This window comes from Photobacterium sp. Alg240-V54 (assembly GCF_900537155.1).
Taxonomy (GTDB): Bacteria; Pseudomonadota; Gammaproteobacteria; order Enterobacterales; family Vibrionaceae; genus Photobacterium.
The window spans coordinates 634,386-806,859 of sequence record NZ_UNRL01000002.1 but is presented as its reverse complement, the minus strand read 5'-3'; the positions used below and the strand labels follow the sequence as shown (position 1 = coordinate 806,859).

At 38.2% G+C, this 172,474-nt stretch carries 159 protein-coding genes, 4 tRNA genes, 2 pseudogenes and 2 riboswitches (1 of these 167 running past the window's edge); of the genes and pseudogenes, 78 read left to right on the top strand and 87 right to left on the bottom strand.

Features of this window, described 5'->3' with window-relative positions:
• On the bottom strand, nucleotides 1-1,243 hold a 1,243-nt coding region (locus G6R09_RS09170; protein WP_163921865.1), incomplete at its 3' end, for an Ig-like domain-containing protein.
• A 533-nt stretch (nucleotides 1,244-1,776) separates the two neighbouring features.
• Nucleotides 1,777-1,899, bottom strand: a pseudogene (locus G6R09_RS09165) (DUF188 domain-containing protein); the annotation flags it as partial.
• 316 nt (nucleotides 1,900-2,215) lie between these two features.
• Between G6R09_RS09165 and G6R09_RS09160 the strand changes: the two are divergent.
• Both G6R09_RS09160 and G6R09_RS09155 read left to right on the top strand, forming a co-directional pair.
• Nucleotides 2,216-4,153 (top strand): hypothetical protein, encoded by a 1,938-nt coding sequence (locus G6R09_RS09160; protein ID WP_163921863.1) that lies wholly within the window; start codon nucleotides 2,216-2,218, stop codon nucleotides 4,151-4,153.
• Between the two features lie 294 nt (nucleotides 4,154-4,447).
• Entirely contained in the window at nucleotides 4,448-5,146 is a 699-nt protein-coding gene (locus tag G6R09_RS09155) for a DUF4145 domain-containing protein (protein WP_163921860.1), read from the top strand.
• On the opposite strand, the gene G6R09_RS09150 is transcribed toward G6R09_RS09155, so the two are convergent.
• From G6R09_RS09150 to G6R09_RS09110, 9 genes are all read right to left on the bottom strand, one after another.
• Nucleotides 5,136-5,426 (bottom strand): MarR family winged helix-turn-helix transcriptional regulator, encoded by a 291-nt coding sequence (locus G6R09_RS09150; protein WP_163921857.1) that lies wholly within the window; start codon nucleotides 5,424-5,426, stop codon nucleotides 5,136-5,138. The genes G6R09_RS09155 and G6R09_RS09150 overlap by 11 nt on opposite strands.
• A gap of 40 nt (nucleotides 5,427-5,466) precedes the next feature.
• Complete coding sequence (locus G6R09_RS09145; protein WP_163921854.1) at nucleotides 5,467-5,895, bottom strand: tyrosine-type recombinase/integrase; 429 nt, start codon at nucleotides 5,893-5,895, stop codon at nucleotides 5,467-5,469.
• A gap of 163 nt (nucleotides 5,896-6,058) precedes the next feature.
• Nucleotides 6,059-6,274 carry an HP1 family phage holin gene (locus G6R09_RS09140; protein ID WP_163921851.1) on the bottom strand — a complete coding sequence of 72 codons (216 nt, stop codon included), beginning with the start codon at nucleotides 6,272-6,274 and terminating at the stop codon, nucleotides 6,059-6,061.
• A gap of 257 nt (nucleotides 6,275-6,531) precedes the next feature.
• Entirely contained in the window at nucleotides 6,532-7,509 is a 978-nt protein-coding gene (locus G6R09_RS09135) for an MAE_28990/MAE_18760 family HEPN-like nuclease (RefSeq protein WP_163921848.1), read from the bottom strand.
• Between the two features lies 1 nt (nucleotide 7,510).
• On the bottom strand, nucleotides 7,511-8,692 hold the full coding sequence (locus G6R09_RS09130; RefSeq protein ID WP_205522990.1) for a DUF262 domain-containing protein: 1,182 nt from the start codon (nucleotides 8,690-8,692) through the stop codon (nucleotides 7,511-7,513).
• Between the two features lie 246 nt (nucleotides 8,693-8,938).
• The gene (locus G6R09_RS09125; protein WP_163921845.1) at nucleotides 8,939-9,529 is read right to left on the bottom strand and encodes a hypothetical protein; all 591 of its coding nucleotides are present in this window, start codon (nucleotides 9,527-9,529) and stop codon (nucleotides 8,939-8,941) included.
• A complete protein-coding gene (locus tag G6R09_RS09120) occupies nucleotides 9,526-10,251 on the bottom strand; it encodes an ATP-binding protein (RefSeq protein WP_163921842.1) in 726 nt (241 codons plus the stop codon). Before G6R09_RS09120 ends, G6R09_RS09125 begins: the two co-directional genes overlap by 4 nt.
• Nucleotides 10,248-11,078 carry a hypothetical protein gene (locus G6R09_RS09115; protein WP_163921840.1) on the bottom strand — a complete coding sequence of 277 codons (831 nt, stop codon included), beginning with the start codon at nucleotides 11,076-11,078 and terminating at the stop codon, nucleotides 10,248-10,250. The genes G6R09_RS09120 and G6R09_RS09115 overlap by 4 nt, the downstream gene beginning before the upstream one ends.
• A 47-nt stretch (nucleotides 11,079-11,125) precedes the next feature.
• Complete coding sequence (locus tag G6R09_RS09110; protein WP_060999128.1) at nucleotides 11,126-11,695, bottom strand: toxin YdaT family protein; 570 nt, start codon at nucleotides 11,693-11,695, stop codon at nucleotides 11,126-11,128.
• Between the two features lie 109 nt (nucleotides 11,696-11,804).
• Between G6R09_RS09110 and G6R09_RS09105 the strand changes: the two genes are divergently transcribed.
• From G6R09_RS09105 to G6R09_RS09090, 4 genes are all read left to right on the top strand, one after another.
• Nucleotides 11,805-12,164 (top strand): hypothetical protein, encoded by a 360-nt coding sequence (locus G6R09_RS09105; protein ID WP_163921837.1) that lies wholly within the window; start codon nucleotides 11,805-11,807, stop codon nucleotides 12,162-12,164.
• A 23-nt stretch (nucleotides 12,165-12,187) separates the two neighbouring features.
• Nucleotides 12,188-12,400 carry a DUF4224 domain-containing protein gene (locus G6R09_RS09100; protein ID WP_163921834.1) on the top strand — a complete coding sequence of 71 codons (213 nt, stop codon included), beginning with the start codon at nucleotides 12,188-12,190 and terminating at the stop codon, nucleotides 12,398-12,400.
• Entirely contained in the window at nucleotides 12,397-13,413 is a 1,017-nt protein-coding gene (locus G6R09_RS19920) for a tyrosine-type recombinase/integrase (protein ID WP_163921831.1), read from the top strand. Before G6R09_RS09100 ends, G6R09_RS19920 begins: the two co-directional genes overlap by 4 nt.
• 164 nt (nucleotides 13,414-13,577) lie before the next feature.
• The gene (locus G6R09_RS09090) at nucleotides 13,578-15,095 is read left to right on the top strand and encodes a hypothetical protein (RefSeq protein WP_163921828.1); all 1,518 of its coding nucleotides are present in this window, start codon (nucleotides 13,578-13,580) and stop codon (nucleotides 15,093-15,095) included.
• Between the two features lie 351 nt (nucleotides 15,096-15,446).
• Here the strand turns inward: G6R09_RS09090 and G6R09_RS09085 are convergent, their stop codons facing one another.
• The 3 genes from G6R09_RS09085 to G6R09_RS09075 all read right to left on the bottom strand — a co-directional run bounded on the left by G6R09_RS09085 (nucleotide 15,447) and on the right by G6R09_RS09075 (nucleotide 18,244).
• Entirely contained in the window at nucleotides 15,447-15,902 is a 456-nt protein-coding gene (locus tag G6R09_RS09085) for a YaiI/YqxD family protein (RefSeq protein WP_065166052.1), read from the bottom strand.
• A 124-nt stretch (nucleotides 15,903-16,026) separates the two neighbouring features.
• Complete coding sequence (locus G6R09_RS09080; RefSeq protein WP_065176934.1) at nucleotides 16,027-17,622, bottom strand: ABC-F family ATPase; 1,596 nt, start codon at nucleotides 17,620-17,622, stop codon at nucleotides 16,027-16,029.
• A gap of 145 nt (nucleotides 17,623-17,767) precedes the next feature.
• Nucleotides 17,768-18,244 (bottom strand): VF530 family DNA-binding protein, encoded by a 477-nt coding sequence (locus G6R09_RS09075; protein WP_373423711.1) that lies wholly within the window; start codon nucleotides 18,242-18,244, stop codon nucleotides 17,768-17,770.
• Between the two features lie 199 nt (nucleotides 18,245-18,443).
• On the opposite strand from G6R09_RS09075, the gene rhtB reads away from it, so the two are divergent.
• On the top strand, nucleotides 18,444-19,067 hold the full coding sequence (gene rhtB, locus G6R09_RS09070; RefSeq protein WP_163921826.1) for a homoserine/homoserine lactone efflux protein: 624 nt from the start codon (nucleotides 18,444-18,446) through the stop codon (nucleotides 19,065-19,067).
• 99 nt (nucleotides 19,068-19,166) lie between these two features.
• On the opposite strand, the gene tdh is transcribed toward rhtB, so the two are convergent.
• Both tdh and G6R09_RS09060 read right to left on the bottom strand, forming a co-directional pair.
• Nucleotides 19,167-20,198 carry an L-threonine 3-dehydrogenase gene (tdh, locus tag G6R09_RS09065; RefSeq protein ID WP_036794972.1) on the bottom strand — a complete coding sequence of 344 codons (1,032 nt, stop codon included), beginning with the start codon at nucleotides 20,196-20,198 and terminating at the stop codon, nucleotides 19,167-19,169.
• Between the two features lie 108 nt (nucleotides 20,199-20,306).
• Nucleotides 20,307-21,500, bottom strand: a complete 1,194-nt coding sequence (locus G6R09_RS09060; protein WP_163921823.1) for a glycine C-acetyltransferase — start codon at nucleotides 21,498-21,500, stop codon at nucleotides 20,307-20,309.
• 291 nt (nucleotides 21,501-21,791) lie between these two features.
• Between G6R09_RS09060 and G6R09_RS09055 the strand changes: the two genes are divergently transcribed.
• From G6R09_RS09055 to G6R09_RS09040, 4 genes are all read left to right on the top strand, one after another.
• Complete coding sequence (locus G6R09_RS09055) at nucleotides 21,792-22,703, top strand: LysR family transcriptional regulator (RefSeq protein ID WP_163921820.1); 912 nt, start codon at nucleotides 21,792-21,794, stop codon at nucleotides 22,701-22,703.
• A 189-nt stretch (nucleotides 22,704-22,892) separates the two neighbouring features.
• A complete protein-coding gene (locus tag G6R09_RS09050; RefSeq protein ID WP_065166057.1) occupies nucleotides 22,893-23,180 on the top strand; it encodes a hypothetical protein in 288 nt (95 codons plus the stop codon).
• Nucleotides 23,181-23,328: 148 nt separating this feature from the next.
• Nucleotides 23,329-24,456, top strand: a complete 1,128-nt coding sequence (locus G6R09_RS09045) for an anhydro-N-acetylmuramic acid kinase (protein ID WP_163921817.1) — start codon at nucleotides 23,329-23,331, stop codon at nucleotides 24,454-24,456.
• Between the two features lie 46 nt (nucleotides 24,457-24,502).
• Complete coding sequence (locus G6R09_RS09040) at nucleotides 24,503-25,462, top strand: LD-carboxypeptidase (protein WP_163921814.1); 960 nt, start codon at nucleotides 24,503-24,505, stop codon at nucleotides 25,460-25,462.
• 70 nt (nucleotides 25,463-25,532) lie between these two features.
• Here G6R09_RS09040 and def read toward each other — a convergent pair whose 3' ends face one another.
• A complete protein-coding gene (def, locus tag G6R09_RS09035; RefSeq protein ID WP_065166060.1) occupies nucleotides 25,533-26,045 on the bottom strand; it encodes a peptide deformylase in 513 nt (170 codons plus the stop codon).
• Nucleotides 26,046-26,561: 516 nt separating this feature from the next.
• On the opposite strand from def, the gene G6R09_RS09030 reads away from it, so the two are divergent.
• Nucleotides 26,562-28,763: an immunoglobulin-like domain-containing protein gene (locus G6R09_RS09030; RefSeq protein WP_087843685.1), complete on the top strand. Its 2,202-nt coding sequence runs from the start codon at nucleotides 26,562-26,564 to the stop codon at nucleotides 28,761-28,763.
• Nucleotides 28,764-28,820: 57 nt separating this feature from the next.
• Here the strand turns inward: G6R09_RS09030 and G6R09_RS09025 are convergent, their stop codons facing one another.
• The 3 genes from G6R09_RS09025 to ppsA all read right to left on the bottom strand — a co-directional run bounded on the left by G6R09_RS09025 (nucleotide 28,821) and on the right by ppsA (nucleotide 34,195).
• Entirely contained in the window at nucleotides 28,821-30,785 is a 1,965-nt protein-coding gene (locus tag G6R09_RS09025) for a response regulator (RefSeq protein ID WP_163921810.1), read from the bottom strand.
• A 17-nt stretch (nucleotides 30,786-30,802) separates the two neighbouring features.
• Complete coding sequence (locus G6R09_RS09020; protein ID WP_163921808.1) at nucleotides 30,803-31,681, bottom strand: sulfurtransferase; 879 nt, start codon at nucleotides 31,679-31,681, stop codon at nucleotides 30,803-30,805.
• A gap of 147 nt (nucleotides 31,682-31,828) precedes the next feature.
• Nucleotides 31,829-34,195: a phosphoenolpyruvate synthase gene (gene ppsA / locus G6R09_RS09015; protein ID WP_163921805.1), complete on the bottom strand. Its 2,367-nt coding sequence runs from the start codon at nucleotides 34,193-34,195 to the stop codon at nucleotides 31,829-31,831.
• A gap of 150 nt (nucleotides 34,196-34,345) precedes the next feature.
• On the opposite strand from ppsA, the gene G6R09_RS09010 reads away from it, so the two are divergent.
• From G6R09_RS09010 to G6R09_RS09000, 3 genes are all read left to right on the top strand, one after another.
• Nucleotides 34,346-35,179 (top strand): pyruvate, water dikinase regulatory protein, encoded by an 834-nt coding sequence (locus tag G6R09_RS09010; RefSeq protein WP_065166065.1) that lies wholly within the window; start codon nucleotides 34,346-34,348, stop codon nucleotides 35,177-35,179.
• A gap of 101 nt (nucleotides 35,180-35,280) precedes the next feature.
• Complete coding sequence (locus G6R09_RS09005; RefSeq protein ID WP_061000495.1) at nucleotides 35,281-35,559, top strand: hypothetical protein; 279 nt, start codon at nucleotides 35,281-35,283, stop codon at nucleotides 35,557-35,559.
• 93 nt (nucleotides 35,560-35,652) lie between these two features.
• Nucleotides 35,653-36,999 (top strand): DEAD/DEAH box helicase, encoded by a 1,347-nt coding sequence (locus tag G6R09_RS09000; protein WP_163921802.1) that lies wholly within the window; start codon nucleotides 35,653-35,655, stop codon nucleotides 36,997-36,999.
• Nucleotides 37,000-37,052: 53 nt separating this feature from the next.
• Here the strand turns inward: G6R09_RS09000 and G6R09_RS08995 are convergent, their stop codons facing one another.
• The 4 genes from G6R09_RS08995 to G6R09_RS08980 all read right to left on the bottom strand — a co-directional run bounded on the left by G6R09_RS08995 (nucleotide 37,053) and on the right by G6R09_RS08980 (nucleotide 40,684).
• A complete protein-coding gene (locus G6R09_RS08995) occupies nucleotides 37,053-37,415 on the bottom strand; it encodes a GlpM family protein (RefSeq protein WP_065166067.1) in 363 nt (120 codons plus the stop codon).
• Between the two features lie 91 nt (nucleotides 37,416-37,506).
• Entirely contained in the window at nucleotides 37,507-39,369 is a 1,863-nt protein-coding gene (locus G6R09_RS08990; RefSeq protein WP_163921800.1) for an HAD family hydrolase, read from the bottom strand.
• 9 nt (nucleotides 39,370-39,378) lie between these two features.
• Complete coding sequence (locus tag G6R09_RS08985; RefSeq protein ID WP_163921797.1) at nucleotides 39,379-40,029, bottom strand: polysaccharide deacetylase family protein; 651 nt, start codon at nucleotides 40,027-40,029, stop codon at nucleotides 39,379-39,381.
• 115 nt (nucleotides 40,030-40,144) lie between these two features.
• Nucleotides 40,145-40,684: an MAPEG family protein gene (locus G6R09_RS08980; protein ID WP_163921795.1), complete on the bottom strand. Its 540-nt coding sequence runs from the start codon at nucleotides 40,682-40,684 to the stop codon at nucleotides 40,145-40,147.
• 532 nt (nucleotides 40,685-41,216) lie between these two features.
• Here G6R09_RS08980 and G6R09_RS08975 point away from each other — a divergent pair.
• Nucleotides 41,217-43,460 carry a peptidase U32 family protein gene (locus tag G6R09_RS08975; protein WP_163921793.1) on the top strand — a complete coding sequence of 748 codons (2,244 nt, stop codon included), beginning with the start codon at nucleotides 41,217-41,219 and terminating at the stop codon, nucleotides 43,458-43,460.
• Nucleotides 43,461-43,770: 310 nt separating this feature from the next.
• On the opposite strand, the gene G6R09_RS08970 is transcribed toward G6R09_RS08975, so the two are convergent.
• On the bottom strand, nucleotides 43,771-44,778 hold the full coding sequence (locus G6R09_RS08970) for a transposase (protein WP_163921791.1): 1,008 nt from the start codon (nucleotides 44,776-44,778) through the stop codon (nucleotides 43,771-43,773).
• Nucleotides 44,779-45,105: 327 nt separating this feature from the next.
• Between G6R09_RS08970 and G6R09_RS08965 the strand changes: the two genes are divergently transcribed.
• Nucleotides 45,106-45,396: a hypothetical protein gene (locus G6R09_RS08965; RefSeq protein ID WP_065166073.1), complete on the top strand. Its 291-nt coding sequence runs from the start codon at nucleotides 45,106-45,108 to the stop codon at nucleotides 45,394-45,396.
• Nucleotides 45,397-45,478: 82 nt separating this feature from the next.
• Here G6R09_RS08965 and G6R09_RS08960 read toward each other — a convergent pair whose 3' ends face one another.
• The 7 genes from G6R09_RS08960 to G6R09_RS08930 all read right to left on the bottom strand — a co-directional run bounded on the left by G6R09_RS08960 (nucleotide 45,479) and on the right by G6R09_RS08930 (nucleotide 49,966).
• On the bottom strand, nucleotides 45,479-45,904 hold the full coding sequence (locus G6R09_RS08960; RefSeq protein ID WP_065166074.1) for a lysozyme inhibitor LprI family protein: 426 nt from the start codon (nucleotides 45,902-45,904) through the stop codon (nucleotides 45,479-45,481).
• Nucleotides 45,905-46,122: 218 nt separating this feature from the next.
• Nucleotides 46,123-46,590: a 2TM domain-containing protein gene (locus G6R09_RS08955; RefSeq protein ID WP_087843702.1), complete on the bottom strand. Its 468-nt coding sequence runs from the start codon at nucleotides 46,588-46,590 to the stop codon at nucleotides 46,123-46,125.
• A 571-nt stretch (nucleotides 46,591-47,161) separates the two neighbouring features.
• A complete protein-coding gene (locus tag G6R09_RS08950; RefSeq protein WP_163921789.1) occupies nucleotides 47,162-47,668 on the bottom strand; it encodes an opioid growth factor receptor-related protein in 507 nt (168 codons plus the stop codon).
• 272 nt (nucleotides 47,669-47,940) lie between these two features.
• On the bottom strand, nucleotides 47,941-48,228 hold the full coding sequence (locus G6R09_RS08945; protein WP_163921788.1) for a type II toxin-antitoxin system RelE/ParE family toxin: 288 nt from the start codon (nucleotides 48,226-48,228) through the stop codon (nucleotides 47,941-47,943).
• The gene (locus tag G6R09_RS08940) at nucleotides 48,218-48,469 is read right to left on the bottom strand and encodes a type II toxin-antitoxin system Phd/YefM family antitoxin (RefSeq protein WP_107190698.1); all 252 of its coding nucleotides are present in this window, start codon (nucleotides 48,467-48,469) and stop codon (nucleotides 48,218-48,220) included. Before G6R09_RS08940 ends, G6R09_RS08945 begins: the two co-directional genes overlap by 11 nt.
• A gap of 211 nt (nucleotides 48,470-48,680) precedes the next feature.
• Nucleotides 48,681-49,091 (bottom strand): hypothetical protein, encoded by a 411-nt coding sequence (locus G6R09_RS08935; RefSeq protein ID WP_163921787.1) that lies wholly within the window; start codon nucleotides 49,089-49,091, stop codon nucleotides 48,681-48,683.
• 404 nt (nucleotides 49,092-49,495) lie between these two features.
• Nucleotides 49,496-49,966 carry a hypothetical protein gene (locus tag G6R09_RS08930; RefSeq protein WP_163921785.1) on the bottom strand — a complete coding sequence of 157 codons (471 nt, stop codon included), beginning with the start codon at nucleotides 49,964-49,966 and terminating at the stop codon, nucleotides 49,496-49,498.
• A gap of 224 nt (nucleotides 49,967-50,190) precedes the next feature.
• Between G6R09_RS08930 and G6R09_RS19975 the strand changes: the two genes are divergently transcribed.
• On the top strand, nucleotides 50,191-50,325 hold the full coding sequence (locus G6R09_RS19975) for a hypothetical protein (RefSeq protein ID WP_255454560.1): 135 nt from the start codon (nucleotides 50,191-50,193) through the stop codon (nucleotides 50,323-50,325).
• 55 nt (nucleotides 50,326-50,380) lie between these two features.
• Here G6R09_RS19975 and G6R09_RS08925 read toward each other — a convergent pair whose 3' ends face one another.
• Together G6R09_RS08925 and G6R09_RS08920 are read right to left on the bottom strand one after the other, a co-directional pair.
• On the bottom strand, nucleotides 50,381-50,650 hold the full coding sequence (locus G6R09_RS08925; RefSeq protein WP_163921782.1) for a Txe/YoeB family addiction module toxin: 270 nt from the start codon (nucleotides 50,648-50,650) through the stop codon (nucleotides 50,381-50,383).
• Nucleotides 50,643-50,897, bottom strand: a complete 255-nt coding sequence (locus G6R09_RS08920; protein ID WP_060996402.1) for a type II toxin-antitoxin system Phd/YefM family antitoxin — start codon at nucleotides 50,895-50,897, stop codon at nucleotides 50,643-50,645. The genes G6R09_RS08925 and G6R09_RS08920 overlap by 8 nt, the downstream gene beginning before the upstream one ends.
• Before the next feature lie 147 nt (nucleotides 50,898-51,044).
• Here G6R09_RS08920 and G6R09_RS08915 point away from each other — a divergent pair, with 147 nt between their 5' ends.
• Nucleotides 51,045-51,461 (top strand): transposase, encoded by a 417-nt coding sequence (locus G6R09_RS08915; protein ID WP_240345718.1) that lies wholly within the window; start codon nucleotides 51,045-51,047, stop codon nucleotides 51,459-51,461.
• Nucleotides 51,462-51,690: 229 nt separating this feature from the next.
• Here G6R09_RS08915 and G6R09_RS08910 read toward each other — a convergent pair whose 3' ends face one another.
• On the bottom strand, nucleotides 51,691-52,329 hold the full coding sequence (locus G6R09_RS08910; RefSeq protein WP_163921779.1) for a glutathione S-transferase family protein: 639 nt from the start codon (nucleotides 52,327-52,329) through the stop codon (nucleotides 51,691-51,693).
• Between the two features lie 202 nt (nucleotides 52,330-52,531).
• On the opposite strand from G6R09_RS08910, the pseudogene G6R09_RS08905 reads away from it, so the two are divergent.
• Nucleotides 52,532-52,771 (top strand): annotated as a pseudogene (locus tag G6R09_RS08905) (phage integrase N-terminal SAM-like domain-containing protein); the annotation flags it as partial.
• A 763-nt stretch (nucleotides 52,772-53,534) separates the two neighbouring features.
• Here G6R09_RS08905 and G6R09_RS08900 read toward each other — a convergent pair.
• The 5 genes from G6R09_RS08900 to fruB all read right to left on the bottom strand — a co-directional run bounded on the left by G6R09_RS08900 (nucleotide 53,535) and on the right by fruB (nucleotide 58,956).
• Nucleotides 53,535-53,741: a hypothetical protein gene (locus tag G6R09_RS08900; protein WP_163921776.1), complete on the bottom strand. Its 207-nt coding sequence runs from the start codon at nucleotides 53,739-53,741 to the stop codon at nucleotides 53,535-53,537.
• 56 nt (nucleotides 53,742-53,797) lie between these two features.
• Complete coding sequence (locus G6R09_RS08895; RefSeq protein WP_163921773.1) at nucleotides 53,798-54,163, bottom strand: hypothetical protein; 366 nt, start codon at nucleotides 54,161-54,163, stop codon at nucleotides 53,798-53,800.
• An 860-nt stretch (nucleotides 54,164-55,023) separates the two neighbouring features.
• Nucleotides 55,024-56,778, bottom strand: coding sequence for a PTS fructose transporter subunit IIBC (gene fruA / locus G6R09_RS08890; RefSeq protein ID WP_163921771.1), 1,755 nt, complete (start codon nucleotides 56,776-56,778; stop codon nucleotides 55,024-55,026).
• A gap of 67 nt (nucleotides 56,779-56,845) precedes the next feature.
• Entirely contained in the window at nucleotides 56,846-57,790 is a 945-nt protein-coding gene (gene pfkB / locus G6R09_RS08885; RefSeq protein WP_163921769.1) for a 1-phosphofructokinase, read from the bottom strand.
• Between the two features lie 47 nt (nucleotides 57,791-57,837).
• The gene (gene fruB / locus G6R09_RS08880; protein WP_163921767.1) at nucleotides 57,838-58,956 is read right to left on the bottom strand and encodes a fused PTS fructose transporter subunit IIA/HPr protein; all 1,119 of its coding nucleotides are present in this window, start codon (nucleotides 58,954-58,956) and stop codon (nucleotides 57,838-57,840) included.
• Nucleotides 58,957-59,293: 337 nt separating this feature from the next.
• Between fruB and cra the strand changes: the two genes are divergently transcribed.
• Nucleotides 59,294-60,277: a catabolite repressor/activator gene (gene cra / locus G6R09_RS08875; protein ID WP_163921765.1), complete on the top strand. Its 984-nt coding sequence runs from the start codon at nucleotides 59,294-59,296 to the stop codon at nucleotides 60,275-60,277.
• Nucleotides 60,278-60,377: 100 nt separating this feature from the next.
• Nucleotides 60,378-61,433, top strand: a complete 1,056-nt coding sequence (locus G6R09_RS08870; RefSeq protein WP_163921763.1) for an FUSC family protein — start codon at nucleotides 60,378-60,380, stop codon at nucleotides 61,431-61,433.
• A gap of 95 nt (nucleotides 61,434-61,528) precedes the next feature.
• Here the strand turns inward: G6R09_RS08870 and G6R09_RS08865 are convergent, their stop codons facing one another.
• Nucleotides 61,529-62,434: a putative PEP-binding protein gene (locus tag G6R09_RS08865; protein WP_163921761.1), complete on the bottom strand. Its 906-nt coding sequence runs from the start codon at nucleotides 62,432-62,434 to the stop codon at nucleotides 61,529-61,531.
• 318 nt (nucleotides 62,435-62,752) lie between these two features.
• Between G6R09_RS08865 and G6R09_RS08860 the strand changes: the two genes are divergently transcribed.
• From G6R09_RS08860 to G6R09_RS08845, 4 genes are all read left to right on the top strand, one after another.
• On the top strand, nucleotides 62,753-63,811 hold the full coding sequence (locus G6R09_RS08860) for a 3-deoxy-7-phosphoheptulonate synthase (protein WP_163921759.1): 1,059 nt from the start codon (nucleotides 62,753-62,755) through the stop codon (nucleotides 63,809-63,811).
• 137 nt (nucleotides 63,812-63,948) lie between these two features.
• Nucleotides 63,949-64,431 (top strand): YajQ family cyclic di-GMP-binding protein, encoded by a 483-nt coding sequence (locus G6R09_RS08855; RefSeq protein ID WP_065166087.1) that lies wholly within the window; start codon nucleotides 63,949-63,951, stop codon nucleotides 64,429-64,431.
• Between the two features lie 543 nt (nucleotides 64,432-64,974).
• Nucleotides 64,975-66,270 carry a serine/threonine transporter gene (locus G6R09_RS08850; protein ID WP_163921757.1) on the top strand — a complete coding sequence of 432 codons (1,296 nt, stop codon included), beginning with the start codon at nucleotides 64,975-64,977 and terminating at the stop codon, nucleotides 66,268-66,270.
• A 195-nt stretch (nucleotides 66,271-66,465) separates the two neighbouring features.
• Entirely contained in the window at nucleotides 66,466-67,218 is a 753-nt protein-coding gene (locus G6R09_RS08845) for a YdiY family protein (protein WP_163921756.1), read from the top strand.
• Nucleotides 67,219-67,285: 67 nt separating this feature from the next.
• Here G6R09_RS08845 and lpxL read toward each other — a convergent pair whose 3' ends face one another.
• Together lpxL and G6R09_RS08835 are read right to left on the bottom strand one after the other, a co-directional pair.
• Entirely contained in the window at nucleotides 67,286-68,218 is a 933-nt protein-coding gene (gene lpxL, locus G6R09_RS08840) for an LpxL/LpxP family Kdo(2)-lipid IV(A) lauroyl/palmitoleoyl acyltransferase (RefSeq protein ID WP_163921752.1), read from the bottom strand.
• A gap of 267 nt (nucleotides 68,219-68,485) precedes the next feature.
• A complete protein-coding gene (locus G6R09_RS08835) occupies nucleotides 68,486-69,412 on the bottom strand; it encodes an LpxL/LpxP family Kdo(2)-lipid IV(A) lauroyl/palmitoleoyl acyltransferase (protein ID WP_163921749.1) in 927 nt (308 codons plus the stop codon).
• Nucleotides 69,413-69,887: 475 nt separating this feature from the next.
• On the opposite strand from G6R09_RS08835, the gene G6R09_RS08830 reads away from it, so the two are divergent.
• The 17 genes from G6R09_RS08830 (at nucleotide 69,888) to G6R09_RS08750 (ending at nucleotide 90,095) form a co-directional block, all read left to right on the top strand.
• The gene (locus G6R09_RS08830) at nucleotides 69,888-70,205 is read left to right on the top strand and encodes an STAS domain-containing protein (RefSeq protein ID WP_107204464.1); all 318 of its coding nucleotides are present in this window, start codon (nucleotides 69,888-69,890) and stop codon (nucleotides 70,203-70,205) included.
• A gap of 30 nt (nucleotides 70,206-70,235) precedes the next feature.
• Complete coding sequence (locus G6R09_RS08825; protein WP_163921745.1) at nucleotides 70,236-71,075, top strand: OmpA family protein; 840 nt, start codon at nucleotides 70,236-70,238, stop codon at nucleotides 71,073-71,075.
• Nucleotides 71,076-71,119: 44 nt separating this feature from the next.
• Complete coding sequence (locus G6R09_RS08820) at nucleotides 71,120-73,198, top strand: SLBB domain-containing protein (protein ID WP_235859617.1); 2,079 nt, start codon at nucleotides 71,120-71,122, stop codon at nucleotides 73,196-73,198.
• Complete coding sequence (locus tag G6R09_RS08815) at nucleotides 73,198-73,905, top strand: CpsD/CapB family tyrosine-protein kinase (RefSeq protein WP_065166094.1); 708 nt, start codon at nucleotides 73,198-73,200, stop codon at nucleotides 73,903-73,905. Before G6R09_RS08820 ends, G6R09_RS08815 begins: the two co-directional genes overlap by 1 nt.
• Before the next feature lies 1 nt (nucleotide 73,906).
• Nucleotides 73,907-75,427, top strand: a complete 1,521-nt coding sequence (locus tag G6R09_RS08810) for a SpoIIE family protein phosphatase (protein ID WP_163921743.1) — start codon at nucleotides 73,907-73,909, stop codon at nucleotides 75,425-75,427.
• Between the two features lie 307 nt (nucleotides 75,428-75,734).
• Entirely contained in the window at nucleotides 75,735-77,204 is a 1,470-nt protein-coding gene (locus G6R09_RS08805) for a sigma-54 dependent transcriptional regulator (protein WP_163921740.1), read from the top strand.
• Nucleotides 77,188-78,210: a glycosyltransferase family 4 protein gene (locus tag G6R09_RS08800; protein ID WP_240345717.1), complete on the top strand. Its 1,023-nt coding sequence runs from the start codon at nucleotides 77,188-77,190 to the stop codon at nucleotides 78,208-78,210. Before G6R09_RS08805 ends, G6R09_RS08800 begins: the two co-directional genes overlap by 17 nt.
• A 153-nt stretch (nucleotides 78,211-78,363) precedes the next feature.
• Nucleotides 78,364-79,506 (top strand): glycosyltransferase, encoded by a 1,143-nt coding sequence (locus G6R09_RS08795; protein WP_163921737.1) that lies wholly within the window; start codon nucleotides 78,364-78,366, stop codon nucleotides 79,504-79,506.
• A gap of 9 nt (nucleotides 79,507-79,515) precedes the next feature.
• Nucleotides 79,516-80,970: a lipopolysaccharide biosynthesis protein gene (locus G6R09_RS08790; RefSeq protein WP_163921734.1), complete on the top strand. Its 1,455-nt coding sequence runs from the start codon at nucleotides 79,516-79,518 to the stop codon at nucleotides 80,968-80,970.
• A complete protein-coding gene (locus G6R09_RS08785; RefSeq protein WP_163921911.1) occupies nucleotides 80,960-82,345 on the top strand; it encodes an O-antigen ligase family protein in 1,386 nt (461 codons plus the stop codon). Before G6R09_RS08790 ends, G6R09_RS08785 begins: the two co-directional genes overlap by 11 nt.
• Nucleotides 82,346-82,466: 121 nt before the next feature.
• Nucleotides 82,467-83,213: an acyltransferase gene (locus tag G6R09_RS08780; protein ID WP_163921908.1), complete on the top strand. Its 747-nt coding sequence runs from the start codon at nucleotides 82,467-82,469 to the stop codon at nucleotides 83,211-83,213.
• Nucleotides 83,210-84,361, top strand: coding sequence for a glycosyltransferase family 1 protein (locus G6R09_RS08775; protein ID WP_163921731.1), 1,152 nt, complete (start codon nucleotides 83,210-83,212; stop codon nucleotides 84,359-84,361). Before G6R09_RS08780 ends, G6R09_RS08775 begins: the two co-directional genes overlap by 4 nt.
• Nucleotides 84,358-85,803 (top strand): chain-length determining protein, encoded by a 1,446-nt coding sequence (locus G6R09_RS08770; protein ID WP_163921905.1) that lies wholly within the window; start codon nucleotides 84,358-84,360, stop codon nucleotides 85,801-85,803. Before G6R09_RS08775 ends, G6R09_RS08770 begins: the two co-directional genes overlap by 4 nt.
• Before the next feature lie 169 nt (nucleotides 85,804-85,972).
• On the top strand, nucleotides 85,973-87,061 hold the full coding sequence (locus G6R09_RS08765) for a glycosyltransferase (RefSeq protein ID WP_163921728.1): 1,089 nt from the start codon (nucleotides 85,973-85,975) through the stop codon (nucleotides 87,059-87,061).
• The gene (locus tag G6R09_RS08760) at nucleotides 87,058-88,242 is read left to right on the top strand and encodes a glycosyltransferase family 2 protein (RefSeq protein WP_163921725.1); all 1,185 of its coding nucleotides are present in this window, start codon (nucleotides 87,058-87,060) and stop codon (nucleotides 88,240-88,242) included. The genes G6R09_RS08765 and G6R09_RS08760 overlap by 4 nt, the downstream gene beginning before the upstream one ends.
• Before the next feature lie 64 nt (nucleotides 88,243-88,306).
• Nucleotides 88,307-88,915: a sugar transferase gene (locus tag G6R09_RS08755; RefSeq protein ID WP_240345715.1), complete on the top strand. Its 609-nt coding sequence runs from the start codon at nucleotides 88,307-88,309 to the stop codon at nucleotides 88,913-88,915.
• A 97-nt stretch (nucleotides 88,916-89,012) separates the two neighbouring features.
• Nucleotides 89,013-90,095 carry a site-2 protease family protein gene (locus G6R09_RS08750; protein ID WP_163921719.1) on the top strand — a complete coding sequence of 361 codons (1,083 nt, stop codon included), beginning with the start codon at nucleotides 89,013-89,015 and terminating at the stop codon, nucleotides 90,093-90,095.
• 115 nt (nucleotides 90,096-90,210) lie between these two features.
• Here G6R09_RS08750 and G6R09_RS08745 read toward each other — a convergent pair whose 3' ends face one another.
• Complete coding sequence (locus tag G6R09_RS08745) at nucleotides 90,211-90,564, bottom strand: YajD family HNH nuclease (protein WP_036795047.1); 354 nt, start codon at nucleotides 90,562-90,564, stop codon at nucleotides 90,211-90,213.
• A gap of 466 nt (nucleotides 90,565-91,030) precedes the next feature.
• On the opposite strand from G6R09_RS08745, the gene G6R09_RS08740 reads away from it, so the two are divergent.
• From G6R09_RS08740 to G6R09_RS08725, 4 genes are all read left to right on the top strand, one after another.
• Nucleotides 91,031-91,699, top strand: a complete 669-nt coding sequence (locus G6R09_RS08740; protein ID WP_065166557.1) for a DUF2760 domain-containing protein — start codon at nucleotides 91,031-91,033, stop codon at nucleotides 91,697-91,699.
• Nucleotides 91,699-93,534, top strand: a complete 1,836-nt coding sequence (locus tag G6R09_RS08735) for an Hsp70 family protein (protein ID WP_107204462.1) — start codon at nucleotides 91,699-91,701, stop codon at nucleotides 93,532-93,534. The genes G6R09_RS08740 and G6R09_RS08735 overlap by 1 nt, the downstream gene beginning before the upstream one ends.
• Before the next feature lie 160 nt (nucleotides 93,535-93,694).
• Nucleotides 93,695-96,562 carry an Hsp70 family protein gene (locus G6R09_RS08730; protein ID WP_163921716.1) on the top strand — a complete coding sequence of 956 codons (2,868 nt, stop codon included), beginning with the start codon at nucleotides 93,695-93,697 and terminating at the stop codon, nucleotides 96,560-96,562.
• A 333-nt stretch (nucleotides 96,563-96,895) separates the two neighbouring features.
• The gene (locus G6R09_RS08725) at nucleotides 96,896-97,099 is read left to right on the top strand and encodes a hypothetical protein (RefSeq protein WP_036795050.1); all 204 of its coding nucleotides are present in this window, start codon (nucleotides 96,896-96,898) and stop codon (nucleotides 97,097-97,099) included.
• A gap of 142 nt (nucleotides 97,100-97,241) precedes the next feature.
• Here the strand turns inward: G6R09_RS08725 and G6R09_RS08720 are convergent, their stop codons facing one another.
• From G6R09_RS08720 to G6R09_RS08710, 3 genes are all read right to left on the bottom strand, one after another.
• A complete protein-coding gene (locus G6R09_RS08720) occupies nucleotides 97,242-98,072 on the bottom strand; it encodes an ABC transporter (protein WP_163921714.1) in 831 nt (276 codons plus the stop codon).
• On the bottom strand, nucleotides 98,069-98,944 hold the full coding sequence (locus tag G6R09_RS08715; protein WP_082955599.1) for an ABC transporter ATP-binding protein: 876 nt from the start codon (nucleotides 98,942-98,944) through the stop codon (nucleotides 98,069-98,071). The genes G6R09_RS08720 and G6R09_RS08715 overlap by 4 nt, the downstream gene beginning before the upstream one ends.
• A 387-nt stretch (nucleotides 98,945-99,331) precedes the next feature.
• The gene (locus tag G6R09_RS08710; protein WP_065166107.1) at nucleotides 99,332-99,646 is read right to left on the bottom strand and encodes a hypothetical protein; all 315 of its coding nucleotides are present in this window, start codon (nucleotides 99,644-99,646) and stop codon (nucleotides 99,332-99,334) included.
• A 458-nt stretch (nucleotides 99,647-100,104) separates the two neighbouring features.
• On the opposite strand from G6R09_RS08710, the gene G6R09_RS08705 reads away from it, so the two are divergent.
• Both G6R09_RS08705 and G6R09_RS08700 read left to right on the top strand, forming a co-directional pair.
• Nucleotides 100,105-101,109 carry a ribonuclease gene (locus G6R09_RS08705; RefSeq protein WP_163921711.1) on the top strand — a complete coding sequence of 335 codons (1,005 nt, stop codon included), beginning with the start codon at nucleotides 100,105-100,107 and terminating at the stop codon, nucleotides 101,107-101,109.
• A 564-nt stretch (nucleotides 101,110-101,673) separates the two neighbouring features.
• Nucleotides 101,674-103,176, top strand: coding sequence for a sodium:alanine symporter family protein (locus tag G6R09_RS08700; protein ID WP_065166109.1), 1,503 nt, complete (start codon nucleotides 101,674-101,676; stop codon nucleotides 103,174-103,176).
• A 232-nt stretch (nucleotides 103,177-103,408) separates the two neighbouring features.
• Here the strand turns inward: G6R09_RS08700 and G6R09_RS08695 are convergent, their stop codons facing one another.
• Complete coding sequence (locus G6R09_RS08695; protein ID WP_065166110.1) at nucleotides 103,409-103,690, bottom strand: hypothetical protein; 282 nt, start codon at nucleotides 103,688-103,690, stop codon at nucleotides 103,409-103,411.
• A 292-nt stretch (nucleotides 103,691-103,982) separates the two neighbouring features.
• On the opposite strand from G6R09_RS08695, the gene G6R09_RS08690 reads away from it, so the two are divergent.
• Nucleotides 103,983-104,348, top strand: a complete 366-nt coding sequence (locus G6R09_RS08690; protein WP_060996443.1) for a hypothetical protein — start codon at nucleotides 103,983-103,985, stop codon at nucleotides 104,346-104,348.
• Nucleotides 104,349-104,535: 187 nt separating this feature from the next.
• Nucleotides 104,536-106,470 (top strand): FUSC family protein, encoded by a 1,935-nt coding sequence (locus G6R09_RS08685; protein ID WP_163921708.1) that lies wholly within the window; start codon nucleotides 104,536-104,538, stop codon nucleotides 106,468-106,470.
• A 77-nt stretch (nucleotides 106,471-106,547) separates the two neighbouring features.
• Here the strand turns inward: G6R09_RS08685 and G6R09_RS08680 are convergent, their stop codons facing one another.
• From G6R09_RS08680 to G6R09_RS08655, 6 genes are all read right to left on the bottom strand, one after another.
• Nucleotides 106,548-111,083 carry an SslE/AcfD family lipoprotein zinc metalloprotease gene (locus G6R09_RS08680; protein ID WP_163921705.1) on the bottom strand — a complete coding sequence of 1,512 codons (4,536 nt, stop codon included), beginning with the start codon at nucleotides 111,081-111,083 and terminating at the stop codon, nucleotides 106,548-106,550.
• A 181-nt stretch (nucleotides 111,084-111,264) separates the two neighbouring features.
• A complete protein-coding gene (locus G6R09_RS08675) occupies nucleotides 111,265-111,981 on the bottom strand; it encodes a hypothetical protein (RefSeq protein WP_065166113.1) in 717 nt (238 codons plus the stop codon).
• Between the two features lie 113 nt (nucleotides 111,982-112,094).
• Complete coding sequence (locus G6R09_RS08670) at nucleotides 112,095-112,544, bottom strand: hypothetical protein (RefSeq protein WP_163921702.1); 450 nt, start codon at nucleotides 112,542-112,544, stop codon at nucleotides 112,095-112,097.
• Between the two features lie 64 nt (nucleotides 112,545-112,608).
• Entirely contained in the window at nucleotides 112,609-113,211 is a 603-nt protein-coding gene (locus tag G6R09_RS08665; RefSeq protein ID WP_065166115.1) for an HAD family phosphatase, read from the bottom strand.
• Nucleotides 113,212-113,296: 85 nt separating this feature from the next.
• Nucleotides 113,297-114,319 carry a J domain-containing protein gene (locus tag G6R09_RS08660; RefSeq protein ID WP_065166116.1) on the bottom strand — a complete coding sequence of 341 codons (1,023 nt, stop codon included), beginning with the start codon at nucleotides 114,317-114,319 and terminating at the stop codon, nucleotides 113,297-113,299.
• 70 nt (nucleotides 114,320-114,389) lie between these two features.
• Nucleotides 114,390-115,097 carry an AraC family transcriptional regulator gene (locus tag G6R09_RS08655; protein WP_065166117.1) on the bottom strand — a complete coding sequence of 236 codons (708 nt, stop codon included), beginning with the start codon at nucleotides 115,095-115,097 and terminating at the stop codon, nucleotides 114,390-114,392.
• Between the two features lie 345 nt (nucleotides 115,098-115,442).
• On the opposite strand from G6R09_RS08655, the gene G6R09_RS08650 reads away from it, so the two are divergent.
• Nucleotides 115,443-116,771 carry a glycoside hydrolase family 18 protein gene (locus tag G6R09_RS08650; RefSeq protein ID WP_240345714.1) on the top strand — a complete coding sequence of 443 codons (1,329 nt, stop codon included), beginning with the start codon at nucleotides 115,443-115,445 and terminating at the stop codon, nucleotides 116,769-116,771.
• A gap of 194 nt (nucleotides 116,772-116,965) precedes the next feature.
• Nucleotides 116,966-117,105, top strand: a riboswitch (glycine riboswitch).
• 19 nt (nucleotides 117,106-117,124) lie between these two features.
• A riboswitch (glycine riboswitch) is annotated at nucleotides 117,125-117,222 on the top strand.
• A gap of 80 nt (nucleotides 117,223-117,302) precedes the next feature.
• On the top strand, nucleotides 117,303-118,703 hold the full coding sequence (locus G6R09_RS08645; protein ID WP_065166118.1) for a sodium:alanine symporter family protein: 1,401 nt from the start codon (nucleotides 117,303-117,305) through the stop codon (nucleotides 118,701-118,703).
• 34 nt (nucleotides 118,704-118,737) lie between these two features.
• Here the strand turns inward: G6R09_RS08645 and G6R09_RS08640 are convergent, their stop codons facing one another.
• Nucleotides 118,738-118,989, bottom strand: coding sequence for a hypothetical protein (locus tag G6R09_RS08640; RefSeq protein ID WP_240345713.1), 252 nt, complete (start codon nucleotides 118,987-118,989; stop codon nucleotides 118,738-118,740).
• Between the two features lie 78 nt (nucleotides 118,990-119,067).
• Entirely contained in the window at nucleotides 119,068-120,546 is a 1,479-nt protein-coding gene (dtpA, locus tag G6R09_RS08635; RefSeq protein WP_163921699.1) for a dipeptide/tripeptide permease DtpA, read from the bottom strand.
• A 528-nt stretch (nucleotides 120,547-121,074) separates the two neighbouring features.
• Here dtpA and G6R09_RS08630 point away from each other — a divergent pair.
• Entirely contained in the window at nucleotides 121,075-121,386 is a 312-nt protein-coding gene (locus G6R09_RS08630; RefSeq protein ID WP_065166121.1) for a high-potential iron-sulfur protein, read from the top strand.
• Nucleotides 121,387-121,463: 77 nt separating this feature from the next.
• Here the strand turns inward: G6R09_RS08630 and yegD are convergent, their stop codons facing one another.
• Entirely contained in the window at nucleotides 121,464-122,816 is a 1,353-nt protein-coding gene (gene yegD / locus G6R09_RS08625) for a molecular chaperone (RefSeq protein ID WP_163921697.1), read from the bottom strand.
• Nucleotides 122,817-123,051: 235 nt separating this feature from the next.
• On the opposite strand from yegD, the gene G6R09_RS08620 reads away from it, so the two are divergent.
• Complete coding sequence (locus tag G6R09_RS08620; RefSeq protein WP_065166123.1) at nucleotides 123,052-123,675, top strand: thiol:disulfide interchange protein DsbA/DsbL; 624 nt, start codon at nucleotides 123,052-123,054, stop codon at nucleotides 123,673-123,675.
• A gap of 84 nt (nucleotides 123,676-123,759) precedes the next feature.
• On the opposite strand, the gene btuD is transcribed toward G6R09_RS08620, so the two are convergent.
• From btuD to pheS, 6 genes are all read right to left on the bottom strand, one after another.
• The gene (btuD, locus tag G6R09_RS08615) at nucleotides 123,760-124,554 is read right to left on the bottom strand and encodes a vitamin B12 ABC transporter ATP-binding protein BtuD (RefSeq protein WP_163921901.1); all 795 of its coding nucleotides are present in this window, start codon (nucleotides 124,552-124,554) and stop codon (nucleotides 123,760-123,762) included.
• Nucleotides 124,555-124,566: 12 nt separating this feature from the next.
• Nucleotides 124,567-125,559, bottom strand: coding sequence for a vitamin B12 ABC transporter permease BtuC (btuC, locus tag G6R09_RS08610; protein ID WP_065176636.1), 993 nt, complete (start codon nucleotides 125,557-125,559; stop codon nucleotides 124,567-124,569).
• Between the two features lie 102 nt (nucleotides 125,560-125,661).
• On the bottom strand, nucleotides 125,662-126,723 hold the full coding sequence (locus G6R09_RS08605; protein ID WP_065166124.1) for a succinylglutamate desuccinylase: 1,062 nt from the start codon (nucleotides 126,721-126,723) through the stop codon (nucleotides 125,662-125,664).
• A gap of 194 nt (nucleotides 126,724-126,917) precedes the next feature.
• Entirely contained in the window at nucleotides 126,918-127,214 is a 297-nt protein-coding gene (gene ihfA, locus G6R09_RS08600) for an integration host factor subunit alpha (RefSeq protein WP_036795089.1), read from the bottom strand.
• A 454-nt stretch (nucleotides 127,215-127,668) separates the two neighbouring features.
• Nucleotides 127,669-130,053, bottom strand: coding sequence for a phenylalanine--tRNA ligase subunit beta (gene pheT / locus G6R09_RS08595; RefSeq protein WP_163921695.1), 2,385 nt, complete (start codon nucleotides 130,051-130,053; stop codon nucleotides 127,669-127,671).
• A gap of 20 nt (nucleotides 130,054-130,073) precedes the next feature.
• A complete protein-coding gene (gene pheS / locus G6R09_RS08590; protein ID WP_060996458.1) occupies nucleotides 130,074-131,057 on the bottom strand; it encodes a phenylalanine--tRNA ligase subunit alpha in 984 nt (327 codons plus the stop codon).
• Between the two features lie 753 nt (nucleotides 131,058-131,810).
• Here pheS and G6R09_RS08585 point away from each other — a divergent pair.
• Complete coding sequence (locus G6R09_RS08585; protein ID WP_036795095.1) at nucleotides 131,811-132,062, top strand: phenylalanyl-tRNA synthetase subunit alpha; 252 nt, start codon at nucleotides 131,811-131,813, stop codon at nucleotides 132,060-132,062.
• Nucleotides 132,063-132,496: 434 nt separating this feature from the next.
• Here G6R09_RS08585 and rplT read toward each other — a convergent pair whose 3' ends face one another.
• The 5 genes from rplT to yqfB form a co-directional block, all read right to left on the bottom strand.
• Nucleotides 132,497-132,850 (bottom strand): 50S ribosomal protein L20, encoded by a 354-nt coding sequence (gene rplT, locus G6R09_RS08580; RefSeq protein ID WP_036795101.1) that lies wholly within the window; start codon nucleotides 132,848-132,850, stop codon nucleotides 132,497-132,499.
• 45 nt (nucleotides 132,851-132,895) lie between these two features.
• Nucleotides 132,896-133,090 carry a 50S ribosomal protein L35 gene (gene rpmI / locus G6R09_RS08575; RefSeq protein WP_005367387.1) on the bottom strand — a complete coding sequence of 65 codons (195 nt, stop codon included), beginning with the start codon at nucleotides 133,088-133,090 and terminating at the stop codon, nucleotides 132,896-132,898.
• Nucleotides 133,091-133,192: 102 nt separating this feature from the next.
• A complete protein-coding gene (gene infC, locus G6R09_RS08570) occupies nucleotides 133,193-133,744 on the bottom strand; it encodes a translation initiation factor IF-3 (RefSeq protein ID WP_080888971.1) in 552 nt (183 codons plus the stop codon).
• A 3-nt stretch (nucleotides 133,745-133,747) separates the two neighbouring features.
• Nucleotides 133,748-135,679: a threonine--tRNA ligase gene (gene thrS, locus G6R09_RS08565; protein ID WP_163921693.1), complete on the bottom strand. Its 1,932-nt coding sequence runs from the start codon at nucleotides 135,677-135,679 to the stop codon at nucleotides 133,748-133,750.
• A gap of 197 nt (nucleotides 135,680-135,876) precedes the next feature.
• Nucleotides 135,877-136,203, bottom strand: coding sequence for a N(4)-acetylcytidine aminohydrolase (gene yqfB / locus G6R09_RS08560; RefSeq protein ID WP_163921692.1), 327 nt, complete (start codon nucleotides 136,201-136,203; stop codon nucleotides 135,877-135,879).
• 280 nt (nucleotides 136,204-136,483) lie between these two features.
• On the opposite strand from yqfB, the gene G6R09_RS08555 reads away from it, so the two are divergent.
• On the top strand, nucleotides 136,484-137,350 hold the full coding sequence (locus G6R09_RS08555; protein ID WP_065166129.1) for a fructosamine kinase family protein: 867 nt from the start codon (nucleotides 136,484-136,486) through the stop codon (nucleotides 137,348-137,350).
• Nucleotides 137,351-137,506: 156 nt separating this feature from the next.
• Nucleotides 137,507-137,710, top strand: a complete 204-nt coding sequence (locus G6R09_RS08550; RefSeq protein ID WP_065166130.1) for a CPXCG motif-containing cysteine-rich protein — start codon at nucleotides 137,507-137,509, stop codon at nucleotides 137,708-137,710.
• Here the strand turns inward: G6R09_RS08550 and G6R09_RS08545 are convergent.
• Nucleotides 137,707-138,321 (bottom strand): riboflavin synthase, encoded by a 615-nt coding sequence (locus G6R09_RS08545; protein WP_065166131.1) that lies wholly within the window; start codon nucleotides 138,319-138,321, stop codon nucleotides 137,707-137,709. The two genes, G6R09_RS08550 and G6R09_RS08545, sit on opposite strands and share 4 nt — an antisense overlap.
• A 265-nt stretch (nucleotides 138,322-138,586) precedes the next feature.
• Between G6R09_RS08545 and G6R09_RS08540 the strand changes: the two genes are divergently transcribed.
• The 12 genes from G6R09_RS08540 (at nucleotide 138,587) to G6R09_RS08485 (ending at nucleotide 146,044) form a co-directional block, all read left to right on the top strand.
• Entirely contained in the window at nucleotides 138,587-139,237 is a 651-nt protein-coding gene (locus tag G6R09_RS08540) for a riboflavin synthase subunit alpha (RefSeq protein WP_163921690.1), read from the top strand.
• Nucleotides 139,234-140,268, top strand: coding sequence for a glycosyltransferase family 2 protein (locus G6R09_RS08535; protein ID WP_163921688.1), 1,035 nt, complete (start codon nucleotides 139,234-139,236; stop codon nucleotides 140,266-140,268). The genes G6R09_RS08540 and G6R09_RS08535 overlap by 4 nt, the downstream gene beginning before the upstream one ends.
• Nucleotides 140,261-140,641: a GtrA family protein gene (locus tag G6R09_RS08530; protein ID WP_082967933.1), complete on the top strand. Its 381-nt coding sequence runs from the start codon at nucleotides 140,261-140,263 to the stop codon at nucleotides 140,639-140,641. Before G6R09_RS08535 ends, G6R09_RS08530 begins: the two co-directional genes overlap by 8 nt.
• Nucleotides 140,638-141,792, top strand: a complete 1,155-nt coding sequence (locus tag G6R09_RS08525) for a hypothetical protein (protein WP_163921686.1) — start codon at nucleotides 140,638-140,640, stop codon at nucleotides 141,790-141,792. Before G6R09_RS08530 ends, G6R09_RS08525 begins: the two co-directional genes overlap by 4 nt.
• Before the next feature lie 208 nt (nucleotides 141,793-142,000).
• Nucleotides 142,001-143,371, top strand: a complete 1,371-nt coding sequence (locus G6R09_RS08520) for an MATE family efflux transporter (protein ID WP_163921684.1) — start codon at nucleotides 142,001-142,003, stop codon at nucleotides 143,369-143,371.
• Nucleotides 143,372-143,477: 106 nt separating this feature from the next.
• Nucleotides 143,478-144,539, top strand: coding sequence for a DUF3080 domain-containing protein (locus G6R09_RS08515; protein ID WP_163921682.1), 1,062 nt, complete (start codon nucleotides 143,478-143,480; stop codon nucleotides 144,537-144,539).
• A 94-nt stretch (nucleotides 144,540-144,633) separates the two neighbouring features.
• Nucleotides 144,634-144,894 (top strand): DUF5062 family protein, encoded by a 261-nt coding sequence (locus tag G6R09_RS08510; RefSeq protein WP_065166137.1) that lies wholly within the window; start codon nucleotides 144,634-144,636, stop codon nucleotides 144,892-144,894.
• A gap of 220 nt (nucleotides 144,895-145,114) precedes the next feature.
• Nucleotides 145,115-145,191: transfer RNA gene (locus G6R09_RS08505), tRNA-Val, on the top strand.
• Between the two features lie 45 nt (nucleotides 145,192-145,236).
• A tRNA-Val gene (locus G6R09_RS08500) sits at nucleotides 145,237-145,313 on the top strand.
• Between the two features lie 45 nt (nucleotides 145,314-145,358).
• Nucleotides 145,359-145,435, top strand: a tRNA-Val gene (locus tag G6R09_RS08495).
• 44 nt (nucleotides 145,436-145,479) lie between these two features.
• Nucleotides 145,480-145,556, top strand: a tRNA-Val gene (locus tag G6R09_RS08490).
• A 143-nt stretch (nucleotides 145,557-145,699) separates the two neighbouring features.
• The gene (locus G6R09_RS08485; protein ID WP_163921679.1) at nucleotides 145,700-146,044 is read left to right on the top strand and encodes a hypothetical protein; all 345 of its coding nucleotides are present in this window, start codon (nucleotides 145,700-145,702) and stop codon (nucleotides 146,042-146,044) included.
• Nucleotides 146,045-146,107: 63 nt separating this feature from the next.
• Here the strand turns inward: G6R09_RS08485 and G6R09_RS08480 are convergent, their stop codons facing one another.
• The 7 genes from G6R09_RS08480 to G6R09_RS08450 form a co-directional block, all read right to left on the bottom strand.
• Entirely contained in the window at nucleotides 146,108-149,197 is a 3,090-nt protein-coding gene (locus G6R09_RS08480) for an efflux RND transporter permease subunit (protein WP_163921676.1), read from the bottom strand.
• Nucleotides 149,184-150,332: an efflux RND transporter periplasmic adaptor subunit gene (locus G6R09_RS08475; protein WP_240345712.1), complete on the bottom strand. Its 1,149-nt coding sequence runs from the start codon at nucleotides 150,330-150,332 to the stop codon at nucleotides 149,184-149,186. Before G6R09_RS08475 ends, G6R09_RS08480 begins: the two co-directional genes overlap by 14 nt.
• Before the next feature lie 245 nt (nucleotides 150,333-150,577).
• Nucleotides 150,578-151,639 carry an FAD:protein FMN transferase gene (locus G6R09_RS08470; protein WP_065166141.1) on the bottom strand — a complete coding sequence of 354 codons (1,062 nt, stop codon included), beginning with the start codon at nucleotides 151,637-151,639 and terminating at the stop codon, nucleotides 150,578-150,580.
• A 123-nt stretch (nucleotides 151,640-151,762) separates the two neighbouring features.
• The gene (locus tag G6R09_RS08465) at nucleotides 151,763-152,872 is read right to left on the bottom strand and encodes an ABC transporter permease (protein WP_065166142.1); all 1,110 of its coding nucleotides are present in this window, start codon (nucleotides 152,870-152,872) and stop codon (nucleotides 151,763-151,765) included.
• Nucleotides 152,869-153,795: an ABC transporter ATP-binding protein gene (locus tag G6R09_RS08460; protein WP_065166143.1), complete on the bottom strand. Its 927-nt coding sequence runs from the start codon at nucleotides 153,793-153,795 to the stop codon at nucleotides 152,869-152,871. Before G6R09_RS08460 ends, G6R09_RS08465 begins: the two co-directional genes overlap by 4 nt.
• Nucleotides 153,785-154,750: an HlyD family secretion protein gene (locus G6R09_RS08455; RefSeq protein WP_163921671.1), complete on the bottom strand. Its 966-nt coding sequence runs from the start codon at nucleotides 154,748-154,750 to the stop codon at nucleotides 153,785-153,787. Before G6R09_RS08455 ends, G6R09_RS08460 begins: the two co-directional genes overlap by 11 nt.
• Nucleotides 154,751-154,793: 43 nt before the next feature.
• Nucleotides 154,794-155,450 (bottom strand): TetR/AcrR family transcriptional regulator, encoded by a 657-nt coding sequence (locus tag G6R09_RS08450; RefSeq protein ID WP_163921669.1) that lies wholly within the window; start codon nucleotides 155,448-155,450, stop codon nucleotides 154,794-154,796.
• 424 nt (nucleotides 155,451-155,874) lie between these two features.
• Between G6R09_RS08450 and G6R09_RS08445 the strand changes: the two genes are divergently transcribed.
• Nucleotides 155,875-157,275, top strand: a complete 1,401-nt coding sequence (locus tag G6R09_RS08445; RefSeq protein WP_065166146.1) for an APC family permease — start codon at nucleotides 155,875-155,877, stop codon at nucleotides 157,273-157,275.
• Between the two features lie 88 nt (nucleotides 157,276-157,363).
• Here the strand turns inward: G6R09_RS08445 and G6R09_RS08440 are convergent, their stop codons facing one another.
• The 3 genes from G6R09_RS08440 to G6R09_RS08430 all read right to left on the bottom strand — a co-directional run bounded on the left by G6R09_RS08440 (nucleotide 157,364) and on the right by G6R09_RS08430 (nucleotide 159,849).
• Nucleotides 157,364-158,029, bottom strand: a complete 666-nt coding sequence (locus tag G6R09_RS08440; RefSeq protein WP_065166147.1) for a transcriptional regulator — start codon at nucleotides 158,027-158,029, stop codon at nucleotides 157,364-157,366.
• 98 nt (nucleotides 158,030-158,127) lie between these two features.
• Complete coding sequence (locus G6R09_RS08435) at nucleotides 158,128-159,417, bottom strand: serine dehydratase subunit alpha family protein (protein ID WP_065166148.1); 1,290 nt, start codon at nucleotides 159,415-159,417, stop codon at nucleotides 158,128-158,130.
• 51 nt (nucleotides 159,418-159,468) lie between these two features.
• A complete protein-coding gene (locus G6R09_RS08430) occupies nucleotides 159,469-159,849 on the bottom strand; it encodes a RidA family protein (protein ID WP_065166149.1) in 381 nt (126 codons plus the stop codon).
• Between the two features lie 326 nt (nucleotides 159,850-160,175).
• Between G6R09_RS08430 and G6R09_RS08425 the strand changes: the two genes are divergently transcribed.
• A complete protein-coding gene (locus G6R09_RS08425) occupies nucleotides 160,176-160,964 on the top strand; it encodes an AzlC family ABC transporter permease (RefSeq protein ID WP_065166150.1) in 789 nt (262 codons plus the stop codon).
• A gap of 14 nt (nucleotides 160,965-160,978) precedes the next feature.
• Nucleotides 160,979-161,359 (top strand): AzlD domain-containing protein, encoded by a 381-nt coding sequence (locus G6R09_RS08420; protein WP_065166151.1) that lies wholly within the window; start codon nucleotides 160,979-160,981, stop codon nucleotides 161,357-161,359.
• A gap of 136 nt (nucleotides 161,360-161,495) precedes the next feature.
• Here the strand turns inward: G6R09_RS08420 and G6R09_RS08415 are convergent, their stop codons facing one another.
• The 4 genes from G6R09_RS08415 to G6R09_RS08400 form a co-directional block, all read right to left on the bottom strand.
• Nucleotides 161,496-161,891, bottom strand: a complete 396-nt coding sequence (locus tag G6R09_RS08415) for a YgiW/YdeI family stress tolerance OB fold protein (RefSeq protein ID WP_163921666.1) — start codon at nucleotides 161,889-161,891, stop codon at nucleotides 161,496-161,498.
• Between the two features lie 87 nt (nucleotides 161,892-161,978).
• The gene (locus G6R09_RS08410) at nucleotides 161,979-162,620 is read right to left on the bottom strand and encodes an AcfA family outer membrane beta-barrel protein (RefSeq protein ID WP_163921663.1); all 642 of its coding nucleotides are present in this window, start codon (nucleotides 162,618-162,620) and stop codon (nucleotides 161,979-161,981) included.
• 141 nt (nucleotides 162,621-162,761) lie between these two features.
• Nucleotides 162,762-163,316, bottom strand: a complete 555-nt coding sequence (gene napF, locus G6R09_RS08405) for a ferredoxin-type protein NapF (protein WP_107204459.1) — start codon at nucleotides 163,314-163,316, stop codon at nucleotides 162,762-162,764.
• Nucleotides 163,316-163,894 carry a molecular chaperone gene (locus G6R09_RS08400; protein ID WP_163921661.1) on the bottom strand — a complete coding sequence of 193 codons (579 nt, stop codon included), beginning with the start codon at nucleotides 163,892-163,894 and terminating at the stop codon, nucleotides 163,316-163,318. The genes napF and G6R09_RS08400 overlap by 1 nt, the downstream gene beginning before the upstream one ends.
• A gap of 311 nt (nucleotides 163,895-164,205) precedes the next feature.
• Here G6R09_RS08400 and G6R09_RS08395 point away from each other — a divergent pair, with 311 nt between their 5' ends.
• From G6R09_RS08395 to G6R09_RS08385, 3 genes are read left to right on the top strand one after another with little or no spacing between them, the layout of a single operon-like run.
• Complete coding sequence (locus G6R09_RS08395) at nucleotides 164,206-166,647, top strand: DmsA/YnfE/YnfF family dimethyl sulfoxide reductase (RefSeq protein WP_163921658.1); 2,442 nt, start codon at nucleotides 164,206-164,208, stop codon at nucleotides 166,645-166,647.
• Nucleotides 166,648-166,656: 9 nt separating this feature from the next.
• Nucleotides 166,657-167,274: a DMSO/selenate family reductase complex B subunit gene (locus G6R09_RS08390; RefSeq protein WP_065166157.1), complete on the top strand. Its 618-nt coding sequence runs from the start codon at nucleotides 166,657-166,659 to the stop codon at nucleotides 167,272-167,274.
• Nucleotide 167,275: 1 nt separating this feature from the next.
• Nucleotides 167,276-168,121, top strand: coding sequence for a DmsC/YnfH family molybdoenzyme membrane anchor subunit (locus tag G6R09_RS08385; RefSeq protein WP_065166158.1), 846 nt, complete (start codon nucleotides 167,276-167,278; stop codon nucleotides 168,119-168,121).
• 91 nt (nucleotides 168,122-168,212) lie between these two features.
• On the opposite strand, the gene G6R09_RS08380 is transcribed toward G6R09_RS08385, so the two are convergent.
• A complete protein-coding gene (locus G6R09_RS08380) occupies nucleotides 168,213-168,641 on the bottom strand; it encodes a lysozyme inhibitor LprI family protein (protein WP_163921655.1) in 429 nt (142 codons plus the stop codon).
• Nucleotides 168,642-168,898: 257 nt separating this feature from the next.
• On the opposite strand from G6R09_RS08380, the gene G6R09_RS08375 reads away from it, so the two are divergent.
• The gene (locus tag G6R09_RS08375) at nucleotides 168,899-170,206 is read left to right on the top strand and encodes a hemolysin family protein (RefSeq protein WP_163921652.1); all 1,308 of its coding nucleotides are present in this window, start codon (nucleotides 168,899-168,901) and stop codon (nucleotides 170,204-170,206) included.
• Nucleotides 170,207-170,255: 49 nt separating this feature from the next.
• Here G6R09_RS08375 and G6R09_RS08370 read toward each other — a convergent pair whose 3' ends face one another.
• Both G6R09_RS08370 and G6R09_RS08365 read right to left on the bottom strand, forming a co-directional pair.
• Nucleotides 170,256-170,732: a carbohydrate-binding protein gene (locus tag G6R09_RS08370; protein ID WP_065166161.1), complete on the bottom strand. Its 477-nt coding sequence runs from the start codon at nucleotides 170,730-170,732 to the stop codon at nucleotides 170,256-170,258.
• A 115-nt stretch (nucleotides 170,733-170,847) separates the two neighbouring features.
• On the bottom strand, nucleotides 170,848-171,129 hold the full coding sequence (locus tag G6R09_RS08365) for a hypothetical protein (RefSeq protein WP_065166162.1): 282 nt from the start codon (nucleotides 171,127-171,129) through the stop codon (nucleotides 170,848-170,850).
• Nucleotides 171,130-171,435: 306 nt separating this feature from the next.
• Between G6R09_RS08365 and G6R09_RS08360 the strand changes: the two genes are divergently transcribed.
• Nucleotides 171,436-171,807 (top strand): hypothetical protein, encoded by a 372-nt coding sequence (locus tag G6R09_RS08360; RefSeq protein ID WP_065166163.1) that lies wholly within the window; start codon nucleotides 171,436-171,438, stop codon nucleotides 171,805-171,807.
• A gap of 103 nt (nucleotides 171,808-171,910) precedes the next feature.
• Here the strand turns inward: G6R09_RS08360 and G6R09_RS08355 are convergent, their stop codons facing one another.
• Nucleotides 171,911-172,474 carry the 3' portion of a diguanylate cyclase domain-containing protein gene (locus tag G6R09_RS08355; protein WP_163921649.1) on the bottom strand. It continues 771 nt past the right edge of the window, so 564 of the gene's 1,335 nt are visible here — the last part of the coding sequence; the start codon falls outside the window, past its right edge; the stop codon is at nucleotides 171,911-171,913.

The window sequence follows — 172,474 nt, the reverse complement described above, 5'->3', positions numbered from 1 at the left end:
GACAGGTATCCGTCTTATCACCAATCGTTATTGTCACCACATCACCCGGTTTTACGTCGTTACCAACGCTACCTGTAATCGGTACTTTACCCTCACTCTCGTCTTGATTAATGATGCCATCATCTGCAATGCTATCTATCGTAATACTGGCTTCTATTACGACATTGTAATCTTCGGTATCGGATGCGGTAGCTTCTGTTGGAGCGCCATAATTTGTGGTAACAGAGGCTGTAACTTGATCTGCTTTTAAAATATCTTCCCCTGTGACATTCACTGTCCAGCTAAGATCTTCGTTCACAGTGGTTGTGTATTCATTACCATCAATGGTCACCGTAACACGATCGCCTGGTTGTACATCTTTACCGACAAATCCGGTGATAGGCAGTATCGCTTCATTGCCTTCAGATTGGGTTATGATATTGTCGCCAGTAATGGGATTGATAGTGATACTTGCCTGAATATCAATGAGATAATCATGGGTGCTACTGGCAGAGGCAGAATTTCCAGCATCATCTTGCGTTGTTACTGTGGCTGAGATGGTATCTTTACTTGCTTGAAGTAACGTTGTTCCATCGACCTCAAGAGTCCAAATTAATTGACCATTTTGTGCGACAACTTGAGTTTCTCCGACTTGTATACCATCAATAAAAACCGAAATAATATCGCCAACTTTGGCATCACCACTCACAGAGCCAACAATCAATTGCGGTGATTTCGATTCTAAAGCCGTTACAACATTATCTTGAGAAATACTATCAATTGTAATACCAACAATAAGTTGCGTTTGTGTAATAACACTTTGATCGTCTTCACCTACAAAATCTTCATCCTGAATAACAAGCTGACGTTGAAAATCAGTATCAAAGCCAGCTTCACTTAATATTTGATCGTTATCATATTCAATAATAATAGGTTCTGAAATTGAAGAGCTAATTGATACGGCTCCTGCTACCGTCGCTTCTTGTATTTTTGTTAGGTCATCAGCTGATTCTACAGCATCAAAAGCGAGATCCTTTTGCTGAACATCAGCAATGTCACGGGTGTCAAAGTTTCTTAAAATATAGTCATCACGGGTTTTATCTGAAAATCCAACACTAGCACCGAGAGCAAGATAAAGAATTTGACTAGCTTGTACTTCCATCCCTGTTTCTAATAATTCCAAACCACCCTGCACGTTTTGTAGGAAAACATCACCAATAACATTATTAATAGCTAACGTATGCTCTGCCTTGATAATTTTCATATTTTTATGCCCACAATCGATAATGACTAACAAAGATTGTAGCTATAAGAGGTAATCTAAATTTATTATGTTTGAGCATTAGTCTAAAACTGTATTATTTTAAGCTGGTTCCGTCATCAGACATTCAAATAATAACTCTGATATTTTCATCTAAAATTAAGAATGAATATCGACTAAGCTTCTGTTTATAGATAATATTTCTTTTGGGTTATATGATGGTATTGATTTAGAAATAACAGACAAAAAATGCCATTAATTATTATGTATAGTATTATGAGTTACCAGAAAAACGCAGTAAACCACTCGATAACAAAGTTTGGGGCAGAAACGTGTTAGATGCATATTTCATTGTAGAAAATAAACGAATTAAATAAATAATGTCGTGGTTGTTCTTATTCGGTATTCAATATTTAAAATAACGATACGGGATACAACCATAAGGCTAAGTAGATTTAGCAGAGAATAACAACAGAAGTGAATACAGCAGAAAGGAAAAAAGGAGGTAAAACCGAGTTCACCTCCATAGTTATAACTTATTGTATCTTATGATTTTTAGCCAAGAAAGCATCGAGTCTATTAGCGAAATTTTGGCGGTCAGCTTGTGTTAATGCAGACGGTCCACCTGTCTGAATTCCACTACTGCGCATGGTTTCCATAATATAAAAACCTGTTTATACATACAGTTGTTATTGTTTTTGCTAACTTCTCGTAATCGATAAGGCATTGAATTTATTGATAACAAAGTTAGAGTATTAGCAGCGATCTAATTATGACTAATTACAAGGATAATGAATTATTATTCAATAATGCGATATTTTAAGCTAATGAAACTTATCTTTGTAATTAATATTGTGACAAATAAAATAGATTTAGTAAAAAAATATATATTTTAACAAAGAATATTATATTATTCAAAAAGATAGTCGTAATTGTACCTTCTAATATTGCAAGTACCATAAAAGGGTTTTATACATGACTGATATTGCTTTACCATTTAAAACTGAAGTTAATTCAGCACTAGATTCTTTAATACAGTACTTAGAATATCAAAAAGAACGTGTACTAAAGTCTAATGGATCATTAAGTAACATCTATGTTAAACAAGTGCATGATGCAATTTGCGAGTTAACTACATTCTTAAACACTGGTAATTTCGATGATTATGGTTCTCATGATAGCGTTATCGATCATGGATATCCTGGGTTATCTCAATCGCTTAGAGCTGCAACTGAATACAGATATACATACCCCAATGGTTTACTATCTCTAATTGAAAGTGCATTTTCACGTACATATTTAGAGTTTCCTAAATACCATACTGAGTATAATGATAAAGAACTAGTTCAACTAAACCATTCAGATGTTCTAAAAAATAAACATAGCTGTATACCAAAAACTATTCCATTTCTTAAATGCAATACTCTTCATATATATAATGATCTAAATAAGACAGAATCTGGTTATGATATATCAAATATATTCTTTAATAATTCAGTATGTCTACAGCCAAGCTGGAATGAAGAACAATGTAATAAAATAATAGCATCAAAAGTTAATCAATTAATAACTGAATCTATGATGTATAATTACAAAAATGTCCCTTTAGATAAAAGAGTAATTAACATTTCTGTTTATAGTATTAATAACCACTCAATTTCAATAATAAACAACTTAAAACTAGAACTTCCTGAATTTTTAAAAGTTATTAAAATAACAGAATCCCATCCAAGCTCTGAATGGCCAATCCATAATGTCATGTATACCATTATGGATAATAAAGAAAGTACTGAATTCTATTTAAGTGTTTTTCCAATACCTCTACGGAATATGAGAAATATATTATTATCATCATGTGAAGAAATATCTATAGAGTTAAATTCTATATATAATTTCATCAACAAAAAAAACGAACAAATTTATATAGAGTTGACTTATGCTATTAATAAGATAATTAACAATTTACGAAGCTTACATGATTGTAATGTCTGTATATCAGATCAAACATTCTCTAATTATAGACAAATAGATTTAATTAAATATATTGATGTTGATACATTTTCTATTAATAATATCCGTTCTCAATTTAAATACTATCCAGTATGTAAAGTTATGCTTCGTATGCTATTGATCATAAAATCATACAATTTTTATATAGAAAGCCAATTAAAACAAAAAAAAATTCAAACTTCAAACTATTCGGAAGATATAGAAACCCCTAATCATATTTTTAATCTATGTGATATAGAAAAATCTAATAATATAGAGCCATTAAACTCTAATGTCGTTAATATTTACGGAGTTTTAGAGAATATGGAATCCTTATTACTTGACGCTATTAGTAGCTTTAAGGGAGATAGAACAAATTGGATTACTTCAGAATCTACTGATAACGATAATAAGTGTCTACCTGAACCATCTTTGACAAAAAAGTTAAAAACATACATTGATCGTGAAGCATACCAATGCTCAGCCGAAACTCCAATTTCCATGGGTCGATGTGATTTAGAAGTATTTGGTTTATTCGTGAATGGTCCAGAAAAAGCATTCATTGAATGTAAATTAATTAAAAATGATGACATTCATAAAATAAGAGATAAGTATGATAGTGCTATTACTCAAATAAAACATTATACAGAAAATAGCAAGCACTCAGGATATTTGATTTTTTTTATCTTTGGTAGAGATGTTAACGAAATAAAGGAAATTTTGTTAGAAAATCAGACTCTACTACTTACTATAGATAACCCTAAATATTCCACAGGATTCACACTTATTTACGATGAGAAATATAAGATTATGTTTGTTTCTTTACCTTCAGAATCACCAACTGAAACACATAAAAATAGGAAAATGAATAAAACAAAGTTATCAACTATTATTTCTAAGTCTTACACCTCTGCAATATTATAAAGACAATAACGTTACGCATCACGTTCTGCCCTCCACCACCAAAAATGGTCTAAATCACCAACCTCGGTGGTGGTGGCTAAGAAGCCCCGAAAATTTTTATTTCCCGAGAGTCTGACTCGTTTGACTCTTTAGGGCTATCAGAAGAACCTAGTAAAGATAACTATAAGTATATGCTTCTCAATGTATAATTAGTCGTATTACAACAAAAGATACCAATAAAGGATTAAATATACTATGTATTCCGCTTTAGATTACATGAACCAATCATTCATCTACTCCCTATACGAAAATAAAGTGCCAGAAGAATATAAATGTTCTCATTGTGGTTCAGGACACTTACATTTTGAAAAGAATTCATTCTGTAAAGCAGAATTAAAAGATTCTGTCGACAATTACGATCATCCAGAGTGGGAACCTGAATGGGTTGAATTCGTTTTTTCTGGTATTCTTACTTGTAAAAACTGCGATGAAAAATACACAGTTTCTGGTATCGGTGCTTTAGAACAAGATTATGATCATGAAACAGCTTTGAGTCCTAATTATACGCCGTTCTATACTCCTAAATATTTTAACCCGACTCTAGATATATTTAATATTCCAGAAAACACACCAAACCAATTAAAAAAAATTATTAAATCGGCATTTTCACTTGCATGGGCTGACTTTCCTGCTGCAGGAAACAGGTTACGTGCTGCATTAGAAATCATTGTTAATGAACTAGTTCAAGAAACAGCGACTAAACGGACATTAGGAAATAAGATTAATGATATACCTGATGATAATTCTGATATAAGAGATCTAATGAAAGCCATTAAATGGCTAGGAAATGATGCTACCCATGAAGCAAAACTTCTAGAATGTGATTTAGCTTTTGCCTTCAATGCAACTGAATTAATCTTAAAAAACCAATATCCAGATACAGATAAAAAAACAACTATTTTGGCTCATGCAAAAGAGATTAATAAAGCTAAAGGCTCTTTTATCACAAAATAATTAAGTAATAAAATACAACACCACCGCCTTCCCTCATGAAGGCGGTCCTCACCAAATACCCCCTCTCCCAAACCGTCTTCAACAAGGTACTGGCCCACGAACAGGACAACTCACAACGCTCGGCAATCTGCTCTGCTGTTACCTTTTCACCAGGCATAATCGACTGCAGAACTTTCAACTGGGTTTTACTTAATTTGATTAGACCAACTTGATGAGGAACAACACGTGCTGCCCCCATCAAATTAGCGTTGATTTGTTCGTTTTTCGTACAAATCTGCATTCTTATTATCATCCGCTGAGGTTTATAATGAAAAGTGGCTTCAAGCCAGTCTGGATAAGGGTTTATCGATGATTGGATTTTGAATCGAGACAGGTGCTAGACAGGTACACCATCCTTTTTTAAGCCATTTATGGTACGTTTCTAACGCTTCTTTCTTCTGTAATTCCATATGTGTATGGATATAGGCTTGATCTAGCTTATCCCTAGCATGATTTAACAGTGATTCACACACAATGTAATCAACACCCAATTCCGCCCATATTGATCGTGCTCGCTTTCTAAGATCATGTGCACTCCATGCCTTCTTAGATACTCCCCGCACCCATTCACTGGCTTTAGCACTGTGGATTGGCTGATTATTCCAACGAGATAACGGGAACAAGTGATCACTGTTATCGCCTAGCTCACGTTGCCATGCTTGATATGAACGTAATAGTTCAATCATCTCAGCGGTAAGTGGATAACTCATTGAAATATAGGACAGCCATATATTTACTTTGAAAATTCAACCAGCTGAAAGTAGATTCACCAACGCGAGAGCATTCACTATAGGACATGACGATAATCAGTCTTAGATAATAGCGTAATAATGGCCAGTTTTATGAAGGGAAAGTTATGGATGTCCTGTCTTTTTAGTCTTCTTCAATTTGCTCATAGATTTTCTTCACCTCTGGATGGTTTTGCAGGGCTTTGAGGGTTCGATGTCGATAAAACCAGTTAATAAACGCGGTAAATACGGTGGCAAAAATAGAGATGAGCACCCCTATTTCGTTCAGGGAAAGACCAGAGGCTACACCGGTTAAACCTGCCCAAAGGTAGGCAAACCAGCTAATAACTTTCTCTCTCATAGGCGAATTTCAGACATAAAAAAACCGCCTCAAAGGACGGTTATGGATTTAATGGAATCCTAAAACGACAAAACCCCACCGAGTAGGTGAGGTTCTGCAATGTGGGGATTTTGCCTATATAATTATTTTATGTCAATCACTTAATTTAACATGTTAAAATAAATTCATCTTTGATAATTGCTATGAGAATAATAAATTATATTGAAACTTTATCTACTCGAGATGAATACATTACAGCCTAAAAATCCAATTTATATTTAACAGTTTTTATATATAATAGAATTATTTTTTATTAGTGTCTGACACTTCAATCCAACCTCTAAATTATCATCAATAATTTCCAATGTCTCATTTTGAACATCATTCAAACGAATTGAATCTATATATTGAGATGAGAATGTATTATTACTTGAAATATAAATCTTATCAGACACTGATATTAAAGTATCTTTTTTAGCTGTCAAAATAAAAGCTCCATTTTGACCAAAAGATTCAGTAACCTTTCCCAACTTAATAATTAAACCCTTATCAACCATTAAATCAATAAGATTTTTAGAAACAAATTGTCGAATCACTTCTAAGAAAGAAATAATAAATTGACAGTAAGACTTCATTATTTCAATATCAATTAAATCATCAATTTCACCATGTGAACCATCATTTCTTAACTCTACAAAAGTTTTAATTTCATTTTCAATCATTTCCTTAGTTACAGAGTCTGATTCAAAAAAAACAGCCATCAATGGATGCTTTGATGACCATGAATCAAAGTTATCCAACCCAAGTTTAGAAAATAAATTATTAATAATATTAAATCGTAAATTCTGTTCATGTCGAACTAATGCATCAGTAACAAACTGATAGGGCTGGCCACCATTTAAAGCTGTATGATAACGATTTACGATATCTTCATGGTTTAAATGTTTATATCGGCCTTGATCTATCCTACTCAATATATGAGAAATCCCAAGCCTATATTCAGTACGAAACCCATCAGATAAATCTGAGAATACAACTAAATCCGCAATAGAATCCAAATAATCAGACAATATTGTTTCAATATAACTTTCGTAAACAGCATAAAGTCTTGTAACTGAAGATGCTATTGAGAATATCTTAATATCTCTTCTTTGGCTAACTGATGTAGCAACAGAACTTATTCTTTGATGTTCATCGAGTAAATGTTTAATAACCTCTATATTTTGAGAGGTTTTATCATAAAGAGGCTGAAACATCTTAATTTACCAATGCTGAGGCAAATATTTGCCTAAAGAAATCAATACGGTTTTCTAAATCAGCTTTAGTACTTGCTCGTCCAGTAACACTAGATATACCCTGAGATTCAAATAAATCAATCGTTTGTCTTATAATAAAGTCTTTCTTCTCAATTAAACGATCAAATTCATCTGTAAACTCAGATAAAGAAACCATTACAGCGTCATAAACACCTTTTCTCGATTTCCCTGAAAAAGCACCTTTCTCATATACCCTAAAGGTATCACCCCCAAAAATTGCAATTGACGTTTCAAGAGTATTAGTAAATAGGTTTTCTAACACCTCACAATCTTTAGCATTAAATTTTTTACTTCGAATCATGTAAAGATCAAGGAAACCCTGTATACCATAACGGTACTGTTCCATATGTCTTAAAGCAAAAAACCTTAATACAACTTCAATATCTTCCATTTTCTTAAAGAAAGCCGTTTCATAAATTGGTAATTTATGGTTTGTATCTTCCTCTACTTCATATTTAGGTAGTTCCCAAATATAACGAAAATTATCCAATCGAGCTAATTTAAAAAGAAGATTATTAAATAAACCAGAACCAAGAGAGTTTCTAATTTCTTGTCTTTCTAATTTGATCCCCCCTGTATTCAACCGTTCAAAAACTAACTGCCTTAAGAATATAGCATCCTCTTCTTCTTGAGCTGACTCAGTTAATAGTACAATAGAGGAAATAGCTCTTCTATCCAATCCGGCTCTAATTTTATTAGGTAATTCTGAATATGTAAGACCATTTAATTCTGGCCACAAATCTAATCCTTTTAACGCAAATTTATTTTTATAAAAATCATCAATTGCTGTTATACGTTGCTGCCCATCCATTACTTCATAAGAATTAAAAGATTGTTCATATAAAAATATAGGCGGTACAGGTATATTAATAATAAATGATTCAATTAACTTTGACTGACGTTCAATATCCCAACGAGAACGTCTTTGGTAAAATGGACGAACTTCCATATATTCATTACGTTTGAGAGCATCAACGAAATTAGGCAATTTTTCTCTATTCGTTTCAGTTACAATACGATGCTCACCTTTCTCGTATTTTTCATTTATTTGAGTAGCAGTTAATCTGCTATTACGAACTTTGGGCTTAATTTGCCACATACTCTTTTCTGATTCTGCTCGCATAAAATACATCCTCTATATTCTTTATAATTTATGATATCATTTGCTTATTCAAGCAAGCAATAAGAAAGTTATTGAAATTAAACACAATTCACGAATAAACGTTGAACGCTATTAATCATGGGAAAGTTAACAAACAAATAGAACCACCTCGTTAAACCCTAGTATTTTATTTGTTTCCAATCAGTTAAAATACCAGCTTAGGTTTAATTAAATTATAATAAATAATGATCTTTATATTCCAACAATTCATAAAACAGCAAGAAAACGACCTTCCCTTTCAACCTGCTCTTCCATCACCATAACAGCCACAGCCCTATTCTCAACTAGCCAAACCACCAACTGATCCAACACCATGTTATAACGCTTAAAGCGGCTATAAGTCACAGGTAAAACCTGCGCAAAATACGCAAAGCGAGTTTCTTGTGTCCATACAATACGACCAGATTTACAGCACTGACATTTACAACGATTACGATTCTTATCTACTACAATGGCACTACCATTACACTCGGGACACACTTGGCCATTCTGTTGAGTCGCTTCAGCAATCGCGGTCGCACATAATGCTGTTAACGCCTTTTCAGGGTAAACACCGCGCCAATCTTCCATTAATCGTAATGTTTCGCCCCTAGTCGCTATTTGTAGCTGTTTGAGTGCATGAACATCTCTTAGCCCTTCAACAAACAGTACCAACCACCCTACTGGCGATTCATGCCAACATAACCCGACTACCGCCAATTGTTCTTCAGCAGACAATAACGCTTTACCACCGCCAGACTGAGGATCGTAGTTGATTCCTTTGATCGCAAATTTACTCAACAGGGTTTCGATTCTCATGCTGGTTGTGTTCCTTTGTTAATTCTAAAACTTGCCCAATTAAACGTTACCCACTTACCGTCTTCCATAATGCGGTCGACAGCTGCGCGGCCTAAGGTTGTTATAAGTTCATCACTCTGAAGGTTGGTAATCACCCCTGTTGGTTTTTCTAGGGTATAACGTTCATCAATGATGCGGTTTATCATTACTCGTTCATTATTGCTGTTGTGCTGAACGCCCAATTCATCTATCACCAGCAAATCAACATTACTCAGAAAACGAATCAGTGCTGTTTCACTGGTTGCTGAGTCCTGACGGTAAGTATCACGAAATTTAAGCATCAATTCGGCAACGGTGATCACTACCACTGATCGGCGTTGCTGAAGTGCTTGATTGGCAATCGCACACGCTAAGTGGTTTTTTCCTGTGCCTGATGTACCCGCAAAGATGAAACCACCACATGCACGATCATTCAGTAAATTATCTACAAATGTTTTTGATTCATCGAACGCATGTTGCTGACCTGCATTCTGAATCACGAAGTTATCAAAGCTGCAGTGTTGGTGACGCTTCTTGATACCTGAACGTCCTAATGCTTTTGACACTCGTGTTTGTTGGTTTTGCTCATAAAGATTCTTAGCGACCACATCGGCTTCACGCTGACGAATGGCTTGCATTTGCTCGTAAGTGTATGGCTTCACATGGGCTGGCATGGTTTGCGCCAAACGTTGCGTGATGTTCATCGATAATCCTCCGGTGGACCATATTTGCCATCGCTGGCACCCATTCGCTGTGTGGCTGAGATTTGTTTGTTAGTACGCTCTGCTGCCCACTTGTTGGCATTGCGCATGCCGTTACGCCAAGCGGCTACCCAATCTAAATATTTACAATCACGGGCTTTCATCGCATCCGCCCACTGACAGGTTGCTGCTTGTGCATCGAGTGTAAAACCTTGTGCTGAGTACCACTGCTGCATCGACTCGGTGATGGTGAAATCATCTGCCAGTTCGGTTTTCAATTTACGCTGAACACGAACAGGCTTGGTATTACGTTCCTGTGGTGCTGGTTGTGGTTGCTCAGTGATTTGAGAATCTTGATAAGCATCCTCGCAAGGGACTACAGGGTTATTGATCTGTTTTATCGGATCTGTATTGGATCTGTTAATGGATTCGGTAATATTCCCGTTTCCATTCGGTAAATTTACCGAATCGGAATGTTGACTAAAAAAGATGATTTCCATTAGCTTTGATTCGTTGAATTTGTAGTGCACTGTCGGTACACCATTTGCCTTCTTACGGGCTGTTTCTAGGCAATCATTTAAGCGTGTTTTTAGCTTCTTCAATGCATAACGAACTTGGTCTACAGAGAAGCCTAATTCATCCGCCAATTGCTCATGACGCTTATAGAACCAACCATCTGTTCTGGTTGTACGACCTGACCAAAACACTAACTGAGACAGCACTGCAGCTTGGTTTAAATCACCGTTACAAAAACGAATGTAAACACGCGGAATACTGATATTAGCTTCATTACCTGATAACTCGCGTATTGCGTTAAATAACCCTGACATACAGCCCCCGTACCTGTATTGATGTAATGTTGATAGCTTGATAACACTTATTCATGGCTGCCAACCTTGTGGTTTTTAGCGGTCATTAATGTTTCTAAATAACCCAGTAAAGGTTTATGAGAGCCTTCACTTTCTTGTACTTCACGGTAAGCAGCACGAAGCTGTTCTACGGTGGCGTTATCAGGTAGCAACAATAACGATGACAATGCTTCGGATGACTCTTTGTTAAACATCGCCAGTAGCTGATCACGTTTAGGTGTTTCACTCCCCGTTCCTATTACTGCTACGGAAAACCCGAGTGGATTTAAAAACGCATTGAGCGCATCAGAAGCTCGTTGTTTAGGTAAGGCAACCAAAATAGCCGGTAATAAATCCATCATGGTAGCTTTGGCTTCAATACTGGTTCGTTCTAAATAACGGAAAAAGTTTTGTTGGTTGTTCTTATCATCAGCCCCTACCGGTTTAAGCAATTGCTTTCGTTGGGCATCAACTTCAAACGGTAAATCCATGTTGTGATATTGACGGGCAACTTTTTGAGCAATGAACTCTTTACTGACTTCAGTACGCCATCCCTCTACAGCGTTACGCATAACGCTTTTTAGGCTCTGAATTGACATGCGGGTTTTCCTTAACTGTATAAATAACCAGAAGAAACCGACATCACTCAAGAACTTGTCGAGCAATTTGCTCATGAAGCTATTCACTTTCTATAACATATCTCGGCTTATGACTACTAATGATAAAAAGCGTGAACAAGCACGTAAACGCGCCCAACGTTTGAGAGATAACCGCAAAACCAATGGCGTGACCAGTTTTCCTCTTCCATTAAATAATATGGAAGTCGAACGGCTAAATGAGATCTGTAAATTCTTCTCTTATCCCAATATAGCTTGTGATAGCGCCGAAGCATTACAACTAATGATCCATCGTATTCATGGTGAGATGGAACAAATCAAACAATCACTAGGTACTTGCCAACATTGTGGTGAGTCATTACCGGAAGGATGTGCAAAATTAAAGGCGGGAGGCTTATTTAAAGGTGATGCTCGTTGCTGGCACACCATGAATCGAGTTCGTCTTTCTTAACCATCAAATAAAAGGATTTAATCATGCAGAATCTAATTATTACCTCCTCTGAATTAGTAGAACTAACAGGTTATAGCCGCGCTGCAGATCAAGCTTCTTGTTTAAGAAGCCACGGCATCTTTTATGTTGAAGGGAAAGATGGTCGTATAAGAACAACTTGGTATCACATTAACCACCCTGCTTCACACCGCAATAATAATAATAACGATGGATTTAACCTAGAGGCGTTAACATGAAAGAATGCAGTAACAAAAGCAAACGTAAACTGCCACCTCGTGTTTATGCTCATGGTAAAAAATACCGTTGGCACCCTAAATCAGGAGGCTCAATTGCTATATGCCCTATTGAATCACCTTTGTCATTAGTATGGCTCGAATATGAAAAGCTGATTAATAAGCATAGAAGAAATACCGCTGAATTATTTCATGAATATTTTGATTCACCGCAATTTAAAGCACTTGCACCATCAACACAGCGTTCTAATTTGGCACGAGTTCCAATATTAATAAAAGTGTTTGGTAACATGAATCCTAACGCTTTATTACCTAAACATATTCGCGCATTTATGGATAAACGTGGTGAACATTCAACATCCGCTGCAAACAATGACTTTTCACTACTCTCTAAAGTTATGCAATGGTCATACGAACGTGGCAAGATAGATAAAAACCCATGTCGTGGGGTAAGAAAGTTTTCAGCCAAGCAACGTGATCGGTATATTACAGATGAAGAATATATCGCAGTTTACCAATGCGCTAATACCATCACTAAAGTTGCAATGGAGCTGGCTTATTTATGTGCAGCTCGTAAGGGCGACATATTAAAGCTTGAGTACTCGCATTTATTAGATGGCGGTATTTTCATTACTCAATCTAAAACAGGTAAGAAACAAATTAAGATGTGGTCACCACGCTTGCGTGAAGCAATCGCCCTATCTGAAACGTTAGCTGAAAAACAAACTAACTTTGTACTTCGTCGCCCTAATGGCCAAAAGGTTCACGATCGTTCACTACAAGATTATTGGCAGGCAGCAAAAAAGAAAGCGGCTTTAGAATATGGCATCAATACGGATTTCACGTTTCATGATTTAAAAGCTAAAGGTATTTCAGATTACGAAGGAACCATGGCAGACAAACAACGTTTCTCTGGCCATAAAGAATTCGCTCAAGTTAATACCTATGATCGTAAAGTGGACATGGTACCGCCACTCAATCTAAAAAGTATTAATCAGCCTAAGAGTGATCAATAGCAAAAAGCCCTCCAACTTGAAGTGAGGGCTTTTTGCGTTATAGTCAATAATTCAACTAAATTCATTAACCTAGATTCAATATACCAATAAAATAAACTCACTTTACATATGATATGATATGCATTTAATATTTTAAGAAAAATAAAAATATAAAGAGGTTTAAATTGTCCAATTTCGAATATAACGTCAATTTAGGAAAGCTTGGTGAAGAAGAGTTATCTCGATGGTGTACATCGGCAGGACTTATAGCAAATCGTTCTCTAGAAGAGGACACTATGGGATGGGATCATTTAGTAGAATTTCCTTACATAAAATCAGACACACCTCAAGATAAACAAGAAAAACCTATTGAATGTAAAATACAACTAAAATCTACTCAACGTACTGATAAAAGTGTTAATATAAAACTATCAGCCTTGAAGAGATTAGTAGATTATACCTCTCCCGCTTTTATCCTTTTTTACGAATATGACAACTCTATATCTCCCGTACTTGAACACTCATATCTAGTTCACGTAGACGAGAAACTAATAACAAGAATATTAAAGAAAATCCGTCAAAACTATTTATTAAAAACGCCAAAAAAACTCAACAAAATTGAATTAAAAGTAAGCTACGGAAAGAATAATAAACTACGAGAGAATACTGGTGAAGTACTAAGAGATGAAATAGTTAATTTTACTCCTGATGGCATTGCTAAATACCAGCAAGATAAAGATAAATTAACTAAAACTGTAGGCTACGAAAATGGTGGTTACCAACTCCACTTCAAAACAAGTGGTAAAGAATTAGAAGACTACTTTATGAATAAAGCATTAGGCTTAGCTACTTCTTTGGATATTAAGGATGCACTCATAAAAGACACGCGATTTAAGCTAAACGGGATAAACATTAAAGAATCCGATGAAGCTGAAATTGAAGTATCTCCAAAAATACATAGTAAATGCAAGCTACGCTTTAAAACCAGTATTTATTCATCATCCATATCATTTGACGCTGAACTACTACAGGTTCCAAGTGTACTAACTGAATATAATAGATTGTTAATTAAATCAAATTTATTTTCAATTGAACTTGGAATAATGACTAAAGACTCATTTGAAAACATTAAGCTTCATGAAACGCTCGACAAAAAAGTGTCGATAGAAGAATGCATCCGTTTTTTCAAAGTGTTTAGTCCTAGTAACTCAGGTAAACCTCTTTTTCTAGATCTCGACTTCGGGATAGAAAATGGATCAATGTCTTATCAATGCGATATAAAACATAATCATGATGATTTCTCTGATTTAGTCAATAACCTTCAGTTTTTAAAAAATAAGTTTGATATAGATAGTTCTTTAGAAGTTCATATGGAACAACTAATTCAAGAAGAAAATAGAATCCAAGCCTTATGTAAACTTCTCCAAAACGATGTCGATAGCCTTCAATTAAGGGCTACAGACGCGTTAGAAAAGAAACTTGAAGAAATAAAGCAACCAGTTAGTTTCATCGTAGTATTAGGTAACTCTACATTTGGTGCTATTACTCTAGTATTTGCTCGCAAAACAGAAGATTTCATATACCAAGCTTATAAAGTTGAAATTCTAGATACGTTGTCCTTTAACGATCATATTCCTACCAACGAACAAATCAAAAAACTTGAAAATCAATCGCTAAAAATATATGTAGACGAGCATAATTAACTGAAAAATTGTATGAGTTAGCTAAATTGCTAGCTCATAAACAATATATGGCTATCTATTATTTACCAAAACCCATAGATATTTTATAAAAATATTACATATAAATAAATTTAACCTTTATTTCAATAATTAATTCTGACAATTACAGTCAGAATAAATCGCTAAACCCCACCCAATTAAATTCACTTATTTTAGATAATTATGCACCTGTGTATTATAAAAAAATGCAAAATAATCATTTATATTAGCAAAACGTTAGCAATTGGGATTTAGCAGGAAAATAAGAAGAAATGTGAATAACGCAGAAGGGAGAAAAGGAGGTAAAACTGAATTTACCTCCATAGCTATAACTTATTGTATCTTATGGTTTTTAGCTAAGAAAGCATCGAGTTTATTAGCGAAATTTTGGCGGTCAGCTTGCGTTAATGCAGACGGTCCACCTGTCTGAATTCCACTACTCCGCATGGTTTCCATAAAGTCGCGCATTTGCAGGCGTTGTTTAATGGTGTCTTTGGTGTACATTTCACCGCGCGGGTTTAATGCGTGTGCACCTTTGGTGATCAATTCATCAGCCAATGGAATATCGGCGGTGATCACCAAATCCCCTATTTCGGCTTGCTGCACAATATAGTTATCTGCAACATCAAAGCCCTGCTCTACTTGAATCGAGCGTAAAAAAGGAGATGGGGGAGTACGAATATATTGATTCGCCACCAGCGTTACGTGAACTTTAGCGCGATCAGCTGCGCGAAAAAGGATCTCTTTTACCACGTTTGGACATGCATCAGCATCAACCCAGATTTTCATCACTTTTCCTTAAATGCCTATATAACGCGAATTAACACGTTAAATTTAAATGCAAAAAAGCCGCCCTATATCAAGGCGGCTTTCTATTAAATCGTTAACTCAGTCAGGTTCATTAAGCTGAAACTTAACCTACAAGACCTTTCTTAGCGATGTACTCATCGTACGTGCCGTGGAAGTCTTCTACGCCATCTTTAGTGATCTCGATGATACGTGTTGCAACAGATGTTACAAACTGACGGTCATGAGATACGAACATTAGTGTACCTTTGAAGTTCTCTAACGCTAGGTTAAGTGCTTCAATAGATTCCATGTCCATGTGGTTTGTTGGTTCATCCATTAGTAGGATGTTAGGACGTTGCATGATTAGCTTACCAAACAGCATACGACCTTGCTCACCACCAGAAATCACTTTAACAGACTTCTTAATGTCGTTTTGTGAGAATAGCATACGACCAAGGATACCACGAACAACTTGCTCGTCGTCGCCTTCTTTCTTCCACTGACTCATCCACTCTAGTAGTGTGATGTCTTCAGCGAAATCAGCGCTGTGATCCTGTGCGTAGAAACCGATATTGTTGTTTTCAGACCACTTAATCATACCTTCCATTGGCTCCATTTGGCCTGCAAGGGTATTAAGGAAGGTTGATTTACCGATACCGTTTTCACCGATGATCGCAATACGCTCACCCACTTCTACCAACAGGTTAACGCCATTGATAAGAATGTTGTCGCCGTAACCTTGTTTTAGACCTTCAACTTCAAGTGCGTTACGGAACAGTTCTTTTTCCTGATCGAAACGAATGAACGGAGATTGACGGCTAGATGCTTTCACTGCTGTTAGCTGGATCTTGTCTAATTGCTTTTGACGAGATGTTGCTTGCTTAGCTTTAGATGCGTTAGCAGAGAAACGGCTTACGAACGTTTGTAGTTCAGCCATCTGTGCTTTCTTCTTCGCATTGTCTGCTTGAAGTTGATCACGAGCTTGCTCAGCAGCCATCATGTATTCGTCGTAGTTACCAGGGAATAGACGAAGCTCACCGTAATCTAAGTCAGCCATGTGAGTACATACGCTGTTTAGGAAGTGACGGTCGTGCGAGATGATGATCATTGTGCAGTTACGTGCAAGAAGGATCTGCTCAAGCCATGCGATGGTGTGAATGTCCAAGTTGTTCGTTGGTTCGTCAAGTAGCATGATGTCTGGGTTAGCAAACAATACCTGAGCCAATAGAACACGAACTTTAAGACCTGGAGCAACAGCGCTCATTAGACCAAAGTGTTGATCTTCAGAAATACCAAGACCTAAAAGAAGTTCGCCAGCACGTGCTTCTGCTGAGTAGCCGTCCATTTCTGCGAATTCAACTTCAAGATCAGCAACACGCATACCGTCGTCTTCAGACATATCAGGCATTGCATAAATGCGGTCACGCTCTTCTTTCACAGTCCATAGTTCTTTATGGCCCATGATTACAGTGTCAACAACGCTGTAGTTTTCGAATGCAAATTGGTCCTGACCTAACTTAGCCATACGCTCGTTAGGATCAAGTGAAACAGTGCCACCAGATTGCTCTAGTTCGCCACCCAAGATTTTCATGAATGTCGATTTACCACAACCATTTGCGCCGATCAGGCCGTAACGGTTGCCACCACCAAATTTAACTGAGATGTTTTCAAATAATGGCTTATCGCCAAATTGCATTGTGATATTAGCTGTTGAAATCAATGTACTGTTTCCAAAATTTGTGAATATATCAAGCATTAAAAAAGCCGCTCAAGATAGGCGACTTTTTCTCTAAATTGTTGTCTAGTATAGCAGCTTTCGTGACATACATCACCCTAAATTAGTGCTGCTATTTAGTAACCAATGATTAACGGCGCGATCGACCGCCGTTATTGCGGCCACCATTACGACCACTGTTTGAACGTTCTTTATGCGCTGATGCTGCTTTTGCTTGTGATAACAAAATAGACTCAACCGTGAGTTCCATTGGCGATTTTGGTGTAATACCGTGAGCAAACGTGCGCATACGTGGTGGCAATTCAAACTCTGCCGCCGATGCACGAGGCATGCGCTTGAAACGAGACAAATAGAAAGCTTCTACTTTTTCACGTGCCCACTCTGTTTTTTTGAGGTATTTAACACTACTCGCAATCGAAGGCTTGGTATTAAAACAATTCATACGCAATGCAGTATCAAGAATTTCCCAGCCATAATGATCAACTAGCTCCGTTATCATTTTCTCTAAGCTAAGACCATGTAATGGGTTGTTTTGCAGTAATTGCTGCTCTAGCGTCAATTCTTTTGGCGCTTTTGGGGTTTGTGGTTGTTGCTCTAACTCTGACATCATTATTCCTAGCAGGTATTGGCTGAGTGCTAGAGTTATTATACTGGTAATCACTGACGACGCATCAATAAAAAAGCCATGATTTTTCTTATTGCCGATTAATTGTCATTCAGATTGATGATTTAACTTGCTTACGATACCCTTACTGCATAAACAATACCAAACAGCCGTTATGTATATCACCGCATAGGAGTCGACAATGAGCATGGAAATTTGGTTTACCTTTTTATGTGCGAGCATATTACTATCGATCATCCCCGGCGCTGGGGCTATTTCAACCATGTCAAACACCATTAAGCATGGCTTTAAAACCACATTGGTCGGTAACCTTGGTCTACAAACGGGCAATCTGATTAATATCATCATTGTTGGTGCAGGGCTCGGCGCTTTGTTGGCAGAATCTGAAACGGCTTTTAGCGTTATCAAATGGGGCGGTGTGCTTTATTTAATTTACCTTGGTTATCAAAAATTCCAAGAGGCTGGCACTATTCATTTAGATCAAACCAATACTGTAACCACCTCTTATTCTCGACTGTTTACTAAAGCGGTTATTGTTAATATTACTAACCCTAAAAGCATTATGTTCTTGGTCGCCCTACTGCCACAGTTTTTAACCCCAACGGGTTCCCATTGGTATCAATTAACCTTGTTAGGTTCAACCATGATCGTGGTTGATTTAGTGGTAATGGTGGGTTATTCGCTATTAGCAACCCGGTTAATGCGAGTCGTAAAAGATGCTCGGCGTATGAAGTTACAAAATCAAATTTTTGGGTCGTTATTTATTGGGGCTGGCACGCTATTGAGTTTTAGTCGTCATCATTAATGACTGCAGATGCTTTGCTTTTCTAAATAGATATAAAAAAGCGAGCATCAAGCTCGCTTAATAATAGATCTCGGTTTTATGAGTTATAAAACGAGCAACTTATTCCCAATCAAGAATAACTTTACCCGACATGCCTGAGCGCATAACGTCAAAGCCTTGCTGGAAATCATCAATCTTATAATGATGAGTAATGATTGGCGTTAGATCTAGGCCGGATTGAATCAAGCTTGCCATTTTATACCATGTTTCAAACATTTCACGACCGTAGATACCTTTAATGATCAAGCCCTTAAAGATAACTTGTGTCCAATCAATACCCATATCTGAAGGTGGAATGCCTAATAGTGCAATCTTACCGCCATGGTTCATGCTTGATAACATGCTGTTAAATGCCATTGGGTTACCTGACATTTCTAGACCGACATCAAAGCCTTCTTTCATACCAAGTTCAGCCATAACATCGGTTAGGTTTTCATTGGCAACGTTAACTGCACGTGTTACGCCCATTTCACGGGCAAGATTCAAACGGTATTCATTGACATCAGTGATCACCACATGGCGCGCACCAACATGTTTAGCCACAGCTGCTGCCATGATACCAATTGGACCAGCACCAGTGATCAACACATCTTCACCAACAAGATCAAAAGATAAAGCAGTATGAACAGCGTTACCAAACGGGTCAAAAATCGACGCTAAATCATCTGAAATATCATCAGGGATTTTAAATGCGTTAAATGCAGGAATAACCAAAAACTCGGCAAATGCACCTTCACGGTTAACACCTACACCGATAGTATTACGGCATAAATGAGTACGGCCACCACGACAATTACGGCAATGACCACATGTGATATGACCTTCACCAGAAACACGATCACCTAAGTTAAAGCCACGTACTTCTTGTCCCATGCCAACAACTTCGCCGACATATTCGTGACCAACAACCATTGGCACAGGAATGGTTTTTTGTGACCATTCATCCCAATTGTAGATATGCACGTCAGTACCACAGATAGCTGTTTTCTTGATACGAATCAGTAGATCATTATGCCCCATTTGCGGCTTATCTACTTCCGTCATCCAGATACCTTCTTCAGGCTTTAACTTAGCAAGAGCTTTGATTTTCATAACACTTATTCCATAAAGCTAGAACAACCTCTAATGGCTGTTCTATACAATAGCCTTAACACACTGCTAAGGCCGTGCCGATGTTAACAACGAAAAACGAAAAACGAATTAGATAATAGCCATCTCTTTACCCACTTCAATAAACACATCAATCGCTTTATCAAGTTGCTCGCGAGTATGTGCTGCTGACATTTGAGTACGAATACGTGCTTTGCCGTTCGGTACTACAGGGAATGAGAAACCAACAACATAAATACCTTTAGCTAATGCGCGCTCAGCAAATTCTGCTGCTACTTTTGCATCACCTAACATGATTGGAATGATAGCGTGATCAGCACCTGCCATAGTAAAGCCAGCAGCTGTCATACGAGTGCGGAAATGTGCAGCATTAAGCCATAGGTTATCACGTAGATCACCACTTTCAGCCAGCAGGTCAATAACACGGTTTGATGCAGCAACAATCGCTGGTGCAACAGAGTTTGAGAATAAGTATGGACGTGAACGCTGACGTAACCAATCGATCACTTCTTTCTTACCAGACGTGTAACCGCCTGATGCACCACCCATTGCTTTACCTAGTGTACCTGTAATAATGTCAATACGATCCATCACATTGTGGTGCTCATGAGTACCACGACCATTTGCGCCCATAAAGCCAACAGCATGTGAGTCATCAACCATTACCAATGCATCATACTTATCGGCTAAATCACAAATAGCAGGCAAGTTTGCAACCACACCGTCCATTGAGAATACACCGTCAGTTACGATCAATGTATGACGTGCACCCGCTTCTTTAGCGGCGATAAGTTGTTGCTCTAGCTCTTCCATGTTGTTATTAGAGTAACGGAAGCGCATCGCTTTACATAAACGTACACCATCAATAATCGATGCGTGGTTAAGCGCGTCGGAAATGATCGCATCTTCCGCACCTAAAATCGTTTCAAATAAACCCGTGTTAGCATCAAAACATGAGGTGTAAAGAATGGTGTCTTCCATTCCTAGAAATGCCGATAGCTTTTGCTCTAGTTGTTTGTGTGCATCTTGGGTGCCACAAATAAAACGCACTGATGCCATACCAAAGCCATGCTGATCCATACCCGCTTTTGCTGCTGCAATCAGTTCAGGATGGTTAGCTAAACCCAAGTAGTTATTGGCACAGAAGTTCAATACTTCTTCACCAGACTGAATCGACACTGCTGCTTTTTGAGCAGATGTGATAATACGCTCAGATTTGTATAATCCCTCAACTTTAACATCTTCAATTTGCTGATTAATTTGCTTATAGAATGCAGAAGACATGTGTTCCTCACAGATTTATTGGATGGTAAATAAAGCTCAAGCGCTAATAAAATCTAAACGCTATTCTTCTAGACCAATAACATACTGCCACTACAGTATTAAATATCGATATCTAGCTTAATAGCATTCCTTTTACACCTTTTTTATTTGAAAATCGTCAACTATTTGGTGTTTTTTATCAACTCTTTGAACTAGCACTAGATTGGTTACTTTTCAGCATTCTAATTCAAACTTAACCGCAGTATTATCCCATACCATGGAAAATGATTATTGACCCTTAGGCACAAATCAATGGAAACTAATAAACTTATCGCACTAATGCCAGATTTAGCCGTATTTATCGTGGTGGTTGATGAAGGCAGTTATACCGCAGCAGCAAAGAAACTCAATGTCACCCCTTCTGCGTTGAGTAAGCAAATCTCTCGCTTAGAAACAGCGCTGTCAGTGAAGTTATTAGAACGCACTACCCGTAAATTAATGATCAGCGAATCAGGTAAACGCATTTACACCCAATGCACAACCATGTTTGATGCCGCAAAAAAGGCAATTGAAATATCACATTCAGAGCCCATTGTTCCGGCAGGCATGATAACTGTAGCCGCCCCTAAAGCATTTTTATCGATTGTATTACAACCGTTACTCACTCCATTTTTAACCCAATACCCTGATATTCAATTAAAACTTAAAGCTCGTGATGGTGAAATTGATATTCTGAAAGAAGGGATCGATGTGGTGTTTCGATTGACGGAAAAACCCAGCGAAGATTTAGTATTAAAGCAGATCGGCAAAGTTGATCTTATGCTATGTGCCAGCCCAGATTACCTTGCGCTACGTGGTATACCAACAACACCGTTAGATCTGGTCGATCATGATTGCTTATATTTAGGAGAAACCAGTACTGACAATATTTGGGAGTTTGAGCAACAACATACTCGCCACCGTGTAACAGTCAGTGGCCGCTATGCAGTTAACCACTCTCAAATGCGATTAAATGGCGTCAAAGATAATTTAGGCATTGGTATTTTTCCTGATTTCGTGATCAAAGATGCATTGCAACAAGGCAGTGTTATTCGCGTATTACCAACATGGACCATTCGCGGTAATTATCACGGTGATATAGCACTTCAATATGCGCAAACCAAGTTTATGCCAGCCAGGCTAAGAGCATTTATTGACCACGTAACAGCAAATTTTAACTCCTAAAGCATTGATTAATTGAGAAAATGTGCGTTTTTTGTCACTTTTACTTTTTTTGAGGCGTTATTTTTGTCGTGAGGCTAAAGTTATCATTTGAACACTACTGATAGACTTACCGCATAAAAGGTCATCACAAAATAAAGGACACTCGGTCCTCTCAATGTATGCCTCCAAAATATAAAAGGATCAGTGTTCATGCACTCAAAAATCATAGAAAATCATGATGAATTAATCCACTGGATGCGTTTAGTTGAGACTGCGTATGGCCGTTCAATTCTAACCGATACTGCAATTCATTTTGTGTCAGGTACTTATGATGACGGTACAACAGGTCATATGATTGAAATCTTCGATCTTGATGATGAAATCATTGCGAGTTCTGCAGTTAGCCATGAATTAGCCGAGTTTGCTACTAAAATGAATAGTGTTGTTCAGCAACAAGGAACACAAAGCCTCGCCGCTTCTCGTGCTGTAATGCATTAATTGCTATCGCTAAAGATTCCATCTACGCTTTATTTCTCAGTCACTTCTGATTAAAGTGACTGCATACCTTATACTTCAAGCAGTATAATTAACGGCTTTAACGAGTTGACAAACATGCTCGTTAAATTGAAATACAGTGGGAATCGCGATGGAAAAATATATTGGCTTAATGTCAGGCACCAGCATGGATGGCGTTGATGCTGTTTTGGTCGAAATTGACAACAATAATATTCAGTTACTTGGCTCGCATCCCTTTGCTATGGGTAACAATCTAAAACAATCATTATTAGATATCTGTTTAGGCCAACCAACAAATTTGCAAACATTAGGTGAACTTGACCATCGTTTAGGTCATCTTTTTGCCGATGCAGTATTAGCATTACTCGCTAAAACCAATACTAACGCTGCTGATATCACGGCAATTGGCAGTCACGGTCAAACGGTATTTCACTCGCCACATACTGAATATGCGTTTACGATGCAAATTGGTGATGCTAATATTATTGCCGCCAAAACAGGCATTACTACTGTTGCTGATTTTCGTCGTAAAGATATGGCATTTGGTGGTCAAGGTGCACCGCTGGTTCCCGCTTTCCACCAGCAGCTGTTTAGTTCAAATCAGTGTACTCGCGTTATTTTAAATATTGGTGGCATTGCCAATATCACTGTATTAGAGCCTAATAAAGCAGTAACAGGATTTGATACTGGCCCTGGTAATATGTTGATGGATGCGTGGATCAATCTCCACCAGCATAAAAGCTATGATGACAATGGTAACTGGGCCCGTTTGGGTAATGTTAGCTCAATGCTATTAACGCGTCTGTTATCAGAACCTTACTTAGCCCAACCTGCACCGAAAAGCACTGGTCGCGAGTTATTTAATCTGCCGTGGCTAGAGCAATATTTAACTGAGCCAGCCATCGTAGAACTACAACTTTCTGCTTGTGATATTCAAGCAACATTGACTGAATATAGCGCCCAAACTATCGCTAATGAGGTTATAAAAACAGGCCTAACTCCTGCCATTACTCTCAATGAACTATTGGTCTGTGGCGGCGGCGCACACAACCCTATTTTAATGCAGCGACTAACAGAGTTATTGCCTAATTGGCAGGTAATGACAACCGCAGATCGTGGTGTCGATATTGATAACATGGAAGCAATGGCATTTGCATGGCTCGCATACCGTACCATGCATCATCAATCAGGTAATTTGCCTGAAGTTACAGGAGCGAGCCGTTTAGCTCAACTAGGCGCGATTTATCCTGCGGATTAACTTACGTGTTACTTGATGATTATTTACCTTCTGATGAGAATTATTGATGAACAACCCAACTGCCAATGTTGCCTATAAAAATCTCGCTTTAATTGCTTGCTCAACCCAATTTGATCCCACACAAGTGCCTCAGGTTACTGCTATTTTGGCGCAGCATGGTTATCAAGTCAGCTGCCAATACTTACTACAAACCGTGTCTGATTTTGGCTATGTTGATACTGATCAAGCGCGCGCAAATAATCTGATTCAAGCCCTACTAGATCCTACAATTGAGGTGTTATGGTTCTATCGTGGTGGTGGTGGTGCATTAAACTTGTTGCCTTATTTGCACCGCTATAAGCAACAACTATTAGCGATACCTGAAAAAATCATTGTTGGATTTAGTGATGTTACCGCGATCCATAGCTTTTTAAACAATGAGCTTGGATGGCGTTCAATTCATGGTGTTAACGCTAATAACCATTTAGAAATGAATTCAGCCAATCAACAACCGTTACCTGATATTGCAGCGCTGATAGCTAAGGGAATTACATATCATAATGTCTTACCACTTAATGCATCAGCACAGCAAACAACGTCTGTCAGCGGCACATTAATCGGTGGCAATCACACCCTCATTGGTGCAACATTTGGCACTCACTACCAACCCGACTTTGAAGATAAGATTTTAATCCTGGAAGATATTGGGGTTACTTTTCGTCAGTTAGATCGTTATTTACAACAATTATTATTTCTAAAAGAATGTAATGTTAAGGCGATTATTTTTGGTCAATATTATTCTATCGATCCAAACGATGAAGAGCGCATAATGTACAAAGCGGTTTTACAAAAATTTGCAGCGCAATACGATAAGCCGGTTTATTACTTCCCTTTCTTTGGTCATGGAAAATATAACCAGCCTTTTATTCTCGGTGAAAGCATCACGTTACAACGTAACCAAGATTCAACGGGATCAGACATGTTTGAATACGTAACATGTATTCAACCCCCCTTGCACAGTAAATAAATCATCATTTACCAATAAAAAAGGCTGCTGAGTCGTTCTCAACAGCCTTTCGATAGCGATAGTTAAATGATTACTTTGCTTGCGTCTTCAAGAATTTCTTCACTTTCTTCATTGCCATTTGGCGCTTAAGAGGTGATAGATAATCAATGAAAAGAATACCTTTTAGGTGGTCAATCTCATGTTGAAGTGCGATAGCAAGAAAATCATCACGCTCAAGGTGAATATCATTACCATCACGATCAAGCGCGGTTAATTCGATTTTCTCGAAACGCTCTACATCTGCGTAGTAATCAGGTACTGATAAACAGCCTTCTTGACCAATTACTGGGTTCTCACCACGAACGATCTTAGAGTTAATGAATACCTGTGGTTCATTACGCTCTTCAGATAAGTCGATAACAATAATAGATTCTTTACGGCCTACTTGAGGAGCAGCTAAACCAATACCATTACCTGTTTCGTACATGGTGTGTAGCATGTCGTCAATAAGCGTTTGGATATGTTCAGCTTTTACATCTGTTACTTCTTCAGCTTGAACGCGTAGCTTTGGATTTGGTTCGGTTAAAATTTCTAAAACTGCCATTTTATCTCTTACTTAATCTAGTATTTAGGTTACTTTGCAGTAACTTATCAGATTAACGCTCAGGATCATAATCCCAACGTATATTCTGTTGATGGAGCTATTTTACCTAGAAAATGGCTTCAGCAACAATTGATAATAACAATTAATCTAATAAGTGAGCCAAATTCAATCTTAAAACAATAATAAAAAGAACAGCTTTATTAATATGTATTCATAATTTAGTCATAACGGATCTCAATGCTATCTCCCCTTTAAGTGTAGTGTTTTTTATATTTACGCTTACTTTATATATTATTTCTGCTCAAAAGATCCCCCCAAATAACTCACCGTTCAATTACGCTTGAATAACGACAAAATTCAGTCGCAAAACACGATTAACGTGACAATAAATTGACGATATAAGCAATTGTTTTTAAAGTTTTTTGTTACAAATATTCCACTATAATTGGCTGTAACTGTGATAGCATTTATTTGCTCAACAATTACATCTATTATCCTATTTTCAGGGTCAAAAAAATGAATAAAAAAACAACTTTTCTAACATTAAATGCTATTGCTCTAGCGTTAACTTCAATGAGTTTTACCGTTAATGCTGGTGAAAAAATGGTTAATCCAGAAGGCGGCGTTGTGGTTGGTTATTGGCATAACTGGGCTGATGGTCGTGGTTATAAGGCTGGTAATGCGCCAGCAATGAGCTTAAAAGCAACTAACCCGATGTATAATGTTGTCGCTGTTTCTTTTATGAAAGTATACGACGTTGCTGAAGGTCGCATTCCTACATTTCATTTAGATCCTGAAACAGGTTTAACAGAATCACAATTTATTGATCAGATTAAGCTACTAAACGATCAAGGCCGTGCAGTAATACTAGCGCTTGGTGGTGCAGACGCACACGTTGAATTACAACGCGGTGATGAAGAAGCTTTTGCGGCTGAAGTTATTCGCCTAACTGACCTTTATGGTTTTGATGGCTTAGATATTGACCTTGAACAAGCAGCTATTGATGCTAAAGATAACCAAACGGTTATTCCTGCTGCACTACGTATTGTAAAAGATCACTATCGTGAACAAGGTAAAAACTTCCTTATTACCATGGCACCTGAATTCCCATATTTAACTGCCGCTGGTAAATATATTCCATACATCACTGGCCTAGATGGTTACTACGACTGGATCAACCCACAGTTTTATAACCAAGGTGGTGACGGTGTATATGTTGAAGGCCCTGGCTGGATTGCACAAAATAACGATGAACTAAAAGAAGAGTTCATTTATTACATTGCAGATTCATTAATTAACGGTACTCGTGGTTTTACGACGATTCCACACGATAAATTAGTCTTTGGTATTCCAACTAATATCGATGCTGCTGCAACAGGTTTTATTAAAGATCCTCAAGATCTATTTAATGCTTTTGCACGCCTTGAAAAACAGTCACAGCCGCTGCGTGGTGTAATGACATGGTCAATTAACTGGGATATTGGCACTAACTCAGCAGGTCAAGCTTATAACAGTAGCTTTATTAATACCTATGGCCCGTTTGTTCATAGTCAAACACCACCAGTTGTACAACCGGGCAAACCAACATTCGCCGGTATTACAGATACACGCGTGCAACATAAAACTCAGTTTGACTCTATGGCTGGTGTAACAGCTAACGATAAAGAAGATGGTAATTTAACAGATTCAATTTCAGTGACAGGCAGCGTTGATACTCAGCGTGTTGGCGATTATGTTGTCACATATTCAGTAACAGATTCTGATAACAATGAAACGGTGTCACCGCGTAAAGTTACTGTGTTTAGCGCCCTACCAACTTTCACTGGCGTTGAAAATACTGTTATTAAAATCGGTGAAAATTTTGATCCATTAGCTGGTGTTGCAGCAACAGATGCTGAAGATGGTGATTTAACCGCAAATATCACCTTCTCTGGCACAGTAAATACAGCTATTGCAGGCCAATATGAGCTTGTTTACAGCATTACTGACAGTGCAAACCAAACTGTCACTGTTAAGCGCGTTGTGGTTGTCAACGATGGTTCTATCGTATGTACACCAGCATGGAAAGCCGATGCAACTTATGTTGAAGGTGATGTAGTTAGTCACAATGGTAAAGACTGGCAAGCAGGTTGGTGGACACAAGGTGATGAGCCAGGAACAACTGGTGAATGGGGAGTATGGCGTGAAGTTGGTGATACTGACTGCAACGGGGGTACTGAGCAGCCAGATGCTGATTTTACTGCAACCTTAACGGGTGTTAATAACAATTACACTATCACTAACGGCACTGCAAAATTAACCTTAAATTACAGCGCTAATAAAGCCAGCTCAGTACAGATCGATGTTATTGATGCAATGGGCTACCCTGTTGCCGGTGGTCAATATACTGCAAATATCGATAGTAGCAAAACTATTGATATGGTGCTTGAGAATGTCGCAGCAGGTACACATTCTTTACGTATGATCGCACAATCAAATACTGACAACATAGAGCAACGTTTGCATTTCACTTTAAAAGAAAAAGACACCGTTGAACCACCAGTAACAGATGTTCCAGCATATGAAGCAGGTAAAGCCTATGTTGCTGGTGACCAAGTTTTAGCAGCTGATGGCAATATCTACCAATGCAAGCCTTGGCCTTACACTGGCTGGTGTGCGAGTGCTTCTTATGCACCAGCAACCTCTCAATACTGGGCCGATGCTTGGGATAAACTATAATTCTCTAACAAACATATAGTTAATTATTAGTTATCAAATAAGCCAGCAGTAAGTGGATCACTTATTGCTGGTTTTTTGTAATAAGGGTAATGACTCAAGCTGTAAAAAAGCCTGTTCTAATGTTCGTGATAACGTATTCTTATCTATCGGTTTTGAAATATAATCGTCCATGCCAGCAGCAAGGCAATGTTGCTTTTCCTGCTCAAGTACATTGGCAGTTAACGCAATAATATAAGGTTGTACAATATCCATACGGCGGATCCGTTGTGTCGCCTCAATTCCGCCCATATTTGGCATCTGACAATCCATCAATACCACATCCACACCGTGATGATGAATATATTCAATCGCCAATGCACCATCACTGACAATATCAATATTCAATAACCCAAATGCCCCTAAAAACGCCTTTATCAATTGTTGATTAACCTTGCTGTCTTCAACAACTAAAATGCGTTTATTTGAATAATCACTTAAATCATGATTACAACATTCACCACAACTGGCAACTTGTGGGTGCTCACAACATTTTAGATCAATGTTAAACCAAAACGTGGTGCCTTTACCGATTTCACTGTCAACATTCAAGGTCGTTAACATTAACTGACACAAGCTATTTGAGATAGATAACCCCAGTCCAGTTCCACCAAATTGACGTGAAATTGAACCATCTGCTTGAGTATATGAATCAAAAATAGTCTCAATACTTTCAGGTGCAATACCAATACCGGAGTCTTTAACACTAAAACGTAACTGTTGATGTAACCCTAATTGTTCATGTGCTGTAGTGGCTGTGCTTTCAATATCACCTAATAATTCAATTCGTAATTCAATATAGCCATCTGAGGTAAACTTAACAGCATTACCTAATAAATTAGTTAATATTTGTCGTATTCGTCCCTCATCGGCGTCAAAGTAAGGGGCTATATTGGCATCAATATGCGTCTTTAACTGAATATTTTTTTGTTGTGATTTATGTTCAAAAGGAACAATACAGCCTTGAATAAAGGTTTCTAAATGAAAATGATTAAAACGTAATTCCACATTACCTGCTTCTAATTTTGAATAATCTAATATTTCATCGATAATAATCAGCAATGCATTAGCGGATTGCTTTATATATTTAACCTGCTGTTTTGATTGCTCATCTAATTCTCTATCTTCTAAGCATTGAACAAAACCTAACACTCCATTCATAGGTGTACGTATTTCATGGCTCATATTGGCCATAAAATTACCTTTTATGCGTAATGCTTCATTTAATTTATTCGTTTGTAACTGTAACTTATTGTTTAGCCCTTGCAGCTTGGTTTCGTTATTATAAATATATTTATCTACTTTACTAAGCTCCGCCGCTAATAGTGATACTTCACTACTATCTTGCTTCAGCCCTGAGATATCTAACCTGCCAGATCCCATACTGGTTAATTCTTGAATAAGATAATTAAGGGGCTGCGTTACTTTGCGATACATATAAAAAAGAATAAACGCAATAAAAAACAAAAAAGGTAAAACATAAATCAGTATTTGCATTAGGATGGTTTTTAAAATATGGCTAGAACTATAATAAACAACATATTTGAAAATAGGATCGCCATTAAAATAAGCCGGATAACTCAGTAAATAGTCCTGTTTATACCAAGATAAGCCAGGAATATACAAAAATGGTCGTAATGTTGCATCTTGAGCATTATCGGAGTGATAATAATGAAGCAGTTTATTATCAAAGTCATAAACGGATAGAGACCGTATTTCTTTATATTGACTAATTAAACGATTAAATTCTAGTGATGACTCGGTATCTTGAAATACTATTGTATCAATAAAAACAGGAGCTAATGCATTCATCATTACATTAACATTTTTAACTAATCGTTGAGTATTACTGTAATAGCTGAGGGTTAATGCTGTTAACATGACACAAATTAAGACCCCGCCCATCATTAATGCGATTTTATTAAACAAACCTTTTTGAATGTTTAACGGCTGTTCAATAGTGTAATGCTCAGGCGGCTTTTTCATAAAATACCCCTTTCGATCTACTTCTCTACGGGTAATCCTTTCTCCGACCACTCTAACCATGAGCCATCGTAGTGAGACACTTTAAATCCAGCTTGCTTCATTAAAAAATACGTCAGCGTCGAGGCTAAGCCTTTATTACAATAAGTCACACTTTTACGGTTTTTATCCAAGGTTGCAAAAATAGCGTCTAGCTGCTTTGGTGTTTTTAATAAATTCGTCCCTGTAATTGTTGTATTAAAAAATACACTATTTTGAATATTCTTTGCCGTTGGTATATGACCAAATTTTTCTGTTGCTGAACGATCTCCTATAAATTCAGCTAAGGTACGGCTATCATAAAGTTGATATAACTCACTATAGGCTGCCACTTTGGCAACGGTTGTACTGGCATACACGGATGAATTTAAAACAGGGAAATATTGAGATGGTTGAGGGATTGTCGGTTTCTTCGTTAGTGGATATTGCTCAGACCACACATCAATACCACCATTAAGAATAGTAATATTTTTAATGCCATATAGCTCTAATACCCAAAATAAACGGGCTGCATTTTTAAGATCACCTTGATCATAAATAATGATTTTTTGTGACGTTGTCACTCCCTTTTGTTGTAATAACGGAGCTATTTTATTTATATTTTTCACATAATAAGCATTATTAATTTCAACGTAAGTTAATGCGGTTGGAAAACTAATTGCCGTATTGATATGCCCTTGTTGGTATTGTTCTTTGCTGCGAGCATCAAAAATAATGACAGGCTTATTTTCAGTGATTTTTTGCTGTAACCCACTGCTCTCTATCACCCACTTATAATGACGTTCATTCGCATGAGAATAGTTTAAGCTACTGAAAAATATAAAGATCAAACTGAATATTGTTATTCTGCATTTACTCATGCTGGCTTCCTTGCTTAATGCGCATAACGAAAAACGTAATACCATTAGTTTCATAACAGTATTTATTAAGCGTAGCAAAGAACCTCAAAAAAGCCCGACATAAAGTCAGGCTCAATATTTCTTTAACTGATTATGTTAGGCAATCATTTAATGTGGCTTACCTAAAAATGTCCATGTTTCTAATACAGTATCAGGATTCAATGATACCGAATCAATACCTTGATCCATCAACCAACGTGCAAAGTCTTCATGATCAGAAGGCCCTTGCCCACAAATACCGACGTATTTACCGGCTTTGTTAGCGGCTTTAATCGCTAACGATAATATCGCTTTGACGGCATCATTACGTTCATCAAATAGATGTGCAATATCACCAGAATCACGGTCTAAGCCCAATGTTAGCTGAGTCATATCATTAGAACCAATTGAAAACCCATCAAAATATTTAAGGAACTCTTCCGCTAAAATAGCATTTGATGGTAACTCACACATCATCATGACTTTGAGGCCATTATCACCACGCCGTAATTCATATTCTGCCAGTAAGTCAATCACAGACGCTGCTTCACTGACGGTACGCACAAACGGGATCATAATTTCTACGTTTTTAAGTCCCATCTTGCTACGAACCCGTTTTATCGCTTCACATTCAAGAGCAAAACAATCTTGAAAATGCGGTGCTATATAACGTGATGCTCCACGGAAACCTAACATCGGGTTTTCTTCTGTTGGTTCATAGTTAATACCACCAACAAGGTTACGGTATTCGTTTGATTTAAAATCCGACATCCGTACTATCACTCGTTGAGGCCAAAATGCAGCCGCTAACGTTGAAATACCTTCCGTTAATTTTTCAATATAAAATTCAACTGGATTTGCATAACCGATAATTCTTTGATCAATTTCCGCTTTTATTTCAGCACTTTGCTGGTCGTAATTTAGCAGTGCTTTCGGGTGAATACCGATCATCTTATTAATGATAAATTCTAATCGTGCCAGACCAACGCCTTCGTTAGGAATACAAGCAAAATCAAACGCACGATCAGGATTACCGACATTCATCATCACTTTTAACGGTAATATTGGCAATTGCTCAACTTCAGAGCGACGTACTTCAAATTCAAGAATGCCATCATACACATAACCCGTTTCACCTTGAGCACAAGATACAGTTACGTTTTGTCCATCTTGAAGTAATGACATTGCATCACCACAACCGACCACTGCTGGAATACCTAATTCACGAGCAATAATTGCCGCATGACAAGTACGCCCACCACGATTAGTCACGATTGCCGCGGCTTTTTTCATCACCGGCTCCCAATCAGGATCGGTCATATCAGCCACCAGCACATCACCTTGCTGAACTTGATCCATCTGCGATAAATCAGACACAATCCGCACCGGACCACTGCCAATACGTTGTCCAATAGCACGACCTTCTACCAAGGTTTGGCCTTGATCGTTAAGATGAAAACGTTCCATCACTTGTTGATCATCACGTGAGCGTACAGTTTCAGGACGCGCTTGAACAATCAATAACTCGCCAGTGTTACCATCTTTCGCCCATTCAATGTCCATCGGGCGACCATAGTGCTGCTCAATGATCAATGCCTGTTTAGCCAGCTCCATGATCTCAGCATCGGTTAATGAGAACTGACTTTGTTCTGCAGCAGTGGTATCGGTAATTTCAACTTGTGTACCGAGTTCTTTACCGTCGGCATACACCATTTTAATTAACTTGGAGCCAATCGTACGTCGAACAACGGCTGGATGACCTGCGTTTAAGGTAGGTTTATGGACATAAAACTCATCAGGGTTTACAGCACCCTGCACCACCATTTCACCTAATCCCCATGAAGATGTTATGAAAACGACTTGATCAAAACCAGATTCAGTATCAAGGGTAAACATAACCCCAGACGATGCTTTATCAGAGCGAACCATCCGCTGAATACCGGCAGATAATGCAACGCCTTCATGGTCAAATCCCTGATGAACTCGGTATGAGATTGCGCGATCATTAAACAAAGAAGCAAATACATGTTTAGTCGCTTCAATAACGGCATCAATACCACGAACATTAAGGAATGTTTCTTGTTGTCCAGCAAATGAAGCATCGGGAAGATCTTCGGCTGTTGCTGATGAACGCACAGCAACAGATAACATTTCATCACCTTCACCAAGCTCTTGATAACAAGCACGAATATCAGCTTCTAATGCGGCTGGTAATGGATTTTCCAATACCCAATTACGAATAGTCTCACCCGCTAGTTTTAATGCATTAACATCATCAACATCTAAGGTATCAAGCAAAGCGTAAATTCGTTGACTAAGCCCATCTGCTTGTAAAAATTGATTAAATGCATAGGAGGTTGTCGCATAACCATTAGGGACTTTAACCCCGGCATTGGACAAATTTGCTACCATCTCACCCAGGGAAGCATTTTTTCCACCAACTCTATCAACATCATTCATTGATAGATCACTGTACCAAATAACATTCTGCTGCACGGTAGTTCTCCTTGATCATTTGCTAAAACGAGCGACACTAGCAATCGATTGCTAAACAGTGTTAAAGATATGCTTTTTTGTGTTAAGTTATCTTTTCGCTATTCCTGTGAAGCACAGAATTGCAACTTTTTTTGAAGGATTCAATATAAAATGCAAAATAAAACCAATTTTCGTGACGTATTTTACATTTCAGATGGGACAGCCATAACGTCTGAAACCCTTGGTCACGCCGTTCTCGGCCAGTTTTCACTGCAAATCCAACAGACAACGTTGCCTTTTGTGGAATCAATTGAACGCGCAAAACAAGTAAAAAACCTTATAGATCAATCTAATGAAAAATATGGCATTCAACCTTTAGTGTTTTATTCTATTGTTGTGCCGGAAATAAAGCAGATTATAGATCAAGCGAATGCGCTGTTTTATGATGTGCTGAAAGTATTAGTTGAGCCGTTAGAACGCGATTTAGCTATCAAAGCTGAACCAAAATTACAGCGTTCACGCAGCATAAATAAAGATTCTTCTAGCTATCATGATCGTATTGCAGCGATTGAATATACCCTTGCCCATGACGATGGGGTTTCGCTTAATCATCTAGAGCAAGCAGATATCATTTTATTAGGCGTTTCTCGTTGTGGAAAAACGCCCACCAGCTTATACCTTGCAATGCAATTTGGATTACGGGCGGTCAATTACCCTTTTATTGCCGATGATATGTCAGCGTTAAAACTGCCCAAAGCCATTGAACCTTATCGGTTTAAAACCTTTGGACTTACAATAGATATTGAGCGATTAGTCGCAATTAGAAATGAGCGTTTTGCTGATAGTGATTATGCCAGTCCAGAGCAATGCCTGAATGAATTACAGAAAGTCGAAGCCATGTTTCGCCGCGAGGCTATTCCTTATTTAAACACTTCATCATTATCGGTTGAAGAAATATCGACACGCTTACTATCAATGAGCGGTTTAAAACGAAATATGTGCTAATTCAATAAGATAAATAGACACTTCTTGGTAAAAAAGATAATCATGGTTATTTTTATCATGCTTTATTAGAATACTACTTTTGCACAAAGACTGTTGATAGCATGAATAAGAAACCTGATCGTCAAACAGCGATGCGTCTGCTTCTAAGTGATGTTAAGCAAGCTTTTCCACTTTACGATCCTGAGACCTTTGTTTGTGGCCCTGACAACAAATGCATTGGCTGTCCTAAAAAATTATTAGAATTAGTCGATACCGAAGTCAGTTATTGGGAGCATGCGATTGAACGTGGGGTTATTCCGCAATTTGATGAAATTCGACAGTTTGGCAAACTGTGTAAAAATGTTCGTCGTGGCTTAATACGAAATAATATCATGACCTAATGTCGCCCGTGCTATAATCCGCGTTATTGTTCGTCGGCTATTACCCTAACATTAGGGGAAGCCGTTATTTGATTTATTTATCTGAGATTCTACATGCCTTTCTCTAAGCTTGGATTAAGCGACGCTATCGTTAAAGCAGTAACCGATATGGGTTACACCACTCCTACGCCGATTCAAGAAAAAGCCATTCCGGTGGCACTAACCGGCAAAAACCTGCTTGCTGCAGCGCAAACAGGTACTGGTAAAACGGCAAGTTTTGTACTTCCGATTCTACAAATGCTTGATGATGGTCAGCAAGGACGAGCTAAACGTGTACGTGCATTGATTCTAGCGCCAACTCGTGAGCTTGCAGTTCAGGTTGAAGCAAATATTGTTCAATACAGTAAACATACTAATTTAACCTCAATGGCAATGTACGGTGGTGTCGATTATGAACCACAAAAACGTCGCCTTATTGAAGGTGTTGATATTTTAGTAGCAACCCCTGGCCGTTTATTGGATATGTACACTAAACGTGCTATCCACTTTGATGCGATTGAAATTTTGGTGCTTGATGAAGCTGACCGTATGTTAGATATGGGCTTTATTGAAGATATTAATAAGATTATTGAACGTTTACCGCTTGATCGCCAAAACATGTTGTTTTCTGCAACCTTATCGGCACAAGTGCGTTTATTGGCAAAAACAGCAGTACGTAACCCAGTAGAGATCAGTGTCGCAAAAGATGAAGCGTCACAGCCTAAAATTGATCAGTGCTTGATCACGGTTGATAAAGACATGAAATCTTCTTTATTGAGCCATTTAATTAATGAGCACCAATGGGATCAAGCGTTAATCTTCATTGAAACCAAACATGGTGCAGCTAAGTTAGTAAGTCAGCTTGAAAAACGTGGTATTGCTGCAGAAGCTATTCACAGTGGCCGTAGCCAAGGCTCGCGTGCACAAGTATTAGAAGATTTTAAAGCAGGTAAAGTTAAATACTTAATCGCAACCGGTGTTGCTGCACGTGGTCTAGATATTGATGAGTTAACCCGCGTTGTTAACTATGATCTGCCTTTCCCACCTGAAGAGTATGTTCACCGTATCGGCCGTACTGGTCGTGCTGGTTCTAAAGGTGAAGCGATTTCATTTGTATCACGTGATAACTTCAAAAACTTATGCATGATTGAGCGCTTATTAGGTCACTTAATCGTTCGTAAAGAAATTGAAGGCTTTGTACCAACCAAAGAAGTGCCAATTTCTATTTTAAACTTCAAGCCTAAATATCAAAAACCTGAAGGCAATAATAGTACTGATGGTAAGCCACGTCGCAATGATAAACCGCGTAGCAATTCACCAAGCGCTGATAAGCCAAAGCCAAAGAAGCCGAGAAACCGTAAGCCAATCACTGATCGTGATACGGGTATTCCTCGCGGCACACGCAAGCCTAAATCTGTGTAATTAATATAGTATCGCCATCTTAGTACAAAATATTAAGATGGCGATCGTCACTATTACAGCGAATTAGTAACCAATAATGGGCTCCAACGCGCCCAGCCAAGTAATAATAACCCTGCACAGCCAAGCCATACCACGGTTGCTAACGATAGCGTTGCCGTTAAATTATGGTAATAACTCAATATATACACCGCGACTAAATACCCCGCGTACGGCACTAACGACCACAATCCAAACAAGGCCGTCATACGAAGATCTTCCATGCTGCGCTCTGAACCGACAATATAATGGGCTATTAATGCAAATGTAGGAAATAAAGGCACCAACCCTGCAATATAAAAGCTCTTACTTTTCGATAGCAACGCAATCAATAATACTGCTGCTGCACCTAATAAACATTTAAAAAATAATGTTGCCATTCCTTCGTCTCAATTATTACTTTTGCTATCATAATAATTAAAAGTAAAAAAAAGCGATACCACAAATTTTTCAATAACATAAACTAAAATATTAACTCTTAGCAAAAATAATATTAGGTGCTTCAATGGCAATTAAATCTTCACCGACATGCTTGGCTGTTGTTGATTTACTATAAATCACTACCCCTTGGTTTTGACCGATTTGTTTAAATTCTAAATCACAAAAAACGCTGGCTGATTGGCTATTTTTGGCAGTCGGTTTATATTCTACTTGTAAACACTTCCATCCCGACAAATAAGCGCAATCTAACAGCCATCCTAAAAATGCATGCTCTACCCGTTTTGATTGAATACGACAACTGAACATCAAATCAATTACGCGCTGTTGCTGAATATCAATAATACAAACACCAACCGTACCATAATCACCAAATTTATCTTTTGCGGTTAAAAATAATGTCGTAACCAAAGGGTCGTTAATCAATTCAGTTAACCTATTGCGATCATAGCGTGTTGCTGAAAAATTCATTTGATTGGTGCGTTGTACTAATTCATGTACACGATCAATATTTGAAAATTGCGCCACACCAACCGACAATTTAATACGAGATGCTTTAATAAAATCAATATATTGGCCATCAAAACTACGGCTATGTGTTATTCGTTGTTGTTGGGCGACATAGAAAGAACGTCTTAATCCTGATTCTGCTGATGTTTGAGGATTAAATACAACTAAATCGATTAGTTTAAGGTAGTCATTGTCTTTAAATATACGTACTTGTGGATGGATTGTATTAACTTCGTTTCTCTCAAAAGCCGAATCATCAATAAAGGCAATAGTGTCTATACTGACGTTAAAGTTATCAGCTATTCGTTGGATCGATTGACTTTTTGGCTGCCAGTGAATTTCAGGGAAAATAAAATACTCTGCAATGCCTAAAGCAGTAAGATGTGCCCACACTCGATGATGATCATTTTTACTGGCTATTGAATTTACAATACCACGATCATCTAAGGTTTTTATTACCTCTATCACTCCTGACCGTAATTCAACCCCCGCTTCTCCATCCTCGACTAATATGCCATTCCACAATGTATTATCTAAATCCCATACCAAGACTTTAACGCTCTTATTTTTGGCCGTTGTTGGTAATTGTTTATGATCATCAAGCTGAGGTAACAATTGAATAAACCCAATAAATCCAAATACCATCGTAAGTGCTGTCTTTTGATCGTTTTCATCACGATTAGGAATGAGATTAATAAAGTGTCTTGTTTGAAAATCAATATGAGGAGCGATATCAATAAAGGGGATCTGTATTTGATGATAACCTGCTGGTTGTTGTAACCGATATTGGAATGGGGTTTGATTTAACTTTCCCGTGGTTGCTCGAATAACAATACTCAAATCAATTGCTTGTGGGCAATATAACTCAATCATAAACGCATCAAAATATGGACTAGGATTGATTGTTTGACTGAGATGGTTTTTATAACGAGTAGCCATTCGCGCCACAATACCCCGCCTCCCTGCAATCGATAATCCATCTAGCCATTGCCCACATTGAGCCACAGATTCGACTAATGCGGCTTTGTTATCAATCGCCTTTGCTTGCTCTGGTGCTATAACACCGATATAAGAAGTCGACATTAATGCGCCCCATTGCTTAAAATCCACTTGTACAACGGGTGATTGGCGCTGTGAAATATGCAAGGGAACAATGCCATTAATAAACCGTCGACAATGACCATCACGCCGAGGTTGATAAAGTTCACAGGTTTTATAACACGCAGGCATAGCACATTCTGTACAATGCTCTTCCCACTGTAAAACAGAATACTTTACGCACTGATCAATAATGCTTTGCCCTGAAATAAAAGCCTGCCGCACTTCATCTGGCAAACAAATCGCTTGCTGTAAATCTTGATGAGAAAGCACTTCTAACTGATACATAACAATCGCCTAATATTTATAGACATCAGGAAATGCCTGTTTAGGATCGACAAATATATATTCTTTTCCGATTAATACAGGTAACAATTTTTCAATTAATAACAGTACCTTGCTACTATTGTCATGCATAAGAACAATATCATGAGGTTGAATTTCACGGACTAAACGCGCCAGCATTTGATCAACGGATTGATGCGAATATTGTCCCCATTCACCAGATTCAATTGACCATAGAATTGCCTGCATATGATTACATTGAATAGCTAACCAAGCATAGAGTGATAATTTCCCCTGTGGCGGACGAAATAATCTCGGGGTTGCCGTAATAAAAGGCTTTAGAATGGTCTGACAGTGTTTTATATCATTAACATAAGCCTTAAAGCCTATTTCATCGGCCGTTTTATGCGCAAAAGAATGATTACCTAGATAATGGCCTTCAGCAACTATACGTTGAACAATATTTGGATATAGTTGCGCTTGTTTACCTAATATAAAAAATACCGCTTTAATATCATATTCTGCAAGTAAATCTAATACTTGAGGGGTAAGATTAACATCTGGACCATCATCAAACGTTAATAAAATACCTTTAGGAATAGTTTTATAGGTTGCGATCCACGCAGGAATAACACTTTTTATGACTGATTTTAGTGTTGCCACGTATACCATCCCTTGTCTATTACTATTTATTAGGTATAGGCAGTCACAGCACCAAAGTCAATCAACCTACTATTTGCTTATTACAAACAATAACCAACCCGTAATAATAGGTATATTAATAAATACCAACAACAACTTGATATACTACCAACACAACAAACATTAATACTGTTGAGTAAAATGTTAACGCAAAACCAAATGCTCTTGCTGGTGCGCCCTGACGATATCCTTTGAAAAATAAAATACGTCCGACGGCAAATAATATCGAGCACAAAGGAACCGCAGACAACCACGCCACAGGCATTAATAAACACCAAGCAGTATAGACACCATATGTGATAACAAGTTGTTCTAAGGTATTTTGCAATAAACTTTGTAACACAACAGCTTCAGTTGTCGCAGATGATAATCCACTCCCATCAATATCTTCTGGACTAAAAAAACGGTATTTAGCTAATCGCCCAATAGAAGCAATTAGAAATAATGTTGGTAAAACCAATGAAAGACCTAATACCGCCAGTTTTTGTGATATTTGGCTAATATTAGAATAATGAAAAGGATCGTATAATATCGCGGCTGAAATAACCACGATAGACATTAACATCGCAGATCCCATTCCTTTTATAACACCTTGTTGCTTATTTGATAGGCTCATTATTATCTCAAAATAACATCGATTTTATAATGAGATATCGTATCGTTTACTATCAACTAATCATAGTTTTAATGTGGATAATGATGGCGCCAAGAAAGCGTATAAAAGGGACAGCCATATCTTTGTATCTGAATTATTTCTATTTCAACACTATTACATACTGTCATTATCTTTATATTCAATTTGAGATTACTGATAGAACAAAAAAATAGAAAGGAGTTATGGGTGTCCAGCAACCGTATTTTGATCAGTCGTGACACAACCAAGTTGATTAAACGGCGCACCTATTATATCAAAACATCTCATCTGCACTTCCTCAATTAAATCCCTTTAATGATATTGTTTCTCTCAGACTAATAACTGCCCTAATTTCGTTATATAACAATTATGTCGCACAAATACACGCCCATAAAATTAATGTTTTATCTTTGATTTACATCAACCAAAGCCTATTTCGTGGCATTGGCAATCATATACAGGTAGAATGCCCCCTCAAAAAATCACAATAAACGCATTAAGTGGGTTATTTCGCATGAGTAGAAAAATAGAATTATTGGCACCAGGTGGTGATGTAGAAGCAATTAAAGCGGCGATTGTTGCTGGTGCAAATGCTGTCTACTGTGGTTTGGATATGTTCAATGCCCGTAACCGTGCGTCCAATCTTTCATTTGATGAACTAAATGGCGTCTTACGACTTGCACATGAATACAACTGCGAAGTTTTTTTAACCCTTAATGTCGTGATATTAGAACACGAGATTGTTAGCTTAGTGCGCTTACTTAATAAGCTCGTAAATAGCGGTATTGATGGCATCATTGTACAAGATTTAGGTATCTTCAATATTGTTAAAAAATATTTCCCATCACTGCATATCCACGCATCTACTCAGTTAACAACCCACAACGAAGGCCAAATTTTATTCCTACATAAAATTGGTGCAACACGGGTTAACTTATCTCGTGAGCTTAACCTTGGTGAAATTAAAGCCTTAACAGCCGTTGCCCATGATCACGATGTATTAACCGAGGTTTTTGTCCATGGTGCGCTTTGTATCGCTTTCTCTGGTCAATGTTACTCAAGCTCGGTCAGTGTCGGTAACTCAGGTAACCGTGGTCGTTGTAGCCAAGCATGCCGTGATGAATACGAAGTAACAGCTGAAGGCCACCGCTTTCCACTTAATCTAAAAGATAATTCAGCCTACTTTGATTTACCAGAACTGGTAGATGCTGGGGTTGATTCATTAAAAGTAGAAGGTCGTATTAAAGGCGCACACTATGTTTACACTGTGGTTGATACATGGCGTAAACAGATCAACAGCTTTATTGAATCAGGCAAACTATTAGCTGACGATAGCAATTTACATAAAGTTTTTAACCGCAGTTTCACTAACTCATTTTTGCAGGGCAACCTTAACAAAAAAATGTTCACCGATAATCCACGCGATAATAGTGTCAATTATGCGGTTGAAAAAAGTGATGCTATCTCGGTTGTTCAAATCCACGATGTAAAGCAAGACCTATACAATGATAAGAATGCATTAGGTGCAGAACTAGCAGAAAAAATCAAAGATTTAAGCATTGATAAAATTCCGCTAACATTGATTTTTACTGCTAAAGAAAGTACGCCATTAACGCTTAACATTATTGCGGGTAACACTTCATTTGAAATTAAAACCGAATCTTTATTACGCGTTGCTGATGAAATATCAATGACACCAGAGACTATTGATAAACGCTTCCGCAGTTTTAGTAACGCGACATTTGATTTAGCGCCAATGAATTTTGACAACTTTGATGCTAACTTAACGGTACCGTTTAAAGAAATTACCGATCTAAAGAATCAAGCTGCATTCTTATTAAATGGCTCGCGTGAAGTCATTAAACATGTAGATTTACCCGCATTACCTAAGCACTCAAAAGTGTCGCAAGCACCTAAGCTATCGTTAATGATTGCTAATGAAAAAGATTTGCACCTTGCTGATGTAACTGATGCCGATATCTATTTCAAACTTCCAGAAAGCCTGAAGAAAAACTGTCCTAAGCACATTAAATTATTGCAAGATAACCCACGCTTAATTCCTTGGTTCCCAGCAGTATTGATTGGTAAAGATTATTTAGAGTCAGTCAAAATTCTTGAGCAAGTTAAACCAAAACGGATAGTCACTAACAATACCGGTATTGCCTATAAAGCTTATGAAATGGGCATTGAGTGGGTCGCAGGGCCATTCTTAAACACAACTAACTCACACGCCCTACTAACGTTACAAGAAGAGTTAAACTGTGCTGGTGCGTTTATTTCTAACGAGATCAATCGCGGTCAAATCAGAAATATTACCCGCCCAGAAAACTTTAAACTTTGTTATAGCATCTACCATCCGATTCTAATGATGACTAGCCGTCAATGCTTCTTCCAACAAACGGTTGGCTGTAAGAAACCTGCGATTGAAGATGGCTGTATGTTACGTTGTGAAAAAGCGACAACAATTACCAATATAAAAGGTATTTCGTTTGCGGTTGATAAACAAAAAGGCGGCTACCCGAGTATTTACAACCATGAACAATTCCTAAACTTTGATGCCGTAAAAGATTTCTCACATTTATTTGATGAATTCTTTATTGATTTAACCAATATCGGTGCAGGCTCTAAACAAGAGCAAGACAAAGTAGAATTGATTAAACACTTTGAGGCACTGCTTGCGGGTAATGATAACGCTAAAACGGCATTGACTAACCTAGTGCCTATCGCAACCAATGCGCAATATACTCAAGGTTTATAAACACTAACGTTGAAGTATAAAAAAGGTAGCCAAGTATCTATTATGGCTGCCTTTTATTACTTAACAGTTTAATTTTATATTGTTTATATTGGACAGCCAAAATTTTATATTGGACAGCCAAGGGTTTTATTATTAAATCAAATCTCTAAAAAATAAACTAATCAGCCAGAAATAGACCCTATTACTGTAAAAACAACCTCTACTTTTTATATTTTTAGTAAAATAACCGCTATTACTATATTTAACGATCACCAAAACCCACAATCCTGATGGCTATTGCGGTATATTCATTTAGTTATAAAAACAGTCTCTAGTTAGGATGCAACTGGTGACTTGCCGACTTTCCTTTACACCAATGTCCACCAGCATGTTGCTTGAAGGCACACATTCGCGACCATTTACCGCTCACATTGGCATAACGTTCCATAAATTGTTCGCTATGCTCTAGCCATGCGTCTGCTGTGATTCCTAATTGTTGTAAAATCTTTGGTTGGCTAGATGCAATAAAACCTTTTTTATCGTTCCGAATACAGCGCCCAGTCCAATCAATCAGTTCAAGATAATCGGTAAAGGCAAAGTTTATTCCTGCTGTTTTAGCTTGATGTTCTGCGCCAACAAAGGGTAATAGTTGGAAGTGCGATTTATGTGGCGGTGGCTGTTTAACTGAGGTTTTCGTTTGCTTATATTCACGAATACGCTGCTGAATCGAGGTAAAATCTGACTGCTGTAGTGACGGTGTAACGCCTGCCCTTATCGGGTTTAAATCAACATACATCATGCACGATAGTAATGCTTTTTCATCCAACAATGCTTGAGACTTAAACCTCCCTTCCCAAAACGCGCCTTTACATTGGTCTTCTTTATTAGCTTTACGGGCTATTTCCTCATTAAGACAGCGCATAAACCAGCTAATACTACCTAATCGTTGCTGCCATTCAGTCACTAAATTTGATAATGCCTGCTGTTTTTCTGTCCCTATTTGGCCTTCTTTTAAAAAATCGACCGCAATAGGATGACCATTAAACAACTGCAACCAACGTGATATTACTGCTTCTGGAGTCAACTTTTTCTGTTGTTCAGTATCTATTTTTAGCACCAAATGATAGTGGTTACTCATCACAGCATAAGCGCAAACATCGATGCAAAACACAGCAGCTAATTGTTTGATTTTATTTACTATCCAACCTCGACGATGATGATAGTTTTTACCGTTATATGGATCATCACCACATAAATATGCCCGCCGTACGCAACGATTAATAACATGATAAAAAGGCGTGATATGAGGCTCGATCAATTTGCGTCTTGAGATTGTCATTGGTTTCACCATAAGCAACTGTAAGCTTAAGTGTAGTCGCTCATGGTTGATGTGCAATGTTATGGCTGTCCTCTGTTTTTGCTGTTTTTGTTTTGTTTTACTGCTCACTTTTTGAACAATGATATATGAAATGCCAATCCTCTTATTTTCATCCTCAATAATTCCAAACGTTATTTATTCAATGTAATCAACCTGCTGCCAACAACACACAATCAAAACAGTAAAAAATTATTGTTTATCGATAATTTTTTGTTTATTTAGTTTATTTTTTTATCTATATTAGCAACCGAACTACCCCATCACTCATATAATTATTAGAGGTTTATTATGAAAAAAGTATTACTGTTACTGGCCCTTGGTTCTGTTTCTGTTTTCGCACAGGCAGCACCAGCTAAACATGCTGAGCAAATGCTGGCACAGGTTGATAGCATTACTGTTTATTCTGGTAACAATGTCGATACTCAAAAACAAGCATTCAAAACGATTAACAAATCACTGGTCCCTAACTTTGAAAAATGTGCAGTTTATCTACCTAAAGGGGCTTCAAAAGCGAGTACCACGATCACTTTATCTCGCAGCAATGATGGCAAACTATCGCTAGATTGCGTAGGTCAATAAAGCCGATACAAATAAAAATACCGACCTGATATAGGTCGGTATTTTTTAGTAGATTCAATTGTTTAATGTATTTTAGGCGCTATCACATCTTAAAATACTTTGAAGGTTCTGGTAAAACGGGTGGTGTGCTATCCATATAGGTTAAAAAGTGCATCCACACATCATGGGTTCTTTCTTTGGTAAGTTGCGTTTTACAGTCTAAGGCCATCACATTACGGATAGTCCCCTCACGCCATTGAGTATAAACCGCATTACACTGCGCTTTCATATACACTTGCCAATCTTTTTGTGCTTGCTCTATCGCTTTCACCAACGCTGGATCATCTTTATTATGTTCAACGCTGGCAGTCAGATATTTGGATAACTCTTCTTGTGCAGAGGTTAATGTCAATGCTGCACAATCATTAATGTCCAGTGTATTACGCGGATTATCACAATCTAATGCTTTCTTTGCTGCAAGTGCTGGCAATGACAAACAAACGAATATAATTAGCAGGTACTTTTTCATTGATAGACCTCATTTAAATATAAGCGACATGTAGTAACAAAGCGATTAGAACTATTATAGCTTTGCATACTCACTCCATCCAAAAGCACAACTAACAACCTTCATCTTTTGGCACAATTATCGATTAACAAATAAAACCGGAATCAGCACCAAACTGATTTGATATATGCTCAAAAACAGTAGAAACATCGCTTATTTTCACTTTTTAACTATATCAATTACAGTTTTCTGCCCAAACGTTTTTCGACTTGCTTTTTTTCCCACTCTGGACCGAAAATATTGACTATTTCAAACGCACTAAATGCATGGCTTACAATACCAATTCCCCAGCCTAATGCAGGCCATACCGCCCACCAATAGTCAGGGCTAGTAAAATAATTAATTATAAATAAAGCGCTAATAACTAATACGTATGTGGTTAGATTAGAATAAAAACTTTTAATGCCTTTAACATAGTTAAGCGCACGTTTCTCTTCTTCTGTTATAGTGATTTCTTTGTTCATTGGCGGCTCCATTTGAAGGTCTGATACTTGGATTTCAAATACCGCAGCTAAAGATTTGAGTGACTCCAGCCCTGCTTTTTGTCCTTGCTCAATACGTTGAATAGTACGAATACTTAATCCACTCAATTGAGAAAGTTGCTCCTGAGACCAACCACGCTGTAGTCGTAATTTTCGAATAATCATTACAAATCCTTGTTGCTACTTTCCGCCAAAGTCTATCAATATCTCATCAAAAGTATCACGTCATCAGTCTGACAAAAACATGACACTCATCATTTCACCTTATAAACAACCACTTATAATCATGCTATTTTTCTTTCATGAGATTGCTTGCATTAATAATAGTAGTGAGAAGAAATTAATAACAAGATTTAATGAACTGTTTTAGTATCCTTTATTTACATAATTCACAATAGATAACGACAGTTATGGCTGTCCTATTTACTTTCCCTAGCACCAAGCCTTAACCATACCACCGTAAACACGAAACCCAACGGTGGTATGAAAAATGCCAAGCATTGGGGATCACTCTTAAACAATGTGTTGAACGAAGCCGCTACACGGCAGAATAAAGCAGACAGCGATTAAGTTACTTTTAATAGAGTATTTATGATGAATAACATGTTACCCACCTAACTTTACAAGGTAAACGTCCAGCCACGATTGATGGTTATAGTCGTGCATTTGGACGCATTGCTCACCATTGAATAAATCGTAATGATTTGTAAAAGTTATGGCTGTCCTATGTCTTTTCTTATGTTTTTTCTTTTAGCGCATTACGCCAATAGTCGACCGTTTTATCTGAAACCATATCAGTTTCTTTGGCTGCGGAAATTAGAAACTCGCACAAGTTAGCTGCTACCTGTTCATTACCAAGTAAATACAAACTACGAATTGCTCGCGTTAGGCGAAGTTGGTTATGATCATGACTTTTAAGCCATACATGGGTAGCTGGACTCGGTGGCAACATTGAGAATATTTCGTACCCATCACGCTGTAAACCCCAAAACTCAAGTAAAAGATCCAGTGCTTTTAAGTGAGCAACACGCAGGTCTTTCGAGTTAGCAAAAGCATCTCGGTCAGCTTGAGTTACCAAAGGCGCATGTTGATTGAACTTAGTCCCCTCATCTATTGGAAAAAGAACTTGAATGTACTTATGATCATGCTCTAGCCAAAAGTGATTGTAAGCTAATAACTGCTCAATATTACGACCAAATTTATCTGGGGCTTTGCCAGATATGAAGCGAGCAATTTCAGTCATTTTAAATCCTGCTAATTATAATGTTGGCGTACTAACGCCTGCATAATACCTTTACTACTATGCAATATACTTAAAATTAGTGTCTTAAAACGAGAAACACTTGGCAAAGTGGCAACGCCGAATGAAGTATTGAATAAATCGCCGGATATGTTAACCACTGATGATCTCAAATGATACTTAACTCAACAGACTAAAACCATTTACAGAGGTCTGTCAGAATTGATCGTAGTGGTTTGCGAAAGTTATGGGTGTCCTATGTTTCTTTTATCTTACTACCTAAAGCGTGAACCTAACTTCTTATAAACAACATCTTTGTCCCTTTTACCAATAGCTAATACATAAACAACAATTTCATCGTCGATGACTTCATAAGCTAAACGATAGCCTGCTGTACGCAATTTAATTTTATAAACAGAATCATAACCACGTAATTTTGATGCAGGAACATGAGGATTTTCAAGACGCTCAATTAGCTTCTTTTTAAACTGAGTTTTAATTGGTGGAGCTAACTTGCCCCACTCTTTTTGTGTCGCAGGTAAAAATTTTAATTTATAAGTCATCAATATTAACTTCTACAGCGTCTGATAAATCAAGTCTGCGGCTTTCAACAAGCTTAGAAAGCTCGTAATCATCTAACATATCCATTAAAAATTCATAAGTCTCAGCAGGTACTAGGTAAGCCGCTGGTTTATTGTGATTTAAGATGGCTATAGCAGCGCCATCAGCTTCGTTCAAAAGAGCCGTAGGATTCTTTTTTAATTCTGAAATACTTGCTGAACAATCAGCTAAAACTTGTCTCATGATTCCACCCCAAAAAAAGCATTAAATTAAGTGCTAATTTTAGAGCTTTTTTTAGTTGGCTGCTACTCTTATTTATTACATATAACGCCAATTACGTTACAGACCAACTTAAAATAACGCACCAATTTCACTTTTTTGCTCAACAGATTAAAACCTATTCATGGAGCACCGTCAGAATTGATCGTAATGGATTACGAAAGTTATGGCTGTCCTATGTTTTTCTATATTTTCGATACTTAACCAATGACGGACTTTCACAATCGATTGTTTCTATGTAGATATTACGTTCCATCCACATGACTTCAATATCATAAAGGCAAAACGAATATTTAGTTGGATCTACAACCCAAACCCCATTAACTTGAACTGATACTGACGTAAATAATTCATTATCATTACCCCACCAAGCTAAAACCAAATACTTACAACTTGCACCATTATGAAAAATAACGAATGCAGCAGTTTGATCCCATTCGAGAGTTATTTCAGATTTAACCTCTGTTAGTCGTTGATGAAAAGCGACCATATTGATTGGTTCTTCATTTGCTGAAATGGTATAAATCTTAATTCCATCCGCATCTAGCCAATCTTGCTCACCTTCCAGTTTTCGTAATTTATACATTGCACCTCCTTGTACGATTAACGCCGCGTTAAGTAGTGAGCAACGCCACCACGAAACTTAGCCATACCGCCGTAAACACGGAACCCAAAAATAGAATGCAAAATGCCAAGCGTTGCGAATCACTCTTTAGCAGTTTGTTGAATGAAGCCGCTGCGCGGTAGAGTAAAGCAGACAGCGATTAAGCTACCTTTAATGGAGTATTTATGATGAGTAATAACGTTCAGATTATCTTTATGAACAAAACCTTACCCACCTAACTTACAAGGTAAACGTCCAGCTAGTATTGATGATTATAGTCGTGCACTTGGACGCATTACTCACCATTGAATAAATCGTAATAGTTTACGAAAGTTATGGGTGTCCTATATTCCTCCTATTTAACAGTGGCTGTTAAATAGTGGTAATCAGGTATCCTTATTTGTTATATTTTCAATTTCATCTTGGGTTAAATGATCACCACAAGTTCTTTTGGGAAGTAAAGAAATAATAGTATCTTGATAATCAATGCCAATAGTTTGATAGATATAATTTTGTGCTTTTACATACTCGAATGAGTTATCTATTGTATCCAAATACTCAGCTTTAATAGAGGGCTCACTCACCAGCTTCGATTGTAAACGCCTTAAACACATTTCTATACTGACTAACTCAACCATAAAATTACGAGCATCAAGTTCGCTTATTTGATTATTTTTATCCCCGTAAATACTTAACAGTTCATCCCAGATAATTTCGGCTTCGAAAGCAACTTTTTTAAGAGATGGATTTGTCACATTATGATGTACATAATTCTGAAATTCATCATTTTTTTCGTCTGTAGCGCGGACTCCAAAACAGACAACAATCAAAAGCCAACTATATATCCTTATATTCATAATATCCCTTTAAAATCACCCGAAAATATAACGCCTGCATAACACGTTTGCTACTATGCAGACCTAGCTGAATTTTGATGCCTTAATCACTGAAACTAAAGGCAAACTGACAACGCCTAGTGTAGCAAATCGTGTTGATGCATTTGTTGAACGAAGCCGCTGCGCGGCAGAGTAAAGCAGACAGCGATTAAGCTACCTTTAATACTCCTTTTAATGGAGTATTTATGATGAATAACGAACAACAACAACGTTCAGATTATCTTTATGAACAACACCTTACCCACCTAACTTTACAAGGTAAGCGTCCAGTTACTATTGATGGTTATAGTCGTGCACTTGGACGCATTACTCACCATTGAATAAATTGTAATGGTTTGCGAAAGTTATGGGCATCCTAAGTTTTAGGATGCTAATTTAGTAGTGGTAACGACAAGAAATTATCGTTAACGCTTGATCATCGACCACATAAACTAGCCTATTAGTATCATCAATGCGACGAGACCAAAAACCAGATAAGTTTTCTTTTAACGGCTCTGGTTTACCGATGCCCTCAAAAGGAGAGCGCTTAACATCATTAATGAGTTTATTGATGCGCTTGAGTGTTTTCTTATCTTGTGTTTGCCAATACAGGTAGTCATCCCAAGCATCATCAGTCCACGACAGTAAACGTTGACTACTACTCATCAATTAACTCTCGTGCTGTTATTTTACCGGCACGATATTGTGCAATCGAGCGGTTTAAGTGTTCAGCATTTTGAGGAGAGCGTAGTAAATGAACTGTTTCCATAAGGCTATTGTAGTAGTCTAAAGACATAACCACAGCATCTTCAGAATCACGGCGTGTAATAACGGTTGTATCTGCGTCATTGACTACACCGTCTAAAACAGCTTTAAGACTATTTCTAGCTTCAGTAAAAGATACGATTCTCATAAGAACCTCTACATGTACGTTAAATAGAACAAGTATAGTCTTCACCAATATACTTGTACAGTAAATTGAACATGTAATACTGGACTCAATAGATAAAAAATATTAGTGGGATAGCGTTAGAATTGATCGTAATAGATTACGAAAGTTATGGCTGTCCTATGTTTCCATGTTGGTCATGGCAAACCCGCTTTATTGTATTTATCAACGTATCTTTATCGTGGGATCATCGCAGATAAAGACATTCTTTCTCTCGATAATCATCAGGTGACATTTCGATATAAAGATAACCAAACAAAGACAATGAAAACACGCACTTTGCCTGTGTTACAGTTTCTATGGCTGATATTACAACATGTATTACCGAAAGGATTAAGGCGAGTTCGTGATTATGGTTTATTACGAGGACATGAGAAGAAACAACTTCAACTGATTCAATATGACTTTATGTTAGCAGGGCAACTGACGTTGCCCCCACAACAAAAAGTTGTCCGTTTAACGGCACAACCCTTTTGTCCATGCTGTCAGCATGTCATGCAATTAGCGGGGATTTTTCGACCCAGATAAAAACGTAAAATAATAAGGATAATGGCATTAACGCGTAATAATTAAAGAGGATTTTATTATAAATCAAAGTATTAAAATTATTGGTTCACGCCAAGGATAACGCTCGACTTCTTTTCAGTATCACCTTTCATGACATTCCCAATATTTACTTATATAAAGCCGCTCGGGCTTGTCCAACACTTCGGATAGGTGTCGGCTGCGCGACACATATCCTTATTTGTTATGAGTATTACTTAAATGGACTAAGATCTATACCCTCTAACTCGCAAACAGCCATGATTGTTGGATGTGATGATAAACGATTTAGATAAGCTGACAAATGTTCAAAACTTAATGGCGATTGCTTAATTGGTAAACACCACTCAGAAAGCATAAATAAGAAGAAATCACAGGCTGATATTTTATCGCCTAAAAGGTATTTCTTACCCTCAAGTTGATCATTAATTACGGATAGTGATTCAGCAATTCGATCATCTTGCGCGGCAACCACATTTGGAATAGTGGTTTCATCATTTGTATGTCGATGTGGATAATATCGAACCATTAACTCAGCTTGAAGTGTATTATTCAAGTACGCTAACCATTGGAAAAACTGAGGTCTACTTTTGCTCCCCAACCGAGGGATTAAACCATGCTTAGGATTTTGCTCACAAAGATGAATACAAATAGCAGAGCTTTCAAAGATTGCCATTCCATCGTCAATTAATGTAGGAATTCTACCTGCTGGATTTAATTTTAAATATTCAGCTGATTTGTGGAAGCTTGATTTCCTATCAACCAACAATAAATCATACTCTAACCCCATGAAATGTAATAAGAAGTGTGGAGCTAAACTCGCGTTGTTTGGGTAATAATATAGCTGATACAAAATGACTTCCTTTTCTTAATCCACAAATACTCATAACGCCGCATTAAGGTGTGAGCGACGCTTGGCTATACTTGAGCGAAGCGAAACTGCCAAGCGTTGCGAATCACTCTTTAGCAGTTTGTTGAATGAAGCCGCTGCGCGGTAGAGTAAAGCAGACAGCGATTAAGCTACCTTTAATACTCCTTTTAATGGAGTATTTATGATGAATAACGAACAACAACAACGTTCAGATTATCTTTATGAACAACATGTTACCCACCTAACCTTGCAAGGTAAACGTCCAGCCACGATTGATGGTTATAGTCGTGCACTTCGTCGCATTACTCACCATTTAGATAAATCGCCTGATACGTTAACCACTAATGATCTCAAGCGATACTTTGCTCAACTGATTAAAACCCATTCATGGAGCACCGTCAGAATTGATCGTAATGGATTACGAAAGTTATGGGTGTCCTATGTTTTTTTTATTTGTTAGGCATAGCTCTCACTGAAATCCCTAGAACTCATACTCAGACCGCGTCGATCCCACTAGGGTGCCATTTAACGAAATGTACTCTTCCTCACCATTTTCGTTTAGCCCCTTAAAAACAAGCTCTATATATGCAGGTCTGTCAGTCAAATTTAACGTCAAATTGACGCTTCTTCCCCTAGCAAGGGTTGGCACTGATAATATAACTTTATTTAGAAAAACAACTTTAAGGCTGAAGAAATTTCCGCCCATATTAGTCGCTTGAAAAGTGTAACTTGTCTTATGAGGATAACCGCCATTACTAAAACCAATCTGCCGAATATTTATCGATGGCTTTGCTAGTGCATCAGGTACTTTTTTGGTCATCTGATTTATATTGTTATTGACACCACCATTAATAGTTAAATTCGCTCCTTCCTTAGTTACAATTTGAGTGCCTTCGTGATTGATAATACTCTCCTCGGTAGGCTTATCGGTTTTACTTCTGCGTCTAAGCTTCTTTATTATAAAAACTACACTCGTCCCGACTGCTCCAGCTATTGTTGCTATCGCTTAAACTCAACTCAATCATCAAAATGTTCCTATACTCATGATGCCTAACGCCTGCATAACACGTTTGCTACGATACAGACTTAACTGAATTTTAACGCCTTAATCACTAAAACTAAAGGTAAACCTACAATGCCGAATGTAGCAAATCGTGTTTATGCATTTGTTAGAACAAAATCTACCTTTATTCTTTGAATTTATTTTGCATGTAATTAATTAGTTTAGTTTCGTATTTTTGCTTAGCATTAAAATACTTCTTATAAGCTAACTTATCACCTTTATGCCTTCTCTCTCTAGCATCATTTAACGTTGGTGCAGGATTTTTAATTTTATACTCGTTCTTAGCACTCTCAACATCAAGAAGCGCATCTTCGAACCATGATGCATTCAATTTATGTTGTTTATAAGCTGGTTTTAAAAGAGCTATAGCCGCCCAAAAGAAAGGTATTAAAAAACTAGAAGACCTATTCCTGCCGCCCACTGAGGTATTGACTGATTCGGGTAAAATGATGAATAAATCAAAGAGCCAAAACTAAGCACAAAAAACACCCAACACATTGATTTAAATTTTGCATAATTTTTATTCAGCAGACGTGAATTATGAGTGTTCCATTCTTTAGCTTCAAACTCTTCGTATATGTCATTAATTAAAGGACTATATTTACGATTTATTTTCAATCGATACCGAAAAGTATCTCGAAATTTATTTTGATAGTAAGAGCCTATTTTTTCGAGGCTCACCCATTCAGCAACTAGGTATATCGCCGTTAACAGCTGAAATAGACTTTGATAGTCACTTATATTTTGTTTCATGATAGTTTCCATTTTGTTCTAACAACTTATTATATTAACAACTTGCCCGAATTTGTTCTTTAAACCTGCGCCCGTATTTCATTCGTCATTATACAAAAAACATTATAAATCAAAAACATTATTACATTCTTTGCCCGATAGAAATCACAAAATCGGGCATCTGCCTTTTAGTTGCTACTTTTTTTACTAATACTAATTGCTGTATGTATTAACAGTATAAAAGGTGCAATATGGCTTCTCTTTCTCTTATTTAAATAAAGAAACACATCTAGCAAAAATAACAACACTACAACGCGCTGTAATTAGATTCCCTATCGCGTTCGTAACCTCACTGTAGGGAATGACGGGGTGGGTTTTATATTTATTTTTGGAATTTTCAGTGAGCGCTTAAAAATATCAAAAAATAATAACACTACAACACGCTATAAATAGATTCCCTATCGCGTTCGTAACCTCACTGTAGGGAATGACGGGGTGGGTTTTATATTTATTCTTGGAATTTTCAGTGAGCGCTTAAAAATATCAAATAATAATAACATTACAACACGCTGTAAATAGATTCCCTATCGCGTTCGTAACCTCACTGTAGGGAATGACGGGTTTTATATTTATTCTTGGAATTTTCAGTGAACGTTTAAAAATACCAAAATATAATAACACTACAACACGCTATAAATAGATCCCCTATCACGTTCGTAACCTCACTGTAGGGAATGACGGGTTGTTGTGTTGTGGCTTTAATGTAACAACATCCGCTGTTCCTAAACCCTCGCCCCTAATAACCTATTTCCTATAACCTTTCTTCCATAAAAAAGCCGACAATGAAGTCGGCTTTAAATAAATAATCTATTCGCTATTAATTACGCGTTGGCTTGTGCCGTTTGAGCCGCAACTGAGCCTTCTTCTGGGCGCTTTAAGAATGCGTACATTACACCTGTTACTACCGTACCCGCAGCAATGGCGACTAAGTAAAGTAACGCTGGTGAAATTGCGTTTGGAATCAGCAGAACAAACAAACCGCCGTGGGGAGCCATTAGTTTAGCGCCAAACAACATTGATAATGCACCTGTTAATGCGCCACCAGCCATACAGCTTGGAATAACACGCATTGGATCGCGCGCGGCAAATGGGATCGCACCTTCAGAGATAAAGCACATACCTAGTACAAACGAGGCTTTACCTGCTTCATTTTCACTGGCTGAGAACTTACGTTTGGCAAGGAATGTCGCTAACCCCATACCCATTGCTGGCACCATACCCGCAGCCATTACTGCTGCCATTGGGGCGTAGGTTTGTGAAGCCAGTAAGCCAACACCAAAGGTATAAGCGGCTTTGTTTACAGGGCCACCGAGGTCGAAACACATCATACAACCAAGGATAATACCGAGTAATACTGCGTTAGCTGAACCCATATTGTTAAGGAAAGTGGTTAGGCCAGCCATTGCCGCTGATACTGGACCACCAACAACGTAAATCATTACCAAGCCAGTAATTAAGCTGGCTAATAATGGCACAATCAAAATCGGCTTTAACGCTTCCATAGATTGTGGCAGTTTGATTTTTTCTACCAACAATTTAGCACTGTAACCTGCAAGGAAACCGGCAACGATACCACCTAAGAAACCTGCGCCTGTGGTGCTTGCTAACATACCGCCAATTAAACCGGGTGCTAAACCTGGGCGATCGGCAATTGAGAATGCGATGAAACCTGCCAATACTGGCACCATTAACGCAAATGCTGAACCACCACCGATGGTCATTAATGCTGCGGCTAACGTGCCTTGTTGTTTAAAGGCTTCGATACCAAACACAAACGACAAGGCAATGGATAAACCACCAGCGACCACTAATGGCAGCATGTAAGATACACCTGTCATAAGATGCTTATACGGCCCTGCTTTTTCAGCTTTGGTGTCAGCCGCTTGCGCATTGATATTGCCAGCGTGTTGATATACTGTCGCGGTTGCAAAGGCTTTTTCTAGCTCTGGTTTCGTTTTCTTAAGTGCTAAACCTGTGCTGGTTTTATACAGCTTTTTGCCATCAAATCGGGCTAAGTCTACTTCAATGTCAGCGGCGATGATCACTAAATCTGCGGCTGCAATCTCTGTATCTGTCAGTTGGTTTTTAGCGCCAACTGAGCCACGAGTTTCAACTTTAATCTCATAACCCTGCCGTTGACCTTCTTCTGTCAACGCCTCTGCTGCCATAAAGGTGTGTGCAACGCCTGTTGGACAAGCTGTAATAGCGACAATTTTCTTAACCGCACTATCAGATGCATTAGTAACAGTTTGAGTGTCAGATGCTGTTAATCGTTGTGCTTGCTCAACAGCCTCGGTTAGCCATGCTTTAGGATCTTCAAAACAGGCTGTGATGTCGGCTTGATAAACGTTTTTACCCACAAAACGGGAGTTATCAATCGCTTTACCTGTTGCGATAATGATCACTTCAGCATCATCAATTTGCTGTTGGGTCAACGTTTTGGTGGTATTAAGTGTAGTCTGGCACTCTACATTGGCTTGCCATTGTAATTCTGCAGCGGCTTTTTCTAATAAACCCGCAGCAATGATGGTGGTTGCAATGCCGCTAGGACAAGCTGTTACTAATGCTATTTTCATATTTACACCTTGATCAATGTTGCTTAGCGTTATTGTTATTATGTCGATAAGCTAATATGCGATTATGTTATTGCGTTAAAATAACGTGCTGGGCGATGGTATTTACATGCTCAATATCATCAACACCTACCCCAACTTGAGTCACAGCGACGGCTGATAATGCAGTGGCAAATTGCAGCGATTTAGTTTTTGACCATTGATTGATCTCTCCCCAACACAAGCCAGCAACAAGGGTATCGCCAGCACCAACAGTACTTACCACGTCCATTTTTGGTGGTTGAGCATGTAACCAGCCTTGATCGTTAAACCACATCACTCCTTTAGCACCCAATGACACCACCACATTAGTAATACCTTTGGCGGCGATGGTTTCTGCAACCGCCATACATTGTTGCGGAGTTTCTAATGCTTGGCCTGCCCATTCAGCAAGTTCTTCATCATTGGGTTTAACTAACCACGGATGGGCATCTAAACCAGTAGCCAAGGCTGATTTACTGCTATCAAACAATACTTTCTTGCCTAATTGATGCAGTTTTTCCAACCAATTCGCGCACATATCAGCACTGATACCCTGCGGTAGGCTACCAGCTATCACAAACACATCATGGGTTGTTGCTAGTTCAAACAGTGTTTTTTCAAACGCTAAAATATTGGCGGCGGTAACAGCAACACCGGGAAAGTTAATGTCACTGACTTGGCCATTTTTCTCGACTAATTTAACGTTAATCCGGTTTGCGCCAGCTACGCGAACAAATTTGTCTGTTGCACCCATTGCTTTAAATAACTGGCAAAAAGATTCTTGGTTATCCGCACCTAATAATCCGGTAACAGTAACATCAGCCCCTAACTCAGCCAGCACTTTCGCCACGTTAACCCCTTTACCAGCTGGATGAAGACTACCTTGTTCGACAACGCTAACACTGCCTAATGTTAGTGATTGCAAACTGCCAGTAAGATCGAGTGCTGGGTTTAAAGTTACGGTGACGACTTTCGGTTTTACATTTTGTTGCATAGTAGTTGCCTCTAAATCTATGGTTGAAATTGTCATGCTGGCAGTATTTATAATTTTTCGCCTAAGCCGTCGGCAATCGCTTGACCAATTGCCGTTAACGACGCTTCAGCATCACTTCCCTGTGCGGTAAATTGCAGTTCATTACCGCACTTCACACCCAAACCAATCACTTTCATTAAACTTTTTGCATTAACAGGTTTACTGCTACTCGTTAGGTTAACCACTTGAATATCAGCATCGAATTTTTTAGTGGTATTAACTAACATTGCGCCTGGACGAGCGTGCAAACCATGCGGGTTACGGATAGTAAATGTGGCTTGATTGCCCTCTAACGTCACTTGAGTTAATGCCGTTACCATCTCTGGTGCTGATGATGCTAACCATTGGCTAATTTTGCCTTGATAGATCATATTAGTAAGGTGTTCGAGATTAGCTTTATGGGCATTATTATTCGCCGCAATCATGATCATCCCCGCCACTGGATGACCAAGCTCTTCAAAAGGTGTTTGTGGCGTAACCACTGAAATTGCAGTTCGCTTAACCTGTTTATTGCTTTTCACTAACCACAAGCCTTGGCCTAAATAGCTCGCACCTTGATCAATTGCATCAGTCACCGTGGCTGTTTCTGCAAAGCCTTGGTATTTAATTAACCCAGCCGCTACCGCTGTCAGTTGTAATAAATCCTGCGCCGGAAATTGTTTTAAAATAAGTTCAGGAGTGCATTCTGCTTCTTGCTGCTCATCACCATGTAGTAAGGCAATAATTGCTTGCTCTGATTCACAATGACGAAGCTTATCTTCAATATCATCAGCAGATAATACTTTGGTTAATTGCTTTAAAATGCCCAAATGCTCGTCTGATTTAGCCGCAATACCAATCGCGATATAGGCCGTTTGGTCATTCCCCCACGGCACACCTTGCGGAAAGTGATGAATTTTAACACCAGTATGATTAACTAAATCACGGGTTTCTGTTGTGCCATGAGGAATGGCGATACCATTGCCAAGGTACGTTGAATTTTGCTGTTCACGAGCAAGCATACCGTTGACATACCCTGTCTGAACTAACCCTGTCGCTTCAAGATCAGCTGCCAACGCTTTGATTGCATCTTGTTTGGTGGATGCAATTTGCTGCATCGTAATATCATTTTTAGACAGTGATAACATTTAACTCTCCGCTTTAATGCTCTGTGAAATCATCGTTATTGATTAACGTTAGCGATTAACCCTATCAACGTATTACTAATGTTTTATGGTCTATATTAGTAATAAGCTGAATCGTTTCAGCAAAGTGAGAAATAAAAATGCCATGCGTTGCACAACATTTCTAGTCACTCGATAAATAACCATTTAAGTTATAGCTGAAACCTTTCAGCTTGCATACTGAATCGTTTCAGCTAGAATTGCAAACATGTAAAGCATACGCTCTATCAATATATGATCAAGTGCACAAAATTAGCTTTACCCAAATACTCACAAGTCTCATTAACAATGGATAACAACTATGACACTGGATGAAATTGCAAAACTCGCTGGGGTTTCTCGCACAACTGCAAGTTACGTTATTAATGGTAAAGCAAAACAATATCGTATTAGTGAAAAAACCCAACGCAAAGTAATGACTGTTGTTGATGAGCATAACTATCGCCCTGATCATGCAGCAACATCATTGCGTATCGGTAACAGTTATTCTTTAGGGCTGATTATTCCTGATTTAGAAAACAGCAGTTACGCAAAAATTGCCAAACTACTTGAACGTAATGCACGTAAAGCAGGCTATCAAATGATCATCTCTTGCTCTGATGATGATCCTGCCACTGAAATGAAAGTCGCTGATATTTTACTAAGCCGTCGCACTGATGCACTGATTGTTGCGAGTGCACTTGCCGCTGATCACCCTTTTTATCGTCAAGTTCAAGCCAATGGGGTGCCTGTTATTGCCATTGACCGTGCCTTAGATGATGAGTTTTTTGTATCAGTGATCAGTGAAGATTTAGAAGGCGCTTTTCAACTCACTCAGTCATTATTAAACAAACCAATTAACAGCATTGGTCTCGTGGGCGCGGTTGCTGAGCTTGGCGTATCAAAAGAACGTCAGCAAGGTTTTATGGCTGCAATTGAGCGTCATCAACAGCCTATCACAACGCTAATTGGCCATGGTGAGCATTTTAGCCAACAACATGGCCAACAGATTGTGCAGCAGTGGCTTGATGATGACTGTTTTCCCGATGCGATTTTAGCAACATCTTATACTTTATTTGAAGGTGTACTTGATTGCCTGCTCAAAAATCCACACGCCATGCGTAACACTTATTTAGCCACTTTTGGTGATAATCGGCTGTTAGATTTTTTACCCAATAAGATACAGTCCTTACCCCAACAATATGAACTGATTGCTGAACATGCATTAGCGCTAGCACTGCAGGCGATAAAAGGCATTTATGAACCCAATATTGAAGTGATCCCACGTCAAGTCATTCAGCGTTAGTAGTATTACCATTATTCTATTGCGGAATAATAGCTATAATGGAAAAATAGTGAGTTATTGATGTTTCTCTTCTTTTTATTAAATCGCTATAGGCTACGCCATGTATTTACGTCTTAAAGCATTGTTAATATCACATGCACAATTTTCTCATGCTTTACGAGTAACGTTAGCGATAGCTTTTACACTCGCCTTCTACGCCGTGGTACATGTTCCGCATTCTATGTGGGGACCTGTGACTGTGGTAGTAGTGATGATGCAACCTTATGCTGGCGCGATTGTATATAAAGGTTTTCAGCGTATAGGCGGCACATTATTAGGGGCAATGTTAGGCTTATTAACGGTATTGTTCCCTCACCAACTGGATTATCTGATCCCGGTATGGATGTTGGCATGGGTATTCTTACTGTCGCTTAAATCTTATGGTAAGAATATTTATTTTTTCTTTTTGGCAGTAATGACGTTAATTATTGTTTCTTACCAAGGTGATACCGCTTTAGAAGTCAATGTGGCTTTATGGCGAGTGGCAAATATTTTAATTGGTAGCTTGATTGCGATTTCATTTTCTTTATTGATGCCGATTCGTGCTGTCACCAGTTGGAATACCTTATTTAATCAAAATTTACGCGCCTTACGTCAGCTTTATCAAGCTCATGCATCTGCTCATATGTTGAGTATTAAACAATTAAATGCCATGACACGTGAAGTGTTAGAACGACACATGAAAATGATCATTTTGTTGCCTAACGTCCAAAAAGAAAAACACAAATTAGCCGGACATTATCGCGCTATTATCACGGTTCAACGGACATTAATTAGTATTACTGAACAGCTCATTGAAACCCATTGGAGTTCTGACATTAGTCGGCGGCAATTATTAGCTCAAGCCGATTTAAAACTTTACCAGCAGCAGATTATTACTATTTTAAATCAAATCGAACTGGCATCGATTAATCGTAGCAGTTTAGCAAATATTGATACCCTTCCAGATATCCACCTGCTGCCGATGATGGCAACAGAAATAAACCCAGATGATGCAGCAAACGCGTTGGGAATTTACGGCTATTTTTGGCTTACTCGCCAATTTATCAGTCAACTTGATGCGCTTATTATTCAATTACGAAGTCTTAACTCAGAAAGCGGCAGTCATAAGTACTAACAGGTGCGACGAATACTAAAGCTACTGACACTAAAGCTACGGATACTAAAAATAACCAACCTGCACTATGATGATAATAGTGCAGGTTGGAATTATCAGCAGATAACCGTGGTTATTTCATGATCATTCAACCATCGCTGTAAACGTGGTGATTGTTCAATTGAACGGCAATAAATATCGCAATCTTTCGCTGTATTGCCGACGACTGCAAATAGCATTTTAAGTAGTTGGATGACAGCATCATTTTGAGTATCAACCCGGTAATTAAGGCCAGGGTTGTCAAAATCTTGTCCAAGCGCAAATTGTGCCAGTTGCTCCACATCTACCACAAAACCATCAAAATAATGAATAAAAGTCTCAGCTAATAATGCGTTTGCAGGCACGCAACATAGCATATGTACTTTTAATCCATTAGCACCACGGCATAATCCTTGTTCAGCCAAGAGATCAATCATAGTCGCCGCTTCACTAAATGTCCGTACAAACGGCACCACTACTTCAATGTTTTCTCCGCCTACGGTTGCACGCGCACGTTTAATCGCTTCACATTGCAGTGCAAAACTCGATTTGTAATTTTTATCAGCAAAAAAACTCGCACCGCGTAACCCTAATTGTGGATTAACTTCTACGGTTTCTAATTCAGCCCCTAATAATTGCTGGCGCGCACTAGAATCAGCACTAATAAGTTGTACTTTTAAAGGCGTCGTGCCTTGTTGCCTTGCGGCTGATACTAATAGCTCGGTTAGCATTGAGACGTAATATTCCGCCAACGCTACTGTTTGTTGGCCGTATTGATCTGCGATTTTTTGTTGCAGTGCTTGCTGAGTGACTTCAGATAACCTGCTTTGCTGAGCAAAAACTAACGGATGAATGCCTATCGAGGTTGCAATAAGATCATCTAATGAAACCAGCCCTATTGCTTGATTATTGAGCGTCGTTAATTGTTGGGCATTACGCAATACGGCTGTTGTTGCGAGTAGTAATTGTGTTTGTGTTGTCATACACCACCTGTACGTCCATGTTAAAAAGACTGATGTCTATATATATCAATCCATTAAATAACTCCCTAATGACCTTACTGCGAGATTAATGGACACGCAAGCGTAAAAGGTTATTTGATAACAATTAATCAACCTTATTATCATATGCCATTCGTTTTATGGGTGTGAATAATTGCATGCAAAATCACCATTTTCACTCTGAATATCCACCGTTAGTCATTAAAAACCCATTTGTTATCACAAGTTTGGTTTATTCCAACGCTGATTTGGGCTATCTTAACGGGGTTATTACAGAGATACCAAGGTAGGCAAACTATTATGCCAATGAAAACAGATGAACTTCGCACAATGAGTCTCGGCCTTATGCCGACACCTGCAGAAGTAGAAATAGCCTCACCAATGACAGATGCCATTGCTGCGCATGTTGATAACGCACGTAAGCAAGTTGAAGCTATTCTAGCGGGTAAAGATTCGCGTCTATTGGTGATTGTTGGGCCATGTTCAATTCATGACACCGATGCTGCTATTGATTATGCGAAGCGCCTTGTTGCTGTACAAGAAACATATAAAGACCAACTCTTCATCGTTATGCGCACCTATTTTGAAAAGCCGCGTACCGTTGTTGGTTGGAAAGGCCTCGTCTCAGATCCTCATCTAGATGGCAGCCTTGATCTTGCGGCTGGTTTACACAAAGCACGTAAGTTATTAATCGATATTAATGCGTTAGGGCTACCCACAGCGACTGAGTTTTTAGATATGATCACTGGGCAATATATTGCCGATCTTATTACATGGGGAGCCATTGGCGCTCGTACCACTGAATCTCAGATCCACCGTGAAATGGCATCAGCATTGTCTTGCCCTGTTGGCTTTAAAAATGGTACTGATGGCAATATTAAAATTGCTATTGATGCGATTCGAGCCACTCGGGCATCACATTTATTCTGTTCGCCAAATAAAAATGGTCAAATGACGATTTACCGTACTTCTGGTAATCCATATGGCCATATTATTCTTCGCGGTGGGAAAATGCCCAATTACCACGCCCAAGATATTGCGACAGCGTGTGCCGCTTTAACTGAGTTTGAGTTAGCACCCAAGTTGATCGTTGATTTCAGTCACGGTAATTGTCAAAAGCAGCATCAACGTCAATTGGATGTTGCTGCTGATATATGTGAGCAAATTCGCAATGGCAGCCAATCTATTGCTGGCATCATGGCTGAGAGCTTTATTGAAGAAGGCAATCAAGCAGTGATCAGCGGTAAAGAAAAACAACTTGTTTACGGCAAATCGATTACTGATCCATGCATTAATTGGCGTGATACTTTAGTAATGCTTGATATGCTGGCAGGTGCTATCAAAGACGCCAACGCGTAATCTTCTGCTACACATCTTAATACAATAAAGGAGTAACAATAGATTGTTGCTCCTTTATTCATATTTAATTAACGGTATAATGTCCGCGTTAATTATAACGGGATAAATTTCCCACATTCAGGTTAGAGGCCAATAACATGCCATGTTTTGATATTATTTCCGAAGTCGATACCGTAGAAATCAAAAATGCGGTAGAGAATTCAATCCGAGAAATTAGCACTCGCTTTGATTTCCGTGGTGTTGAAGCCAACGTAGAATTAAACAAAGAGATCGTAAAGATCACTTCAGAATCTGAATTTCAACTTGATCAGATTGTAGCAATTTTACGTGGTAACCTTGCACGACGTGGCGTTGACGCTAATGCGCTTGAGCGTAAGGCTATCAACTTCTCAGGTAAAACAGCATCACAGAATATTGAATTTAAGCAGGGTGTTGAAACCGCTAATGCTAAAAAACTAGTTAAAGCGATTAAAGACGCAAAATTGAAAGTTCAAGTTGCTATTCAAGGTGAAAAGTTACGTGTAACGGCTAAAAAGCGTGATGATCTTCAAGCAACAATGGCACTTGTTCGTGCACAAGATCTCGGTCAACCGTTCCAGTTTGATAATTTCCGTGACTAATTACGGTTAAGTTCATAAGGGAGGCGTATTTGCGCTTCCTTTTTTTTGACTTGAATATTCAAATATTTTTTAATAAACTTAAAAATAATTATAATATTTAAACTGATGTCATTAAATATATACTTTACTGTTACACTCAAATACGTCATACAAATATAAAATCACACACAAAAGAAACAATAGCTGTGTAAACACCCTCACCTTAAATAATACCACTACAACATTACCAACACCTCATTTACAACCACGAATACTTTTTAAGCAAACAAATTTTTTTTAATTGCAAAAATTGTTGCTGACTATGCTTATACCCTATAATTCAGCCAATTCAATAATGGTTAATTATTTTTCATTCTCTGTGACTAACGGTATAGGATAAAGAGCAACAACAACGATAACTAGCACGGATATGCTTATACGATCACGGAACGTTCACTTTTTACAGTAAGAATAGCTATTGTAAATCACCCTTTTTTCGCTTGTTGTGCCACTCAATTTATTCAATTCACATTGACTGAAAAGAAAATAAAGGAGATGTCCATAATGGGCACCGCACAACAACAAAAAACAACTGCAACAACCGCTGACAACAATCAAAAACTCGGCTGGAGTAAAAGTGATACTGTATGGATGCTCGGTTTATATGGTACAGCAGTTGGTGCTGGCACTTTATTTTTACCTATTAATGCTGGTGTGGGTGGCTTAATTCCGCTTATCGTAATGATGGTCTTAGCATTACCAATGACCTTTTTCGCTCACCGCGCAATGATGCGTTTTGTGCTATCAAGTGCAACCCCTGGCGCAGATATCACAGAAGTGGTTGAAGAGCACTTCGGTAAAAATATGGGCAAGATTATTACTCTACTGTATTTCTTTGCCATCTACCCTATTTTACTTGTTTATAGTGTCGCTTTAACCAACACTGTTGAAAGCTTTATGGAATTTCAATTAGGTATTGAGCCACCACCACGTGCCGTTTTAGCATTGATTCTTATCGTTGTGCTAATGGCAATTGTTCGTCTTGGTGAGCAGTTAATTGTCAAGGCAATGAGTATTTTAGTATTCCCTTTTGTTGCTGTATTACTGCTGCTTGCGTTATACCTAGTACCGTATTGGAACGGCGCTATTTTTACAGACATTATTCCACAAGGTGGTAATACCACGAGCATAATGATGGCGGTATGGTTGATCTTACCTGTAATGGTATTCTCTTTTAACCACTCACCGGTTATCTCTTCATTTGCTGTAGCTAAAGAAAAAGAATATGGCGTTAATGCCGAGCGCCAAGGGTCACGTATTTTATTACGCGCCCATATTATGATGGTTATTACGGTAATGTTTTTCGTTTGTAGCTGTGTATTAAGCTTAACACCAGCTAACCTTGCTGAGGCAAAAGCACAAAACGTATCTATTTTAACGTACCTTGCTAACCATTTTGACACGCCAATTATCGCTTATGCTGCTCCTATTGTAGCTATTATTGCGATCACTAAATCTTTCTTAGGCCACTATTTAGGTGCGAGTGAAGGTTTAAATGGTATCGTTCAAAAAGTCGCACGTGATAAGAACAAGACTATTTCAAATAAAGCACTTAATCGTTTCACGGCTTTATTTATGTTAACCACAACTTGGGCTGTCGCAACACTCAACCCAAGTATTTTGGGTATGATTGAAAACTTAGGCGGACCAATTATTGCGATGTTGTTATTTATTATGCCAATGTATGCAATAAAGAAAGTACCTGCTATGAAAAAATATTCAGGCACGATCAGTAATGTATTTGTAACTGTTATTGGTTTAATGTCTATCTCGGCTATTTTTTATTCTCTAATACAGTAAATAAAAATCATATGTGATATAAAAAAGGCTACCTAGTAGCCTTTTTCTTTATTTAAAACAAAATACTATCATCTATTATCACCCCACCTCACTAACCATCATCACCAGCACTTTACAGCAACCGTACAAAGCCATGACATTTTAGCCAGCTATATTGCTTACATTGTCGTTCAAATTACATTCGACGGCTAAACAATGAAAGCATTACTGTTAATCCCTATTGCAACTTTATTTTGCCATGCCGCCTATGCCAAAAATATTAATAATCAACCTGTTGAAGAGAGATCTTCTGATTTTAACGGCTCGGCAAAATTAGGCTTTATTTACGCTAAAACGACAAATACTTCGATGTCGATGAATTCTGCCGTTTCGTTGAAGCACACCACCGACGATTGGAGCAACAAACTTAAGTTTAGCTCTTATTATACGGATTCAACCAAAGAAGAAGATGGTGTTAATAAATATAGTGTTGTGCTAGATAATCGCTATATGATTAATTCACATAAGTTTACTTACTTACGTAATGAATATAACCATAATCAATTTGAAACCTATCGTCATGAATATATCATTGCTACAGGTTTAGGTTATAAGCTTTATTATACCAAAACGACCAAGTTAACAGTCGGTGGTGGCCCAGGTTTCCGTTATAGTAAACGTCAACTCAATGATCCTGAACATCCAAGCCAAATTGAACGCAATATCATTGCTAATGCTTTCTTAAATGCGGAAAAGAAGATTACTTCAACATTAACCGTTGGTGCAAATAGCGGTATTGATTACGGTGTTTCAAATACCAATTACTCTATTGATGGTTATATTAAAAACAAACTGATTGGCGACATATCATTATTACTCGACTCTCAATATATTTATAATACTGAAGTTGCTTCTGATAAAAGTCATTCCGAAATTTATAGCACAGTCAGCTTAACCTATGACTTTTAATCTCTATAAAAAAACCGAGCATGATGCTCGGTTTAGGGCGTCACTATCTATTTATTAATGACCGTACTTAATGATATAGGCTTTTTTCACCCTCTGGACGCGTTTTAAAACGTCGATGCAACCACATATATTGACTTGGTGCCGCCATAATTGAATGTTCGACGGCTTTATTGATATATGCCGCTGCAGCCTGAGGAGCTTTATGAGGAAAATCAAATAATGGTGGAAATATCTTCAATGTATATTGGCCATTATCATTATCACGAATCATCGCAAAAGGTAATGGCACTGCGCCAGATGCATCAACTAACAAACTCGTCCCTGTTGTTGTACACGCATCTTTAACTGCAAATAATGGTGCAAAAGTTGAATTTCGGCCTTGACCATAATCTTGATCTGGGGCGTACCATAAGATCTCTCCTTGTTTGAGAGCTTTAAGCATGCCTTTTACGTTTTTACGATCAAGCATATATTTATTGGAACGTATACGACCCTTAAACTGGAAATAATCAAAACAAGGGTTATTATTCGGTCTGTATACACCAACACCAGGTCTGTTCAGACCAAAAGCACGCGCACCTAATTCTAAGTTCATCGAATGGACAGCAATAAGTAGAATACCTTTTCCTTGTTGCTGTAATTGATCAACATACTCTAGTCCTTCAACCTTAACGTGTCTTTCTACACGTATATCAGGCCAAAACCACGCCATTGCCGTTTCAAATAACGCTAATCCAGTATTATCTATATTTTGTGCAATTAACCGTTGCTGTTCTTCTATTGATAAATCAGGAAAACATAACGCTATATTTTGCTTAATCGTTTCATGTCGATTCGACATCACTTTCATTGCTAATCGACCGACACCTTGCCCTAAACGAAATTGGATGAAGTACGGCAGCCAACTTAGTAAGTACATCACAGCCATTAATATCAATACAGACCAATATCGTGGATGTAGTAATGCTCTTCTAAATGTCGGTTCAGTAAATTTACGCATAACAAAGCACAAGGTTCCTCAGTTAATATGATTGAAGAGCTTGAACTACACACTCTTCAAAAGCATTCATAATACTAATAGTATTGTTATAGTAGATGATGTAGTTTATTAAATGCAAGTTAATACCCTATGGCTATAGGTTTTATACAGCACCGATTAAGGTTAGTTATTATTAGGTTAATAAATCCAATTTAATTACTGATTTTCAGCCAAAAAAAAGCCCATCGTCAAAGATGAGCTTAATAATATCCAGCAACATTTATTTAATTAATAAAAGCTTGGCTGGCCTTCTGGGCGAGTTTTAAAACGACGATGTAGCCACATGTACTGACTAGGTGCCGCCATTATTGACTGTTCAACAATCTTATTGATAAAAACAGCAGCAGCGTCAGGATCCTTATTTGGGAAGCCTTCAACAGGCTGGCTAATAGTTAACGTATAATGACCAGAATTATTATCGCGTACCATAGTAAATGGCACCACGGCGCAGTCAGTTGCATCAACCAATAAGCTAGTGCCGGTTGTTGTGCACGCTTGTTCTACTGCAAATAATGGCGCAAATGTTGAGCGTCTTAGACCATAATCATGATCAGGGGCATACCACACTCGCTCACCAGTTTTCAGTGCGCGCAGCATACCTTTAACGTCTTTACGATCTATTAAAGTACGGTTAGATCGTGAGCGCCCTTGATATTGAAAGTAATCAAAACACGGATTATTGTTAGCACGATAAACCCCCATCCCAGTTTTTTTAATACCAAATGCACGTGCACCAAGTTCAAGATTCATAGAATGCACAGCAACCATTAACGCGCCTTTGCCTTCACGCTCAAGTTGCTCCATATGCTCCATGCCTTTAATCGTTACATGGCGGCACACTCGTTCGTCAGACCAAAACCATGCCATACCTGTTTCAAATAAGGCTAATCCTGAGTTATCAATATTTTCCTTTACTAAACAGTCACGTTCACTTGTTGTCATTGACGGAAAGCACAATTCAAGATTGCGAGAAATAGTATGACGACGTTTTTTCATTAATTTAATCGCTAAACGGCCAATATGCTTTCCTAAAAAAAACTGCACACGATAAGGCAATAGACTAAGGGAATACATGAGTGCCATTAACATTAGTGTCCCCCAGTAACGAGGATGCAATAATGAATAGGAAAAAACAGGAATATGCTTAGAGCTCATACGATATTATAGCCTTGGGTTTTAATGATTTACTAAAATTCAATACTGCTATAATAGTCCTTTCGCATCCGAGTAAAAAGCAAAACTATGTTTTTTATTGTCAAAATTAGGATAATGCCAAGTTTTGCAATTAAAAATATAAAAAACAATTAAATAACAACAAGTTAAAAAACACAAATTTGCCATTAATAATTATTATCAGTCTGTTTAATAACAATGATTTTTTATCCGACCTTTATTGTATTGTTCAGTAACAACAAAGCCGATGACACATTGTGTATTCAATAACAGATTGGTAAACCATAAAGCCTAAATAGGCGGTCTATCATACTGCATTGCAAATAGATAAATCCTGTTATTTCACATCTTACTTTAAATACAAAAAGTCAAGATGTTGATTAATATAAATAAAATTATTGGCACAATTTCTGCAATTTTATTAACACTCAAAATATTATTTTATTAGGTGTCAAATATGGAATTACGTCAATTAGAGGTAGATAACGATACACTAGTGTTATCAGTCAATGGTGATATGGATGCTGCAGGATGTCAAAACATACAATCCATCATTGATGATGTCATTAGCAAACCACAATCACATATTGATGTAGATATGGAAAATGTTGCCTTTTTAGACTCATCCGGTATTGGAGCTTTAGTTTATCTCTATAAACGACTCACAGAAAAACAACATAGTATGCAAATAAAAAATGCCCATGGGCAACCGCTTTCATTGCTAAAATTACTAAGAATTGAGAATGCTATTCCAGTTAATGAACATAGTGACTAGCACTGCTCTTATCATGGAGGTGATCACGCTATGGAATTTAGAAGCATAAAACATAATTTAAAGTCACTATTCGTTATTAGCTTACTTTTATTATCAGGTTGTACCCCTTTTGCTGAGCATGGACGTGGAGGTGGTGCTAATAACTATTTAAATACGCGCTCAACGACGCTCGATCATCTTCCACCATTAGGCCCAGAAGATGGTTTACAGTTTGAATGGGTACTTGTTGCTCGCCATCTTGATATGCTCATCGCAGATCAGGCGCAATGGTGTTTTCCAGCCACCGTACTTCAAGCACAACGAAATGAATCTCGTATTGCCAGTGAACTTGTTGGAGGATTAGAAGTTGATGCGACCAATAGTCTGATTATTCAGCGTAATTTACTACAACGGTTAGAACACCAAACAAAAGATGCCAAACAACAACAAAAATGTAAACCTCCACGAAACAGCACGATGGAGCCGAATGATGTTATCTTTGCTAAAGAGATTTACAACTTACTCAATAGCGCTAATCAATTTACTTTTAACTCCGTAGAACTCGATCCTACCTATATTATTAACCTATCTGTAGCCTCTCAATTATTGGCAAAAAATGCCGATTATAAAATATTAATAACCGGCCATAGCGATGTTTTTGCTGCTGATATGCCAGACAATAATCTTGCTCGTCAGCGAGCTGAGCAAATAAAGCGCTATCTCAGTATTTTTGGGCTCAACCCAAATCGTATTCATATTGAAGCGATTAATTCTCGCCCTTCTTTAGTATCAATACCGCAACCAAGCGAGCATTTAAGTAATCGGCGGGTAACTATCGAATTAATGCATATTGATCAAAATCTCACACTTAATTACTTATCAGAGAGGTAATTACAATGCATCTCTTTAAGCATATTTTATTCTGTCTGTATTTCATGGCCTTATTGAGTCAATACGCGCATGCAGAATCAACCAATAAAGTAGTGCGTGTTGGCGATGTTATTAGCATTATTTTACCTGGGGAAGAATCACTCAATAAGACATTCCAAGTCAATAAACAAGGCCGGATCATTTTACCTGAAGTCGGGCCGCTCACTATTGCTGGAAAAACCGAAAGACAGATGGTAGCAATGATTACCATAAGCTTAAAAAGTGTAATGCAAGATCTAAGTCATTTACGCGTTTTTATTAGTAAACGCCAACTGATTGTTAATATTCAAGGTTATGTTAATCAACCCGGAGAATATATTATTGCCGACACCGACTCGGTACAACTGGCATTGTATGCTGCTGGCGGATTACGACCAGGCGCACAGCTAAATCGCTTACAACTGCGCCGTGGTGACACAATAACAACATTTAATTATAAAGCGTTTTTAGACTCAGGTGATCTATCAAAATTACCGACCCTGCAGTCCCTCGATACCCTGTTTATTCCAGCATCAGCAATGATTGGTAATATTGAACAAGAATTTGATACCGCTAAATTAGCACAAGCTGGTGATGCTGCTGATGATAAAAACGCTGTCAAAGTATTTGGTGAAGTTCACGACCCTGGTACGTTTTCCTATAACAAGGGTGCCTCTATCGTGCATGTTTTAATGCGTGCAGGTGGCGTAACTCGTTATGCGACTGTTGAGCAAATCAGAGTTATTTCTAATAATGAACCACGTACTTTTAACCTAAAAAAATACTTAGACTCAGGTGACGAAACTTTACTACCCAAGCTGTATCCTGGTTCAACCATTTTTATACCTAAACAACAAGAAGAGATTAAATTTGGTGCCAACATTGTCTATGTAATGGGAGAAGTCGCAGAACCTGGCGCCTATGAAGGTAAAAAAGGTGCAAGTTTCATGAGTATTCTGGCTAATGCTGGCGGTCCAACACGGTTTGCAGAATCTCGCCAAATTCGCGTTATAAAATCTGACGGTAAAGTGATTAATTTTGACCTATCGGGGTACACCGAAGGCACTAATTACCAATCGCCTCCACCTGTTGAGTCTGGTGATGCTATTTTTGTTCCTGAAAAAACAGATATGAATGAGAAGTCATGGTTAAAAATAGCACCTCATCGTGCCGTACGTGTGCTTGGTGAAGTCGAAGATCCTGGCCGTATAGAGTGGTCTGATGAAATGTCATTTCTTGACTTACTCGCCCACGTGGGAGGACCAACTGTACGAGCAGATACCGCGAACATTGAAGTTGTCACACCAGATGCAAATGGCAGAAACCAGGTTTATATTTTTGACCTTGATAGCTTTATGCTTGAGGGAAGAGCTGAATCAACACTCCCAATAATTCGTGCAGGAGCCACCATAAGAGTGCGTGATCTACCTCTTGATCCTACCGATAATAAATCCCAATGGGTACGCCAAACATCGGACAGCTCTATTTATGTTTTTGGACAAGTTAATTCAGGTGGCCGCTATCGCTTCACTAACAATCTTCATTTTTTAGATATCCTTGCTGCAGCTGATGGCCCTACAATCAATGCCGATTTGCACAATATTAGAATTACTCACCGTAATCAAAAATATTCAAAAGTATCGAAATTAGATCTCGCTCTTTATTTTGAGACTGGAGACGAATCATTATTACCTATAGTAAAAACAGGTGATTCAATCTATATTCCAGAAAAAGATCGCACTTGGATCGATGAAACTAATGAGTCAACCATTCGTATGTTAGGCGCTGTCCATAAACCTGGACGCTATCGCTATAATGATTCAATGACAATACTTGATATATTAGCTAAAGCTGGTGGGACAACTGACTACGCTTATCCTGAAAAGATCAGTATTATTAATAACTCCCGCCATCAAGGCCAAGCACGCACCTTTGATTTGATTAAATTTAGTCGCACCGGTGATTATCGACTGCTACCAGTACTTAGAGCTGGAGATACTGTGTATGTACCAAACAAAGATGAAAGTATTCTTGCGAATATTCGTCTTGGTTTCAAAGATATATTCCAGGTACTTGCAACAATTGCTCTCATTGGTGCGTTGTAATGAAGATCCCTTCATACCAAATGGAAATTGAGGATATTTTTCTGTTCTTAGAGCAACAAAATCATCATTCAATTTGTATTACTTCTAGTAATCCTCGAGAGGGAGTGACTTCTATTGCACAAGCGATTACTGAACGGCATTTATTAGCAGGTTACCGTACTCTGCTTGTTGATCTAAACTTTCAAAACCCAAGTTTAATTCCATTAGCTGAACTAATAAATAAATCAAATACAGACCAGCATTTAAACTCATATTTAAGCTATGATGCCCATAATAAAGTCGGCCTATTAGGCACATCACTGATGAACAATAAAGCCCATATTATTGAATTACGCCAACCTCATAACTTAAAACTTAAAATTGCTGCATGGTTATTGGAGTTTGATAAAATTATTATTGATGCATCTCCGCTTTCTCAGTCCACATTACATAATATTCCCGCACATACGGTTGCAAGTTGCTGTGATGGTACTATTCTTATCGTACTTTCTGGTCAAACACAGCAAAATGAAATCAAAGATGCAATAGAAAAACTAACAGCGCACAATGCTCATCTGATTGGATTAGTCTTTAACGATAAACTTCAGCCACACATTAAAGATGAAATTTGTCGTGAAATAAAGCGTTGTACTTTTTTACCTGAAACAATAACCACCAAGCTCATCCACTTTATACAACATAATCGGTTCTTATCTATTTTGGTGTAAAATGAAAAATTCCATTCTTCTTTTTAAAAGCACTCAACCTTCGACATTAGAATCGATCCGAATATTACGCCAATCATTATCAAAAATCCTTGATCATCTTGATATCAAAGCAGATATCAAACAATATTGTCTACTATGTTGCTCTGAGTGGTGCACAAATATCATTCACCACTCAACCCCTTCCAGTAATGATATTACTGTGAGTTTGAGGAAATCTAAAAATAAATGGTTATTAGTTATCCAAGACTCAGGTGGTTCATGGAATCCTTTGACTCAACAGCCAGCCTTCAATGTTAATACAAATATATTAAGAGGTGGTGGCTATGGGCTTCACATCATCAATACGCTTGCTGATGAGACCTATTACCAATCATTACCGACACACAATATTTTTACTATTGTTTGGGAACGTGACACCCACCGTATAAAACCTCATATATTATTGGTTGAAGACCAAAAATCACAAAGAGAACTGTTTCATTCCTATATAAAAGATATATTTACAGTCAGCTTAGTAAATAATGGCAAACAAGCATTAGCCTTTTTAAAAAATGAGACTGTTGACTTAATCATTTCTGATATTCAAATGCCAGAAATGAATGGTATAGAATTGCGTCAGCAGCTAGAAAAAATAAAAAATTTTTCAATACCTTTTATTTTTTTATCTCATTCAGAAGATGAAAATGTACTTAATGATGCCGTAAATTTGGGCATTGATGACTATTTAAAAAAACCCATACAGAAAGAACAATTACTTAATTCAATACACCGAGTATTAGCGCGTTTCAATCAGGTTTTCCATGCAATATCACAACAGGTTAATCAAAAAATCACCAATACTTTACTGCCTCAAATTAGTTTAAATTCAAAATATTGGCGGCTTTCCTTTCAGCAACGTAATACAGGCCGTGGAGGTGGTGATTTTGTATTATCAACCCGCAATAACGGCGTCACACAATTACTCATTGCTGATGTAATGGGCCATGATGAAAGTGCAAAATTCTTTTCTTATGCTTACGCTGGTTATATTAGAGGATTAATGCAAAATACTAATCTTACCCAACCAGCACAATTACTCACTAAATTATCCAATAATGCCTATAAAGATAAATTATTGTCACAAACAATGCTAACTGGTTGCTGCCTTAGTTTTCTTAATTCAAATACAATTACATTAAGCTGTGCTGGGCACCCTTACCCAATGCATATTCATCATAAAACTCTTTATCCAATTAAGGTTGAAGGTACATTACCAGGATTATTACCCCACACTGAATATGAAAGTTCGTCTATTACTTTCAAAAAAAATGAACGGCTAGTGTTAGTAACTGATGGCTTATTTGAATCAGGTAATACTATTACCGAACGTGAAACATTAGAACGAGCAATAAAAAAACATTTGATTATGACAGCTAATTTGCCCCTTAATGTTGCACTCGATAAGATAATGCACGTTTTTGACTCTTTAGCTGGTATTCCACCGAATGATGATGCGTTATTATTAATCATTGAAAAAAAATAACTGCCTATATTGATATTTAAAAAGTATTTTATTCTATACCTTTCATTTAGACTCAACCTCGACTAGAACAGCATTAGATCAGTGCATTATCGTATTAGTAACCAAGCATTTTAAAAACAGCTATAATAAATAATACGGTGAGTATTAGTATATTATTGTGTTCTTAAATCATCATTAATGATCCATTTTAGCATTTTACTACCGATAATATTTTGTCGCTAATCGTACAAATTAGGATAAAAATAACACTAAAATTAACAATAAATAAAAATTAGTCGTTAAATTTCTCGATAAACAGGATGTTATTATGCTACAGAAAGTACTGTTAGTAGAAGACTCAACATCATTAGCGATTCTTTATAAGCAATATGTAAAAGATGAACCTTACGAATTCTTTCATGTTACGACAGGTGAAGATGCTAAAAATTTTATTGTCAAAAATCCACCACAACTGATCATTTTAGACCTCAAACTTCCTGATATATCAGGTGCAGAGATCTTACAATGGATTCGCGAGCAAAAGATTCCAACAGCAGTGATCATTGCAACCGCTCACGGCACGATTGATATCGCTGTCACGCTTATTCAAAGTGGTGCTAACGATTTTTTAGAAAAACCCATTCAAGCAGACCGGCTTAAAACCTCAATTAAAAACCATTTGGCGCACAACAAACTTGAAGGGTTAGTCGAAGATATTCAAAATGACTTTAATCGTAATAAATATCAAGGATTTATAGGTTCTAGTTTACCAATGCAGGCTGTCTATAAAATAATTGATGCCGTTGCACCGACTAACGCCAGTGTTTTTATTTCAGGAGAAAGTGGTACCGGTAAAGAAGTCTGCGCAGAAGCCATTCATTATAAAAGTCAGCGTTATAATAAGCCATTTATCGCGATTAACTGTGGCGCGATCCCTCGTGATTTAATGGAAAGTGAAATTTTTGGCCACTTAAAAGGGGCTTTCACTGGCGCAACAACAGATCGAAAAGGCGCTGCCATGCTGGCAAACGGAGGCACACTTTTTTTAGACGAATTGTGTGAAATGGAATTAGATATGCAAAAAAAATTACTCCGTTTTCTGCAAACTGGACGCTTTACGCCGCTTGGTGGCAGTAAAGAAATCTCAACAGATATTCGCATAATTTGTGCAACCAATCGTGATCCGCTAATTGAACTTAACGAAAAACGGTTTCGTGAAGATCTCTATTATCGTGTCAATGTGGTTCCGATTCAAATGCCACCACTACGTGATAGAGGGACTGATATTCTTGATATCGCCCGTTACTTTTTAAAGAAATTTGCAAAACAAGATCATAAAAAATTCACTGAGATCAAACGTAATGTCGAATTAAAGCTTTGCCATTATTCTTGGCCTGGTAATGTTCGTCAATTACAAAATATTATCCGTAATATTGTCGTGCTTCACAATGATACCCATATCCTAATGGAATACCTTCCTGAGCCACTCAATAGCTTTAAAGCTGCTATTAAAAACACCGAAAATCAACATCTAAAAACAAACAATATTACACCTATCAAGCCGATTACAAAAACAGAACTACCATTGCCAACAACATCTGCCACTAACGCCGATGATAAAAAAACAATTAACACTCATCTTATTCGACCAATGGCAGATATTGAACGTGAAGCCATTGAAAATGCGATTGATTATTGCGAAGGAAATGTACTAAATGCTGCAGTCCTACTTGAGTTAAGCCCATCGACGTTATATAGAAAAAAACAAGTTTGGGATACTTATGAAGAGTCAGATTAAGCCTATGCGTATTTGGCTAGTGATTGATAGTAAAGATGCTGGGGGAATTGAATCGCATATTCTACAACTGGCTAAAGGTCTAAGACAACTGCTGCATGAGGTTACAATCATTTTTTTATGCCGTTATCACAAACAACACCCTTTGATCTCTTTATGTGACCAGAACTATATCAATTATCAGTTTTTATCAGGTTCAATAGGCTCATTATTGCAACATACCTTAAAAAATCACCCTGCTGTTATTCATTCTCATGGCTATAAAGCCGCTATTTATTGTCGTTTAATACGGTTATGCCTGTTACTTTCTTCTGTTCAAATACGATTTATTAATACCTTTCATGCTGGCGAGATCCCCACTGGGAAAGTGAGATTATATGATGCAATTGATCGCTGGAGTGCTTGTCTAAATCACGTCAATTTAGTGGTAAGTGATGCTATAAAACACCGTATCCCGTTTAAAACAGAGCTCATTAATAACTTTATTGATACCGATGCACTAACCCTTTCTCATGGTAAACAAATCGCTTTTGTTGGCCGTTTAAGTAATGAAAAAGCCCCAGATCGATTTGTCGAACTTGCTCGGCGCTTACCGCAATTTAGTTTTCATATTTATGGTGATGGCCCTTTAGCCTCGATATTGCGTCAACAAGCACCAACAAACTTACGATTTCATGGTCAACAACAATCAATGGATCCTATATGGCAAGATATTGGTTTATTAGTTATTTGTTCTCGTTATGAAGGCTTACCCATGGTTGCTCTTGAGGCTATGGGACGTGGTATTCCAATTATTTCTACCCCTGTTGGTAATATCCACCAGCTTATTCAATCTAATATAAATGGTTGGATCATTGAACCATCTCAACTCGTTGCTGCTATTACTCACTGGTCTCAACTAAGCCAATCGCATCGAAAACAAATACAACAAATGGCTCGACGTATGATTAAACAGCATTACTCAACCCATGTTGTCATACCGCGTTTACTATCATTTTATAATCACTAATTTTATTCTCAATTTAAGAATAAGGAATAAAGTCACCGACATTAATAAAAAACACTATAATTTCAATATGCTACAACATAAAATATTGGCATTCCTTTTGCTTGATTTATATTCATATTTTAGTGAATTTATATCAATATACGAGAGGATCTCATGACTGACGATCACCACATCTTTGTTTTTGACCCTATTTGCTATGCTGGCGGTTCTAAATTCGCTACTCGTGAAGTGTTAAAGCTTATTAACTCACGTAAAAATCGCTTAACCATCTTAACCTCAGATCCTCAATCGTGGCCAATAGCACAAGCCAATATAATATCGTTATCTTACCCATCATGGCTGTCTATTAGCGACGTCGGCAAAGGCTATTGGTTAAGGCAGATCTATTTTTGTTGGTGGATTTTATATAGCCGCTATCTCTATGGTTCAATACAGGTTGCCGTTGGTGCATCTTGCCCTGGTAACGATATGCCAATTTACTTATTAAAATGGTTGCTAAGATACAAAATTGCCCAATTCATTCACGGTAATATTAGTATTTCACGTTCATGTGGTTTGTGCTTATATCAAGCTGACAATGTATTTTATTTGCACAGTGCTTACGCTTCAATTAACGCAGTAATACAACATCGGTGGCGCAAGCTGAAACCCAATATTCGCGATCAAAAATGCCAGCAATTACTATCATCAAGTCATTTTTTACCCTTTATAAATGGCATCGCAAAAAAACAATCGCCCATGTTGTGTCAATACCATACACCAACATTATTTTGGGCTGCTTCATTATTGAAGTGGAAAGGACTTGATTTGTTACTAGAGGTCATAAAAGAAACGCCTGTAAATCACCGTTTACCTGCAAATATCTGCTACCTTGTACCTCAAAACACCACACTACCGATTACAGTTGCTCCCCAAGCGATTGAATCGATCCATTGGCACCAGCAACCTGAGTCAATCGATAATATTCGTGCACAAAGTAATATATTCATTTCAACCAGTGACAAAGAACCTTTTGGACTATCGATTCTAGAAGCATTATTTGCTGGTATGTGTGTCATTATTCCCAAAGATGGTGCTTTTTGGGATACCCAATTAACACACCAAAAAAACTGTTTAAAATATATTCCTCATGATAGTCAATCGCTACAACAGCAAATAAATTATATCAGCCATTCGCCTCACCAACTTGCGGTTTTAGGCTCTGAAGCCGCGTTGTTGTCACAAGATTATCAAGCAGAAAAATGTTATGCCGATATTGTCTCTATCCTTTGTCAACACACTTCAAGAACGACATAAGTTACCAATATGCATATATGGCCTTTATCGACGCCACTCAAAAATATCGTCCTTTATGGTACTAGTATTGTACTTATGAAAGGGGTGTCACTTATTATGCTACCTTATATTGCGACTCATTTACCACAATCTGAATTAGGCCGTTTAGAGACTCTTACTACCATTGCCGTTATTATCAGCATTATTTTTGGCTTATCTTTACATGAAGCATTATATCGTTTTTCTGGTACAGCTAAAAAAATTCAGCAACATCAAATTACCGCAGATATCTTTATTATTAGCATCATAATTGCTGCAATAGCTTTACCTATTATTTGGATAATATGCCCTCTATTAAGTCAACTTAACCAATTACAAACCTCATCATTAGAACTTAAACTATTATTGCTACCACTTGCCTTTGAAGCCGTCGTCATGGTTGTTTTATCAGCATTAAGAATGCAGGAAAAGGCAGGAATTTTTTTTTATATCACTACCGGCAGAGCCCTACTCCATGCGTTGCTAACGATGATCGTTCTGCATTATGGTTTTGGTGTACAAGCTGTTCTTTTAGCCGGATTTATTAGCGCAATTTTACAAACTTTAGTGATCATCTGCTTACAATATCAGGCAAATAAAAAAGCGGAGGTTAATTATCACGTTAGTTTTTATGTGACCAAAAAATATTTGTCTTATTGTTTACCATTGATGTTCAGCGGCTTAATTATATTTGGTCTCAATGGCTTAGAGCGCTGGTTATTAGTCTATTATGTTTCATTCAATGAAATTGCACTGTACGCCGTTGCTTTTAAATTTGCTTTAATTTTAGTGCTCTTAATGCAACCCTTTGGCATGTGGTGGATGCCAAAACGATTTCAATATTTATCCAATAATGGCATAAAGGTAACCACTCAAATCACTCACATCAGTATTGTCTTACTCTGTAGTCTAACAATCTGCGTATGCTTTTTTTCACCTTATTTTATTGATATGTTCATGCCCGATAACTACCACTCAGCAAAAGATCTGGTTGTTATTTTAGTGATCATCTTTGCGATTAGAGAGCTTAATGAGTTGATTAATATGGGGGCGTTAATAAAAAAAGAAACAAAAAAATTATTGATAATTAATAGTATTGCGACGGTCATTGGAGTGGTACTCATTATTATGTTAACACCAATATATAAAATTAACGGTGTGCTTGGTGCATTAATGATTGCACAAAGTATTAGAACATTAACCACCTACTGGTTATCTCAACGGTGTTTACACTTTCCTTTTGCAGTAAAAAGAATCACTGTTTTATTTACAATAACAATCCTCGCTATTGGATTAAGCCAACTGAAACAAACACTGATATTTTACTTATTAAGTGCTGTTTTATCGCTTTTAATTTTATTAAGCTACGCTTTTTTGAGTCAGTTAATTAGTTTTTCTAGTCTAAATAATTCAAAAAAACTAACAGGAGATAATGATGTTATCTAATCATACTCCACCTAAAGCACTACCATCATATTGGCTTATAACATTATTAGTTTCATTAATTATCGGAATAATATGGTATTTCCTACCTCACCCCGTTTTTATTATTGTCATTGGCATCATTCCGATAGCTGCATACTATAGTTTAAATAATCCATTTTTTATTGTATTACTATTTATTCTATTTTCATTTTTTCGACTACATGAAGTATTTCCTTTTTTGTATGATTTCAAAATCCCTAAATATTTATCGATAATTTCGTTGGCTGCATTTATATGGAAAATATTTATTCAACGTAATATTCAGCTTTTTTGGTGCCGTGAGTTTACATTAATTACCACATTTCTAATGATTATTATGATCGGGATTGTATTTGCTGTAGACCGCCCGCTCGCCTTTGAAAGCTTCAAAAATACCTATTGGAAAATCATTATCATGACATTTGCCATTGCGATTTTAATTCAAAGATCTCGACAATTGACGCTGACCTTACAAGCAATAATTTTCTCTGGAATGGTTGTCGCTATTACTGCTATTTATAATAGAATTGAAGGTATTGGGCTCGTTGAAGGCACACGTACAACAATCGGTCGAGATCTTGGTTCTATGCTTGGTGATCCAAATGATTTAGCATTAGTACTTATGTTTCCGATCTCTTTTTCAATTGCACTACTACTGACACCACAATTATCATGGTTGTATCGTTTATTAGGCCTTATCTCAACTATCTTGTTATTTATTGCAGTCATTATGACTCAAAGCCGTGGTGGACTGTTAGGGATCATCGCAGTATTTGGCATCTACGGTATGCAACGTGTTAAATCAAAACTGTTATTAGTTAGTTGTAGTGCCGTTATTGGTATTATGCTTTTTTCCCTTGCCGGTATAGCAGACAGAACCTCTGGTGGTAGTGCTGAAGCAGGAATTGATGCATCATCAATGGGGCGCTTATACGCATGGCAAGCTGCTTTTTATATGGCACTTGAACATCCTTTATCAGGGGTTGGCCTAAGTAATTTTTATCCTAATTACTTCTTTTTTAGTACTTACTGGGATGGAATTAATCATGCAGTTCACAGCACTTGGTTTTCTGTATTAGCAGAAACAGGTTTTATAGGCTTAGCTATTTTTATTAGCCTAATTGTTGTGCTGATTAAAAATATCAAACGTACCTTAGATAATTTAAAAACTCATAAAAATAAAGTTAACCCAATAATTTACGCTAGCGCGCAAGGTGTCTATGCTGGCCTTATTGGCACTATAGTATCAGGCACCTTTCTAACCCAAGGTTTTACCTGGCCAATTTATATTCTAGCGGCATTGGTTATTGCAATTAGCAACATATCAAAACAAGCATTATGCAAAATAAATAGTTAAATATTATTCTCAATTTGAGAAGCATGTAATCTTTTCAAATAACAACTTGATAATATTAAAAAAAATTTTGGCACAGTCTATGTAAGTATAAAGACAGCATATAAAGAAAGGCAGAGCGATGATGTATTTATTTTCTTTTGCTCAATGTAAAAAATGGCTTAAAAACAGTCAGCATCCATCTGCTATGGCTTTGATCCGCTTGTTCTCAATCATACGATGTTTTGAGTTACCTTTGCCTAAATGGTGTCAATCTACACTCTATTCTCTCCATCGAACTTTGACTTCATTATGGGGTTATTTCAGTCATTGCTTTTATTATCTTCCAGCCTTTAAAGGACGTTTACATCATTATGGTAAACGAACACTACTGGATAATGGCTTACCTTTTTTTAGTGGCCCGCTCGTTATGAGCATTGGCAATGATTGTCGAATATCTGGTAAAACAACGTTTTCAGGCCGTACTGATTCCATCAATCCGACACTCACCATTGGTGATAATGTTGATATAGGCTGGCAGACAACCATTGCTGTTGGCGACAAGATCATTATTGGTAATAACGTCCGCATTGCCAGTCAAGGCTTCCTTTGCGGCTATCCTGGGCATCCCATTGATCCTCATTTACGAGCACAAGGGTTAGCAGATCTACCACAACAAATTGGCTCAATTATTCTAGAAGATGATGTTTGGGTATGCACGCGAGTCAGTATTCTAGGCAATGTCACCATTGGGAGCAGGTCCATTATTGCCACAGGCAGCGTGGTTACACAAAGCTTTCCGCCTGATACCTTAATTGCAGGTAATCCTGCTAAAGCGATAAAAACACTCACCTTTCACTCATCATCAACACACAGTGAGGACACATCATGAAACATGATCTCATTGTTTTTGCAGAAGACTGGGGCCAATTACCATCAAGCACTCAACACTTGATTAAGCGCCTCACGCCCAATCGAAAAATCATCTGGGTAAATTCTATTGGCTTACGTAAGCCACAGTTTAGCTTGCATGATATAAAGCGCATATATAATAAACTCACCCAACCTAAAACAGTGTCGACATTTTCTACATCAACAGCACCGTTTCAAACCATTTCTCTAAAGACTATTCCGGCTCCTAAAACTAAATTTGCTCGCTGGATAGCTAAAAAACTTATTTGTTACCAATTAGCCCCTATTTTAAAACAAGCTCAGCTACATCAACCCATTTTATGGACATCATTACCAACAGTGGCTGATTTGTGTGGAGCGCTCGGTGAATATGCCGTTATATATTATTGTGGTGATGATTTTAATGCATTAACCGGAGTTGACCATGTGACTGTGAGCCAGCATGAAACAAAATTAGTCTCGAAAGCTAACCTTGTGCTTGCTGCTAGTATGGCGTTATATAACAAGTTTCCTCAGCACAAAACCCGTTATTTGCCTCATGGTGTCGATTTTCAGCTATTTAACCATTCAGCTTCTCGTGCACATGATTTACCCAATAATAATCGTCCGACAGCTGGCTTTTATGGCAGTTTGTCGCACTGGCTCGACTATGATTTACTGAATAATATTATTGCTAATAACCCCGATTGGAATTTTGTTTTCATCGGAAAAAAGATGTTCAATAAATCACCTTTTTTTAATCATAGTAATCTTTATTTGCTAGGTGAAAAACCCCATAAAACGCTGCCGCAATATAGTCAGCATTGGCAAGTAAGCCTGTTACCTTTTATTGATAACGCCCAAATAAGATCTTGTAATCCTCTAAAACTATTAGAATATTTAGCAACAGGTACGCCAATAATCAGCACTCCGTTTACTGCCGTTATTCCTTATAAATCAGTTGTTAATCTTGCTCAAAACGCAACTGAATTTAGTATGAACTTACAATCAATAAAAACCGCTTGGTATAATACTCAAACAGCAGACACTATTGAAAAAAACAAACGTTTACAACAGATTGCATTAAGTAAACAACAAACATGGGATATAAAAGCACAGCAACTTGAACAATGGCTAAATCTACTATGATTTCATTAAGCCAGCGTTTTTTTATTATATTAACCTCAGTATGGCGACGACGCTATATGATAGTGATCCCTATTATTATCATGCCTTTTATTGGATTATTCATTGCTAAATTATCACCTAAACTTTATGAGTCGCATACCAGTATGCTGATTCAAGAAACAGCAAAGATGAACCCTTTTTTAGAAGATCTTGCCGTTTCAACAATGCTAAAAGAACGTCTGAGTGCATTACAAACCTTACTTCACAGTCGCCATATTTTGGGCCTAGTCGCGAAAGAAAGAGGTATTATTCATTCCTCTATGTCACCACAAGCTATTGATAACGCAATTGTTAAATTATCTAAAAGCCTTACTGTTAGAATGGCAGGTAAAGATCTTATCCGTATAGATTACCGTTCAGACAACCCTGAAAATATGAAAACAACATTAGAGACTGTCAGTTACTATTTCATCGAGCAATTATTAGCACCAGAACGATCTTCAATGACCGATTCGAGTAAGTTCTTGGCTGAGAATATTGAATTTAGACGTCAAGAACTTGATATCGCGGAAAATGAATTAGTCGATTTCAAAAATAAAGAAAACACGACGCATCCAGAAATGCAGATATCCAGTTTAGATCGTTTAGCAAAGCTCAAACAGCGATTATATGAACGTCAAGCAGAACTTGCTGGTGCAAAAAAGCGTTTAGGCTCGATAGACCTACAATTATCAAAAACCAACCCTGTCATCGGTAAGTTAGAAGAACAAATCATTACTATTCGAGCAGAACTGACATTATTACAGGCTAAATACACCTCGAAACATAGCCAGATTCAAGGCCGATTACGTAATTTAAAGCGCTTACAAAAAGAGCGTGCACGACTACTATCACAAAAACCTGCAGGTTTAAGTACAGAACAACTGTGGGATATTGCCAGTAGTAATAGTGTTAACGATATATCGAAATCACCACCTATTTTATTATCTCAACTTGAAGAATTACAAGAAGCCACAGCAAAAGTTGATTCCTTAGAGGAAGAAACACGAGTATTAAAAATCATCATTTCTGAAATAGAAATTAAAGTCGCCAGTTTTAGTCAAAACGAGAAACAACTCGCACAATTACAACGAGACTTAGCCTCAAAACGAGAATTATATAATGATCTTATCAACCGTTTCGAAATGGCAAAATTAACACGATCATTAGGTGTATTTGAGCAAGAAAAACGTATTAAGGTTATCGACCGCCCTTACACACCTACAAGCCCATCAAACTTACCGTCTTACTTTTTTGCCATTGCTGGCCTTCTTGGAGGAATTGGTTTAGGGGCTGGATTAGCTTTTTTAGCTGAAATTTGTGACACCAGTATTCGTCGTAAAGATCAAATAGCAATGTTGAGTACTGTTCCTATATTAAGCCGTATACCAAAACAACCACCCACCACAAACAACAGCCAATAATTTCTCTGCCTTGTATTCAATTTGCTATTAATAGATTCCTATTATATTCATTCTCATTCTCATTCTCATTCTGACAATTCTATTCTAAATAAAATAACACATTGAATAAATTACATTTTTTAATGGCACAATCCCTGCATTGTTATCAATGAATCATAAGGAGTGTGTAATGAAAACCATTATTCATGTTGTACAACATTTATCTCCAGGTGGATTAGAAACAATGGTATTAAATATGCTGTCGTTTAGTGATCCTCACTATCGTGTTTTTATTTGCAGCATGGAAGGTACTTCCCAACATATTGTCGCGAGTTGGCGTCAATTACTCCCATTTAAACATCAAATTATTGGCTTGAACAAACCACAAGGCATATCATTATCAACCATTAAAAAGCTAGGTGCTGTTTTTAAAAACTATCAGGCAGATATTGTTCACTCACACCACATTGGTCCTTTACTCTATGCTAGCTGCGCACTTCAACGTCATCAGCACCTAATAAAGCATATTCATACCGAACATGATGCTTGGCACTTAAATAGCTATAAGCACCGCTTTATACATTATATTGCGTTGCTGTTATCCAACCCAACAGTCGTCGCTGATGCCGATTTTGTTCGTCAAAAAATACGTAATATATTTAAAAGCTATCCCATTTATACAATAAAAAATGGTATCAATCCGTCTCGGTTCACCGTCGGCAATAAGCTCCATGCTCGTGATAAACTAGCGCTAGCACTGCCTACAGGTAGTATTGTTATTGGCAATGCTGCCCGCCTAGAAACCGTTAAAGGTCAACGCCATTTAATCGAAGCTTTACAATTATTACCCTCAAGTTTTCATTTATTACTTGCAGGCTCAGGCTCAACGCGCTCTGAGTTACAACAATTAGTACACCAGTATAAACTTGAGCATCGTGTCCACTTTCTCGGTCATGTTGATGATATGCCAACGTTTTATCAAGCGCTTGATCTGTTTTGCTTACCCTCTAATAACGAAGGTTTTCCGCTTTCAACTCTTGAAGCTCAAGCCTGTGGTATTCCTTGTATTGCTAATAATGTTGGCGGGGTCAGTGAAACACTCAGTGCTGATAGCCTATTAGTTAATGATAATACTGCTGTCACGCTATCTAACGCTATTCAATCGATTCAATATCATGGTGTTCGTCATGATGCCCGTAACTTCATTCTTAAACATAACCATGCTCAAACAATGACCAAAGCTTATGAACAACTTTATTTCTCAGGAGAAAATATATGACCACCTTTCTCTATATAATGACATCGGTTAGTATCATTGCTGTCATTTATCACCATGCGCTGTATCCAATATTATTAAGTTGGTTTGCTAAACGTCATCCACAAAAACCGTTAGCGCCGACTCCAAGAAAATTTTCAAAAAGCAGTCAAGATTGTACATTACCCACTGTGACCATCATTATTCCAGCCTATAACGAAGCCCAGTGGATTGCTGAAAAAATACGAAATATCTCTTATCTTGATTATCCAACCGACAAGCTAAAAGTAATTATTGTTTGTGATGGCTGTAGCGATAATACGGTCGAAATTGCCAACAATACTATTCAAGAAGCTTTATGCTCTGATACCCATATTGAAATTTTTCCGCAGCTAAAAAATCAAGGCAAAGTCGCTGTTCTCAATCAATTTATACCACAATACGATAGCGATATAATTGCACTGAGTGATGTTTCTGCATTAATTTCCTATGATGCTTTATTAATCGCAGCTAAACACTTTGAAAACAGCGAGATAGGAGTAGTTAACGCAACTTATCGCTTGTTGACACCAAGTTCTGTCGGTGAAAGACAATATTGGGATTATCAGACTAAAATTAAACAACAAGAAGCGACTCTTGGCGATAGTTTAGGTGCTCACGGTGCATTTTATCTCTTTAGAAGTACGCTGTTTGTACCTTTAGATAAAGATACGATTAACGATGATTTCATTTTACCGATGAGCATTGTCGAGCAAGGTCACCATGCTATTTATGATCCAACCATTTGCGCAGTAGAGCTTGATTATGTCGACCGCCGAGATGATTTTTCTCGACGTTTACGTATTTCAGCCGGAAATTTTCAACAACTTGTACGTTTATTTGGTTTATTTAATCCTAAATATAAAGGTACCGCTTTTACATTTCTGTCAGGTAAAGGACTGCGGATTACCATGCCTTATTTTATGCTAATGGCATACATTGGATCATGGCTTTTAATCAGCTCGCCGTTGTTTCTTGTCGCTTTCATTTGCCAAACATTAGGCTATATTATGAGCATACTTGGCATCATTCTTCCTCGTCTATTTTCACATAAAATTTTCCATGTATTGGCCTATCTTGTTGCTGGGCATACAGCGAATTTTATAGGCGGAATAAATTATATTTTCCGAAAATTAACAGGGCCATTAAATCGTGTGCATAAATAATATCAAAATGACAATTTTCGGTTCCTCTTGCAAAACAAAAACCATCCACATTGATCGATCAATAATGATCGCTAAGCGAGTGTTTGATCTTTGCTTAACATTGGTGATGTTAGTTATTGTATTGCCTTTTTTTCCTTTAATCGCTGCAGCCATTAAGCTGAACTCCAAAGGTGATGTTTTTTATCGTCAGTTGCGGGTAGGTAAAGCAACAGCGGATAAAATTCACATTTTTGAAATGATAAAATTCAGAAGCATGCAACAAGACGCAGAAGATCACACCGGAGCTATTCTTGCGAGTAAAGAAGATCAACGTGTCACCGCAGTCGGACGTTTCTTACGCCGCACCCGTATTGATGAATTACCGCAGCTGTTTAATGTCTTACTTGGTGATATGTCGTTAGTTGGCCCGCGTCCAGAACGGCCTTCTTTTTACCAACAACTAGAGTGTGAAATTCCTTATTTTAGCGAACGAACTTATGGTGTTTTACCCGGAATCACTGGTTTAGCCCAAATAAATCAAGGCTATGACACCTGTATTGATGATGTACGCTCCAAAGTCGGCTTTGATCATAGCTATGCGTTATCACTTAACTCACTCTCAAGTTGGATAAAAACAGATGTCTATATTCTCTTGGTCACAGTAAAAGTGGTAATCTCTAGTCAAGGACAATAACGATAATAAGAATATGTAACAACCCGTAACATAACCTCGTTCAATAGACTTTTTTCCGTATAATCACGCTATCTTTCCTTACTCTGTGGATAATGCATTGGAACTATTGGCTATCGATTTTTTAGGTAAGCCGCTGCGACTTGAAGGCTCAATGGCTGGATGGCAACAATTATTTTGGGACAATACACTTGTTTCTCAAATTGCAGCAGCACCAACCGATACAGATCAATTTATACATCAATTTGAACTGTCAAATAATGAGCAAACCATTCAGTGCCAACTTCATGGCAGCTTAAGTTGGCAGCCGTTTTTAATTCAATATCAAGCCAGCGCCGATCAACAAGTCATAGTGCAAGGTGAAAGAAATAATAAAGATATTGAACGCCAGCAACCACAACAGCCGATCAAAGCAGAAAAGAGATTCAGTTTAATTGGGCTGGTTTCTTTAGGGATGAAAGCCCTTAAAAGCGCCAAATTAATTAAAGTTGTATTAGCGTCAGCAAGTTTAGCCGCTTATTCATGGCTGTTTTCAATTCAATTTGCATTAGCACTACTGGCCTGTTTAGTGTTTCATGAATATGGTCATATTCGTGCTATGAAATATTTTGGCATGAAAACCAAAGGCATTTACTTAATTCCCTTTTTGGGTGGATTAGCATTAAGTGATGAGAAAATTAACACTCGCTGGCAAGATGTGGTGATTTCAATTATGGGGCCAGCATTTGGATTGATCATGTCGCTAGCCAGCATGATTGCCTACTGGATCACAGGTGAAATGTTTTTTGCTGGTTTAGCGGTTTTTAACGCGCTACTTAACTTATTTAATTTATTGCCAATTCTGCCTCTCGATGGTGGTCATGTTCTAAAAAGCATTAGTTTTTCAATGAACAGTAAAATTGGCATTATTGCTTGTGCGTTAGCGGCAGTTGCTGGCGTCATTTTAAGCTATCGCTTAGGGCTAACGTTATTTGGTTTTCTACTGATTATGGGTAGCTTAGAAATTATCTTTGAATGGCGACAACGTCATCAAAGTCATCTATTACCTTTAGATCGCTATGGTCAGATTTTCTCTACGGTATGGTATATCAGTCTAGTCGCTGCTTTTGTTGGAATTATTGCGTATTTTGCAAGCCTTGGTGATAGTTTACTTAGCCTACCGCTACAAATACTGGGCACTTAACAAACCGTAAAATTAAGATGTGAAAAAGCCAGCACTCATTGAACGATATAAACTACGTTCATCTGTCATGCTGGCTTTTTATTACGATTACAGTCTGGGGTTAACCATAACGGTATTATTTTTTATTCGCCATCATCGCTTTAAGATCTGCAAAGGGGTTAAATGTCGCCGCTTGGTGATCATCCTCACCTGCACGAATCACACTGCCTTGACCATTATCAGCATCAGTGTATTTCTCGTGTTCATGATCATGACAAAATAAACACAATAATTCCCAGTTGCTGCCATCTTGAGGGTTATTAGTATGGTCGTGATCAACATGGTGAACAGTTAACTCACGTAAGTTTGAATAAACAAACTCACGGGAACAACGACCACACACCCAAGGATAAATTTTTAATGCTTTTTCACGATAGCCCGCTTCTTGACGAGCATAAGCGGCACTGCTGCCAGTATAATCAGACGACATATTTTGACCTATTAATATAAATACCAAACAACAAACACAAGGCTGATGTCATTAGTTATGGCGCATATTACCGCCATAAATTCGATTCAACCACCTTAAAATAACAGTTTTCAGTTAAAGATTATTAAAAATCATTGATAGCCGTCATTTATTATTTAAGCCTGTTTTAATACAAACAGTTAGCTTGAAATAAATTTTATCATCCCCATTTATTGACTAAATTATTTTTGAACATAATCGAAACGACTAAACTGAGTACAACTTAACGTAATCACTTGCATGGAATTTAAGCAAAATCAGCCTTTATTAACGAATATCGGTTATAAAACACCGTTTAATTAGCCATTTTTTAATAGGTCTATGCTACTATTCCAGCAATTATTTAAAGCTGATTCTAACAAGATGTTAAATGAATCGCCCTTTTCACCGCAAAGAGTAAACAAATATGGCTTTTGATTTTTCTAAGATACACGTTGATTTGTCGGCTGTGCCAACTACTATCGACATGGGTCACGCATGTTTAGGCGCTTTAGTTTTGATTTTATTGGTCATGTATTTCGCGAAGAAAGGCAAGCCAGTAACAGTCGAAAAGATTGTCGAAAAAGAAATCGAAGTAGAAAAGATTGTCGAGGTTGAAAAACCGGTCGAAATCGTTGTTGAAAAGATTATCGAAAAACCTGTTGAGAAAATTGTTGAAGTAGAAAAAATTGTTGAGAAAATCGTTGAAATAGAAGTTGAACCTAAACTCAAAACATCAACGCCAGATTCAGCACTCCAACTACTGTCACTTTTACAACAAGACGCGCGCTTTATTGATTTCATGCAAGAAGATCTTAAAGGCTTTGCAGATGCTGATATTGGCGCTGCTGCTCGTGTTATTCATGAAGGCGGTCAGAAAGTACTTAATGAATACTTTAGCTTTGCACCAGTACGTGCTGAAGATGAAGAATCACGTATTACCCTACCCCAAGGGTTTAATGCGTCTGAAGTACGCCTAACGGGTAACGTCGTCGGCGAAGCGCCATTTAATGGCACTCTGATCCATCGCGGTTGGAAAGTGACAAATGTTAAATTGCCTAAATTGGCAGAAGGCCATGATGTACATATCATCGCAGCCGCTGAGGTAGAATTATAATGCAAGATACACAACAACATCGTTACAGCGTCGGTATTGACTTAGGCACAACACACTGTGTGCTTTCTTATGTCGATCTTGAAAGTGAAAACGCTGATGTCACTGTAATGACGATTCCACAATTAACTACTCCTGGTAATGTGGAAGACAAGAATCAATTACCTTCGTTCATGTACCAAGCTCACGAATCAGAGCTAGCTGAAGGCGATACTGCACTTCCTTGGAATGCAAAGCCTAATGCTATTGTTGGTGCAATGGCACGAAACCTTGGTAGTAAGACCCCGATCCGTCTTATTTCAAGTGCAAAAAGTTGGCTATGTCATGGTGGTGTTAACCGTCGTGATGCATTTTTGCCACTTAATAGTCCAGAAGAAGTGGTAAAAGTATCACCACTTGAAGCGACACAGAAATACCTTGAGCACATGGCTGATGCATGGAACTTCCAACATCCAGAAACGCCAATTAGTGATCAAGATGTCACCATTACTGTACCAGCATCTTTCGATCCTGCTGCACGTGAATTAACCGCAGAAGCGGCACGTAACGTTGGCTTTAAACACTTAACTTTGCTTGAAGAACCACAAGCCGCCGTTTATAGCTGGATCAAGAATAATGACGATAACTGGCGTGACCAAGTTGCTGTTGGCGATATAATTTTAGTGGTTGATATCGGTGGTGGTACGACGGATTTATCATTAGTTGCGGTTACTGAAGAAGACGGCAACTTAACGCTTAACCGTGTTGCTGTTGGCGATCACATCCTTCTGGGTGGTGATAACATGGATCTTGCTCTTGCTTATCGTTTAAAGATGAAGCTAGCGCAAGAAGGCAAGCAATTACAGCCATGGCAAGTGTTGGCGATCACGCATGCTTGTCGTGATGCGAAAGAAGCGCTGCTTAACGATGCTGAATTACAATCGATGCCAATTGTGGTTCCAAGCCGCGGCTCTAAGCTTCTTGGCGGTACGCTACAAACAGAACTGACCCAAGAAGAAGTGCAGCAAACATTGGTTGAAGGTTTCTTCCCACAATCAACCATTGAAGAGTTACCAGTACAAACAGCGCGTGGTGCATTAACCCAAATGGGTCTACCTTATGCACAAGATGCTGCGGTATCACGCCATGTTGCTGGTTTCTTAAGCCGTCAAAGCCAAGCTGTAGAAGAACTATTTGCACAATATGAACAACAGCATGAAGGCTTTATTCGCCCTACTGCTATTTTGTTTAACGGTGGTGTACTTAAATCATCATTATTATCAGAGCGTCTACTATCAACCATCAATAGCTGGTTAACGACTGCGGGCTCTGCTGAAGCGAAGTTACTTTCAGGTCTTGATCTTGATCTTGCTGTCGCAAGTGGCGCGTCATACTATGGCTTTGTTCGCCGTGGTAAAGGTGTACGTATTCGTGGTGGTATTGCAAGCAGCTACTACGTGGGTATTGAAAGTGCAATGCCTGCTATTCCTGGCATGGAACCACCACTAGAAGCACTTTGTGTGGCGCCTTTTGGTATGGAAGAAGGCAGCCAAGCCGATGTACCAAGTCAAGAATTTGGTTTAATCATTGGCCAGCCAGTGCAGTTTAAATTCTTTGGTTCAACCGTACGTCGTGACGATATAGCGGGTACTCACCTTGATTGGTGGCAACCAGAAGAAATGGAGGAGTTACCAACCATTCAAATGACACTGCCAGTTTCTGAAGGGCGTAGTGCTGGTGAGGTTGTTCCGGTTAAACTTGCCTCGCATGTCACTGAACTGGGTATGTTATGCCTTGAAGCCATTGCGACCGATAATGGTCAGAAGTGGCAAGTCGAATTTGACGTTCGCGAAGCGTAATAGCTTATACAGCGGCGCACTTTATAGTGCGCCGTTTATTTATCTGGCCAATGAAACATGTCAGCGGGCTATATTCTTCTAATTTTCACCCGTAAAAACTGACACATCAATCGTTTCCCATCAGGCTATTTTCTCATTGCAATTATTTTATGGAGTCAGCATGCCTTCATCTTCCCCTCGTTATCTTGTTGGTATTGATCTTGGTACTACCCACACTGTTGTCGCTTACAGTGAGATTACAGATACATTAGAAACAAGTCCGATGCATATTTTTGAAATTGATCAATTAATTGCACCGGGTGAAGTCGCACGTAAACCACTACTGCCCTCTTTCCGTTATCACCCAGCTGAAGGTGAAATGGACGCAACCCAATTGGTGTTACCTTGGAACACTGAACCTGTAAAAGGTGAAATTGCGAGTGTTATTATTGGTGAATTTGCACGTGAATTAGGTGCGAAAGTTGAAGGGCGCCAAGTTGTCAGTGCGAAAAGTTGGCTGTCGCATCAACATGTTGATCGTAATGAAGCTATTTTGCCGTGGTCATCAACAGCGTCAACATCTGATGTAAAAAAAGTTTCGCCGGTTATTGCTAGTGCTAGTTATCTTAACCATGTGCGTCAAGCGTGGGACTATCACCATAAAAATGACAAACTTGCTCAACAAGAAGTGGTGATCACTGTGCCTGCTTCTTTTGATGAATCAGCACGTGCATTAACATTAGAAGCAGCTGAACTGGCGGGATTAAAAAAAGTCTTGTTACTTGAAGAGCCGCAAGCCGTTTGTTACGACTGGTACGCTCAAAACCGCCAACAAGCCGATGAGTTATTAAAAGACATTCCATTATTAATGGTGTGCGATGTGGGTGGTGGTACAACCGATTTAAGTTTAATTAAAGTCGGTAGCGATCAAGGGAAATTAACTCTTGATCGTATCGGGGTTGGTGATCACTTAATGCTAGGTGGTGATAACCTCGATTTAGCATTAGCACACGTTGCCGAACAACGTTTGCATGGCGAATCAAAAAAGCTTAGCCCTGCTGCATTATCAAAGCTGATTCAGCAAACCCGTAAGGTAAAAGAAAAGTTATTATCAGGCAACGCACCAGACAACGCCAAAGTTACTATGCTCGGCAGTGGCTCGCGGTTGATTGGTGGTGCTAAAAGTATTGAGTTAAACCGTGAAGAAGTGCATAGCATCGCCCTTGATGGCTTTTTCCCTATTACTGAATTCACCGATCAACCTAATCAACGACAAGCGGCTATGGTTGAGTTTGGACTCCCCTACGCGGCAGATCCTGCTATCAGTAAGCATGTCGCGCAGTTTATTGATCTGCATGATAATGTTTGTCGTGAAGCGTTTAATGATTTTAACCTCCACCACTCAGACTCAATCATTATTAATGACGATCAACCGGCGATCCCTGTTGCGGTATTACTCAATGGTGGTGTTTTTAACAGCCCGCTACTGTCAGCACGTACGTTAGATATTATTTCTCGCTGGCGCGGTGCTCCCGTAACCGAACTTAAAAATCTACACCCTGATTTGGCTGTTGCATTTGGTGCTGTTGCTTATGCTAAAGCTCGTCATGGCGCACAGCTTAAAATTGGCGGAGGATCTGCCCGTTCATTCTTCTTAACTATTGGTGAAAATAAAGGTACTAAACAAGGTATTTGTTTATTACCTAAAGGAATTGAAGAAGGTATTGAAGTTACATTAACACACCGTAAATTTGCGCTAACACTGGGTGAGCCAGTACGATTTAATTTAGTTTCTTCTACTAATGATAAACATCATGATGTCGGTGAACTGATTGAAATCATTGGTGATGGTTATGTGAGTCTACCACCGTTTATTGCAACATTAGACAGTGAACGCGATCGTAGCGAATTAGCAGCCAACCAAAAAGATCGCGAAGAAGTCACCTTAGCCTGCCAATTAACAGAAGTTGGCACGCTACAAATTGAAGCGGTTAGTCTTAGTGATAATAATAAACGTTGGAAAGTTGAATTTGCTATTCGTAAAGATTTAGCTCGTTTAAACCGCAATAATGGCGATAGTACTCTGGCTGAAAGTGAGCTTCCCACTCGAATGCCCGATGCTATTGACGCTGTTAAAAAAGTCTTTGGTGGCAGTAAAAACACCGATAACAATAAAGCGGTTAAAACACTCCGTAATGATCTCGATAAGATATTAGGCAAACGCGATAATTGGGAAACACCGTGTTTACGTGAACTTGCCAATGCGCTACTTGAAAGTAAAAAGCGCCGTCGCCGTTCAGATCTTCATGAGCGTAATTGGTTAAAACTAGCAGGTTTTACCATGCGTCCTGGTTTTGGCTACCCTGCAGATGAATACCGCATGGAACAAATCTGGCAGTTGTATCAACACGGAATTCAATTTGATACCAACACCCAAACATGGTGTGACTGGTGGACATTCTGGCGCCGTGTTGCCGGAGGCTTAACCCAAGAGCAGCAACTACTTATCTATAAAGATGTTGCTAAATATATTACTCCTGGAGCAAGCCGCAACGCTAAACTCAACAAAGAACTCCAAGAGCGTAGCTATGAAGATATGGTTCGCTTAGCGGCCTCTTTAGAGCATTTACCATTTGATAAGAAGCTGCAACTCATTGAATGGCTTTTTGGACGTTTACAAAAAACCCAATATGCTCAAGCGCATTGGTGGGCAATCGGCCGTATTGCCACTCGTACGCCATTTTATGGCAATAACCATAACTTATTATCTGCAGAGCACGTCTCGTACTGCTTACCTGAACTGATGAGTTATGATTGGCGTAAGGAATCATATATTGGTTTTGCTGCAGTAATGATGACCCGCATGACTGGCGATCGTACATTAGATATCAACGATGAATTACGCCAACAAGTCATTAATAAATTAAAACAAAGTAAAGCACCAGAAAGCTGGATCGAGATGGTTTCTGAGGTCAAAGTATTGACAGAAGATGAAACTAAACGTGTCTTCGGTGATGCATTACCCAATGGATTACGTCTTATTGGTTAATTAAATTTAAGCTAACACGATTAAAGAGAGGTGACGGCCTCTCTTTATTTAATTTCATATTTTCAATCTAATATTTCTTATTTAAAAATAAAACCCAATTACTGGCTTAATGGTTTAAAAAAAGAGATGTAATCCTTAATTTTTCATTTTAAATTCTAAATTGAACCACAAATATAATTCTATTAATCTTCTGTTAAGGTTCACATTGCTATTGTCTTGCTAACAGCATTTGTTTACTTGTTATATATCTAACAGGTCGACCGTTTTTCAAGCATTGAGTGGACGAATTGGAACGCCATTATCCCACTCTCAAAAAACCAAATAGGCAAGACTATGACTAATACACAATATGATTTAATCGCACAACGTATCTTCAAATCAGAAAACCAGCGTGTTGCTGTAGCTGCTGTAGTGTTTGATGGTCTATCAAGCTATGAAGCTGAGAAGCGTTATGAGCTGCCAAAAGGCACTTTGTCTCGTAATGTTCGTAAATATAAAAACGAAGTACAATACATTGAGTCTGTTTCTGCAGCTTAATAATTAAATATATTATTTATAATTAAACCGATATACAGCATGTATATATGAAATAAAATAACCATGGTTTAATTAGAGGCATAATAAAAGAGAATGTATCGCTACATTCTCTTTTTTATAACTGTATATTATATAGTTAGCGTCAATCACCGCTACGCAAATGGACACTCGCTTTAAATATTCCAATAGATAAAATCAATAACCCTAATAATGTTATTGTTCCTATATTTGCTAATGTTTGCCACGGATGTTCACTGGTTAGAATATTAAACGCCAAATTACTGACTTTATTAATCCAGGCACCGATAGCCATTGAGTTAAATAACATCGAACTAATTAATTTAACTAATGTTATTACGACAAACAGCACCAATAATGGATGATCAGTTAACTGAGAAGTACAAAAGATAATGCATGCAACTGGCAGCAAAGCTAAACTCATGGCCGCCATTGTGGCAATAAACTGTCCCCAATGTAATCCAATCGCTACCAAAGAGAGTGCATTCTCAGCCAACATATCTGCCGGCATAACCCACATAGCGACAATCCACACTGTGGCATCAATAAATAATAACAGTAATGACGAAAATAGCGGAATAACAACTAATGCGACCAATAGCTTAATCGCAATTGCTTTACTGTCACTCACTGGCATTGAATGCCAAAAAGCCAAGCTGCCTTCTTTACGCTCTTTGGCAAGTGCTCTTGCAGAGTAGGTAAAAAAACTCAGTAACGACACAATACCTGCAACAAAAAAAGACGCTGAACCAACTATTCCAGCAAACGATGATGTGGTTATTGGCGGTTGCCAACCATCAAAACCGTTTGTCTGGATATTAAACGAAAAATTATTAATATTGGTGAGTATCATAACCACAACAAGCATTGAAAATAATGCTAGAAACACAGGTAATCGCACAATTATTTTATGTTCTAATAATTCCGTTTTAATTAACGTATAGCTTTGCTTCATGCGACTGTCTCCTGCTGTTTCGCTAAAAATATATCAGCAAGGCTTGGCTGGCTAATATCGCCTAGCAAGGTTAATTGTGATACGTCAGCTCCCTCATATAGCAATCGATATTGCCCTAATTGACAATTGACGGTTAAAGGATGTAATTGTTTCGCTGCGTCTATATTGTTTTCATTAACCGATAAGATCGTAAACTCAGTCGCTAATGATGAGAGTGGTGCTTGTAAAACCGCTTGACCATTTTTAAGTATCAAAACATCTGTCAGTAAATGTGCAATCTCATTGACCTCATGACTCGCAATTATTAATGCCCGCTCACCTTCTTTAAACCATGCCATTAATGTGCGATAAAAAGTCGAACGATACATAAGATCTAACCCAAGCGTTGGTTCATCTAAGATAAGTACATTGACATTGGTTGCCATGACTAACGCTAGGTGCAATTGTACTTTCATGCCCTTTGATAACGTTCTTATTTTACTATTAAGATTAATTTTAGTTTGATCTAAGTATTGCAGCATTTTAGGACGTTCAAAACCATGATGGACGCCTGCTGCATAAGAAATTAATTGTTTCACCGTCATCCAATCAGGTAGCATAGCGACATCAGATATATAGGCAAGGTTCTGAACTATTTGGTCTCGGTGCTTTTCAGGCGATAAATTAAAAATACTTAGCTCTCCGCTACAGCTGTGCATTCCTAATAATGTTTTTATTAATGTCGATTTACCTGCACCATTATGACCCAACAAACCAAGGACTTGTCCACTCGCTAAGTTAAAACTAATATTCTCTAGCGCTTTTTTGCCATGATAAGACTTTGTAATGTGTTGAGCTTTAATAAAAGGTTCGTCACAGCTTATATTATTCACATAACATCCTTAGTAGTTAATGAATTCAGATAAGCGTTATTAATAACATAAATAAGTCGCTTTATAAATTAAAGACTTACAAAACTGACAAAAATAAAACAACGTTTAATTATGGGCTATAGAAAAGAGTACGCTTATGGGAAATAAAACACGCCATACGGAATGTATTGAGAATAGATAGTAAGAGGAGAGTATACAGAGCAAATATAATTAGCTCTGTATACTAAATAAATAGCTAATATAAAAAATGCGACTTACTATATTAAAATAAGAAGGCTGCAATTGAAATTACACAATAAATATAGTATTAAACATCTGCGATATTGGCATTTTATATTGCAATAATCAAATAACGCTTAGTTATTGATTTATATTATCTTTATATAATTATTCAGCTTCGTTTGATAACTCTTCAATAACTAGATCATGTGGTGAAACGTCATCTTTTTCCATCATTGCTAAAATCTCAATCATACGTGATTGACGTGATTCTTGTTTGAATTCATGCAATACAGCAATTAGGTTATTGATTTTTTGTAGAGGAATACGCTTAATTACGGCTTTTTGGCGACCAGGAACTTCATCAGCAAAATCAATTAGAATTTGACGGTAGTCAACACGGGCTTCTTTGACTTCACCGGTTGCTTCTACACTTTTTAACATCGCACTGAGCGCTTTTTCTGCAGCAGCGAAACTGTCCATTAATAACCTCGGATAATAATACAAATTTGCTTTCGCACGGTAATGGCAAAGCATGCATTGATAAAATGATCAATATTAATCAGGAAATTTAACATTGTTCTATATTTAGCTAAATGAAATTAATAACCTCAGATGAATAAATGAGATAGGTGTCTATTTACCGACACTCTTTAAGTGTTCTGTTTACACTAAAGACTCTTTATTATAATTGATCTTTTCATTTTCGTGTAGCTGGGGACGCTACTTCTGTGAATATTACTCTGAGTTGGCTTTATTGTGAACACTAATTTAAAAAAATCGTCAATTTATTCATTTTCGATTGCCGTATGTTCTTTTTTGACTCGATTTCTGACTCAATATCACATTTTATTATTCGATGCTAAAAATGATATACCTTAATAAAAGCATCATAATCAACTATAGTGAACACTCAATTATCATTTCAGAATAGGCATATTGTGCGTACTAACTCTCATTTCATTACCGTCATTATCGGTGGTATCCTTTCGCTTTCAAGTATTACTGCAACCGCATCCATTCGAGCCTCTGGTAGCTTTACAGCAACAGGCGATTGCGATGCCTATCAATCTTTTCGTAAACAAACTAATCCTGATAGCACTCAGCTTGTTAGTAATAAACAATATGCAATAAAGGCTATTAATAAAAAAGAATTTGATTGGGTCCAAATATTAATACCTAACGCATCCCCTTCTATGCGCTGGGTAAGTAAATCGTGTGGTAACGCACAATTTAATGATGATATTACCTTTAAACCTTCTTCTTCAACATCAAATCCAGCCTCAAAACAGTGTGATACGCGTAATGACTTTGATTCATATGTATTAGCCTTAACATGGCAACCTGGATTTTGTGAGCACTTTAAATATAAAGGTAATAAGCCAGAATGTACTGCAATTAATGATGGTAAATTAAACATTACTCATTTAACGCTACACGGTTTATGGCCAAACAAAGCCAGCTGTGGCACCAAATATGGCTATTGTGATCGTTATGCCCGCCTCGATTTATCTGCTAAAACCATTAAAGACATTGCACCATGGATGCCAAATTTTTATTACCAAACAAAGTTTGGCGAATATCAATGGAAGAAACACGGCGCCTGCCAAAACCTTGATGATAATGCTTATTTTCTAACAGCAACCAAATTAGTCGAGAAAGTCGATGCTTCAGCAATTGGCCAATTTATAAAAGCCAATATTGGTAATAATGTCTCAACAGCAAGCTTTAAGAAGAACCTCATTTCACATTTTGGTGCTGATGCGGTAGACCGAATTAGTCTAGCTTGTAGCCAAGGTCGTTATTTAAATGAAGTTCGATTGAATATTGGTAAATCATTTGATGTTAATAATAGTGTTCAACAGTTACTTGAATCTGGACCTAAAGGACGCCCGTTCTATGGTAATTGTCACAAAAAGATATACATTGAGGCCGCAGGCAAGTAAGCATTCTCATATTTGATTTATCGACTACAAACAAGAGAGCGAGCGACTGTTTGCTTTCTTGTTTATCTACATTTACTTTTGTCCTTCTAGATAGTGATATATCAACTATTTTCACTATCACTTACCACTTCAAACAATAAATAACACATCAATAAATGACATCAATGTCTTTTTTTTAAACCGCCGAATCTCAACATACGATAATGCACGCCGTTCAATAGCTTTTCAGTGAATCCATTCACACACTTCTTCAACACATTGATTATAAAGACTAAAATAACTACCAGCTGTTAATAATGTAACGCGTTACATAGTAATAATTCATTTTTTGTGATATAAGTCTCCTTGGATTTTTGTTTTTTTGTGCTACCTTGCATCGCCTTCATGGCAATGAAATCGGTTACATGTTTAATATTTGTAATATCTACTATTTATATTTGTTGCAAATTATTATCAATAAAAAACCTATTATAACAACCGATAGCAGAGCACTCATAACGGATGAATGTTCCTCTTCACTAAGTAGTCTTTCGAGGTTGCATAGTTTTATTAACAGGAAAAAATATGACTTCTACGAATGGAAATATACTGGGATCAATTAATGACGCCTTAATGGCGATCATTGGTTCAGTAAATGGCGTTTTATGGGGCCAACTTCTCGTTTATTTATTGGTTGGTGTAGGAATTTACTTTAGTGTTCGTCTAGGTTTTATCCAGATCCGTCAATTCCGTCATTCAATCGATGTCCTAAAAAGTGGCCGTGAAATAGAAAACGGTATTAGTTCTTATCAAGTTTTTTGTACATCGATGGCTGCACGTGTTGGTACCGGTAATATGGCTGGTGTTGCTGTTGCATTAACCATTGGTGGCCCTGGTGCTATCTTTTGGATGTGGCTAATCGCTATCTTCGGTATGGCAACCGCTTTTATTGAATCGACCCTTGCCCAAGTTTACAAAGTAAAAGATGTTGATGGTCAATATCGTGGTGGCCCTGCTTATTATATGGAGCAAGGTCTTGGCAAGCGCTGGATGGGTACTCTTTTTTCAATTTGTCTTATTATTGCTTTTGGTTTTGTTTTCAATGCCGTTCAAGCAAATACCATCACTGACGCACTGCACCACTCTTTTGGCTGGGATGAAACCACACAAGGTATTGTGATTGTTGTCTTTACGGCTTTCTTCATTATGGGCGGCTTACGCCGTGTCGCTACAGCTTCTACAAAAATTGTGCCTATCATGGCGGTTGGCTATTTAGCTATCGCGTTAGTGATTGTTGCAATGAACATTACTGAGTTACCTGCTGTTCTGGCTCTTATTGTTAAGAGTGCATTTGGTTGGCATGAAGCCGTTGCCGGTGGTGTCGCTTTCACAGCTTCACAAGCGATGCAAAGTGGTATTGCTCGTGGTTTATTCTCAAATGAAGCCGGTATGGGTTCAGCGGCTAACGTTGCAGCAAGTGCGACGCCGAACCCTAACCACCCTGCATCACAAGGCTTTGTCCAAATGCTGGGTGTTTTCGTTGATACCATCGTTATTTGTACAGCATCTGCGGCAATGATCATGCTTTCTGGTGTTATGAATACACCGGATGCGTCGACAGGTATTGGTTTATTACAACAAGCACTGAGTAACCAACTGGGTGATTGGACAACGTATTTCATTACGTCAGCTATTTTACTGTTTTGCTTCTCATCAATCATTGCCAACTACACTTATGCAGAAACAAATATCATGTTCCTCAACGGTAATACCAAGCGTGGTTTATTCTTATTCCGTCTTTGTGTTCTAGGCATGGTAATGTTTGGTGCTGTTGCATCACTGCCTGTTGTTTGGAGTTTAGCAGATGTTTCTATGGGCCTAATGGCACTGGTTAACATTGTTGCTCTGATTTTCCTTTCTGGATTGGCAATTAAAGTCATTAAAGATTACGAAGAACAACTTAAAGCAGGTAAAACGCCAGAATTTGATCGCTCTAAATTTAAAGAGCTAAAAGATATCGAAGGTGCATGGCACCCAGATACTATTGCAGAAGCACGCGAAGCAAATGGCAATACATTTAATAAGTAAGCGAATCAAAGCCTATTAATATCTAAAACCAGTCAGTAATGGCTGGTTTTTTTTCGTTCTTTTTACAGTCATAACGCTTCCATTGAGTCATCCCTCTTACAATTTTCGACAAAATATAAACATACTATTTATTATTAAATGTTGAGCTTTGGGCCTGATATAGGGAAGCAAACAAACACAATATAAAAAGGCTAAAGAAAAAGATTCTTTAGCCTTGGGGGATATTCAAACATTATAGGTAACCATGTTGGCTTTTCCAGCCGTCACTCATTTGTGCTAAAACACACGCAGGAAGTGGACGATGGGCTTTTGCGGGCTGAGAGGCTATTTTACGATAACCACTTGCTTGTAATCTTAAATCAAAGGCTGTATCTATTGGCTTGCCTGCACGTGCTAGATCCCAACGGAAAACACGCAGTGCCATATATTCATGTTGTTCTATTTCACCACCATGAGGGTACATCAGCACTTTTGCATATGCTTGCTTGGCCAATTCGAAGTTCACGTTAATCATGAGTTTCTCCTTAGCTCCTGTTGGCTATCACTACTGCCAAGAGCTGTATTTAACGTAAAACGTTACAGTGTCGCATGCAAGATATTTCGCAAAGATTTTGATGTAAAATGATAAATATAACTTGATTCTGTGATACTGAGTCCAATATTGTGTAGTAAATAACCACTTTATGCGCTAAAAACATTCAACACTTATTAAATTCACTCAATAGTGTCACTTTCTAAAAATTGCCCTTTAAACCCGTAATCAGCTGCATTACTATGCTAGATATCACCACTTCTAGGACTACATAATGCAACCAATAAAAGTGCAACCTAACCCTCAAATTGCCGTTATATTTAAAACATGGTCTACGGAGTGGGCTAAAGACGTTGAAGCAGGCAAGAAAGACGCGGCCAATCAATTTTATACTGTTTATAATATTGCAGCCGATTTGTTCGCAAAAGGTGGCGAGATTGATATTGCCGTTATTTCAGCATTATTTAATGACTGTAAGCAAAAGACAGAAATGGCAGAGCAACTGGTTAATAAAATTAAAATCAGTTTAAAAGAAGACGATAAACGCGCCCAGCTACTCATTACTCAAGTCAATACAGCTGCGCAAGATGCTGCTTTTGCCATGAATTACCTTGGTCAATTATTGCTACAATCAGCATAATAAAATAAACAAGCAGTGCTTCATCTGTAGCACTGCTTATTAGTATCAGCACGATTATTCTGTAACACCAGCAATAACTTATTACTCACAATGCGCTATTTATTACCATTCTATAGCTGATTATGGCTTTTATATTCCAGCTATACTTTGTCGTATCTGCGTGTTTCACTATTAACAAGCCGCCATAATGAAAATAACAACCTTAACGACGATGTTTAGCCGCTGGTTCTCCAATGCAGCAGATATTCCTGATTCTATTCGTATAACCCTTCCGATGTTAGTTAGCTTAGGGGTTTTTTATAACTTAGGTTTTACCAGTGCGGGTATTTCAGGCTTAATCACCGCATGGTTACTTGGTACTCAAGCGCGTAATCTGCCTTATTTAAAACGATTACAAATACTGTCTATCTCGGCATTAATCACTGTTATGGCGACATATTTAGCATTTTTAGTGTTTGATAATATGTGGCTAAGCGCGATTACATTGTGCTCAATCGCAATTCTTTATGGCTTGATGTCTAATCAACGGCCTCATATTCGCCTATTTGGTTATAACTTTGGTTTTATCTATATTATGGCAATTCATTTTGCCGCTGTCGGTGATAGTTTTTCCATTATTCTGATGGCTAATATCTTTGCTGGGCTATGTGTTATGTTGTCGTCACTTATTTTATGGCCCTTTTTTAACGGCCGTATTTTACAACAGCACACGGTAACAGTAGATAATGCGCTTACTGATTGGTTAAATGAATTGCGTTTTTCTGATAATGAAGCCCAACTTGCTGCTAAACGACAATTCTTTTATCAAAGCGCACATAATTTAGCCTATTACAGTAACTCTATTTCTTCATCTAAACGCGCTATTAAAATAAAAATCGAACTGCAGCGTTTATTAGAAATGTCTGAATATATTATTTGTTTAGAACGCGCTCTCAGTTTTGACTTACACCAAACAACACGTATAAAGCTCTTTGAATGGATAGAACTCACCGTTGAGCAACTAAGAAATAACCAACAAATTACTGCAACGCTCACAACTAACGAATACAAAAATACACCTTATATTATTGATATAATAGAAAATTTCAAACGTTGCTATAACTTTGATTCCTTTTCCACCCCTGATAACAGTAAAAATATTTATTTATTCACCAGTGACAGTGCTGCATTTATTAGTGATTTTTGTCAGGCACTTAAATTTAATTCTAAAGAATGGCGGCATGCCGGTAAAATTGCAGTTACATTAGCGGTTACTCAATTTTTAACTGAGTTCTATCACCTTCCTCAAGGATATTGGATCTCATTAACTGCCTTTATTGTCTTACTGACCTCATCAATGGCGGTGACTAACCATCGAATCTGGAATCGTTTTTCTGGCACGGCTCTAGGCGGGATTTACTGTTTTGTTTGTTTGTACTTTGTCCCTCCGCAACACCTTATTTTATTAACCAGTATTTCGGTCTTTTTTGCGTTTACCTCATATCATAAAGAGCGTTACGATATTCATGTCTTTTGGCTAACATCGATGATTGTGTTCGCAATTAGCTTACTCTCACCAGATAATACTTATGTGTCTTTTTATCGTATTATCGATACACTTTTTGGGGTAACTATTGCCTTTTCGGTCAATTATTTTATTGCTCCTAGTTGGACCATGACATGGTTAGATCGCCATACTTCTAGCATGATAAAGTCACAAATATTATATGTTGCAGTATTAAACAAGCCACAATGGGAACAAAAAATTAATTTATACCAAAGTCAGCAACGTTATTATGCCTTACATGGCGAAGTGAAGAATTTACTGCGAGAGCCAAATTTAAGCCCTCGTACCTCAAAGGATTGGTTAAGCCTATTAGTGTTAATTCAACGTTTAAATGATGGCTTATTGTTAGCGACAAAATTGGGTATTCAATCAAATGAATCCCATGCGACTGCACGTTGGATCGGTCAATTACAATGGATAGAACAAACATTTCCAGATCGTTGTAAGCATGGTGAGCAGCCCCCCTTTGATAATGAAACAACGCCCATTCCAGAAGATATGTTATGTGCATTAATTGAAAAGGATATTCAGCAACTTACTGCATGGATGCTATATCAGCGCGCTTTTGTAGTGTAGGTTTGTGGGCGCTTTAAAATAACAAAAGCCGCAAATCTTTATTGATTCGCGGCCTTTTGCTAAACAATGTACGCTCTTTAATCCATTTTACGCACTGTTATTGAGTTAATCTTTAATGGATCACGCGCTGGCGTATCAAGTTTTAGCGCTTTTACTGCCGCACGTCCTGCCTCCGTAATACCGCCTTCATAAGAGGGCTCTGTCACACCAGGGATCATATAAGCTTTTGAACCTGGTGACCAAGCATTAAAGAAACCACTTAGATCTGTTTGTGCAGCATAAGATGCACACACCATTAATTGATCACCTTTGCTCAAACTTGATGTTAATTGACAAGCATTTGGTGATGGTAATTGCATATTATCTTCTAAATCACCACGCGTTAGACGATGCATTAGTTTAAATAAATTCCATCCCTTCATACCATCAACATCAGTAACATAATAGCTTGGTAACTCTCCTCTCACGACATTTGTTATATCGAATTCAGTTTCAGCCCACTCTTTCAATTGAGCAAACATCACAAGTCGCTCACCATTACCACCAGCAGCCCAAGCATAAGATGCTTCTAAATTAACAAAGGCTGGAGCCATACGAATATCTTGCTCAACACGTGCCATTTTACCTAGATGCTTATCCTGCATATAAAGAGCCAGAATATTGTTTACAACTTCTGTAGAACCTTCAACGTTAAATGGTGCTTCAGCTGCATTATGGCCAACTTCATGCCATAACAACCAGCTATTTAATGGCGACATTTTAATATCACGACTATTGGTATCAAAGCTGATGTTCATAACAGGATAACCCGAGTGTGCGGCACCAATAGAGATAGCCACATCATTCACTACATGATGTTTATTATTAGGCAGTGTCGTATCTGTTACTTTATTATGACGATCTGTTCCTTCACCCTTAACTTCATCTCGCGCATAAAAATCATTTAGATCTTCTGCGAAAACATCTAACTCTTGTGTAAATTGTTGTGGACTACCACCGTAATTGCTTGCTTGTAGATTTTTTGCGGCTGCCGTATAAATAAAGCTATTCGATTCAATTTCACCAATTGGAGCCACTGAATGTTGAGGGTTTACCCAAGCATTATTTTTGTACCATGGTGCGGCAACGGTTCCATCAAGATTAACGATTACATTTCCTGTTTCATTTCCTGACACATAAATCAAGCCACCATACGGCGCGGTAAATGTTTCACTACCACCAGCTAATAATGTGAATGATTTAGAAACACGTGGTGGTCGCAGTAAACCCAACTCATGTTTTTCACGACCAGTTAGATCGTCAGCTAAAGCCACTGTGATTGTCACTGGATTATGATTCCCAGCAACAGAAACAGTAAATGGCTGATGTGCTACAGCCCATTGACCAGTTGATTGACGATTACCTGCATACCATGCAACAGTATTATTCGATAAATCAACCTCGACAGTGGCTGATGATGAACCTTTAGCTTCACCCGGATATTGACGAATATCCGCCTTAATATCTAAATCAAAGTATGAACGCCCCAGCATTAAGCGTGTTAATGGTTTTTCCATATAGTTCAATGGGTAGCTTGGGTTCATCCATCCTTGGTATTCAGCATTTACATCGTTATTAGTTCCATAAACCATATTGTTATCAACAAGGCTTTGAGCTAGTTCTGCACTACAAACTGTTTGATTTGGCGCTTTATCACCGTAACAATTTAGGAACTCAGTAAAACGTTTAAAACCTAGCTCATCGTTATTAACACCAGACTCATAACGGTAATCAAGATCATTCCACAACCATACTGTCATATTTTGATAAATACGATGTAGATCGACACTATTTAAGCGCTCACCTTGATGACCTTTCGTGCGGAAGTACAATTCATGTTGATATAAACGTTCAATATTAGTACCAAGATCAGCTGCTTTTACCATCGCTTTTGCTGTGGTTTCATTCAGATCTAATTCTTGGTAACGCGGAGTATGCATACCACCATCAGTCGCAATACCTGTTCCTGGTCGATACTCTAAACAATTCACTTCATAGTGATAATCGTTAAGACGGCACTCCTGATAACCAAACTCTCCATCACTAAATACTGCTAGTAATTTTTGTTTTTCAGCATCGATCTCTGATGGTGTTTTATTATATGTATCAATAAACGCAACCACAGTTTCGTTTTCACCTTTATCATTGGTAATCACTTTCTTAGCAACGGCTAATGTTGGTTTATCATCGGGTTTATTATTAGTAATGAAATCCCAAATAACAATGCCATCTTTAATCGTATATGGTGGCTTTATCTCGCCACTCACTTCATCTTTTGCTGACTCATAACGTTCAATAACCCAAAAACCATGTTCACGTTGTGCACGCACACGATCGGGATAACCAAAACTTGGGCCATTAGCGATAACTGAATGTCCGTTCAACGCTAAACCAGCGCCATCTAATAAACGTGCAAACTCATCTTTTGGTTGCGAAGCAATAGTTTCCATTATCAAAATATTACCGCCACGCTCAACATAACTCAGCAATCCAGAAACATCTTGCTCGGTTAGTTTAGGCTTATTAATATCCGCAACAGTTGGTACTGTATAACTGCCCGTAATAGTTGAGAACTCATAACCGTTTAACATCACTAATGGCATTGTCTCAGGATCAACTGAACTGAAATCGGTAACTTGCTCTATATTTAAATTAAAGCGCTTATCTGCTTTAAATTCTGCCGAACGGCCAATCTGTTGATGCCCAGCTTGACGAAAATAAACATGTGATATATTAGTGCCAACCGTAATCGGTGCCGTGGTATTAATATAGCTATCACCTAATAAATAACGGAAGGTATTGGCAAAGAAATTTCCCATATCTTCACTATCATTAGCACGATCTTTACGCTGCCAACACACGCCATTGTTATCAACACCGTCATTCCAACTATAACTATCAGGACACACTAGAATACTGTTATAGCGATTATTACCGACCATCATAACTTTGCCAGCACCTAATTCACCGATGCTAATAAATGGTAAGTTAAAGGTTGCAGTATTAGCTGTCACATTTTCAGGAGCAACCGTTGACGGCGCTTCAGTAATATAAGCTAAGTTTTTTTCATCCCATGCTTTTTTATCACCAAACTTAATCCAATAATTATTATCATTACGTGCCATTAAAATAGGAAAGGCACGATTGGAAATATTAATTGCACTTTGACCACGAGCATTACCTGAGCTGCCATAGAACCACGTTTCATCGGTAAACACATGGAATTTAGTGACAGGTTTCCAGCCATCGGCAATAGCCTCAGCACCTGCTCCCCAAAGCTTACTAATATCAGCTTGGATATTTTTCTCAGCTATTGTTACCGTACGTGGAAATGACAATGGCGAAAAGACTATATTTGCTTGGCAAGCATCGCCACAAATGGCCATATCAATCTGCTGTGCTAAACCTGATTCAAATTGCTTATCAAATTCACCAGCAACAAGTTCTTCCTGACCACTACCATTATCTAATTGTACGGATTCAGACAGCCCTATATTTAATATTTCATTAATCACATTAGGGTACTGAGCAAATACATTATGAACACGTTCGGAAATCTGAATATGATCAGTAGCGTCAGAATAACGTTGTAATAAGCGAGTAATATTACGACCAGCATGCCCTGCGGCTAAATCTGTCACCGTAAATTGCGTTTTATTGGCTTTAAGTTCACCTAACTCAAAGGTATCAATACCAAAAGCAACACTTTCGCCCCAGCTAAAACTAAATTTACCTTCAGCATCAGTTTGCCCACGTCCTGATGGACTGTAATAATCAACGCCGACAATAGGTTGACCATCTAAATCACGTAAAAAACCCGTCGTTAAAATGACTTTAGTTGGCTGGTAAGTTAAATTTTGCTCAGCATTTGCACTTACAAAACTACTATTTAAATCACCGGCTCCTTCTGTTACTGCTGGCTGAGATTCGGGTTCATGAGTTGATGGTTTACTATCAGTTTCTGTACTTTCTTCTAATTTATCGCTAATCAATGCCTTAAATTCAGCAGTAGGCAGCAATATATCATCTGAATTATAGAAATTATCAAACCGTAATTGGTCAATAGCTGATAATTTAAAATCAAAAATCTTACCGCTTTCAAGAGCCATTTTATTTAATAATGCTTGTGTATTAGCAATTGCATTAATACGTTCATCATCAGTAAACGCCACAAATCGGTCAGACTCTGCAAGTGTTAATTGCTTAATTCTTTCTTTTGCTCCTGACTTAGTCGCTTGTAGTTTTACCTCAGTAAACGTTGCTAATTTGATACTCTCAAATGAGCAATCAACAGTATCACCATCTTCAATAATAAAATCAGTAGCGGGTGAACCATTACAATGAACACTCGCACCAAAATTCATGTCACCATTAAGAGAAAATACTCCTGCAGCAGGAGGAATAACAGGATCGACTGGCGGTAAAATATCTGGTATTTCAGGATCAACTGGCGGTGTGATCTCAGGATCAACCACAGGTGGTGGCGCTACAGGCTCACTTGAATCACTACCGCCATTACAGCCCATCATTAATGCCGATGATATTGCTAATACGATTAACTTTTTATTGGCCATAAAAATCTTCCATAACATTTTATTATTGTATGTATAAGGAAGTTTATATACTAGAATATACCAAGAAAGCAATCACTGTCATCACAAAAAAAACATCAATCTGACAATAACTAATAAAAACCATAACTACTTTAAAAACAAAAAATTAAAACACTACACACTGAAACGGTTTGATACAAATTCACGGATAAATGGCGACTGTTTTATCTTTACTATTAACGGTTAAATAATAGTTATTGTTTGATTCACTGTAACGATTAAAACTAAATAAAAAACATTGTTGGCAATCAAAGATAGGCTGAGAGTAATTTAAGGCGAGATTGCTCCCTCCATTACGATAATATTTACTATCAAGCGCTAATCCCACAGCAATTAACGCTTGCTGACGGTTATTAAACTCAGGGGCTTTAGCTAAGTCTGTTTGATAAGCACCTGCAAAATACTCAATACGATGCATTTTATTTTCACTCGCTATCAAGATATCCCGCCACCCATTGTGGGAGTCGTCAGCGAGTAAGATAGGCCGATAAATATTTTTCCAACTTGCCAATTTTTTCTGTGTATGGCTAAAAAGATACCCTTCACAACCATTTTTAGTGCAAAACTCATCTATTTGCATAATGATAAACACTTCATCACTGCCATCATTATTTAAATCTGCATAACCATAACGGTATGGTGGTAATCCATTTTCAGCCTCGGGCAAAACATCATCGGGCTTTAAAATATATTTACGAACAATTTCAGCTACAAAATCCACACGGTCTTTATCGCTGTCTAAATAGACTGAGTCTTTTGTTTGCTTTAATAAATGATCATTATGGATTCGATCTACCACCATAACGACACCACCCAATATAACTGCAAACAATAAATACCACGCCCCATATCTCACCATTTAAATGCCTTTATGTCGTTCCTCCTTATTAAGTGTACTTACAGTGGGGCTTTTTTGCTGACTCTTAAATAATAAAAAGCCGTTAGTAGCAAAACCCACTAACGGCTGTTGTATTACCCATTGATGTTTTTTTTATGCATACCTTTTGGCTCATGAAGAACGCGTCGATGCCAGATTGAGTAATGCCTTAGCCCTGCAGGGCCATGCGCAATAAATACTGACAGTAATAACACGCCAATATAAATATGCGGTTGTAGCTGTGGAATGACAATAATCGAAGCCAATAAGCCTAGCTTTATAAACGTTAATACGCCTTTAAGTTGGATTAACCATAGCTTTGACCGATAGATTTCTTGCGCCATCATCAGCAAACCGCTAACCATCGCTAATAACCACCAATTGAGCCATAGTCCTTTCTCAAGGTGAAAAATAAAGCCCCCACTAGAGATAGCGACACCTAATATATGCAGTGCTCGAATAGCGGTTTTGGTTAATCGTTGAATCCAAAAGCGAGTTTCAGAAAGTTGATGCTGAGATTGCTTGCGTGGCGAATGGTTAGTCATAATGACATCACTAGTAAGTAAAAAAACGCGTCAAGAATAGCGTATTTTTTACGATGACCAAACCTTATCGTGCAAAGGATCTCAACTCGGTTATCATTCCATCATCAACTAGGTAACAATCCATACCTGCTGCATGTGCTGCTTGGTAACCTAACTCAGTATCTTCAAACACAACACAAGCTGAAGGTGGCAAATCTAAGAGCTGCGCTGCTTGTAAGAAGGTATCAGGAAAGGGTTTATGTCGCTCAACATCGTTAGCCGTTACAACAATATCCACCAGCGGTAAAATGCCTAACGTCGTCAGTATTTCTAGAGCATGGTGTCGATAACACCCTGTACCAATTGCAATGCGTTTATTTAGCGCTTTTTGTTGCTGTAATACAGTAAAAGTCGCAGGAATAATATCGCCTTTATGTTTTATATCATCAAAATAACGCAACTTGCTGGCCACTAATAACTGTGGTTCTGCATCTATATGGTATTTCTTTAATAATTCGGTGGCAGTATTAATCGTCGGTGAGCCACCCATTGAATAAAACCAATCACGTTCAAACGGTAGTTCAAAATCAGTACAAGTTTGTTGCCACGCTTTAATATGGGCTGGCATTGAATCAACTAATGTGCCATCCATATCAAAAATAATCCCTTGGTATGACGATAAATCCATTGCGTACTCCTTACTTTTATTCCCCGTTACTCTTATTCAGCTTTACTTTAACGCACTTTTTATTACCCACGGCTATTTTTACTCACTAAAATGGCGCGCCATTACGGCATACCGATGCTAATGCTAATGCACTTGATTTATAGCCATTATTACTAAAAATGTTGTTATTAATACTTACACTTTTGCTATTAAGCCATTGCCTATCCGTTGAGCCATTACCATAAGGTATTCGATACACTGCAAACTGGTGATCATTCGTACTATAAATTAAATTCGCAGCAACGCGGGCTGAATGACGAGAACGATTGGAATAATAACTAAAAGTCCCTTGGCAATCTTTAACAATATAAGAACCGTTAACGCTGCGAACCGCAATATAAGGTTGGCGAGTACCTTCATAGTAACGCTGTTGCCACTGGCCAACAGTATCAGTCAGCATGATTCTCTCAACGTTATTTTCAGTCTCTTCTTCTATTGTTGTTGATAGTGGCGGGATCGCATTATCGTCGGGGACGGGAGCAGTAACAGGTATTGAAGGTAATAATTGAGGTTGTAAAGACTGGGTTTGATAATGCCAAATAAACCATCCAATCATGGCGACAATAATAATTAAGCTTGCACAAATAACAATATACCGGCTTTTAACCCCTTGATTAGCAACACGAGAGTTAGTTGTGTCTGCATCAATTTGACCTTGTAGCACCAGCAATTGTTCATTGAGACGACAATTGGTTGTCTGCAATAACGCTAGCGCTTCTCGAGCACAATTCTCTCCGGCATTATACGCATGCGTCAGCTGCTGTTGGTTTTGTTTAATCAAAGCTTGTAATTGGGCTTTTTCTTTAATCAGTGCTCGTATTTTTTCCTTGAGCGCTGTCATGTGCTGCTGTGCCCCTGCGTTATTATCACTTTCAAACGCTATTTCAGCACACTTTTTATTGCCATTCCCTTGATTTACTTGTTGATAAGCCAAATTCAACATTTTCATTAATGCTTGCGAACCACCTTTATCGGGATGCAATGAGACTGATAATTGTCGATACTTTTTCTTTATATCTGCTTTTGAACAGTTATCATCAGTACCAAGTAATTCATGAAATGTGGTCATTAATCAAATCATCAAAGGGAATATTCGATAATTATAAACAACTCCACTATAACCTGTAAATGCTCTACTGTTAGTCTGTTTCTTTATAATTATTAGAACGAAATTTTCCCGGCGAACAGCCTATATGTTTTTTAAATACACGAGAAAAATAAGAGACATCTTTAAATCCAGCGGAGGTAGCAACAGAAGCTATTTTTTCATGATCGGCACTTAACAAACCACATGCTAAATCTAACCGCTTTTGAATAATATACTGCTTGAGTGTTACACCCATTGTGGAGTGAAATAAACGAGAAAAATATGTTGCAGAAAAATCGCAAGCTTTAGCTAGTTCTTCTTCACGTAATGGTGCACTAATATCATTATCAATAATAGAAAGTGCCGGTAATATTGAACGTTCTCGTTGTGATACATTACTATCGATCACAATATCTTCTTTATGTGTATGTAAGCGACTTAAACAGCTATCCACTTTTTGCCGATTTGCACTTGCGACTAAAATATCTTCAGCACCAGCACGCAGTGCAACAATAGCTAACTCAGAATCCAAATCATGATAAACAATAACGACTTTTACAATCGGATAACGCTGTTTAATAATTCTCAATAACTTAAAGCCATTCGATTGTGAATTTTCGATTTCAATAAAAATCAATTCATATCCAGTCATCGTTAATAATAATTCATAGGGCGATACGTCTAACACATTATGATATTTCATAAGGTTATTTTTAACACAAGTATATTTCTCTTTATAACAGCAATTAACCCAGATCACATTACCTCCAGACGAACACGACGCATTTAGTTATCCAATATCGCGTCTTAAATATAAACAACTCATTTATACCTTTAAATAAGAAGATAATTACATGTATTAATAAAATAATTGAGAATTACTTTTGCTGTTGTTCTAAATATTAGATTTTATCGTTTTTTTATCTCAACATAGCGCTCATAAATACAACAGGTAAAAGACTTACAACAAATATTCACCTTGATATTGATAGATCACACCTGCTAATTTTGTGATTTATTTCAAAAAACAATAACAAACGTATACATGGTTTTTATCAACCCAGTCAATAATATATACAGTTTTTATAAATTAATTAGATCGTCGATGAAGCCTTTTTTAACCACAACACGTACACTCACATTATGCTCTTTTTTAGCTTTTGGGTTTGTCTCTCAAATGAACTTTAGCTATGCAGCAGATCATGACCAACCTGCTGTTGTGGCTGCCTACTACCCTGATTGGAAAGTCTATACGCCTAATAATCCTTATCCTGCGAGTAAAATCCCTGCAGAGAAATTAACTCATCTTATTTATGCCTTTCTTGCCGTTTGTGGCCCTGTTGATTCATCACCGAATAACATCAAAAAAATAATTGCCACTCAATGTGCGAATAAACCCACAGGCACAGCCATTATTTTAGATGAATATGCAGCTTTGCATATTAAACTAGCAGGAGAGACCGCAACTAACGTTAGTTACAAGGGTAATTTTGGTCAATTAAAAGCATTATCGGATAAATACCCCCATTTAAGTATTCTACCAAGCTTTGGTGGATGGACACTTTCAGAACCTTTTCATACCGTTGCTCTTGATCCAACCTATCGCCAGACATTTATAAATACTGCAGCTGAGTTAATCTTAAAATACGATTTCTTTGACGGCATTCAAATTGATTGGGAATATCCAGGCGGGCATGGATTATCAGGTAAAGGTCAAACAAATGCCAAACTAGAGCGGGAAGCCTACAGTCTGTTAATTAAAGAATTAAGGCTTAAATTAGACACACTAGAACAACAAAATAACCGCGATTACCAACTTTCAGCTGCTATCAATGCTGGCTCTAAAACATTACCAGGTATTAATTGGTCTTATATTAACCAATATTTAGACCAAATCTATTTAATGAGCTTTGATTTCTTAGGCAATTGGAATCATGTCGTTGGCCATCACAGTAATTTATATAGTACGCCAAACACTCCTAATAATATTTCTGTCGAAAACCAAGTTAACATACTTATCGATAAGAACATTTCTAAAAATAAAATCATTATCGGCAGCCCTTTTTATGGTCGAGGATGGCAAGGAGTCAACACAATCTCAGCCGATAGACTTGAAAAGTTAAGTAGTAATGGCGGCTTAAAAAAAGGTTCTGACATTCAAGATCCTGGCTATTTTAACTACAGTGATATCAGTAAATACTTCCTTAATAACCCTAAATTAGGTTATCGCTACTACTACGACGAAGCTGCACAAGCGGCTGTGCTTTATAATCAAAAAAATAAAGAATATATTAGCTTTGAAGATAAACGTTCCCTTAAAGCAAAAGCTGATTATGTAAAAAAGCATGGTCTTGGTGGCGTGTTTGGGTGGGAAATCACCTCTGACGTGAATGATGAATTAATTTCAGTGCTTGATAGCACCTTAAACCCTTAATCAATAATGTAAAAATAATTACCATTAGGAATAATTTGATAATAATAGCCATAACCTAAGCTGGTTTATTTTTATACGGAATATTCCTTTTATTATCAACTGACGCTTATTTTATTTAGTCAGTGACTTTTTTTTTATTTTTTTGCTGACAATCACATTTTTATCCCCTAACATTGCGGGCGAAATGAGTTCCGATGAAGGTAGCAGGAGAGCGGCCATTGACGAATACTATAACGGTATACACGTCGGCCCGCCGAAGAAGTAAGCGAAGTCTGATATGATCCCATCATGTTGTAATTCGTAAATCTTTCAGGCACCAGGTTGCAGTAATGCAATAGGTATGGACTGTTATTGGAGGAGCCTCTGGAGAGACTCGTTAAATCGAGCGCCGAAGGAGCAAACCGTAGCATATTGCGGTGAAACTCTCAGGCAAAAGGACAGAGGAGATAAGAGCAGCAACAAGAAGCCATTCTGTAACTAACACTTACCTGTTGTTCTATATCTCTTCCTTTGTACGTTGAAGGAGGAATAATGAATCCACTACATGACACAATTTTTAATTTTCTACGCACTTTAGACAGCTTTGTTTGGGGACCACCGCTATTAATTCTATTAGTCGGTACTGGTTTATATCTAACAATTCGACTTGGTTTTATTCAGATCCGTTATCTACCACTGGCATTGCAATATGTTTTTGGTGGTAAAAAGGATCCTGATAGCACCGGCGAAGGTGATGTATCAAGCTTTGCTGCATTGTGTACTGCGTTATCTGCAACAATTGGTACAGGTAATATTGTTGGTGTTGCAACAGCAATTAAACTTGGCGGCCCTGGCGCGCTTTTTTGGATGTGGCTGGCGGCTTTATTTGGTATGGCGACTAAATATGCTGAATGTTTATTAGCGGTAAAATACAGAGAAGTTGATGCTAATGGTCAAATTCTTGGTGGTCCTATGTACTACCTTGAAAAAGGCGTTGGTAGTAAGTGGCTTGCTAAATTATTTGCTCTTTTCGCTGTTGGTGTAGCCTGTTTTGGTATTGGTACTTTTCCACAAGCAAATGCCATTGTTGAAGCTGCACATATTTCATTTAGTGCACCAAAAGAAATTACCGTTGTTATTCTTACTCTCTTAGTTGCGACAGTAACATTAGGTGGAATTCAATCAATTTCTAAAGTAGCAAGTACTGTAGTACCGCTAATGGCTGGCTTTTATATTATGGCTTGCCTGATTGTTTTAGGTACCAACTTTCACGCGTTACCTGCTGCCATTGAAACCGTGATTCAATCAGCCTTTACTGGTCATGCTGCCACGGGTGGTTTTGTTGGTGCTGGCATGATGTTAGCAATTCAGTCTGGCATTGCTCGTGGTGTATTCTCTAATGAATCAGGCTTAGGTAGTGCGCCTATTGCAGCAGCGGCAGCACAAACTAATTCATGTGTTCGCCAAGGCTTAGTATCAATGACAGGGACATTCTTTGATACTATCATCATCTGTACAATGACAGGTTTAACACTTGTGGTAACAGGTGCATGGACTGGTGATTTTGCTGGTGCAACCATGACAACCCATGCCTTTGCTGCTGGTTTACATTCTGAGTATTACGGCCCATTAATGGTTTCTATTGGCTTAATGTTTTTTGCCTTTACTACTATTTTGGGTTGGAACTACTATGGTGAGCGTTGTATTACTTACTTATTTGGCGTAAAAGCAATCATGCCTTATAAGATTGTCTTTTTAGTTCTTATCGCCAGTGGCGCATTCATGCAACTAGACATGATTTGGGTAATTGCTGACATTGTTAATGGTTTAATGGCAATTCCAAACCTTATTGGTCTGGTGATGCTACGCCATGTTGTTATTGCTGAAACCCAGCAATACTTTGCAAGTTTGAAATTACAACACCAAGATAAGAATCCTATTTCGACTCAGTAAGTTACAACCAATAAAAAAGCCTCAGTCTTCACTTTTAACATTGAAGTGATACTGAGGCTTTTTTATATAATATCATTGGCGAAATAAGCTCCCTATCACCACCATAGTAATGATAACAGCTGCTCTTCCTGCTCTTCCTGCTCTTCCTGCTCTTCCTGCTCTTCCTGCTCTTCCTGCTCTTCCTGCTCTTCCTGCTCTTCCTGCTCTTCCTGCTCTTCCTGCTCTTCCTGCTCTTCCTGCTCTTCCTGCTCTTCCTGCTCTTCCTGCTCTTCAGGATATTATTCATAAACAGAAACGGATGCCAACAACGCTGATCGTTGGCATCCGTTTTATTTAGCAATATAGCTTTAATCAATAATTATGATTATGCAGCTGTTACCTCTGCGGGTGTATCTTCACCACGCATAACACGCGTTAGTTTTGGTGCAATAAGCATAGTGAAAATAGCAATACCAGCAGTAGAGTAACCAATAATGCCAAACACATGGCTATATAACATTAACGTCTGGTGAGGTTCGATAACATTAGCAGGTGCCGCTGTTAGCGTTGCAACCCAGCCAGCGACAACCGCAGCAGTTGCTGATGTTAGGAACCACATACCCATTGCAAAGCCCATCATACGTTGTGGCACAAGTTGAGCTACCATTGCTAAACCAAGACCTGATACAAATAACTCACCGATTGATTGGAAGCCATAAGAAAGAATGAGCCAATTTGAATCAACAATACCATCACTATTAGCAAAATGCGCACCAAGTACTAGCACTAAGAATGACAAGCTACATAACACCATACCCAATGCAAACTTAAATGGCATTGAAAAACGGTCGCCATATTTATTATAAACCATCGCTAACACAGGGCTTGCAATCATAATCCATAATGGGTTTAGTGCTTGAAACTGTTCAGGTGCAACACTAATTCCAAATAAATCATGTGAAATATTATGGATCGCAAAGAAATTAAGCGAGGTTGGCATTTGGAAATAAAGCACAAAAAACACAATACCTTGCAGCATCAAGACAAAGGCAACAAACATTTTTGCTCGCTCAATACCTGACGTTGAAAATAGTTCTTTAAAATACAGTCCAACAATTGTACAACCAACGACAACTAAAATAGCATGCGCATAAAATAGGTGTTGTAATAAAATGGCACTAACAAAGCTAAATATAATTGCACCAACCAAAACCCCTAAAAAATATACTTTATTTAATGGTTCCATATCTGGTTTAGAGCCAATGCCCTTAACAATACGACCACTAATATAGAAATTGATCAGTGTAATAACAAGGCCAGCCGCACTGACACCAAAGGCAATATCGTAGCCAAACTTTTCTGCAATCCATGGTGACAATAGCATTGAGAAAAATGAGCCCAAGTTAATTGCCATGTAGTACATCGTAAATGCGCCATCTAAACGTGGATCATTTTCGCCATACACTTTTGCTAATAAACTTGATGGGTTAGCTTTAAACAAACCATTACCCATGGTAATAAAGCCCATTGCAATATAGATAAGATCGGAGCCACCATAACCACTGGTTGCTGATAAACCTAATAAAGCATAACCAACAACAAGCACCAATGCGCCTAATTTGATGGTTCTTTTGGTTCCTAGTACTTTATCCCCTACCCAGCCACCAATAGCTACAGAGCCATAAACTAATGCAGAGAATGCACCAAATAATGTAAAAGAAGCTGTTTCTGACATACCTAAAATTTTAACCATATAAACAGTTAAAATTGCTTGCATGCCATAGAAACCAAACCGTTCCCAAAACTCAATTGAAAATATTAAATAGAACGGTTTTGGCTGTTTGAATACGTTCTCGTCAGTCATGTAGTGTTTCCTTGAAAGGTTTCGATAAAACTAATCCAAACACGTATATTGCTTAATGTTATTTCGCCCCAATGTGAAATAACAAGAATAATAATGCTATACCGTCTTATTAGTAATGAATATAAAATTAAAAGCAGCTAAAAATTATAGTTATGCATTTACTACATTAAGACTGAAATAAAACAATAAATAAAGACACCGAAAATGGAATGTTAAATACCAGTAAATACGAAAAAATTTTATTTATTTATTTACAGATAGTTATCATATTAAAACACCATTCAAATGTTAATTTTTATATCATTGGTATTTATTAAACAGCGATATAGCAACAACATCCAATTGATAATAACAATCAATATCAATTACACTCTGTAAAGTAATAGCCATTCTGGTTTGTTTTATCTCCATATACTATCATTTAAATAATATAGAATTACGAATACAACAAAGGACAATAGAACGCTTATTTCTACTTATGTAAGTCGTTCTAAAATAATTATTCAATATACGAATAAGGAAAGGATCATGATAAAGAAATCATCTCGACGGCGTTTTATACAGTTAACAGCTGGCGGAATTATTGGTTTAACGCTGGGTAATAAATTTCTTATACGCCCAGTTACTGCAGCTGAATTGTCTCGGCTTGAGCAAGACAGCCCGCAAGCTAGTGCTTTAAAATATGTTAATAAATCAACTACCACAGGCCAAAATTGTAAAAACTGCCTATTAATTCGTAATGATGGTAGTAATAGTGAATGGCAGCCTTGTGCTATCTTCCCGGGGAAAAGCGTTAATATCAATGGCTGGTGTTCAGCCTATGCCCCTCAACCAGCGTAAATTATTCTAATACAAAAATGCCCGCAGACATGCAGGCATTTTACGATGGCATCGTATTTATCTATTTATTGTTCAGACTAACCAAAACAACGCTCACCCCAACGCGCTAAGCCTGCCGTTACAGAACCAAAATAACTACCACTCACAATAGGAATATTGGGTAATTGTTGTTCAATGCACTGGCGTAAGATAGGTGAACGTGCAGTACCACCGGTCATAAATATAGCATCGGGCTTAACTTGACTTTGTGCCATCGCCTCAATAACAAGATCACGCATCTTTTCTTTTGGCGTTTCTATTGCTTCAGCCAACTGCTGTGCTGATATATCTACTTCAAACAAATCTTGCATTAACGCCATATTTACGGTGTGGTGGTTGTGACTTGATAATGCAATTTTAGCTTCTTCTGCATGGCGAACAATTTGATAGCCAAGTGTCTCATGATAAACATGAATAAGTCGCGACAATAATTGTGGATCAGCAGCATCATGGCGAAGTTTTTCTAACGCACGTAAATTCGCATCACCATAAAATTCAGTTTGAGCAGCAACGTTATTAATCGCAATCGGATTCCAAAACTGATTAAACGGCATATCAATACCACGAAGTGTTTTGCTACCTAGACCAAACTGTGGCATTAATTGCTTAAATGCCAAATGAATATCAAGATCATTACCGCCAACACGTTGGCCACTATGCGCTAATAGACTTGCGCTACGATCGCTAAGATGACGAAAACTAGGGCCCATATTAATTAATGAGCAGTCCGTCGTACCACCGCCAATATCGACCACTAATACGGTTTTATCTGCTGTTAAGGTTGACTCATATTCAAGCCCTGCCGCAACAGGTTCAAACTGAAAACATACGTCTTTAAATCCAGCCCGTTTCGCAGCTTGTGTTAAAATACCTTCCGCTTGTTGGTTAGCACTCTCGCCACCAATACCTTGAAAGTTAACTGGGCGTCCAATAACAGTACTGACAATCTCTTGTTGTAAACTTTGTTCTGCGGTGCGCTTTATATTGACCATCATTGCGCAAACTAGATCTTCAAAGAAACTAATTTGGCCATCACGTAAACCATTCGCACCCAAAAAAGACTTCGGTGATTTGACGTAATACACTTCTTCAGGATCATCAAGGTAGAGATCAAGCGCCGCCTGACCAAATTGCAGATCACCTGCAACAACCTCTATATCTTCTTCGCGATTCATCGCCATAGCACGGCGTAAAACTTGTTCACCGGTTGAATTTGATGGCTTGATACTCATAAAACGGTATAAGTATTCAGACACAGCTTCACGCGTTGGCGCACATAAGGTCGACGGAATATATTGATTATTATTCTCTAACGGTAAAAGTTTAGGTTTACTGTCTTCCATCACTGCAACCGAACAATTTGCGGTTCCATAATCAAATCCAATGTACATCGATTAACACTCACATGCGGTAAAAAAGCCGCCAATAATAGCTTATTCTAAAAGGTAACACACGGAGATCTTAGCCTGTGTTTATATATAATAGATGAACAACAATAAACGTTTAACATTTAGGCATAAATGAATTAAGTGGCACATTTTTTTATTCATTTTTATCATTTTGTCGATGCATTTACCGTATTTTATCGACATAATAGAACTATAATTTTTTTAAAAGTACAGAAATATGAAACGTATTTATCAAGCTTTTTTTGTTCTACTCTTTACTGTCGTTGCGCTATCTGGATGTTCTGATTCAAAGACACCTCAAGAAGGTGACCAATATTCAGTGATCCCAACACCAATGCCGGCAATGAAAGGCGTGACTGAAATATTTTCTCTTTCTTGTGGTCATTGCCGTAAGATGGAAAGCATTTTGCCTGAAATCAAAAAACTAACGAAGGGCGATATCAAACAAGTTCACGTTATTTTTAATGAAAGTGCACAAAAAGCAGCCTTTATTTTCTATGCCGCGATGGTACAAACAGACAATAAACCAAGCCATACATTGGTTGAGCAACTATTTGCCTTTGTTCAAGACTCACCAAAAGATATGAGTGTAGAACAACGTAAAGCTGCTATTGATAAGATCTTCCACGATAACAAGTTAAAGAGCCCTTATGAGCTAACAGAAGCTCAACAAAAAGAAGTCTTTAAAATGTTCCAACAATCTGAAGAGATCGTGCGTAATGCAGCACTAGAATCAGTACCTGCATTTTTGGTTAACGGCAAATACTTAGTTAATACCAGCGCACATAAAAGTTTACAAGATCTAGCAAATACGATTGTTTACTTAAAAAACAAACAATAATTAACTAGTTGATTATAAATACCTGCTCTTTATGCAGGTATTTTTTTATCTCTACATTTTGTACCGTAATATCGATGCTGCAAGTTAATCAACAAAGACTAAGCACGGTATACCATTATGATCTATACGATGAATACTAGTTTTAAACACCGCTTGTAATTGTTCTACATCCATTACTTGCTCAACACTTCCACAATCGACACAACGACCATGATCAAGTAGCACTACTCTATCAGCTTCACGTAAAGTGCGATTTAAATCATGATTAACCATCACCACCGCAATACCCTGTTGAGCAATATTGCGTACCAATTGATACATCGTAGCTTCTTGCCCAATATCCAATGCTGCTGCTGGTTCATCAAGTAATAACAATTTTGCTTGAGGATTAATACTTGGCCAAACCTGTAAACATGCAGCAGCAAGGCGTACTCGCTGCCATTCGCCACCAGAAAGTTGTTGAATATTACGTGTTAACTTATCTTGAATATCTAACCGCTGACAAATTTCATCAAGTGCAATTTGTAACTGTTGATTATCTACATACTGTAAAGCTGACACTGCAAGTGATAAATATTGAAAAACTGGAATAGAAAAATTGGGTTTATCTTGTTGCGATAAATAGCTTCGCACATGTGCCAAAGACGGTAGATCATAATCGGTTAAATCATCATTGAGTAATTCAATGCTGCCGTCATAATCAAATAGCCCTGATAAAATCGATAATATAGTACTTTTACCGCTACCGTTAGGGCCAATAACATGGGTGATCTGCCCGGCATAAAGAGTGAGTGACATCGGCAATAATCGAGGGGTAAAAGCAATATTTCGAGCCTTTAATATTAACTCTGGCGTTGAAAGATCATGGTTATCAAACATTGTGATCATGCTTTAATCCAACTGCGAACGCATTAACATCCAAATAAACACGGGTGCCCCAAGTGATGTTGTCACCACACCAATCGGTAAATCAGCATCACGCAATAATACACGCGATAAGGTATCAGCTAATACCAATAATATTGCGCCACAAATTGCCGAGAGCGGCAGTAAATATTTATTCTCTGTGCCTAAATGCAATCTTAACAAATGCGGTACAACCAAACCAACGAATCCAATCACGCCAGCAAGGGCGACTGAGCACCCGACTAACAACGATATCATTAGAATCAATAACCATCGAATACGTCGAACATCCACCCCTAATTGACGCGCAGCCACATCTCCAAGCATCATTACATCCAATGATTTACCTTGCAGACACAGTACAACTAATACTGGCACAACGAAGAATAGTAACGATAATTGCGGCCAACTTACGCCACCAACACTGCCCATCAACCAATACATCAGCTGACGCATACTTAAATCATCACTGAAATAAAATGCCCATGTCACCACCGCCCCCGATAGAATACCAAGTGCAACACCAATTAATAATAAACGCGCCATAGATACTTTTTGGCGGCGAGAAAATCCAACTAAAATCAGGGTAAATAATAATGCGCCAGCCATCGCAGCCACCATCGTCATCAATGGCGTTGGCGTAATAGGAACAACAAATAATAGCAACACAACAGCCAGGCTTGCGCCACCAGAAATGCCAAGTACACCAGGTTCCGCTAATGGATTACCGAGTAAAACCTGTAACACTGCACCAGAACTTGCTAGTGCAGCCCCAACAATCATTGCTGCTAATACGCGTGGGATTCGCAATTGCAGTAATAATTGTTGTTGCAGTTCACCAATTGGTGCCCACGGTAAAATCCACACTTCACCGACGGCAATAGCAAACAGACAAATCGCGATCAACAAAATAGAACAAACAATTAACCAAGCACGCCATCGTTGTTGCTGTTGATGTAATAATTCATTTAACAATATCAAGACGTTATTATGCTCAAAAAAGTAAGGTCAAACACCATACAGTGCCATTTTTATAATGCAACCAAACACAGTTAAAACCTCATGCTTTAAAGGTACTTATCAATATGATGGGTTAGATTTAGCATAAACTCTGACTTGTTCATCAAAAATTAAGCTCGCTTTTTTAACCATCAATGCTGCTCGTTGACCAACAACAACATGGCGATTAGGAAAAACAACGGCTTCTCCATGTGTATCTGCGACATATTTTTTATCACCATCAACGGCAAACTCATTACCTTCTGCAAAAAAAGTAAAGTTAGCAACATCATCATCAAAGGTAAATAAGAACTCAGGATGTCGCTTCACTATCGTTCGACTAACTTGATATACCTCTACTTCACTGGTCCAAATGATCGGTAAAGCAACATCAGTGATCAATTGCAGCATTGCATGTTGAAATGGCGCCAAAACAGAAAAATCGTTTTGCCCTAATTTACCCACACGCCCAAGTTCAACAGTTAACGCCTGTGCGCCGTGATATTCTGCGCTATACCATGCAAATGTCGGTGACGGTGTATTTGAAAGTAAAACGGCATCCAATTTAGCATGGTGGATGAAACTAAATAATTTATTACTGCGGGTTTGTTTATCTGTATAGGGGCTAATTGCGAAGGTATCGTGTTGTGACGGACGAATAGCACAATGTAGGTCAAGGTGCCATCTCTCAGGCTTTATGGCAATAGAGGTACCATAAAAGCTGTTAATGGCTAACTGTAATGCATTCGCAATGCGACACTCATTATTTTTCTCAAAATTTCTCACTTGAAACAGCCGATTCATATTTTCAGCCATAAAGCGTTGCTGATGATTAATCGCTTCAGGATGGGCAATAATCAACAGTAAACGGTGAACGGGCTGAATCTGCCCTAACACCACGCTTGATGCTATTTGCTGAACAAGTTCAACTGGCGCTGTTTCATCACCATGAATGCCGCTAGACAACACAATATCTTTGGCATCAGCGGCCAATTCTCGTGGCGTTATTTGTAGCACACCGCGGTACAAAAGTTGACAATGTAACCCTGAATCTAATACCCATTCCCCTGCAACAAAAGGTTGGGAAAAGTCGCAGGTTGCTTTAAGAAACTGTCCGCGTTTTATCTGCTCAATTAACGTCATAATACAACCTCCTTGTTCATTTCAACATACTCCCTCTATCTATGCTTATATCATCCTCGACATAAGAAATAACAACATTACTATGATTAATATAGCCCTGTTGTCAGTTTCGTCACAACGACAGGGTAATAAAAAACCCAAGTAAAAATACATTTACTTGGGTTTCAGTTCAGATCAGCAAACTAGCGAAAGATTTATTTATTAACTTCTAAACTTTCGACACGAGCCTTAAGCTTCTGACCGGGACGGAATGTAACGACACGGCGTGCGGAGATAGGAATATCTTCACCCGTTTTAGGGTTTCTTCCTGGTCTCTCATTTTTGTCACGCAAATCAAAGTTACCAAAACCAGATAACTTAACTTGCTCACCATTTTCTAGAGCCTTCCTAACTTCTTCAAAGAAGACTTCCACCGTATCCTTGGCGTCCCGTTTGCTTAATCCAACATTTTCAAACAGGTTCTCAGCCAAATCGGCTTTTGTGAGCGCCATAGATAACTCCCTCAAGACTATGTTGAATGGATAGTGTACATACCTACATAAAAAGTATGCCACTGTGAATAAGGTATATGTCAATTAGAGATGTAATTCTAAACTGCAAAAACTACGGGACTATATTATCCCTCTCACTATCAACTAGACTCAGTCTAAGCCAACTCGCTGATTTTCGCCAACTTTTTTACGTTAACTTCATGTCAAATTACACCATTTTAGTTGCGGAATTTTACTATAACAGTGCATCTAGTTGAGGTTGCCAGTATAACAAACAGCATTAAATCACTAAAAAATCAAAGATATACAGTTAAAAACTCTACGCGAACACTTTAAATTAGAAAATATAACTATTTATCAAGCTGTTATTATTTTTTAGATCTAGATCAAAAAAAAGCAGCCTCAAGAGGCTGCTTTCCTAAAACAAAGACTTAAATTTAATTATGATGCTTTTTTAATCACGAAGTGATGCATCAAATTTTTCAGCCAATGCATTAACAATACTTTCTACTGCTGCTGCAATATCAGCTTCTTCTAATGTACGCTCAGTTGATTGCAACGTTAGCGCAATCGCAAGACTCTTCTGACCGTCATCTACACCTTTACCAGTGTAAACATCAAATAGATTAACTGCTTTTAATAGCTCGCCGCCGTTTTCACGACAAGCAGCCACAACATCACCCGCTGCAATATCGTCATTCACTACAACCGCAATATCACGACGGTTTGCAGGGAATTTAGAAATAGCGACAGCTTCAGGAAGCATACGAGTATTGATTGCTGCCCACTCGATTTCAAATACGATAGTACGACCGTTTAAGCCGAACTTACGCTCTAGCTCAGGGTGCACTGTACCGATGAAACCTATTTCTTTGCCATCAACAACGATTGCTGCTGATTGGCCTGGGTGAAGCGCTGGGTGTTTAGCAGCTTTAAAGCTATAAGCATCTTTTGCAGTTAGCTCAAGAACGGCTTCTAAGTCACCTTTAAGATCAAAGAAATCAACAGTGTTAGTTTCAATATCCCAATGCTCATCACTACGGTTACCCGCAATCACACCTGCAAGCATCATTTCTTGACGCATGCCGTTTTCTGCTGATTGCTCAGGCACAAAACGTAGACCGGCTTCAAATAAACGTACACGTGGTTGCTGACGCTTTTGGTTGAACACTACTGTATTTAGTAGGCCAGTCCATAGGCTCAAACGCATTGCTGACATATCCGCAGAAATTGGGAATGGCAGAATCAATGGCTCAATTTCAGGCACGATCAGTTTTTGTTGCTCAGGCTCAACGAAGCTGTAAGTAATCGCTTCTTGGAAACCACGACCAACGAGCAAATCACGTACACGTTTCAGCGGTAAATTCGCTTCTTTGTGTAAGTTCATGCTAAGTGCAGCAACAGGCGATTGGTTAGGAATGTTGTTGTAGCCGAAAATACGACCGACTTCTTCCACTAAATCTTCTTCAATTGCCATGTCAAAACGCCATGCAGGTGCTGTTGCTTTCCAGCCAGCATCTGTAGTTTCAACATCACAGCCAAGACGAGTTAGAATTTCAACCACTTCATCAGAAGCAATTGCATGACCTAATAAACGATCTAGCTTAGAACGACGTAGTTCAATTGTTGCCGCTTTAGGCAAATCGGCTTCTGATTCAGCTTCAACGATAGGTGCAACTTCACCACCACAGATTTCAACGATAAGTGCAGTAGCACGCTCCATCGCTTTCATTTGTAGTGTAGCGTCAACACCACGTTCGAAACGGTGTGAAGAATCAGTGTGTAGACCATAGCTACGAGCACGACCACGGATTGCATCTGGTGCAAAGAATGCACACTCAAGTAGTACGTCTTTAGTCTCAGCGTTAACGCCAGAGAACTCACCACCGAAGATACCAGCAATCGCTAGTGCTTGCTTGTTATCTGCAATAACTAACGTGTTATCGTTTAGTTCAGCTTCGTTGCCATCAAGAAGCGTCAGCTTTTCGCCCTGCTCTGCCATACGCACAACGATGCCACCGTCAATCTTAGCAAGATCGAATGCATGCATTGGCTGACCCATTTCAAGCAATACGTAGTTAGTGATATCTACGATTGGATCAATTGAGCGTGTACCACAGCGACGAAGTTTTTCTTGCATCCATAAAGGTGTTTCAGCTTGCGCATTAACATTACGAACGATACGGCCAAGGTAACGTGGACATGCAGCAGGTGCTTTAACATCAATAGTAATCGTATCAGCCGCAGTTGGCGCAACAATATCAAATTGAGGTTCGATTACTTCAGCGCGGTTTAATACGCCAACTTCACGCGCAAGACCAGCAATGCTTAGACAGTCAGCACGGTTAGCTGTTAGGTCAACATCGATAGTTACATCGTCAAGACCTAGGAATTCACGGAAATCAGTACCTAATACTGCATCTTCTGCAAGTTCCATGATGCCATCAGACTCAACATCAATACCAAGTTCAGTGAAAGAACAAAGCATACCGTGAGAAGGTTGACCACGTAGTTTTGCCTTCTTGATTTTAAAATCACCAGGCAAAACAGCACCAACCGTTGCAACAGCAACCTTGATACCTTGACGACAGTTAGAAGCGCCACAAACGATGTCTAGTAGCTCTTCAGCACCAACATCTACTTTTGTTACGCGTAGCTTATCAGCGTCTGGGTGTTGAGCACACTCAACCACTTGACCCACTTTAACGCCAATAAATTCACCAGCTACTGCTTCAATACCATCAACTTCCAGACCAGCCATTGTGATCTGGTGAGCTAGTTCTTCGCTGTTTACTGCAGGATTAACCCACTCGCGTAGCCAAGATTCAGAGAATTTCATAGATTTCTAGCCCCTAGTGCTTACTTGAACTGTTTTAGGAAACGTAAGTCGTTCTCAAAGAACGCACGTAAATCGTTAACGCCGTAACGAAGCATGGTTAGACGCTCAACGCCCATACCAAATGCAAAGCCTGAGTACTTCTCAGGATCGATGTTAACTGAACGTAGAACATTAGGGTGTACCATGCCGCAGCCTAGTACTTCTAACCACTTACCATTCTTACCTTTTACGTCAACTTCAGCAGAAGGCTCAGTAAATGGGAAGAAAGAAGGACGGAAACGTACTTCAACTTCTTCTTCAAAGAAATTACAAAGGAAATCGTGAAGAATACCTTTAAGCTGAGCAAAGTTTACGTTTTCGTCAACTAACATACCTTCCACTTGGTGGAACATTGGTGTGTGAGTTTGATCGTAATCATTACGGTATACACGACCAGGCGCAATAAAGCGGAATGGCGGTTGACCATTTTCCATGGTACGAATCTGCACACCAGAAGTATGCGTACGTAGCATTAGATCTGGATTAAAGAAGAACGTATCGTGATCAGTACGTGCAGGGTGATCTTCGGCAATGTTCAATGCATCGAAGTTGTGGAAAGCATCTTCAATTTCAGGACCTGCTTCAGTAGTAAAACCAAGCTCACCAAAGAAACTTTCAATACGTTCAATGGTACGTGTCACTGGGTGAAGACCACCATTTTCAATGCGGCGACCCGGTAAAGAAACATCAACAGTCTCAGCTGCAAGCTTAGCTTCAAGCTCTGCACGTTGTAGGCCGTCTTTACGCTCAACAAGTAATGTTTGTACTACTTGCTTCGCTTTATTGATTTCTTGACCAGCAGTGCGACGCTCTTCTGGTGGTAATTTACCTAGGGCTTGTAGTTGAAGAGTTAAATGACCCTTCTTGCCTAGAAATTGAACTCGGACTTCGTCCAGAGCGACTGATGAATCAGCCTGCCCAATAGCTGCCGTTGCGTTGGCAATAATCTCGTCTAGATGTTGCATCGTATCCTCATCCACCCACAGGTGGCGTCCTTAAGGGAGATATAAAATCGCGTAACGATACATACTAAAGAAAGCAGCGTCTAAAACCAAATTGAATCGTAATAAAACAGTAAGTTTGGACGAAAAAAAAACGTCTTTTGCCATTAAAATTTGAATTTGTGCTTTTTCAGTACACTCTTGCCATACGACATATGACTATAAAACAGATTTCGCACACCTATATTCCATTTTTCTCTCTTCCTTAAATGAGATCAAAAAAGTAAATTTTAGCGATATTTATTTTGGAATAATCATCATGAACACCCAATACTTTTCAGCTTTAATCAAAATAAGTCTTTTCGCATCTTTACTCTGTTTAGGCTTGGTGCTGTTAGGTAACTACGGCCTCCTTTCTAACATGCCGATTGAAGTCAAAGACCTGACAACCAATCAAACTCATATTGATTACATCCATATCATTTTCTATGTTGTTTTTAATTGTATGTTTGTAGGGTTTCTTGGTTGCCTACTTTGGAGAGCAAAACATTCACAACAACAACTGAAGCAATATCTTGCCCACAACTAATTGTTAATATTAGCTAATTATCCAACAGGTATATTTATACCAGCGCCTTTGAACGCTATATAGCAATTATTGAGGCGCTTTGTTTGTAATAAAAGCTGTGATAAATACGATCTTTTTTTATCAAATTGGTTTTAAAGTTACATTTTTCAGTGTAAATTATGATCAATGTCAATGTTAGGAACCATATTATGAATACTAAAGATCTTGCTGCTCTCTCAAAAATTTCAACTATCGCTGCGATTCTTTGTACTGCTTTATTGCTGCTTGGTAATTATGGCTTAGCATCAGCAATGCCGATTGCACCAGAAGAGGGTTTCAACTTCATTAATCTTGTCTTCTTTATGGGCTTCAACGCATTATTTGTTGGTTTCTTAGCGTTTTTACTTAAAACTCTAGCGACAGCAAACAAAAAACGTAATCAACGTTACGCACGCGCATAAGCAATAAACAATAAACAATAAACAATAACAACTAGATTTTATTTTAGAGCCAGTCACTATCGTCTATCGATATATGACTGGCTTTTTATTATCCCTACTCTTCCTATACTCCCAATCCCAAATCTATATCTTCCACACAAATAATAAAAAACAGCGTTGTATTATTTAAATGTATATATCTTTACAATCGAACGTTATTTTTAATGTGATTAAAAAACAAACTTACGTGCTTAATTTACACTGAAGATGTCAATGAGAAGGCAGCTTAGCTGAAGTTCAAATAAACTATCACGACTATGCGAGGTGCGAGGTGCGAGGTGCGAGGTGCGAGGTGCGAGGTGCGAACAATAACAACTAGCAATAATTTTACCCGTAATTTAAACGAAAAAAGGAGAGCCGAGGCTCTCCTTTCAATTTAAAACTAGACTGATAAATTACAGTGCAGCTTTTGCCTTTTCCACAAGAACAGTGAAAGTAGCTTTGTCAAATACAGCGATATCAGAAAGGATCTTACGATCGATTTCGATAGACGCTTTCTTAAGACCGTTGATTAGACGGCTGTAAGACATACCATTTTGACGTGCAGCAGCGTTGATACGTGCAATCCAAAGTTGACGGAAAGTACGTTTCTTCTGACGACGGTCACGGTAAGCGTATTGACCAGCTTTAGTAACAGCTTGGAAAGCTACGCGGTAAACACGTGAACGTGCACCGTAGTAACCTTTAGCTTGTTTAAGAACTTTCTTGTGACGTGCACGCGCTTGTACACCACGTTTTACGCGAGGCATAGGAGACTCCTAACTAAAATTAATAAAATATAAAACTAAAAACGATTAAGCGAACGGAAGCATACGAGCAACTGCAGCCACTTCACACTTAGGAAGGATTGCATTTGGACGAAGCTGACGTTTGTTCTTAGTAGTACGTTTAGTCAGGATGTGACGCTTAGTAGCGTGCTTAAACTTAAAGCCACCAGCTGTTTTTTTGAAGCGCTTAGCTGCGCCACGATTTGTTTTCATCTTTGGCATGAGATGATAACTCCGCATTGTTGATAGTTAATAATCATAGTAATAGGGCGAACAAAAAGCGCTACTTAAAAGCAGCGCTTTTTAGCTACTTGAATGCCGTTATTACTTCTTCTTTGGGGCAAGCATCATGGTCATTTGACGACCTTCTACACGATTAGGGAAACTTTCACAGACCGCGATCTCTTCAAGTTCTGCCTTAATTCGATTAAGAAGCTCAATACCAATGCCTTGGTGGGCCATTTCACGACCACGGAAACGTAGTGTGACTTTACCCTTGTTGCCCTCTTCTAAAAAGCGAGTCAGGTTGCGTAGTTTTACCTGATAATCGCCTTCGTCTGTACCAGGTCGGAATTTAACTTCCTTGATCTGGATTTGTTTTTGATTCTTCTTTTGCTCTTTAGCAGCCTTGCTCTTTTCGAACAAGTACTTACCATAGTCCATCACACGACAGACTGGTGGCTCGGCATTAGGGCTAATTTCAACTAGATCCACACCAGCATCAAGAGCAACATTCATTGCTTCTTCAATAGAAACAACACCGACTGATTCGCCGTCAAGGCCAGTTAGACGAACTTCACGTACGCCACGAATTTCTTCATTCAGACGATGCGCGTTTTGCTTAACTGGTGCTTGGGTTCTTTTTCCGCCTTTAATACCTTATTCCTCCACAACATTGAGCTTGCGATTGCTGATTTCTTCTTGCATAAATGCAATTAATTCATCAATCTTAAATTTACCCAAATCTTTACCCTTGCGAGTACGAACTGCTACTACGCCTGCTTCGACTTCTTTGTCACCGCAAACGAGCATGAAAGGCACTCGCTTCAAAGTATGTTCGCGGATTTTAAAGCCAATCTTCTCATTTCTCAAGTCCGCATTGACTCTAATTCCACTTTTTTTCAATTTTTCTACAATTTCTTGCACATATTCTGCTTGAGAGTCAGTAATATTCATCACTACAGCTTGCTGAGGCGCCAACCATGTTGGGAAGAAGCCTGCGTAATCTTCGATAAGAATACCGATGAAGCGCTCTAGTGAACCAAGAATTGCACGGTGAATCATAACCGGTGTGTGGCGTTCGTTGTCTTCACCTACATATGTAGCGCCTAAACGCTCCGGTAATGCGAAGTCAAGTTGAACAGTACCACACTGCCATGCGCGATCAAGGCAATCGTGAAGTGTAAACTCGATCTTAGGACCGTAGAATGCACCCTCACCTTCTTGAATATCAAATGGAATTTCCATTGACTCAAGCGCGGTAACTAAATCGGCTTCAGCTTTGTCCCACATTGCATCAGAACCAACACGCTTTTCAGGGCGAGTAGATAATTTAACAACAATGTTATCAAAACCAAATGTCTTGTACGTATCATACACCATTTCGATGCAAGATGTAACTTCTTGTTGTACTTGTGCTTCTGTACAAAAAATATGCGCATCATCTTGGGTGAAACCACGTACACGCATAATACCGTGAAGTGAACCAGAAGGCTCATTACGGTGACAAGAACCAAACTCAGCCATACGTAATGGTAAATCACGGTATGACTTAAGGCCTTGGTTAAAGATCTGTACGTGACCAGGACAGTTCATTGGCTTGATAGCGTATTCACGGTTCTCAGAACTTGTTGTGAACATCGCTTCAGCGTACTTATCCCAGTGACCAGAACGTTCCCAAAGCACACGGTCCATCATTAATGGGCCTTTTACTTCTTGGTAATCGTATTCGTTTAGTTTTTCACGAACAAATACTTCTAGCTCACGGAAGATAGTCCAACCGTTATGATGCCAGAATACCATACCTGGAGCTTCTTGCTGCATGTGGAACAGATCAAGTTGCTTACCAATTTTACGGTGGTCACGCTTAGCAGCTTCTTCTAAACGCGTTAGGTGCGCTTTCAGTGCTTTCTTATCGTGGAATGCAGTACCGTAAATACGTTGCAGCATCTTGTTATCACTATTACCACGCCAGTATGCACCAGCAACGCTTAATAGCTTAAAGTTCTGACAGAAACCCATGTGTGGTACGTGTGGACCACGACACATGTCAATGTATTCTTCATGATGGTATAGACCTGGACGATCGTCACGAGCAACGTTTTCATCTAGGATTTCGATCTTGTACGTTTCGCCACGTGCATCAAACGCATCACGCGCTTCTTGCCAGCTTACGTTTTTCTTCACAACTTGATACTTAGTCTTCGCTAGTTCAAGCATGCGCTTTTCAATAACTTCAAGATCTTCTTGTGTTAATGATTGCTCTAGATCGATATCGTAGTAAAAACCGTTGTCAATCGTAGGACCGATCGCCATTTTTGCTTCAGGATACAATTGCTTAATTGCATGGCCTAGCAAGTGTGCACATGAGTGGCGAACGATTTCAAGACCATCAACATCATCTTTTGCTGTGATGATTTCTAGGCTTGCGTCATTTTCGATAAGATCACAAGCATCAACACGAACACCATCAACACGCCCTGCGATGGTTGCTTTCGCAAGACCAGGACCGATTGAAAGTGCAACGTCCATTGTTGATACAGCGTCGTCGAATTGACGTTGACTACCGTCAGGAAGAGTAATAACAGGCATTTAAATATCCTTAAACAGTGGTGCCACACACCAAGTAGCACATGTTGAGTTAACAAAGCTTTTAGAGAAGCTTTTATGAATGAAAACGTTTTTACTTTGATGCCGCAATACAGAGCAACATACTAAGGTAAAAACAGAGTGACACTATACAAACGGTAACAAGATATTGCAAAGGATCACCCTAACTTTTTATACGCTTATTTTACTAAGGCGTAATTCACTACGTACAGTTTCTCGATACCAGGGTAAATATCGTTAATAACGGCCTTTAATTCCGTTAATGTCATATTTTCTTGTTGAGCATGAAAATCATTTAAATCACTGAACGCTATTGGTTCAACACTTAAAATCTCTAAGCGACAAAACCAACGTCCGTCTTCATAAGTGGAGACATCAACAGTAGTACCTGGAACATAATGACTTTCAGCTTCATCACGAATTGTTATTGTCTTTTTTCCTGACAATATATCGCTTTCAAAACGTGTAAAAAAAGTCATTTCTGTAGGGATAATAGGCGTAGTCATTATAATGTCCTTCACGACTAAATAAATTTTCGCTTAGAGTAACCGCAAATATTTAAAAGTAAACGAGCAATAACCAAAGAAACTAAATATTCATCTAAGATTAATAAAATTTCAATTTTAACAAACATCAAAATATTCCCTTTAGTTTCATGTTATTACATAAATGCACGTTAATAAATTACTTAAAATAGCATCGACTTCACAGATATATATAAATGAATTGGACTAAGATGTTGATAGACAAGTTTTATCTAGTCCAATTTTATGCGTGGAGGATGCTATGTGGCAGGCTATTTCTCACCAGTTGTCGGAAGTACTTGGTCGGCAATTCAAAATCAACGAACGTGAAGCTATTCTAGGTGGTGATGTTAACCAATGTTATTGTGTTGGTGATGGCGAACAGCGCTTTTTCATCAAACTCAATGACAAAGATCAGCTCACTGTTTTTGAAACTGAAGCCGAAAGTTTACGTATCCTCAATGAGGCTAATTGTGTTCAAGTGCCACAACATTTCCATCTTGGTACTTGTCGTGACAAATCTTTCCTCATTCTCAATTACCTTCCCACGAAAACTATTGATGACGAGGCTGGCTATAAACTCGGTCAACAACTCGCCCAGTTACATTTATGGGGCGAGCAAATTGAATTTGGCTTTGATTTTGATAACTATATTGGTTTAACCCCTCAACCCAATAAGTGGCGTCGTCGCTGGGATAAGTTTTTTGCAGAGCAACGCATTGAATGGCAATTACAACTTTGTGAAGAAAAAGGGTTACATTTTGGTGATATTGATACGATAACAGCTAATGTTGCGCAACGATTAATGAATCATCAACCCAAACCGTCATTACTTCATGGCGACTTGTGGCATGGTAATACCGCATTAACAGTATTAGGGCCGATTATTTTTGATCCTGCTAGCTACTGGGGAGATCGTGAATGTGATGTTGCGATGACAGAGTTATTTGGCGGTTTTCCTGCCCGCTTTTATGAGGGATATCAATCTGTTTACCCTCTAGATGAGGGCTATCAAGATCGCAAAGATCTTTATAATCTTTATCATATTCTTAACCACTGTAATCTCTTTGGTGGCGAATATATGGGGCAAGCGCAGCATATTATTGCCAAGTTGCTGCTAGAAGAGTAATTGCGGTTATTTGTTTTGATATCACGCCAGCACTATTGCCACATAGTGCTGGTACTTCACTCCTGCATTCGCAAAATCGAGAACAAACAACTAGGATCTATATTAATATACAGCGCTATTAAACGATGCTTTTCATATCTATATTAAGGATCTATTATGCACAAATATTCAACTCAAAACGTCTGTTGCCCACATTGTGGACATAGTATAAGAATCCCTCTTGATGCAAGTGCTGGTAGTCAAGAGTTTTATGATGATTGCACTATTTGTTGTAATCCTATTCATTTAACCATGGAAGTCGATGAACTCCATAAAACTATTAATCTATTTGTTGATGCTGATGATGAGCAAATATTTTAATAATGGGTCTTATTTGCCATCATACGTTCAACAGTATCTACAATAGCTTGTGTTTGTGGATCAATTTCAATATTAATAACATCATTTATTGTACGGTTTTTAAGGTTGGTGCGTTGTAACGTTTCAGGTATTAAATTGACATTAAAATGGCTATCTTTAACCTCACCAATGGTTAAGCTAATACCATCAATGCCGATGTACCCTTTTTTAAATATATATTTGATCAAGTGTGCTGGTACTGAAAACCATATTTGATGATTATTTTCAGTTATATTTACATCTGAGATCGTCGCTGTGGTCATAATATGACCTGACATGGCATGCCCTCCAATCTCATCACCAAACTTAGCGGCACGTTCAACGTTGACATAATCGCCCACATTAAGCAGCCCTAAATTAGTCACATTCAATGTTTCCTGCATTAAATCAAACGATACTAATTGGTCGTTAATTTCCGTTACCGTCAAACAACAGCCATTGTGAGCCACTGAAGCGCCTAAGGTTAATCCTTGAGTCATCTCAAAAGGTAAACGAATAATATGAGTTTGAAACTGCATTTTTTTCTCAATACTAACAACTTGTGCCGTCGCTTGTATAATTCCAGTAAACATATCTATCCTTATATTATTTTACTTATTTACTCTATGATTAATATATCAATTTATTAAACATTGTTAATCTTAACACACAAAAAAGTGTTCAATAAACTCACACTCGTGTCGGCTATAGTTAGCAATAATAACTTTTTGACATTGAGGTGACACTTTAAAACACCATAAGCGTATTAATTGTATAACAATAAAAGTTAGCCAATTTTGTCTAACTTTTCCTATTTTTATATCTAGTCAATTAATAACATCTAGTTAAAGGTGCATCATGGCCGCTAATGCCTCATCAACCGTTACATTGTCACGACAACAAAAGCCATCTATTTTACGCGTGTTACTTATTAGCTTGTTAGTGGTGTTATCTGGATATTATGTTTGGGTACTTTATAAAGCAATAACGCCTAATGTCAGCCTTGCTTATAAAGCATACTATATTAAAAATCAGACCTTATATTGGCAACCTAAACAACCTAACCTTGCGTTAACATTACCAATCACCTTAAAAACAACCAATAAAGTACCGAACTTATCTCGAGCAGGCTGGAGTTTTGATACCAGTAACAATATGCGCCAACTGTCTCAGCAAGGTGGTTTATACTTTACATTACCGAATGTGCCAGCAACCAATGTTAAGATTACATTCACCTTAACAAAAGCTGAGCAACAGCTAAAACCACTGACGTTTACCTTTAATCATCATCAAGGCACCTTACGACCTCAAGCACAGGGAAATACATTGGTTGCTCAACTGCCAAAACAACAATTTTTAGCTGCATCTCAACAATTACAATCATTCATATTAACAACGCCAACACCACTACAAGTTACGGCAATAAGTCTAACACCAACGAATGTAGATACTTTACCTTTGCCACATAGTGCTGGCTCTTTTAATCAAAAAATTGGGAACGTCGAATGAATCATAAACCAAACCCGCTTGATTACCGCTTATCGCTTATTGTGCCCGTTTATAATGAAGAGGTCGCTATTGAGCCCTTCTTAACGGCTATCAATGACAAACTCAGTAGCATTCGTTCACACATCGATATTGTGTTTGTTAATGACGGCAGCAAAGATAATACTCGGCATGTTATTGATAGAATGATAGAACAAGACCCAAGTATCTCATTGGTCAACTTTGCGCGTAACTTTGGCAAAGAAGCGGCAATGACTGCGGGTTTAGATTACGTTCAAGGTGATGCTGCCGTCATCATGGATGTTGATTTACAAGATCCACCTGAAGTCATTTTGGAATTTGTTGAACTATGGTTAACAGGTAACTATGACACTATTTATGGTGTTCGTGTTGATCGCTCACAAGATACTTATGCTAAACGCCTGACAGCTGGCGGCTTTTACCGCTTCTTTAACTTTTTATCAGCTGAAACCACGTTACCAGAAAATGCAGGAGATTTTCGATTAATTAATCGCTGCGTCATTGAAACAGTGAAACAATTACCTGAACGTAACCGTTTTATGAAAGGCTTGCTCGCGTGGTCATCATTACGCGCTATTGGGGTAAATTTTCAGCGTCCAGAACGTCTTGTTGGCGACACCAAATTTAATTACTGGAAGCTGTGGAATTTTGCAATGGATGGCATCACAAGTTTTACCGCTTGGCCATTACGCGTTTGGGGCTTTGTTGGTTTTGGGATTTCATTTTTATCTTTCATCTTTTTAATGTACATCGTTATTAGTGCTCTTTGTTTTGGTGTCCATACCCCTGGTTATGCATCTACTATTTCTGTGGTGCTCTTTTTAGGCGGTATTCAACTGATATCTTTAGGTGTGATTGGTGGCTATGTCAGCCGTATTTATACCGAGCTTAAGCACCGGCCAATCTATTTAGTTGAAGATGTGTATGGCAACTATAAAAACAATCCACCAGCGTCAAACAATCAACATCACACTCAAACAACGTTAAATAAACCTAGTCATCATTATGAGTAATTCTTTGCTTAAACATTTTTGGCAACTTAACCGTTTTGCTATTGTTGGGTTATTAGCCACAGCGGTGCACTTGTCGATAGTGCGCCTGTATTTTTTTCAAATGGCACACCCTTCAGAATATATTGCTAATATTTTAGGGTTTGCCGTCGCTTTTTTGGTGTCGTATTTTGGCCATCGCCATTTCACTTTTGCCCAAAAAGGCTCATTTTTTAAATTCTTAGCAGTGTCTTTATTTGGGTTTTTAATTAATAACCTTATTTTGGTGACATTATTACAAACAGCACATGTTAAAGGATGGATAGCAGTCACTATTTCAACCTTATGTGTACCAATCATTACTTTTATTTTATCGAAATTTTGGGTCTTTAAATGAATCCCTTATCTGTTACAGACATTCGTCTTACCCGCAAAGATTGGTTAAACCTGATCTTTGCTGTCATTGTTAGCCGTATTGTTATCTACGCCCTTGGTCTGTGGGGTGTAAATATGTTCATGACTGGCCATTATGCAGAGCAACCTTTACTACAAACCGTTTGCCGTTTTGACTGCGTATGGTTTTATCGCATAATCGATAATGGTTATGATCTTGTTCCACAATGGCTTGGTCAAAAAAATGCAGCTAATTGGGCGTTTATGCCATTGCAGCCCTTCCTAGGATGGATATTCTCACATTTAACCACCTTTGAAGATCCGATTAATAACTACCGCTTTGGATTAGCATTTGCATCTAATCTCGCATTTTTATTTAGCATTCCAATGGTGTTAATGGTGCTCAAGCAGCTAAAACTGAGTGCTGCAACACGTTCTACCATGGTATGGATCTTGTGTTTTTCACCTTATACGGTTTATTCCTCTGCCGGTTATACCGAACCACTATTTATTGCATTAGTGGCTGGTGTGTTCTTATTTAGCTATCGTCAACAATGGGTTTGGGTCGCTATTTTAGGCATGCTTGCCGCTGTAACTCGTAACTTGGGTGTTTTTTTAGTCTTCCCTGTATTAATTATTGCGATTCAACACTACGGTATTCAAAGTTTCTTACGCTTTAAAACACCAGCATTAAAAGTGTTAGCGGCTATTTGGGTGATCCCTATTGGCTTTTTTGGCTTTATGACCTACTTATATTTCCATGTTGGAGACGCACTTGCATTTGGTCATATTCAAATCGCTTGGGGACGTCAACTGACTAATCCATTTCATTGGTTGATGGTTGGTTTTGAAGTAGGTGGCCCGAAATTATATCTCACTATTATGGCGCTACTTTCGTTTGCACTTAATATTTACTTAGTCATACGTAAATATTATGCCGAAGCGCTGTTTATGTTTATTTGTTTAATACTACCGCTTTCTTCAAGCCTTAATGCCATGCCTCGTTACGCATTTGGTCTTTATCCAACCTTTCTTGGATTAGCTTTACTTGTCGAACGTTACCCAAATATTAAAACGCCAATGCTGTGTATTTTTAGCGCTGCAAGTACCTTTATTTCAATAGGTTTCTTTGGGCATCACTTTTTTACCGTCTAACTCAATACCCTTACTGTAAACTAAAGCTAACGGCCTCGATTCTCAGTTATCGAGGCCGTTTGTTTTTATATGTATAAAGTGATAAATATTACTTGGTTTTGTGGGTTTTATTTATATAATCCAGCCATCTTTAGAATGCATTAAAATAGTGCCTAGCCGCTATTCATTTATCCCCTCTTTTATTTCTTCATTTTTGGAGCCATGCTGAGTGCAAAACTACACCAAAGAAACCACACAATTGCTAAAACTTGCGATACCCGTTTTAATTGCCTCTGTTGCCCAGACATCAATGGGTTTCGTTGATACCGTTATGGCAGGTGGCGTCAGTGCAACCGATATGGCTGCCGTTGCGGTTGCTGCAAGTATTTGGCTACCTTCGATTTTATTTGGCGTGGGTTTGCTGATGGCGATTGTTCCTATCGTGGCTCAACTTAGTGGTTCAGGTAGAAAAAATAAAATCCCCTTTGAAATTCAAACTGCTTTTATTCTCGCAGTATTGATTTCCATCCCAACGATGTTGATCCTATACAACGCAGGGATTTTAATTCATTACATGAATGTTGAGCCCGTATTGGCAGAAAAGACTGTTGGTTATTTACACGCAGTATTATTCGCTGTGCCTGCATTTTTATTTTTCCAAACCCTAAAAAGTTTCTCTGAAGGGTTATCTTTTACCATTCCTGGCATGGTGATTGGCTTTTTAGGTCTTTTACTTAACATTCCACTTAACTGGATCTTTGTTTACGGTAAATTTGGTATGCCAGCATTAGGTGGCGTAGGTTGTGGTATTGCAACTGCTATCGTGTATTGGTTTATGTTTTTTGCCATGCTTGCATTCGTATTAATCAATAAACGTCTTAATAGTTTGAATGTGTTTGGCGTGATCTACCCACCTAAGTTTGCTGCGATCAGCCGCTTATTTAGACTCGGTTTTCCAGTAGCTGCATCATTATTTTTTGAAGTGTCTTTATTTGCGGTCATTGCTTTATTGATCTCACCACTTGGACCAATGAAAGTGGCTTCACATCAGATTGCGATGAATTTCTCATCGTTAGTGTATATGTTACCAATGAGTTTAGCGGCAGCTGTCAGTATTCGTGTTGGCCATAAAATGGGGCAAGAAGATATTATTGGCGCTAAAATAGCCAGTCATTGCGGATTGATTGTCGGTACATCGCTAGCATTTTGTACGGCAATTTTAACGGTGATTTTCCGCGAGCAAATTGCGTTACTGTATACAGATAACCCTGAAGTTATTATGTTTGCAGGTCAACTGTTGTTATTAGCTGCTATTTACCAATGTAGTGATGCAGTACAAGTTGTTGCCGCTGGAGCACTACGTGGCTATAAAGATATGCGCGCGATCTTCTTCTGTACTTTTATCGCTTATTGGCTATTAGGACTACCAATTGGCTATATTTTAGGAATGACCGATTGGATAGTAAAACCAATGGGGCCAGAGGGTTTCTGGATTGGCTTTATTATTGGCTTAACATCAGCCGCAATCATGCTTGGTATGCGTATGCGTTGGGTACATAAACTTGACCATCAACGACAAATTGACATGTCATTACGTTAACTGTTGGCTCTGTATTATTAAAAAAGTGATCTGAGGAACGCTTTTTTTTTGTCTAAAATTGTTTGGTTGCATATGCTTAATATACTGTAACCAACGCTAGAGTATAATGAAAATATCATTTTTGGTGCTTTGCTATGTATTGCTACTTACTGGCTGCAAAGAAAACACCACTGAAGCATTATTAGACACTTACCAACAACGACTTGCTAACGTATTAAAGATTACGCCAGCGGAAACTCCGCGGTTGAATTTAGCCGCCCTTCCCGCCGCCCGCTCTCTCAAACAACCAGTTGCAGATATTCGTATTGGTTTATTAAATGCGTATGAATTACGTCAATGTGGTTTATTTCAGTTAATTGCAGAGCGTAATTCAATATTAGGCAAGGTACAGGATCAAACTCGTCAACTACGTTATGAATTACTATTTTTAAAACAACTCGGTCACTGCCTGAACGTTATTGATAGTAGCGACCCTTTACAGTCTCAATTAAGCGATATTTATCATCAAAAGCAACAACAATTACCACACGTAATCTGGAATATGGCATTTACGAGTCAAGAGTGGCGACAGCAATTTACCTTAGGTCATCAAGTTCTAGAACAACAGCAATTTAGCGGTTATATCGAAAATTTAGCGGCATTTGACTATTTAGCGACACTAACAACAACAGTTACTTCAACGAATATGTCACAGGCATTGGCAACACTGACAACAAACAATATTGATCTTCTGCTTTTCCATCAGCAGCAAATTCATAATAAACACTATATTGGGCAGCTGTTTTATTCTATGGCACATATAACAGCTGTACTTAATAGCATTACAACTCAACTGAATCAGCACGAGAGTACAGTGCTTTGCGGCCCAAATATTAATAACCAACAGGCGCTATATTTACGTAACGTCTTTTATAAATATTACGTCACTGATATTCAACCGTACCTAAGTACATTGCAATCTCAATATCAACAGTTACAGCCTTATTTACATCGCTTCTACACCAAACTCGTTAAACACCATATCCAACCATCATCAGCAATGGCCTTGTACGCTGATGATTATTTTGATGGTGATCTACAGCATCAATTTCAACAAGCCACTCTTGAGCATGTTCATTATTGGCAACGATTATTTGAACGTTGTCAATTTAAGGTTGGGCATCAATAACTTGCTACCAACCTCAATTATCATTTTTGTTACTATTAGTTCATTTTTAGAATAGGTAAACTAGACTACATTGTAGAGGTTAAGGGAGATAACAATGAAAAAACATAAAAACGAAGCAAAACTTTTAAAAAAAGCATTAGAACTTGGTTTCGCCTTTGCAAAAAAACAAGGATTTAACGATTTAGATCGCGGTGTAGGTTCAACAGATCGTGTTGAATGTATTTATCGCTTGTTAGTAGAGTGCAAACAAATCACACCTTTAGCTGTCGATAAAGAAGACGGTGTTAACATGAAACATAAACTAGTGTTGTGGATTAGCCGTCTATTACCAGAAAACCACGAACTGCTTCAATAACTCAACTGTATTGCCACTAGTCCTTTACTGGTGGCTCTTACAGCTAAGAATATGCGCGATCTCACATTCGGCTATTTATCCACCACCAAATTGGCTATTGTGCAAGCAAACGCACTGAATTTACTAAAAAACTCCATTTAAACACTTGCCTAGATTACGGTGACTCGCTACTATGCTTGTCATTCGCTGATTACATTAAAACAGTAATTAAGCTTAAATTGCTCGCTTAGCTCAGTTGGTTAGAGTACTTGCATGACATGCAAGGTGTCACTGGTTCGAGTCCAGTAGCGAGCACCAATTTTAAAATAAACGGCTTGATTGCGGTTTATAGCAGTACAATTTGCTCGCTTAGCTCAGTTGGTTAGAGTACTTGCATGACATGCAAGGTGTCACTGGTTCGAGTCCAGTAGCGAGCACCATTTTAAAATAAACGGCTTATATTGCGGTTTATGGCAGTACAATTTGCTCGCTTAGCTCAGTTGGTTAGAGTACTTGCATGACATGCAAGGTGTCACTGGTTCGAGTCCAGTAGCGAGCACCATTTTAAAATAAACAGCTTAATTGCGGTTTATCGCTGTACAATTTGCTCGCTTAGCTCAGTTGGTTAGAGTACTTGCATGACATGCAAGGTGTCACTGGTTCGAGTCCAGTAGCGAGCACCATCTTTTAGATACAACCAAGCCTGCTTTTTAGCAGGCTTTTTTGTATCTGGATCATAACAATTGCAATCAACAGCACAGGTTAGCGACAACCGAACAGTAATTAGGTAATATTTATATCAATTATAATAATTGACGATATAACGATGAAAATTACTGTTGATGGCGGCTCGTTTAAAGTATCAGTTGATACTGAATTTGAAGGTTTACTCACTGAAGCTGCTGTGGTTTTTGATGAAACATTAATCCAAGCTAAATCAAACGACAAAGCTATTTTACGCTTTCTACAAATCATTCTTGAGCACCGTGAAAGCGATGATGCGATTGGTTATGCTGTTCTCGGCTTACTGGGCTGGTATAACGCCGCAATTAATCCCGTTACAGATAAAAACATTGAATTAAATTTACCTAAAATCGTACCGCATTTACTCAACCCGGCTGGCGATATCAATGCAACTAGCGACAATGAAAAAACAACATTCAAGCATTGATTAACGCCCTCAGATCATTAAAAAGCCACTCATCATGAGTGGCTTATACTATCAATATCTCTATTAATCACTTTTCTTAGCAAACCTTAACAACCGCCAGTACTTGCTCATATTACATCGTCTTATTTTTGCCATTTCCACATAAGCAATAGGTACAACAAATAACGAGAATACCGTTCCTAGTATTAATCCGCCCACTAACACCAAACCAATATTAATTCGACCTATTGAGCCAGGCCCTATTGCAAATGCTAATGGTAACGAACCAATGATCATTGTAAGTGATGTCATCATTATGGGCCTTAAACGAGATTTAGCACTCATAATAGCGGCATCATAGGCATTTATGCCATGTTGTCTTTGCTGTTTATTCGCAAAATCAACCAATAGAATACCGTGTTTAGTTACAAGCCCAACCAATGTTAACAATCCAATTTTAGAGTAAATATTAAGACTCTGACCAAAGGCCGTTAAGGTTAATAATGCCCCGACTAAACACAAGGGCACTGTAAGCATAATAATTAACGGTTCAAAGAAACTTTCAAACTGCACCGCTAAAATTAAAAATACAAAAATCAATGCCATCGCAAAAATTAGTGTCATACCATTTGATGAATCTTGAAGATCTTTTACTACGCCATTAAATTGATACTGCTGTCCTTTTTGTAATAAATTGGGAACATGATGATTCACAAATTGCTGCACATCACTGGCACTGTAACCGGGCATTAAATCCGCCGTAATTTCTGCACTATCAAGTCCCATAAAGGTTTTAATATGAGATTCTGCTGTCACTTGCTTAATCGTCACAAACTGCGATAACGGTAACGCTTTTCCTGTTTTTGATACGACATATAACTTATTTAATATCTTAAAATCACCCAGCGATTGTTTATTTACTTGCACTTGAATTGGATAAGTATAACCATCGGCCATTTTTAAATCTGCCGCTTTCACTGATCCTAAAAACGTCGATACAGCACTGGTTACATCAGCATAATCAACATCTGATAACACCACTGCATTTTGATCAATTTTCAAATCAAACCGCAATAAATCACGATGGGTTGAATTACTGACATTTGAAACACCCGCATAATTACTGAGTGCTTTCTCAACCTTCGCTGCTGTATCACTTAATGCTAGGGTGTTTTTATTCAGCGTTGTTAATTCAAGCACTAATCCGGCAGGTAAATTTAAATTGTCCGCTGAACGGACAGACATTGATATACCATAAGCCGACACCGTTGATTTTGCTTTCTGCATTAAACGGCTAATAATTTGCTCAATATTTTGTTTACGCTCATTCCATGGCATTAATATCAAATGATTTTCTGGGGTTGATTCAATATAAGCCATATTTGCCGCAATAGCAGGATCGCCATTAAAAACACTATTTAACTGGGCATTATTTTGAAGATGATAAGGTCGCCCTACCCCTGATGGTGATTTAGTCGATACTGAAATAAAGCCAGTATCTTCAATTGGTAATAACGTTTTAGGCATCCACCATACTGCAACCGTTGACGCACTAATAAGTAATATCGCGATAACAACTAACCACTTTTTCTTGATAAAAACAAACTTCAACAATTGTAAGTACTTAGCTGTTAACTGATCAACTTTACCCTCGACCCACACAAACCAAGCGGGTGGATGAGCGACTGGCTTTAATAGATAAGCACTCATCATTGGTGACAATGTTAGCGCTATAACACCTGAAATAAGAACGGCGGCTGCAAGCGTAAAAGCAAATTGATGAAATAAATCTGCGGTTAGTCCTGACATAAAACCAATGGGACAATAAACCGTTGCCAGAGTTAATGTCATTGCAATAACAGGGGCGACAATTTCCTTACTACTTACTATCGCAGCCTCTAACGGCTTTTTACCTTGTTCTATATGCCGAAAACAGTTTTCAACCACCACGATAGCATCATCAACGACCAAACCGATAGCAAGAATTATCGCCAGAATCGTTAATACATTAATACTAAAGCCTAACGCCGCCATTACTGCGAATACACCAATAATACACACAGGGATAGTAATCAACGGAATAAGCGCAAATCGTATGGAGCCTAAAAACAGTACAACCACCGCTGCAACTAATACAATTGCTTCAATTAAGGTTTTAAAGCCTTCATCAATCGATGCCTTAATAAAATCTGCTTGGTTATAAACCATTTTCATTTCAATGGAACTAGGGATATTCATCGATGCCATTGCCGCTTTAACGCGCTGAGCGACCACAACGGGGTTCTCACTTTTAAGCGGTAACGTCTGAATCGACATCCCTAATTGACCATTAATATGTAATATTGAAGGCGTTAAACTGGCATCGTCTTTAACAACATTCGCAACATCACCAACACGGACAATATTGCCATTATCATATCGAATCACTAAATTACGCACATCATCAACACTGCTCACTGAACTCACAGGGTTAATCGAGAAATCACGAACTTGACCTTGAATCGTTCCAGCGGTGAAAGTGGCATTATATTTACTTAATGTACTCACCACATTGGTTGCTGTAATACCAAGTGCCATCATCTTTTCAGGATCAAGCCAAACATGAATCGCTTGACTACTACCACCATAGGGTCCCCAAACACCGCCAACTCCCGGTATGTGACTAAACTGAGGAATAAGTTGTTGGCTAATAAGCTCATACATTTGCTGCTTGGTTATCTTTCCTTTTGCAACAAAGGTAATAATATTACTTGGCAGCGCATTTTCTGAAGAGTCATCAGTCACGGTAGGTTTATCAACCATACTTGGTGGAAAGTTATTAATTGATTCAACTTTACTGCGCAAGTTATTCATCAAGCTGGCATATTTCACATCAGATACATTATCTTTAAAAAATACTTTTAATGAACATGTTCCTTGTTGGCAATCAGTGTTCATATTTTTAACAGATTCAAGCCCCGTCGCTGCAGAAATAAGTTTATCGGCGACGTTATCAGACATAAATTCAGCACTTGCACCTGAAATATGCGCGGTAACCGTTGCATTCGGAGCGCGGTGATCTGGAAAATATTGCACCGGTAAGGTTTGTAATGCCACTGCGCCCAACAGCACAATCGCAATGCTTAGCACACATGAATAAATCGGATGTTTAATACAAATCTCAGGCAGTTTCATGCTGAGCTCCTTGATTTGAGCTCTCTGTTACTTTTTGCATCGGTTTATTTAAGGACGAAGCTGGATTTGTGTTTTTTTGGGGTGAAGATAATGGTAAAACTGGCGTTGTGGATACTGTGGATGTTTGAAGTTTAACCAAAGAGTCTGGTTTTAAGTTTTGCTGACCTGCAACGACTACTTTATCATTAACATCAACACCTTGTTTAATTACCACATAACCATCATTGGTGTTATCACCGAGAATAACAGGCTGTTGTTTGACCCCTTTACCATCATAAAGCCACACATAACGCTTATCACCATCAACAATGACTGCGGTTTGAGACACAATGGGGTAAGTGATATTTTTATCCGAATGCTGTGTTACTTTAGCAAACATACCTGGAATGAGTAATTTATCGGTATTTTTGATATTAGCTTGAACATCAATACGGCCTGATTGTGAGTCCACTTCTGGAGCAATGTAATTAACCACACCGGTGAAACGTTTATTTTTATAAGCATCAACAGAAATAGTGACCTGCTGATTAGATGCTGCTTGTGCTAATTCTTGTTGGCTGATCGAATACGCAACTTTCACGGGATCATTTTTAATTAACGACACTACAACATCATCAGCACTAATACGGCTACCGATAGAATATTTGAAATTAGTCAAACGACCATTAAACGGGGCTATTAATTGATAATTAAGTAAATCATCTTTTTTTTGTTGTACATCCACTTGTACTAAGTGTGTTTGTAATTTCTGATTCTCAATATCTTGCTTTGATATTGCATCTGGCTGTTTTTGGATTAACGCTAACATGCGATGTAATTTAGAACGTTCAATTGCATATTGTGTTTCAGATTTTTGCAGTTCTGCTTTGGGTTGCGTACTATCAAGTTTCGCTATAACCTCTCCTTTATGGACATAAGCACCATCAGAAAAACATTTTGTTATTAATTTTTCGGATGCGCTAAAGGTTAATGCTGTAGAATCTACAGCGGTAATTTTACCGACTTCTTGAAAGTCTTGGTTGAAAGTTCTATTTTTTATATTCTGAATTTTAATTGGAATTAATGATGTTTTTACCGATTCACTCGCCAGCGACGATAATGTTGTAAACATCATTGGAAGAACCAATATACCCATTAAAATTCTGCTCTTACACTCCATGATAGTGCTCTATTTCATTTCAATTATACCCTCACAGTATCAATATTAATTCATTGTACGTTAAAATAGTGTCAATATATAAAAGCTATTTATACCTAACATAACAAATAACTGCCTTGTGAATACATGTGCTTATCTTAAAAATGCCATAAAAAAAGCGGTGATCACTCACCACTTACAGTCGTTTTATTAACGATAATTATTCAGATACAACCATTCAACTAACTTAGCGTGATACGTTTATTATTTTGCAGTGCTTTACTTTTAGAGCTTTTAAATGTGTTGTTCTCACTTTGAATAAAATAGACCGATAAGTCTTGCTCATTGGCGACAATTTTACCTTCAACAGGCCCTAAACATAACATTGAGGTTGCCCAAGCATCACTCACAATCGGGTTATGACCAAATACAGAAGCTGACACTAAATCATGGGTTACTGGTGCTCCCGTTCTAGTATCTAAAATATGGGAATAATCTTTTTTGCCATCTTTAAAATTGTGGTGGTAAGTGCCAGAAGTATTTAATGACACACCATCTTCCGCATTAATATTAACGATAGTATAAGGACGAATACCGTCTTTTAATGCTATTGGCTGTTCAATAGCGACTCGCCATTTTTGACCTTCAAGTTTGCGACCTTTAATTTTCATATCGCCGCCAAACTCAACTAAATAATTATTAACGCCATCAGCTTCTAAGATTTTACTTAGCTGACTGATCGCATACCCTTCGCCCATTGAAGATAGATCTACTTGTATCTGAGGAATGGTTTTTCTGATCCGTAAATTTACTGGATCAATTTCAATCTTATCAATACCAATATCTTTTTTTATCGCCGCTATTTGCTGAGCTGTCGGCACATTAAGCGTCTCACCTTGAAAACCCCACAATTTATACAAAGGCTGAATCGTAGGATCATAACAACCGTGACTATCTTTATTTAATTTTTTCGCAAGCGACAACATATAAATGAAATCTTTAGAAGCGGGTTGCCACTGAGTCGATATGCTGTGATTAAACTTAGAAATATATGAATCATTGCGATAAGTGGAATATTCTTTATCAATCGCTGCCAGCTTTTTATTAAACTGTTCAGTTACCTTCGCCACAGGTACATCCTGTTTTGACCAATATGTCACATGGTAGCTAGTACCTTCAGCAAAACCCGTGATCTTGTGTAATTTTGGCGCTTGACTACAACCAGACAACAGTACGATAGCAGATAACGACAACGCGGTAACATAGCTTCGCTTTGACAATAATTTTGGCGAATAGGTGAACATAAAACGACCTTAGATCTCTAAATAATGGTCGAAGTCTAACAATAGCGCCGAAAGATCGCTAGGCCATAAACAAATAACACCACGCCTACTTATTCTCAAAAAGCATAATCTCTAGTCATGATCTTAATCTAACGTTTTCTTAAACCGTATTGACGCGACGATTAGTCCTACAATGGTGAATATAATTAACCATAATGTATCACGCCACAAATCGACTAAATCAGCACCTCGCAACACAATGCCACGAATAATACGGATAAAATGGGTGGTTGGTAATACCTCTGCAATCCATTGGGCGACAACGGGCATCCCTTCATAAGGGAACATAAACCCTGATAGTAAAATTGATGGCAATAAAATAAAAATGGTCATTTGCATCGCTTGTAGCTGCGTAGTCGCTTTAGTCGAAATCACCAGACCTAAGGTTAAACTCGCAACAATAAACAACAATGTACCAAGCAATATTTGCGTTAATGAGCCATTAATTGGCACATCAAAAATGATATGTCCCAATCCTAAAATAATAATGGATTGAATAAGACCAATAAATATATACGGCGTTATTTTGGCAAGCATCAACTCTAATGGCTGAATTGGGGTTGTGATTAATAACTCTAAATTACCCTGTTCTCGCTCACGTACAATGGCAACCGAGGTAAATAAAATCATTGTCATGGTTAATATCACCCCCAGTAACCCTGGAATAATATTAATTGCAGAGCGGCGCTCTGGATTAAAATACAACGTCACTTCAAAATTATTCGGTTGAAGTTTACGTTGTGAAATAACTTCTGTTAGCGGCATTTTTTGTAATTGCATGATGGTCGAGCTGATCAATGCATCAGATCCATCAACCAACCATTGACCTAATATTTGCTGCTTCGCTATTCGTCGTTGAAAATCAGGCGGAAGCACTAATACCGCTTTTACTGTGCCATCCATAATCGCTTGTTGCCCTTGCTGAGGCGTGGCATAACTCGCGATAACATCAACGACCTGCGTGGCTTTAATCGACTCCACCAGCATACGTCCAGTCGCTGAGTGGCTCTGATCAACGATTGCAGTAGGCACATTACGAACATTGGTATTGATAGCGTAACCAAATAATAACAATTGAATTAATGGGATCATTACGATCATACCAAAGGTGATACGATCCCGACTTAACTGCCGTAACTCTTTGCTAACAATTGCATTGATCCGCAATAGACTCGACCATAAGCGAGTGATCATTGTCGTCTCTCCCCTGTGCTGGTTACAAAAACATCCTCAAGGCTTGGTCGACTAATTGTTATTATCGCTGTTGCTAATACGGGTATTTGTATTTGTAACCAACCAACAGGATCCTCAACATCCTTTGACACCAACACCCGTAACCTTACTCCAAGTTGAGCTGCAGATCGTACTTGGGGTAATTGTATAATTTTCGCTTTCAATTGACGTAATTGCTGGGCTTCTATTTCAACAACCGTCACCGCCATTGCTGCCATAAGTGCATTTGGTGTTCCGTTAGCCCGTACGATACCCGCTTCCATAATAGCTAAGCTGTGGCACCGTTCTGCTTCATCCATATAATGTGTCGTGACTAAAATCGTGGTGCCTTGATCCGACAGATCAAATAATTTTTCCCAGAAATCACGTCTATTTTCAGGATCAACAGCTGATGTTGGTTCATCGAGAAGCAATAAATCGGGCTGATGGATGGTGGCTGCCGCTAATGCTAAACGCTGTCGCTGTCCACCACTTAATTCACTTGCTCGTCGTTTAGCCCGTTGATCAAGCCCATAAGTGATTAATTGTTGTTGAACACGTTGTTGTCGTTGTGCTCTTGGCATACCAAAAATCTGTCCCATAAATTCAAGGTTTTCTTGAATGGTTAGATCTTGATATAACGAAAATTTTTGGGTCATATAGCCAATACGTAACCGTAATTGTTCGGCTTGTCGTGGAATATCAAATCCAAGCACATTCACATTGCCAGTGGTTGGAGTTAATAATCCCGTTAACATTCTTAATGTGGTCGATTTACCGCAACCATTAGGACCTAAGAAACCATAAATAGTCCCTTTAGGTACCACTAAATTCAGATTATCGACCGCAACAAAATCACCAAATTTTCGACTTAGATTAGTTGCAATAATCGCATTATCGCTCATGTGGCATCTCCACTTGAACTGGCACCCCTGCTGGTAAATCCCGACCCGTTTCAGGAAAGTCTACTTTGGCCAAATACACTAACCGCGCTTTATCACTACCATTGAGAGTGTAATAAGGTGTAAAAGAAGGCATGGTTGCTATCCAACGTACTGTGCCTTGAAAAGGCTGTTTAATACCATCAACATGTATCGTTAATGTATTGCCTGCTTGAATATTGACGCGATAAGGTTCTGGTACATAAATACGCGCATAAGGGATGGTCGGGGGCGTAATAATTGCAATGGTTGCGTTAGCAGCAACACGATCACCGATATGATATGGCAAGCTTTCAACAACACCATTACGAGTGGCAACGATTGTGTAGTCTTGCAAAATTTGTTGTTGTAACGTTACATCAGTGGTGGCAGCCATTAATGCTGCTTGAGCTTGTTTGATATCTTCAATACGCTCACCACTGACTATTTTTTTCAGCCCATTAATTGCTGTTTGTAGTTCAGCTTGTGCTATATCACGCTGTGTTTGAGCACGATCACGCTCTGCCGTTGACACAACTTTTTTAGCAAATAAGCGTTGTATGCGTTGATTATCTTCACTTTTATCGAGGAAGTTCGCTTGGTATTGTTCCACTTGTGCTTGTGCCGCAGCAATATCTTCAAGACGAGCGCCATTGGTTAAACGCTGTAAATAAGCTTGTGCTTGCTGCTTCACTGCTCGCGCTTTAGCTACTCGCGTTTGTTGTTGTTGCGATTTCAGCGTTGCAACTACCTGACCTTTTTTAATTGCACTGCCTTCAGCAATAGGTTGCGAGGTGATAATTTCATTTGCTGTTGCTGTAAGGGCTATCTGATCACGTTCAATCGTGCCAAGTGCTAAAGTGGCTGCTTGATCATTACATCCCGTTACAACGATAAATAAGGCAATAAAAATACAATAATGCCACAATACTTTTTTCATAATCAGCTCCATTGAACTCAAATACTATCCATACAAAACAAGCTTACAATGGCTCTTCTATGGGCAATAATAATCCTCCAGTGATCACTTTTATATTATGCTCAAGCAAACGCACAAAAAAATCTTCATTAACTTCAACACCTTGAATGTTTAATATCGAAGGTGGTGCGATAAAAGGAAAAACCATTAAACTCATAAAAGATATTTTACATAAACGAGGATCTAAGTCAGCACGAATAACGCCTTGCTGAGCTAATGGTTCAAAAATTTGATGTTGTAATGGTTGGGTAATTTCCGTAAATATTTTTTCCATCGCTATACGCTGATTATTGGTATTCGGTAAATACATTAATTGAAATATCAACCGTGGAAAAGCCGGGTTTAAAGTCATTACACGATAATACGTTCGCATTAAATCAAAGAGACTCGTGGTGTTTTTTTCTACCAATAATTGTTGTATCAATATTTGAATTGGTGCGAGAGTTTCCCGTACCATCGCCTCAAATAATCCCTCTTTTGAATTAAAGTAGTAACGGATCATCGCGACATTTACCCCTGATTTCTGAGCAATCATTCGTGTTGACACTTTATCGTAAGCCATCACAGAAAATAATTCTCGCGCATGAACGATCAATAATTGGCGAGCATTTATATCGATATTTGGTCGTCCACTCGCTCTTTTATTTAGTTCATTGCTCATCTATACCTCATGTAATTAATCATTTGTTTAATTATACGATCGATATTGCTCGCTTTATAAACAAATAATTATTCAAAAAAGTACTAAATGATTAATTACTCATTTCTTGATGCAGCTTAAGTGACATCCATCATCAATCTTAGCCGTAACTACATATAGTTAAATGCTGCAAAATAGCGACTAAATAAGCTTATAATTCCTCATGTTATAGCTTTGACATTCTCATATCGAAGTAAAATAAATCTTTTAAATAATTATTATTTACTATACTGAATCCTTATTACCATTTTTGATAATCAATATGTCATTTTTGCCTATATACCAACGTAAGCTACAGGCTCTAAAATGCTACTCTTTTTCTTTTGAATACCGCATTGCTTGCTGTTTTATAACACATTTTGCGGACTTAACCTGAGGGCCTTTAATGGGCGATATCGCAAAATCTGCTGCAAAACTAAGCGTTTTCTCGATAATAATGATCACGATAACCTCGGTAGATAGTATCCGTAATTTACCGGGCGCAGCACTCTTTGGCAGCCATGCTATTTCTTTCTTTTTACTTGCGGGACTATGCTTCTTTGTACCAACAGCATTAGTCTGTGCAGAAATGAGCACCACTTACCCAAAACAAGGCGGGGTTTACCTGTGGGGTAAAGAGACATTAGGCCATAACTTTGGTTTTGTTACCGTGTGGTATCAATACGCTGAAAATATTGTCTATTATCCACCACTGATATCATTTATTGTTGCGACGGGTACTTACCCATTCTTCCCCCATTTAGCAGAAAATAATATTTTCATGTTAGTGATGATTAATGTTATTTTTTGGGCGCTGACCTTAGTTAACATCTTTGGCTTACGTCTATCATCACTGATCACTAATGTTTTTGGTATGATTGGTCTGATCTTCCCTATTTTGCTTATTATCGCATTAGGTGGCTATTGGACATATACTAACCCTGAAGCATCACATATCTCATTACGTCATGTTTCAGATTGGTTACCAGATTTCTCTCAAAGTGGTATTGGTGCTAGTTTTACTGCTGTGGTGTTATCACTTACTGGCATTGAAATCACTACCGCTTATGCAAATGAAGTTAAGAACCCACAAAAAGCCTACCCTAAAGCATTATTAGTTTCGACTATCATGATTTTAGTCTCGCTAACAGCTTGTTCATTATCTATTGCAGCGGTTGTTTCACACAATAACTCAAGTTTAAGTGAAGGTATTATTCTGGCGTTTAAAACCTTCTTTGAAGATATGAATTTACCCTTCTTATTACCTGTAATCGCACTTGCAATTGTATTTGGTAGCTTGGCTAGTTTAAATAACTGGATCATTGCTCCAACTAAAAGTTTACACGTTGCAGCTAAAGATAAGTTTATGCCAATGCGCTTATCTAAAGAAAACCGTAATAAAGCACCAGTGCCACTACTGCTATTGCAAGGTGCTATTGTTAGCTTATTATCGTTAGTGTTTGTGTTAGTGCCCAATGTTAACCAAGGTATGTGGTTACTTAATATTCTGATGACGCAACTTTACATGGTAATGTACATTTGTATTTTCATCAGTTTCTTAGCATCACGCCGCAAGCATCATCATATTGAGCGTCCTTTCCGCGTACCAGGTGGGAAATTTGGCATGGTCATCGCTTCAACACTGGGTTTAATCAGTTGTTTCGTCACTATTTTTGTTTCTTTCGATGTACCATCTAGCATTAACAAAAGTACTGCTGCAATTGCATTAATTTCAGGATTTATTATTTTTAGTTTTCCAGCGATTGTTGCTATTATTTATCGTAACAAGCAGCTCAAACAGGCTTAATGACTCAAATAATCATCGTCTATAGCGACATAAAAAAAACCGCAGTATTAACAATAATACTGCGGTTTTTTATATATTATGGCACCTATTAATGTAGTGCTTCATGATGACGTAATTCACGCAAATATCGATAAATGGTATGTATAGAAATATTCAGCCCTTGAGCTGCAATCTGCGCACTGTCTTTTAAATCAAAAATATTCATTTCATTTAAACGTGTAACAATTTCACGGCTTTTCTTTGAAGGAGGAATACTATTATCTCCCATAATCTGAAGACGAATAGATTCAATTGCGCTATGCATCATTTCATCGTTATTTCGAGCAAACGTTTCAGCAGTGAAACTATGATCACAATGAGACGTGATATTGGGTAAGAAAGATTGGATCATTGATTGAAATGGCGCATCTAAATTGGTGTTAACACATAGCATACCAATTGGATGTTGAAGATGGTTACGAATAATAGTAGTAATTGAATGTAATGTTTTACCATCAGGACACTTAGTTATATAAGCGTCTGAAATATCTTTGCCTTCATTCAGTTTGACTAAAGCAAGGTTAGTAATCGGTGCTCCTACTTCTCGTCCGGTGATATGGCCATTCACTATTTTGATTATCGATGGATGACGAATATCTAAGCTGTGTAATAACACTTCTGTATGTTCACCTCGCATTGCAGCAATGCCATCAACAATATTCTCAATTGCATGAAGAATATGATAATCACTCGTTGTTAATTTTCGTAATAACATTCATAGCTCCATTGGTTAAATCATAGATACAAAAAAACCGCCTTCTACACTCATCCTATTTGTGAATGAATATAGATTAGGCGGTTAAAATGCAGTGATTATGCAGACATAATCTTAATTATTGTTCTGTCAGTATTTGTCATACCTTCAGTAACCATACGACCTACATTGCGGATCGTAGTTTCAACGTCATTAGCAACAATACCTTGAGCATGTGCCTCATGGTTATCAATTGCCATTAACGAGCTCATTACAGCTGAACTGGTTGAACTCTTCACTTTCATCGCACACGTCGATTTAGCACCATCACAGAACATACCTGTGGTATCACTCAGCGTATTTTGAATAGCAAAACAGATTTTTTCAAATGAGCCGCCTTGCAGATATGTCATCGCCATTGATGCTGCTGAGCTTGTTACCGCACAGCCACAAAATGGTGATAGTGGTGGATAAAAAGACTTCATGTAAATGGCACCTAAGTGACTCATGATAAGTGCACGAGCAAGTTGCTCATCGGTTGCTTGGCAATGCTCTGCAAAAACAATCACAGGCATAGATGCACAGATACCTTGGTTACCACTACCATAGTTACTCATCGCTGGTAGTGTTGCACCACCCATTCGTGCATCAGACGCGGCAGCAGAACGCATTACAGCACGATTTGCCAGACCATCACCTAATAGACCATTTTCGATATTTTTTTGATAAGTACGGCCGACTTGCAGACCATATTTATTATTCAAACCTTCGTTAGAAAGCGCTACTGTGAGTTCACGTGCTTGTAGAATAAATTCAATATCTGCAAAATCGGCTTCTGTTGCAAACTTATAAATACCAGCAATAGAGATATCGATATCGTCACATACAGAAGCGGTGGATTTTTGCTGTTGCTCACAGCCATTTAAAGCTGTCGTATCATAAACAATCTCACCGTTTAGCGTCTTTTTAATGATTTGTGTATGACCACCACTAATTTCGACAGTAGCAATACTGTCGCCCGCTTTTGCTTCTGCATAACAATAAATAAACTCTTCAACATCCTTACGACCTACATGCACTTTACCTGCATCAATAAGTTGTTGAGCTTTCTCGACATCTTCTGCTGTAATGTTAACTAAAACTTCCAGACCACCTTCAGGATTACCACCGATAGCACCTACAGCGGAAGCAATTGGCAAACCAATCTTACCTGTACCAGGCACAAACACACCCATTGAGTTCTTAAATAAGTTGTCTGAAACCTTAACTGTTAATTCTTCAACCTCTTGACCCAATAACTGGGCAACAACAGCTGAGGCGTAGGCTGCTGAGATAGGCTCAGTACAACCAAATGCCGGTTTAACTACAGTGTTAATGATTTTTTTGTATTGCTTCCATTGTGTATTCATATTGATGACCCTTAATGGTACTAATTATTTTAGTTATTATTTATGAGTAAATTACTTACGGTATGCAATTGCTTCAATTTCAACCAACGCACCCATTGGTAAGTCTTTAACAGCAAAGCAGCTACGTGCTGGACATTCTGTTGTAAAGAATTCTGCATAAACTTTATTAAAAGCAGCAAAATCATCAATATTTGCTAAGTAACATGTCGTTTTAACAACCGTGTTCATATCACCGCCGCCAGCCTCTAATACAGAACGTAAATTTTCTAGAGATTGACGAGATTGCTCAGCAACACCACCATCAACAATACCACCTTTCTCTTTACATACAGGTAGTTGACCTGATGTGAAAATCAATTCACCAAATGCATTACCGTGAGAATAAGGACCAATTGCGTCAGGTGCGTTTTTTGAAGTGATTACTTTTGACATGTTTTTTATCTCTCTAATCTAAAATTCAAATTTAGTTTAACCTTTAAACTTTAGATAATGCAACTTTATTTGCAATCAATTTTGAAATCATATGTTCCAACTTTAAATAAATAGCATTTATTCGTTATCAATCAAGGATTAAGTTATACTTTATTATAAAAATAATCAAAAACGGTCACAATATAGTGTATAACAACTTGTAACTTGCATTGCAAAACCTATTTAAATCAAATATATTTGCACAAAATAAAATAGTAAAAAAACACCGTAGACATATTTTCTGCAATTATTTTTGAATTAGACACACTCATTAAAGTAGGCCGCTCATGAAGAAACAATTAATACAAGCAGGACTAAAAGCTATCTTTCCTCTTTGCGTAGGAGCATTTCCTTTCTCCTTCATTGTAGGTGCGATCAGTATTAATGCCGGCATGTCTGTTTTACAAAGTACGTTATGGTCATTAACCGTCTTTGCAGGATCAGCACAAATGGTAGCGCTTGGTTTAGTACAATCATCAACCGAGATTATTGTTATTTTTGTTACCACGTTTGTTATTAATTTACGCCACATTCTTTATAGCGCCTCATTATCCGAATATGTAAAAGAATACAACATGCCAACACGAATGCTGATGTCGTATGGTCTAACTGATGAAGTGTATGCAGCAACCATTGGTGAAATGAAGCAAGAAAAACCAGGGCGTCAGTGGTTTTATTTAGCAGCAATGTTTGGTTTTTGGGTTAACTGGGTCGTTGCCGATTTCTGTGGTGCAATGATTGGCTCTTCATTCCCACATATTGCTGATTACGGTTTAGATTTTGCGATGGTCGCAGCCTTTATTGCGATTGTTATTCCACAAGTTAAAAAGCGTGAATGTATTGTGGCCGCTGTTATTGCAACAGTCACTGGTATTTTATTATCAGGCTTACCTTATTCATTAGGGCTTGTTATTGCGGCAATCGTTGGTGTTTACGCAGGTTACAAAATGGATATCTCAACGGAGAGAATGGAAGCTGAAACCAAAGCAGAAGCTAAAAAAATCATTCTGCAAGAATTAGCTGATGAACAGCAATACCAACAAACTCTTTCATCAACTACTACAATTAATAAATAGTAAGGATCATAACCATGCATACTCACGCACATATTGCTTTAGATAATGATTATGTTCTTTATTTATCACTGGCGATGATTGCCGCCACATTTATTATTCGCTTTGCTGTAATTGGAATGGCAGGTCGTTTTAATATGTCAGAGCGATTCAAAAAAACATTGCGCTTTGTTCCAGTTACTGTTTTACCCGCTATTATTGCGGTGGAAATTTTAGGTAAAGGATCAAACTTTGCATTTAACTTAGAGAACCCTAAATTATTAGCGGCGATTGTTTGCACTATGATAAGTTTACGTTTTGGTCTTATTTGGGTGGTTATTGGTGGTTTGCTTTCATTAATTTTATTCCAAACTTACCTTGATCCTATGATGCACTTCTTTCATCACCTAATGTGCTAAATAATATTACTAACTCTCGATAATAATAAATGTTCCACTCTCTCTTTCCCGAGCTTTACCGCTCGGGTTTTTTATTTTTATCAAAAAAAAGCCTAGTCTGATAACAAACGAGGCTTAATTAACATATCAATATGTATTATTTTTGTGCTAAGCGTACGTGATCAACATCAACTTTAGTATGGTTAAATTCTTTATCGATTTCACCTTGAATCGTAATTTTTGTTTGTGGTGTAACATGAAGACCGAACCACTTGTCATGATCAATTTCAACTGTCATCGTGCCACTACCATCAGTAAAGGTATAATGCTCGCCACCAAGAGATGAAGTTAAGTAACCTGTTAATGTAACAGGAGTATCATCACTAAACATACCTGCATCTACGACACCTTTAACTGTGTTAATACCGTGTGTAGGACCTGAAAAACCTTGTTGTTGTGGTTGAGCAACTTGATTGATAACTTGGTTATTAGCAAATACAGCTGTTGATGTCATTGCCGCTAGTAAGGTAACCAGTAAAATTGACTTTTTCATTATTTAATCACTTCTTAATCTAATATATGGCTAATATTAAATGCCTATTCAATAATGACATTTAATAGATAATTTATTGATGACGTATTAGAAGAAATACGTTGTATTTACTGTCACGTTACCGCCATTTGCAGTACTGTCGACATAATACTCCATGGCTGCACCAATATTGATATTACGGTAGACGTTATAATCAATACCAATGCTGGCTATTACACCAAACTCACTCTTATTTTTGCTTTCGCCACCGAGGCGAGGGGTACTATATTCAATATCATCATTTAATACATTTTCATATTCATCTTGAGCCGATGATGAATAATCATATTGTGTGTAAGTAATACCAGCACCGGCTTTTAATTGTACTTTTTCAGTCAGCGCATAAAAATAAACAGGTTTAACGATAAACTGTTTAGCATTAATATCAGCTTCCCACTCTCTTTCATGGGTATAACTATTATTGTTAACTAACGGTAAATGCTGACTGGTTGAGCCTTCTAATTCAAACTGCTTATAACCTAACTCAATACCGATATTATTACTGCGGTAACCCACAAAGCCACCAAAGGTTGTTGATGAGTTACTTGGCGTTACCGTTTTAGCATCGGCAACAAAGTGAGTGCTAAAATCATGGTTAATTGAAGTTGCACCAACCTCAAGGCCAACATACGGTCCAGCAAATGCTGGTGAACATAGTAAAGCTAACGGTAATAATAATTTGTTATTCATCGTGTTATAAGCATCCAAAGCTCTTTCGTTGGAGTAACTTTATAACCATAAGCGTGAAGAGATCGTGAAGAAAGTGACCAATAACAAATTTAAATGAATACCAACCAATGCATAACTCAAATAAATTAGATATGCATCACATTAAGTGACAATAATTAACGCCAAGGTCACCGCACCGATATAACAATTACTGCGACATAAACCACAACCATCACACCGACGACTGTCGACTTGTGGCTGTTGATTGGCATTGATCGTTAATGCTTGTTGAGGACATTGCTCAACACAGGCTTGACACTGTCCAGAGACGCGATTGAGACAACCCGCGCTAAATGTTGGTCGATATTCAGTATCTGCGATTGGTGATGATAATGCCAGTGTTGGACATACTCGCTGACACTCTCCGCATTGAGTACAATGGTTATAATCAAGATTTAACTGCGGTTTATTATCATCACCCCATTCGATCACTTGCTGCGAACATTGTTGTTCACAAGCTTTGCAGCCATTGCACAATGTCGTAAATAACGCCTCGTCGACTGCTGTTGGTGGTCGAGCAATACTACGGATCACTGTAATCTGTTGTTGAGGCTGACTGTTCTTTAGCCCGCCAAATAAGCCTCGAAATAATCCACGACGGCTCACATGGTAGTGATCCAAACAACTACGGTAATAACGCTCGTCGCGGTCAGCCATTAAAAATAAACCTTCATATCAGCAGGTGTTAGGATTAATTCTTGTTGTACATAGTGTAACCACTGCTGCATCGCTACAGCTAGATACTGATAGGTTTGTGTTTTTGCATTTTTCTCCACCAGCTCGAGATAACGATAGCCCCAAGGTAATAAATGTTGCTCAAGTAATTCTCTTGCTGCTACATGATCTGACTGCTGTTCAATAAGATTTGCTAACGCCAACAACATCAACCCAAATTGATCTTCAGGTTCTCGCATTCCCGTATCAAGTGCCATTTGTTGCTGAGTTAAAAACTCACGATAGCGTAATAATGAATCACCAAATATCACTTGCTCACGATCTAAATACACAGATCCCCACGGGGGGGCGGGCATTACGTCCATGCCTTCAAATAACTGCTGAAAATCTGTTGCTAAAGCAATATCACCGTCTATTGCCATTCGCTGGGCCAACCCAGAAAACAAACTTTCCTCATCACTGTCACCCATTGCTTTTAGAAGCTCAAGGTTATTTGTATGTGTTAATGGAAAATAAAAAAGGCTACCAAATACACGCGCTAAAATTGTTATTTGTTCCATCGAATACTACTCAACTCAAATTTTTGCAAAAGATAACGTAAAAACATAAAAAGTAAATTGTTCTGTGACAAATTAATAAAATTAACAATAAAACAAATAAGAATAAAAACATTAAAATCAATAATATATACCTTTAAGGCATAGCAAAAACAGTGATTGCCATCACAAACACGTTTAAAATCGTTTTATTTACACATAATCATTAATATTTATTGATAAAGAGCAAAGTTATAAATGATTTTTACCGACATTATCGCGAAAAAATTGCAGCACATAAAAAGCATGCTGCTTAATAAAGAGAATGTCGTTCAATGAAAACAAAAATAAAGCAGTTACTCAGCCCTATTTTTACCCGTCGAGACTTTATTAAATCAAGCTCTGCCGTTGGTGGACTTGCCGTTGCAGCGAGCAGCCTTTCGCTACCATTTAAAGCTCAAGCCTCACAGCCTGTAGAAAGTAAGAGCAAAGAAAAAGTCGTTTGGAGCGCTTGTACCGTTAACTGTGGTAGCCGATGTCCATTACGTATGCACGTTGTTGATGGTGAGATAAAATGGGTTGATGCTGATAATACAGGTACCGATCAATATGGCGATCACCAAGTACGTGCCTGTTTGCGTGGGCGTTCTATGCGTCGTCGTGTTTATAACCCTGATCGCCTTAAATACCCAATGAAGCGTATCGGTAAACGTGGTGAAGGTAAGTTCAAGCGTATTAGCTGGGATGAAGCTTACGATGAGATTGCCAACAACCTAACCCGTATTCGCAAAGATTATGGCAGCGAAGCGATTTATCTGAATTACGGCACAGGAACACTTGGCGGTACTGTTACTAAATCATGGCCTCCAGGCAGCACACTTATTGCACGGCTAATGAATTTAACCGGTGGTTATTTAAATCATTACGGTGATTATTCGACAGCCCAAATTGCAGCTGGTTTAAATTACACTTATGGTGGTTTTGCGGCTAATAACTCATTTTCTGATCTTGAAAATACCAAATTAATTGTTCAATTTGGTAATAACCCGGCAGAAACACGCATGTCAGGTGGGGGTAATATTCACCATTTGATGGAAAGTAAGCAACGCTCAAACGCTAAAATGATCATGATTGATCCACGTTATAATGACACCGCTGGCGGGCGTGAAGATCAATGGATACCAATTCGTCCTGGTACTGATGCTGCATTAGTCGCCGCTATTGCCCATGTGATGATCAAAGAAGACATGGTAGATCAAGCTTTCCTTGATACTTATTGTGTTGGTTATGATGCTAAAACCCTACCCGCTTCAGCACCTGCAAACTCAGATTATAAGTCTTATATTCTTGGTTTAGGTGAAGATAAAACAGAAAAAACACCGCAATGGGCTGCCCCAATTACAGGTATTCCAGTAGATGTGATCATCAAACTGGCACGTGAAATTGGCTCAACGAAACCATGCGCAATTTACCAAGGTTGGGGACTACAACGTACCGCTAATGGTGAGATTGCCTGTCGCTCAATTGCAATGCTATCACTACTAACAGGCAATGTTGGTATTAATGGCGGCGGTACTGGTGCGCGCGAATCTGACTACAACATTCCGTTTGTTCGCTTCCCTATTCCTGCCAACCCAGTAAAAACTGCCATTTCAATGTTCTTATGGACAGATGCTATTGTTCGCGGCCCTGAAATGACGGCGAAACGTGATGGCGTGCGCGGTAAAGATAAACTTGATATGCCAATTAAGTTTATTTGGAACTATGCTGGTAACTGTCTGATTAACCAGCACTCAGACATTAACCGTACTCATGACATTCTGCAAGATGACAGCGCGTGTGAAATGATTGTGGTGATCGATAACCACATGACCTCATCTGCGAAATATGCTGATATTTTATTGCCTGATCTGACAACGTCTGAGCAAGCTGATTTCTGTATGGATGCTAAAGCGTCAAACATGCCGTATTTCATCTATGCCGATCAAGCTATTAAGCCACAATTTGAAACCCGTGGTATTTACCAAATTTGTAGCGATTTAGCCAAGCGTTTAGGTGTAGAGCAAGCCTTTACTGAAGGCCGTGATCAAGAAGGTTGGTTGCGCCACTTATACCAGTTAACTCGCGCGAGTGATCCAAGCTTGCCTGACTTTGAAACTGTGCGTAAGCAAGGCATCGTTAAACGTCGTGATCCTAATGGACACTTTGTGGCGTATAAAGCATTCCGTGAAGATCCACTCAACAATCCATTAACTACGCCTTCAGGTAAAATTGAGATTTACTCAGAACGACTGGCAACCATCGCTTCTGAGTGGGAATTAGCCGAAGGTGACGTTATTCACCCACTGCCAATTTATGCTACTACGCCTGAAGGTTGGAATGATCCTAAACGTCAGCAATTTCCGTTACAACTGACCGGTTTCCATTATAAAGCGCGCTGCCATTCAACCTATGGCAACGTCGATATTATTAAAGAAGCTGCTCGTCAAGAAATGTGGATCAACCCAATGGATGCCGAACAACGCGGTATTGCCAATGGTGATGTGATCCGTATTTTTAATGACCGCGGCGAGCTCCACATTAATGCCAAAGTGACTCCTCGTATGATGCCTGGTGTGGTTGCACTTGGTGAAGGTGCTTGGTATGCCCCTGATGGCCAGAAAGTCGATCACGGTGGTTGTATTAATGTATTAACAACGCAACGTCCAAGTCCGCTAGCAAAAGGCAACCCGCAACACACCAACTTGGTGGAAGTACAACTGGTTAATAAGGCATAAGGTTAGATCATGAAACAATACGGCTTTTATATCGATTCAAGTAAATGCACAGGCTGTAAAACCTGCCAGTTATCCTGCAAAGATAACAAAGACTTAGATGTTGGCGTTAACTACCGTCGCGTGTATGAATACGCGGGCGGAAATTGGGTAAAAGAAGGTGATACGTTCCGCCAAGACGTATTCTCTTACTACTTATCCATTGCCTGTAATCATTGTGATGAACCCGCCTGTGCCAAAGTGTGCCCGTCAGGTGCAATGCACAAACGCGAGCAAGATGGCTTAGTGGTTGTTAATGAGGATATTTGTATTGGTTGTAAGTATTGCACCATGGCTTGTCCTTATGGCGCGCCACAATACAACGAAGCCAAAGGTCATATGACAAAGTGTGATGGTTGTTTTGAGCGGGTCGAGCAAGGCTTAGATCCCGTTTGTGTCGGTTCTTGTCCACTACGTGCATTAGAGTTTGGTGATATTACCGAGCTCCGCGCGAAATATGGCACTAATGCTGATGTTGCGCCATTACCGCCATCATCACACACCAAACCCAATCTTGTAATCAAAGCAAACCGTCATGCTCGCCCTTGTGGAGACAAAACTGGTTTCTTAGCAAATCCTACGGAGGTTTAATATGGCTTGGCATGAATGGCCGCTAATCGTTTTTACCGTATTAGCACAAACAGCTGTTGGCGCTTATCTATTAGTGGGCAGTGTTATTTTACGTAACACCCTAACTACAGAAGTCAGTGATCGCTTACACAAAGCGATGTTCTTTATTTGGGTTTTAATGGGCCTAGGTTTTATGGCATCAACCATGCACCTTGGCAGCCCATTACGAGCATTTAATGCGTTAAATCAAGTGGGAAGTTCATGGTTATCCAATGAAATTTTCACCGGTAGTCTATTTTTTGCATTAGGGGGAAGTTACTGGCTATTAGCACTGTTAAAGCTCGGGCCTGTGGCATTACGTAACATCATCTTAGTGGTAGGTATGTTGGTTGGTATCAGCTTTATCTATTCAATGATCATGGTGTATTTAATTAGCACAGTACCCACATGGAATACCCTCTATACACCGCTAGCATTTGTACTAACCACACTCTTATCAGGATTGATTTTTGGTCACCTATTACTGACGATTGCCAAGCATCATAATGCAGACATGGATAATGCACTGCCATTAGTTGGTGCCATTTTTGCCGCGTTATATATTGTGGTTGTGGTTGGTCAGATTATTGACTTGCATAACACAACTTCAGCGTTAGGCTCGGCGATGGATGTGATCCCTAATCTGATGCAATTACAAATCCTACGGATCGGTTTATTGTTTGCAGCGATTATCTGCTGGTTTATTCCACGGCTCATTAAAGCACGACCAACACTGTTCACCATGTTGTTAAGTCTGATCTTTATCTTACTTGCTGAACTCACTGGGCGTGGTATTTTTTATGGGCTTCATATGACTGTTGGTCTGTAATATAACTTTTATTATACCAACCAAACGATTTTAAGCTTGGGCCTCCTGTATATTAGGAGGCCTTTTTTATTAGTGTTTACAATACAATAAATTAGTCAACATCGACGATTGGCTTAGGCAATACCGCAGCACTGCCATCCATTGGACGAAGATAGTTATCCCAAATGGTTAATGTCCGTTGTTGCGTTAATGCAAGTTTACAAGAAAGTGCCATAACGCCACGTATTGTGCCCTGCTGCCATTGAGTATACACAGCATTACATTCTGCTTTTTGGTATTGTAGCCATTGCTTTTGTGCTATTTGTATTGCATCAACAAGCTGCTTATCGGTGCTATTTTGCTTGATTGCCTGCGTTAAATATTGTTGCAACTGTTGATTGGCCGTATCAAATTTATTCTCAGCACATTGATTAATTTCAATCGTTGTATAAGCATTATCACAATCAACTTTTGTCGTTTGTGCCGTCGCCATTGCCGAACTTGAGACCAATAACCCACTTATTAAACATAACTTTTTCATTTTACCCTCGGCTATTTTATTTTCATTATTATTTGTCTATTTTTATATTAATTATTTACTATCGAATCGGCCTGTAACACTAAACTATGGTGACGTTTCAAATATAATAAATTATTTAACTGAAATGTGGATTTTCAATTTTCACATGCGAGTTATAATGAAAATTGAAGTGGCCTAATAGGCGATTCACCCTATTTGGCGGACTTATTTTACCGATTCTCATCATGAATTCGCCTATTTAATTGTTAGGAGTTTTAATGAGTATCGCTATTCTTGTTTTTCTGGTCATTCTTAATGGCTGGTTTGCTATGTCAGAAATAGCCTTAGTAACATCTCGAAAAAACCGGTTACAGGTGCTTGCAGATGAAGGCGACCCCTCAGCCATTACGGCATTAAAATTAGCCAATAAACCGACCACTTTTTTATCAACTATTCAAATTGGTATTACCATCATTGGTATTTTAAATGGTGTTATTGGTGAAGCAGCTTTAGCCGGACCTATTTCATCATGGTTGAAATCATTTGGCGTTCAGGCACACACTGCATCCATTTCTGCTACCATTATTGCGGTGGTTATTATCACCTATTTTTCAATTGTTGTTGGTGAGTTAATCCCTAAGCGCTATGCCCAAGTTAATGCAGAGCCATTGGCATTACGCGTTGCTCGCCCAATTCGTTTACTGTCACTGCTGTCACGCCCCTTTGTTATTTTATTAGCTGGTTCAACCGAATTATTCCTGCGCATCTTTAGTAACAGTACCAATAATAGTAACCATTTAACCGAAGATGATATTAAAGCCATTATTAATGAAGGCTCTCAAACCGGTATCATTCATCAACAAGAGCATGCGATGGTACGTAATGTTTTCCATTTCGATGATCGTAAAGTTTCATCCATGATGACCCCAAGAAGTGACATCAGTTATCTCGACCTTGATCATGCGGTTGAAAGCTATCAACAAAAATTACTCGCCAGCCCTTTTTCATGCTTACCTGTTTGTAATCACACTATTGATGACGTCAAAGGTACCATCACCGCAAAACAATTATTACGGTTTGAGCTTGATAATCGTCATGATGTCTCAAAAAATATTATTGATTATATCACTCAGCCACTCTTTATTCCGGAAACCTGGACTGGTACAGATTTACTTGAAATGTTCCAAGAGTCTGGTAGTGAAATTGCTTTTGTTGTCGATGAATATGGTGATATTCAAGGTATTGTTACGCCACTGGATATCCTTGAGGCGTTAACAGGCAAATTTACCACTCAAGATCCAACTGATGTATGGTCGCAAAAGATAGCCGATAATCATTGGCATCTTGATGGGCTCATTCCAATCACCGTTGTAAAAGATCTCTTAGATTTAAAAAAATTACCTGATGAAGACCAAAATGGCTATCAAACATTGAATGGTATGCTTATGTGGATCAAAGGTGGTTTGCCTCAAATCGGTGATATTATTACTTGGCAACAATGGCGTTTTGAAATTCTGATTATTGATCACAATCGCATCGAGAAAGTGAATGTCTACTCATTTGAGACATCTCAGCCTAATGAATAACAATTACTGAGTATCTGCCTTTGTGTGCAGATACTCTGTATTGATTGTATTAATTCACTCGTGACCATGCATCACGCCAGTGTTGAGTTTTACCTGGCGCATAACCTTCTAATTCGCACCATGGGGTTGCAGGCCAATCACGACAACGGTAAACATTACCATTTGGCATTCGCACCCTATCACCAGCACTGTATTTCACTCCGGCACGATAACGGGTTACCTTAAAATTATTTGGTTTAGTGTGATTATTATCATTATCAATTAAACGAACTAATTTCCACGGACCCGATTCATTATCACGTTGAGGACGATCGCCCTGTGTCCACCACTTAGCGATCCACAAACGGCCTAAATAACGCGCACTCTCACCTTTGGTGTAGACGGTTTCTTTATTCCATGCTTGTAGCCCAGGTCGCTCACTTGGTAATGTTGCTGGACGATCATTGGCGTGCGCGACTAACGAAATCGACGTCAGTGACAATGCACTAAGTACACACATAACAAGCAATGCGCTTTTTTTCATCATAGCAGCTATCCCTATCTACATATTCGCACTAATTTTGATTGTTGTATTTTATAAATTTATCACTGAAAGAACAGCAAATAAGCGCATTATATTGTAAGCAAGGGTATCTGAGTGCTTAATAGCCGCCGGTTTTACGGTATTCCTGTTCTGCAAACTTCTTGCCTTCTGCTGCAGCAGCTTGACAAGCTTGTGGATCAACATCACCACGCTGAATAACATATCGTGTTAATTGCTGGGCTTTTTGATTGCGATTGAAAAATTCATGGTAGCCGATATTACGACAGAGTTCCCACGATGACACACCAGCTGCATTATCAACGGTATAACTGTTTGACGGTGTTCCCGCACAACCCGTTATTACGATTGCCGTCACCGCCGCTACTATTATCTTTTTCATGTTTATCCCTATTGTGAACAACTTATTAATGACACACTCTTTATTATATTAAAGGGAATGTTTATTTAGCTGTGATTGTAGTCTACAGCTGAACACTATAACAACTGAATCTATTTTATCTTTTCATCAACAAGATACATAACTGTTGTAAATATTTCCTTGATGGTGAGTCCAATATTTAGCGCCTATTTTCAGCGACGACTCCCCTTGCCTACCCCATTAAATAATTTACTTTTGCGCTAGTAATTAAGCTCAAATTAGCATAAGTTGCGAGGCAATATTAATACCGTGATCAGGATACTTTCCATGAACAATTTTCAGAGCTACTCTCAGCTCCTTCCTTGCTTTGATTGTCGTAAAAATACAGCTGAATCTGACTTAGGCTGGTTAACACCTGCAATGTATGACAGCGTCCAACAACAAATTACCGCAATCATCACAGGTGATGCTGCTTTTGGTGATGATCTAACAGTAATTATCACTTGTACTCCTGAAGAAGCGCGTGATTACTTATTATTAAATGCATTTGGTTACACTGAAGAAGAGTTAACCTCAAATGGTATTGATGCTGATGATATGAAAGACATTGAACAAGAAATCGCAGCCAGCACAACTGCATTAGGTCAAGTGGCTTTTGAACACGAAATCGCACTGCAAGCTTGTAGCACTTGTGAATAATCGTAAGTTATAGTATCAAAAATAAAGCTGTTAGCCTTATTAACAGCTTTATATTATTTAATACTATTTATACCAACATTAATCATAAAATAAACTTTAGCTCTTAATATGCCTTTTTATTATACATTGATTTATCTGCTAAAATTAACATATCCCAAAAGTTTGCTATTGATTCATCATAAACAACATAACCAGATGTAATACTAATAGGTATTTTCATTCCATCAAATAATATTGCCTCTTGAGTTACATCATTTACTATATCAGCAACTCTATCTTTAATATTTACACTATCATTTTTAAAATTAATTAATAATAAAAATTCGTCACCGCCAATTCTAGCAACAACATCATTTTGTCTAAGGTTATTTTTAATTCTTTTACTTAATACCATTAGAATTTTATCACCAGCAGCATGACCATAACTATCATTAATATGTTTAAATTTATCGATATCTATATTAACAATAATAAATGTTCCATCAATACTGCCTAATTTAGCTTGTTTAAAAAGCTTAGCTAATCTTTTAATTAAATACCGTCTATTGGGTATCTTTGTTAATGCATCATGATAAGCACGATGTTCGTTAGTAATATATAATAATGCTATACTTAAAAATAACACTATAAAACAAAAAAGTAATGGATATGCAATAATTCTGACATT

Excerpts from the sequence above, each read along its gene's own strand:
- G6R09_RS09160 (WP_163921863.1), top strand. The coding sequence starts at position 2,216 with ATGACTGATATTGCTTTACCATTTAAAACTGAAGTTAATTCAGCACTA.
- G6R09_RS09150 (WP_163921857.1), bottom strand. The coding sequence starts at position 5,426 with ATGCAGATTTGTACGAAAAACGAACAAATCAACGCTAATTTGATGGGG.
- G6R09_RS09145 (WP_163921854.1), bottom strand. The coding sequence starts at position 5,895 with ATGAGTTATCCACTTACCGCTGAGATGATTGAACTATTACGTTCATAT.
- G6R09_RS09140 (WP_163921851.1), bottom strand. The coding sequence starts at position 6,274 with ATGAGAGAGAAAGTTATTAGCTGGTTTGCCTACCTTTGGGCAGGTTTA.
- G6R09_RS09135 (WP_163921848.1), bottom strand. The coding sequence starts at position 7,509 with ATGTTTCAGCCTCTTTATGATAAAACCTCTCAAAATATAGAGGTTATT.
- G6R09_RS09130 (WP_205522990.1), bottom strand. The coding sequence starts at position 8,692 with ATGCGAGCAGAATCAGAAAAGAGTATGTGGCAAATTAAGCCCAAAGTT.
- G6R09_RS09125 (WP_163921845.1), bottom strand. The coding sequence starts at position 9,529 with ATGAGAATCGAAACCCTGTTGAGTAAATTTGCGATCAAAGGAATCAAC.
- G6R09_RS09120 (WP_163921842.1), bottom strand. The coding sequence starts at position 10,251 with ATGAACATCACGCAACGTTTGGCGCAAACCATGCCAGCCCATGTGAAG.
- G6R09_RS09115 (WP_163921840.1), bottom strand. The coding sequence starts at position 11,078 with ATGTCAGGGTTATTTAACGCAATACGCGAGTTATCAGGTAATGAAGCT.
- G6R09_RS09110 (WP_060999128.1), bottom strand. The coding sequence starts at position 11,695 with ATGTCAATTCAGAGCCTAAAAAGCGTTATGCGTAACGCTGTAGAGGGA.
- G6R09_RS09105 (WP_163921837.1), top strand. The coding sequence starts at position 11,805 with ATGACTACTAATGATAAAAAGCGTGAACAAGCACGTAAACGCGCCCAA.
- G6R09_RS09100 (WP_163921834.1), top strand. The coding sequence starts at position 12,188 with ATGCAGAATCTAATTATTACCTCCTCTGAATTAGTAGAACTAACAGGT.
- G6R09_RS19920 (WP_163921831.1), top strand. The coding sequence starts at position 12,397 with ATGAAAGAATGCAGTAACAAAAGCAAACGTAAACTGCCACCTCGTGTT.
- G6R09_RS09085 (WP_065166052.1), bottom strand. The coding sequence starts at position 15,902 with ATGAAAATCTGGGTTGATGCTGATGCATGTCCAAACGTGGTAAAAGAG.
- G6R09_RS09075 (WP_373423711.1), bottom strand. The coding sequence starts at position 18,244 with ATGTCAGAGTTAGAGCAACAACCACAAACCCCAAAAGCGCCAAAAGAA.
- rhtB (WP_163921826.1), top strand. The coding sequence starts at position 18,444 with ATGAGCATGGAAATTTGGTTTACCTTTTTATGTGCGAGCATATTACTA.
- tdh (WP_036794972.1), bottom strand. The coding sequence starts at position 20,198 with ATGAAAATCAAAGCTCTTGCTAAGTTAAAGCCTGAAGAAGGTATCTGG.
- G6R09_RS09060 (WP_163921823.1), bottom strand. The coding sequence starts at position 21,500 with ATGTCTTCTGCATTCTATAAGCAAATTAATCAGCAAATTGAAGATGTT.
- G6R09_RS09055 (WP_163921820.1), top strand. The coding sequence starts at position 21,792 with ATGGAAACTAATAAACTTATCGCACTAATGCCAGATTTAGCCGTATTT.
- G6R09_RS09050 (WP_065166057.1), top strand. The coding sequence starts at position 22,893 with ATGCACTCAAAAATCATAGAAAATCATGATGAATTAATCCACTGGATG.
- G6R09_RS09045 (WP_163921817.1), top strand. The coding sequence starts at position 23,329 with ATGGAAAAATATATTGGCTTAATGTCAGGCACCAGCATGGATGGCGTT.
- G6R09_RS09040 (WP_163921814.1), top strand. The coding sequence starts at position 24,503 with ATGAACAACCCAACTGCCAATGTTGCCTATAAAAATCTCGCTTTAATT.
- def (WP_065166060.1), bottom strand. The coding sequence starts at position 26,045 with ATGGCAGTTTTAGAAATTTTAACCGAACCAAATCCAAAGCTACGCGTT.
- G6R09_RS09030 (WP_087843685.1), top strand. The coding sequence starts at position 26,562 with ATGAATAAAAAAACAACTTTTCTAACATTAAATGCTATTGCTCTAGCG.
- G6R09_RS09025 (WP_163921810.1), bottom strand. The coding sequence starts at position 30,785 with ATGAAAAAGCCGCCTGAGCATTACACTATTGAACAGCCGTTAAACATT.
- G6R09_RS09020 (WP_163921808.1), bottom strand. The coding sequence starts at position 31,681 with ATGAGTAAATGCAGAATAACAATATTCAGTTTGATCTTTATATTTTTC.
- G6R09_RS09010 (WP_065166065.1), top strand. The coding sequence starts at position 34,346 with ATGCAAAATAAAACCAATTTTCGTGACGTATTTTACATTTCAGATGGG.
- G6R09_RS09005 (WP_061000495.1), top strand. The coding sequence starts at position 35,281 with ATGAATAAGAAACCTGATCGTCAAACAGCGATGCGTCTGCTTCTAAGT.
- G6R09_RS09000 (WP_163921802.1), top strand. The coding sequence starts at position 35,653 with ATGCCTTTCTCTAAGCTTGGATTAAGCGACGCTATCGTTAAAGCAGTA.
- G6R09_RS08995 (WP_065166067.1), bottom strand. The coding sequence starts at position 37,415 with ATGGCAACATTATTTTTTAAATGTTTATTAGGTGCAGCAGCAGTATTA.
- G6R09_RS08990 (WP_163921800.1), bottom strand. The coding sequence starts at position 39,369 with ATGTATCAGTTAGAAGTGCTTTCTCATCAAGATTTACAGCAAGCGATT.
- G6R09_RS08980 (WP_163921795.1), bottom strand. The coding sequence starts at position 40,684 with ATGAGCCTATCAAATAAGCAACAAGGTGTTATAAAAGGAATGGGATCT.
- G6R09_RS08975 (WP_163921793.1), top strand. The coding sequence starts at position 41,217 with ATGAGTAGAAAAATAGAATTATTGGCACCAGGTGGTGATGTAGAAGCA.
- G6R09_RS08970 (WP_163921791.1), bottom strand. The coding sequence starts at position 44,778 with ATGACAATCTCAAGACGCAAATTGATCGAGCCTCATATCACGCCTTTT.
- G6R09_RS08965 (WP_065166073.1), top strand. The coding sequence starts at position 45,106 with ATGAAAAAAGTATTACTGTTACTGGCCCTTGGTTCTGTTTCTGTTTTC.
- G6R09_RS08960 (WP_065166074.1), bottom strand. The coding sequence starts at position 45,904 with ATGAAAAAGTACCTGCTAATTATATTCGTTTGTTTGTCATTGCCAGCA.
- G6R09_RS08955 (WP_087843702.1), bottom strand. The coding sequence starts at position 46,590 with ATGATTATTCGAAAATTACGACTACAGCGTGGTTGGTCTCAGGAGCAA.
- G6R09_RS08950 (WP_163921789.1), bottom strand. The coding sequence starts at position 47,668 with ATGACTGAAATTGCTCGCTTCATATCTGGCAAAGCCCCAGATAAATTT.
- G6R09_RS08945 (WP_163921788.1), bottom strand. The coding sequence starts at position 48,228 with ATGACTTATAAATTAAAATTTTTACCTGCGACACAAAAAGAGTGGGGC.
- G6R09_RS08940 (WP_107190698.1), bottom strand. The coding sequence starts at position 48,469 with ATGAGACAAGTTTTAGCTGATTGTTCAGCAAGTATTTCAGAATTAAAA.
- G6R09_RS08935 (WP_163921787.1), bottom strand. The coding sequence starts at position 49,091 with ATGTATAAATTACGAAAACTGGAAGGTGAGCAAGATTGGCTAGATGCG.
- G6R09_RS08930 (WP_163921785.1), bottom strand. The coding sequence starts at position 49,966 with ATGAATATAAGGATATATAGTTGGCTTTTGATTGTTGTCTGTTTTGGA.
- G6R09_RS19975 (WP_255454560.1), top strand. The coding sequence starts at position 50,191 with ATGATGAATAACGAACAACAACAACGTTCAGATTATCTTTATGAACAA.
- G6R09_RS08925 (WP_163921782.1), bottom strand. The coding sequence starts at position 50,650 with ATGAGTAGTAGTCAACGTTTACTGTCGTGGACTGATGATGCTTGGGAT.
- G6R09_RS08920 (WP_060996402.1), bottom strand. The coding sequence starts at position 50,897 with ATGAGAATCGTATCTTTTACTGAAGCTAGAAATAGTCTTAAAGCTGTT.
- G6R09_RS08915 (WP_240345718.1), top strand. The coding sequence starts at position 51,045 with ATGGCTGTCCTATGTTTCCATGTTGGTCATGGCAAACCCGCTTTATTG.
- G6R09_RS08895 (WP_163921773.1), bottom strand. The coding sequence starts at position 54,163 with ATGAAACAAAATATAAGTGACTATCAAAGTCTATTTCAGCTGTTAACG.
- fruA (WP_163921771.1), bottom strand. The coding sequence starts at position 56,778 with ATGAAAATAGCATTAGTAACAGCTTGTCCTAGCGGCATTGCAACCACC.
- pfkB (WP_163921769.1), bottom strand. The coding sequence starts at position 57,790 with ATGCAACAAAATGTAAAACCGAAAGTCGTCACCGTAACTTTAAACCCA.
- fruB (WP_163921767.1), bottom strand. The coding sequence starts at position 58,956 with ATGTTATCACTGTCTAAAAATGATATTACGATGCAGCAAATTGCATCC.
- cra (WP_163921765.1), top strand. The coding sequence starts at position 59,294 with ATGACACTGGATGAAATTGCAAAACTCGCTGGGGTTTCTCGCACAACT.
- G6R09_RS08870 (WP_163921763.1), top strand. The coding sequence starts at position 60,378 with ATGTATTTACGTCTTAAAGCATTGTTAATATCACATGCACAATTTTCT.
- G6R09_RS08865 (WP_163921761.1), bottom strand. The coding sequence starts at position 62,434 with ATGACAACACAAACACAATTACTACTCGCAACAACAGCCGTATTGCGT.
- G6R09_RS08860 (WP_163921759.1), top strand. The coding sequence starts at position 62,753 with ATGCCAATGAAAACAGATGAACTTCGCACAATGAGTCTCGGCCTTATG.
- G6R09_RS08855 (WP_065166087.1), top strand. The coding sequence starts at position 63,949 with ATGCCATGTTTTGATATTATTTCCGAAGTCGATACCGTAGAAATCAAA.
- G6R09_RS08850 (WP_163921757.1), top strand. The coding sequence starts at position 64,975 with ATGGGCACCGCACAACAACAAAAAACAACTGCAACAACCGCTGACAAC.
- G6R09_RS08845 (WP_163921756.1), top strand. The coding sequence starts at position 66,466 with ATGAAAGCATTACTGTTAATCCCTATTGCAACTTTATTTTGCCATGCC.
- lpxL (WP_163921752.1), bottom strand. The coding sequence starts at position 68,218 with ATGCGTAAATTTACTGAACCGACATTTAGAAGAGCATTACTACATCCA.
- G6R09_RS08835 (WP_163921749.1), bottom strand. The coding sequence starts at position 69,412 with ATGAGCTCTAAGCATATTCCTGTTTTTTCCTATTCATTATTGCATCCT.
- G6R09_RS08830 (WP_107204464.1), top strand. The coding sequence starts at position 69,888 with ATGGAATTACGTCAATTAGAGGTAGATAACGATACACTAGTGTTATCA.
- G6R09_RS08825 (WP_163921745.1), top strand. The coding sequence starts at position 70,236 with ATGGAATTTAGAAGCATAAAACATAATTTAAAGTCACTATTCGTTATT.
- G6R09_RS08820 (WP_235859617.1), top strand. The coding sequence starts at position 71,120 with ATGGCCTTATTGAGTCAATACGCGCATGCAGAATCAACCAATAAAGTA.
- G6R09_RS08815 (WP_065166094.1), top strand. The coding sequence starts at position 73,198 with ATGAAGATCCCTTCATACCAAATGGAAATTGAGGATATTTTTCTGTTC.
- G6R09_RS08810 (WP_163921743.1), top strand. The coding sequence starts at position 73,907 with ATGAAAAATTCCATTCTTCTTTTTAAAAGCACTCAACCTTCGACATTA.
- G6R09_RS08805 (WP_163921740.1), top strand. The coding sequence starts at position 75,735 with ATGCTACAGAAAGTACTGTTAGTAGAAGACTCAACATCATTAGCGATT.
- G6R09_RS08800 (WP_240345717.1), top strand. The coding sequence starts at position 77,188 with ATGAAGAGTCAGATTAAGCCTATGCGTATTTGGCTAGTGATTGATAGT.
- G6R09_RS08795 (WP_163921737.1), top strand. The coding sequence starts at position 78,364 with ATGACTGACGATCACCACATCTTTGTTTTTGACCCTATTTGCTATGCT.
- G6R09_RS08790 (WP_163921734.1), top strand. The coding sequence starts at position 79,516 with ATGCATATATGGCCTTTATCGACGCCACTCAAAAATATCGTCCTTTAT.
- G6R09_RS08785 (WP_163921911.1), top strand. The coding sequence starts at position 80,960 with ATGTTATCTAATCATACTCCACCTAAAGCACTACCATCATATTGGCTT.
- G6R09_RS08780 (WP_163921908.1), top strand. The coding sequence starts at position 82,467 with ATGTATTTATTTTCTTTTGCTCAATGTAAAAAATGGCTTAAAAACAGT.
- G6R09_RS08775 (WP_163921731.1), top strand. The coding sequence starts at position 83,210 with ATGAAACATGATCTCATTGTTTTTGCAGAAGACTGGGGCCAATTACCA.
- G6R09_RS08770 (WP_163921905.1), top strand. The coding sequence starts at position 84,358 with ATGATTTCATTAAGCCAGCGTTTTTTTATTATATTAACCTCAGTATGG.
- G6R09_RS08765 (WP_163921728.1), top strand. The coding sequence starts at position 85,973 with ATGAAAACCATTATTCATGTTGTACAACATTTATCTCCAGGTGGATTA.
- G6R09_RS08760 (WP_163921725.1), top strand. The coding sequence starts at position 87,058 with ATGACCACCTTTCTCTATATAATGACATCGGTTAGTATCATTGCTGTC.
- G6R09_RS08755 (WP_240345715.1), top strand. The coding sequence starts at position 88,307 with ATGATCGCTAAGCGAGTGTTTGATCTTTGCTTAACATTGGTGATGTTA.
- G6R09_RS08745 (WP_036795047.1), bottom strand. The coding sequence starts at position 90,564 with ATGTCGTCTGATTATACTGGCAGCAGTGCCGCTTATGCTCGTCAAGAA.
- G6R09_RS08735 (WP_107204462.1), top strand. The coding sequence starts at position 91,699 with ATGCAAGATACACAACAACATCGTTACAGCGTCGGTATTGACTTAGGC.
- G6R09_RS08730 (WP_163921716.1), top strand. The coding sequence starts at position 93,695 with ATGCCTTCATCTTCCCCTCGTTATCTTGTTGGTATTGATCTTGGTACT.
- G6R09_RS08725 (WP_036795050.1), top strand. The coding sequence starts at position 96,896 with ATGACTAATACACAATATGATTTAATCGCACAACGTATCTTCAAATCA.
- G6R09_RS08720 (WP_163921714.1), bottom strand. The coding sequence starts at position 98,072 with ATGAAGCAAAGCTATACGTTAATTAAAACGGAATTATTAGAACATAAA.
- G6R09_RS08710 (WP_065166107.1), bottom strand. The coding sequence starts at position 99,646 with ATGGACAGTTTCGCTGCTGCAGAAAAAGCGCTCAGTGCGATGTTAAAA.
- G6R09_RS08700 (WP_065166109.1), top strand. The coding sequence starts at position 101,674 with ATGACTTCTACGAATGGAAATATACTGGGATCAATTAATGACGCCTTA.
- G6R09_RS08695 (WP_065166110.1), bottom strand. The coding sequence starts at position 103,690 with ATGATTAACGTGAACTTCGAATTGGCCAAGCAAGCATATGCAAAAGTG.
- G6R09_RS08690 (WP_060996443.1), top strand. The coding sequence starts at position 103,983 with ATGCAACCAATAAAAGTGCAACCTAACCCTCAAATTGCCGTTATATTT.
- G6R09_RS08685 (WP_163921708.1), top strand. The coding sequence starts at position 104,536 with ATGAAAATAACAACCTTAACGACGATGTTTAGCCGCTGGTTCTCCAAT.
- G6R09_RS08680 (WP_163921705.1), bottom strand. The coding sequence starts at position 111,083 with ATGGCCAATAAAAAGTTAATCGTATTAGCAATATCATCGGCATTAATG.
- G6R09_RS08675 (WP_065166113.1), bottom strand. The coding sequence starts at position 111,981 with ATGGTGAGATATGGGGCGTGGTATTTATTGTTTGCAGTTATATTGGGT.
- G6R09_RS08670 (WP_163921702.1), bottom strand. The coding sequence starts at position 112,544 with ATGACTAACCATTCGCCACGCAAGCAATCTCAGCATCAACTTTCTGAA.
- G6R09_RS08665 (WP_065166115.1), bottom strand. The coding sequence starts at position 113,211 with ATGGATTTATCGTCATACCAAGGGATTATTTTTGATATGGATGGCACA.
- G6R09_RS08660 (WP_065166116.1), bottom strand. The coding sequence starts at position 114,319 with ATGACCACATTTCATGAATTACTTGGTACTGATGATAACTGTTCAAAA.
- G6R09_RS08650 (WP_240345714.1), top strand. The coding sequence starts at position 115,443 with ATGAAGCCTTTTTTAACCACAACACGTACACTCACATTATGCTCTTTT.
- G6R09_RS08645 (WP_065166118.1), top strand. The coding sequence starts at position 117,303 with ATGAATCCACTACATGACACAATTTTTAATTTTCTACGCACTTTAGAC.
- G6R09_RS08640 (WP_240345713.1), bottom strand. The coding sequence starts at position 118,989 with ATGAATAATATCCTGAAGAGCAGGAAGAGCAGGAAGAGCAGGAAGAGC.
- dtpA (WP_163921699.1), bottom strand. The coding sequence starts at position 120,546 with ATGACTGACGAGAACGTATTCAAACAGCCAAAACCGTTCTATTTAATA.
- G6R09_RS08630 (WP_065166121.1), top strand. The coding sequence starts at position 121,075 with ATGATAAAGAAATCATCTCGACGGCGTTTTATACAGTTAACAGCTGGC.
- yegD (WP_163921697.1), bottom strand. The coding sequence starts at position 122,816 with ATGTACATTGGATTTGATTATGGAACCGCAAATTGTTCGGTTGCAGTG.
- G6R09_RS08620 (WP_065166123.1), top strand. The coding sequence starts at position 123,052 with ATGAAACGTATTTATCAAGCTTTTTTTGTTCTACTCTTTACTGTCGTT.
- btuD (WP_163921901.1), bottom strand. The coding sequence starts at position 124,554 with ATGTTTGATAACCATGATCTTTCAACGCCAGAGTTAATATTAAAGGCT.
- G6R09_RS08605 (WP_065166124.1), bottom strand. The coding sequence starts at position 126,723 with ATGACGTTAATTGAGCAGATAAAACGCGGACAGTTTCTTAAAGCAACC.
- ihfA (WP_036795089.1), bottom strand. The coding sequence starts at position 127,214 with ATGGCGCTCACAAAAGCCGATTTGGCTGAGAACCTGTTTGAAAATGTT.
- pheT (WP_163921695.1), bottom strand. The coding sequence starts at position 130,053 with ATGAAATTCTCTGAATCTTGGCTACGCGAGTGGGTTAATCCTGCAGTA.
- pheS (WP_060996458.1), bottom strand. The coding sequence starts at position 131,057 with ATGCAACATCTAGACGAGATTATTGCCAACGCAACGGCAGCTATTGGG.
- G6R09_RS08585 (WP_036795095.1), top strand. The coding sequence starts at position 131,811 with ATGAATACTAAAGATCTTGCTGCTCTCTCAAAAATTTCAACTATCGCT.
- rplT (WP_036795101.1), bottom strand. The coding sequence starts at position 132,850 with ATGCCTCGCGTAAAACGTGGTGTACAAGCGCGTGCACGTCACAAGAAA.
- rpmI (WP_005367387.1), bottom strand. The coding sequence starts at position 133,090 with ATGCCAAAGATGAAAACAAATCGTGGCGCAGCTAAGCGCTTCAAAAAA.
- thrS (WP_163921693.1), bottom strand. The coding sequence starts at position 135,679 with ATGCCTGTTATTACTCTTCCTGACGGTAGTCAACGTCAATTCGACGAC.
- yqfB (WP_163921692.1), bottom strand. The coding sequence starts at position 136,203 with ATGACTACGCCTATTATCCCTACAGAAATGACTTTTTTTACACGTTTT.
- G6R09_RS08555 (WP_065166129.1), top strand. The coding sequence starts at position 136,484 with ATGTGGCAGGCTATTTCTCACCAGTTGTCGGAAGTACTTGGTCGGCAA.
- G6R09_RS08550 (WP_065166130.1), top strand. The coding sequence starts at position 137,507 with ATGCACAAATATTCAACTCAAAACGTCTGTTGCCCACATTGTGGACAT.
- G6R09_RS08545 (WP_065166131.1), bottom strand. The coding sequence starts at position 138,321 with ATGTTTACTGGAATTATACAAGCGACGGCACAAGTTGTTAGTATTGAG.
- G6R09_RS08540 (WP_163921690.1), top strand. The coding sequence starts at position 138,587 with ATGGCCGCTAATGCCTCATCAACCGTTACATTGTCACGACAACAAAAG.
- G6R09_RS08535 (WP_163921688.1), top strand. The coding sequence starts at position 139,234 with ATGAATCATAAACCAAACCCGCTTGATTACCGCTTATCGCTTATTGTG.
- G6R09_RS08530 (WP_082967933.1), top strand. The coding sequence starts at position 140,261 with ATGAGTAATTCTTTGCTTAAACATTTTTGGCAACTTAACCGTTTTGCT.
- G6R09_RS08525 (WP_163921686.1), top strand. The coding sequence starts at position 140,638 with ATGAATCCCTTATCTGTTACAGACATTCGTCTTACCCGCAAAGATTGG.
- G6R09_RS08515 (WP_163921682.1), top strand. The coding sequence starts at position 143,478 with ATGAAAATATCATTTTTGGTGCTTTGCTATGTATTGCTACTTACTGGC.
- G6R09_RS08510 (WP_065166137.1), top strand. The coding sequence starts at position 144,634 with ATGAAAAAACATAAAAACGAAGCAAAACTTTTAAAAAAAGCATTAGAA.
- G6R09_RS08485 (WP_163921679.1), top strand. The coding sequence starts at position 145,700 with ATGAAAATTACTGTTGATGGCGGCTCGTTTAAAGTATCAGTTGATACT.
- G6R09_RS08480 (WP_163921676.1), bottom strand. The coding sequence starts at position 149,197 with ATGAAACTGCCTGAGATTTGTATTAAACATCCGATTTATTCATGTGTG.
- G6R09_RS08475 (WP_240345712.1), bottom strand. The coding sequence starts at position 150,332 with ATGGGTATATTGGTTCTTCCAATGATGTTTACAACATTATCGTCGCTG.
- G6R09_RS08470 (WP_065166141.1), bottom strand. The coding sequence starts at position 151,639 with ATGTTCACCTATTCGCCAAAATTATTGTCAAAGCGAAGCTATGTTACC.
- G6R09_RS08465 (WP_065166142.1), bottom strand. The coding sequence starts at position 152,872 with ATGATCACTCGCTTATGGTCGAGTCTATTGCGGATCAATGCAATTGTT.
- G6R09_RS08460 (WP_065166143.1), bottom strand. The coding sequence starts at position 153,795 with ATGAGCGATAATGCGATTATTGCAACTAATCTAAGTCGAAAATTTGGT.
- G6R09_RS08455 (WP_163921671.1), bottom strand. The coding sequence starts at position 154,750 with ATGAAAAAAGTATTGTGGCATTATTGTATTTTTATTGCCTTATTTATC.
- G6R09_RS08450 (WP_163921669.1), bottom strand. The coding sequence starts at position 155,450 with ATGAGCAATGAACTAAATAAAAGAGCGAGTGGACGACCAAATATCGAT.
- G6R09_RS08445 (WP_065166146.1), top strand. The coding sequence starts at position 155,875 with ATGGGCGATATCGCAAAATCTGCTGCAAAACTAAGCGTTTTCTCGATA.
- G6R09_RS08440 (WP_065166147.1), bottom strand. The coding sequence starts at position 158,029 with ATGTTATTACGAAAATTAACAACGAGTGATTATCATATTCTTCATGCA.
- G6R09_RS08435 (WP_065166148.1), bottom strand. The coding sequence starts at position 159,417 with ATGAATACACAATGGAAGCAATACAAAAAAATCATTAACACTGTAGTT.
- G6R09_RS08430 (WP_065166149.1), bottom strand. The coding sequence starts at position 159,849 with ATGTCAAAAGTAATCACTTCAAAAAACGCACCTGACGCAATTGGTCCT.
- G6R09_RS08425 (WP_065166150.1), top strand. The coding sequence starts at position 160,176 with ATGAAGAAACAATTAATACAAGCAGGACTAAAAGCTATCTTTCCTCTT.
- G6R09_RS08420 (WP_065166151.1), top strand. The coding sequence starts at position 160,979 with ATGCATACTCACGCACATATTGCTTTAGATAATGATTATGTTCTTTAT.
- G6R09_RS08415 (WP_163921666.1), bottom strand. The coding sequence starts at position 161,891 with ATGAAAAAGTCAATTTTACTGGTTACCTTACTAGCGGCAATGACATCA.
- G6R09_RS08410 (WP_163921663.1), bottom strand. The coding sequence starts at position 162,620 with ATGAATAACAAATTATTATTACCGTTAGCTTTACTATGTTCACCAGCA.
- napF (WP_107204459.1), bottom strand. The coding sequence starts at position 163,316 with ATGGCTGACCGCGACGAGCGTTATTACCGTAGTTGTTTGGATCACTAC.
- G6R09_RS08400 (WP_163921661.1), bottom strand. The coding sequence starts at position 163,894 with ATGGAACAAATAACAATTTTAGCGCGTGTATTTGGTAGCCTTTTTTAT.
- G6R09_RS08395 (WP_163921658.1), top strand. The coding sequence starts at position 164,206 with ATGAAAACAAAAATAAAGCAGTTACTCAGCCCTATTTTTACCCGTCGA.
- G6R09_RS08390 (WP_065166157.1), top strand. The coding sequence starts at position 166,657 with ATGAAACAATACGGCTTTTATATCGATTCAAGTAAATGCACAGGCTGT.
- G6R09_RS08385 (WP_065166158.1), top strand. The coding sequence starts at position 167,276 with ATGGCTTGGCATGAATGGCCGCTAATCGTTTTTACCGTATTAGCACAA.
- G6R09_RS08380 (WP_163921655.1), bottom strand. The coding sequence starts at position 168,641 with ATGAAAAAGTTATGTTTAATAAGTGGGTTATTGGTCTCAAGTTCGGCA.
- G6R09_RS08375 (WP_163921652.1), top strand. The coding sequence starts at position 168,899 with ATGAGTATCGCTATTCTTGTTTTTCTGGTCATTCTTAATGGCTGGTTT.
- G6R09_RS08370 (WP_065166161.1), bottom strand. The coding sequence starts at position 170,732 with ATGATGAAAAAAAGCGCATTGCTTGTTATGTGTGTACTTAGTGCATTG.
- G6R09_RS08365 (WP_065166162.1), bottom strand. The coding sequence starts at position 171,129 with ATGAAAAAGATAATAGTAGCGGCGGTGACGGCAATCGTAATAACGGGT.
- G6R09_RS08360 (WP_065166163.1), top strand. The coding sequence starts at position 171,436 with ATGAACAATTTTCAGAGCTACTCTCAGCTCCTTCCTTGCTTTGATTGT.